Source organism: Amycolatopsis mediterranei (genome assembly GCF_026017845.1).
In the GTDB taxonomy this organism is placed as follows: Bacteria; Actinomycetota; Actinomycetes; order Mycobacteriales; family Pseudonocardiaceae; genus Amycolatopsis; species Amycolatopsis mediterranei.
This window is the reverse complement of sequence record NZ_CP100416.1, coordinates 2581592-2806791: the sequence shown is the minus strand read 5'-3', so window position 1 is coordinate 2806791 and position 225200 is coordinate 2581592. Positions and strand designations below refer to the sequence as shown.

Genomic DNA, 225200 nt, shown 5'->3' with positions numbered 1-225200 from the left:
GTGGAGGGAAGCATCCCCCGGGACCGGGGTTCGTGGGCCGCGGCCGGCTCGGTGACCGAGGGGCGGCCACCGGGCGGAGCGTTCGCGGCGGGGTTTCGCGGCGGTTTTCGCGTGATTCGGGACGGAGGTTGCGTGGTTGGGGGCGGAAGTCGCGTGATGGGGGACGGATCTCGCGTGATTCGGGCGGATCTCGTGGGCTGGGAGGGTGTTTCGCGTGGTTGGGCGGGCATCTCGCGTGATTGGAGAGGCATCTCGCGGGGCTGGGGAGTCGGTTCGCGTACCGGAGGGGTCGGTTCGCGTACCTGGAGGTCGGTTCGCGGGGTCTTGGGGGTCGGGTCGGGCGGGAGGGGAGGGTTCCGGCGCGGTGGACGGGGGGTGAGGTGGAGGGAAGCGTCCACCGGGCCGGAACTCGCGGGCGGGAGTGACTCCCGCTTTCTCCTCCTTCGCTGATCCGGCTGGGCCGGATCGGTGGGGTGAAGAATCCCGGCCCGGCGGACTGGGGGGGGGTGAGGTGGAGGGAAGCGTCCACCGGGCCGGGGCTCGGGCGCGGGACGAAGTCCCGCGATCGGGGTGCGGAACCGAAGCTCCGCGATTTCCTGCGGTGAAACAACCGGCCCGGCGGACTGGGGGGGTGAGGTGGAGGGAAGCATCCGCCGGGCCGGGGTTCGAGTGCGGGAGGGAGTCCCGCGGGTGGAAATCAAGTGCGGGAGGGAGTCCCGCGTTTTCGGGGGTGCGGGAGGGAGTCCCGCGATTTTCGGGGTGGTGCAACCGGCCCGGCGGACTGGGGGGGTGAGGTGGAGGGAAGTGTCCGCCGGGCCGGGGATCGTGGGGCGGGTCAGTACCCGCCTGAGGAGGTCGCCACTGCCTGCTGGACCGCCGGCCTGCGGGCCGGGTCCGCCTTGCAGCCGTTGGGCTCCAGGGCGTACCAGGTGCCGCCCATGCCGTGGCCGGATGCCACTCCCGGCCCGGTGTCCGCGGCGTAGCGGTACACCGGCCAGCCGCCGACCGTCACCTGGCTCGTGCCGTCCGGCCGGCGGATGCGGCCGACCAGTCCGGGGGCGATGCCGTCGGCGACGGTGGTGCGACCCTCGGCAGGCAGCGGTGGCCACTTCTGCGCGCAGGCTGCGTCGCAAGTGGACTTTCCGGAATCCTTGCCGTCCTTGGTGAAGAGGTAGAGCGTGTGGCCGCCGGTGTCGGTGAGGACGGGCCCGAGGCCGTCGATCTGCGTCGTGCCGAGGGTCGGCGGCTCGGTGCCCGCCTTCTCCCCCGTCGGCGCGATCGCCGCCCAGTCCGCGCCGGCCGCCCGGCCGAGCGCGATGCCCGGCCCGGTGTCCTTCGCGTACCGGTAGACCGGCCAGCCGGCCACCGTCACCTGCTTGCGGCCGTCGGGCCGGGTGACCAGGCCGACCAGCCCACTGCCCACCCCGGCGGCGACCACCGGGGCGTCGGAGACCAGCGGCGGCCACGTCATCGCGCACGGACCGGCGCAGGTCGCCTTCGACGGTTCGGCCGTGTCCTTCGCGTAGCGGTAGAGCGTGTGCCCTTCCGCGTCGGCCAGCACCGTGCCCAGTCCGTCCACAGTGGAGGAAATCAGCTGGGCCGTGGAGCCGGCCGGGACCGCGCTCGCCGGCTGCTGCTGCGCCCCGAGCACCACCGGCTGGACGGCACCGGACGTGGCGTACGGGTTGGTCCCGCAGGCCGCGACCAGCGCGAGTCCGGCAACGGCGATCGGTGCGGCAACAGCCGGGCGAGCACGGTTCATCGGAAGTTCTCCTTCCTGCTTTCGCAGTGGCCGATCGTCGTTATTCGGCGCAGGCCTTGCCGGAGTTGACGCAGTTGACCAGGCGACCCATGATCTGCTTGCTCATCACGTTCGCGAAGTCGTCGTGGTCGGACCGCGGGTTGTGCTTCTCCTGGGCGAAGGCGTCCACTTTGTACTCGCCGTTCTGCTGGACGTCCTGCGGGACGTTGTAGACCAGCGTGACCTGCAGCTGCGGCACGTTCTTGAACCCCTGGGGGCACTTGCCCTGCTGGTTGGCGAACACGATGTGGGTGCGGTGGTTCGCGCTGTCGGTGTTCTTGCCGTCCCAGCAGTTCGGGAAGGCGTGGATGCGCTCCACCTTGCTGCCCGCCGGGCAGATCGGGTAGAGGTCGGTGAGCCGGTCCTCGAACCCGGTGCAGGTCCAGCTCGGCCGGGCGTTGGCCGGGCCGTTGGTGCTCTGCTTGGCGTCACCGTAGAGGATCTTCAGGCCGAGCGGCATCGCGACGACGTTGTCCGCGCCGCCGCCGATGAACTTCAGCGTCGCCGACTCCGGCTCGATGATCGTGCCGTCGTTGTCGCCGACCTCCTTGTTCGCACCCTGGATGCCGCCGAGATCGGCGGCCTGCTGGGCCTGGCCGGCCTGGTTCTGATTGGCCTTGTCCTGATTGGCCTTGTCCTGATTGGCCTTGTCCTGGTTGTTCTGGTTCTGGTTCTTGTTCTGGCCTTGCTTGTTCTGGTCCTGCTGGTTCTGCTGCTGGTCCTGGTTGCGCTGACGTTGCTGCTGCTGACCGTTCTGGTTCTGGTCACCCTGCTGCTGCGCGCTCTTGCCGGAGCGGCCGCCACCACCCTGGCCCTGGCTGTTGCGCTGCTCCTGGGCGTCCTGGGCGTCTTGAGCGGTCTTGTCCTGCTGGACGTCGCCCGTCTTGCCCTTCTGCTGCTGCTGGGCCTTCTGGTTCTTCTGCTGTGCTGCTTCCTTGTCCCCGCGGTCGACGCGGATGACGGGCCAGAAGTAGGCGGACTTGTCACCGTTCTTGCAGGTGGTGCCGCCGGCCAGCAGGCTCTTGAGGCTCGAGTCGGCGTTGGTGGTCAGGTTGCCGACGTAGTCGTGCAGGTGCTGGGCGCCGTTCTTGATCCCGGGCTGGGCGATGAAGTTGTCCGGGTTCTGGTGCCCACCGTCGGCGTCGGTTCCGCAGTTGACGGTGAAGGACCCTTGCGCACCCTTCTTCTTCAAGGCCGCGTTGACGTTGTTGCCGGCGGGGACCTTGTTGATGTCGATGAAGAACGACGGGTCCGCGGGGTCAGCGCTGGCTTCGCCCGTGCGGCCCGCGGTGACCGCGACGGCGAGTCCGCCGACGGCGATCGCCAGGCCGATCGCACCCATCGCGATCTTGGTTCGGCGGGCGACACGATGCTTGCCCGTCACGGGGGGCCGAGAATTCCGGGGCATGGACTAGTTCACCTCGTTCGTTTTTCCGGGCGCGCGCTTCAGCAGCGCGGCAGCCCGGGCAAGAACTACCGTCAATTGAGGTCGAGATCGCACGGAACCGGTCGGGGGATGCTTTCGGTTCCGGCAGTCGGGACGCATCGGGGGATGCATTGGGGGATACGGACCTGAGCGCCCCGAGGTTCAAAAGCGACCGGCCTGTTATCTGTTCGTTATCTACGAGAACGCAACCGGGCAGCATTAACCCAGGTCACGGCGTTTCACCGAAAAGAAAGAGATTCAGCGCTGGACGACGACGAGGATCGTGCCGTCCTCGCCGCGCACCTCGAACCGGCTGATCTGGTCCATCGCCAGGGAGACCGAACCCTGCAGCCGCAACGGTTCGGGCGAGCCGGGGATGCCGAACCCCTTGGGCGGCACCGACCAGCTGGAGACGACGCGCTCGGCGCCGGTCGCCGGGACGGCGACCAGCTGGCACTTCACCGGCCCCACGATGCCGCGCAGCTCGAGCTCGACGCGGCTGCCCCACTCCACCGGCGAAACGGTGACCAGGGCACTGACGGCGGACCCGCCGCTGCCGCGGCCGTAGGTCTGGCCGCCGCCGGGCTGGCCTTGAGCGCCCGCGGGCGGCGGGGTGGACGTCGCCGGGACACTCGTCGCCGGCGGCGGCTGCTTGTTGCTCGGAGCGGCGAGCGAAGCGGGCGGGACGGCGTCGGCCGGCCGGACCGCGAGGGTCACCAGCGGGCCGGCGATCACGGCCGCCGCGGCCGCGGCCCCGGCGAGGATGCCGATCCGGCGACGGCGGCGGCGCTTGACGGCGGCCTCTTCCATGAGGCCGCGCAGCACCCGGGGGCCCGGCGAGAGGGTGCGCGGGCTGGGCGCGGGCATCGGGGGCTCAGGCCAGCTGCGCTTGACGAGGTCGAGGACGTCCGGCAGCTGGTAGAGCTCGATCAGGTCGAGCTGGCAGTGCGGGCAGTTCATCAGGTGGGCTTCGAACTGGGTGTTCTCGGCTTCGCTGAGGACGCCGAGCACGTACGCGGCGACGTCGGTGTGTGCGGATCCGGCCACGCTCAGTTCACCCCCGCTCGCGCAAGGCCCGGCGCAGCGCGCGGACGGCGTGGTGGATGCGGGATTTGACGGTGCCGGGCGGCACGCCGAGGGTCGCCGCGACCTCGTTCACGGTCCGATCGCGCAGGTAGGTCTGCTGGATGGCCTCCCGCTGCTCGGGCGAAAGTCCCTGCAGCGCCTCGTAAACGATCATCGCGGCGAGCGTCCGGTCCGATTCGTCGGACACCGCGATCGCGTCGGATTCGATCTCCTCGAGCTCCTGGGGCCGGACGCTGCGGCTGCGCCAGCCGTCGATGACGGTACGCCGGGCCACCGTGAACAACCAGGCACGCAGCATCTCAGGCTGGCGGTCGAGCTTGTCGGCGTTCCGCCACGCCTTGATCAGGGTCTCCTGCACGACGTCTTCGGCCCACTGCCGGTCGTGGCCGGTCAGCCGCAGTGCGAACGCCATCAGGGACCCGCCGAACTCCTGGTAAAGCGCCTTCGCCAGATCGTCGTGGCCGTCGCCGGGCTCGACGACGGCATCCTGATCTCCGATGGATCTCAGCGCTCGGGTGTGCCGTCCCACGCGGGACATCCTGGTGGGCCGGACGGCCTACGTCCAGTACTTCCGGCCCGCAAACCGGGAGCAAAACTTTTTTGAACCGTTTCCGGACCGTGTCCGTATCCCCTACCGAAGACCCCGACCAGGCGTTGTCCCCCGCAACGCTCCGCATCCACTCCGGACCGAATGTCCACTGTGGATCTTTCGCGCCCTTTTCCGTTGCACTACCGGCAACAGCGCGTAGTCATGCCCCACGGAGGAGCAGTGATTCGCATTCCCCGCCCGGTGGTCCCCGCCGCCGTGTGCCTCACCGCACTCGCCCTGCTCACCGCCTGTACCGCCGGCGCCGCCACCACCTCGGGCGGCGGTTACGCCGCCGGCGGCGCCGCCGGGATGCAGATGCCCGGCATGCAGCAGGGACAGGTCGTCCTGCCGATGCCGCAGTCCATCACCGCCGACCCGAACAACCCGGCGAAGAGCCAGCTCAGGGCAGCGAAGACGTTCGACCTCGGGCTTCTGCTCGTCGACGGGACCGGCTACACGATCTACCGGTACGACCGGGACACCCCCAAGCCCTCGCGGTCCAACTGCACCGGTGCGTGCGCGACCAAGTGGATCCCGGTCAAGGCCGGTGGCAACCTCCCGGCGATCGACGTCGACCAGTCGCTGATCGGGCAGGTCACCCGCGACGACGGCAGTGAGCAGCTCACCCTCGCCGGCTGGCCGCTCTACCACTTCACCGGCGACAGCGAACCGGCCGACACCTCCGGCCAGGGCGCCGACCAGGCCTGGTACCCGATCGCGCCCGACGGCAAGAAGATCACGCTGACCCAGGACGAGTGGAGGCAAAATGCGTTCGGCGTCTGAGCTCGCCGGGTTCGGGTTCGAGCCCCCCTCGGTCCTCGAGCGGTCCCGTCCGCTGGTCCGGATCCTGTTCGTGGTGGTCGCGGTCCTGGCGCTGCTCGCGCCGGGATCGACCTCGCTCGCCCAGACCACCTCGGTGTCCGACACCGACGCCGTGCTCCTGACCAAGGTCCGGCAAGCCGGCCTGTGGGAGATGCCGTCGGGCATGATGGCGATGGAGAAGGGCAGCCCGATCGTCCAGAAGATCGGCTTCGCGATCATGATGGACCACGGCCGCCTCGACGTGGCGACCCGCGCGCTCTCCCAGAAGCTGAACTCGCCGGTCCCCGACCAGCCCTCCGACGAACAGCGCGGCTGGCTCGGCGAGGAGATGGCCGCTTCCCCCGGCCCGGCGTTCGACCGCGTCTTCGCCAACCGGCTGCGCGCGGCGCACGGCCAGGTCTTCGCCATTCTGGCGCAGCTGCGGGCCGGCACCCGCAACGACGACGTGCGTGCCTTCGCGACCGTCGGCAACCAGGCCGTGCTGCGGCACATGACGATGCTCGAGAGCTCCGGGATGGTCGACTACACCGCGCTGCCCGCCCCGGCCGTCTCCACGACCGCCGCGCCCACCGGGATCCAGCTCGGCCTCGACACGTCCCAGATCGCCGTGGTGGGAGCACTGTTCCTGCTGGTCGGTGGCGGCCTGTTCTACGTGCTGCGGCAGGTCAAGAGCAACCGTGGCCGCGCCAAGGCGTCCCGGCCGGCCACCGTGAGAACCGGGGGTAGCCATGGTTGAGACGTGGCACGACGCGACGATCTTCCTCACCCAGCAGTTCCAGCCGAAGACCGACCCGGCGGCCCGCGGTCTCGCGGCCTTCGCCGCCCGGACGTCCTACGCGGCGACGATGCTGACGCTCACCTGGGGCGTGCTCACCGCGACCGGCTGGATCCGCTCGGTGACCGGCCGCAAGGGCCTGCGCAGCACCCACATGGTGCTGGCCACCGCGACGATCATCTTCGGCATGGTCCACGCGCTGGGCTTCACCTACCTGACGGTCGCCCCGTACAGCTTCGCCTACATGTTCGTCCCGTTCGGCTCCGGACAGGAGGCACGGCACATCGCGGGCATCGTCGGCTTCGAGGTCATGTTCGCCATCTTCCTGACCGCCGGCCTGCAGCGCTTCACGTCCTACCGGCGCTGGCTGTGGCTGCACCGCTGCGCGTACCCGGCGGTGGCGCTCATCGCGATCCACTCCTGGTTCGGGGCCATCGCGAACGGCCACCTCTCGGTCACCTGGCTGGCCGGCATCACGCTGCTCGTCCCGGCCGTGACGGTGTCGATGCTGCGGTTCATGCCGGCCCGCACCCTGGAACGCATCGGACTCGTGGAAGAGCAGGTGGCCTGACATGCCCTTCCGCTTACCCGGCGGCGGCCCCCGGATCAGCGTCGACAACGACCGGTGCGAGCTCTACGGCATCTGTGCCATGGAGGCACCGGACGTGTTCGACCTGGGCCAGGACGGCCGCTTGCGCTTCCACACGCGACTGCTCGACGAAACCACCATTGAACAGGCGAAGATGGCCGCTCGCTGCTGCCCGATGCAGGCGGTCGTGATGAGAGGGGACCTCGATGGCTGACGGCGACCGGATCGTCATCGTCGGCGCGGGCGTCGCCGGGCTGCGTGCCGCGGAACGCTTGCGGGAACAGAAGTTCGACGGGGAGATCGTCCTGATCGGCGACGAGGCCCGGCGGCCCTACCACCGGCCGATGGTCTCCAAGGCGCTGGTGATGGGGACCGAACGGCCCAGCGACGTGGGCCTTTCGCACTACCTGCCGGACCTCGACGTGCACTGGCGGCTCGGCGCGCGGGTCACGCACCTGGACACCACCGAGCGGGTCGTGCACCTGCCCGGCGGCGAGTCCCTCTGGTACGACGGCCTGATCGCCGCGACCGGCGTCTACCCGCGGCACCTGCCCGGCGCGCCGCGGCACGACCCGCGGGTGCGGATCCTGCGCACGGTCGAGGACTCGATGGCGGTGCGGCGCTGCCTCAACGCCAGCAAGAAGCCGGCCGTCGTGATCGGGGCCGGCCTGATCGGCAACGAGTTCGCCGCGAGCATGCGGCACATCGGCCGGGACGTCACCCTGATCGGGCACGCGAAGGCGCCGCTGCACCGCTTCGGCGACCGCGTCTCCAGCGGCATCGTCGAGGCGCACCACGAGCACCGGGCGAACCTGGCGATGCGGAGCGAAGTCCGGCACTGGATCAGCACGAAGGACACCGTCGGGCTGCACCTGACGAACAACCAGCTGCTGGTCGCCAGCGTCGTCGTGCTCGCCATCGGCAGCGTCCCGTCGGTGGACTGGATGCGCGGCTCCGGCCTCGACATCAGCGACGGCGTGCTCTGCGACTCGAAGCTGTTCGCCGAAGGTGCCTCCGACGTCGTCATCGCCGGCGACATCGCGCGCTGGCCGAACCTGCGCTTCGACGAGACGCCGCGGCGGGTCGAGCACTGGATCAACGCCGTGGAGTCGGCCCGGCACGCGGCGGACAACCTGCTGATGGGCCACTCCAGCGCCATTCCGTTCACCCCGCTCCCCCGCGCCTGGTCGACGCTGTACGACACGCGCCTGCAGATGTGCGGGATGCCGTCGCTGGCCGAGGACACCGTGTCACTGGCCGACGGCATCACCGGCTTCGTCCGCGACGGCAGGCTCGTCGGCATCTCCTGCTGGGACAAGCCGCGGGCGATGCTCGACTGGATGGCCGAGCTGGACCGCCGGCTGCCCGCCCCCGACTACGTGCCGGAGCCGGAGCCCGCGCCCGTCGCCGAGGTCCCGCAGGTCCCGGTGGTCGAGCCGGCGCTCGCCGCGCTGGCGGCCGAGGTGCCGCCGGAGTTCGACAGCGGGTTCGACGCGCAGGCCTTCGAGCGCGAGTTCGAGAGCGAGTTCGCCAACGACATCCCGACGACGGCGTTCCCCGCGCAGTCCCCGCCCACGACGGCGCTGCAGGCGCAGTCGCTGCCCGCGGCGGCGCTGCCGACGATGGCCATCCCGATGGGGAGGTAACGAAGCCGGGGCGGGGCTGCGCGCGGCGGCCCCCGTCCCTTGCCGGCCACCACTCCCCCTCCGCGGCTGGGTGGTGTGGTGGCCGGCCCCAGCGTCCCCCTGCCCGCCTCGCGTCCGGAAGGAACGAGCGCCCGGCGGGCCAGGAGAGGGCCATCCCGAGGGAACCCGACGCCCCCGGGGTGGCCTTCTTCCGGCGCACCGGGTGGGGCCCGGGGCCGAGCGCCGCGGCGGGTCACTCCGCCGGGGCGCACGGGCCGTGGAGATCGGTCCGGCGGACGGGTATGCCGCCGGAAGGAACGCCACGCCTCTTGCAGCACCGGTGCACGGCCGTCCCGGGGGCACGGGAACCCCCGGGACGGTCTTCACCGCTTGCGCCGCGACCACCGCGATTCCGCCACGACCAGACCGCCGAGGACGAGCACCGCCACCCCGGCGACGCGCAGCCCGGCGTCGGTCCCCGCGACGAACGCCGTGACGACGTCGGACGCGCGGGGCGCCCGGGCGAGGGCTTCGGCCACGGTGTGCGCCCCGCGGACGTCCGGCGGCAAGGCGGCGGCGAACCGCGCGGTGGACACCGTGCCGACCACGGCAACGCCGAGCGCGCTGCCGAACTCCCGGGTGGTGGCCTGCAGCCCGGTGCCGACCCCGGCCTGGGCCGGCGGCAGGGCACCGGCGATCACGCCCGACAGCGTCGGCAACGCCAGCGTCACCCCGATCCCGGTCACGACGAGCCAGGCCGCGTAGGCGGCATACGGGGTGCCCGCGTCGCTCGTGGACAGTCCGAGCAGGCCGGCCCCGACGAACCCGAACGCGCACGCGACGGCGGTGTCGAGGCCGATCCGCCCGGCCAGGCGCCCCACGTGCCGTCCGCCGAGGACGATCGGCACCGTCAGCGGCACGATCCCCAGCCCGGTCGCCAGCACGCCGAACCCCTTGGCGTACTGCAGGAACGACGCGTTGACGTAGAACAGCGCGAACATGCCGAAGAAGATCGCGGTCAGCCCGAGGCAGGCGCTGCGCAGGCCGGCGATCCGGAACAGCCGGGGGTCCAGCAGCGGGTGCGCGGACCGCAATTCGGTGCCCACCCACGCCGCGAACAGGACGGCGGAGGCGGCGAACGCGGTGACGACGACCGCGCTGCCCCAGCCCGCCTCCGGACCCTGGACGATCCCGAGCAGCAGCGCGACCGACGCCCCGGTCAGCAGCACGGCGGCCAGGGGGCCGAGCGGGCGGTCGTGGCGCGACGACACCGGCGTGCCCCGGGCGACCAGGGCGGCGAGCCCCAGTGAGACCGCCGCCGCGGCGGCGAACAGCCAGCGCCACGAGCCGGCCGTCAGGACCAGGCCGCCGCCGACGTTGCCGGCCACCCCGCCGATCCCGGTCATCGACGCCCAGGTGGCGATCGTCGCCGGTGTGCGCTCGGCGGGCACGGCGTGCAGCAGGACGGCGAGCGAGTTGGACAGCACCGCGGCCGCGCCGATCCCGGTGAGCGCCCGGCCGGCGAGCAGGACGGCGACGTCCGGTGCCGCCGCCGACAGCAGCGTGCCCGCGGCGAACAGCCCGAGCCCGGTCAGCAGGACGCCTTTGCGGCCGAACCGGTCGCCCGCGGCACCGGCGGGGATCACCAGGCAGGCGAACACGATCACGTAGGTGTCGACGATCCAGACGAGGGCCGGCGCGGACGGGTGCAGCGCGCTCGCGGCGAACAGCGGGACGGCGAGGTTGATCGCCGCGACCATCCCGACGACGAGCACGACCGCGGCGCACATAAGCGTGAGCAGGCCGCGGTGGGACACGGGGGCGCGGAGCGAGGGGTAAGAGGACATGAGCTCGACGGTAGGAACGGGGAACCACTGCGCGCGACGCAACTTCGGCAATAGACGTTTGCGTATGCTGCAACTGTGCCCGAGCAGCTCGACCTGAACCTCCTGCGCGTGTTCGACGCGCTCCTGCGGGACGGGAGCGTGACGGCGGCGGCCGAGCGCCTGCACCTGTCCATCCCGGCGACCAGCCGGGCGCTGGGCCGGCTGCGGCGGGCGATGGGCGACCCGATCCTGGTGCGCGCCGGGCGCGGGCTGGCCCCGACGCCGTTCGCGCTGCGCACGGCACCGCGGGTGCGCTCGCTGCTGGAGGAAGCGGCGTCCCTGGTCAACACCGACTTTTCGCTCGCCGCCCTGGAGCGGACCTTCACGATCCGCATCAACGACGGCGTGGCCGCGACCCTGGCGACCGCGGCGGCCGAGGCCACGGCGGCGGCCGCTCCGGGCGTCACCCTGCGGTTCGTGGCCGAAGGCAGCGAAAGCACCGAGGCCCTGCGCGACGGCTCGATCGACCTGGACATCGGCGTGGGCGGGCAGCCGGCACCCGACATCCGGACCGCCGTGCTGTACCGCGAACGCCTGGTGGCCGCGGTGCGCGCGGACAGCCCGCTGGGCCGGCACCGCCGTCCGACGCTCGCGCAGCTGTGCCGGCACCCGCACGTCTCGGCCTCCCGCCGCGGCCTGGCCCGCGGGCCGCTGGACGACGTGCTCGAAACGGCGGCCCTGCGCCGCCACGTCGCCGCCGTCGTGCCCACCGCCGCCGTCGCCGCGCTCGTGATCGCTTCGAGCCCCTACGTGGGGCTGCTGCCGCAGCGCCTCGCCGAGCAGTACGGCGCCGCCCTCGGCCTCCGCTGGTTCCCGGTCCCGGCGGACCTGCCCGAAATGGAGGTCCGGCTGTCCTGGCACGCCCGCCTCGACGCCGACCCGGCCCAGCAGTGGCTGCGGGAGACGCTCCGCGAAGCACTCCGCTGACCACCGCGTTGCCACCGCGAAGGCCGTCCTTGTGGCAGGATCCGAGCGTGACCAGCTCCGCCACGGCGCAGTACCTGCGTGACCTCGCGCTGCTGCGCCGGGTCCGGGACCGGATCGACCGGGAGTACGCCCAGCCCCTCGACGTCGAGGCGCTGGCCCGTGGCGTGAACATGTCGGCCGGGCACCTCAGCCGGCAGTTCCGGCGAGCGTACGGAGAGTCACCGTATTCGTACCTCATGACGCGGCGGATCGAACGGGCGATGGCCCTGCTGCGCACGGGCGAACTGAGCGTCACCGAGGTCTGCTTCACCGTCGGCTTCTCGTCGCTGGGCACCTTCAGCACCCGGTTCGCCGAGCTGGTCGGCACACCCCCGAGCGTCTACCGCGAGCAGCAGGCCGAGGCCACCGTCGGGATGCCGCCGTGCGTGGCCAAACAGGTCACCAGACCGATCAGGAATCGAGAAGCGCGGCCCTCGACGGCCACCTAGGGTGACCACCATGGACGTCACCATTCACTCGAGCTTCCTCCCGCACACGGACCCGGAAGCGTCGCTCGCCTTCTACCGCGACCTGCTCGGCTTCGAGGTCCGCCAGAACGTCAAGTACGGCGACATGCAGTGGATCACCGTCGGCCCGCCGAACCAGCCGGACACCGCGATCGTGCTGTCGCCGGTGGCCGCGACGCCGGGCCTGACCGACGACGAGCGCCGCATGATCGCCGAGATGATGGCCAAGGGCACCTACGCCTCGGCCAACCTGGCCACCGACGACCTCGACGGCCTCTTCGCCAAGCTCGAGGCGGGCAACGCCGAAGTCGTCCAGGAGCCGGTCGAGCAGCCCTACGGCATCCGTGACTGCTCGTTCCGCGACCCGGCAGGCAACCTCCTGCGCATCCAGGAACTGCGCTGACCACGCTGCTCGCGGAAAGGAAACCCCGACATGTGTCTCGGCTTGAAAACAGTCGCGCAGGAACATTTCCGTGAGCTGGCATTGTTGCGGCGCGTCCGCGACCGCATCGACCGCGAGCGCGCACTGCCGCTGGACATCGATTCGCTCGCGGCCGTGGCGGACCTCCCCATCGCATTGTTCGTCCGCCGGTTCCGGGACGCTTATGGCCTTTCGCCGCACGATTACCGGCGGGCGACCGAAGCCGTCAGGAATCGAGAAGCACTGGCCGCGAATCCCGCCGTAGCTTGATTCCACCTGCCCGACGCTGAACGCTGGAGAACCCCGATGAGCAAGCCCACGAGGACGAACGCACCGCACGTGGCCGACAGCCACGACCTGATCCGCGTCCACGGCGCGCGCGTGAACAACCTCAGGGACGTCAGCGTCGAGCTGCCCAAGCGGCGGCTGACGGTGTTCACCGGCGTCTCCGGGTCCGGCAAGAGCTCGCTGGTCTTCAGCACGATCGCCGCCGAATCGCAGCGGCTGATCAACGAGACCTACAGCACCTTCGTGCAGGGGTTCATGCCGACGCTGGCCCGGCCCGACGTCGACGTCCTCGACGGGATCACCACCGCGATCATCGTCGACCAGGAGCGGATGGGCGCCAACCCGCACTCCACGGTCGGCACCGCCACCGACGCCAACGCGATGCTGCGCATCCTGTTCAGCCGGCTCGGGCAGCCGCACATCGGCTCCCCGCAGGCGTTTTCGTTCAACGTCGCCTCGATCAGCGGCGCCGGCGCGGTCACCATCGAAAAGGGCGGCCGGCAGATCAAGGAGCGCCGCAGCTTCAGCATCACCGGCGGCATGTGCCCGCGCTGCGAAGGCCGCGGCAAGGTCAACGACATCGACCTGACCGCGCTCTTCGACGAGAACAAGTCGCTCAACGAGGGCGCGATCACGATCCCGGGCTACAGCATGGAAGGCTGGTACGGCCGCATCTTCCGCGGCTCCGGCTTCTTCGACCCGGACAAGCCGATCAAGAAGTACACCAAGAAGCAGTTCGCCGACCTGGTGTACAAGGAACCGACGAAGATCAAGGTCGAGGGCATCAACCTGACCTACTCCGGGCTGGTGCCGGCGATCCAGAAGTCCTTCCTGTCCAAGGACGTCGACGCGATGCAGCCGCACATCCGCGCGTTCGTCGAGCGCGCGGTGACGTTCCAGACCTGCCCGGACTGCGCCGGCACGCGGCTGTCGGCGGAAGCGCGGTCGTCGAAGATCGACGGGATCGGCATCGCCGACGCGTGCGCGATGCAGATCAGCGACCTCGCCGCGTGGGTGGCGAAGCTGTCCGAGCCGTCGGTCGCGCCGCTGCTGGACGCGCTGAAGCACACCCTCGACTCGTTCGTCGAAATCGGCCTCGGCTACCTCTCCCTCGACCGTCCATCCGGGAGCCTTTCGGGCGGGGAAGCCCAGCGCACCAAGATGATCCGGCACCTCGGGTCGTCGCTGACCGACGTCACCTACGTCTTCGACGAGCCGACGATCGGCCTGCACCCGCACGACATCCGGCGCATGAACGACCTGCTGCTGCAGCTGCGCGACAAGGGCAACACGGTGCTGGTCGTGGAGCACAAGCCGGAGGCGATCGCGATCGCCGACCACGTCGTCGACCTCGGGCCGCGCGCCGGCACCGAAGGCGGCGAAATCGTCTTCGAGGGCACTGTGGACGGTCTGCGGTCCAGTGGCACGCTGACCGGGCGGCACCTCGACGACCGGGCGTCGCTGAAGTCGTCGGTGCGCTCGCCGTCGGGGGTCCTCCAGGTGCGCGGGGCGGCCACGCACAACCTGCAGGACGTCGACGTCGACATCCCGCTCGGCGTGCTGGTGGTCGTGACCGGGGTGGCGGGCTCGGGCAAGAGCTCGCTGATCCACGGTTCGGTGTCCGGCGGCGAGGGGGTGGTGACGGTCGACCAGGCCGGCATCCGCGGCTCGCGCCGGAGCAACCCGGCGACGTACACGGGTCTGCTGGAGCCGATCCGCAAGGCGTTCGCCAAGGCCAACGGCGTGAAGCCGGCCCTGTTCAGCGCCAACTCCGAAGGCGCGTGCCCGAACTGCAACGGCGCCGGCGTGGTCTACACGGACCTGGGGATCATGGCGGGCACCGCGACGCCGTGCGAGGTGTGCGAGGGCAAGCGGTTCAACGCCGACGTGCTGGAGTACACCTTCGGCGGCCGCGACATCAGCGAGGTGCTCGGGATGCCGGTCACCGAAGCGCTCGAATTCTTCGCTTCCGGTGACGCGGCTCTGCCGGCGGCGCACAAGATCCTCACGCACCTGTCCGACGTCGGCCTCGGCTACCTGACGCTCGGCCAGCCGTTGACGACCCTGTCCGGCGGCGAGCGGCAGCGGATCAAGCTGGCGACGCACATGGCGGAGCAGGGCGGGGTGTACGTCCTCGACGAGCCGACCGCGGGCCTGCACCTGGCGGACGTCGAGCAGCTGCTGGGCCTGCTGGACCGGTTGGTGGACGCGGGCAAGTCGGTGATCGTCATCGAGCACCACCAGGCGGTGATGGCCCACGCGGACTGGCTCATCGACCTCGGCCCGGGCGCCGGCCACGACGGCGGCCGGATCGTGTTCGAGGGCACGCCGGCGCAGCTGGTGAAGGCGCGGAAGAAGACGCTGACGGGCAAGCACCTCGCGGAGTACGTCGCCTCCTGACCCGGGCGCGGTAGGGCTGGCCCCCGCAAAGCGCCTGGGGCGCGCCGGATTCCCGCGCGGGGGCCCACCGCGAAGACTCGGGGGCGTGACCACCACAGAGAACCTCGTCGGCAGTGACTTCGCCCGGCTGAGCCACCGCATCTCCGCCGCCGGCCTGCTGGCCCGGCGGCCCGGCTACTACACCGCGCGGATCGCCGTCGTGACCGGACTGTTCGGCGCCGGCTGGGTGGCCTTTGCACTGCTGGGGAACTCGTGGTGGCAGCTCGCCGTCGCGGGCTTCATGGCCGTCATGTTCGGGCAGATCGCGTTGCTCTCCCACGATCTCGCGCACAAGCAGGTGTTCCGGCGACGGCGGCCCACCGAAACCGCCGGGCTGCTCGCCGGGAACCTCGGGATCGGGATGAGCTACGGCTGGTGGATGGACAAGCACACCCGCCACCACGCCAACCCGAACCACGAAGAGCTCGACCCCGACGTCGATCCGGACATCCTCGTCTGGTCGAAGGACCAGGCCCGGGCCAGCCGCGGCGTGCCCCGGTTCATCGGGCGGCACCAGGCCTTCCTGTTCTTCCCGCTGCTCACCCTCGAAGGCCTGAACCTGCACTGGTCCGGGATCCGCGCGGTCCGCAAGCCGGGCCTGCGCCGCCGCGGCACCGAAGCCGCCCTGCTCGCCGCGCACTTCGTCCTCTACTTCAGCGCGCTGCTCACCGTTCTCAGCCCGGGGATGGCGTTGCTGTTCTTCGCCGTCCACCAGGGACTGTGGGGTGTCTACATGGGATCGATCTTCGCGCCCAACCACAAGGGCATGCCGACGCTGACCGGGCGCACCGAGCTCGACTTCCTCCGCAAGCAGGTGCTGACTTCGCGCAACGTCCGCGGCGGTGCCGTCACCGACGTCGCCCTCGGCGGCCTCAACTACCAGATCGAGCACCACCTGTTCCCGAGCATGCCGTCGCCGCACCTGCGGCGGGCGCAGCCGATCGTCCAGGCCTACTGCGCCGAGCTGGGCATCCCGTACCTGCAGACGAGCCTCGTCGAGTCCTACCGGCAGGCCCTCACCCACCTGCACGAAGCTGGGGCGCCTCTCAGGAAGGGTTCGTAGACTCGGGGCATGAGGAAAACGATCGCGGCCCTGCGCGACCTGCCGGCGGCGTTCGGCGCGAAGGCCACCGGCGCGCGGGCCGAGCGGGTCCGCTCCTCGCCCCAGTTCGACGGCAAGGTGTTCCGCAACGCGGCGCCGCGGCACCCGATGACCGCGGCGTCGATGCGCACCATCTTCCGCGAGATGTTCTTCGGCGAGCACCGTGAGCTGCGCAAACCGGCCGGCGCGGTGCCGCTGGTCGCGGCGGCGCCGGTCGAGTCGGCCGACGGCCTGCACCTGACCTGGTACGGCCACGCGTCCACGCTGGTCGAGCTCGACGGCGCCCGCGTGCTGCTCGACCCGGTGTGGAGCGACCGGGTCTCCCCCGCGGCGTTCGCCGGCCCGCGACGGCTGCACGAGCCGCCGGTGCCGCTGTCGGCCCTCGGCCGGATCGACGCGGTCGTCATCTCGCACGACCACTACGACCACCTCGACCTGGCGACGGTCCGCGCGCTGGTGACGTCGTCCGAGGCGCCGTTCCTGGTGCCGCTCGGCGTCGGGGCGCACCTGGAGCGCTGGCACGTCCCGGCCGAGCGGATCATCGAGCTCGACTGGCACGAAGAGGCGACGGTGGCGGGCGTCCGGTTCGTCGCGACACCGGCCCAGCACTTCTCCGGCCGCGGCATCACGAACGACGACACGCTGTGGACGTCGTGGGCCCTGCTGGGCCCGGAGCACCGGGTGTTCTACAGCGGTGACACCGGGTACTTCGACGGGTTCGCGGCGATCGGCGCGGAGCACGGCCCGTTCGACGCGGCCCTGATCCAGATCGGCGCGTACGCCCCGCTGTGGCCGGACATCCACATGACGCCGGAGGAGGGCGTCGCGGCGGGCCTCGACGTCCGGGCGAAGCTGCTGGTCCCGGTCCACTGGGCGACGTTCCAGCTGGCGATGCACCCGTGGGGCGAGCCGGCCGACCGCGTGTGGAGCGAGGCGAAGGAGGCCGACCTCCCGCTGGCGATCCCCCGCCCGGGCGAGCGCATCGACGCGGCCGAGCCACCCGCGGTGGACGGCTGGTGGCAAGCGCTGTGACCCGGCAGCCGACACGCGTGATCAGCAAGCCGACACGCGTGATCGGGCGCCGACACGGCCCGCCGCCGTGTCGACCCGTGGATCACGCGTGTCGACCCGTCAATCACGCGTGTCGGCTGTTTCCGCACGGCGTCGAGCCCGGGAGGGCGTGTGAAGCTGAAGCTGGACCTGCACGACGTCTACAACCGCGGGGGCGAGATCGACCGGGCCCTGCGCGCGATCATCGACGAGGCCGTCGCCAAGAAGGCGCCGCTCGTCGAGATCATCCCCGGCAAGGGGTCGGGTCAGCTGAAGAAGCACGTCCTGCGGTTCCTCGAGCGCAAGGACGTCAAGGCGCTCTACCACCGGGTCGAGAAGGACAAGGACAACTTCGGCCGGGTGTTCGTGCACTTCCGCTGGAAGTGACCTCAGAACCGGCTGTCATGGCGGGCTGCGGACCAGGCCCGGTCCCAGGCCGCCGCGTGGAAGCGGGCCAGCACGAACCGGGTGGCGCCGTAGAGCCCCGCCAGTGCGCCGGTGATCACGGCCCACAGCAGGATCGCCGCGAACACGCCGTCGGCCGCCGAGGTCGAGGCGGACAGGGGCTCGCCGGTCAGCTCGCCGTGCTGGTCGAGCCACACCGCGACGCGGGTGCCCGCCGGACTGCCCGGGTCGGCGAGGACGTCGCCGGTGTGGCGGGTGCCGCGCGCGTCGAACCAGGCCGCCGGGACCGTCGTCTGGGCGGCCGGGGCGCCGGCGCCATCGGTGCTGTACGACGGGCTGGACGCCGCGGCGAGCGAGACGGCCGTGGCCGGGTGGCGGGTCGTGCGCTCCTCCGCCGCGCGAGCCGTCTGCGCCCCGTACGTCTCGGAGCCGAACGCCGCCGCGAAGGGTATTGCGAGCAACGCACCGGCGACGGCGAGGAGCAGCAGAAACGCCTCGACGCGGTCGCCCGCCCGGGCCAGGGGGTTTCGGCCCGGCAGCAACCGGCGCCGGAACCGGGCGATCCGCCCGCTGGACCCACGCATGCGCACCGCACCTCCCGGGAAGATGTCTTCTCGGTAACAGTGTGCGCGCCGGGGCTCGGCTTTCTCTCGCGAATGGGATGCGGCCCACCTGTGAATCCGTGCACAACCACCCGGTGGAGCTACCCCGGTTACAGCCAGTCGTCGGGGCGGGGCCAGGGCATCAGGGCCGCGAGCGCGTCGCGGGCCGGCTCGGTGACCGCGTACCGGCCGCGGTGGAACAGCAGCGGGCGGGCCTCCGACGGCGCGCCCAGCGCGGTCACCCGGCCGATCACGACGTAGTGGTCGCCGGCTTCGTGGACGGCTTCCAGTGCACAGTCGATCCAGGTCAGCGCGCCGTCGAGCAGGGGGGCGCCCGACGGCGCGGGGGTCCAGCCGACCCGGGCGAACTTGTCCTCGCCGCGGGCGCCGAACACCGCGCTGATCTCCTGCTGGTCCTCGGCCAGCACGTTGACCGCGAACCGGCCCGCCGCGGCCAGCACCGGCCAGGTCCGTGACGTCCGGGCCGGGCAGAACAGCACCAGCGGCGGGTCGAGCGACAGCGCGGCGAACGACTGGCAGGCGAACCCGGCCAGAGTGTCGCCGTCGCGGCCGGTGACGACCGTGACGCCCGTGCAGAAGTGCCCGAGCACACTGCGGAACTCGGTCTGGTCGACCGCCACGGACGTCATGCGCCCGGGGGCCGCGCGCCGACCGAGAAGTCGTGGCCCCACAGCGAAACCGCGGTGCTCTCGCGGGCGATCCAGTTGTCGTCGTCGACCTGGCGGCCTTCGCAGCCGAACTCGACGTCGAAGCCGCCGGGGGTCTTCATGTAGAACGAGAGCATCAGGTCGTTGACGTGCCGGCCGAGCGTGGCCGACATCGGCACCTTCCGCCGGATCGCGCGGTCGAGGCACAGGCCGACGTCGTCGGTGTTCTCGACCTCGACCATCAGGTGCACGATCCCGCTCGGCGTCGGCATCGGCAGGAACGCCAGGCTGTGGTGGCGCGGGTTGCAGCCGAAGAACCGCAGCCACGCGGGCGGCCCGTCGGCCGGCCGCCCGACCATTTGCGGCGGCAGGCGCATCGAGTCGCGCAGCCGGAAGCCGAGCACGTCGCGGTAGAACCGCAGCGACGCCTCGTCGTCCTTTGTGGACAAGACGACGTGGCCGAGGCCCTGCTCGCCGGTGACGAACGTGTGGCCGTACGGGCTGACCACGCGCCGGTGCTGCAGCGCGACGCCGTGGAACACCTCCTGGGTGTTGCCGGACGGGTCCTCGAAGCTGATCAGCTCGTCGACGCGGCGATCGGCCAGCTCGTCGGGCGTGCCCTCCTTGTAGGGCACCGACGCACTGTCCAATCGGGACCGCAGCTCGGCCAGCTCGCCCGCGTGGGCGACCTCCCAGCCGGTGACGGCCAGCCGGTCCGCGTCGCCCGGGGAGACGACCAGCCGCGCGGGGAAGTCGTCCATGCGCAGGTACAGCGCGTCCGGGTTGGTGCCGCTGCCTTCGACCATGCCGAGCACCTTGAGCCCGTACTCGCGCCACGCGGCCATGTCGGTGGCTTCGATGCGGAGGTAGCCCAGTGACCGGATGCCCATCAGGAACTCCCGAGGAAGTCGAGGGCCAGCCGGTTGAACTCGTCGAACTTCTCCAGCTGGGCCCAGTGCCCGCAGCCGCCGAACACGTGCAGCTGCGCGCGTGGAATCGTCTTGAGTGCGAGCAACGCGCCGTCCAGGGGGTTCACGCGGTCTTCGCGGCCCCAGATCAAGAGTACGCGCTGGCGCAGGCGGTGCGCCTCGCGCCAGAGCAGGCCCTCTTCGTAGCTGTCCGGCTGCGCGAACGACATCCCCATCGCCCGCATGGCGGCGAGCGACTCGGGCGTGTTCGCGGCGGCGAAGCGTTCGTCGATCAGCTCGTCGGTGATCAGCGCCTGGTCGTGGACCATGATCCGCAGGAAGGCCTCCATGCGTTCGCGCGACGGCTTGGCCGCGAACCGCCCGAGGTTCTTGACGCCTTCGGTCGGGTCGGGCGCGAACAGGTTGACGCTCAGCCCGCCCGGCCCCATCAGCACCAGCCGCCCGGCCCGCTTGCCGTGGTTCAACGCAAACCGGACCGACGCCCCTCCCCCCAGGGAGTTGCCGACGAAGTGGGCGCGCTCGATGCCGAGCGCGTCCATCAGCACGGCGACGGCGTCAGCGCTGTGCCGGAAGTACTGCGGGTGCTCGGCCGGCTTGTCCGACCGCCCGAAGCCGGGCTGGTCGACGGCGATCGTGCGGTAGTGCTTGGCGAACTCCGGCAGGTTGCGCCCGAAGTTGCTCCAAGCCGACGCGCCCGGTCCGCCGCCGTGCAGCAGGATCACGGTCTCGGCGTGCTCGGCGCCGGCCTCGTGGTAGTGCAGCTTCAGCGAGCCCGCCTGGACGTACTTGCCTTCGGGAGCGGCCATCAGTACATCGCGTTCTCGACGGGGAGCCCGAAGACCCCGGTGCCGAACATGACGTACGCGCGCTCGGCGTCGTTGGCCGCGTGGACGCGGCCCGCGTGCGCGTCGCGCCAGAAGCGCTGGATCGGCGTCCCCCGCTGGATCGCGCGGCCGCCGGAGTTCTCGAAGAGCCGGTCGATCGCCGAGATCGCACGTTCGGTGCCGCGCACCTGGTCGCGCCGGACGCGCAGCCGCAGGTCGCTGGGCAGCCGTTCCTCGCGCTTGGCGAGTTCGTACAGCTCCTCGATGTTGCGGGTCAGCTGCAGCCAGGCCGCGTCGATCTCACTGGCCGCCTCGGCGATCCGCACCTTGGCGAACGGGTCCTCTTTGGACTGCTCACCGGCGTACGCGGCCCGCACGCGCTTGCGCTGGTGCTCGACGTGCGCGTCGTAGGCACCCTGGGCCATGCCGATGATCGGCGCGGTGATCGTGCTCGGGTGCACCGAACCGTACGGGAGCCGGTACAGCGGGCCGGGGTTGACGGCCTGGCCCGGCACCTTGCACTTCGACGTCGCGATGAAGCTCAGCGCCCGGTGCTGCGGCACGAAGACGTCCTCGACGACGATGTCGTTCGAGCCGGTGCCGCGCAGGCCGATCGTGTCCCAGACGTCCACAATGGAGTAGTCGGCGATCGGCAGCAGGTACGTGCAGAAGTCGACCGGCTTGCCATCCTTGAACGCCGGCCCGCCCAGCAGCACCCACGTGCAGTGGTCACAGCCGGAGGAGAAGCTCCACCGGCCTGACAGCCGGTAGCCGCCTTCGACGACTTCGGCCTTGCCCATCGGCGCGTACGACGAGGAGATCCGCACGTCCTGGTCCTCGCCCCAGACCTCCTGCTGCGCCTGCGCGTCGAACAGGGCCACGTGCCACGGGTGGACGCCGAGGATGGAGGCGACCCAGCCGGTGGACCCGCACGCGCTCGCGATCAGCTTGACCGCGGTGTAGAAGCTCACCGGGTCGGCTTCGAAGCCCCCGTGGAGCGTCGGCTGCAGCAGCTTGAAGAACCCGGTCTCCTGCAGGGCCTTGACGGACTCCTCGGGGACGCGGCGCGCGTCCTCGGTGTCCTGGGCCCGTTCCCGCAGGACCGGCAGGAGGTCCCGGACCCCGGCGATCACCTGCTCGCTCATGCGCAGTCCTCTCTCGTTTCCACTTCCTGAGAGACTAGAACACGTTCTCGTTTTTGTCGAGAACGCCCTGCGCCAGGGCACTGTTGATCCCTGCCCTGCGGCCGGAAAAAACGCAGTCGGCCAGCGAGAGACCGCTCACGTACGACCTGGAACAGAGTCCCACGGCGGTGCGGCCGGCGGCGTACAGCCCCGGGACGGGCTGCCCCGCCGTGCTCCGCACCGCGCCGGTGTCCTCGTCGACGACCAGGCCGCCGAGGGTCAGCATCGGCGTCGGGTACCCGAGGTTCGGCCGCACCGAGATGTCGATGAGCGAATACGGCGGGTTGTCCAGGCGCCGCACGAACTCGAGGGGCTTGCCCACCGGATCCCGGTCGCCGTGGTAGGCCTCGACGCTCGCGCGCAGCCCCTGCGGGTCGACGCCGGCCTTGCGCGCCACCTCTTCGACCGTCTCCCCCACGACCCGGCCGCGGCGCAGCAGGTACCGCAGCTGAAGCCATTGGAACCACTGGCTCTGCTTGCGGCCGTCCCGGCGCGCCTCGGCCACGATCGGCGCGTCGACGAGCAGCCAGCCCTTGCTCCCGTGCTCCTCGATGAGCTTCTCGCCGACCGCGGCGCCGTAGCGGGACTCGTCGATGACCCGCCGGCCCGCGGCGTCGACGATGATCCCGCCGAGGAACGCGCTGGGCGGGGTGACGAACCGCCACGCGGAGATCCGGCCCAGCTCGCCGGTCGCCCCGCCGGCCTCGACGCCCATCCGGATGCCCGAGCCGTCGTCGGCGGACGTGCCGAGCGCGAGCCCGCCGCGATACTCCGGCGCGTGCTCGCGGACCATCTCGCGGTTCGCGATGAACCCGCCGGCGGCGAGCACGACCCCGCGCCGGGCGGAAATGCGCAGCTCACGGCCGTGCGACCGCTCGAACCGCTCGACCCGCCGGTGCAGCGACTTGCGCAGCGACGGCACGTAGATCCCGGGCTTCGCCGCGTACTGCGCGAAGCGCTGGTGCCGCGCCCGCACCGACGCGGGGGCGTCGCTCAGGGTGTCGACGACCAAGCCGGTGACGCGGCCGGCGTCGTCGCGGATCAGGGTCTGGGCGGTCGTCTGCGTCAGCACCCGGACGCCGCGGGCGCGCACGGCCGCCTTGAGCCGCGCCATCAGCATCTTCCCCGAGGTCCCGGGCCCCTTGACGCGGTGACCGCGCGCGGCCGGCTTCGCCGCGTCGCGGAACCCGCCGGCCGCCTCGCTGCCGGAGTAGTAGAGGTAGTGCTGGTCGCTGGGGTACGACGTCTTGTACGGGCACAGGCTGCCTTCGAACGGCACGCCGTTGCCCTCCAGCCAGGTGATCATTTCGCGGCTGCCCTCGCAGAACCGCCGCAGCGTCCGCTCGGAGACGACGTCCCCGGTTTCCCGCCGCAGGTAGGCGTACATCGCGTCGACGGAGTCGTCGACGCCCGCGTCGAGCTGCTGCGTGGTCCCGCCGCCGGCGTAGACGACGCCACCGCTGACCGCGCTGGCCCCTCCCCCGGCGAAGCGCTCGACGACGATGACGTCGGCGCCCGCGTCGGCCGCTTCGAGGGCGGCACAGGCGCCGGCCGCCCCGAACCCCACGATGACCACGTCCGCGACTAGTGCGTCCATGGTCGCTACCCTAGAACTGAAACACGTTCTCGTCTATCGTGACCGAAAGCGGCTCTCAACTGGAGACTCGTCCTGTGGAACACGTTACAAGTGTTCCCCGGAACGCCCTACAAGTGAGGTGGCATGACGGAGCAGTTCGACGTCGTCGTGGTCGGCAGTGGCGCCGCCGGGATGACCGCCGCGCTGGCCGCGGCCCACAACGGCTTGAGCGTCATCGTCCTGGAAAAGGCGGCCTGCTTCGGCGGCTCGACCGCCCGCTCCGGCGGCGGCGTCTGGCTACCCGGCAACCACGCCCTGCGTGCCGCCGGGATCGACGAACCACCCGAGCGGGCGCGCGAGTACCTGGCTTCGATCGTCGGCGACGTCGTCCCGGCCGTCCGGCGCGACACGTTCCTCGCGCACGGCCCCGAAGTGCTGCGGTTCGTCTGCGACCACACGCCGCTGAAGTTCCGCTGGGTCCGCGACTACAGCGACTACCACCCCGAGGCCCCCGGCGGACGGCCCGGCGGCCGCTCAGTCGAACCGGCCGCCTTCGACGGCAAGCTGCTCGGCGCCGAGCTGGCCCACCTGGAACCGCCGTACAGCGCTCCCCCGCTCGGCGTGCCGATCACCCAGGCCGACTACCGCTGGCTGAGCCTGCTGGCCCGGCACCCGCGCGGGGCACTCCGGCTGCTGTCGCTGGGCCGGCAGTGGCTGGTCGGAAAACTCCGCGGGCAACAGCTGCTGAGCATGGGGCAAGCGCTTGCGGGGGGCTTGCGGGTGGGCCTGGCGAAGGCCGGGGTCGAAGTCCGGCTGAACACGCCCCTGATCGATCTGCAGGTCGAAGGCGACCGCGTCACCGGCGTGGTCACCTCGCAAGGCGTCGTCGGAGCCCGGCGCGGGGTGATCCTGGCCAGCGGCGGCTTCGAGCGGAACCTCGAGATGCGCGAGAAGTACCAGCGGGCCCCGATCGGCGTCGACTGGACCGTCGGCGCGGCCGCCAACACCGGCGACGGCATCACGGCCGGCCTCAAGCTGGGCGCGGCACTCGACCTGATGGACGACGCCTGGTGGGGGCCGTCGCTGCCGCTCACCGGCGGGCCGTGGTTCGCGCTCGCCGAGCGGTCGCGGCCGCGCAGCATCATGGTCGACGCGCGCGGCGAGCGGTTCGTCAACGAGTCGGCGCCCTACGTCGAGGCCGTGCACGCGATGTACGGTCCCGGAGACGGGCCCGGCGAGCACATCCCGACCTGGCTGCTGTTCGACCAGCGCTACAAGGACCGGTACATGTTCACCGGCATCGGGCCGCGCCAGCCGCTGCCCGGCCGCTGGTTCAAGGCCGGGATCGCGGCGAAGTCGTCGTCGCTGGCCGGGCTGGCGGCGAAGATCGACGTCCCGGCTCAGTCGTTGGAAGCGACGGTCGAGCGCTTCAACGGCTTCGCGCGCCGAGGCGTCGACGAGGATTTCCAGCGCGGGGTCAGCAAGTACGACCACTACTACGGCGACCCGCGCAACAAACCCAACCCCAGCCTCGGTCCCCTGGACAAGGCGCCGTTCTACGCGGTGAAGATCGTCCCGGGCGACCTGGGCACCAAGGGCGGGTTGCGCACCGACGAGCACGCGCAGGTGCTGCGCGAAGACGGCTCGGCCGTGCCGGGGCTGTTCGCCGCGGGCAACGCCAGCGCGGCCGTCATGGGCCGGACCTACGCCGGGCCCGGCGCGACCATCGGGCCCGCCATGGTGTTCGGCTACCTTGCGGCGACGCGGCTGGCGCACGAAGATCGAGGGACCACGGGAGGGCAGCGATGACGCAGGATTCGGTACGCACCATCTACGCCGGTGAGCCGCCGACCCGGTTCGCCCGCGGCTGGCACTGCCTGGGCCTGGCGGAGAACTTCCGCGACGGGAAACCCCACGCGATCACGGCGTTCGGCACGAAGCTCGTGGTGTTCGCCGACTCGCGCGGCGAGCTGCAGGTGCTCGACGGCTACTGCCGGCACATGGGCGGCGACCTCACCCAGGGCAGCATCAAGGGCGACGAGGTGGCCTGCCCGTTCCACGACTGGCGCTGGAACGGCAAGGGCAAGTGCGTCTCGATCCCTTACGCCAAGCGGGTTCCGCTGCGGGCGCGGACGCGGTCGTGGACGTCGGAGGTGCGCAACGGCCAGCTGCTCGTCTGGCACGACCCGGAGGGCAACCCGCCGGCCGACGAGCTGGCGATCCCCCTGATCGAGGCGGCCGACAGCACCGAGTGGAGCAACTGGACCTGGGACGAGATCTTCATCGAGGGTTCCAACTGCCGCGAGATCATCGACAACGTCGTGGACATGGCGCACTTCTTCTACATTCACTACGCCTACCCGACGTACTTCAAGAACGTGTTCGAAGGCCACATCGCCACGCAGTACCTCAACACCAAGGGGCGCCCGGACATGGGCATGGCCTCGAACTACGGCGGCGAGGAAAACCTGCTGCGGTCGGAGGCGTCGTACTTCGGGCCGTCGTACATGATCAACAAGCTGGTGAACTCGTTCCAGGGCTACGAGATCGAGAGCGTGCTCATCAACTGCCACTACCCCGTCACGCCGACGTCGTTCGTGCTGCAGTACGGGATGAAGGTGCGGAAGCCGCCGGGCATCTCGGACGAGCACGCGGACAAGATCGCCGCGAAGCTGGCCCGCGGGATCGGCGCCGGGTTCCTGCAGGACGTCGAGATCTGGAAGCACAAGACGCAGATCGACAACCCGCTGCTGTGCGAAGAGGACGGTCCGGTCTACCAGCTTCGCCGGTGGTACCAGCAGTTCTACGTCGACGCCGCCGACGTCACCGAGGACATGACGCAACGGTTCGAGTTCGAAGTGGACACCACGAAGGCGAACGAGGCGTGGGCGGCGGAGGTGGCCGAGAACCTGGCGCGGCAGAAGACCGAGGCGGAAGTGTGACGACCGCCGAGCAGACCGAGTTCCTGTCGGGCGGGCTGCGGCCGCACCAGTGCCGCAGCTGCGGGACGTGCGTGCTGGTGAAGAAGAACAGCATCCAGCACACGAGCATCCAGTGGACGTCCCGGCCCGCCGACACCTGCCCGGTGTTCGCGGACACCGACGGCCCGTCGGCGTTGCTCGACACGTGCCCGAAGCTGGCCGACAGCATCTCCGACGCGGTGCGCGAGGGCACGCTGGCGGTGGCCGATGGCTGAGCGGGTCTACACGCTGACCGTCGCCGACGTCGTCGTCGAAACGCCGGACGCGCGATCGGTGGTCTTCGAGATCCCACCCGAGCACGCGTCCGCTTTCTCGTATTCCGCGGGGCAGTTCCTGACGTTGAAGATCCCCAGTGACCGCACCGGTTCGGTCGCGCGGTGCTATTCGCTGTCGAGCGCGCCGCACGAGAACCGCGTGCAGGTGACGGTCAAGCGGACCGACGGCGGGTACGGCTCGAGCTGGGTCTGCTCGTCGTTGAAGCCGGGGATGCAGGTCGATGTGCTGGCGCCGGCCGGGGTGTTCTGCCCGGCGTCGGTGGACGAGGACTTCCTGCTGTTCGCCGGCGGCAGCGGCATCACGCCGGTGATGGCGATCCTGAAAACGGCTTTGGAGACCGGGTCCGGGCGGGTCGTGCTGGTCTACGCGAACCGCGACGAGCGCTCGGTGATCTTCGCGGGCGAGCTGGCGTCGCTGGCCAAGCGCTACGGCGACCGGCTGGTCGTCGTGCACTGGCTGGAGAGCGTCCAGGGCCTGCCGGACGTTTCGCAGCTGCGCGGGCTGGCTTCGGCGTACACGTCGTACGAGGCGTTCCTGTGCGGGCCGGCGCCGTTCATGGCGGCGGTGCGGGAGGCGCTCGGGCAGCTCGGCGTGCCGCGGGGCCGGGTGCACGTCGAGAAGTTCACGTCGCTGACCGGGAACCCGTTCGAAGAGGTCGCCGAGGTCGCCGAGGAGCCGGCTTCGGACGAGGCGCCGGCGGCGCTGACGGTGTCACTGGACGGCTCGACGCGGACGCTGGCCTGGCCGCGGCAGCGAAAACTCCTCGACCGGCTGTTGGACGAGGGCGTGGATGCGCCTTATTCGTGCCGCGAGGGACAATGCAGCGCGTGCGCGTGCCGGGTCGTCTCGGGCGAGGTGAAGATGCTGCACAACGAGGTCCTCGACGCCGAGGACATGGCGGACGGCATCGTCCTGGCCTGCCAGTCGCTGCCGGTCACCGACGAGGTCTCGATCAGCTACGAATAGGAGGCCACCCGTGCCCATCGATCCCGCGGTCGCCATCGGCGCCGAGATCGGCGAGGTGAGCTTCGCCTGGACGTCGTCGGACGTGCTGCTGTACCACCTCGCGCTCGGCGCGGGCCCGGACGAGCTGCGCTACACCTACGAGCAAGACCTGGTGGTGCTGCCGACGTTCGCGACGGTCGCGGCCAACCTGCGCGTGTTCGACCCGCCGGCGGTGTCGTTCCCCGGGGTGGAGATCGACCTGGCGAAGGTGCTGCACGGCAAGCAGGAGATCACCCTGCACCAGCCGATCCCGACGTCAGGCAAGGCGGTAGCGCGGTCGCGGATCGCGGACGTGTACGACAAGGGCAAGGCCGCGGTGGTGATCCAGGAGGTTTCAGTGACGTCGTCCTCGGGTGATCCACTGTGGACGGCCCGGTCCAGCATCTTCGCCCGCGGCGAGGGCGGGTTCGGCGGCTCGCGCGGGCCTTCGGACCGGATCGACTGGCCTACGCGTTCGCCGGATCTGGTTCTCGAGACGCCGACGCTGCCGCAGCAGGCGCTGCTGTACCGGCTGTGCGGTGACCGGAACCCGCTGCACGCGGACCCGGCGTTCGCGCGGGCGGCGGGGTTCGACCGGCCGATCCTGCACGGGCTGTGCACGTACGGGATCGTGGCGCGGGTGCTGGTGAACGAGTTCCTGGACGGCGACCCGGCGCGAGTGGCGTCGTTCGCGGCGAAGTTCGCCGGGGTGGTGTTCCCGGGCGAGACGCTGCGGATCCGGGTGTGGCGCGCGGATGACGGCCGGTTGCTGGTGACGACGTCGGCGGCCGAGCGGGACGACGCGCCGGTGCTGGCGGACACGGTGCTCGTGCCCACTTCGTGAGCCGGCGCGGCCGGGGCCGCTACCGTGGTGGGGAGACCTCGGGAGGACGAATGCCGGAATACTTCGTGGTGCGGGGAACGGTCGAATCGGGCGACAAGCGCGGCCGCGAGCTGGGTTTTCCGACGGCGAACATCGCCCTGCGCGACCAGGACGGCTCCTTGGGCGACGGCGTGTGGGCGGGCTGGATCGGCCGCGCGGACGGTGCCCGCCTCCCGGCGGCGATCTCTGTCGGCCGCCGCCCGACGTACTACGGCGCGGACGGGTACCGCCTGCTGGAGGCCCACGTCCTGGACTTCAGCGGCGACCTGTACGGCGAGACGCTGGTGGTCTGGCTCGGGTCCCACTTGCGCCAGCAGGAGAAGTACGCCTCGGCGGAGGACCTGATCACGGCGTTGAAGAACGACATCGCGGCGGCCACCCGGTGGACGGCCGAGCACCCGGCGGCTTCGCTGCCGGAGCCCGGGGAAAGCGCGCTGGGCGAGGTCCGGCGGATCGCGAGCTGAAGTCTGCCGCGGCCCGAAACTGTCGGTGGTCTCCGGTAACGTGAAATCCGGGGGCCCCAGGCCGGGGACCTCTCGGTGCCGTGCTCACAAAGCGTGGGCTCACAAAGCCGAGGCCAGCAGCATGTAGCCCATCCCGGCGCCCATGACGGTGCGGCAGACCGCACGCGACGCCTGACCTGAATCCGCCCGCACGGCCGCCGAGCCGCGGACCACCAGCACCCCGGACCACGCCGCGTCGAGCACGAAATACCCCGCCGCCACCACCGCTATCAGCGGCAACGCCAGCCGGGCCTCCATGGCGGACATCGTCAACCACGGCCCGTGGTCCCGGCCGCCGTGGGGCATCGCTGTCACCATGTAGAGCATCGCCGCCGCCGACAGCGCGTGGTGGGCACACGTGCGGGTCCGCCACCAGGCGACCGCGAACCAGCCCGTCGTGAGCGCCAGGACCGCCTGCCAGCCCGCCGCCGGGATCGGACCGCCGACCGGGGAGACCATCGCCACCATCGCCACCACCAGCAGCAGCTCGGCCAGGTCGCCGTGGCGGACCCGGTGGCCCAAGCGCACGTAGTCGAGGCGGACCAGCCGCAGTACGCACGGCAGCACCAGCGCCGCGAACACCGCCGTGAGCGCCCAGTCGACCGCCATCGCGTCCGGCCTCACTCTCCGTCGCAAGTTGCTTTTGGGGGTTCCGGGTGGCGGAGCCCCCGGCCCGGGGCGAAGCCCCGGAGGTCACAGTGGTGTCTCCACCGTGACACCCACGCCGGCCGGGCACCAGCCGTCATTGAGGTGACACTCAGTCACCCGTCAGGATGAGTCCGCTCGTCGGCACGCCCGTTCCCGCCGTGACCAGCACCCGGGACGTGCCCGCGACCTGGTTGGCCGCCGTCCCGCGGATCTGCCGCACGCCCTCCGCGATGCCGTTCATGCCGTGGATGTAGGCCTCGCCGAGCTGTCCGCCGTGCGGGTTGAGCGGCAGCGCGCCGTCGAGCTCCAACGCCCCGTCGGCGATGAAGTCCTTCGCTTCGCCGCGACCACAGAACCCCAGTTCCTCCAGCTGCATCAGCACATACGGCGTGAAGTGGTCGTACAGTACCGCAACGTCCACATCGGACGGTCCGAGTCCCGACTGCGCCCATAGCTGCCGGCCCACGACCCCCATCTCCGGCAGCGCGGCCAGGTCGTCGCGGTAGTAGCTGGTCATCACGTACTGGTCCGGCCCGCTCCCCTGCGCCGCCGCCGCGATCACCGCCGGCGGCCGCGCCAGCTCACGCGCCCGCGAAAGGCTCGTGACGACCAGCGCGACGCCGCCGTCGCTCTCCTGGCAGCAGTCGAGCAGGTGCAGCGGTTCGGCCACCCAGCGTGACGCCTGGTGCTCTTCCAGGGTGATGGGCCGGCCGTGGAACCACGCGTTCGGGTTGGTCGCCGCGTGCTTGCGGTCGACGACCGCGACGCGCCCGAAGTCCTCGCTCGTCGCGCCGTAGTCGTGCAGATAACGCCGGGCCACCATCGCCACCGTCGCCGCCGGCGTCGCGATGCCCATCGGGTAGTGGAACGCGTTGTCCACCCCCGACGAGTTGACCTGGCCGGCCGCCGCGGACGACACCTGACCGAAACGGTGCCCGGACCGCTCGTTGAACGCCCGGTAGGCGACGACGACGTCCGCGACGCCGGTCGCCACCGCCATCGCGGCCTGCTGCACGGTCGCCGCCGCGGCACCCCCGCCGTAGTGGATGCGGCTGAAGAACTTCAGTTCCGGAATGCCGAGTTCCCGCGCGACGGCGATCTCCGCGTTGCCGTCCATGGTGAACGACACCAGTCCGTCCACATCGGATGGCGACAGCCCCGCGTCGGCGAGGGCGTGCGAGATGCATTCGGCCGCCAGCCGCAGTTCGCTGCGCCCGGAGTCCTTGGAGAACTCCGTCGCACCGATCCCGGCGATGGCCGCCCGGCCCGAGAGCGTCACGGGAGGGTCACCTCCACGGTGCCGGCGACGTGCTCGCCGAGACTGTCCACACCGGACACCGAAACGACAACGTCGTTGCCCGTGCGCGAGACCACCCGGCCGGTGAACGTCAGCGTGTCGTAGGCGTAGCAGGGCACGCCGAGCCGGATCTTGACCGACCGGATCAGCGCTTCGGGCCCGGCCCACTCCGAGACGAACCGCTGCACGAGGCCGGTATCGGTGAGGATGTTGAGGAAGATGTCCTTCGAGCCGCGGGCCACGGCCGAGTCGCGGTCGTGGTGGACGTCCTGGAAGTCGCGGGTCGCCAGCGCCGTGCTGACGACGAACGTCGGTGTCGCCTCGATCGTCAGCGGCGGCAGTTCGGTCCCTTCGGCGACGGTCATCGGGCCACCTTCCACGCGGGCAGGGTCAGGTCGTCGTCGACCCGGACGAACGCCGCGACGACCGGCAGTCCGATGTGGACCTCCTCCGGGGCGGCGTCCAGGAGCTCGGCCATCACGCGGACCCCTTCTTCCAGTTCCACCAGGGCCACCACGAACGGCAGTTCCTTGCCCGGCACCGGCGGGTGGTGGTGCACGACGAAGGAGTACACGGTCCCGCGGCCACTGGCGACGACGTAGTCGGGCTTGGTGTCCAGCGAGCCGTCGGGCGGCATCGGCCCGGGCGGGTGCCGCAGCGTTTCGCCCCAGCGCTGGATCCGCAGCTCACCCTCGCGAAGGCCGTCCCAGAAGAACTCGGTGTCCCGGCTGATCACCGGCCGCAGCACCGGCGCCGGCGGCGGCTTCGGGGCCGGCGGCCGGAACTTCAGGACCCGGAACACCATCTCGGCGACGGCTTCGGAGCCGACGGACCAGGTCGTCCGGGTGGTGACGAACCAGCCCTCCCCCAGCGCCGTCCGCTTCGGGCCGACGACCGTCTCCAAGCGGGTCGCCGCCGCCACGTGCTCACCCGGCCGCAGGTACCGGTGGTAGGTCTGCTCGGAGTTCGTGGCCACCACGGAGGTGAACCCGGCCTCGTCGAGCACGGCCATCATCGCGCCGAGCGGGTCGTCGTCCGCCCGGGTGCCGTGCAGGCCGTTCATCGTCCACACCTGCGCCATCGCGGGCGGCGCGACGAGTCCCTTGTGGACGCTCGCGGCGGCGTACTCCGGGTCGGTGTAGACCGGGTTGCGGTCCCCGATCGCCTCGACCCAGTTGTTGACCATGGCCTGGTTGACGGGGTCCCGGGCGAGCCGCGGCGCGGACTCCCCCTGCGCGGCGATCGCCGCGGCGGCTTCTTCGATGGTCATCGCGGCACCCTCGGCAGGCCCAGGCCGATCGAGGCGATCAGCTCCCGTTGGATTTCGCTGACGCCCCCGCCGAAGGTCAGCACGATGTTGCGCTTGGCGGTGAGGTCCAGCCATTCGGCGAGCTCGGCGGTGTCCGGATCGGCGAGATCGCCGTGGCGCGCGACGACTTCCTCGAGGCTCCGGCCTATCCGCTGGATGGCTTCCGAGCTGAACACCTTGGTCGCCGACGCGTCGGCGACACCCACCGGCGCACTCGCCGAGGACACCGCGACCTGCCAGTTCAGCAGTTCGTTCACCCGCGTGACGGCCAGCGCCTCGGCGAGCACGGCCCGCACGTCGGCGAGGTCCAGCAGGCCGTGCGCGCTCGCCCACGCGCGCACGCGGTCGTACAGGCCGCCGATCCGCCCGGCCGGCCCGAGCATGACGCGCTCGTGGTTGAGCTGCGTCGTGATCAGCCGCCAGCCCGCGTTTTCCTGCCCCACCAAGCGGTTCACCGGCACGCGGACGTCCGAATAGTACGTTGCGTTGACGTGGTGGGCGCCGTCGCAGGTGATGATCGGCGTCCACGAGTAGCCGGGGTCGCGCGTGTCGACGATGAGGATCGAGATGCCCTTGTGCTTGGGCGCGTCCGGCGCGGTCCGCACGGCGAGCCAGACGTAGTCGGCGTCGTGCCCGCCGGTGGTGAAGATCTTCTGGCCGTTGACGACGTATTCGTCACCGTCGCGCACCGCGGTCGTCCGCAGCGCCGCGAGATCGGTGCCCGCTTCCGGTTCGCTGTACCCGATCGCGAAGTGGATCTCCCCCGCCAGGATCTTCGGCAGGAAGAAGGACCTCTGCTCGTCGGTGCCGAATTCCTGCAGTGTCGGCCCGACCGTCTGGAGCGTGACCGAGGGCAGCTGGACGTCGGCGCGCGCGGCCTCGTCGACGAACAGGTGCTGCTCGATCCCGCCGAAGCCCTGGCCGCCGTATTCGACCGGCCAGCCGACACCGAGCCGGCCGTCGCGGCCCATCCGGCGGACGATCTCGCGGAACACCGGCCCGTGCCGCTCGCGCCGCATCGCCCGGCGTTCCTCGGGGCTGATCAGGCCCGCGAAGTATTCGCGCAGTTCGGCGCGCAGCTGTCGTTGCGCCGTAGTCAGTTCGACGTGCATCCGCCTCACCCCGCCACTCGTTCGCCGAGCCGGCCGAGCCGGTGCGCGGCCCCGCCGAGCGTCCGGCCGAGATCCTTGACCGCCGACGAATACCGGTGCAGCGGATAGGTTTCGTCGACGCCGACCCCGCCGTGCAGGTGGTGGCAGGTCGCCAGCGCTTCCGGGGCCCGCGAGGCGAACCAGTAGGCGGCGACGTCCAGTTCGGCGTCGGCGTCGAGTCCCGAAGCCAGCCGCCACACCGCGAACGTCACGGCGAGGTGCACGGTCCGCGCGGCCACGTAGACGTCGGCGATCTGGCCCGCCACGGCCTGGAAGGCGGAGAGGGGCCGGCCGAACTGGGTCCGCTCGCCGACGTGCTTGACGGTCAGCGCCAGCGCGCCGGCCAGGAGGCCGTCACCGAAGGTCAGCGCGCCGGCCAGCGCGAACCGGTGCAGCGCCGCGACGGCGCCGCGGTCGAACAGGAGGTCCGTCTCCTCGACGGCGACGTCGTCGAGCCGGACGGTGTACTCCGGCGTCCCGGCGGAGGTGGGTGTCGGGACGAGCGTCACGCCGTCGGCGTGCGGGTCGGCGAGGTAGACGGCACTGCCGTGCGCGGTGGTCACCGGGGTGAGGATCCGGGTGGCTTCGGCGGCGTACGGGACCGCGGTCTTCACGCCGCTGAGCAGCCACTTCCCGTCTCCGGCCCGGGCGGTCGCGGCGGGCTCGGCGACCAGCGGAGCGGAGGGCTCGTTCAGGGCCGCGGTGAGCAGCGCCTCCCCGGCCGCGACCGGCGGCAGGAACTGGGCGCGCTGGGCGGGCGTCCCGAGCGACTCGATCGGCAGGACACCCAGGGCGAGGGCGGCGTAGGCGGGCACCGGCGCGGCGGCCCGGCCGACCTCGGTCAGGACCTGGGCGACCTCCGCGACACCCAGGCCGTCGCCGTCCAGTTCCGGGGGCAGCGCCAGGGCGAGCAGGCCCGCCGAGGCGAGGGCGCGCCAGGGGCCGCTCTCCACCGCCCGCTGCGGAGGGTCGCCTCCCGGGCCCCGGAAATCACCGAGCACTTTCGCGGCGAGGGCGGCGATCTCGGTCTGCGTATCGTCAAGGGCGAAGTCCACGCCTGTCCTCCGGATCGGGCGCAATATTGAAACCTGTTCTAGTCTTAACCGGAAAGGGTGGGCACGGCAACCCCCGGGGGTGGGCGGAATGGCGGGGACACGGCGGCGGATCACCGTGCCGCCGACCGCGGACGTGCCCGAGCCGGTCCTGGTGGAGCTGCCCGGCCGCGGGCACACCGTGGTCACCGACGTCGGCCCCCGCGACGCGCCGGCCATCCTCCTGCTGCATTCGGTGGCCTGCACGGGCCTGCTGACCTGGTATCCGGCCCTCGCCCGGCTGGCTCGGCAGCACCGGGTGGTCGTGTTCGACCAGCGCTGGCACGGCCGGGGCATCCGCTCGCGGGAGTTCCGGCTCGCCGACTGCGCGGACGACGTCACCGCGGTCGCCGACGCGCTCGGCGTCGGCCGGTTCGCCCTCGCCGGGTACTCGATGGGCGGGCTGGTGGCGCAGCTCGTGGCGCGCGCCGAACCAGAACGTGTTACCGGCCTGGTGCTGTGCTCGACCGCCGGCCACTTCGGCCGCGGGCTGCGGCAGCGCGTCGCCCTCGAGGTCTTCGGCCGGACGCTGCGGCGGCTGCGCGAGCACGTGCCGCCGCCGGCCGTGCCCGCCGCGCTCCCCCGCGCGCGCCTCGCCGACCACCGGTGGGGGCTGCGGGAGTTCCGCTCGACCACACCGTGGGCGATCGCGGTCGCCGTCGACGAGATCGGCCGGTTCGACTCGACACCGTGGCTGCACACGCTGCGGCTGCCGGCCGCGGTCGTCGTGACGGCCCGCGACCGGTTCATCGCCCCCGCCCACCAGCGGTCCCTGGCCCGTCGGATCCCCGGCGCGGCCACTTACGAGGTCGCGGCCGGGCACGCGGCCTGCGTGCTGGCCGCCGACCGCTGGGTGCCCGCGCTGCTCGCCGCGGTCCACTCCGTCCGAGGAAGGAATCCATGATGGGACGCTTCAGCCTGCCCGAGCAGAAGCCCGGCGGCCTCGACTCGCCGGTGACGGCGAAGGTGCTGAAGTACGCGGCGAAGGCGCAGGTGGCCGTCTTCCGGCTGACCGGCGGCCGGATCGGCAGCACGTGGCGGATCGGCGCCGGGTTCCGCAAGCCCGTGCCGACGCTGCTGCTGGAACACCGCGGCCGCAAGTCCGGGCGGCTGTTCACCACCCCGCTGCTGTACCTGCGCTCCGGCGCGGACTTCGTCATCGTCGGTTCGCAGGGCGGGCTGCCCCGGCACCCGCAGTGGTACTTCAACCTGCTGGCGCACCCCGAAACCCGGATCGACCTCAAGGGCCGGCGGGGCGTCCCGGTCACGGCCCGGGTCGCCGAGCCTCCGGAACGCGCCGAACTCTGGCCGCGGCTGGTCGAGCTGTACGCGGACTTCGCGAAGTACCAGGCCTGGACCGAGCGGGAGATCCCGGTCGTGGTGCTCAGCCCGCGGCTTTGAGCAGTTCGGCCAGTGCGTCCGGGAGCGCGTCGGCGAGCGGCCACAGGTCCTTGACCAGCTCCCGCGCGCCGAGCAGGCCGACGTGCACCTTCCCGGCGTTGGACAGGACCGTGACGTTCAGCCCGGCGCCGTGGAAGACCGGGCCGAGCGGGTAGAACCCGGTGATCCGCGCGCCCAGGAAGTACAGCGGCATCGGCGGGCCGGGCACGTTGGAGACCACCAGGTTGTGCACCACCGGGTGCTTTTCGGCCAGCCGCAGCGCCGAATACGCGCGCACGGCGAGCCCGAACGCCGTCGCGGCCGAGAACTGCGCCCAGTCCTGCAGCATGTCGGCGTCGATGTCGTGGTGGTGGTCCTTCGAGCGCCGGTTGGCCTCGGCGAGGAAGAACACGCGCGCGGCCGGGTCGGGCAGGTGCGTCGGCAGGGAGGCGAAGAACGCCGAGACCTTGTTGCTGCCGTGCTCGCGTTCGGTCCGGTCGTGCACCGACACCGGGACGGTTGCCACCAGCGGATCCTCCGGCAGCTCCCCGCGCGCGGCGAGGAACTCCCGCAGCGCGCCGGCGACGAGCGCGAGCACGACGTCGTTGACCGTGACCCCGAAGGCGTTCTTGACGTCCTTGACATCGGCGAAGTCGAGCTGGGCGAAGGCGACGCTGCGGTGCCCGGTGATCGTGCCGTTCAGCGACGTCCTCGGCGCGGTGAACGGAACCGGCATTCCCTTGCCCCGCAACGCCCGGCCGACCCACCGCGGCATCAGCCCGAGCAGGTCGGGCAGCAGCCGCGCGACCTCGGCCGGGCGCTTCACGACGCTCTCGACCCCGGAGCGGAGCAGGTCCAGCGGCGAGGGCATCGCGGCGTTCCGGTGCTCTTCGATCTCCGGCATCGGGCCGTCCGGCTCGAGCCCGGCGAGGTAGGTGATCAGGCTGGCGCCGCTCACGCCGTCGACGCTCGCGTGGTGCATCTTGAGCAGCACGGCGAGCTGCCCGTCGGCCAGGCCTTCGATGACGTACAGCTGCCACAGCGGGTGTGCGCGGTCGAGCTGCTGCCCGGCGATGTGGGCGCAGAGCGCGGCCAGCTCGGCGCGGTCGCCCGGAGCGGGCACGCCGATGCGGTGCACGTGGTGGTCGAGGTCGAAGTCGTCGTCTTCGATCCACACCGGATGACTGAGGTTCCAGAGTGGATTGTGCAGTTTGCGGCGGAACGCCGGGATCATCCGGACACGCTCGTCGAGGTTTTTCTCGAGCTTCGCGAAGGTGTAGCCGCCCGGGACGGTCGAGCCGTCGAGGATGAGCAGCCCGCAGACGTGCAGGACCTGGGACGGCGTCTCGAGGTAGAGGAAGCTCGCGTCGAGGCCGCTCAGTCTCTGCATGCCGATCAGGGTAAGCCACTTCCGGTGAGCGGCACGTCACCAATCCGACCAAAAGCAGGCCGGCCCCCGAGCGACAAGCAACCGTTGCCACGAAGCCGTCCGGCCGTGACTGTGGTCGGGTTGGTGACCGACGACACAGCACCCTACTCACCGGTATCATCGCGCTGGTGCAGCCGAATTTCCTGATCCGTCGCGCGGTCCAGCTCGGTCTCACCGCCAACGCCCTCCGCCCGCTGCGGGCCCGGTCCACGACCATCCCGGTGTTCTTCGCCGGGTGGCTGACCGGCGAGCTGGCGCCCCAGTTCCTGGCCTTGACGGCGGCGGATTCCCTGGTCCACGTGGCCCGCCACGGCACCGGCGACCGGTCGACGAAGGGGGGCCTGGCGATGGCGGCCGCGTCCGCCGCCGGGCTGGCCGCGCTGATCCGCACCGGGCACGGCGCCCGCGAGGAGATCGAGAAGGCGCTGACGTCGGCGCTGGGCGAGGACTACGCCTCGGAGCTGGGCCGCTCGGACCTGGGCCTGCCGTGGGGCGAGCTGGCGCTGCCGTTCCGGATGGGCGCGCCCGACGTCCGCATCGACCGCAACATCGCCTACGCCCCGGGCGGCAAGCGGTTCCTGCTGGACGTGTACCGCCCTGCCACCCCGGTTTCGGGCGCCCCGGTGCTGCTGCAGGTCCACGGGGGCGCGTGGGTGATCGGCAACAAGGAGGAGCAGGGCCGGCCGCTGATGCGCTACCTGGCGCGCCGGGGCTGGGTGTGCGTCGCGATCAACTACCCGCTGTCGCCGGCGCACCGGTGGCCGGCGCACATCGTCGCGGCGAAGCAGGCGCTGGCGTGGATCCGCTCGTCGATCACTTCGTACGGCGGCGACCCGCGTTTCGTGGCGGTGACGGGCGGTTCGGCGGGCGGCCACCTGTCGGCGTTGCTGGCGTTGTCGCAGAACGACCCGGCGTTGCAGCCGGGCTTCGAGGACGCGGACACGAGCATCCAGGCGTGCGTCCCCCACTACGGGGTCTACGACTTCGCGGCGACGTCCGGCGCACCGGCGAGCAAGTACCGGCTGGAGAGCTTGATCGCCCGCCGGGTGTTCGCGCCGGACCGGGACCCGGTGGCGCACTTGGACGACTACATCGCGGCGTCCCCGCTGGACCGGATCACGTCGGACGCGCCGCCGTTCTTCGTGATCCACGGCCGGGACGATTCGCTGGTCCCGGTGCGGGAGGCGCGCGAGTTCGTTTCCCGGCTGCGGGAGAAGTCGCGGCAGCCGGTGGCGTATGCCGAGCTGGCGGGGGCGCAGCACGCGTTCGACGTGTTCACATCGGTGCGTTCGGCGCACGTGGTCCGCGGCGTGGCGCGGTTTTTGGATCACACGTACAACGGTTGGAAGGCCGAGCACCGGTAGTCGAGTAACTCCAGCTGCGAAATTTGCGTATTGCGCCGGCAAGAGATGCGTATTACCCACTGTTGCGGTGTTCCGGCTATTTTCACATATTCGCAAGAGGAGAGGTCATGCGAAGACGAATTCCTACGTGATCCCGATCCCACCGACGTGGGTAGGATAGCGAGGCAACGTTAGTCGGCGATAGGCGAGCGACATGGAACCGTTCGACAAGTACCCGACCTTGCTCGAAGCGCAGAACGCTGCCGGCTTCCCCTTGAAGGTGCCACAGCCACGAGTCGACGGGTTTTTCCAAGCACTCGTCTATCGCCACGTACCCAATGCGTTGCTCTGCTGGCACCCGGATGCCGGAAAGACGTTGTTCATCAACGAAGCACCGGAAATGCGATGGCCGATCCCGAAATCCGAACACAGGATCATGGTGCGCGACGGCCGGGAGATGTTCGTGCTCGGCCCTGGCGATCCTCGCGGTGGCCAAGCGGTTGCGTGCTGGTCGGGCGATATCGCGGTTCGACTCAGTGGCAGCTACTCGCCGCACGAACTGATTCTGTTCGCGTTGAACCTTCAACCTCTGCGAGTCCGACCTTCAGCCGAGCACAGTCATACGAGACGACTTCTTGAGGTTCTGCCCCCGCAGCCGCCAACGTGATACCGCCATTGCCGCCGCAGGGACCGTATCGATACGCTCACCATCAAACCCAGGGCCGCACCGCGGAACGACGGTGCACCGTGGCACTCCGGCAAACACCCGCGCCTTCGGCGGCAACATCCAGTCCTGGCCAGCCCGGATGGGTTCCCGCTCCGGGTGTCTCCGGTGCTGCCTGGCTCCCGTAATGACCTCTCCGCTGTCCGGTGCCTGGGCATCGTCGGGACGTTGGCCCGCCGCCGCGGCCGGTGGCTTGAAGACCTGGCCGGCAACCTCATTGAGGCACTCGGGGGCGTGCGGTCCGGCGGGGAGGTCAGTAGGCGAGGTCCACCGGACTGGCCGAAGGTGGGCCGTCGAGGCGCCACTCGGTTCCTTCGCGGACGAAGCGGTACCAGCGCCTGTCACGGCCGTAGCGTAATTGCAGCTCTCCGTGGGTCACGCGGTTGCGCCAGATCTTCGGCTTGCCCCCGACGCCCGCTTCGGCCAGCACCGACTCCGCCTCGGCCAGGGGGCCCGGGCCGGGCTGCCAGCTCTCCCGCAGAGCGGCCAAGCCGCCGCGGCCTGCTTCGCGCCAAGCCTCGGCCCAGCGGATCAGGTCTCGCGGGGAAACGCCCGCCGCCGTGGCGAGGGCGGTGGTTTCCGCGCCGGAGCGACCAGCCGCGCGGCGGGCGAGGTCTTCGTCGAACGTCAGCTCCGCGGCCGTCGGTCCGCCGGCCAGGAGGTCGCGGGCGAGGGCGGCCGCGTCCGCCGCGAGGGCGGACAGCGCCGCCGCCGTCCAGCCCGTGCCCGGTGGCGGGTCGAGGTCCAGGACCGCCGGCGGCCCGGGCACCCGCGGTGGCGGCGGCAGCGCGGGGATCGCGCCCGGCCGTCGCGCGTAGGCGGCGCGCGGGGTCAGTCCGTCATCGACGGGCTTCGGGAGCTTCGGTTTCTCGCCGCGCGCCGGCGACCGGCGGGCGCGGAGTTCGGCCAGCACGTCGGCCCGCGGGCGTCCGCGCAGGAGGAAGAGCGTGAACGGGTCGCGGTCCACCTCGTCGGCGACCAGGTAGTACACCGCGGCGACGTGCTTGCACGGGTTCGCCGAGTCCGGGCACGAGCACCGCGGCCGCAGGTCGCCCGGGCCCGGCAGCAGGTCGACGCCCGCTTCGCGCGCCTGCTCGGTGAGCGCGCCCGGCAGCTCCCCGTCGAGCAGCGCCGCCGCGTGGCCGAGCTGGGTGCCGACCACGCCGAGCAGCGTGTCCCATTCGCCGTCGGTGAAGGTGCGCATCGTGATCGTCACCCGGTACGGCTCCGGCCGGCTGCCGCTTACCCGGGCGCTCACCGCGCCGGCTCCGGCGTGCAGTTCGCTGACCGTGCCCTTCCGCGCGTACGTCCGCCCGCGGGGCAGCCGGTTCGGGTCGAGCTTCGCGCGCTTCTCCAGCGCCTCGACCCAGGCCCGGCCCCACCACGTCGTGCCGAAGTTCCGCCTCGGTGGCATCACCCGCTCCCGAGCCGGACCAGATCGGCGAGCTCGTCGTCGGACAGTTCGGTGATCCAGTCCTCCCCCGCCCCGACGATCGACTCGGCGAGGCCCCGTTTCTTCTCGAGGACCTGCGCGATCCGCTCCTCGAGGGTGCCTTCGGCGATCAGCCGGTGCACCTGGACCGGCCGGTCCTGCCCGATCCGGTACGCGCGGTCGGTGGCCTGGTCCTCCACCGCCGGGTTCCACCAGCGGTCGTAGTGGATCACGTGGGTGGCCCGGGTCAGGTTGAGCCCGACGCCGCCCGCCTTGAGCGAGAGCAGGAACACCGGGATTTCGCCGGCCTGGAACCGGTCGACCATGTCCTGCCGCTTCGCCGGCGAACGCTCGCCCGAGAGCAGTTCGGTGGGCAACCCGCGGTCCTTGAGCCGCCGCTCGAGCAGGCGGCAGAGCTGGACGTACTGGCTGAACACCAGGACGCTTTCGCCCTCGTCGAGGATCACGTCCAGGAGTTCTTCGAACGCCGCGAGCTTGCCGGAGCGGCCGGTGAGCGCGCCGTGCGGCTCCTTGAGGAACTGCGCCGGGTGGTTGCAGATCTGCTTGAGCTCGTTGAGCAGCTGCAGCACCTGCCCGCGCCGCTTGATGCCCTGCGTTTCCCGGATTTCGGCGAGGTTCTCCCGCACGACGGCCTCGTAGAGCGTGGTCTGCTCGGCGGTCAGCGGGACGAACCGGTCGGTCTCGGTCTTGGGCGGCAGTTCCGGGGCGATGTCCGGGTCGGACTTGCGCCGCCGCAGCAGGAACGGCCGGACGGTGGCGGCCAGCCGTTCGGTGACCGCCTTGTCGCGATCGCGTTCGATCGGCCGCGCGACGGTGCGGCGGAAGCGGTCGAGCGGGCCGAGCAGGCCGGGCGTGGTCCAGTCCACAATGGACCACAGCTCGGTGAGCCGGTTTTCGACCGGGGTGCCGGTGAGGGCGACCTTGGCTTGCGCGGGAACCTTGCGCAGTTCCTTGGCCGTGGCCGAGAGCGGGTTCTTGACGTGCTGGGCCTCGTCGGCCGCGATCAGCCCCCAGTCCACTTCGGACAGCGTTTCGCGATCGCGGCGGAGGACGCCGTAGGTGGCCAGGACGACCTCGTCGGGCGCGAGGTCGTCGAGGTGGCGGCCGCCGCCGTGGAACCGGCGGACGGGGATCTCGGGGGCGAAGCGGGCGAACTCGCGCTCCCAGTTGCCGAGCAGGGAGGTGGGACAGAGGACGAGGGTGGGCCCGCCGCTGGGCTCCACCGCACTATCCGCCGACGACGACTTCGCGCTCGGCGGTAGTGCACCGGACCTCGCCAGGTCCCGCCGGTGCAGGTGGAGGGCGATCAGCTGGATCGTCTTTCCCAGCCCCATGTCGTCGGCCAAGCAGGCGCCCAACCCCAGCCCCGTCATCGTCGCCAGCCACGACAACCCCGCCTGCTGGTACGGGCGCAGCGTCGCGTGCAACCCCGGTGGTGGCGCCGCCAAGACGTCCGCCCGCTCACGGATCCGCGAAGCCAGCCCGCCCAGCGCCGGCGGTGCCGCGAACTCGACGCGTTCGCCGTCGAGCTCCAGCTCACCCGTCAACGCGGCCGCCAGGGCCTCGCCCGCGTCCAGCTTGCGGGTCCGGCCGCGCACCCGGGCCAGGAACTGCGGGTCGACCCGGACCCACTGGCCGCGCAGGCGGACCAACGGCCGCTTGGCTTCCGCGAGCGCCGCGACCTCGGCCTCGGTCAGCTGCTCGCCGCCCAGGCTCAGCTGCCAGCGGAACTCCAGCAGCGAACGCAAGGCGAACTCCGCCTCCGTGACGCTCGCCGGTGCCTGCGTCGCGCTCGCCTTCGCCTTCACCTCCGCCGCGAACAGCCCCTTCGACCAGAGCACCTCGATGCCGGCGCCGCCGAGGTCACGGGCGCCGTCGGTGAGCAGGTCGACGACCTCTTCGTCGGACAGGGCCAGCGAATCGGGCGTCGCCTGGGTCAGCACCCGGCCCAGCGGGGCCCAGGCCCGCGCGCCGCGGCGCAGGCCCAGCAGCAGCTGCGTCTCGACCTGGTCGCCGAGGCGGTTCAGCACCGCGTCCGGGGCGTCCCACAGCGTGGCCGCCTCCACCACCAGGCTCGGCTCCGCCATGCTGCGCACCGCCAGCACGCCGGCGAACGAGTCGTCGTCGAGGCCCTCGACCCGCAGGAGCACCTGGATCCCGCGGGGCTCGCGGGCCTCCAGCTCCGCCAGCCAAGCCGCGCCGTCCGGACCGAGCAGGGCCGGTTCACGGGCCGCGAACGCCGGATCGCCCGCGCCGACGGGGGCCGCCGGGCTGCGCACCAGCAGGTCGGCCGTCGCGTCCCAGAGCGCGCGGACCAGGGAGTCCGGTGAGTGCAGGCGGATGCGTTTCAGCCCGGTCAGCGGCAGCGCGTACGCCTCCGGTGGCAGCGCACCGGCCAGCCCTCGCAGCAGTTCCTCGTCGGCGGCGTCCAGCGGGCCGATCCGCCAGGCCGCCGCCCCGCCCGGCGAGGCGGCCGGCCGCAGCCGCCCCCGGGCGACGAGGTTCACCCCGGCGTTGACCGCCGCCGACCACGCCGCGACCGCCGGGCTGGCCTCCTCCCCCACCGACAGCAGCCGGGGCAGCGCCCGTTCCAGGGGAATCAGCTCGGCGTCGACCTTCGTCCGCGCGAACTTGGCTCCCCGGGGCAGCACGAGCTCGATCGTGGTCCCGCCGGCCACGTCTTCGCCCCACAGGGCCAGCACCCCGTCCCGCGGGGGATCCGCGGGGAGGTAGGTGGCCTGGGTGTCTGCGCTGAACTCCACGACCGCAACGCTAGAACACGACCCCGACAGTTTTGCCCTCGGTGGCGCGAACGGGCCGTTCGCACCGTTGCACAACGCAACCCACCCGTGCGCCGCGGGGCATCACGCGTGCTCCCAGAGGCATCATGCGTGATTGGCGGGGCATCAGCCGCGGGGCAGGCCGAGCAGGCGTTCGGCTGTGAGGGACCGCAGGACCTGCGTCGTGCCGCCCGCGATCGACAGGCAGCGGGTCAGCAGGAACTCGTGCTGCGGTGAGCCGTCGGCGAGCAGCGCGCCCGCGCCGGCCAGCTCCAGCGCGAACTCCGCCACGTCCTGCCGGTGCTGGACGCCGAGCAGCTTCCGGACGCTCGACTCCGCACCCGGGTCCTGTCCCTCCAGCCGGCGAAGGGCCGCACGCAGGTCCAGCACGGAACCCGCGACCCCGTCGGCCACCAACACGCCGAGCCGGTCCAGAGCGACGTCGTCCAGAGCAGACGCGTCCATTGTGGACACCAATGCCTGCACGCTCTCACCGACCGCCGAACCGCTGCCGATGGCCACCCGCTCGTTGGCCAGCGTCGTGCGGGCCAGCCGCCAGCCGCCGCCCGGCGAACCGACGACGTCGGCGTCCGGCACGAACACGTCGTCGAGGAACACCTCGTTGAACACGGCCTCGCCGGTGATCTCGCGCAGCGGCCGGGTCGTGATGCCGTCGGCGCGCATGTCGACCAGGAAGTAGGTGATGCCCTGGTGCTTGGGCGCGGCCGGGTCGGTGCGGGCCAGGCAGATGCCCCAGTCGGCTTCGCGGGCCAGCGACGTCCACACCTTCTGCCCGGAGAGCCGCCAGCCGCCCTCGACGCGCCGGGCCGCCGTCCGCAGCGCCGCCAGGTCGGACCCGGCGCCGGGCTCGCTGAACAGCTGGCACCAGGTGAGCTCGCCGCGCAGGGTGGGCCGGGCGAACCGGGCGCGCTGCTCGTCGCTGCCGTGCTCGAGGATCGTCGGGACCGCCCAGGCGCCGATCACCAGGTCCGGACGGCGGACACCGGCGGACGCCAGCACGAAGTCGATCCGCAGCTGCTCCGCGGCATCGGCACCCCGGCCGTAGGGGGCCGGCCAGTGCGGCGTCAGCAAACCCGCGTCGGCCAGCGCGACGCGTTGCGAAGCCGGGGGCAGCTCGGCGATCCGCGCGACCTCGTCCCGCAGCGCGGGATCGTCACCGACGTCGACGCCCAGCGTCCGCTCGGTCCCGGGCAGCGCCAGCGAAGCCGCCCGCCGCCGCCACGACCCGCCGAGCCACTGCCGCAGGGCCACGGCCCGGCGCAGGTACAGGTGGGCGTCGTGTTCCCAGGTGAACCCGATCCCGCCGAGCACCTGGACGCAGTCCTTGGCGTTGGCGACGGCCGCGTCGAGGGCGACGACGGCCGCGCTCGCCACCGAAAGCGGGTGCTGCCCGGAAGCGGCGTCCCAGGCCAGCGCTTCGGCGGCTTCGGCACGGCACAGCATCTCGGCGCACAGGTGCTTGATCGCCTGGAACGCCCCGATGGGCTTGCCGAACTGCTCGCGGACTCGGGCGTACTCGACGGCGACGGTCAGGCACCGCCGCGCCACGCCCGCCGCCTCGGCCGCCGCCAGGGTGGCCGCCAGCGGGGCGACCGGCGGCAAGGTGAGGAGATCGCCACGGACCCCCGAGAACCGGATCCGCGCGAGCGGGCGCGAGAAGTCGAACGCGGCCAGGGGCTCGACGCTCACCCCGGGCGTGCCGGGGGCGAGCAGGACGTGGCCACCGTCGACCGGCGCGAGCAGCCAGCTCCCGGCGGCCGCGCCGGGCACCGGCCCGGTGACGCCGTCGTCGAGCGACGGCGCGTCCAGCAGGACCGCGACCGTGGCCTCCCCCTCGGCCAGCGCGGGGAGCAGTTCCTTCGCCTGAGGGACATCGGCCAGCAGCAGGCCGGCCAGCGCGGTGCTCAGCACCGGCCCGGGAACGAGTTCTTCCGCCGCCGCGGCGAGCCCGGCGGCGAGATCGGCGACACTGCCGTCGGCGCCGCCGGCCGCCGCGGGCAGCGCGACCCCGAACAGGCCGAGCGCGGCGAAGCCGGCCGGGATGTCCGCGCCGGCGCCGGTTTCCGCGGCGCGCACCGCCTCCCGCGGGTGGTGCGCCGCGGCCCAGGCGTGGATCGCCTGGGCCAGCGCGGCCTGTTCCTCGGTGAGCGCGACCGGCATGGGGCCTCCTCGCGGTTTCAGCGACACTACTCGCGAGTGTAGAACGTGTTACAGTTTTTCGGCCAGTGGGTCAGCTGTCGCGAGTTTCGCCAGGCCAGGTAATCTACGTCGTGAACTGGAACAAGTTCCCAAGGATGGGGGAATGCCGATGCCAGGCAAGACCAAGGCCCGCGGCAACGGCCTGAGCGCGATCGGCGCGGACGAGCTCGGCTCGGCCGCCCAGCGCGACCGCCGCCGCCGGATCATCGACGCCACCCTCGCGCTGGCCTCGAAGGGCGGCTACGACGCCGTCCAGATGCGTGCCGTCGCCGAGAAGGCCGACGTCGCCCTCGGCACGCTGTACCGGTACTTCCCCTCGAAGATCCACCTCCTCGTCTCCGGGCTGGCCCGCGAGTTCGAGCGCGCGCAGGAGAAGCTCGAGCGCCAGGCCATCCCGGGCGACACGCCCGCCGAGCGGCTGATGTTCGTGCTCGGCCGCAACACGCGCCTGATGCAGCGCGACCCGCACCTGACCGAGGCCATGGTCCGCGCGTTCATGTTCGCCGACACCTCCGCCGCCGCCGAGGTCGAGCAGGTCGGGCGGCTGATGGAGAACATGTTCGCCAAGGCGATGGGCATCGCCGAGCCGACCGAGGCCGACCGCGACATCTTCCACGTGGTCGCGGACGTCTGGATGGCGAACCTGGTGGCCTGGGTGACCCGCCGCGCCTCGGCCGCCGACGTCGCCAACCGCCTCGAACTGTCGGTGCACCTGCTCCTGGACAAGTAGCCGCCGCCTCAGCGGTGGGCGGCGGCCACCTTCGCCAGCTCGTCGAGCGCCTTGAGCGTCTCCGCTTCCGGCAGCGTGTCCAGCAGGAACGTGTACCGCTCGACGCCGGCCTCGCGGAAGCCGTCGATCACCTTCGGCGTCGTCGGCCCGCCGAACACCGCGAACTGCACGTCTTCGCGGCCCTGCTCCGCCAGCCATTGACGGACGCGCTGCGCCTCCTGGTACTTCGTGTGGCCCCGGAGCAGCCAGCCGTCGCCGTACTTGGCCAGGCGGTTCAGGGCCGCCTCGCTCTCGCCGCCGATGTAGATCGGGACGTGCGGCTTCTGCACCGGCTTCGGCCAGCTGAAGATCGGGTCGAGGTCGACGTGCTCGCCGTGGAACTCGGCTTCGTCCTTCGTCCAGATCTCCTTGAGCGCGGCCAGCTGCTCGTCGATCAGCGCGCCGCGCGTCTTCGGGTCGGTGCCGTGGTTGCGCATTTCCTCCCGGTTCCAGCCGACGCCGACGCCGAACAGCGCGCGGCCGTCGGAGATCAGGTCCAGCGACGCGACCTCCTTGGCCGTGTGGATCAGGTCGCGCTGGATCAGCAGGGCGATGCCGGTGCCGAGCAGCAGCTCCGACGTCGCGGTGGCCGCGGCGGCGAGCGCCACGAACGGGTCGAGGGTGCGGTAGTACACGCGCGGCAGGTCACCGCCGCCCGGGTACGGCGATTCCCGGCGCACCGGGATGTGCGAGTGCTCGGCGAGGAACAGCGAGTCGAAGCCGCGTTCTTCCAGCGCCGCACCCAGCACGTCCGGCCGGATGCCTTCGTCGGTCACGAACGTCGAAATCCCGAATTTCATGCTCAAGAACTACCACCGGGTTGACAGGTGGTGCACGATGGAGTCATATCATCACACGTTGAATAAGGGGGCAGTCATGGACGTACAGGACGTCGACTTCGAAGAGCTGTACCAGGGCGCCACCCCGATGGGCCGCAAGATGCCGTGGGACCTCGGTGCCCCGCAGCCCGCGGTCGTCGCGCTGGCCGACGCCGGCGAGTTCACCGGCGAGGTGCTCGACATCGGCTGCGGCCTCGGCGACAACTCGGCCTTCCTCGCCTCGCGCGGCCTGCGGGTCACCGGGCTGGACGGGGCACCGTCGGCGCTCGAACAGGCCCGCTCACGCGCTGCGGAGAAGGGGCTGGACATCGAGTTCGCCGTCGCCGACGCGACGAAGCTCGAAGGCTACGAAGGGCGCTTCGACACGGTCCTCGACAGCGCGCTCTACCACTGCCTGGCCGAGGACGAGCGCCACGCGTACCTGGCGGCGCTGACCCGCGCGACCCGCCCGGGCGCGACGTTGCACCTGTTCTGCTTCTCGGAGGAAGTGCCGGACGCCTTCCCGGCGCCCTACCTGATCAGCGAGGCGAACCTGCGGGAGACGGTCGGCAAGGACTGGACGATCGAGCGTCTCGAGCCGGCCGTCTACACGACGTCGATGACGGCGGAAGAGCTGCGGCAGAGCGTCCGGGTGGTGCTCGGCGCGGAGCCGGGCGGCCTGACCGGGATGGACACCGACGCCGACGGCCGGGTCCTCGTCCCGGTCTGGCAGCTGAAGGCGGTCCGGCCCTAGACGTTGCGCCGGTACTGCCCGCCGACCTCGAAGAAGGCCTCGGTGATCTGACCCAGCGAGCACACCCGCGCGGCGTCCATCAGCACCCCGAACAGGTTGCCGCCGCGGGTGGCCGCCTCGCGCAGGGTCTTCAACGCCTGCTGGGCGTCCTCGTGGTGGCGGTGCTGGAAGTCCGCCAGGCGGTCCAGCTGGGACTTCTTCTCGTCCTCCGTGGCCCGCGCGAGCTCGACCTCGACGTCCTCTTCACCGGAATGCGGGTTGCGGAACGTGTTGACGCCGATGATCGGCAGCGAGCCGTCGTGCTTCTTGCGCTCGTACAGGATCGATTCGTCCTGGATCTTGCCGCGCTGGTAGCCCGTCTCCATCGCGCCGAGGACGCCGCCGCGCTCGGAAATGCGGTCGAACTCGGCCAGCACCGCCTCCTCGACCAGGTCGGTCAGCTCGTCGATGACGAACGAGCCCTGCAGCGGGTTCTCGTTCTTCGACAGGCCCCACTCCTTGTTGATGATCATCTGGATGGCCATCGCGCGGCGCACCGACGACTCCGACGGCGTCGTGATCGCCTCGTCGAACGCGTTGGTGTGCAAGGAATTCGCGTTGTCGTACAGCGCGCAGAGCGCCTGCAGCGTGGTGCGGATGTCGTTGAAGCTCATCTCCTGCGCGTGCAGTGACCGGCCCGACGTCTGCACGTGGTACTTCAGCTTCTGCGACCGCTCGTTCGCGCCGTAGCGCTCGCGCATCGCCACCGCCCAGATCCGCCGCGCCACCCGGCCGAGCACCGAGTACTCCGCGTCCATGCCGTTGGAGAAGAAGAACGACAGGTTGGGCGCGAAGTCGTCGATGTCCATGCCGCGGGCCAGGTACGACTCGACGTAGGTGAAGCCGTTGGACAGCGTGAAGGCCAGCTGCGAGATCGGGTTCGCCCCGGCCTCGGCGATGTGGTAGCCGGAGATCGACACCGAGTAGAAGTTCCGCACGCCGTGCTCGATGAACCACTCCTGGATGTCGGCCATCATCCGGAGGCTGAACTCGGTCGAGAAGATGCAGGTGTTCTGGCCCTGGTCCTCCTTGAGGATGTCGGCCTGCACCGTGCCCCGGACGTTGCGCAGCACCCACTCGCGCAGCTCGGCGGCTTCGGCGTCGGACGGCTCGCGGCCGTGCTTGTCGCGGAAGTCCGTCAGCTTCTGGTCGATCGCCGTGTTGAGGAAGAAGGCCAGGATCGTCGGCGCCGGGCCGTTGATGGTCATCGACACCGACGTGTTCGGTGCGGTCAGGTCGAAGCCGTCGTAGAGGACCTTCATGTCGTCGAGCGTCGCGATGGACACGCCCGAGGTGCCGACCTTGCCGTAGATGTCGGGGCGGGTGTCGGGGTCGTGGCCGTAGAGCGTCACCGAGTCGAACGCGGTGGAGAGCCGCTTGGCCTCCGAGTCCGCCGAGAGCAGCTTGAACCGGCGGTTGGTGCGGAACGCGTCGCCTTCGCCGGCGAACATCCGCGCCGGGTCCTCGCCGTCGCGCTTGAACGGGAAAACACCGGCCGTGTAAGGGAAGTAGCCCGGCAGGTGCTCGCGGCGCAGGAACGACAGCAGCTCACCGGATTCGGCGTAGCGGGGCAGGGCGACGCGCGGGATCCGGTTGCCCGACAGCGTGTCGCGCCACAGCTGGGTGCGCAGCTCCTTGTCGCGGATCTTGACTACGAGCTCGTCCTGGCGGTAGTCCTCGGCGAGCGAGCGGAACCGCTCCAGGAGCTTTGTCGACTCGCCGTCCACATCGGACTCGGCCGCGGCGAGCAGCCCGTCCAGCGCGTCGGTGGAAGCGTCCACCTTGGACAGCTCGGCGCGCGCCAGCGCCAGCGCCTCGTACTTGCGGATCGCGGCGACCTGCTGTTCGGTCTTCGCGTGGTAGCCGCGGACGGTCTCGGAGATCTCGGCCAGGTACCGGGACCGGTTGCCCGGGATGATCGTCGAGGCGTCGGTCGACACCTTGCCCTCGACCTGCGGCAGCGTCCCCGCGGACACGCCGAGGCCCCGCTCGGCGAGCATGCCGCGCAGGTGCTGGTACAGCGCGGTGACGCCGTCGTCGTTGAACTTCGCCGCGCTCGTGCCGTACACCGGCATGTCCTCCGGCCCGGACGAGAAGGCCTCGCGGTTGCGCACCAGCTGGCGCGCGACGTCGCGGCGGGCGTCCTCGGCGCCGCGGCGCTCGAACTTGTTGATCGCGACGACGTCGGCGAAGTCGAGCATGTCGATCTTCTCCAGCTGCGACGCGGCGCCGAACTCCGGCGTCATCACGTACAGCGACTCGTCCACGAAGTCGACGATGCCGGCGTCGCCCTGGCCGATGCCGGGCGTCTCGACGATCACCAGGTCGTACCCGGCGGCCTTGCACGCCAGGATCGACTCGCTGAGCCCGGCGGGGATCTCGCCGGACGTCGTGCGCGTGGCCAGCGACCGGAAGTACACCGGGGAGCCGTCGAGGCAGTTCATCCGAATGCGGTCGCCGAGCAGCGCGCCGCCGCCCTTGCGCCGCGACGGGTCGACGGCGAGCACCGCGATCCGCAGCTTGTCCTCCTGGTCGAGGCGGAACCGGCGGATCAGCTCGTCGGTGAGCGACGACTTGCCCGAGCCGCCGGTGCCGGTGATGCCGAGCACCGGCACCTCGCGCCGGCCCGCGGCTTCGGTGATGCCGCCCAGCAGGTCACCGGGCAGCTGCCCGGCCTGCAGCTGGGTGATGACGCGCGAGAGCGAAGCGACGTCGCCGGAGAGCACCTTGTCCAGCGAAGGGGCTTCGGCCGCGAGGTCGACGTCGCAGGCCTCGATCATGAAGTTGATCATGCCCGGCAGGCCCATCTCGTAGCCGTCCTCCGGCGAGAAGATGCGGGCGACGCCGCGCGAGTGCAGCAGCTCGATCTCCTCGCGCACGATCACCCCGCCCCCGCCGCCGAACACCTTGATGTGGCCGGCGCCGCGCTCGCGCAGGAGCTCGACGAGGTAGGAGAAGTACTCGACGTGCCCGCCCTGGTACGCCGAGATGGCGACGCCCTGGACGTCCTCGGCGATGGCCGCGGTGGCGACCTCGTCGACCGACCGGTTGTGGCCGAGGTGGACGACCTCCGCGCCCTGCGACTGCAGGATCCGCCGCATGATGTTGATCGACGCGTCGTGGCCGTCGAAGAGGCTCGACGCCGTGACGAACCGGACGGGGTGCGCGGGGCGGTACAGCTCGCTGCTCATCCCTCCAAAATACTTTGACTTCCTACTATTGGAAACCCGAGGTCCGGTGACACGGCTCTCACGGCAACCGCGGAGAACCTTGACACCCGCCTGCTCGGGCCTGTATTTAACAGGTACGTTAATTAACAAGGTGGTGAAATGACGGACACGTTGAGCCGCACGTTCTCGGCCCTCGCCGACCCGACCCGGCGCGCCATCCTCGCGCGCCTGTCGGCCGGCGAGGCGACGGTCAACGAGCTCGCCGAGCCGTTCCCGATGAGCCTGCCCGCGGTGTCCCGGCACCTGAAGGTGCTGGAGGAGGCCGGGCTGATCACCCGCGGCCGCACCCGCCAGTGGCGGCCCTGCCGGCTGGAGGCCAAGCCCCTGGAAGGCGTCGCCGACTGGGTCGCGACCTACCGCCGGTTCTGGGACGGCGGGTTCGACCGCCTCGAAGAGCACCTGCGGACCCTGACCGGCGGGCCCGGCGATGCCTGACCTGACCATCACACGCGTGTTCGACGCGCCGCGCGAGCTGGTCTTCGCGGCGTGGACGGAGCCCGAACAGCTGGCGAGCTGGCTGGGGCCGCACGGCTACACCGGCTCCGCCGTCACCCTGGCCACCCGGCCCGGCGGCGCCTGGCGAGCGTGCATCCGCTCCCCCGAGGGCGACGAGCACTGGATGCACGGCGTCTACCGCGAGATCGCCGCCCCTGAACGGCTCGTGTTCACCTTCGCCTGGGACACCGAAGGCGACCTGCGCACCGAGACACTGGTGACGGTCGGCTTCGCCGACCTCGACGGCAAGACCGAGATGACCTTCGTCCAGACCGGCTTCCCGACCGCCGCCGACCGCGACGGCCACGACGCGGGCTGGACCGCCAGTTTCGAGGACCTGACCGGCTTCATCCGAGGAAAGGACGCCCGATGACCGCCACCCTGCCCCAGATCGTCTCGCCCGAAGAGTGGCAGGCCGCGCGAGACGCGTTGCTCGTCAAGGAAAAGGAGCACATGAAGGCGGCCGACCACCTGGCCGCCGAACGCCGCCGGCTGCCGATGGTGCCCTTCACCAAGGCCTACGAGTTCGAGTCGGCCGAGGGGAAGAAGAGCCTGCTCGACCTGTTCGACGGCCGCCGCCAACTGATCGTCTACCACTTCATGCTGCACCCGGGCGACGAGGCGGGCTGCCCCGGCTGTTCCCTGGTCGTCGACAACCTGCCGCACCTGGCGCACCTGCACGCCCGGGACGTCACGCTCACCGTCGTCGCGCCCGCCACCCTCGCCGAGATCGACCGGTACCGGACGCGCATGGGCTGGGACGTGCCGTGGGTGTCCGCGCACGGCAGCAGCTTCACCGAGGACTGCGGCGTCGGGACGGGCTTCGGCGTCAGCGTCTTCCTCCGCGACGGCGACGACGTGTACCGGACGTACTTCACCTCCGGCCGGGGCGGCGAGGCGTTCCTGACGTCGCACCGGTACCTCGACATCACGCCGCTGGGGCGCCAGGAGGCGTGGGAAGAGGAAAGCCGCGGCGACGACGCACCCAGCTCGTGGTGGCGCCGTCACGACGAGTACTGAAGGTCTCCGCCCGCCCGCGTCCGGTCACACGCCGCGGCTGCGTCGAGGGCCCGAGCGGCGAATTCGACGGGCCGGTCGGCTGCTGCGCTTCCGCCGCGCGTGAACGGGCCCGGGCGTGCCCCGGGCCCCGACGGCGTCAGCGGGCGTTGGCCGCCCGCAGCGCGATCCACTGCCGCATAGCGTACTCGACCAGGGTGATCAGCGTCTGCTTGGTCGACTCGCGATCCCGCGCGTCGCAGCGGACGATCGGGATGTTCGGGTCGATCGACAGCGCCTCGCGGACGTCGTTGATGTCGTGCTCCAGCACCCCGTCGAACGTGTTGACGCCGACGATGTACGGCAGGCCCCGGTCTTCGAAGAAGTCGATCGGGGCGAACGAATCGGCCAGCCGGCGCGTGTCGGCCAGCACCACCGCGCCGATGGCGCCGCGGACCAGGTCGTCCCACATGAACCAGAACCGCTGCTGCCCGGGCGTGCCGAACAGGTACAGGATCAGGTCCGCGTCCAGCGACACCCGGCCGAAGTCCATCGCCACCGTGGTCGTCGACTTGTTCGGGGTGTGGTCGAGGTTGTCGACGCCGACGCTGGCGTCGGTCATCATCGCCTCGGTGGTCAGCGGCACGATCTCCGACACCGACCCGACGAAGGTCGTCTTCCCCGCACCGAAGCCACCAGCCACCACGATCTTGGCGGATGTCATGGTCGGGGGCGCGGTGTCCCGCGGTGCCTTAAAGCCGACGGAGTCCACTCAAAACCCTTTCCATCAACACCAGATGTGCCTCGGCGCCGTCATTGCCCGTAATCGTCTTGTGCACCGTGACCAGCCCCGCGTCCGCCGCGTCGCTGATCAGCACCCGGGCCACGCCCAAAGGCACCCGCAGCGCCGAAACGATCTCGGCGACCGAACGGGGGGTCCGGCACTCTTCCATGATCGAGATGCACTCGATCTGCTCCGCGGCCACTTCGGGGAAGCCACCGGTGGCAGCGTAGTCCTTCGCGGAGATCAGTGTCTCCAGCTCCAGGGCGTAGTTCGCCCGGGTGCGGCCGCCGGTCAGCGCGTAGGGCCGGACGATCGCCGTCAGCTCCTCGGGCGCGGGCGGCTGCTCGAACACCGCGGGCATGACGAATTCGCCGCTGGGCGGGCCCGGGTCGAACAAACCGCCTGGTCTGGGGCTGTCCCCGTCGGTACTGCCGGGTGGAGAGACTAAAGAGGTCACACGATCTCCTTGGTCGGCCGACGGCGCGGGCGCCGGCGGATCCGCGGCCGCGTGCGCACCGGCGGCCGGGGGTGGCGGGGACTCCTTGCTCTTCTTGCGCTTCCGGCGGGCACGGCCGGAATCCAGCGTGAACCCGTTGAGGACGTCGGCGAACGTGCCGTCGTCCTCTCGCCCGGCGGGGCCGTGCCCCGCGGGTGGCTCGCCGTCGAATCCGGACCCCGTGCTCATCGCGCCATCATCCCACCGGTTCGCCGATCAGCGACCCCCCGGAGCCCTGAAGCTGAGCGCGCAGCTCCGGGGTGAGGATCTGACCGACCCGGTCGACGAGCATCGTCATCTCGTAGGCGACCTGCCCGATGTCGCAGTTGGGGGCGGCGAGCACGGCCAGGCAGGAGCCGTCGCTGATCGACATCAGCACCATGATCCCCAGCTCCATCTCGACGACGGTCTCGTTGACCGCGCCGGCTTCGAAGCAGCGGGCCGCGCCCTGGGTGAGGCTGACCAGCCCGGAAGCGACCGCGGCGAGCTGGTCGGCCCGGTCGAGCGGGAGCCGGTTCGACGCGGTCAGCAGCAAGCCGTCCGCCGAGACGACCACGGCGTGGGCCACGCCGGGCACCCGCTCCGCGAAGTCGTTCACCAGCCAGCCGAACTGGTTCTGCGTCGGCTGAGCGCTACTCGGCGAGGTCATTCACCCTCCAAGGTCTCGTGGTTGGTCTCGGCCGCCTGTGCGGTGCGGTGGCGTCCGCGCTCGATGCCCTGCTGGAAACTCCGCAGGCGGCCGCGCACGTCGTGTGCGTCCCGTTGTGGTCGGGGGGCCGAGGCCCCGGTGGACGGTCCGGCGCTGCCCGGGAGCAGCTGCTCCCCGCGACGGCGCCGGGGCAATCCTGCCGAAGTGAAAGTGGGAGGTGTCGACTGGGACACCGCTTGCACGGCACGCCAGCCGTCGTCCGTGCCGAAATTCCACTCCGCGGTGGCTTCGACCGAGGTCTCTTCACGGCGCGGAGCGGGCGTCTCCGGGGCCTTCCTGCTGGGCAGCGAGGAGGGCGGGACACCGGGACGGCCGTTGGCGACCGGCAGCTGCCCGGAGTCCTGGAAGACGGCCGGTTCGGGCCCCGGACGAGGACGGCTCGGCTGCGGCAGGGGCACGGAACGCTGCGGGAGCTTGGCGGCGCCCCGGCTGGGCTGCGGGAGCGGCGGCCGGGTGCCTTGATCCGGCGCCGGGGCGCCCGGCCGCGGGTCTTCGGCGGGCGGCTGGGTGCCATCCGCGAAAATGTCCCCTTGCAGCCTCGGACGCGACGGGCTGTCGGGTTGCTCGGATGCTTCGGGCTGCGAACCCGCCGAGGCTTGCTGGGCTGCCGCGGCCGGTGCGCCGCTCGGCTGCTGCGCTGCCCCGGACTGCGGCCCCGGCTGCCCGAACGCCTCCGGCGCGGCTTGCGCGGAATCCGCACCCTGCCCGGCAGCAGCCTGCGAACCAGCCCGCTGCCCCGGCTGCCCAAACAGCTCCGAGGCGGCCTGTGAGGAATCCGCACTCTGGCTGGCAGCGCTCTGCGAACCAGCCCGCTGTCCAGGTTGTCCGAACAACTCCGGCGCGGCCTGCGCGGAACTCGCACCCTGCCCGTTCGACTCCGGCGAGCCAGCCCGCTGAGCCGCACCCGCCTGCCCGAATGCCTCCGGCGCGGCCTGTGCCGAATCCGCGCCCTCCCCGGTCGACCCCTGCGAACCAGCCAGCTGAGCCGCGCCCGCCTGCCCGGCTGCCTCCGGCGTGTCTTGCGCCGGGCCGGAACTCTGCCCGGCCGCCTGCTGCGCCGCCGCAGTCTGAGCCGCCGCCGCCTGCTGTGCCGCCGCCGCGTCCTGGGCCGTCCCCAATCCCGGCACCGTCGGCGAAGCCGGGGCCGGCTGCGTCGCGCGCTGCTGCCCCCCGCGCGGCCTCTGCGCCGCGGCCTGGCGGCGGCCACGGGTCACGCCCTGCTGGAAGCTGCTCAGCCGCCCTCGCACGTCCGCCGGGTCGCGGACCGGGAGGTCCGGGCGGGCCGGGGCCGGCTTCGGGGTCGCTGCCGGGCCCGACGGGGTTGCGCTGCCCGGCAGGAGCTGCTCACCCCGGCGGCGGCGCGGGAGGCCCGCGTCGGTGAACGCCGTCGGCTCGGCCTTCGTGCGCTCCTGGACCGTGCGGAAGTTCTCGTCGCTCGCGAAGTCCCAGCTGCGGCGCTCCTCCGGCGCCGCCTCCGCCGAAGCCGAAGCGGCCGGTTCCTCCTCGGGCGCCGGCTTGTCCTCGCGGAACCACGCCGACAGCATCTCGTCGAAGATCGGCGTCGTCTCCGACCGGTCCGGCGCCGGGGCCGGCGGGGGCGGCTCCGACCCCGCCGTCGCCTCCTGCCACCAGTCGCTGAGCGTCGTTTCGTTGGCCGTGAACAGGTCCTTGCCCGCCGGGAGGTCGTCGCCGCGCGGCGGCTGTCCCGCCGGCAGCGGCAGCACCGCGGGCACCTGCGGCAGGGCCGGGCGCTGCGGCGGGACGTCTTCGTCCTTTTCGATCGGGGCGAACAGCGCCGTGCCGGAGATCTCCAGGTCCGATGGCGGGCGCACGCCGGACAGGCCGGCCAGATCGCTCGCCGACGGCCACCGCTCCTCGCCCATCGCCGGCTGCGGCGGCACCACCGGCCGCGGGCGGGCCGCGCCGTTGACCGGGCGGCGCGGCAGCCGGTTGCCCGCCGCCGGGCTCGCCGGGTGCTGCTGCAGGGCGCCGATCGGGCCGGTCGCCGGGCCGTCGGTCAGCGGCATCACCAGCTCCGCGGGGACCACGACGGTGGCGCGGACGCCGACGATGTCCTTGCCGCCGTGCAGCGACACCCCGATCCGGTGCCGGCTGGCCAGCCGGCCGACGACGAACAGGCCCATCCGGCGCGACGTGACCAGGTCGAGCGATCCGGCCTCGGTCAGCCGGGTGTTCGCCTCGGCGACCTCGACCTCGTTCATCCCGATGCCCTTGTCGAGGATGTCGATGTCGAGCGAGCCGTCCTCGCCCATCCGCGACGCCACGGTCACCGTCGTCTCCGGCGCGGAGAACGCCGTGGCGTTGTCCAGCAGCTCGGCGACCAGGCGCATCAGGTCGCTCGCGGCGTAGCCGACGATCCGGGCCGGAGGCGGCGGCTGCACCTGGACCCGCTGGTACTGCTCGATCTCCGACACCGCGGCACGGAGCATGTCGGTGGTGCCGACCGGCTTCCCGGACCGGCGGCCCGGCTCGGCGCCCGAGAGCACCATCAGGTTCTCGTTGTTGCGCCGCATCCGGGTGGCCAGGTGGTCGAGCTGGAACAGCGTCGCCAGCTGGTCGGCGTCCTCTTCGTCCCGCTCGAGCTGCTCGATCAGCTGCAGCTGCCGCTGCACCAGGCTCTGGCTGCGCCGCGAGAGGTTGACGAAGACGCTGCCGTAGCCGGTCCGCATCGCGGCCTGCTCGGTGGCCAGCCGCAGCGCCTGGTGGTGCACCTTGTCGAAGGCCCGCGCCACCTCGCCGACCTCGTCGTCGGTGTGCACCGGGACCGGCCGGACGTCGGTGCCCTGCGCGCGGCCCTCCTGGATGTTGCGGACCGCCTCCGGCAGCGCGGTCTCGGCGACGTCGAGGGCGCTGCGGCGCAGCACCTTCAGCGAGCGCAGCAGCTGGCGGGTGATGAGGAAGACGACCGCGACGGCCAGCACCATCGCGGCGAACAGCAGCACCGCGAGCAGGCCGGCGCCGCTGCTGGACTCGTCGACCAGGTCTGCCGCCGTCTGGGACGCCGACGCGCCGAGCCGGTCGGCGACCGCGCCGATCTGCGCGCGCATCGCCCCGGAGGCGGCGTTCCAGTCCGCGGCCGGCAGCGCGCGGAACGCGTCGTCCACCGCGCTGCTCTGCGCGTTCAGCACCGTCTCGACCATCCGGGCCCGGCTCTGCGCCTGCGTGCCTTCGGCGATCGCCGCGAAGTCGCGCTGCAGCGTGTCGCCCGCCGCGGAGCGGAAGTCGACGAGCCGGTCGGCGAGCCGCAGCTCGGCGGCGCGCAGGGTGGCCAGCTCGCTCGGCGTCAGGCCCGCGCGGCCGATGCCGTAGGAAACGAGGGCCTGGCTGAGCGACACCTGCTCGCCGGCGACCAGCAGTTCGTGCAGCCCGGCGGGCAGGCCGCCGAGGGTGCCGTCGCCGGCGCCCGCGGTGGCCGCGGTGTCGAGGCTGATGAGCGACCCGGTGAGGGCGGAGTACGCGGTGATGGCCTGGCCGGGGTCGAGCTGACCGCCGTCGACCTGGCGGCGCAGGAAGGCGAGGTTGCCGAGCTGCGCGGAGGCCGTGCCCCCGGCGCCGGACACGCCGGGTTCGGCTTGGGCGGCGCGGTCCTGCTCCGCGGTGAACGGGCCGGTCGCGGCGTCGGTGGCCTTGCGCGCCGCGGCCAGCTCGGGGGTGCCGCCGACGGTGCCCGCGGTCAGCATCGCCGAGGTGACCGTGCGCTCCTGCTGGAGGGCGGCGGTGAGCGTGCGCACCCCGCCGCCGAGCGCGACGAGCCGGTCGAGCCGCTGGTACTCGCCGGAGCGGCCGACCTGCGCGGCGATCGTCGCGACGCCCAGCACGAGCGCGAGGACGATGGGCACGACCGTGACGGCCGAAAGCTTGACGGGCAGGCTCCAGTCGCGCCACTGCACGAGCGCGCGCCACACGGCCTTTCCCCTGGACCGCCGGGGCGCTCGGCCGAGCAGTTCCCCGACGGGCACCTGACCTTCTCCTGCAACGGTCACGTGAGTGACTCCCTGTCCGGCGTCATGGATCCGCGTCGGCGGCGCGGCGTCCCGGCTCGCGACGGGCCACCGGACGGCCGTGCCGTCCGTGCCCTGCCGCTTCCCCGGCGCCCTCGCTCGTCCCCGGCCGCCCCACTGTCCGCGCGCTCGGCACTGGGAAGGCACCGCCTCGTCGCCTCGTGCCCGGGGCTCTGCTGCCCGGGACTATGCACGTGCACGTCGCAAGTTGCGTTGTGCACGGTGATCGAGATCAACTTAATCGGTGCCAATCGATCGCTGCGGTCAGCTGGGCCAAAGAATCGTACCCCCGATGCCGTGCCGGTCAATTGTGTTCCCCACTCGGGCGCTGACCTGCGAAAAGCGCTTTCGCAACCGGACACCGGCCAGGACATTTCGCCTCACCGCCCCCGAAGAGGGAATTCCGGTTACCGGACGCGTGGACTCGTCGCCGCCGACCATCACCCGATTAGCCCAGGCAGGGTAGCAGCATCCCTCGGTCGATCTACACTGCGTACCACCAACGGGTGGGTCAAGTCTCAAGATGTGCCCGATGTTGTGGCGTTCCGCGTTCCCCCGCCCCGGCCTGGTGATTTCTTTCGGAACCCGGCGCTGACCAGTGGATCTTCGCCGTCCATCCGGCGGCCGAGCCACCCGCGAGAAGGATCAAGCCCCGAAAACGGCTACTTTCCGTAACCACGTCGGGGAGACGACCGGTGCCGTTACCCCGTTCGCCGCAGTGCACTGTCGCTCCCGCAACGTCCCGTCACAATTCTTTTCGGCATTACGGACGTTCTCCGCACTGCCCACTCACCAGTGTTGTGACCGGTGTTGTCGCCGGTCACCCATTCGACACCCGCGTCGGGGAAACGAATACCGGCTCCCGGACCGACCGGACGGTCCGGCCGCCTTCGGCTGCCGCCGGATGGCGTAGTTACGATGTGCCCTCGCAGTCCGCAAGGGCGGCCCGGCACCCTGCCCGCAGGCGCCCGGGCCCGCCGCCACGGAGGCACCCTGCCGGAGGCACCATGTACGACGTAGCGCGGCCCACGCCGGCCAACGCCCTCGAGGAAACGAGCCGGATCCCGGTCACACCGGCCGGTGCCCCACCCAGCCGGTCCACCACCCCCGCGGGCCCCGACTACCCCGCGATCCAGGCGAGCCCCGAGTTCGTCGCGCTGCGCCGCCGGTTCCGCGGCTTCGTCTTCCCGCTGAGCTTCGCCTTCTTCGCCTGGTACATGACGTACGTGCTGCTGGCCGCGTACGCGCACGACTTCATGAGCCGCAAGGTGTTCGGCGAGGTCAACGTCGCGATCCTGCTCGGACTCAGCCAGTTCGTCAGCACCGCGCTGATCACCTGGCTCTACCTGCGCTACGCGCGCCGCCGGCTCGATCCGCGCGTCGCCCAGCTGCGGGCGCGAGCGGGCCTGACGGAAGAGAAGCGCCGATGACCGCGCTCGCCGCGGGCGGGCAGGCCGCCAGCGACCCCGTCGTCAACACTGTCGTGTTCGCCTTGTTCGTGGCGATCACGCTGTACGTCGTCTACCGGGCCGGCAGCCGGACCTCCTCGACGTCGGACTACTACGCCGCGGGCAGTGCCTTCACCGGCCGCCAGAACGGCATCGCGCTCTCCGGCGACTTCCTCTCGGCGGCGTCGTTCCTCGGCATCGCGGGCGCGATCGCCGTCCACGGCTACGACGGCTTCCTCTACTCGATCGGCTTCCTGGTCGCCTGGCTGGTCGACCTGCTGCTGATCGCCGAGCTGCTGCGCAACACCGGCCGGTTCACGATGGGCGACGTCGTCAGCTTCCGGATGAACCAGCGGCCGGTCCGCGCCGCGGCGGCGACGTCGACCCTGGTGATCTCGCTGTTCTACATGCTGGCGCAGATGGCGGGCGCCGGCGGCCTGGTCGCGCTCCTGCTCAACATCCACACCCGGCTCGGGCAGGCGCTGGTGATCGGCGTGGTCGGCCTGGTCATGGTGCTGTACGTGCTGGTCGGCGGGATGAAGGGCACCACGTGGGTGCAGATCATCAAGGCCGGCGTGCTGATGCTGGCCGTGGTGCTGATCGCGGTCTTCCTGTTCGGCAAGTTCGGCTTCAGCTTCTCGAACCTGCTCTCGGCCGCAACCGAGAAGAGCCCGCTGGGCGAGCACCTCCTGGAACCGGGCGGCTCCTACGGCCAGGACGACACCACCAAGCTCGACTTCGTGTCGCTCGCACTGGCCCTGGTGCTCGGTTTGTCGTCGCTGCCCCACCTGCTGATGCGCTTCTACACGGTGCCGAACTCCTTCGAGGCGCGCCGCTCGGTCGTCTGGGCCACCGTCTGCATGCTCATCTTCTACGTGTGCACGCTGGTGATCGGCTTCGGCGCGGCGGCGCTGGTCGGCGCGGACGAGATCAAGAGCGCACCGGGCGGGGAGAACTCGGCGGCGCCGCTGCTGGCGCTGCACATCGGCGGGACGCTGCTGCTGGGCGTGATCGCCGCGGTGGCGTTCGCGACGATCCTCGCGGTGGTGGCCGGGCTGACGATCACCGCGTCGGCCTCGTTCGCCCACGACGTCTACGCGAACATCTTCAAGCGCGGCAAGGCCGAGCCGGCGGACGAGGTCCGGGTGGCGCGGATGACCGCGATCGTGGTGGGCGTGCTGGCGATCGTCGGCGGCGTGCTGGCGAACGGGCAGAACGTCGCGTTCCTGGTGGCGCTGGCGTTCGCGGTGGCGGCGTCGGCGAACCTGTCGACGCTGCTGTACTCGTTGTTCTGGAAGCGGTTCAACACCACCGGCACGCTGTGGGGCATGTACGGCGGCCTGATCGCGTGCCTGCTGCTGGTGCTGTTCTCGCCGGTGGTCTCGGGCGCTCCCGACTCGATCTTCAAGAGCTTCGACTTCGCCTGGTTCCCGCTGAAGAACCCGGGCCTGGTGTCGATCCCGTTCTCGTTCCTGTGCGGGTTCGTCGGAACGCTGGTGGGCCGGCCGAAGGCGGACGCGGAGAAGCAGGCCGAGATGGAGGTCCGCTCGATGACCGGCATCGGGGGCTGATCCGGGCGGGCGGCCCGCGTCAGGCGCGCAGGCCGTCCAGGATCACGTTCAGCACGCGCTTGCCGTCGTCCGGGCTGCAGTTGCGCACGGCCATCCCGGCGCCGTGCCCCAGCCGGAGGACGTCCGCACCGACGACGTCCGGGCGGACCAGCCCGGCCTCCTGCGCCGCTTCGACGAGCACTCCAGTCGCTTCGCGAAGCCGCTTCTGGCAGTACTGGAACGTCTCCGAGCCGGAATCGATGGACTCCTTGAGGATCGTCGCCAGCTTGTGCCGCTCGACCACCCAGGTGACCTGGGCGAGCAGCCACGCTTTCAGGGCCTCCCACGGCGGCAGCTCGTCGTGCAGCACGAACGCGCGGTCGGCGAGCACCGTGATCTCGTCGCGGTAGACCGCTTCGAACAGCTTCTCCCGGGTCGGGAAGTGCCGGTAGAGGGTGCCCGCGCCGACGCCGGCCTTCTTCGCGACGTCGTCCAGCGGCACGTCGGCGCCGTGGGCGGTGAAGAGGTCCTTCGCCGTCGCGACGATGCGCTCGTAGTTGCGCCGCGCGTCCGCGCGCATCGGACGCTCACCCACCTCGGGCATCCCGGCCTCCTCGCCACTTAACCGGAGAGATTCTCCGAATTCACTTGCGCATCCGGAGACGCTCTCCATATTATCGGATCAGACCCAAGCGGAGAAGATCTCCGCTTCTTCTCTTACTCCTCGGGGGAGTATCCCTTGTCCCAGCAGACGCTCGACCGCGCGCCCGCACCGGCGCGCCCCCACCGCAGCGGGCTGGTCCTCGCGATCATCCTGACCTGCCAGCTCATGCTCGTCCTCGACGCGACGGTGATGAACGTCGCGCTCCCGCGCATCCAGTCCGACCTGGGGTTTTCCCCCACCGGCCTGTCCTGGGTGATGACGGCCTACAGCCTCGTCTTCGGCGGCCTGCTGCTGCTCGGCGGCCGGGCCGGCGACCTGTTCGGCCGTCGGCGCATGTTCGTCGCGGGCATCACCGTGTTCACGCTCGCTTCGCTGGCCGGCGGGCTCGCCGGCTCGGCTGCGCTGCTCATCGCCGCCCGCGTCCTGCAGGGGGTCGGCGCCGCGATGGCGGGTCCGAGCACCCTGGCACTGGTCACGACGACGTTCACCGAGCCCAAGGCCCGCGTCCGCGCGCTGGCGCTGTTCTCCGCGATGTCCAGCGGCGGCTTCGCGATCGGCCTGATCGTCGGCGGCCTGCTCACCGAATGGTTCTCGTGGCGCGCCGCGCTGTTCATCAACGTCCCGTTCGGCCTGGCGATCGCCCTGCTCGCCCCGCGGTTCGTGGCCGAACCCGAACGCCGCCGCGCGCACCTGGACCTGCCCGGCGCGGTCACCGGCACCCTCGGCGTCGGCTCGCTCGTGTTCGCCTTCACCCACGCCGCGTCCGACGGCTGGGGCAACCCGGTGACGCTCGGCTCGCTCGCCGCCGGCTTGGCGCTGCTCGCCGGCTTCGTCGCCATCGAAGCCCGCACCGCGCTGCCGCTGGTGCCGCTGCGGCTGTTCGCCGACCGCAACCGCAGCGCGGCCTACGTCAACTTCTTCCTCGCGCCGATGGCGATGATGTCGATGTTCTTCTTCCTGACCCAGTTCATGCAGGACATCCGGCACTTCGCCGCGCTGGCCACCGGGTTCGCCTTCCTCCCGATGGCGGCGCTGATCTTCACCATGAGCCGGCTGGTGCCGCGGCTGCTCCCCCGCTACGGGCCGAAGCCGCTGGCCCTCACCGGGTCGGTGCTGATGGTGGCCGGCGTCGGCTGGCTCGCGCTGCTCACCACCGACAGCACGTACTTCCCGGCGCTGCTCGGGCCACTGCTGCTGATGGGACTGGGCGGCGGGCTGGCGTTCGCGCCGCTGAACGTGATCATCATGGCCACGGTTCCCGCCGAGGACGCGGGCGCCGCGGGCGGCGTGCTGCAGACCATGCAGCAGGTCGGCAGCACGCTCGGGCTGGGCGTCCTGGTCACGGTGTTCGGCTCGGTGACCCGCTCGTCGGGCTCGACCGGGGCGCAGCTCACGGTCGACGGCATGACGGCGGCGTTCGCGACGGCCGCGGTGTTCGCCGCCTGCACGGTGCTCGTGGCGCTGACCTTCCGCCGTCAGCTTCCGGCTACAGCTTCTGCCCGGCCTTGACCTTGTGCGTCACCCGGCGCTCGACGAGGAACGAGACGAACGGGACGCAGCCGGCCAGCAGCACGAGCACGGTGCCCTTGATCGACCAGCGCGCCTTGATCGCCAGGTCGATGGTGAGCACCAGGTAGATCATGTACAGCACACCGTGGATGGGCGAGTAGATCGCCGACGGCGTCGGGTTGCCGAAGGCGTACCGCAACACCATCACGAAGCACAGGCCCAGCAGGCCGACACCGGTGACGTAGGCGGCGGTGCGGAACCGGACCAGGGGGCCGGCGAGCGGCACGGCGGTCCGGGCGCCTTCGGTGCTGGTGGTCATCGGGTCGTCGTCCTCACTCTGCGGCCTGCTGGTCGCGGGCGTTGAGCTCGCGCAGGTAACGGTTGTAGGCGGCCAGCTCCTCGTCCTCGTCGGTGGTCGTCGCCTCGGCGACGACCGGACGGGGGCGGGGGGCGGGCACCGCGGGCTTGACTTCCTGCTGCCCGGGCTCTTCGGCTTCGGCCTTTTCCCGGAGTTTGCGGATCCGCCAGAACATGAAGGCCGGGAAGAGCCCGAACAGCGGCCACTGCAGGACGTAGCCGAGGTTCTGGAAGGTGCCGTTCGCGGAGGTGAAGCGGTCCCACTGCCACCAGGCGAGCCCGCAGCAGACGAGCAGGCTCACCAGGCAGGTCGCGACGATCGCGATCCGCCGTCCCCACGGGGAGGCGGCCGGTGGCGGGGAAGCTGGCACGGGTCCGACGCTAGCACTGGCCGCCTGAGAGGGAACGTCCGACCGCAGGCCGCGTGGCCGGGCTCTCAGCCCTGCTTGCGCACCGACTGGGCGGCCTTCGCGTACCCGTCCGCCAAGCCGAACACCTTCTGCGCGTACTCCGTCGAGTTGTTGTAGGACAGGATCCCCGCCCACCACCCGCTCGGCCCGGCCATGTCGCGGCCGCCCGCGCACAGGTACCGCGCCGCCGCCAAGGCCGCGTCGTCGATCTGCTGGGGGTCGCCGAGGCCGTCGCCGTTGCCGTCGGAGGCCCACTTGCGCCAGGTGCCGGGGATGAACTGCATCGGGCCCACCGCCCGGTCCACCCCGGCGTCGCCGTCGTAGCGGCCGCCGTCCGTGTCGCCGATCGCCTGGACGCCGGCCGATCCGTCGAGCGGGACGCCGATGATCGGCTTGGACGGGCGGCCGTCGGCGCCGAGGACCGCGCCCGCGTACTGGCCGTGGTTGGACTCGATGCGGCCGATGCCCGCGAGCGTGGCCCACGAAATCTTGCAGCCCGGCTGGTCCGCGCGCATCGCCAGTTCCGCGTTGCCGTAGGCCTGCAAGGCCCGCGCCGGGACACCCGTGGCCGCCGCGACCTGGGTCGCCCACTGGGACAGCGTTGCCGGACCCGTGCTGCGGGCCTGCTGGGGAGACGTCTGCTGCTCGGCCCCGCCCGCCACCGCGCCGCCGGCCGGGGCGACCGAGCCCGGGCGGACGTCGGCCGCCTTGACCTGCAAGGCGGGGATTTCGGTGGTGGTCGGGCTCGCCACCGGCGTCGCCGCGCGGGTGATGAGCCAGATCCCGCCGCCGGCCACCGCCAGCACGGCGAGGACCACGAGCAGCCGGGTGAGCACGGCGACGCCCGGAGAGCGCGGTGCCGGTGCGGCGGAGGCGGCTTCCTCGGCACTCGGGCCGATCGGGTCGTCCTCGGTCTTTCCGGTCCTGGTGCGCACGAAACTCCGGTCCTCCAGCGTGGTATCGACGAACGGTCAACGAGCCCGCGCAGGTTGGCGTTACGCGGGTCGTCCCGATCGTCTCACCACACCGGGTCACCCGGCCGGGTGGAAACCGTCTTTCAGGCGGACTTCTGCTGACGCGCGAGCCGCGCCACGCACCAGGCCGGGGCACTGCCGCGACGCAGGTGCTGCAGGACGGTCATCGGCCCGAGCCGGCGGCTCAGGTCGGACGGCGCGAGCCCGGCCGCCCGGTAGTCGAGGGCCCGCTGGTCGAGCGGGCTGATGCCGGCGTCCCACCACTCCTCGGCTTCGGCGACGCCGCCGACCATCTGCCACCAGCCCGCGGCGGCGGTGAGGAGCTCTTCGGGCACCTCCGGCAGCCGGCTGCGCATCGCGGCGAGGTAGCCGGGATCGGCCGACTCGACGGGGACGAACCGCGACTGTCCGGTCCGGGCACGCTGGCCGGGAATGCCCGGAGCCTGCGCCGGTGCGTCGGCCAGCCACGCGGATGCGATGCGGTCGACCTCCTGCTCCTCGGGAGTCCTCTCGCGCTCGGCGGCCCACTGCCGGATCAACGCGTCCACTCCGGGATCTCCGGTCATCCCTGCCTCCTTGTAGGTCCCCGACGGACAGGCCCTGACGCCTGTCCCACGCGGCGGTGCCGCACGCACCAACCTGCACCTTGCTGAGTGGAAACTGCCTGCGTACCGGGGGTCTCCGGGGGGAGGGCGAACCACCCGATCACGCAATGTGAGCACCGTAGGGCCGGGGTGGTCGTCTTCGCCAGACCCCGGGTGCCACGAATTCGACGACCTGCGCGTTTACGGCCGCAATCCACCCGGATGGTCGAGCGTCGGAGTCCGAAATCCGAGATTGGTGACACTGGGTGATTTACCGTCCGTTAACACGCAGGGTAGTCACCGGCACCGCCCGTGGCGGCGCCGGTACGGAGAAGCACCAGGTCAGGAGAAGAGGGCGCGGAAGAACGTGACGATCGCTTCGGCGCCGTCCTTGAGCCAGCCGAGCACGCGGTGTACGAAGTCGGCGGACTGGGTGGGCTGGGTGATCAGGAGGAAGAGCACGAGGGCGACCACGCCCACGATGAGAATTTTCTTCACGCCGCCCGACATGCGCTTCCTCCCCGGCTCGCCGTCCCCGTCCTGGGAGTGGCCACCCCAATACTGTAGGGAAGGGGTGCGTGGAAGACACCTCGATCACCTCAGGAGCGGCCGTGTCCCGGAACGTGCTGGTGCAGCGGGACGGCGCGGTGACGACGATCACCATCGACCGCCCGGCCGCGCGCAACGCCGTCGACGGGCCCACGGCGGCGGAGCTGGCCGACGCCTTCCGCGTGTTCGACGCCGACCCGGACGCGGCCGTCGCGGTGCTCACCGGAGCCGGCGGCGCGTTCTGCGCGGGAGCCGATCTCAAGGCGATCGGCACCGACCGGGTGAACCGCACTCACCCGGACGGGGACGGCCCGATGGGACCGACCCGGATGACCCTCGGCAAGCCGGTGATCGCGGCGGTCCACGGGCCGGCCGTCGCGGGCGGGCTCGAGCTCGCGCTGTGGTGCGACCTGCGCGTCGCCGACGCCACGGCGGTGTTCGGCGTGTTCTGCCGCCGCTGGGGCGTCCCGCTGATCGACGGCGGAACGGTGCGGCTGCCGCGCCTGATCGGCCAGTCGCGCGCGATGGACCTGATCCTCACCGGCCGGCCGGTCGACGCCGCCGAGGCCGTCGAGATCGGCTTGGCCAACCGGCTGGTGCCGGCCGGCGAGGCGGTGACGGCGGCGCAGGAGCTGGCCCGGCAGCTCGCGGCCTTCCCCCAGGCCTGCCTGCGCGGCGACCGCCGCTCGGCGCTGGCCCAGTGGGGCGAGTCCGAAGAGGACGCACTGGCGGCCGAGTTCGCCGCGGCAATGGGCGAGGGCGTCCTGGCAGCGGAGGCGGTCGAAGGCGCGGCCCGCTTCACCGACGGCGAGGGCCGCCACGGCACCTTCACGTGACGCATCACTCGTGATTGGGAGGTCAACTCGCGTGATTGGAGGGTCGACACGGCCGGGCCTTCGGGTTTCGCCGTGTCGACCTCCGGATCACGCGTGTCGACTTCTGGATCACGCGTGTCGGCGGTTCCATCACAGGTGATATCCGCTCAGTCACGGGGGTTGCCTCGACCGGGCGATCCGCCGCGCGGGCGTGCCGGTTCCGGTCAAGCGGCCGATAAGGTCTCCGGATGGACGACGACGGTGTCAGAGTGGAGCTCCGGCCGGTGGCCGAAAGCGATCTCGGCTTCCTGGAACGGCTGACCAACGACCCCGTCGCCAGCGGTGAGCACCAGTGGTTCGGCTGGCACGATCCCGGCTACCTGCGCCGCCGGTGGCTGGAAACCGGGATGCTCACCGCCGAGACCGGCATGCTCGTACCGACGCTCGGCGGCCGCGTCCTCGGGGTCGTCTCCTGGCACCGCAGCCGGACCGGGCCGACGTCCTACTGCTGGAACATGGGCCTCGTGCTCGTCCCGGAAGCACGCGGCCACGGCTACGGCACCGAAGCCCAGCGCCTGCTCGTCGGCTACCTCTTCGCCCACACCCAGCTCAACCGGGTCGAAGCGACGACCGAGACCGGCAACCGTGCCGAACAACGCTCGCTCGAGAAGGCCGGCTTCACCCGCGAAGGCGTGCTTCGCGGCTACGGCTTCCGGGACGGCGAGTGGCGCGACCACGTCGTCTACTCGGTCGTGCGCTCCGACCTGGCGAAGAACTAGGGGAAGCGCTAGGCGATCACGCCCGCCGCACGCAGCGCGTCGAGGTCCGTGACGCCCAGTTCGGCGAGCACCGCTTCGGTGTCGGATCCCTTGGCACGCGGTGCTTCCGGCGTCGAGGGCGGCGTCCGGTCGAACCGCGGCGCCGGTGCCGGCTGGACCATGCCGCCGATCTCGACGAACGTGCCGCGCGCCGCGTTGTGCGGGTGCGACGCCGCCTCGGCCGGTGACAGCACCGGCGTCAGGCACGCGTCGGTGCCTTCGGCGCGCGCGACGAGGTCGTCACGCGTGAACTTGCCGATCGCCGCCGCGAGGATCTCCCGAAGGCGGGGCCACTGCGTCTTGTCCACGTGCAGCGGCAGCGAATCCGGGTCGAGCTCGAGCACCTGCACCAGCGAACTCCAGAACCGCATCTCGATCGCGCCGACGGCGACGTACTTGCCGTCCGCCGTCTCGTAGGTGTCGTAGAACGGCGCGCCGCCGTCGAGCATGTTCTCGCCGCGCTCCCCCGACCAGAGGCCGGCCGCCTTGATGCCGTGCAGGCTCGTGGTGAGCAGCGCGGCCCCCTCGACCATCGACGCGTCGACGACCTGGCCGCGCCCGGACGTGTTCCGTTCGTACAACGCGGCCAGGACGCCCATCGCCAGCAGCAGCCCGCCGCCGCCGAAGTCACCGACGAGGTTCAGCGGCGGCACCGGCCGCTCCCCCGCGCGCCCGATCGGTTCGAGGGCCCCCGCGATGCCGATGTAGTTGATGTCGTGCCCGGCCGCCTTCGCCAGCGGCCCGTCCTGGCCCCAGCCGGTCATCCGGCCGTAGACCAGCCGCGGGTTGCGGGCGTGCACGACGTCCGGGCCGAGCCCGATCCGCTCGGCGACACCGGGCCGGAACCCCTCGATGAGGACATCGGCGGTGTCGCACAGCTTCAGCACCAGCTCGACGCCCTCGGGCGTCTTGGTGTTGACGCCGACGGACCGGCGGCCGCGGGCGAGCGGGTCGGCCGGGATGCCGAGCACGTCCTCCCCCGGCTGCGCGCGGTCGACGCGGACGACGTCGGCGCCGAGGTCGGCGAGGATCATCGTGGCGAACGGCCCGGGCGCGAGGCCGGCGAGCTCCACCACCTTCAGGCCGCCGAGCGGACCTGCCTTCATAGTCGGTCCTCTCAGAGCGAGCGGGAGATGATTTCCTTCATGATTTCGCTGGTGCCGCCGAAGATCCGGGAAATCCGGACGTCGGCCCAGGCGCGGGCGATCGGGTACTCGGTCATGTAGCCGTAGCCGCCGAAGAGCTGCACGCAGTCGTCGATGACCTTGTTGACGCGCTCGGTGGTCCACAGCTTCGCCATCGCCGCGCCCTGGACGTCGAGCTCGCCCTTGAGGTGCCGTTCGATGCACTGGTCGAGGAACGCCCGCGCCACCGCGGCTTCGGTCGCCGCCTCCGCGAGCTTGAACTTGGTGTTCTGGAAGGAGAAGATCGGCCGGCCGAACGCCGTGCGCTCCTTGGTGTACTCGAGCGTGAGGTCGACCGCCGCCTCCAGCCCGGCCACCGCGGTGACGGCGATGATCAGCCGTTCCTGCGGCAGCTGCAGCATCAGCTGGATGAAGCCCTGCCCCTCGGCGTCGCCGAGGAGGTTGCCGGCCGGCACGCGGACGTCGTCGAAGAACAGCTCGGCGGTGTCCTGGCCCTTGAGCCCGACCTTGTCGAGGACGCGGCCGCGGCGGAAGCCCGGCGTGTCGGTCTCGACCACGATCAGCGACACGCCCTGCGCGCCCGCGTCCGGGTCGGTCTTGCACGCGACGACGACGAGGTCGGCGTGCAGGCCGTTGGTGATGAAGGTCTTCGCGCCGTTGAGGACGTAGTGGTCGCCGTCGCGGACCGCGCGCGTCTTGATGCCCTGCAGGTCCGAGCCGGTGCCGGGCTCGGTCATCGCGATCGCGCCGACCATTTCGCCGCTGGCCAGTTTCGGCAGCCACTCGCGCTTCTTGTCTTCCGACGCGTAGGCGAGCAGGTAGTGCGCGACAATTCCATTGTGGACGGTGACGCCCCACGCGCCGTCGCCGGCGCGCGCCTGCTCTTCGTAGAGGACGGCCTCGTGGGCGAAGGTGCCGCCGCCCCCGCCGTACTCCTCGGGGATGGACAGGCACAGCAGGCCGACGTCGCCCGCCTTCGTCCACAGCTCGCGGTCGACCTTCTTCGCCGCCGCCCAGCGTTCCTGGTGCGGGACGGCTTCCTTCTGCAGGAACGACCGGACGAGTTCGCGGAGGTCGTCGAGCTCGGTCGTGCTCCACGAGCTCTTCGGCAGTTGCAGTGGCACGGGGACCCTCCTGCTGGAAAACATGACGCTCAGCATGTAAGTTCTGATCGGAATGTACATCCGTACCGGCCTGTAGGTAAAGCAGGGAGGCCGCGGTGACCGAGACGACGCACCGGACCCAGGCGCAGCGGCGCGAGCAGACCCGCACGGCGCTGCTCGACGCGACCATCGACTGCCTGGTCGAGGTCGGCTACGCGCGCACGTCGGTGCAGGAGATCTGCGCCCGCGCGGGCGTGTCGAAGGGCGCCGTGCAGCACCACTTCACCGCGAAGGCCGAGCTGATGGCGGCCGCGGTCGAGCACCTGACGACGAAGCTGCGCCGCCGGCTCGCGGAGTCACTGGACGAGCTGCCCGGTGGCGGCAGCGGGGTCGCCGCGGCGATCGACCTGCTGTGGGCCGGCTATTCCGGCACGCTCTCCACCGCCGTCACCGAACTGTGGGTCGCCGCCCGCACCGATCCCGAACTGCGCGCGGCCATCCGCCCGGTCGACCGCGCGCTCGGCCGCGCCACGCTCGAGCACGTCACGCAGGTCGCCGGCGAGCTCCCGCCGGAGCGGGCGGAGATGCTGTTCTGGCTCACCGTGAACCTCACCCGCGGACTGGCGCTGGACGCCGAGCTCGGCGGCGCCCCGCACCGGCGCCGGCAGCTCCTGGAGGAGTGGAAGCGCATCGCCGTCCTGCTCTACGAGGACGCCACCGCTGCGCCGAGCTGACCACCAGGGTGCTTTGCCCCTTATCCGCAGGCGGATTTCGTGGTCCAATCCCCTCCGAACGAGGGGAGTTCCGATGACCGCCGCCCCGTACCCGTACCCGTACGGCCCGCCACCCGCCCAGCCGCCTGCCGACCCGGGCGCCGTCTTCCGGCTGCTGGCCGCGATCCTCGGCGCCCTCGCCGCGGTGCTGGTGATCGCCGGGTCCTTCCTGCCGCAGACGTCGTTCGAGCAGGTGGTGGACGGCAAGACCGAGAGCAGCCAGACGATCAGCGCCTGGTCGCGCTCGTTCACCGTCGAGCCCGACGAGCAGACGAAGCAGTTCTACGACAACGCCCACGTCGCCCGGTACGGGATCCCGCTCACCACGGCCGCGGTGGTGCTGCTCGCGGGGGCCGGGCTGGCGCTCGCCGGCGCACGCCGCTCGGCGGGCCCCGGCGTGCGCTCGGCCGCCCGGACGACGCTGGTGGCCGGAGCCGCCGGAGTGGCCGCGGCGGTGTGGATGCTCGGCATGGACGTCTCGGCGACCTTGAGCTACGAGAGCGACCAGCCGGCGCTCAAGTCGCACTACACGACCGGGATCGGGTTCTGGTTGCTGATCGGCAGCGGGATCGTCGCGTTGCTGACGCTGGTGGCCGCGGTACTGGCCGGGCGCCGGCCCCCCGTCGCGGCGCCGGCCGGCCCACCGTCCGGGCCCTACCAGCAGCAGTCACGGCCGTACCCGGTGCCGCCCCAGCAGTACGGGCAGCCCTACCCGGGTCAGCCGGTGTCGCAGCCGTTCCCCGCCCAGGCCCCGCCACCGCCGCAGACCGGCCCGCAGCCGCCTCCGTACGGCGGCCCGGCGTCGCAGCCGTTCCCGGCGCAGCAGCCCGACGATCCTTACGGCGGCGCCACGCAGGCTCAGCAGCACCCGGTTCAGCAGGAACCGACGGAACCGAACTACCAGCTGCCGCCGCTGCACCCGCCCAAGACGTGAATCTTATTCACATCACGCTGGACATCTGACGTACCGACGGTATGGTGTACTCGTCGGTAACCCCTGCGCGACGTCGCGCGGACTCCGCCGGAACGGAGACGTCATGACCAGCACGACCCCCGCGAACGCGGTCGAAGACCCCTCGCTGCCGCCCACCGTCGGCGGCGTCGCCGGGGCGCCGGGCTCGGCGCGGGCGGCCCGGCTCGTCGCCCGCGTGACGGGCGGCGCGGACTCCGCGCCGATCCGGATGCGGGCGCCCTTCACCGGGTTGCCGATCGCGACGCTGCCGCAGGCCACCGACGCCGACGTCCGGGCGGTGTTCGCGGACGCGCGCACGGCCCAGACGGCGTGGGCCGACCGCTCCCCCGCCGAGCGCGCCCGCGTCCTCACCCGCCTGCACGACCTCGTGCTCGCCCGGCAGGACGAGGTACTGGACCTGGTCCAGGTCGAGGCCGGCAAGGCGCGGCTCGACGCGTTCGACGAGGTCAGCGCGACCGCGCTGGTGGCGGCCTACTACGGCAAGCACGCGGCGAAGCTCCTCGCGCCCCGCCGGGTCGCCGGCGTCATCCCCGGCCTGACCCGCGCGGGCGAGGTCCGTCACCCCAAGGGCGTCGTCGGGATCATCTCGCCGTGGAACTACCCCCTGGCTCTGACCGCGATGGACGTCCTGCCGGCGCTGGCCGCGGGGAACGCCGTCGTGCAGAAGCCGGACAACCAGACCGCGCTTTCGGCGCTGTGGCTGCACGAGCTCGCCGAGGAGGCCGGGCTGCCCGCCGGGACCTGGCAGATCGTGCTCGGCCGCGGCTCGAAGATCGGCACCGCGCTGGTCGAGGAGTCGGACTACCTCTGCTTCACCGGCTCCACACCGACCGGCAAGGAGCTGGCGGGCCAGGTGGCGAAGCGGCTGACGTCGTACTCGCTGGAACTCGGCGGCAAGAACCCGATGGTCGTGCTGCCCGACGCCGACGTCGCGAAGGCCGCGACGGGCGCGGTGACGGCGTGTTTCTCCTCGGCCGGGCAGCTGTGCGTGTCGGTCGAGCGGATCTACGTCCACGAGGACATCCGCGAGGAGTTCACCCGTGCGTTCGTCGCGCGCACGGCGGCTTTGCGGCTCGGCGGCGCGCTGGACTACCACGCCCAGATGGGCTCGCTGACGTCGGAAGACCAGCTCGCGACGGTGTCGGCGCACGTCGAGGACGCCCGCGCGAAGGGCGCTTCGGTGTTGACCGGCGGCCGCGCGCGGCCCGACCTCGGGCCGCTGTTCTACGAGCCGACGGTGCTCTCCGGCGTCACCCCGGACATGCTGCCGTTCGCGGAGGAGACGTTCGGGCCGGTCGTCTCGATCTACGGCTACACCGACGTCACCGACGCCATCGAGCGGGCCAACGACACGCCGTTCGGGCTCAACGCCAGCGTCTGGTCCCGCAACGGCCGCGCGGGCTGGGAGGTCGCGGCGCGGCTGAAGGCCGGGACGGTCAACGTGAACGAGGGCTACGCGGCGACGTTCGGCAGCGTCGGCGTCCCGATGGGCGGGATGAAGGACTCGGGCGTCGGCCGCCGCAACGGCGCCGAAGGCCTGCTGAAGTACACGGAGTCCCAGTCGATCGCGCTCCAGCGCGGCCTGGCCCTCCGCCCGCCGCGCGCGATCCCGGGCTCACTGTGGTCCCGAGGCATGACGTTCGGCCTCAAAGCCCTCCGCCGCCTCCCGCGCTGACGTGATCGAAGAGTCAACTCACGTGATTGAAGGGTCAGCACTCGTGATTTGAGGGTCGACACGGCGAACCCCTCAGGCTCGGCCGTGTCGACCCTTCAATCACGCGTGTCGACCTCTCGATCACATGAGTTGACCTTCTGATCACGCGGTGGGGGCGGTGAGGAGGCCGCGGTCGTAGGCGATGGCGACCGCTTCCGCGCGGCGGCTGGCGCCCAGTTTGGCCATCACGCGCGAAAGGTGGACGCTGACCGTTTTTTCGCTGATGTAGAGCTCTTCGCCGACCTGGCGGTTCGTGCGGCCGAGTGCGACGCGCTCGAGGACGTCGCGCTCGCGGTCGGTGAGCGGGTCGGTGACCGTGCGGGCCGGGGGCGCCGGTTCGAGGCCCGCCAGCTCGACGCGGGCCCGGTGCGCCAGGTCGCGGACGGCGTCGCGCAGCGGGATCGCGCCGAGCCGGACCGCCACCGCGTGGGCCGCTTCGAGGGCCGCGCCCGCTTCGGCGTCCTCGGCCAGCCGGGCTTCGGCTTCGTGCCAGCGGCAGACCGCCTGCTCGTAGACGGCGCCGTAGCCGAACGCCGCCACCGCGGCCGCCCACAGCTGGGTGTCGCCCCGGCCGGACAGGCAACTCGCCGCCGCCTCCAGGCGGGCCAGCCACGCGCGACCCTCCGGACCGAGCGTTCCCGAACGCGGCTGGCCGACCACCGAGCACATCCGGCCGTGCGCCAGCAACCGTTCGCCGGCCGCCACGGCGGCTTCGGCCGCGGCCTGGTCGCCGTGGACGCGGGCCTCGGCGGCCAGCCTGGCCGCGGCGGACACGCCGAGCGCGGCGATCCGGATGCCGGCCAGCAGGCCGGGTTCGATCCGCTCCAGCCAGCCGATCAGGTCTTCGGCCTGGCGCACGGCTTCGGCGTGGGCGCCGCGCCAGTACGCCAGCTCGATCCCGGCGCCGCCGGCCGCCAGCGGGATCTGCATGTCCGCCGTCCAGTGCTGCCGCATCCCGCTGAGCAGCTTCGCGGCTTCGTCCAGCCGGCCGCGGGCGACGACGAACAGCGACCAGATGGCCAGGATCCGCGCCGCGACCGCGCTGGACACCCCGCGCCCGGCGCGCCCGGCGCTCTCGTCCGGCCAGTCGCCCATCAGGTACCGCAGCATCAGCTGCCGCGCCCGCAGCTCCAGCCCGTAGACGCTCCAGCTCAGCCCGGCTTCTTCGGCCCGCGCGACCCCGCGCGTGGCGTGCTCCAGCGCGGCCGCGAAGTCGCCCTGGTCGTCGTGGCTCAACGCCAGGAAGTAGGTCGCGCGGATCTCGGTGTTGTACGCGCCCACGTCCCGCGCCTTGCATTCGGCCTGGCGCAGCCGTTCCCGGGCTTCGGCGGCGTCGCCCCGCGAGTCGGCCAGCGTGCCCAGGGTGACCAGCGCCGACGCCTCCGCACCGGCCGCGCCGACCGCCTGCGCGTCGGCGACCGCGGAGAGCGCGCTGTCGAGCGCAGCCTCGGGCTGGTCGAGGATCCGCAGGAACCCGGCCCGGCTGGCCAGCACCCAGGCGCGCGCCGAGCTGGGCTCGGTGTCCTTGACCAGGTCCCAGGCCCGGTCGATGGCGGCGACCGCCTCGTCCAGGGTGCCCTCCAGCGCGAGCAGCGCGTCCGCCAGCCGCCGCCACACCTTCGCGGCGCGATCGTGCGGGACGTCGGCGGTCAGTGCCTGGGTGGCCGAGCGGGCGAACGCCGCGGCCCGCTCGGGCTCACCGGACGTTCCCGCGAAGTACGACGCTTCGTACAGCAGCTTCAGCTCGTCCACCCCGTCCGGCCGGTCCGCCGAGGCGACGGCGTCCCAAATGGACAGTGCCTGTTCGACGTGCTGCAGCGCCGACCCGGGTGCGCCGAGCTTCTCGGCCTCGTCCATCGCGCGCAGCAACGCCGGCAGCGCGGTGGCCAGATCGCTGCTCTGCATCGAGTGGTAGGCCAGCTTCGCGTCGTGGCCGCGGCCCTGCGGCCGCGCCTTGATCCGCGCCGCGTACGCCGCGTGTGTGCGCGACCGCTCCCCCGGCAGCAGGTCGCCGTACACCGCTTCCTGCAGCAACGCGTGCCGGAACGTGTACGAGCCGTCCGAGAGCACCACCAATACGTGGTGCTGGACGGCTTCCCGCAGCGCTTCGTCGAGCTCCAGCTCCCCCAGCGCGGAGACCTCGGCGAGCGCGGCGTGCATCACCGGCTCGTTGGCCACCGAGATGACCCGCGCGACCCGGCGGGCGTCCGGCGAGAGCCGCTCGAGCCGGGACAGCAGCACCTCGGCCAGCCCGGCGGGCAGGTCGTTGCACTCGGTCTTGGTGGCGAGCAGCTCCTCGGCGAAGAACGGGTTGCCCTCGGAGCGGGTGACGATGTCGGCCACGACGTCCGCCGGCAGCGGCTCGTCGGCCAGCGCCTCGACGAACTTGCGGGCGTCGACCGCGCCGAAGGGCTGCAGGTCGACGCGCTCGACGGTGGCGAGCCGGACCAGCTCGGACAGCAGGCCGCGCAGCGGGTGCCGCCGGTGGACGTCCTCCTCGCGGTAGCTGCCCACGACCAGCAACCGCTGCGCCCGCAGCCGGCTGAGCAGGAAGGACAGCAGATTGCGGGTCGAGGCGTCGGCCCAGTGGAGATCCTCCAGGAGGATCACCACGGGCCGCGCCTCGGCGATCTCGGTCAGCACCCCCAGTACCGCGTCGAACAACTGCAGCTGACCGAGATCCTGCTCCGGCCGGGGACGCACCATGGTTTCCCGGTCGTTCGAGGTCATCGGCGGGTGTTCGGCCGGGCGCGGTTCTTCCAGGCCCTGCCCCTGCGGCAGCAGCCGCCCCAGGGCGGGCCGGGCCCGCACCGCGGCGGCGACCGCCGGGTCCGTCGCGCTGCCCAGCGGGGCGAGCGCCTCGGCGAACGGAAGATAAGGAAGACCGCCCTCGCGGACGTCGATGCAGCGGCCGGTGAGCAGCAGCGCACCGCACGCTTCGACGTGCTCGCCGAGCGCGGTCAGCAGCCGGGTCTTGCCGACCCCGGCGTCCCCCGAGAGCAGCGCCGCGCCGGCTTCGCCACGTTCGGCCCTGGCGAAGGCGGCGCGGAGCCGCCGCATCTCGTGGGTACGGGCGACGAGCGGGATTCCGGAGCCGAGTCGGGGCACGAGGAGCATTCTTGCTCACCCCACCGACAAGTTCCGACCGCTTATCGCCTTCGACACTTTCACCGAGCGGTCTTGGCAGCGCCGGCGGTCTCCCGCTCGACCTCGCGGCGCTCCTGCGCCGGTACCTCGACATCGGCGTGCGCGGCCCGCAGGTGGCGGACGGCGCGGCGGGCGCGGACGGCCCAGGCGCTGCGCCCGGCCTTCAGCAGTTCCTCGTTCCGGTAGGCCGCTTCGGCCCGGACCGCGTCGAGCATGAGATCGCTGTGCATCGTGTTCCCCTGTCCCTGTGTTCTCCGTCTGGTAGCACTCAGGTTCGTCCTGAGGGGACACCTCAGGCATCGGGTGATCACGCAGGCATCGCGCAAAAAGACCCCTTACTCCCGGCCGAGCCCAGCTCGGCGGGGGTAAGGGGTCTTTTCCCAAGCGCCTCAGTCGTGCGCCGGGCCACCGGTCCGCACCGCGGCCAGCAGCCCCCGCCAACCCGACGCGGGCAGGCGGAACGCACCCCCTTCGGGGTCCTTCGAGTCGCGCACCGCGGCACCACCGGCGACGAACGCGACCTCCACGCAGTCGTTGCCGCCGCCGCTGTGGCTGCTCTTGCGCCACCGCGCTCCGGAGAGTTCTGTTTCCATGGTCCCCACTCCCTTACTGTGTCCTCGGTTCCGGATGGTGCACCGGACCCGGTACGGCCGCCTGTTCGGCGAACCGCCCGGCCGCCTCGGCGATCAGGTCCACCGAGTCGTCCGGTTTCAGTGCGGCCGCGCGCAGATGGTCGAACATCAGCCCGTAGCGCCGCACGTCTGTGGGTTCCTCCAGGTAGAGGCCGCTGGACGTGCTGTCGTCGACGTAGACGACGTCCGGATCGGCCTGTTCGGGGAAGCCCATGATGAGGAAGGGGCCTTCCATGCCGGGGTGCGCGCCGGCACCGAACGGCACGACCTGGACGGTCACGTTCGGTTTTTCGGCGACGGCGACCATCCGGTAGAGCTGCTCGGCCATCACCTCGGGCCCGTCGACCACGCGGCGCAGCACGGCTTCGTCCATCACGGCCCAGTACTCGGGTGGCGGGGTTTCGGACAGCAGTTCCTGGCGGGCCATCCGGGCGGCGACGCGGCGGCGGATCTCGGCGTCGTCGGCGTCCGGCCGCAGCGCGCGGATCACCGCGCGGGCGTACCGCTCGGTCTGCAGCAGCCCGGGCACCAGGAGGGCCTGGAACGCGCGCAGTGAGCTGGCGTCGGCTTCGAGCCCGACGAAGGTGCCGGTGAAGACCTCGTTGTACGCGTGCCACCAGCCCCGCTTGCGGGCTTCCCTGGCCAGCTGGACGAGTGCCTCCTGCTCGTCGCCCACGATCCCGTAGAGGGCCAGCATGTCCCGGGCGTCACGCGGGGTGACCCCGACGTGGCCGGTCTCGATGCGGCTGATCTTCGAGGCCGAGCATTCGAGCTTCTCGCCCACCTCGTCGATGGTGAGGTCCGCGGCCTCGCGGAGCCGGCGCAGCTCGCCCGAGAGCCGCCGCCGGCGAACGGTGGGGCTCTGTCCCCTGGCCATCGCGGTACCTCCGGATGTCGACGTACTTGCGGTATCCAACCAGCCGGGCGCGGAGGGGGTGGAGCATTGGCGAGCGTTGATTCCGGCACCGGATCTGCAATTTGCAGAATGCTCTCGTATCCTCGCACCCTGCACTGCAGCGGGCGCCCGACAGTCGGCCAGCCGTGGCTTCGACTGGCCTCTGAGCAGGGTAGACGATGACCGCGCGGAGTGCCGCGCGATCATCACACGGAGGGGTCCGGGGCCGTCCCCCGATCGGTCCCGGCCCCTCACCCGGGCCGAATGCCCTTTTCCGGCGACGGATATTCGGACCATTCGTCGCCCGTGCGGGTGATTTCCCGGCGAACTTCACAAGACGCGCAAGAGTCCTTCTTGGACGACCGTGGCGATCAGCGTGCCGTCCTCGGCGAAGAACCGGCCGGTGGCCAGACCGCGGGCGCCGGACGCCGTCGGCGAGGCGCTGTCGTAGAGGAACCACTCGTCCGCGCGGAACGGCCGGTGGAACCACAGTGCGTGGTCGAGGCTGGCCCCGAGCACCTTGTCGGTGTCCCAGTAGACGCCGTGGCGCGCGAGCACCGAGTCCAGCAGCGTCATGTCCGAGGCGTAGGTCAGCACGCAGACGTGCAGCAGCTGCTGGTCGGGCAGTTTGCCGTCGGCGCGCATCCACACCTGGTTGCGCGCGGGCCGCTCGCCGGTCTCGCGGGTGACCCACGGCGGCTCGTTGACGTACCGCAGGTCGATCGGCCGCGGCCGGGCGTGCGCACCGATCGCGTAGCCCTCGGCGCGTTCCATCAGCGTCGGCAGCGTCTCCGGCGCCGGCACGCCCTCGGGCATGACTTCGGCGTGCTCGATGCCCGGTTCCTCGGTCTGGAACGACGCCGAGAGGGAGAAGATCGCCTTGCCGTGCTGGATCGCCACGACCCGCCGCGTGGTGAACGACCGGCCGTCCCGGATCCGGTCGACTTCGTACACGATCGGCACGCTCGGGTCGCCGCCGCGGATGAAGTACGCGTGCAGCGAGTGCACCCGGCGTTCCTCGGGGACGGTGCGCCCGGCCGCGACCAGCGCCTGACCGGCGACCTGCCCGCCGAACACCCGCACCGGCGAGTGGGCGGGCGAGACGCCGCGGAAGATGTTCTCTTCGATCTTCTCCAGGTCGAGCAGCGCGATCAGGCGGTCGAGCACCGGCTGGCCGCCACCCGGGATCTCCAGTTCGGTGGCGGCCGTCCTGGCCAATTCAGTCATGGCCAGACCCTATGTGCTGAACGGGTGACGCGTCCCTTATGCGTGGTCGTCTTCACCGAGGCGGTGCACGCGGATCAGGTTGGTCGACCCGACGGTGCCCGGCGGGGAACCGGCCACGATGACGACCAGGTCGCCCTTCTGGTACTTGCCCATCTCGAGCATCGCGTGGTCGACCTGCTGGATCATCTGGTCGGTCGACTCCACCCGCGGCACGATGTAGGTGTTGGTGCCCCAGGTCATCGACAGCTGGCTGCGGACGCAGTCCTCGGGCGTGAAGGCCAGCAGCGGCAGCCGGGTGTGCAGCCGCGCGAGGCGGCGGACGGTGTCACCGGACTGCGTGAACGCGACCAGGGCCTTCGCGTTGAGCCGCTCGCCGATGTCGCGGGCGGCGTAGGAGATGACGCCGCGCTTGGTGCGCGGGACGTGCGAGAGGGGCGGCACGATCGGCGAGTCGGTCTCGACCGCCTCGATGATCCGGCCCATCGTCTCCACGACCTCGATCGCGTACCGGCCGACCGAGGTCTCGCCGGACAGCATCAGCGCGTCGGCGCCGTCGAGCACCGCGTTCGCGACGTCGGACGCTTCGGCGCGGGTCGGCCGGGAGTTGTTGATCATCGACTCGAGCATCTGCGTCGCGACGATGACCGGCTTCGCGTTCTCGCGGCAGATCTGGATGGCGCGCTTCTGCACCAGCGGGACCTGCTCCAGCGGCAGCTCGACGCCCAGGTCGCCGCGGGCGACCATCACCGCGTCGAAGGCCAGCACGATGGCCTCGAGGTTGTAGACGGCTTCGGGCTTCTCGATCTTGGCGACGACCGGCAGCCGGCCCTTGCCGACCCGGTCCATCACCTGGTGGACCAGGTCGATGTCGGCCGGCGAGCGGACGAAGGACAGGGCGATGAAGTCGACGCCCAGCTCGAGGGCGAACTCGAGGTCCTCGATGTCCTTCTCGGACAGCGCCGGCACGGAGACGTCCATGCCGGGCAGCGAGACGCCCTTGTTGTTGCTGACCGGGCCACCCTCGGTGACCTCGCAGACCACGTCCTGGCCCTCGACGTCGCGGACCACCAGGCCGACCTTGCCGTCGTCGACGAGCAGGCGGTCGCCGGGCTTGGCGTCCCGCGCCAGGCCCTTGTAGGTGGTCGAGACCCGGTCGTGGGTGCCGGCGACGTCCTCGACGGTGATCCGGACGATGTCGCCGTTGTGCCACTCGACCGGCCCGCCGGCGAACGTGCCCAGGCGGATCTTGGGGCCCTGCAGGTCGGCGAGGATGCCGACCGCGCGGCCGCTGTCGGCGGCGGCGCCCCGGATCAGGTCGTAGACCTGCTTGTGGTCGCTGTGGCTGCCGTGGCTGAAGTTCATTCTGGCCACGTCCATGCCGGCATCCACCAGGGCCCGCATCTTCTCCGGGGTCGCGGTGGCAGGGCCCAGGGTACAAACGATCTTCGCGCGTCGGCTCACGTCCACATAGCGTAGACCCTCTTCGCTCGTACGTCTGTACCGATCCCGAATGTTCAGAAAAGTGTTCAGAACCCTGCCTGGTCAGGCGCGGTCAGCGGCGCGGTTGTTCACTTGGGCCGACCCGGTCGCGGGCCCATTCGTTGAACTCGCGCACCTGCCGCCACGCCTTCTTCACCCGGTCGAGCGCGCCCCGTTCGTGCAGGACGTCGTCCGGCTCCCACACCCGGACCGCGTACACCGAGCGGTAGCGCAGCAGGTCCAGCCGGGGGTGATCGGCGTCGAAGCCGCGCGGCTTCGACTTGAGCCGATCTCCCCGGACCTCCCAGCCCGCCCGCTCGAGCTTGGCGAGGATCTTCCGCAGCGATTCGCCGTGCAGCTCCGTGTCGACGGCCTGGCGGAACCGGGCGATCTGGTCGGACGCCAGGTGGAAGCAGCCGCCTCCGACGCGCAGGCCCTCCGGCCCGACCTCGACGTAGTAGGCGCCGCCGCCGCGGCCCTGTTCGATCACCGCGCCGCAGTGGGTCTTGTACGGCGTCTTGTCCTTGGCGAACCGGACGTCCCGGTAGGGGCGGAACACCTTGGGCTCGCCGAAGCCGTCGGAGAACTCGGGCGCCAGCTCGGCCAGCAGCGCCTCCATCGGCGCGCGGACGTCGGACTTGTAGGTCTCGACGTGGTCGTCCCAGTAGGGCTTGGAGTTGTCCTCCACGAGGCCGTCGAAGAAGTCGACGGCGTACTCGCCGAATCCGCTGAACGTCACGCCCGCGACAGTAAACGGGGGCACCGACAAGTTCTGCCGGTGCCCCCGCGGTGCTACTTGGCGACGGCCGTGATCAGCTCGCCGTTGGTGGTGTCGCCGGAGAGTTCCCAGAACATCGCGCCGCCCAGGCCCTGGGTCTTGGCGTAGGAGATCTTGCCGGCGATGGTCGAGGGCGTGTCGTAGCTCCACCAGTTGCTGCCGCACTTGGCGTACGCGGTGCCCGCGACGGTGCCGGTCGCCGGGCAGGAGGCCTTGAGCACCTTGTAGTCCTCGATGCCCTGCTCGTACTTGCCGGGCGCCGGGCCGGTCGCGGTGCCACCCGGGGCGCTCTGCGTGACGCCGGTCCAGCCGCGGCCGTAGAAGCCGATGCCCAGCAACAGCTTGCTCGCCGGGACGCCCTTGCTCTTGAGCTTCTGGATCGCCGCGTCGGAGTAGAAGCCGGGGGTCGGGATGCCGGAGTACGACGTCAGCGGCGAGTGCGGAGCCGTCGGGCCCTGGGCAGCCCAGGCGCCGAAGTAGTCGTAGGTCATCACGTTGTACCAGTTGACGTACTGCGCGGCGCCGCCGTAGTCGGCCGCGTCGATCTTGCCGCCGCTCGTGCCGTCGGCGGTGATCGCCGCGGTGACCAGCTTCGAACCGAACTTCGCCCGCAGCGCCTGGAGGAGGTTCTTGAACGCCGCCGCGCCACTGGTGTCACACGACAGGCCGCAGGCGTTGGGGTACTCCCAGTCGATGTCGATGCCGTCGAAGACGCCGGCCCAGCGCGGGTCGTTGACCAGGTTGTAGCAGGAGTTCGCGAACGCCGTCGGGTTCTTCGCCGCCTGGCCGAAGCCGCCCGACCAGGTCCAGCCGCCGAAGGACCAGATGACCTTCAGGCCCGGGTGCTTGGCCTTGAGCTTCTTGAGCTGGTTGAAGCTGCCGGCGAGGGGCTGGTCCCAGGTGTCGGCGACGCCGTCGACGCTGCCCGCGGCGTCGTAGGTCTTCTGGTAGTCGGCGTAGGCGTCGCCGAGCGCGCAGCCGCCGTTCGTCACGTTGCCGAAGGCGTAGTTGATGTGGGTCAGCTTGCTCGCCGAGCCCGACGTCTCGATGTTCTTGACGTGGTAGTTGCGGTCGTAGACCCCCCATTCGGTGAAGTAGCCGACCACCTTGCCGACGGACGCGTCGGTCGCGGCGGCGGCCACCGGGGCGGTCGCGCCGCCCGCGACGAGACCCGCGGCGGCCGCCACGGCCAGCAGGGCCGAGAAGCTCTTCCTGCGCAAACGGGACATGCGTTCTCCCTCCGGGGAATTCCTCACGGCCACGGTGCCGGAGTGGTGGGGACCACACTCACCGTAAGTGGACTAGACCACTAGGTCAATGGTTCAGACCATGCAAGGTCCACATTCCTTGACAGGAATATGCCCGGCGGAGCACATTTCAGGGGTGATGCAGACTTTCGACGTCCTCGCCGAACCCCGGCGCCGGACCATCCTCGACCTGCTGCGCGACGGCGAGCGCTCGGTCGGCGAGCTGGTCGAGCAGCTGGAGCTGAGCCAGCCCGCGGTGTCCAAGCACCTGCGGGTGCTGCGCGAAGCCGGGCTGGTGACCGTGCGGGTCGCGGCGCAGCGGCGGTGCTACGCGCTGCGCCCGGAGCCCTTGGCCGAGGTCGACGCCTGGCTGGCGCCCTACCGCCGGTTCTGGTCGGACCGCCTGGACGCGCTGGAACACCGGCTGGACGAGACCGATCCCGTCTGAACGGTGCCCTCCAGGACGTCATGAATGACTCATTCCTGGCGTTGGGCGTCAGGAATGAGTCATTCATGACGTTGGGTCAGGGCCGATCGGACTCCGGCGCCGGATCGAAGGTGATGTCCCGCTCCGCCGCGCGGCGCTCGCCCCACTCGTACAGCGCCGTGAGCGCGGGGCGGAGCTCCTCCCCCACCTCGGTCAGGTGGTACTCGACGTGCGGGACCCGGCCGTCGAACTCCTCGCGGCGGACGATGCCCTCCGCCGCCAGCTCGCGCAGCTGCTGGGTCAGCATCTTCTCGCTCACCCCCGGCATCCGGCGCCGCAGTTCGCCGTAGCGGTGGGCGCCCTCCTTGAGGTGGGCCAGGATCACCGGCTTCCACTTGCCGCCGATCAGCTCGACCGCCAGTTCCGTCGCGCAGTGGTACCGCTTCATCCCGCTCTCCCCTACGCACCGGAAAGTACGTGGTTGCCCGGCCGGGCCGCCCCTGGTTGCCTGATCCGGTGATCGTGCCAGAAACCCCGCCGCCGCCCACCCTCTACGAATGGGCGGGCGGCCACGAAGCCCTCGTGAAACTGCTGACCATCTTCTACGGCCACGTCCTGGAAGACCCGCTGCTCGAGCCGGTCTTCCGCGGCATGGACCCGGAGCACCCGAAGCACGTCGCGGGGTGGCTCGGCGAGGTCTTCGGCGGGCCGCCCGAGTACTCGGCGAGCCGCGGCGGGCACGCCCACATGATCGGGCGCCACCTGGGGCGCGGCATCACCGAGGAGCAGCGGCGCCGGTGGGTGAACCTGCTGCTCGACGCCGCCGACGAGGCCGGCTTGCCCGGCGATCCCGAGTTCCGCGCCGCCTTCGCCGGCTACCTGGAGTGGGGCAGCCGGCTCGCCGTCATCTTCTCCGCGCCCGGCGCCGAGCCGAACCTCCACGAGCCCGTCCCGCAGTGGGACTGGCCGGTACCGCCCTGGCAGCCGCCGTCGCCTTAGCCGCATAGTGAGGGCAACCGAAGGAGGGTTGCCCTTGATCCGGGTGGACGGCCGGACCCTGCGGTGCGCTGACGTGGTGACCGCGGCGCGCACCGAGGGCCCGCTGGGCATCGACGTCTCGATCGCCGCGTTGCGGGTGGCCGAGCACGCGTGGAAGCTGGCCGAAGAACTGAGCACGCGCCGGGTGGTCTACGGCCGGACCACCGGCGTCGGGGCCAACAAGGACGACACCGTCGAAAGCTCGGTCGAGCACGGCCTGCGGCTGCTGCGCAGCCACGCGGGCGGCAGCGGCGACGAGATGCCGCCCGGCCAGGTGCGGGCGATGCTGCTGATCCGGCTCAACCAGCTGCTCTCCGGCCGGTCCGGGATCAGCCCCGAGCTGATCGGCGCGCTGGCCGAAGCGGTGCGCACCGGCGCGCTGCCGCTGGTGCACCGGCTCGGCGCGATCGGCACCGGCGACCTGGCGCCGCTCGCCGAGGCGGCGCTGGCGCTCACCGGCGAACGGCCGTGGGTCACCGGGCACGTGCCGCCGGTACCCGTGCGAGCGGGCGACGCGCTGGCGTTCATGAGCAGCAACGCCGCGACGCTCGCCGAAGCGACCCTCGCGGCGATGCGGCTGCACACGCTGACCCGCGCGAGCCACGCCGTCGCGGCACTGACGTACGTCGCGCTCGACGGCAACCCCGAGGCGTACGCGACGCCGGTGCACGAAGCGCGTCCGCACGCGGGGCAGGTCGCCTGCGCGGCCGAGATGCGGCGGCTGCTCGGCATGCACCAGACGCCGAAGCCGGGGCGGCGGATCCAGGACCCGTTCGGGCTGCGCGCGTTCCCGCAGGTCCAGGGCCCGGCCCTGGACGCGATCCACTACCTGCGGGACGTCCTCGCCGTCGAGATCAACGCGAGCACGGAGAACCCGATGATCTCGACGGTCCACAACGACGCCTACCACCACGCGCACTTCCACACGGCCTACGTGTCGACGGCGCTGGACCAGGCGAGGGCGACCGTGCACCAGGTGGCGGAGCTGTCGGTGGCCCGGCTGGGCGACCTGGTGGAGCCGGAGTTCACCGGCCTGCGGCCGTTCCTGGCGGCGGGGCCGCCGGGCAGCTCGGGCGTGATGATCCTGGAGTACGTGGCGCACGACGCGCTGACGGAGCTGCGTCAGGCGGCCCTGCCGGCGACGCTAGGCACGGCGGTGGTGTCGCGCGGCATCGAGGACCACGCGAGCTTCTCGACCCAGGCGGCCCGCGCGGCGACCGCGGCGTGCTCGGCCTACCAGCAGGTGCTGGCGTGCGAGCTGGTGGCGGCGGTCCGCGCGCTGCGCATGCGGGAGGCCGACCTGGTGGAGCTGCCGGTGCGGGATGCGTTCGAAACGGCGTCGGCGGTGCTGGAGGAGAGCCTCGAGGACCGGCCGCTCACCGACGACATCGCCGCCGCCGTCGGCGTGCTGGACGAGCTCGCGCGCATCTAGCGTGAACCCGGATCGCCCGTTCTGCCAACAACCCGGCAGATGGCCTCACGACAGGCAGGCGGTTCATGAGTTCACCAGGTGAAGCCGGCGACGACGCGGACGTCATCACCGCGTCGCTCCGGCACCCCGAGCGGTTCGCGGTGGTCTTCGACCGCCACGCCCCGCACATCCATCGCTACCTCGCCCGGCGGCTGGGTGCCCAGGTCGCCGACGACGTGCTGGGCGAGACGTTCCTGATCGCGTTCGGCGGGCGCGCCCGCTACGACCCGGCGTTCCCGAGCGCGCGGCCGTGGCTCTACGGCATCGCCACGAACCTCGCCGGCCAGCGCCGTCGCGTCGAAGCACGCGAGTACCGGCTGCGCGCCGCCCTCGGCCCGCCCGCCCACCAGGTGTGTCACGCGGACCGGGTCGCCGAGCGGGTGACGGCGCAGGCGATGACCGGACGGCTGGCCGGCGCCCTGGCCGGGCTGGCCCGGCGGGACCGCGACGTCCTGCTGCTGATCGCCTGGGAGGGGCTGGCCTACGAGGAGGTCGCGGCCGCACTGGGGATCCCGGTCGGCACCGTCCGGTCGCGCTTGAACCGGGCCCGCAGGAAGGTCCGCGCGGAACTGGGGCACGCGCCCGCCGAGGAGGTCTCGAACCATGGATGAGATGCAGCTGCTTCGCGACTTCGCCGGACCGGCCGGGCTCCCGGCGGCCGGCGACCTGGCCCGGAACCGGGCCGAGCTGATCGCGGCGGCGACCGCGCGACGCCCTGCTCGCCGCCGCTGGGTGTGGGGCTCGGTCGCCACCGCCGGGCTCGCCGCGGCCGTCACCGCCGTCGTCGTCCTCACACCGGCCGACACGGCGGTCTCGCCGGGTCCCGCCGAGCCCGAACCGGTGCGCATCCTGCTCGCCGCGGCCGCGAAGGCGCGCGCCCTGCCGGACGTCACCCCGCGGCCGGACCAGTTCGTCTACTCCCGGACCCGGCTCGCGGACGGCCGGGAGAACGAAACGTGGGCGTCGGTGGACGGAACGCACGACGGGCTGGCGTTCCTTTTCGGCCACGAAGCCGAGGTGGCGGGCTGCCGCGACGGGAAACGCGTCCAGCAGGAGAGCCACGGCCGGACGGTGACGAACCGGTGCGTGCCGCACCCCGCCGCCCCCGCGGACCTGCCCACGGACGCCGACGCCATGCTCGCGTACCTGCACAAGAGCACCTACGGCGAAGGCGACACGCTGCAGGACCTCGGCGACGAAGCCGTCACGCTGGCCGGTGGGTACCTGCGCCCGGCGGTGCGGGCCGCGCTCTACGAGGCGGTGGCGAAGGTGCCCGGGCTGGTCGCCCGCACCGACGCGAAGGACGCCACCGGCCGGGCCGTCCTCGGCATCACCTGGCACCGCACGACCGAGCACGGGATCGGCAACCAGGACGAGTTCCTGTTCGACCCGGTGACCTTCGCCTACCTGGGCTCCGGGACGACCGGTGCGGTGGTTAGCCAGGGCATCGTCGACGCGGTGCGCCAACGGCCCTGAACGCGCGATGGGCCGCTCCGGGCATCCCGGAGCGGCCCATCGACGGGGAACTCAGCCGAAGAAGACTTCGGCTTCCTGGTAGCGCTCGACCGGGACCGTCTTCAGCTCGGCCGTCGCCTCGGACAGCTTCACGCGGACGATGTCCGTGCCCTTGAGGGCGACCATCACACCGAAGTCGCCGTCCGCGACCGCGTCGACCGCGTTGAGGCCGAAGCGGGTGGCCAGGACGCGGTCGTAGGCCGTCGGGGTGCCGCCGCGCTGGACGTGGCCCAGCACGACCGCGCGGGACTCCTTGCCGGTGCGGTGGGCGATCTCGTCGGCCAGCCAGGTGCCGATGCCGCCGAGGCGGACGTGCCCGAAGGCGTCCTTCTCGCCGGTCAGCAGCTTCTCCTCGCCACCCTCGGGCAGTGCGCCCTCGGCGACGACGATGATCGGCGCGAACTCCTTCTCGAAGCGGCGCTCGACCCAGGAGACGACCTGGTCGACGTTGAAGTGCCGCTCCGGCACCAGGATGACGCTGGCGCCGCCGGCGAGGCCGGAGTGCAGCGCGATCCAGCCGGCGTGCCGGCCCATGACCTCGACGACGAGCGCGCGGTGGTGCGACTCGGCCGTGGTGTGCAGCCGGTCGATCGCCTCGGTCGCGATGGAGACCGCGGTGTCGAAGCCGAAGGTGTAGTCGGTCGCGCCCAGGTCGTTGTCGATCGTCTTGGGCACGCCCACGACGCCGATGCCGTCGTCGGTCAGCCGCTTCGCGACGCCGAGGGTGTCCTCGCCGCCGATCGCGATCAGCGCGTCGACGCCTTGATCGGCGAGGACCTGCTTGATCTTGTCGACGCCGCCCTCGACCTTGTAGGGGTTGGTGCGCGAGGACCGCAGGATGGTGCCGCCGCGGGTGAGGATGTCCTCGACGTCGTTCAGGCCCAGCGGGCGGCTGTCGCCGGTCAGCGGGCCGTTCCAGCCGTTGCGGAAGCCCACGAAGTCCCAGCCGTGCACCTCGATGCCCTTGCGCACCACCGCGCGGATCACCGCGTTGAGCCCCGGGCAGTCGCCGCCGCCGGTCAGCACACCGACACGCATGAGAAGCCTCCGTCTGTTCTCGGGAGATGACAGTCACATTTCGTCAGACGTCAGCGTAGCGGCTCTCGTCTTGATCGGTGCAGGCCGTACCACCTGCCGGATCGGTCCCGGTGACGGCTGTGCTACGTTGACGCGCATGCAGCGCTATTTCTGGTTTACGAAGCCGGCCCCGGGTGGGCACGGCGGCGTGAACCTGCGCTGACTCCCACCCCCGAGCCGGATTTCGAAACCGGCTCGGCGAGTCCCCGCGGGTCGGTGTCCACCAGGAAGGAACACCCCCGCCATGACGCTCTCCGCCGGACCGGCCACCATCGGTGACCTCGACGCCGCCCGCACCACGTCGATCAGTCCGCTCATTTCGCCCGCACTGCTGCGCGAAGACCATCCGGTCGACGCCGCGGTCGCGAAGGTGGTGCGCCACGGCCGCGCCGAGACGGTCGACATCCTCGAAGGCCGCGACGACCGGCTGCTCGTCGTGGTCGGCCCGTGCTCGGTGCATGACCCCGAAGCCGCCCTCGACTACGCCCGCCGGCTGGCGGCGAAGGCCGAGGAGCTGCGCGGCGAGCTGCACGTCGTGATGCGCGTGTACTTCGAGAAGCCGCGCACCACGCTGGGCTGGAAGGGCCTGATCAACGACCCGGACCTCGACGGCACGTTCTCCGTCAACAAGGGCCTGCGGATGGCGCGCAAGCTGCTGCTCGACGTGTCCGAGCTGGGGTTGCCGGTCGGCTGCGAGTTCCTCGACCCGATCACGCCGCAGTTCATCGCGGACATCGTGACGTGGGGTTCGATCGGTGCCCGCACGGCGGCCAGCCAGGTCCACCGCCAGCTGTGCAGCGCGCTGTCGATGCCGGTGGGCATCAAGAACTCCACCGAGGGCGACGTCCAGGTGGCGATCGACGCCACCCGCGCGGCGGCGGCCAGCCACGTGTTCCCGGGCATCAACACCGACGGCCTGGCGGCGCTGCTGACGACGTCCGGCAACCCGGACTGCCACGTGATCCTGCGCGGCCACAACACCGGCCCGAACTACGACTCGCTCACTGTCGCCGACACCCTGGCCCGGCTGGCGAAGGCGGGCCTGCCGGAGCGGGTGATCATCGACGCTTCGCACGGGAACAGCGGCAAGGACCACGTGCGGCAGGGCGCGGTGGTGTCCGAGCTGGCTGCGCGGATCGCGGCGGGCGAGCGCGGGATTTCCGGGCTGATGATGGAGAGCTTCCTGGCCGGTGGGCGGCAGGAGCTTTCGCTGGGGCACGCCTCGGAGCTGACCTACGGGCAGTCGATCACGGACGCGTGCCTGGCCTGGGACGACACCGCGCCGCTGCTGGACGAGCTCGCCTCGGCGGTGCGGGCGCGCCGCTGAGAGGTCCCCGGCCTGGGGGTCCCCCGGTTTTTACGTTACCGGGGACCCCCGACAATTCCGGCCGGGCGCCGGGCTGAGATGCAGTGAATGACTCATTCCTGTCGTCGGACGACAGGAATGAGTCATTCACTGCATCGCGGAGCGGAGCCGGGCGGGTCAGCGGCGCGGGAAGTAGTTCTCGATGACTTCCCACCGGGCCAAGTTGTGCTTCGCGTCCGCCAGCGCGTCGTGCTGGTCGGTCGGCGCGGCGGGCAGCTTCGGCTTCCCGGCGTCCTCCCACCGCTGGCGCAGATCGCGGGTGAACCTCGGCAGCTGCCGCGGCAACGCCGGCATCGGGCCCCACAGCTGGGCCAGCGCCACGTGGTCGTAGGCGGCGAACCAGGCCCACAGCTCGATCCCGCCCGGCGGCTTGCCGAAGAACTCCAGCAGGTCGTTGCGGATCTTCTCCCTGCTCCGCCACGCCCGGTCGGCCGGTGAGGGCAGCTTGTCCAGGACGTTGTCCCGGACCCACGGCCCCGCCTTCGAAGGGTCGAACTCCGTCGAGACCGCGTAGAACTCGCGGCCCTGCTCGTCCACCACCCCGATCGACACCAAATCGATGGTCACGCCGTCTTCGATGAACTCGGTGTCGTAGAAAAAACGCACTTCGGGAAGGTAGCAGCGGCGCGAAGCGCCTCCGTTGAGGGTGGTGGTGGGGAGTAGTGGTGGCTCAGCCGACCTTGGAATCCGGCACCCGGGCCGCGTCGCGCGCGCCGGGCTGGGACGGCACCGCGGGCTTCACCCCGGCCGCTTCCGCCGCCAGCAGCTCCTTGGCCTTCGCCGCGTAGATGTCGACGTACTCCTGGCCCGAAAGCTCCATCAGCGCGTACATGATCTCGTCGGTGATCGACCGCTCGATGAAGCGGTCACCCGAGAGCCCTTCGTACCGCGAGAAGTCCAGGGGCTTGCCGAACCGGACCTCGAGACGCCGCGGCCACCACATCTTCGAGCCGATCGGGTTGACCTTGTCCGTGCCGACCATCGCCACCGGGACCACGACGCCGCCGGACTCCAGGGCGATCCGCGCCACGCCCGTCTTGCCCTTGTAGAGCCGTCCGTCCGGGGAGCGGGTGCCCTCCGGGTAGATGCCCAGGAGGTGCCCCTCGCGCACCAGGCGGATCGCCGTGTCGAGCGCGGCCTGGGCGGCGTTGCCGCCGGAGCGGTCGATCGGGAACTGGCCGACGCCGGTGAAGAACCACTTCTTGAGCGTGCCCTTGAAGCCGGGCTCGGTGAAGTACTCCGACTTCGCCGGGAAGGTCACCTTGCGCTTGACGCGCAGCGGCATGAAGAACGAGTCGGCGACCGCCAGGTGGTTGCCGGCCAGGATCGCGCCGCCCGTCTCGGGGATGTTTTCCGCGCCGACGACCTTGGTCGGCCACAGCGTCTTGAGCAGCGGTCCGATGAATACCCACTTCATGAGCCAGTACAGCACCGGTGCCTCAGTCCTCCATCGCAGCCGCAGCCGATGAACCTTATTCAGCCGTCGGCCGGCGCGAAAGTCACCGCAGGCAGGCAGCTTGCGGTCCGTGGCGCCGACCTGACCAGAATAAGGTTCACTGTTCACCCGAGACGAACAGCCTACGAACACCGGCGGCCGCCGCACAACGCAGACCACCCGGTTACCGCTTCGGCAGCGATCGATCTCACAGCGAATTCGGGGCCCGGGCGGAACCCCACAAGGTCCGCCGGGCGTGAGAGCATGGAGGGACTGCCCCGCTCACACGGAAGGCGATCGCATGGGCGTGCTCGCCGGCGCGGAACCGTTCGGCCACACCGGTTCGGCCGAAACCGGGTTCCTGCTCTGCCACGGGTTCACCGGTACCCCGGCGAGCATGCGGGCCTGGGGTGACCACCTGGCCGGGGCCGGGTTCACGGTGCGCTGCCCGCTGCTGCCGGGCCACGGCACCCGCTGGCCGGACCTCAACCGCACGACGTGGGAGGACTGGTACGGCGCCGTGCGCGAAGCCCTGCTCGCGCTGCTGGCGACGTGCAAGACCGTGTTCGTCGGCGGCCTCTCGATGGGCGGCACGCTCACGCTGCGCCTGGCCGAGGAGTTCGGCGACCGGATCGCCGGGATCGTCCTGGTCAACCCGTCGGTGACGCGGCTGAAGTGGGACACGCGGCTGCTGCCGGTGCTGGGCCGGATCGTGCCGTCGGTGCCGGCGATCGCGAACGACATCAAGAAGCCGGGCGAGACGGAGCTGGCCTACCCGCGGACGCCGGTGCGCGCGGCGGCGAGCCTCGCGAAGCTGTGGGCGGTCGTGCGCGCCGACCTGGCGAAGGTGACGCAGCCGGTGCTGCTGCTGCACTCGTCGGTCGACCACGTCGTCGAGCCGGTGAACTCGCAGCTGGTGCTCGACGGCGTCTCGAGCACCGACGTCACCGAGGTCGTGCTGGAGAACAGCTACCACGTGGCGACGCAGGACAACGACGCCGAGGTGATTTTCACGCGTAGCGTCGAGTTCGCGAAGGCGCACGCTGCCCAGCCGGAGGAGACCGCATGAGCCGGGGGAAGGACGGGCCGGAGGACGTCGACGCGACGTTCGCCGAGATCGTCGCCGACCTGCGGGCCGGCGGGTTCGGCCTCCCCGAAGAGGACACCGCGGACACTCCGGACACCGTCGGTACCGCCGGCGCGGAGCCGGAGTCGCGCAGGACGCCCGAGCGGCCCGCCGACCCGCCCGCTGTGGAGGCCCCGGACCCCGGCTGGCGGTCCGGGGGCACGTCGTGGGACACGACGATGTTCTCCGACGACCCGGCGGACGACGACGAGCACTACGTCCCGCCGGAGCCGCCGCCGCTGCCCCGGCCGAAGATGGGGGCCTTCCTCATCCTGCTGCTGTTCCTGGCCGGGCTGTTCCTGCTGATCCTGCCCGGCGTGATCGGCGTCGGCCCGACGGTGGCGACGCCCCTGGGCATCCTCGCGCTCGCGACGGCGATCGCGCTGCTGCTGCTCCGCGTCCGGCAGGGTCCGCCGCCCGGCGCCGACCCCAGCACCGGCGCCCAGGTCTGATCCGTACGGCGATGCACATCGAGTTCAGCCCTTCGCGGCGATCGACCGTCGGCGCGGAATGGGAGCTCGGTCTGGTGGACCGCCGCAGCGGCGAGCTGTCGTCGGTGGCCGAGCAGATCCTCGAGGCCGTCCGGCCCGACGGGCAGGCGGAGCACCCGAAGATCAAGCAGGAGCTGCTGCTCAACACGATCGAGATCATCACCGGCGTCTGCGGCACGATCGCCGAGGCCAAGGCCGACCTGAACGACTCGCTCGACGTCGTGCACGGCGTCGCCGACCCGCTCGGCGTCGAGATGTTCTCGGCGGGGACGCACCCGTTCTCGAACTGGTACCAGCAGAAGGTCACCGACAAGGAGCGCTACGCCAAGCTGATCGACCGGACCCAGTGGTGGGGACGGCAGATGCTGATCTACGGCGTCCACATCCACGTCGGGGTCGACCACCGCGAGAAGGTGCTGCCGGTCCTCGACGCGCTGCTCAACTACGCGCCGCACCTGCAGGCGCTTTCGGCGTCTTCGCCGTACTGGGGCGCCGAGGACACCGGGTACGCGTCGAACCGCGCGCTGATGTTCCAGCAGCTGCCGACGGCCGGGCTGCCGTTCCAGTTCCGGAAGTGGGCGGAGCTGGAGAGCTACGTCGAGGACATGTTCACCACCGGCGTGATCGACAGTTTCTCGGAGATCCGCTGGGACATCCGGCCGTCGCCGAAGCTCGGCACGATCGAGATGCGCGTCTGCGACGGCCTGCCGACGCTGGAGGAGGTCGGCGCGATCGCGGCGCTGACGCAGTGCCTGGTGGACGACTTCGTCGAGCGCCTCGAGGACGGCGAAATCCTCCCCACGCTGCCGCCGTGGCACGTCCAGGAGAACAAGTGGCGCGCGGCCCGCTACGGCACCGACGCGATCGTCATCCTGGACGCGGCCGGGCGCGAGCGGCTGGTCACCGACGACGTGGCGGACCTGCTGGACCGGCTGGAGCCGGTGGCGCGGCGGCTGGATTGCGTGGCCGAGCTGCGCGACGTCGAGACGATCCTGCGGTACGGGCCGAGCTACCGGCGGCAGCGGGCGGTGGCACAGCAGCACAAGGGCAGCCTGAAGGCCGTCGTCGCGGCGCTCGTCACGGAGATGCGCGAAGGGATCGCGAAGGACTAAAGCCGGTCCAGCTGCGTGCGGAGCGTGCCGGGGCCGATGATCGACGCGCCGAGCGCCTCGACGCGCCTCTTGAGCTCCCGGTCGGCCGTCGCGACCAGGACCCGCGCTTTCTGCTGCGCGACCACCTCGACGATCTTCGAGTCGCCGTCGGTGTCCGCGGCGACCACCTCCACCCCCGGGGTCCCGGTGACGTGCTTGGCTTTGCCTTCGACGACCAGCACGATCCGCGGCCACCAGGTGACCGCCGGGTCGTCCGGGTCCGGCACGCCGGCTTCGGCGAGCTTGGCGAGCTGGTCGCGGAGGCGCTCGGCTGCGCCGTGGCGATCGCGCCACCAGCCGTCCGGGCGCGAACCGACCACGTTGGCCGCGTCGACGACCAGGACGAGTTCCTGCCCGACGCGCTCGCGCAGGTCCGGCCACGCGGCGGCGAAGTCGCGGTGGAGCGGGTAACCGGGGACGTCGTCGGGATCCACCCAGCGCACCTCCGCACTTTCGGTGTTGGCCACGCGCGCCTCGGCACCGTCGGCGAGGGCGAGCACGGTGGTGTAGCTCCAGTCGCCGTGGTCGACGACGGAGGCGGCGACCGCGCGGAAGGCATCGGCCGGGACGGAGGCCTCTTCGAAAGCTTCCCGAGCGGCCGCTCCGACGGCGGTTTCGCCGGCTTCGATGGCCCCACCGGGCAGCGCCCAGGTGCGGCCGTGGTGCACCCACCAGGCGCGCCGCTGCAGGAGGACACCGCGGGCGGGATCGACGAGCAGCAGGCCCGCGGCGCCGTAGCGCCCCCAGTGCAGGTGCCCGCACGAACAGCGGACGAACACGCTGGCGGACAGGTGACTCACCGGTTCAGCGTGTCACAGGTCGCTCGTGGATCGCCGGTCATCGCCTGGGGGCCGGCTCGCGCGGCTCCCGATGATCGCGGTCAGGAGGATGCCCAGCGTGATGCCGCTGAGCAGGATGACGGCCAGCACGGGGGCGCGCACCAGCGGCTTGAGCAGGAACTGCCCCACGAGGGTCCAGCCCGAGAGCACGAGGACACCGGCGGCCACCGCCACCCACTTCCGGCGCGCCTTCGCCCGGGCGAAGGCCACGGCGGCCAGCAGCACCGCACCGCCGACCCCGATCCACACGTCGGCCGCCATGCCCGCTCCTTCCCTTCGGCCGAGACGGAGTACCCGATCGGGGGGCAGGCGACACGGGGACGGCCGGGATCCTCGCCGACGTCAGCGCGGTCGGCCGTGCTGAGCAGCCCCCGATTTCCACGCTACCGGGGGCCACCGACAGTTCGGCGCGGGCCGGAACGCAGTGAATGACTCATTCCTGTCGTCCGACGCCAGGAATGAGTCATTCACTGCGCCGGGGGCAGTTCAGACCGGGGTCTTCGCCGCTTCCAGGGCCAGGGCCGCTGCACCGACGATCGCCGTGTCGTCGCCGAGGTGGGCCGTCCTGATGCGGGCCAGCGGCCGGTGGCGGGCGCCCGTGATCGTGGCCGCGTAGTGCTCGCGGGCCTCGTCCAGGAACAGCGGGGCCGACTCCGACACCCCGCCGCCGATCACGATGATCTCCGGGTCGAACACGTCCGCCACCAGCGCCAAGCCCTCACCCAGCCACTTGGCCAGTTCCGCCATCGCCAGCTGGGCGATCGGGTCGCCGTCGCGGGCCGCGCCCGCCACCCGGCGGCCCGTCACCGAGCCCGGGTCGCCCGCGACCTGGGGGGCCAGCACCGTCGAGCGGCCCGGGTGCCGCGCCAGCAGCTCCACCGCCGTGGCCGCCAGGGCCGTTCCGCTGCAGTACCGCTCCCAGCAACCGTACTTGCCGCACGGGCAGGGGCGGCCGCCGCGGACCACCGTCAGGTGGCCCAGCTCCGGCGCGACGCCGTACGCGCCTCGATACAGCTTGCCGTCCAGCAACAGTCCCGCGCCGATGCCCGTGCCCAGGGCCACCAGGGCCGCCACCTGGGCGCCGCGGGCCGCGCCGAAGCGGTGCTCGCCGACGATCGCCGAATTGACGTCGTGCTCCAGCAGCACCGGCAGGCCGACGCGCTTTTCGATCCGGTCGGCGACCGGGGCGCCGCGCCACGCCAGGTGCGGGGCGAACATCACCGACCGGCGGTCGCGCGCGACGAAGCCCGCCACCGCCAGCCCGACCCCGGCCACGTCGTGCCGGTTGCGCAGGTCCTCGACCACGCCGGCGATGGCGTCCTCGAGGGCGCCTTCCTCGGTCGGCGTCGCGACGCGGGCCGTGTCGAGCAGGGAGCCGCGTTCGTCCACCACGCCGGCCCGGATGCTCGTCCCGCCGACGTCCACCCCTATCGTCCGCACTCAGCTCTCCCACTCGTCGCGCCTGCGGACGGCGATGTGCTGCACCCTGGCCGGCGCCGTGGCGTCCGCCGCGGGCCGCGCCGCGGGCCGGAACCCGGGCATGTGCACGCCCTCCTCCGGTTCCCACCGGTCCGCGAGCACCGCGCGCAGCAGGGCGACCAGCTGCGCGAGCTGCTCGGCCAGCCGCGCGACCAGCTCGGGCCGTTCCCCCCGCACCACCGCGACGATCGCACAGAGCGGACACCAGCCGCACGCCGAACCGTCCGGTTTCGCCTCGTCAGGGAATCCGTAACCACCGGTGCTTCGCCCCGGGCCGGGGGCTTCGCCACCCGGAGCCCCCGAAAAGAAGCTGTAACCACCGGGGCTTCGCCCCGGGCCAGGGGCTTCGCCACCCGGAGCCCCCGAAAAGAAGCTGCCGTGCCCGGCCGCGAGCACGCCTTCGAGCCACGGCGCCGCCTTCTCCGCGACCAGCTCGGCGAGCAGGCGGATCTCCTCCGTCAGGCGCGGCTCGTGTTCCTCGTCGCTCACCCGCGTCCCCGGTTCCCGGCCAGGTGCACGACCAGGCCGTCGGCGTCGGATTCCGCGCCGGTGATCCGGCACGGCCGCAGCGGCTCCGGCAAGGCGATGAGCCTGCGGAAGCCGTCCACGGTGATCGCCAGGTCGTCGTCGACGCGGGCGAGGTCGACCTCGGCGTCCCGCGCGAGCGGGATCGCGACGCGCAGGGTGTACCCGGCCGCGGCCGGCCGCACCCGCAGCAGCGGGGTGACGGGAGCGCCGTTGCCCGCGAGGGGGTCTTCGCCGCGGTAGAGCTCGGCGGCGATCTCCAGCAGCGCGGGCAGCCCGACCGGCTCGACGGCGCGGTGCTCGACCCGGGCGACCGGCGCGATCCCGGCCGCGGCGAGTTCGGCGAGCACGGCGTCCTGCTGCGTCCGCCGCGTGCGCAGCCAGGAGGCGGCGCCGCCGCGCCAGAGGCCGGGCGCGGGCATCAGCCGGTTCGCGATCACGCCGTCGACGGCGATGCCGCGCAGGGCCAGGGAGCTGAGCGTGCGCCGCGCCTCGGCCACGACCACCCGCTCCGGCGTCAGGACCAGCCGGACCGTCGTCACCGACGGGTCGGTGAGCAGCGCGCGCAGGCCGTCGAGGTGGGTGCCGAGGCGGCGCACCGAATCCGTCACGCGGCCGCGCGGCCCGAACACGCGGGTCAGGTAGCCGGAGACGGCCTCGGGCAGGGCGAGCAGCCGCAGCGTTTCGGCCGTCGGCCCGCAGTCGACGACGACGGTCTCCCACGGCCCGTCCCCGGCCAGCCGGCGGACCTCGGTGAGGGCGAGCAGCTCGTCGACGCCGGGCAGCACGGTGAGCTCTTCGGCGTCGAGGGTGTCCAGGCCCGCACCGGCCAGCACCGTCCGCAGCTCGCCGCGCAGCCGCTCCCAGGTCGCGTCCACCAGGGTGCGCGAGTCGACCTGCACGCCCGAAAGAAGGGTGTCCACTTCGGACGGTTCGGCCCCGAGCGGATGCCCGAAGGCGTCACCGAGCGAGTGCGCCGGGTCCGTGGACACGACGAGGGTCTTCCTGCCGAGGGCGGCGAGGGCGGCGCCGGTGGCCGCGGCCAGCGTGGTCTTCCCGACACCCCCCTTGCCGGTGCACAGCAGGATCCGCACGCTAGCCCTCGGCCCGCTTCTTGAGCTCCTTCAGCGCGGTGTCCATGACCATCTTCTCGGCCTTGCGGCGCAGCAGGCCGATCATCGGCAGCGCCAGCTCGACCGACAGCGTGTAGGTGACCCGCGTGCGGCCGCCGAGGTCGGCCAGCGCGTAGCGGCCGTTCTGCGCCTTCTGCATCTGGCCCTTGACCAGGTGCCAGCTGACGCCCAGGCCGTCTTCGTCCCAGTCGTATTCGAGGGTGTAGACGTCCTTGATCGGACCCGCGTCCAAGGTCAGCTTGACCTGCTTGGCCCGGCCCTCGGCGTCGGTGTCGAGGACCTCGGTCTGCCGGACGGCCTTGGCCCATTCCGGGTACGCGGGGAAGTCGGCGATCACGGCCATCACCCGGCTGGGCTCGGCGTCGACCTCGATGGACTGTGTGGACTGCTCGGCCATGGGTCGAAGCGTAGCCGCCGCGGTTGGTCACCAGCGCAGCACGTAGGGCTGCCCGGTCTCCTTGAAGTGACCCACGTTACGGCACTCGGTCAGGCCGACCCGGGCGCGCGCCGCCAGGGGCTGGTGCACGTGCCCGAACACCGACCAGCGCGGCCGCTGGGCCCGGATCAGCGCCAGCAGCGCCGTCGAGCCGATCTCGCTGCGGCGCGCGACGACGTCGTAGGTCAGCTCCGGCAGCGCGGGCGGGGCGTGCGTGCACAGGACGTCGACCTGCTCGAGGGCGGCCACGCTCCGGTCGTAGTCCGCGCGATCCCGCAGGTAGGGGCGCCAGGCGGCGCCCTTGCGGGGCCGCGGGACGACGCCGTCGGGCAGCAGCGCGCCGCCGACGAAGCCGAACCGCAGGCCGCCGATCTCGGCCACCTCGCCGTCGAGCACCTGAACGCCCTCGCCGGCGAACTCCGGCCAGAGCGCCGGGGTGTCGACATTGCCGGGCGTGGCGTACGTCGGCGCGGTCATCGCCGCGAACAGCGTCGCGTACTGGGCGCGGATCGCCTCGTCGACCGCGGCGGCCGGGTCTTCGAGGGTCGCCCAGAGCGTGCGCGAGAAGGCAACGGTTTCGTCACGGGTGCCTTCGCGGCGCAGGCGGGCGAACTCGCCGACCTTCTCCGCGCCGAACAGGGCGCCCATGATGCCCTTTTCGTAGTCGTGGTAGTCGACGAAGTCGACCAGGTCGCCGAGCACGACCAGGGCATCCGCCCCGTCGCCCGCCCGTTTCAACGCGTCCGCGTTGCCGTGCACGTCCGAGACGACGTGTACCCGCACCCGTGCTCCCCTACTTCTCGCGCGGAGGGACACCGGGCTCGCGCCCGTCCTCCAGGATCTCCTTGAGCCCGAGCGCGATCGCCTTCGCCGCGCGGGCCCGCCGGTCGAACTCCCGGCGCAGGTTGCGTGGCGCCAGCTCACGAGGCGCCCCGGCCGCATCAGCAGGCGTCGCCCGCAGGAAGTAGTGCAGCAGGGTGCCGTCGAGCACCGGCTCGAGCCAGACCTCCATCGTACCGACGAGCGCACCCGTCACGGTCCAGCGCAGGCCCTTGTCGCCCCGGTCGGTGTAGACCTCGAGGACCAGGTCGGGCCAGTAGCGCCGCCAGGAGGCCGGCTCGGCGAAGACCGCGGCCACGGTGGCGGGCGGAACGGCGAGGAACGTCTCGTCGACGATGTCGAGTGAGGGTGGCGCGTTCACGTGCGAAGAATGTCACGCCCTCGCCGCGCGACGCCGATCAGCATGGTCTTAAGGTGCTCACCACGCTAAGTTGACTGGCGGGTAACAGCGGTGTCACCTGCCGCACGCGTTTGAACACGGAGGTCCACGTGCGCGAATACAGCGCTCCCGCCGGCAAGCCGGTGGCCGACGACGAAAACATGTCCGACGTCGTCTGGGCGAACGCCGAGCGGTTCTCCGACGTGGTGAGCTTCCGCCGCCAGGTCGAGGGCAGCTGGCTGGACGTGACCGCCAAGGAGTTCGCGGCCGAGGTGCTGGCCGTGGCCAAGGGCATGGCCAAGGCCGGGATCGGCCGCGGCGACCGCGTCGCGATCATGTCGAAGACCCGCTACGAGTGGACGCTGATCGACTTCGCGATCTGGGCGGCCGGCGCGGTCACCGTCCCGATCTACGACACGTCCTCGCCCGAACAGGTGCACTGGATCCTGTCCGACTCGGCCGCGAAGGGCGTGTTCGTCGAGACGAACGCCCACGCCGCGGCGGTCGAAGAGATCCGCGACCGGCTCACCGACCTGGCCAGCATCTGGCAGATCGAGGGCGGCTCCCCCGCCGTCGAAGAGCTGTCCGCGCTGGGCGCTCCGCTCTCGGACGACGAGCTGCACGACCGGCGCCGCGAGGTGTCCGCGGACGAGCTCGCCACCATCGTCTACACCTCCGGCACCACCGGCCGCCCCAAGGGCGTCGAGCTGACCCACCGCAACCTGCTGGCCGAGATCCGCGCCGACATCGAGGCGTTCCCGCAGCTGATGGAGCAGGGCAACTCGCTGCTGTGCTTCCTGCCGCTGGCGCACGTGCTGGCCCGCGCGATCGCCGTCACCGCGCTGACCGCCCGCGTCACCCTCGGGCACACCCCGGACGTCAAGAACCTGGTCGCCGACCTGGGCACGTTCCGGCCGACGTTCGTCGTCGCCGTGCCGCGCGTGTTCGAAAAGGTCTACAACTCGGCGAAGCAGAAGGCCCACAGCGAAGGCAAGGGCAAGATCTTCGACGCCGCCGAGGCCACCGCGGTCGCCTACAGCGAAGCGCAGGACAAGGGCGGCGCCGGGCTCGGCCTGCAGCTGAAGCACCTGGTGTTCGACAAGCTCGTCTACGGCAAGCTGCGCGCGGCCCTCGGCGGCCGCTGCGTCGCGGCGGTCTCGGGCGGCGCCCCGCTCGGCGCCCGGCTGGCGCACTTCTTCCGCGGCATCGGCGTCCCCGTGTTCGAGGGCTACGGCCTCACCGAGACGTCCGCGGCGGCGAACGTCAACACGCAGACGGCGTTCCGCGTCGGCACGGTCGGCAAGCCGGTCAACGGCACCTCGGTCCGCATCGCCGACGACGGCGAAGTGCTCCTCAAGGGCGACGTCGTGTTCCGGGCGTACTACAACAACCCGCAGGCGACGAAGGAAGCGCTCACGGACGGCTGGTTCCACACCGGCGACCTGGGCGAACTCGACCCGGACGGCTTCCTGAAGATCACCGGCCGCAAGAAGGAGATCATCGTGACGGCGGGCGGCAAGAACGTCGCCCCGTCCGGCCTCGAGGACACGATCAAGGCGTCCCCGCTGGTCAGCCAGGCGATGGTGGTGGGCGACCAGCGCCCGTTCATCGCGGCACTGGTGACGGTGGACGAGGAGTACTTCCCGTCCTGGAAGTCCCAGCACGGCAAGCCTGCCGCCGCCACGGTCGCGGAGCTGGCTTCGGACGCCGACCTGCTCGCGGAGATCCAGGCCGCGGTGGACGAGGCCAACAAGTCGGTGTCCAAGGCCGAGGCGATCAAGAAGTTCACCGTGCTGGCGAACGACTTCACCGAGGCCGGTGGGGAGATCACGCCGAGCTTGAAGCTGAAGCGGAACGTGGTCACGAAGAATTACGCGAACGACATCGAAGGCCTGTACAAGAAGTAAGCGTCCCAAGGTGGCCTTGGGTGCGTCCAGCGCACCGAAGGCCACCTCGGGGCGCTCGGGCTCACTCGCGCTGGGCCGCGATGAAGTCGCGGTACCAGCGGTAACTCGACCTGGGCGTGCGCTCCTGCGTCTCGTAGTCCACGTGGATCAACCCGAACCGGTGCTTGTACCCGTGCGCCCACTCGAAGTTGTCCAGCAGCGACCAGCAGAAGTACCCGCGCAGGTCCACCCCGGCCGCCGCGGCCGTGCGGGCCGCCTCGATGTGCTCGTTCAAGAAGTTGATGCGCTCGTAGTCCGCGAAGTCGCTCCGGTCCGCGTACACGCACCCGTTCTCCGTGACGTACACCGGCGGCAGCCCCGGGTAGCGGTTGTGCAGGCCGACCAGGGCTTCGGTGAGGCCCTCCGGCTCGACCGGCCAGCCCATGCCCGTCCGCGGGACCTCCGGCAACCGGGACGTGTCCACCCCGATGTCGGCCACCGTCCGCAACGCCGGGTCCGGTTCGCGGTGCGGGGCGTCCGCGACGTGCAAGCGGTAGTAGTAGTTCACGCCCAGGTAGTCCAGCGGTGCCCCGATCGTCTCGAGGTCGCCGTCGTGGCGGAACGAGAAGTCCGAGACCCCGTCGAACATCGCCGAAAGGCCCGGTGCGTAGCGGCCGCCGAACAGCGGGTCGGTGAACTGGCGGCGCAGCAGGGTGTCCTGACGCGCGGCCGCCGCCGTGTCGGCGGCCGAGGACGACACCGGGACCGCGGGCGACTGGTTGAGGACGATGCCGAACTGGTGCGGCAGTGCCGCCCGCTCGCGCATCGCCCGCACCGCCAGGCCGTGGCCCAGCAGCAGGTGGTGGGCGGCCGCCAGCGCGCCGTGCCCCTCCCGGGCTCCCGGCGCGTGGCGGCCTTCGCCGTAACCCGCGACCGCGCACGGGTACGGCTCGTTCAGCGTCGTCCAGTGGTCGACGACGTCGCCCAGCTCCTCGTGCACCAGCGCCGCGTACTCGGCGAACCGGAACGCCGTGTCGCGCGACCGCCAGCCGCCCGCATCCTCCAGCGCCTGGGGCAGGTCCCAGTGGTACAGCGTCAGGAACGGCTCGATCCCCCGCTCCCGCAGCCCTTCCACGAGCTGCCGGTAGAAGCCGAGGCCCCGGCGTTCCAGCCGGCGCCCATCCGGCTGGATCCGCGGCCAGGACACCGAAAACCGGTAGGAGTCCACGCCCAGGTCGGCGAGCAGGCCGAGGTCGGCGCGCCAGCGGTGGTAGTGGTCGGCCGCCGGTTCGCCGGTGTGGCCGCCGGCCACCGCGCCGGGGACTACCGCGAAGGTGTCCCAGATGGACGGTCCGCGGCCGTCGGCGTCGGTGGCGCCCTCGATCTGGAACGCCGAGGTGGCCACGCCCCAGCGGAAGCCGGGCGGGAAACTGGAAGTCACGGTGAGCTCCGAGGTGGGTCAGCCCTTGAGCGCGCCCTGCATGATGCCGCCGACGATCTGGCGGCCGAACAGCAGGAACACGACGAGGACGGGGACGGTGCCGATGGTGGCGGCGGTGAGTACGAGCGTGTAGTCGGTGGTGTAGCCGCTGGCCAGTGTGGACAGTGCGGTTTGGACGGTCGGGTTCTCCGGCACCAGCACCACCAGCGGCCAGAAGAAGTCGTTCCAGGCCTGCATGAAGGTGAACAGCCCGAGCACCGCCGCGGCCGGGCGGGCGGCGGGCAGGGCCACGTGCCAGAACAGCCGCAGCGAGCCGCAGCCGTCCATCCGGCCGGCTTCCAGCAGCTCCAGCGGCAGCGCCCGCTCGAAGTACTGGCGCATGAAGAACACGCCGAACGCGGTGACCAGGCCGGGCACGATCACCGCCTGCAGCTGCCCGGCCCACCCGAAGTCGGCCATCATCATGTACAGCGGCACGACACCCAGCTCGGTCGGGATCGCCTGGGTGGCGACCACCACGAGCAGCAGCGCCGTCCGCCCGCGGAACCGCATCTTGGCGAAGGCGAACCCGGCCAGCGTCGAGAACAGCACCACCGAGACGGTGATCGTGCCCGCGACGATCAGCGAGTTGCCCAGCGCCAGCGCGAAGTCCGTCTGCTCGAAGACGCGGGCGATGTTCTCGAACAGGTGCCCGCCCGGCACCAGGACCGGCGGCACGCTCCCGACCGCCTCCGTCGTCTGCGAGGAGACGACGAACGACCAGTACACCGGGAACGCCGAGCCGGCCAGGATCGCGATCAGCGCGGCGTAGGTCCACGGGCTCGTGACCCGCCGGGCGAGCCGCCGGGCCCGCCCAGGGGGTCGCGAGCCCGGCGGCGCGGGGGCGGCCGGGGTCAGCACGGTGGTCATGTCCGCTCCTCAGTCCGTTTGGATGCGCCGGGTCACCAGGTACGACAGGCCCGCGACGAGCATCGTGGCCACGGCCAGGATCAGCGCGATCGCCGAGCTGTAGCCGAAGTCGTACTTGGTGAAGCCCTGTTCGTAGAGGTAGAGCGCGGCGGTCTGGAACTGCCGGTCCGAGCCGCCGGTCGCGGCCGCGGTGCCCGGGTTGAACAGCAGCGGCTCGGCGAGCAGCCGCATGTTCCCGGTCGTCGCGATCACCGTGGAAAAGATGATCTGCGGCCGTAGCAGCGGCACGGTGATCCGCCAGAACTGCTGCCACCCCTTGGCGCCGTCGAGGGTGGCGGCTTCGTACATGCTCGACGGGATCGCCTGCATCGACGCCAGGAAGATCAGCGCGTGGTAGCCGGTCCAGCGCCACACCACCATCGACGCGATGGCGGTGTGCGAGCTGGCCGTGCCGGCCTGCCAGTCGACGTGCCCGCCGCCGAACCAGCTCAGCACCCAGTTGATCAGCCCGAAGTCCCGGCCGAACAGCTGCGCGAAGATGATCGTCACCGCCGCCACCGAGGTGATGTTCGGCAGGATCATCCCCATCCGGAACAGCATTCGCCCACGCAGCCGCCGGTTGAGCAGGTGCGCGATGCCGAGCGCGAAGAGGATCTGCGGGATCGTGGTCAGCAGCCACAGGCTGACCGTGTTCCCCATCGCGTTCCAGAAGTACGGGTCGTGGAACAGCAGCTGCTCGTAGTTGCCGAACCCGATGAACTGCGCGCCGTCGGCGTCGATGAGGTTCCGCTTCTGCAGCGACACGAACGCCGTGTACAGCAGCGGGAACAGCCCGAAGACACCGAAGATCAGGAAGTACGGGCTGATGAAACCGAACGGCGACAGCTTGACGTCCCACTTCTGCCGCCGCTCGGCGAAGGTCAGCGTGGTGGTGCCGGCCATCACTTGATCTTCGCGACGTCACCGACCAGCTGCTGCCACGCCGCCGGACCGTCCTGCTTGCCCTGCTCGACGCGCTGCATCGCGTTGCCGAACTCGGTCTGCACGTCGCCGGCCTTCGGGCCCTGGTACTGCGGGTTCAGCTTCTTCGCCGCGTCGGTGAAGAGCTTGCCCACGGGCGCGCCCGAGAAGAAGGGGTTCGTGTAGCCGGTGATCTTCGGGTCGTCGTAGAGCGACGGCGCCGACGGCAGCAGGCCCTTGCCGGTGAAGACCTTCGCCTGCTGCTCGGGGGCGGTCAGCCAGGCGGCCAGCTCCGCGGCTTCCTTCGTGTGCTTGCCCTGCTTGGGCACGGTCAGGTACGAGCCGCCCCAGTTGCCGCCCCCGCCGGGCACGCTCGCGATGTCCCACTTGCCCGCGGTGTCCGGCGCCTGGTCCTTGATCTTGGTCATCATCCACGCCGGGCAGGTGACGGTCGCGAACTGGCCCTGGGTGAAGCCGGTGTTCCACTGCGGCGTGCTGTAGAGCAGGCCGGCGCTCAGGTTCGCCTTCACCGCGTCGACCACGAGGTCCCAGCCCTGGCGCAGCGCCGGGTTGCTGTCCACGATGAGCTTGTCGGTCTGGTCGTAGTAGCCCTGCGGGGCCTGGCCGACGATCGCGTTGAGCACCGTCGGGCCGCCGTCCATGAACTTGACGCCGTTCGGTGCCTTGGCCTGGAAGCGTTTGCCGGTTTCGAAGAACGCCTGCCAGGTCGGCCAGAGCGCGGACACGGCGGCGCGGTCGGTGGGCAGCTGGGCCTGCTCGAACAGGTCGCGGCGGTAGCAGATGGCCAGGCCGCCGACGTCGGTGCCGTAGCCGATCTGCTGGCCGCCCTTGGCCAGCGACGCGGCCCACTTCCAGCCCAGCCAGCGGTCCTTGAGCTTGTCGCCGCCGACGGTGTTGAGGTCGACGAACTTGTCCGGCGTCGCCTTGAACTGGGCGACGTACCCGGTGTCGATGGCCTCGACGTCCGCGGCACCGGCGCCGGTGGCCAGGTGCGCGGCGAGGTTCTTGTGGTGGTCGGAGTAGGCGGCTGTCCGTTCGGTGATCTCGATGTCCGGGTGCGCCGCCTGGTACTCCTTGATCAGGTCGGTGTAGCCGAAGTTGCCGAACAGGCCGAGGCTCAGCTTGACCTTGCCACCGGCGGCACCGCTGTTCCCGCACCCGCTCAGCGCGGTGAGCGCGACCAGGGCGGCACCCACCCCCGCGAGCAGGCGGATCCGGCGGGTTGTCGTTTTCGGGCGCATGAGATCTCCGTTGTTCTGCGGGCCGGTCGGAAAACGCGGGTCCCATGAGAGCGCTCCCAGCACGGCGGCGTCAAGTAACGAAATGATAAAGCAGCTCGGCGTTTACGCAGTCCGGAGTCGTGTGATACAGATGTAACCGGTTACAAGATGGAGGTCACCATGGTCACCGCCCGCGAAGTCGCGCAGCTCTGCGGGGTTTCCGTCGCCACTGTGTCGCGGGTGTTCAACCGCCCAGCCACGGTCAGCGCGACGACGCGCGAACGCGTCGAACGCGTGGCGCGGGACCTCGATTTCTCGCCGAACGAGTCGGCGCGCGCGCTGTCGCGGCAGCAGTCGGCGATGGTCGGGCTGGTCTGGGACACCGACCACCGGCGGCCCGGGTGGCGCCACCCGTTCCTGCAGGACCTGTTGCTGGGCCTCAAATCCGCGTTGAGCTCGCACGGCTACCACCTGCTGCTGCTCGCGACGAGCGACGACGCCCGCGACCGCCACCCGGGGGTTTCGCTGGCCGACCCGATCGGCTACGTGAGCATGACCCGCCGGCACCACCTGGCCGGGCTGGTGCTCATCGACAGCGGGACGGACGCCGACGCGTTCACCGCGTTCGCCCAGTCCGGGTTGCCGTGCGTCGCACTCGACGTCGCCCTGTCCGGGCCGCGGGCCACCCACGTGACCTCGGACAACGCGGGGGGCGCGGCGGAAGCCGTCCGGCACCTGGCCGCCCTCGGGCACCGCCGGATCGCGACGATCACCGGTCCCCGCGGCAACGCGCCGGCCACGGCTCGCACCGAGGGGTACCGGCGCGGGCTGGCCGACGCCGGGCTGCCGGTGTCGGAGGATCTCGTGATCGGCGGCGACTTCTACCGCGAGAGCGGGTTCGTCGGCATGCGGCGGCTGCTGGCCCGCAAGGAGCCGCCGACGGCGGTGTTCGCGGCCAGCGACGAGATGGCGGTCGGCGCGCTGCTGGCGGCCCGCGCCGCCGGGCTGCGGGTGCCGGCGGATCTGGCCGTGGTGGGGTTCGACGACATCGAGGTGGCGTCCCTGGTGGACCCGGCGCTCACGACGGTGGCCCAGGACAAGCCGGGCTTCGGCACGGCCGCGGCCGGCGCGCTGCTGGCGATGCTCGAGAACGCGACGACCCCGGAACCGGTGCTGCTGCCGACGAAACTCGTGGTCCGCGACTCCTGCGGCGGGAACGTGCGACGCTAGCCCGGGTCAGGCGGTGATCTTCGCGTCCCAGTCGAGGTGGTGCGAGTACAGCCAGCCGCTTTCTTCGCCGACGTCCTGGCCCGCGCTCGCCGCGACCAGCTTCTCCACCCGCTCGCGGCGAAGGCTTTCGTAGGCGGCGAAGGCCGATGCCGGGTCCGGGAGGTCGCGCAGGCACTGCGCCAGGACGACGCTGTCCTCCAGTGCCATCGACGCGCCCTGGCCGGCGGCCGGGGACGCGGCGTGGGCGGCGTCCCCGACGAGGACCATCTCGGGCGTCGACCACACCCGCGTCTCCGGGACGTCGTAGGAGTGGCCGCCGAAGACCTCGTCCCCGGTGGCGGCGACGATGTCCGCGCAGGGCAGCGGGTCGCCGTCGAACGCCGCGTGCGCGAACTCCCGCCAGCCCGCCGGGGTGACCGCGGCGATCTCCTCGCGGGACCGCTCGGCGTCCGGGATGCGGGCGAACCAGAACGTCGCCCCGGCCGGGTCCGTGGTGAACCCGAAGGCCGCCCGGCTGCCGCGGACCATCCGGTAGATCCCCGGCGCGGCGGGCAGCCCGCCCGCGCGCGTGTAGCCGTACACGACGGTCAGCCCGGTGTAGCGGGGCTCGTCCGCGGCCGGGTCGATCAGCTGCCGGACGACCGACCGCAGGCCGTCCGCGCCGACGAGGACGTCACCGGTCGCGGTGGTGCCGTCGGCGAACTCCGCCGTGACGCCGCCGTCCCCCGCCGTCGCACGCACCAGCCGGCGACCACGCTCCAGCGGGACCCCGCGGCGTGCGGCCTCGTCCTGCAGGACGCGGTAGAGCGTCGCGCGGGTGAGGGTGCGCGGCCCGTCGAGACCTTCGATGTCGAACTCGCGCCGCCCGACGGTCTCCCCCGTCGGGGCGACGAGCTCCACGCCGTACGCGGCGAAGGACGCTTCGATCACGGGCCCGTCGGCGCCGACGGCGCGCAGGGCGTCCATGCCGTTGTGCATGATCGTGAGGAACGCGCCGATGTCGTCCCCACCGGCGGGATAGGCCTCGAACACGACGGGTTCGTGCCCGGCGAGTTTCAGCGCCATCGCCGTCACCGTGCCCGAGATCCCGCCACCCACGACCAGTACCCGCACTTCGCCCCCTCGACTCCACGTGCCGCCGTCGTCGACGTTACCGCGACGGCGGCACGCGGTGCCTACTTCTCCTTCGCACCACTGGTGGCGATCTCGCCGTTCAGGCCGCGCGGGTAGAAGCCACCCGAGTTCACCTTGTCCGGGTTGAGGTAGGCGATGTTGAGCACGCGCTCGGCGGAGCGCCCGAACGCGATGCCGTTGGCGTCGGCCGGGACGAGGTTCGCCTTGCCGTACTTGAGGACGCCTTCGTCGTCGTCGGCCTTGCCGTCGAGGCTGTCGCGGGCGTCGGACATCTTGTTGGTGATGTCCCCGAGACCGCGCTCGAACAGCGCCGACCGCACGATCCCGGCGTGGTAGGCCTCGACGGCCAGGATGCCCGCGGCCGCGTCGAGGAACGTCTTGTTGTTCACCAGCGGCGCCGCGCCCTTGTAGGCCGACACGCCGACGTCCTCGAACAGGTAGGCGGCGAGCAGGAAGTTGTTCTCGCTGCCGAACGGGTCGAACGTCTGGCCCTGCTTGATCACCCCCGCGGCCTGCATGGCCGCGGTGAAGCTGTTCTGGAAGTCGATTTCCGGCTGCGCGACGGCGGCCTTGTCGAGCGCCTTGCGCAGGAAGGTCACGTGCGCGACCTCGTCGCCGGCGATCTCCTGGACGATCTGCTTGGTGTGTTCGTTCTTGAACTGCACCGCGTGCCCGCCGGAGACCTTGCCGAGGTTGCCGACCCCGTTGACGTACTTCTCGTTCAGCCCGTAGCCGTAGACGGCGAACGAGTACAGGTTCGCCTCGAGGTACTCGAGGTTCAGCGCGAAGTTCAGCACGGCGGCATCACTCGCCGCCTCCTTCGCCGCGTCACCTCCCTGCGCACCGTATTGCGACGTGGCACCGGCCGAGCCGAGGCCCAGCGACAGCGCCGTGCCGAGCGCGCCGGCACCCGCGACGCCGAGCCCCGTCGCTCCCGCAGCCTTGAGGAAGCGGCGGCGGTCGGTCGCGTTCTCCGCGCTGCGCTCGATCAGCTGCTCTGTGTAGCGTTTTCCGAACACCGGGGGACGTCCTCTCGTGACGAGTTCGTCCACCTCACCCACCGGTCATACGTACCCGGACGGCCCCCGGCTCGGTCAAAACGGGAAAAATTTTGATCGACTTCGGTTTCCGCAGGTCAGCCGCGTTGCGCGACGGCGAGCCGGACGCACACGGCGAGCGCGCGGACGGCCTCTTCGACCTCGGCGAGCTTCGGGAAGGTCGGCGCGATCCGGATGACGGCGTCGGCCGGGTCGGCGCCGTGCGGGTGGGTCGCCCCGGCGGGGGTCAGCGCGACCCCGGCCTCCTTCGCCAGCCGCACGACCTCCTTCGCGGTGCCCTGCGGGACGGTCAGCGTGATGAAGTACCCGCCGGTCGGCTTGGTCCAGGACGCCAGGTCGGCCAGCTCCTCGGTGAGGATGCGGTCGACGGCCGCGAACTTCGGGCCGATGATCTCGGCGTGCTTGCGCATGTGGGCACGCACGCCGTCTTCGTCCTTGAGGAAGTGCGCGTGCCGCAGCTGGTTGACCTTGTCCGGGCCGATGGTGCGCTTGCCGCTGTTGCCGGTCCACCAGGCGAGGTTGGCCTCGGACGCGCCGAAGAAGCCGACGCCGGCCCCGGCGAGGGTGATCTTCGAGGTGGAGCCGAAGACGAAGACGCGGTCGGCGTTGCCGGCCTCGGTGGCCAGGGCCGGCAGGTCGGCCAGCTCCGGCTCGGCGTCGGTGAGGTGGTGCACGGCGTAGGCGTTGTCCCAGAAGATCCGGAAGTCCGGCGCCGCGGTGCGCATGGTGGCGAGCCGCTTCACGACGTCGTCACTGAACGTGACGCCGGTGGGGTTGCTGTACTTCGGCACGCACCAGATGCCCTTGACGGCGGGGTCTTCGGCGACCAGTGTCTCGACGACGTCCATGTCCGGGCCCTCGTCGGTCATCGCGACCGGGACGAGCTCGATGCCGAAGCGCTCGGTGAGCGCGAAGTGGCGGTCGTAGCCCGGGACGGGGGCGAGGAACTTCACCTGCGGCTCGTCGGCCCAGCGGCGCTCGGCGCCGGGCAGCTTGCTCAGCAGCGCCTGGACGACGGCGTCGTGCATCAGCTCGAGGCTCGAGTTGCCCGCGGCGAGCAGCTGCTCGACCGGCACCTGCAGCGCGCCGGCGAAGAGGCGGCGCAGCTCGGGCAGGCCCTTCAGGCCGCCGTAGTTGCGGACGTCGGTGCCGTCCTCGGCCTTGAAGGTGCCCTCGCCCGGGAGGGAGAGCAGCGCGTTCGAGAGATCGAGCTGCTCGGGCGAGGGCTTGCCGCGGGTGATGTCCAGGGAGAGGCCTCGGCCGACCAGGGCCGCGTAGTCGCTGCGGGCCGTGTCGACGTCGACGGAAGCAGTGGTCATGCCGTCAACGCTAAACCCGCCGTCGATACCATTTCGGGGCGGGTCCTGGCTAGGGTGGTGAGTGTGCATCTCGTCGTCCACGCCGACCAGCGGCAGTTCACCATCCGGGATTCGGGGTTGCGGCTGACGGGCAGCGGGTGGACTTCGGAAGCGGTGGAATCCCACCGGATCGGGGCCGAGCCCGCCGGGATCGCGATCGCCACGGCGCGGTCGGACCTGGTGGAGTCCTCGGTGACGCTGGCTCCCTCCGCGCCCGCGTTGTCGCCTGCCGCGGAGCACGTGGTGGAAGCGGACCTTCCGGTTCCGAGCGGCCGGCTGGTGATTTCCGGGCCGGCCGACTACCCGTCGCAGGAGAAGTACTTTTCGGTGTTGCCGGGGCTGTACCGGGCGCGGGTTTCGTACGTGCCCGCCGGGCCGCCGTCGGTGGATTGGAACGACCACGAGTACGGGGAGCACTACCGGTACGTGGTGGAGCTGTGGCCGGTCGAGGAACAGTCCGATGTGGAGGTTCTCCGTCAGGGCGCCACGGTGTGGGACGGCTGAGGCCCCGATATCCGGTCGCGGCGCACCCGCTGGGCGCGGCATCATGCGCCCCATGGACCAGACGTTCGTCAGCGGATCAGAGCGCTGTCAGGGTGGCCAGCTTCCAATGGCCGTCCACCCGCTTCGCCGTCACCGCCAGCTGGGCCACCGAGGACGTCGGCACTCCCCCGCCCTGGGCCACCGTCTGCTGGTCCAGGAACAGGAGCAGGTCCGCGGAGTCGCCCCGCAACGACCGGACCCCGATCGCCCGGACCGTGGTCGTGCGGGTCAGCTTCTCCGCCGTCGCGCGGGTCCGGGCCGAAGCGAACTGGGCCTGGTACTGCCGGACCGCGTCGCCCGTCAGGACCTCCGAAGCCGCCCGCTCGGTGCGAGGCAGGTTGGCGTAGTCGTACGAAAACACCGCCTTCACCGCGTCACTGACCTGGGACGAAACGTCAGAAGTGGCCGAGAGGTCCACCAAGGCCTGATTGTCCCCCGGGGTCAGCGAGGCCGCTTCGATGCCGAACCAGGCCGTGCAGCCCAGCGCCAGGACCACGATGGCCACGAGGATCCTGGTCATGAGCCCGCCGCCTGGACGCCCGCGACCTTCCAGCCGTCCGGGGCGCGGGACACGTCCACGGTCAGCCGGTTCAAGCGCGGCGAAGCAGCGCCACCGCCCGTCGACACCCGGACGTCCAGCACCGCCAGGAGCCGCGCTGTCCCACGGGGAACGTCGATCTCCGTCACCGCCGCTTGGACCAGGGACGCCGACGACACGGTGCGGGCCTTCGTGGCGCGGTCGATCTGGAGCTGCCGGTCGCCCGCGAGGTCCGTTCCGTACTGGCCCGTCGTCGCCGCGATCCAGCGGTCCACGTCCGCCGCCGCCGTGCGGTGGTCGATCGTGTTCAACGTGACCAGCTGGGGGCCCGCCGCGGCCAGCACCGCGTCACGCTCGCGGCCGCGGGCGAAGGAATCGTCGGCCGCCGCGCGCCACCAGGACCAGCCCGAGAAAGCCGCCGCCAACACCGACAAGACCGTCACAACGACCAGGAAACGCAGCTTCACGGCGCGCCCAGCAACCGGCCCAGCCCGCCCGCCGACGGCCCGGTCAGCAGGCTCAGCATCCCGGGCAGCTGCTGCGGAGCCGGTGCAGCCTGCTGCTGCGGTGCCGCCGGAATCGCCGGCGGTTTCCCCGCGTAGGGCGCGTTCTGCGCCCCGCGCACCCCGGTGGGACTGCCCGGCGGCTCGGCGCAGTAGGCGTTCATGTTGACCGGCGCTTCGGTCTCGTCGTTCGCCGGACGCTGTTTCGTTCCCTCATACCCCTTCGTGCACGAAGCCGGGTCGAAGAAGTTGAACACCACGCCCAAGTGCCCCGTGCCGTCCGGGGACGTCGACGGCGAGAACGCCGAGATGATCGGGTACGCGACCAACAGCTCCTCGATCGAGTCCTTCCGGGACGTCGTGATCTGCGCGGTGGTCAGCAAGTTGGCGAACAGCACGCCCAGATCGGTACCGGACGCGGCCAGCACGTCGCTGATCTGCCGGCTCAGCTGCGGGGCTTGCGCGATCACCCGGCGCAGGTCCGGATCGGACTTCTTGAGCTGACCCGCGATCGTGCGAAGCCCCGAAGCGAAGTCGGTGATGTTCGCCGCCTGCCGCTCCTGGGTGCCGAGCACGATCCGCGAGTTCGCCAGCAGCCCCTGCGTCTGCGGCACGTACTGCGCGGCCACCGCCGTCAGCGATCCCGTGCTGTCCAGCAGCTGCTGCAGTTCCGGCCCCGCGCCCGCGAACGCGTTGTACGTCTCGTCGACGACCGTCCGCAGCGAATCCGGGTGCACGCTGGCGACGAGGTCGTCGAGGTGGGTGAGCACGGTGTCCGGCGACGGCGGCAAGGACGTCTTGTCCGGCGTGATCACCGAGCCGTCCTTGAGAAACGGGCCGCCGTTGTGCTGCGGCAGCAGGTCCACGAACTGCTCCCCCACCGCCGACCGGTTCGCCACCTGCGCGTGCGCGTCGGCCGGGATGTCCGGGGCACTCGCGTCGATGTCGAGGGCGACGTCGACGCCGTGCTCGGTGAGCGTCATCGACGTCACCCGGCCGACCGTGACCCCGCGGTAGGCGACCTCGGAGTTGACGAAGATGCCGCCGGAGTCGGTCAGCTGCGCGGTGACGACGTAACCACGGTTGCCGAAGAGCCGGTCCAGCCCGGCGTACCGGCCGCCCGCGTAGACGACCGAAACCACCGCGATGACGACGAACGCGAACAGCTGGATCCGGATCTTGCGGGTCACCGGCCGCCCCCGATCAGGCCGAGCAGCCCGCCCAGCAGGCCGGGACCGGCCGCCGGCGGGACCGAACCCAGGTCGGGCAGCGGCAGGGGTGGCGCGACCGGCGTCGGCTGACCGCCGGTCCCGGACGGCAGCGCGATCGGCGGCTGCGACGAGTTCGTGAAGTTCGAGATCAGCGTGTCGAGGTCGAGGTTCACGTTCGCCTCGACGTTCGCGTAGTCGCCCTTGATCACGTTGCCCGCGTAGTCCGGGAACGGGTAGGTGAGCAGGATCTGCAACGCGTTCGGCAGGTTCTGGCCGGCCTCGCCGAGTTTGGCCAGCGTCGGCTGCAGGGCCTTGAGGTTCGCGACGAGCTGGTCGCGGCTCTTCGTCACGGTGTCCACCGCGACGCCGGACAGCGTGTTCAACGCGTTCAGCATGCCCACCAGCTGGTCGCGCTGGTCCGTGACGACCTTCAGACCGGGCGCGAGGTTGTCGAGCGCGTTCGTCAGGTTCTGCGTCTGGCCCGTCAAGGTGTGGGACAGCTTCGCCAGGCCGTCGATCGCGCGGAGGATCTCGGTCTTGTGCCCGTCGAGCTGGGTCGCCAGTTCGTCCACTCGGGACAGCAGCGCGCGGATCTCCGGCTCGTTGCCCGACAGGGCGTCGTTGAGCTCGTGGCTGATCTTCTGGATCTGCTCGACGCCGCCGCCGTTGAGCAGCAGCGAAAGCGCGCCGAGCACCTCCTCGACCTCGGGATTGCGGTTGGTCCGCCCGAGCGGGATCTGCCCTCCATCGGCCAGTTTCCCGGTGGCCGGCTCGGCCGTGGGCACACTCAGCTCGACGAACTTCTCCCCCAGCAGGCTCGACTGCTTGAGTTCGGCACGGGCGTTGACGGGCAGCGCGATGTCGCCGTTGACGGTCATCGCCACCAGCGCCGAGCGCGTGTCCGGGGTCAGGGTGATCTTGTCGACCCGGCCGACCGCGACGTCGTTGACCTTGACGCTGGACTGCGGCACCAGGTCGAGCACGTCGGTGAACAGTGCGGTGACGTGGTACGGGTGGTCGCCGACGTCGGCGCCGCCCGGCAGCGGCGTGCCGTAGAGGCCGTTGAACCCGCCGTCGCTGCAGCCGGCCAGCACGAGCACCCCGGCCAGCGCGCCGGCGATCCGGCTGCGCCCCTTCACTTCGCACCGCCGGAAAGCTGTTCCATCACGTCGACCAGCGGGAGCGGCAACGGCGGAAGTGTGCCGTTCTGCAGGGAATTGAGCACCTGCGGGATGGTCGGCAGCTTGAGCGCGCCGTCCAGGATCGGCGCGAGCTGCTTGCAGATGTTCCCGAGTGCATCGGGGACTTCCTTCGGGGTGACCGCGCTGATCAGCCGGCACACGGTGAGGATCGGCGGGTTGGTCAGCTCGTTCAGGTTGTCGCGGACGGCGATGGTGCCCGACGCCGCGTCGTAGGAGTTGATGAAGTTCGTCGCGCCGGTCGGGGCGATGTCGAGCACCTCGGCGAGCGCGGCGCGCTGGTCGACCAGGACCTTCGACAGCGAGGCCAGCTTGTCCACATTGGATTCCAGGGCCGTCTTGTTGTCGTTGACGAACTGCTGGACGTCGCCGAGTGCGCCGCCGAGCGACTGCAGCGCGGCGCCCACTTCGGAAGAGTCCGCTGCGAGGAACCGGCTGACGTCGGCGACGCGGCCGTAGAACTCGTTGAGCTGCCGGTCGCTCTGGGCCAGGGCGCCGGTGAAGGAGTTCAGGTTCTGCACGGTCGAGAACAGGTCGTCCTTCGAACCGTCGAGGGTCTTCGCCAGGTCGGCCAGCTGCCCGACCGTCGAATTCAGCGAAGCACCGTTGCCCTTCAGCGTGTTCGCAGCAGTGTCCAGGACGCCGGAGAGCGCGCCGTCCTTGTTGGCACCGTTCGGGCCCAGCGCCGTCGACAGCTTGTCGAGGCTCGAGTACAGGTCGTCCAGCTCGACCGGGGTCGCCGTCCGGTCCTTCGCCAGAACCGTGCCCGAAGCGAGGACCGGTCCGCTGTCGTAGGCCGGGGTCAGCTGGACGTACCGGTCGCTGACCAGGCTCGGCGCGACGACGACGGCGCCGACGCCGGCCGGCAGCGGCACGTCGTCGACCCGCATGTCCACGCGGACCGCGTCCCCCTGCGGCGTGACGTCGGTGACCTCGCCGACCGGCACGCCGAGCACCCGCACCGACGAACCGGCGTACAGCCCGACGGTCTTGCCGAAGTACGCCGAAAGCTTCGTGCCGTTCGACGACCGGAACACCAGGTACAGCCCGGCGGTGACGATCAGCGCGAGGACGCAGGCGAACGCCAGCCAGGTCACCAGGCTGCGGCCGCGGGACGTGTGGATGGTCATCGGCGGCCCACCCCCTGGTTCGGCGCCGCGATCGGCGGGGTGCAGCCTTCGGGGTTGATGTGCAGCCCGCCCACGGTGATCGTCGGCGGCAGCAGCCCGCACAGGTAGCCCTCGAACCACCGGCCGTTGCCGGTGGCGTTCGCGCCGACGCGGGCGAACGGCGCCATCAGCTGCAGGCTCTTGTCGAGGTTGCCCTGGTTGCGCTGCAGGATGTCGGTCACCTTCCCGAGCTTCTCCAGCGTCGGCTTGAGCTGCTCGCGGTTGTCCTGGACGAGCCCGGTCAGCTGCTGCGAAAGCTGCTGCGTGCCGGTGAGCAGGGCGTTGATGGCCTGCTTGCGGTTCTGCAGCTCGGTGAGCAGCAGGTTGCCGTCGCTGATCACGCGCTGCAGCTGGGCGTTGCGGTCGGACAGCGTCTTCGAGACCTGGCTGGTGTTCGCCAGGAGCGTGTGCAGGTCGGCGTCGCGGGAGGAGACCGTGCGGGCCAGCGACGACAGCCCGGTGAGCGTGTCCTTCAGGTACTGCGGGCTGTCCTTCAGGCTGTCGGAAAGCGCGTTGAAGCTGTCCGCGAGCTGTTTCGTGTCGATGTCGCCGACCGTCGTCGACAGCTGCTCGAAGGCGTCCTGCAGCTGGAACGGCGTGCGCGTGCGGGCCTGCGGGATCGTCTGGTTCGGCTCCTGCGCGCCGCCGCCCTTCGGGTCGAGCGCGAGGTACTTCTCCCCCAGCAACGTCTTGATCTCGATCGACGCCGTCGTGGCGTCACCGACCCTGATGTCCTTGACGCGGAACTTGACCAGGACCTGCTTGCCCGCCAGCTTGACCGACGACACCGTGCCGACCTTGACGCCGGCGACCTCGACCTCGTTGTCCGCGGCCAGCCCGGCGGACTCACCGAAGTAGGCCGAGTACGTCGTGCCGTTGCCGAAGAACGGCAGCTGGTCGGAGAAGTACGTGGTGGCCGTGACGAGCACGATCAGCACGAGCGCGACCGCGCCGACCGCGGCCTGGTTGCGTTCCTTCAGCGGCTTCACGGACCGCACCTCTCCGCGCGCTGGGTACCCGGGATCGGGATGATCGGCAGGGTGATGTCGAGCGAGGAAATGCCGATGGTGCCGGTGATCCCGCACAGGTAGTAGTTGAACCAGCTGCCGTAGCTCAGGGTCCGGGTGAACTTCTGCAGGTTGCCCGGCAGCACCTCGAGCAGGTGGTTGAGCAGCTCGCCGGAGTCGCCGAGGTTCTGCGAGAGCACGCCGAGCTGGGCGACGTCGTCCTTGAGGGCCGGGCGTGCGTCGGCCAGCAGTCCGGTGGTCGACACGGCGAGGTCGCCGAGCGCGCTGACCGCGTCGCCGATCGGCTTGCGCTGCTCGGCCAGCCCGCTGACCAGCTTCTGGGTCTGCTCGATGAGGTCGCCCAGCTGCGGGCCGCGGGCGTTGACCGTGCCGAGCACGGTGTTGAGGTTGGCGATGACCTGGCCGATCACCTGGTCCTTGCTCGCGATCGCGCTCGTCAGCGACGCCGTGTGCCGCAGCAGGCTGGTGATCGTGCCACCTTCGCCCTGGAAGACGCTGATGATCTCGGCCGACAGCTGGTTGACGTCCTTCGGGCTCAGCGCCTTGAACAGCGGCTTGAAGCCGTTGAAGAGCACGGTGAGGTTCAACGCGGGTTTCGTCCGCTCCGGCGGGATCGTGCCGCCTTCGGGCAGTGCCTTGTCCCCGGGGACGTCGGTGCCGAGCGCGAGGTAGCGCTGCCCGACCAGGTTGCGGTACTTGATCGTCGCGGTCACCGTTTCCGGCAGCCGGTAGGCGTGTTCGACGTCGAACCGGACCTCGGCGAGGTTCCGCTCCCCCTCGACCACCTCGATCGTGTCGACCTGCCCGACCTTGACCCCGGCGATGCGGACGTCGTCGCCTTCCTTGAGGCCGGACGCGTCGGTGAACTTCGCCAGGTAGCCCGAAGTCTCGCCGAAGTCGGTGTTCGCGATGGTGGCTGCCAGGATGCCGGTGAACAGCACCGTGACGACGGCGAAGACCGCGAGCTTGATCAGCGACGGGACGAAACTCCTCACTTCAGCTCCACCTCCGTCCCGCGGTAGAGCGGCCCGACGAGCAGGCCGGCCCAGCCCGGCACGGCACCCGGAGAGGTGCCGAGCGCGGGCGAGGCGAGCAGGTCGATCAGGTCGTTCTCGTAGGCCGACCCGACGATCGTGCCGTCCCCGCCGACCGCGCCGCCGCCCGCGGTGATCGGGGCGGGCAGCTTCTCGGGCGGGTTCTTCGGCGGCGCCGGTTTGCTGGAGCCGTCCTTGATCGCGCCGTCGGGCGGGTACTGCGGCCAGACCCCGGGCTTCGGCACGGTCGGGTAGCAGCGCGGGCCGCGCTTGTCCTCGTACTTCGGTTCGTCGACACCGGGAAGGTACTTGCCGCGGCTGGCGGCGAACTCGATGGTGACCCGGCTGACCTCGGGGTGCGCGGTGCCCTTGCCGAACGCCAGCTCGGCCCGGGGCACCGACTCGGCGAGCTGCCGCATCAGGCACGGGTACTCGGGCGCGTACTTGGCGAGGACGTCCAGGGTCGGCTGGATCGCCGAAGTGAGCCGGATCAGGTTGTCCTTGTTGACCTGCAGGAAGCTCGTGAGGTCCACCGAAGCCGCCGTGACCGTGGCGTAGAGGTCGCTCAGCTGCGCGCGCTGGTCGACGATCGTCCGGCTCGTGGTGGTCAGATCGGACAGCGCCTGCAGCAGGTCCGGCGCCGCCTTGTCGTAGGTGTTCGCGACGTTCGCGAGGCCGGTGATGTCGGCTTTGACGTCGGGCAGCGACGGGTTGAGCTTGCCGAGGTAGTCCGACAGCCCGGCCAGGGTCTCGCCGAGCTGCTTGCCGCGGCCGTCGAGCGCGGTCGCCACCGCGGTGAGCGTGCTCGACAGCTTCTCCGGCTGGACCGCCTGCAGCAGCGGCATCACGTCGTCGAGGACCTTCTGCAGCTCGATCGCGGCGCTGCTGCGGTCCTGCGGGATGACGTCTCCGGCCTGGATCGGGGCTTCCGGCTTCCCGGGCAGCTGCAGGGCGACGTACCGCTCGCCGAAGAGCGTCTTCGGCAGCAGCCGCGCGGAGACGTTCTTCGGGATGACGGGTGTCTTGTCCGGGTCGAGAGCCAGCTCCAGCTCGGCGTGGTCGCCCTTCGCCAGCACCGACCGGACTTCGCCGACGAGCATGCCGCGGACCTTGACGTCGCCGCCGGTGCGCAGCTGGCTGCCGACCCGGTCGGTCTCCAGCTTCACGAGCGTCACCGGCGTGAACGCCTTGTGGTACACGGCGAGCGTGAGCGTGATGAACAACGCGGCGACGAGCAGGAAGACGAGCCCCAGCACCTGGTACCGGAGCCGCTGCCAGAGCTCGCGCCTCATCCCGAGATCCTCACCGTGGTGTTCGCGCCCCAGATCGCCAGGCTGAGGAAGAAGTCCAGCACCGAGATCAGCACGATCGACGTCCGCACCGCGCGGCCGACCGCGACCCCGACACCGGCCGGGCCGCCACTGGCGTTGAAGCCGTAATAACAATGGGACAGGATCACCAGCACGCTGAACACGATCACCTTCCCGAACGACCAGAGGACGTCGCCGGGTGGCAAGAAGAGCGTGAAGTAGTGGTCGTAGGTGCCCGCGGACTGGCCGTAGAGCCAGATGGTGATCTGCCGGGACGCGAGGTAGCTCGAGAGCAGGCCGACCGCGTACAGCGGGATCACCGCGGCGACCCCGGCGAGCACCCGGGTCGTCACCAGGTACGGCATGCTCGGCACGCCCATGACTTCCAGCGCGTCGATCTCCTCGGAAATCCGCATCGCGCCGAGCTGGGCGGTGAAGCCGCAGCCGACGGTCGCGCTGAGGGCGAGTCCCGCCGAGAGCGGCGCGACTTCGCGCGTGTTGAAGTAGGCGGAGATGAACCCGGTGAGCGCGGCCGTGCCGAGCTGGTTGAGGGCCGAGTAGCCCTGCAGGCCGACGATGAGCCCGGTGAACAGCGTCATCCCGATCATCACGCCGAGCGTGCCGCCGATGACGGCGAGGCCGCCGGTGCCGAAGCAGACCTCGGTGAGCAGCCGCAGCGTCTCCCGGCTGTACCGGCGGATCGTGCGCGGCGACCAGGCGAGCGCTTTCGCGGCGAACGCGAGCTGCTTGCCCAGGCCTTCCAGGCTCTGGCCGGGGCGCGCGATGTATTCGAGCGTCCGGTCGGCATCGAGGGGTTCCGCCGTCATCACATCGCCTTCGGCGGGACGATCCGCAGGTAGATCGCGGTGAGCACGACGTTGATGAGGAACAGCAGCAGGAACGTGATGACGACGGCCTGGTTGACGGCATCGCCGACGCCCTTCGGCCCGCCCGCCGGGTTCAGCCCGCGGAAGGCGGCGACGACCCCGGCGACGAAGCCGTACAGCAGCGCCTTGATCTCGCTGACCCAGAGGTCCGGCACCTGCGCGAGGGCGTTGAAGCTCGCCAGGTACGCGCCGGGCGTGCCGCCCTGCAGGACGACGTTGAAGAAGTAGCCGCCGAGCACGCCGACCACGCTGACCAAGCCGTTCAGCAGCACCGAAACGACCATCGCGGCGAGCACCCGCGGCACGATGAGCCGCTGGATCGGGTTGACGCCGAGGACCTCCATGGCGTCGATCTCTTCGCGGATCTTGCGCGCGCCGATGTCCGCGCAGACCGCGCTGCCGCCGGCGCCCGCGACGAGCAGCGCGGTGATCAGCGGGCTGGCCTGCTGCACGATGGCCAGGGCGCTGGCCGCGCCGGTGAACGACTGGGCGCCGATCTGCGCGGTGAGCGAGCCGAGCTGCAGCGCGATCACCGCGCCGAACGGGATGGCCACCAGGGCCGTCGGGAGGATGGTGACGCTGGCGAAGAACCAGCACTGCTGGATCCACTCGCGGGCCTGGAAGGGGCGTTTGAAGATCGCGCGCAGGACTTCCCAGGAGAGCGTCGCCAGGCGGCCGACCTGGGTCAGCGCCGCGGTTCCCGGGAGCGTGCCAGTGCCTCCGCTCACCACAACCTCCCAGTAAGTCGCCGTTGACCTCCGAGTCTTCTCCACACCCGGTTCCCGCTTTTGGTTAGCGGTGTTTACTTTCCCCTTCGGCAGTTCTCCTTCAGAAGTTGAGGGCGTGCGTCGCCGTCGCCCCGCCGTCGGCCACGAATTCCGCACCCGTGCAGTACGCGCTCTCGTCGCTGGCCAGGAACAACACCAGCTTGGCGATGTCTTCGGGCTGCCCGACCCGCTTCAGGGCGACCTTCTTCCCGACGAACGACATATCGACTTTCTGGCCGCCCGCCGCGGTCTCGACCATCTTGGTGTCGATCGCGCCGGGGTGCACCGAGTTGACGCGGATGTGCTTCTTGCCGAGCTCCATCGCCGCGACCTTGGTCATCCCGCGGATCGCGAACTTGCTCGCGGTGTAGGCGACGAGGTAGGGCATCCCGGCCAGACCCTCCACAGAGGACACGTTGACGATGGAGCCACCGCCGGCGGCGGTCATCGGTTCAACGACCGAGCGCATCCCGAGAAACGCCCCGATCTGGTTCACCCGGATCACGCGTTCGTAATCGGCCAGCGTCGTCTGCGCCAGCTCCGAAAAGTGCAGGATGCCGGCGTTGTTGACCAGCACGTTCGGCGCGCCGAACTCCGTGGTCGCGCGCTCGACCGCGGCGGTCCAGCCGTCCTCGTCGCCGACGTCGAGGTGCTGGTAGACGGCCCGGTCGCCGAGGTCGGCGGCCAGCTGCTTGCCCTCTTCGTCGAGGATGTCGGCGATCACCACCCGCGCGCCTTCGGCGACGAACGCGCGGGCGGCGGCCTCGCCCTGCCCGCGCGCGGCGCCGGTGATCAGGGCGATCTTCCCGTCCAGCCTCATGACTCTCCCAGGATTTCGGTGGCGGCGAACATCCGGCCGGGGTCGCGGTCGGCGAAATAGGCACTGAGCGACGCCTCGAGCTCGTCGAGCTTCCAGCGCTGCTCGATCCTCGGCGCTTCGACCAGCGCGACCGTGCCGCCGTGCACGACGAACACCTGGCCGTTGACGTGCTCGGCCGCCGGGGAGGCGAGGTAGGCGACGAACGGGGCGACGTGCTCGACCGAAAGCGGGTCGGCACCCGCTGTGGTGTTCTCGGGAGGAGCACCGAACACGCCCTCGGTCATCGCCGTCCGCGCGCGAGGGCAGATCGCGTTGGCGCGGACGCCGTACTTGGCCAGGCTCCGGGCGGCCGACATGGTGAGCGCCGTGATGCCCGCCTTCGCCGCGGCGTAGTTGGGCTGGCCGGGCGAGCCGATGAGGAACGCCTCGGACGCGGTGTTGACCAGCCGCCCGTACACCGGCGCGCCGTCCGCTTTGGACTTGTCGCGCCAGTGCTTGGCGGCGTTGCGCGACAACAGGAAGTGGCCGCGCAGGTGCACGCGCAGCACGGTGTCCCAGTCGTCGTCGGACATCGAGAACAGCATCTTGTCGCGTAGCACGCCCGCGTTGTTGACCACGATGTCGAGGCCGCCGAGGTCGAGCGCGGCCTCGGTGAGCGCGTCGGCCGTGGCCCGGTCGCCGACGTCGCCGGCGACCGCGACGGCCTTGCCGCCGGCCGCTTCGATCTCGGCGACGACGTCCTTCGGCTCGCCGATGTCGTTGACGACCACCGTGGCGCCCCGCCCGGCCAAGGCGAGCGCCTCGGCCCGGCCCAGCCCCGCGGCGGCGCCCGTGACGATCGCCGTCCTGCCGGTCAAGCTCACCGCGGACCTCCTCGTCGAGTCCTGGATGTCGCGCCTACAGTAGAATCTGTTCTCGTTCGAGGCAAGCCCTTGAGTAAACGGCGCTAACTGGCGATGAACAGCGCGTTCTTGGGGCACGTCTTGACTGCCACCGAAACGCGTTCTACCTGGTCGGGCAGCACCGGGCCCGGCTGGATCACCAGTTCTTCCTCGTCGTCGAGGTCGAAGACGTCCGGGGCGAGCCCCACGCACACCGCGTTCGCCTCGCACAGTTGCCGGTCGACGCCGATCTCCATGCTTCCTCCGCCGCTCGAGCCCTGGTACAACTAGAACAGGTTCTACTGTAACGCCGGGAGCCGGTACGGCACCACAACGAGCCGGACCGGGTGGAGGTGACGGGTGCGGATCGACTACACGCCGGAACAACGCGGGCTGGCCGCGGAGCTCCGGGAGTACTTCGCCGAGCTGATGACGCCCGAACGGCGTGCGGGCCTCCGCTCGGGCGGCGGCGAGTACGGCGATGGCCTGGCGTACAAGGAGATCGTGCGGCAGCTGGGCAAGGACGGCTGGCTCGCGCTGGGCTGGCCGAAGGAGTACGGCGGGCAGGCCCGGTCGATGCTCGACCAGCTCGTCTTCACCGACGAAGCGGCCGTCGCCGGGGTGCCGGTCCCGTTCCTCACAGTGAACACCGTCGGCCCGACCATCATGCGCTACGGCACCGAAGAACAGAAGGCGTTCTACCTGCCGAAGATCGCCGCGGGCGAGCTGCACTTCTCGATCGGCTACTCCGAGCCGGAGGCCGGCACCGACCTGGCGTCGCTGCGGACGCGCGCCGAGCGCGACGGCGACGAGTACATCGTCACCGGCCAGAAGATGTGGACCAGCCTGATCGAGTACGCCGACTACGTCTGGCTGGCGGTCCGGACCGACCCGGACGCGAAGAAGCACCGCGGCCTGTCGATCCTCATCGTGCCGACGTCCGCGGACGGCTTCTCCTGGACCAAGGTGCACACGGTCGCGGGTGCCGGGACGAGCGCGACCTACTACGACGGCGTGCGCGTGCCGGTGTCTTCGCGCGTCGCCGAGGAGAACGCGGGCTGGCCGCTGATCACCAACCAGCTCAACCACGAGCGCGTCGCGCTGACGTCGTCGGCGCCGATCCGCAAGGCCCTGGCCGACGTCACGGCGTGGGCGAAGGAGACCGGCGCCATCGACCACGAATGGGTGCGGCTGCACCTCGCGCGGGTGCACGCGGGCGCGGAGTACCTGAAGCTGCGGAACTGGCGGATCGCCTGGGCGGCCGCGGCCAGTGAGCTCGGCCCGGCCGAGGCGTCGGCGACGAAGGTGTTCGGCACGGAGTTCGCGATCGAGGCCTACCGGCTGCTGATGGAGGTGCTCGGCGCGGCCGCCGTCGTCCGCGAAGGCTCGCCGGGGGCGCTGCTGGCCGGGCGGATCGAGCGGCTGCACCGATCGGCGCTGATCCTCACCTTCGGCGGCGGCACCAACGAGATCCAGCGGGACATGATCGCCGCCACCGCCCTCGGCCTGCCCGTCACGCGCTAGGAGCACTCATGGACTTCACCCTTTCCGAGGCGTCGGGCGACCTCGCGGCGCTGACCCGGCGGTTGCTGGCCGACAAGGCCACCCACGACCCGCACGGCACCGGCGGCTTCGACACGGCGGCGTGGACGGCGCTCGGCCAGGCGGGAGTGCTGGACGCGGCCCTGCCGTCGTCGCTCGGCGGCGGCGGGTTCGGGCTGCTCGAGCAGTGCGCGGTGCTGACCGAGATCGGCCGCGCGGTGGCGGCGGTCCCCTACCTGCCGTCGATCACGATGGCGGCCGCCGCGCTGGCGGAGTTCGGCTCGCCCGAGCTGGTGGACCGCTGGGTGCTGCCGGTGCTGCGCGGCGAGCGCGTCCTGGCCGTGGCGCTGTCCGGGTTCACGGCGTCGGACGGCCGGGTGTCGGGTGCGCAGACGGCGGTGCCGTTCGCGGCGTTCGCGCACGGGTTCCTGGTCGCCGCTTCGGACGAGGTCTTCCTGGTCGACGCGGCCGCGGCCGGGGTCTCGGTGCAGCCGCAGCAGACAGTCGACCACGCCGACGCGGGCCTGCTTTCTCTGTCCGAAGTGCCGGGAGTGTCGCTGGGCGACATCGGCGAGTGGCTGCGCCTGCGCGGGACGGCCGGGGTATGCGCCCAGCAACTCGGCGTCGTCGAGCGGGCGCTGGAGCTGACCGCGGCGTACGCGGCCGAGCGGAAGCAGTTCGACCACGTGATCGGCGGGTTCCAGGCGGTCCGCCAGCGCCTGGCGGACGCCTACCTGGACGTCGAAGCGGTCCGCCTGACGACACTGCAGGCGGCGTGGCAGCTGACCTCGGACGTCCCGGCAGCGGAAGCCGTGGCGACGGCGAAGTTCTGGGCTGCGGAAGCGGGCCACCGGGTGGCCCACACGGCGGTGCACGTCCACGGCGGCGTCGGCATCGACGTGGACCACGTGGTGCACCGCTACTTCACGGCGGCGAAGCGCCTGGAGTTCCAGCTCGGCCCGGCCACCCACCAGCTCTTGGCCCTGGGCGACCTCCTCGCCGGCCGCAGCTAGCTCGCCGCGTAGGTCCAGAACTCCTTCATCAGCGGGGTGGGCTCGGGGCTGGTCAGCTCGACCTGGGTCAGCAGCACCGAGACCGTGCCCGTCGCCGGGACCAGGTGCAGAGCCGTGCCCGCGCCGCCGACCCAGCCGTAGCGGCCGGGGACCTCCCAGGGCTGCTTCGCGTCGACGTCCACCGATCCGCCGAAGCCCCAGCCCTGGCCGTGCAGGAACGGCCGGCCCGCGGCCCGCTGGGCGGGTGTCAGGTGGTCGGTGGTCATCCGGTGGACCGACTCCGGCCGCAGCAGGCGGTGACCGCCCGCGGTGCCCTCGTCGCGCAGGAATCGCGCGAACGCCAGCAGGTCGTCGGCCGTCGAGACGAGCCCGGCGGCCCCGGACGGGAACGGCGGCGGCGCGCTCCACCGGCCCTCCGGCGAGTCGATCAGCCGCAGCCCCTCTTCGCCGCGGCGGTAGGCGCTGGTGAACCGCCCGAGCGCGGCGATCGGCACGGTGAACCCCGTGTCGGCCATGCCGAGCGGCTCGAACAGCCGCTCCGCCAGGAACTCCGGCAGCGGGCGGCCGGCGACCCGCGCGATCAGCACGCCCTGGATGTCCGAGCCGGTGTCGTAGAGCCACGCCTCCCCGGGCTGGTGCAGCAGCGGCACCTGCGCCAGCGCCGCCAGCCACTCGTCCGGCGAGAACGCCCGCGGGGACGCCGCCGGGTGGCCCAGCACCTGCAGCAGCAGGTCGACCGCGGGCAGCGTCATGTCGGCGGGCAAGCCGTAGCCGCAGCGGAAGGTGAGCAGGTCGGCCACCGTGATCGGGCGGGCGGCCGGCACGACGTCGTCGACCGGGCCGGCCGGCGTCCGGACGACCACCGGCGACGCCAGCTCCGGCAGCCACCGGGAGATCGGGTCGTCCAGGCTCAGCTCGCCGTCGTCGACGAGGAGCAGGGTCGCCGCGGCCACGATCGGCTTGGTGAGCGACGCGATCCGGAACAGCGAGTCGCGCGCCATCGGCACGGTGCCCTCGGCATCGGCCGAGCCGACGGCCGCGGCCTCGACCTGCTCGCCGCGGGCCACGAGCGCCACCGCGCCCGGCAGGTCGCCGAGGTGGGCGGTCAGCAGTTCGGTCAGCGCGGCCATGCGCAGCACCTTATTCCGCCGTCGGCCGGCGCGCGGTTCGCCTTACGCGGGCGGGTCGCGTTCCGTGGCGTCATCCTGGTGCTCAGTCCTGCGGGTTGATCGCGCGCAACCGGCGCGGGCCGGTGTCGGGCCGCGACGGCGGCGCCCCCAGCACCAGGCGGGCGTTGGCGGCGAAGGCGCCGTCCGGCGAGGCCAGGATCGGGTCCAGCACCAGCGACCGCACCTCCGGGTTGTCCTCGGCCAGCGCGGCCACGCGCAGCACCATGTCCTGCAACGCGGCGAGGTCGGCCGGCTCGTCCCCGCGGTAACCGGTGAGCAGCGGGGCCGTCCGCGGCTCGCGCAGCAGCGTCGCGGCGTCGACGTCGGTGAGCGGCACGGCCCGGTAGGCGCGGTCGCCCAGCAGCGTGCTGACCAGCCCGGACAGCCCGAACGACACGAGCGTGCCGAACGACGGGTCGTCCTGGAGCCCGATCACGCACGACAGGCCCTTGGGCGCCATCCGCTGGACGTACACCTCGTCGTCGCGGGAGACCTCGCGCAACGTCTCGTAGGCCGTGCGCACCGAGTCTTCGGACGCCAGGTCGAGCCGGACGCCGGCCAGGTCGGGCCGCCCGCGCAGCCGTTCGTCGACCGCCTTGAGCGTCACCGGGTAGCCCAGCTCGCCCGCCGCCGCGACCGCTTCGTCCACAGTGGACACGATGCGGAAGGGCACGATGCCGATGCCGTAGCAGTCCAGCAGGCGCACGACTTCGGCGTCCGAGAGCAGCGTCGTCTTGCCGCTGTCGGCCTCCAGGAGCTCGCGCACGATGCCCTGCGCCTGTTCGGCATGGATCCCCGCGGGGCGCACCAGCGTGCCCTGCGGGCGTTGCCGCCACGCCGCGTACCGGATGACCCGGGCGAGGGCGGTCACCGCGCGTTCGGGGCTCGGGTACGACGGGATCGAGCCGCGCGTCGGCACGCCGTCGCCGGACAGGACCGCGAGTTCGTCCGGAACGCCTTCGGCGGCGAGGAACGTCGAGACGATCGGCTTGTGCTGCCCCAGTTCGACGACGGTTTCCCGCAGGGCCCGCGCATAGGCCGTGCCGGGGATCGCCACCGGCGGCGCGAACACGACGACGAGCGCGTCGGTCTCCGGCGAGGTGAGGGCCTCGCGGACGGCCTTGGCGAACTCCTCCGGCCCGGCCTGCGGGCCGACGTCCACCGGGTCCGACGCCAGCCGCAGGCCCTGCATCCGCGCGGTGTCGGCGGCCAGCAGCCCGATCGCGCTGGAGTTGCCGACGATGCCGACCCGCGGCCCGGCGGGCAGCGGCTGGTGGGCGAACACGAGCGCGGTGTCGAACAGCTGCGCCAGCGACTCCACGCGCACGACCCCGGCCTGCTCGAACAGCGTCTGGACGCTGGCCTCGTCGATCTCCGTCGACGTCGCCGCCAGCTGCGGGCGGACCGCGTGCCGCCCCGACTTGACCGCGACGATCGGCTTCGTCCTGGCGAGCCGCCGGGCCAGCCGCGCGAACTTGCGCGGGTTGCCGAAGGACTCCAGGTACAGCAGCACCAGGTCGGTGTCCGGGTCGGTTTCCCAGTACTGGAGCAGGTCGTTGCCCGAGACGTCGGCCCGGTTGCCGGCCGAGACGAACGTCGACAGGCCGAGGCCGCGCGCTTCGGCGTCGGCGAGGATCGCGGTGCCGAGCGCACCGGACTGGCAGAAGAAGCCGGTGCGCCCACGGCCGGGCAGCCGCGGGGCGAGCGTGGCGTTCAGCCGGATCCCGGGCGCGGTGTTCAGCACGCCGAGCGCGTTCGGGCCGACCACGCGCATGCCGTGCGCCCGCGCCTCGCCGACCAGCCGCAGCTCGGCGTGCAGGCCGCGCGGGCCGGCTTCGGCGAACCCGCTGGACAGGATCAGCAGCGTCTTCACGCCCTTGGCCAGGCAAGCGTCCAAAACGGACTCGACGGCCTCGGCGGGCACCGCGACGACGGCCAGGTCGACCGGGTCGGGGATGTCCAGCACCGACGGGTACGCCCGGACGCCGCGCACCGAGCGGTGCTCCTGATTGACCGGGTAGACGGTGCCGGTGAACGCGGCGGCCAGCAGGTTCACGAAGGCGACGTGGCCGACCTTGCCCGGCTCGGCCGACGCGCCGATCACCGCGACCGAGGACGGGTGCAGCAGGTTGTGCACGCTGCGCGCCTCGGCCGCCTGCTCGCGTGAGCGAGCGACGGCGAGGGACTCCTCGGTGGGGTCGATGTCGAACTCCAGGTGCAGCACGCCTTCCTCGATCTCGCGGCTGACCTGGTAGCCGGCGTCGCGGAAGACCCGCACCATGGCGGCGTTCTCGGCGAGCACCTCCGCGACGAACCGGCGCAGCCCGCATTCCGACGCGGCCGCGGCCAGGTGCTCCAGGAGGATCGAGCCGAGGCCGCGGCCCTGGTGGGCGTCGCTGACGACGAAGGCGACCTCCGCCGACGGCCCGTGGTCGAGCCGTTCGTACCGGCCGACGGCCACGATGTCGTCGCCCAGGAAGGCGGCGAACGCCACCCGGTCGTGGTGGTCGACCGTCGAGAAGCGCTTCAGGTCCTTCTCCGGGATCCGCGGGTAGGCGCCGAAGTAGCGGAAGTAGCGGGTGCGCTCGGAGAGCTTGGCGTGGAAGGCGACGAGACCGTCGGCGTCGGTGGGCACGATCGGGCGCAGGTGGACGGTGCCGCCGTCGGACAGCACGACGTCGGCCTCCCAGTCGCGGGGGTAGTCGAAGGGGTCTCGTCCGGCCATGGTCAGTCCCTGGGGTCGTCCGGATCGAGGCCGTGCAGCGGGAAGACGGCGCGGCGCGTGTCCCGCACGGCGACGTCGACCGGGTCGTCCTCGCCGTCGCCCCACGGCTTGAACCCGGTGTCGCGGTCGTCGGTCATCGTGCGCGGCAGCTCGGCCTGCGGAGCGGCCTTGCCGACTGTGGCGACCCACTCGGGCGGCAGCGGCGTCGCCGGGTCGACGTCCCGGTCGAGGACGGTGGCGATCAGGTGCGTCCACGACCGCGGCACGACCCGGATCAGCTGGTAGCCGCCCCCGCCGACGGCGATCCACTTGCCGCCGGCGTAGGTCTCCGCGAGGTCGCGGAGGGTGGCGTAGATGGTGCGGTGCCCGTCGACGCTGAGCGAGAGGTCGGCGAGGGGGTCTTCTTCGTGGGAGTCGACCCCGCACTGGGTGAACAGCAGCTGCGGTTCGAAGTCGGCGAGCAGCGAGGGGACGACGGCGTTGAAGGCCCGCAGCCACCCGGGGTCCCGGGTACGCGGCGGCAGCGGGACGTTGACGGAGGTGCCGTCGGCCTTCCCCCGGCCGGTCTCGGCGGAGTAGCCGGTGCCGGGCCAGAGCGTGAAGGGGTGCTGGTGCATCGAGATCGTGAGGACGCGCGGGTCGTCGTAGAAGGCGGCCTGGACGCCGTCGCCGTGGTGGACGTCGGTGTCGATGTAGGCGATGCGGTCGAAGCCGTGGTCGAGCAGCCAGGAGATGGCGACGGCACAGTCGTTGTAGACGCAGAAGCCGGCGGCCTGGTCCCGCATGGCGTGGTGCAGCCCCCCGGCGATGTTGACGGCCCGGCGCGCTTCGCCTTCGGCGACCTTCCGGGCGGCGAGCAGCGTGGAGCCGACGACGAGGGCGGAGGCGTCGTGCATGTCGGAGAAGACGGGGTTGTCGGAGGTCCCGAGCCCGTGCCCGACGTCCCACCCGACGAGCGGAGCCTCCCGCACGGCGGCGAGGTATTCGGGGGCGTGGACGCGCAGGAGTTCTTCGTCCCCGGCGCCGGTGGGGACGAGCAGTTCGACGTCCCGGAGCACGCCGAGTTCGGTGGCCAGCCGGATGGTGAGCTCCAGCCGGACGGGATTGAAGGGGTGATCCCCACCCAGGTCGTAACCCAGCAGGGCACGGTCCCAAACAACGGCCGGCGACATACCGCCCGACTCTAGTGCCGATCGCGGAGATAGGTGGACTGGAAGGTCTGGTGGAGGGATGGGCCGGCCCGGGTGTGGGCTGGTGGGGGCGGTTCGGCCCGGCCGGCCGAGCGCGCCGGCTCGGCTCGGCAAGCGTTGCCGAACTCGGCTGGGCGCGGGTGGCTCAGCCGGGTCGGCGACCGCGGCTCGGCCTGAGCCGTCACCCGCTCCGGCCGGGCCCGCTGTGGCTCAGCCAGGCAGGGGGCCCGTTGCCGCCGGGCGGTTCGGGTCTCGGGACCAGTGGGACCACGAGCCCGCGTACAAGCCCGCGCCCAGGTGACCGGCCAGCTCCAGTGCCAGGACCACCGAACTCGCCGTCACCCCTGAGCCGCAGTACGCGCCGACCGGCTCGCCCGGGCGCAGGCCCAGGCCCGCGAACCGCTCCGCCAGCTCGGCCGGTGGGCGCCAGCGGCCGTCCGCGCCGATGTGGGCGGCGAACGGGGCGTTCACCGCTCCCGGGATGTGGCCCGCCCGCGGGTCGACCGGCTCCGTCTCCCCTGCGTAACGCGGGGTTGCGCGCGCGTCGAGGAGCAAGCCGTCGCGAGCCAGGGCTGCCGCTTCGTCCGCGTCCAGGACCGGCATTCCTCCCGGGCGGACCGTGATGTCGCCCGGCTCCGGGCGCACCTCGTCCGTGCTCACCGGGTGCCCCTCGGCCGTCCACGCTGCGTAACCGCCATCGAGGATCGCGACCTCGGTGTGGCCCGCCCAGCGCAGGAGCCACCACGCGCGGGCCGCCACCGAGCCGTCCGCGTCGTCGTAGGCCACCACCGGGGTGCCCGTCCGGACTCCGGCCGCGCGCAGGTCGCGCTGCAGGTCGGCCGGGTCGGGCAGGGGGTGCCGGCCGCCCTCGCCCGGCTCGCCGGCGAGCACGCTGTCGAGGTCGGTGAACACCGCACCGGGCACGTGACCCTCGCGGTAGGACTCGGCGCCGGGCGGACCGGCGAGCCGCCAGCGGACGTCGAGGACCACGGGGCGGTCCCCGGCCGGGCCGGCCAGCGCGGCGGCGAGGTCGGTGGTGCTGATCAGCGGACGCATGCCTCCCATCTTCCAGCGGCCGCCCACCCGGCCGCGCCGGGGTGCGGACATATCCCCCACCGGCGAGTTGTTACCCCCGAGGCCCGCCGCCGCTGCCGGGGTCAACGACTACGATGAGCAACGCGGACGAAGGGGACAGCGTGAACGATCTCATCGACACCACCGAGATGTACTTGCGTACCATCTACGAGCTCGAAGAAGAAGGTGTCGTTCCGTTGCGCGCCCGCATCGCCGAGCGCCTGCAGCAGAGCGGCCCGACCGTGAGCCAGACCGTCGCCCGGATGGAGCGCGACGGGCTGGTCGTGGTCGCCGACGACCGGCACCTCCAGCTGACCGACCACGGCCGGGAACTGGCCATCGCCGTGATGCGCAAGCACCGTCTCGCCGAACGCCTCCTCGTCGACGTGATCGGGCTCGAGTGGGAGCACGTGCACAACGAGGCCTGCCGGTGGGAACACGTGATGAGCGAGGCCGTCGAGCGCAAGCTGGTCAAGCTGCTCGACCACCCGACCACCTCCCCGTACGGCAACCCCATCCCCGGCCTCGACAAGCTGGGCGACGGCGACCCCGCGCCGCCCGCGGAGGCCGACCTGGTCCGGCTCGACGAGTTCGCCCGCACCGGCGGCGGCCGCGTCGAGATCCGGCGCATCGCCGAGCACGTCCAGCTGGACGAGTCGCTGATGACCGAGCTCAAGTCCGTCGGCATCGTGCCCGGCGGCACGGTCACCGTCGGCAAGGCCACCGGCGGCACCATCGAGGTCACCGGCGGGGACACCACCGCCCAGGTCGCCAGCTCCGCGCTGCACGCCGTCCTGGCGCAGGCCCGATGAGCCCCGCCACGGACGCCGTCGCGGCGTTCCGCACGGTCCACGGCACCGCGCCGGCCGGCGTCTGGTCGGCGCCCGGCCGCGTCAACCTGATCGGCGAGCACACCGACTACAACGACGGCTTCGTGCTGCCGTTCGCCCTGCCCCACCGGCTGGCCGCGGCGGCGTCGCCCCGCGAAGACGGCGTGCTGTCCGTGGCCACCCTGGGCGACGACGGCCAGCTCCAGCGCTCCGGCGAGCTCAAGATCGCCGACCTGGCGCCGGGCGCCGTCGACGGGTGGGCCGCGTACCCGGCGGGCGTCGCCTGGGTGCTGCGCGACCAGGGCTTCGCGAACGGGGCCGACCTGGTCATCGCCGGGGACGTGCCGTCGGGGGCCGGGCTGTCCTCCTCCCACGCGCTCGAGTGCGCGGTGTCGCTGGCGCTGCTGGGGCTGGCCGGCCTGGAGCTGGACGGCAGCCGCACCGACGTCCCGACGCGGCCCCAGGTCGCGCGGTGGGTGCAGCGGTCCGAGAACGACTTCGTCGGCGCCCCCACCGGCCTGCTCGACCAGACGGCCTCCCTCTGCTGCACCGAGTCCCACGTGCTGTTCCTCGACGTGCGGTCGGGCGAGCAGGAGCAGGTGCCGTTCGGCCTCGCCGAAGCCGGGCTGCAGGTGCTGATCATGGACACCCGCACTAAGCACTCGCATGCCGAAGGCGGGTACGGCGAGCGCCGCCGCGGCACCGAACGGGCGGCCGAACTGCTCGGGGTGAAGGCGCTGCGCGACGTCACCAACGAAGGTCTCTCGGACGCGCTCGACCGGCTGCCGGACGACCTGGTGCCGCTGGTGCGGCACGTCGTCACCGAGAACCAGCGGGTGCTCGACACGGTCGAGCTGCTGCGCGCCGGCCGGCTGGCCGACATCGGGCCCTACCTGGACGCCTCGCACGTCAGCATGCGCGACGACTACCGGATCTCCACGGCCGAGCTGGACCTCGCGGTCGACTCGGCGCGGGCGGCCGGGGCGCTCGGCTCGCGGATGACCGGCGGCGGCTTCGGCGGCTCGGCGATCGCGCTGGTCCGCGACGCGGACCTGGAGCAGGTCAAGGAGGCCGTCGAGGCGGCGTACGAGAAGGCCGGCTACCGGCGGCCGCGGATGTTCACGGCGGTGCCCTCCCGCGGCGCCGGCCGCGACGAGCTCTGACGCCGCGCGGGTCCGCCCGGGGCAACCCCCGCGCGGACCCGCGCGTCGGCCAGAGGGAAGACTGTGGAGCACAGTCACCCTCGGCAGGAAGGCCTGAATGTGTCGGAGCAGAGCAACGCCCTGAAGCTGGTCGTGACGGGCGGAGCCGGGTACGTCGGAAGTGTCTGCGCCGCCCGGCTGGTCGAAGCCGGGCACCAGGTCACCGTCGTCGACGACCTGTCCACCGGGCACGCCGACGCCGTCCACCCGGACGCGCGGTTCATCGAAGGCGACGCCGCCGAAGTGGCGGGCAGCCTGCTGCGCGAAGGCTTCGACGGCGTGCTGCACTTCGCGGCCAAGTCGCTGGTCGGCGAGTCGATGACGGAGCCGGCGAAGTATTGGGAAGGCAACGTCGTCACCTCGCTGCGGCTGCTCGAGGCCATGCAGGAGCACGGCACGCCCCGCCTGGTGTTCTCTTCGACGGCGGCGACCTACGGCGAACCGGAGCAGTCGCCGATCCCGGAGACGGCGCCGACCCGGCCGACCAACACCTACGGCGCGACGAAGCTCGCCATCGACGCGGCGATCACCAGCTTCGCCGTCGCGCACGGCCTGGCGGCGGTGAGCCTGCGCTACTTCAACGTCGCGGGCGCGTACGGCGCCTTCGGCGAGCGCCACACCACGGAAACCCATCTCATCCCTCTCGTCCTGCAGGTCGCCACGGGCGACCGCGAGCGCATCCAGATCTTCGGCGACGACTACCCGACGCCGGACCACACGGCGGTGCGCGACTACATCCACGTCGTGGACCTCGCGGACGCGCACCTGCTGGCGCTCAAGCACGCCACCGCGGGGGAGCACCGCATCTACAACTTGGGCAACGGCACCGGCTTCTCCGTTCTCGAGGTGATCGAGGCTTGCCGCGAGGTCACCGGCCACCCGGTGCCGGCGGCGGTGGCCCCGCGCCGCGCGGGCGACCCGTCGGTGCTGGTGGCGGCCAGCGACCGGGCCCGCGAGGAGCTGGGCTGGAAGCCGGAGCGGACCGAGCTGGCCGGGATCGTGCGGGACGCCTGGGAGTTCACCCAGTCGCGGCGAGGCTGACCCTGTGCTGACCTGATGGCGGCGCGGCGGGCTGGGGCTTTGGGCCTGGGCCCGCCGGGCTGTCGGATGGCCAGCTTCCGGTGGGTTGGGCAGGTGAGCACGGCGCGGGTACCGGTCTCGAGTGCGGCGGTCTGATGCGAGCGGGTCACGATCCCGCGCTTCGAGGTGCTCGACACCTGATTGGTGCCGGAGTGGAGCGACCCAGGACGCCTGGGAATCCACCCGGTCACGGCGAAGCTCGACCCTGCTCCAACCGACGGCGCACGGCGGACCGGGCCCTGCGCGACCTCGAATTGGTGCGTCGGCCGCCGGGGCTCATGCCGCTTTGCCTACGTCGTTGTCCGCGGGGTCCAGGCCGAAGCCGACCAGGGGGCCTGCTGCCGCCGCTGCCAAGCCGCGGATTACCTCCGGGGGTGTTCCGGTGTCCAGGACCCTCTTCAGCAACGACGCCAGCACGTGGTCCGGTGCCGCCTCCAGGGCGTTGTCCAGGGCCATTCCCGCGAACGCTCCGTCGCCGCGCAGGTATGCCGTGAAGCCCAGCAGGGTCGCCGGTTCCGCTCTCTCCGGGGGCGGGATCTCCCGGACCAACGTCAGCCATAGGTGCTCCGCTTCGCGTGCTCCCGCGGTGGCCGGGGGCACCGCCATTGCCAGGCACAAGTCGCGAATCTCCGGCAGCTTCAACGCGTTCGCCAGCAACACGGCCTCCTCGTCCGTCGGTGGCCCGTCGCCGCGGCGCCGGCGTTCGAAGGCCGCGCGGACCACCGATGCCGCGCCGTTGACGCGGGTTGCCTCGGGCCAGGGCGGGGAGGTCAAGCGGGACAACTGATCCGCGCGGCGGGCCAGCGCCTCCGGCGATCGCGGGGCCAGCAGCGCCTCGAGTTCCTCGCGGCTGTCGAACGCCACCGTCCCGCACTCGGTCGCGGCCGCCGCCACGACCGTCGAACGGGGGTCCGGCAACACACCGGCGCATTCCTCGATGCGGTAACACGCCCAAGGTGCACCCGCCCTGATGGCGGGCGTCCACAAGGCGTGCAGCACCGGAAGGCCGGCATCCTCCAGCGCCCGCACCAAGTCCTCGACGAAACCCGCGTGCGGTGGCGGCTTTCCGGGTCTCCGCCGTCCGCCGACGATCACCAGGGTCACGCCGACGTGGCTACCCGCGGCGAACCGCTGCGCCAGCGCCTGCGCCTGGCGGATGCGGTGTACGCGGCGGGGCAGGTCGCCGCGCAGGATCAGGCCTGGGCAGTCGCCCGGGTCGCGGTGGCCGAGCAGGACGACGGACTTCGCGGGCCGGAATCCGATCAGGTACGGCAGTGCGGTCAGCAGCTGTGCGGGGTCTCGGAGGTCGGGCGGGGTGGCTGTGGTCATGCCTCCACTGTGGGGCAGGCCGGGGCCGGATGGGGCGGTGGCGGGAAATCTGTGGATGGGCGGGGCCGATGTGGACGGAAAGCGCCCGGCGGTGGCCGGGCGGGGCGTTCCTGTCGGTGGGGCGGGCTATGCTGCCCGGCCCCACCGGCCGCCCCCCCATCAGCTTGCGGGGGTCCGGGCGTCACCGCTCAGTCGCAGTGCTCGAACCCGCTCTCGTAGGTGTTGCCGCCCACCGAGCCGCCCCACTTCACGCACGTCGAGTCGGCGGTCTTCTTGACCGGCCCGGCGTAGTAGGTGAAGCTGCCGGAATCGGTCGTCCGGGCTCCGCCCTGGACCTCGAGGAACGCCGCCACCGCGCTGGCCGTGCCGAGCGACGTGGCCTTCAGCGTGGTCACGCAGTTCGCCCTGGTGGAAGCGTTGTACAGCAGGTAAGCCGTGCCCGAGGAGCCGGCCAGCGCCTGCTGGTCGACGACGGAGAAGCCGTCGCCGCACACCTCTTCGGCGGAGTACGGGTTGCCGCCGCAGCCGTTCTTGCTCGTGAAGTCGGTGTGCGCGTAGTACGGCACGGCAGCGCCGTTCAGCTTCGCCTTCTGCACGACGCCGTTGAGCCGCTCTTCGAAGTGCAGGTGCGGGCCGGTGACGTTGCCGGTCGCGCCCGCGGTGCCGAGCTGCTTGCCGCCGGTGACCGACTGCCCCACCGAAACCGACTGGGTCGACAGGTGCGCGTACCGGCTGCGCCAACCGCCGCCGTGGTCCAGTTCGATCCACCGGCCGTAGCTCGCGCTGCCCTCGTTCTCCACCCGCGTCACGGTGCCGGAAGCCGAAGCCAGCACGGGCATCCCGGTGATGCCGGACTTCTGGAAGTCGACCGAGTACTCCGGGCTGTGGCCGCTGTAGGTGGCCGCGTCCACGGTGACCCCGCACTTGAACGGCACCTGGAAGTTCGGCGCGGCCGAGGCGGTCGCCTGGCCGGCGAGGGTGAGGCCGAGCGCGGGCAGCGCCACGGCGGCGGCGAGCACGGCGAGCCGTCGCAACCTGGACATGGGGGGAACCTCCTGGCAAACGGGACAACTTGACACCACGAAGGGAAGTCCCCGTCGGTACATTTTCCGTACAAGCACCCGCGGAGGACTGCCGACATGACGACCCGACCAGCCGTGTTCCCCCGGGCTCAAGGCTGGTTGCGCTGGGCGCTCGTCGCGGTGCCGATGGTCGCCGCCATGCCCCACGCGGACCTGCGAGCCTGGCTCCTGATCGGGGTGACCCTCGCGCTGTCGATCCCGCTCCTGTGGATCCACGACGCTCGCGTCCGGCCGCTGACGACGGCGCTGCCGCTGGCCGTGATCGCGACTACGGGCGCGCTCTGGGTGCTCCTGCCGAGCAGCTGGGCGTCGGTGGCGATGTCCAGCACCACGTTCTTCGTCGTGCTGAGGCAATCGACGGTGCCGATCGTGCTGGCGGTCGGGCTCGACTTCGCGGCGATCACGGCCGGGGCGGCCCGCTACGACGTGTGGAAAGGCGCTCTGTCGACGTACGCGGTCCTCGCCGTGATCGTGCTGATGGGTCTCAACCGGCGGGCCCGCCTCGCGCGCATCGAGCAGACCGAACTGGCGCTGGCCCGCGCGCAGACGGCCAACGAGGAGCACGCCCGCGCGGCCGCGCTCGCCGAACGCGCCCGCATCGCCCGCGAACTGCACGACGTCCTGGCGCATTCGCTGGCCGGGCTGGCGCTGAACCTGCAGGGCGCGCGGCTGATGCTGGTGCGCGACGGAGCGAGCCCGGACGCCGTCGCCCAGATCGAACGGGCGCAGACGCTGGCGTCGGAAGGCCTCGCCGAAGCCCGGAAGGCCGTGGCCGCGCTGCGCGAGGACGCCGTCGGCGTCGAACGCGCGATCGCGGACCTCCTCGCCGCGTACCGGCTGGACAGCGGGGCGCGCGCGGATCTGCAGGTCGAGGGCGAACCGCGCGAACTGGGCCCGGCGGTCGGCACCGCGCTGGTCCGCGCGGTGCAGGAGGCGCTGGCCAACACCCGCAAGCACGCGGGGCAGGCCGATGTGGCAGTCACGCTGAACTACGCCGCCGGGTCGGTGGAGCTGACCGTGGCCGACCGGCAGGGCAGGCGCCCGCCGGACGCGCCCGCCGCAGGCTACGGTTTGCGCGGGATGGGCGAACGGGTCGCGCTGCTCGACGGGCGGCTGGAGAGCGGGCCGGGGGAGGACGGATGGCGGATTCACCTGACGGTGCCGGCGTGACGCTGCGCGTCGTGCTGGCCGACGACCAGGCCGTGGTCCGGGAAGGCCTGGTCACGCTGCTCGGGCTGCTGCCCGGGGTCGAGGTGGTCGGCGCCGCCGCCGACGGCCTGGCCGCGCTCGCGCTCGTCGCCGAGCACCACCCCGACGTCGTGCTGGTGGACCTGCGGATGCCGCGCTGCGACGGCGTGGAGGCCACCAAGCGGATCCGCGCCGGACACCCCGGTACCGAGGTCGTCGTGCTGACCACCTACGCCGACGACGAGTCGCTGCTGGCCGCGCTGCGCGCCGGCGCCCGCGGGTTCCTCACCAAGGACGCCGACGCCGAGTCCATCGCGCGGGCACTGCGCTCGGCCGCCGCCGGCCAGTCCACAGTGGACGGGGAGCTGCAGCGGCGGCTCGTCGAAGCCGCCGCCCGCAGCGCCCCGCCGCGCGTCAAGGAGGTCGAAGGCCTGACCGCCCGCGAGCTCGAAGTGCTGCGGCTGATCGCGGCGGGCCTGTCCAACACCGAAATCGCCCGCACCCTGGTGGTCAGCGAGGCGACCGTGAAGACCCACGTGAACCACCTGTTCGCCAAGGCCGGGCTGCGCGACCGGGCCCAGGCGGTCGCGTTCGCCTACCGGGCGGGCATCGCCGGCTGATCCCTCACCGCGCGGGCGGGATGTTCGCGTTGTGGTGGAACACGTTCCGCGGGTCGTAGGCCGCCTTGATCCGGGCCAGCCGCTCGTACTTTTCCGGCCCGTACGACGTCCGGACGCGGTCGGCTTCGTACTCGGCCATGAAGTTGACGTAACCCGCCGAGTTGGACGAGACCGGCACCAGCGCTGCCCAGAACTCGCGTACCCACGCGCGGTCCGCGGCGTAGGGCTCCGGTTCGGCCGCGAGCGAGTCGATGTTGATCAGGATGCTCTCGCGCCGCGGTCCGCCGAACGCCGTCGCGTCGTCGGCCACCTCCGTGAAGGCGCCCCGCATCGAGAAGATCGGCATGATCGACATCGGGGACGTCTTGCGCGGCAGGAAATCCGCGATCACCTCGATGACCTCGTCGGTGAAGCCGTCGGCGTAGGCGGCCTTCTCGTAGGCGAGGATGCCCCACGGCGCGGCGTCGTCGAGCATCCGCTGCAGCTCGACGTACGGGATCGGCGAGACGAATTCGAACAGCGGCGCCGGCCCGGACCGGGCCGCCCGGGCCGCCTCGGCGTGCTGCTCCTCACCGTCGAAACCGGCGATCAGCACGGCGTAGCCCGGCCGGAACCGGAAGGGCTCCGGGACGAAGGGCGCGGGCGGCGCGTTCAGCCCGGCGACGAGCACTCCGAGTTCGCCCGGCAGCGTCCGGAGCAGCTCGCGGGCGTGGCGCAACGCGGCCACGCCGTCGTCGAGACCGTAGAAGAACAGTCCCAGGTGGACGATCGGGCCGACCGGGTGCAGCCGGAACTCGAACTCGGTGACGACGCCGAAGTTGCCGCCGCCCCCGCGCAGCGCCCAGAACAGGTCGGAGTGCTGCCCGGCGGACACGCGCAGGATCTCGCCGTCGGCGGTGACGAGCTCGACCGAGACCAGGTTGTCGCACGACAGCCCGTACTTGCCGGTGAGCCAGCCGAAGCCGCCGCCGAGGGTGAGCCCGCCGACGCCGGTGTGGCTGATCGTGCCGCCGGGTACCGCGAGCGCGTGTTCCTGCGTGGCCGCGTCGAGCTGCGCCCAGGTCGTCCCGCCGCCGCAGCGGACGGTCCGGCCGTCCGGGTCGACGTCGATCGCGCCGAGGGAGCTCAGGTCGAGGCAGAGACCGCCGTCGACGACCGCGGCGCCGCCGTAGTTGTGCCCACCGCCGCGCACCGAGACGTCGAGACCGGCTTCGCGCGCGTACGCGAGTGCTGCCGCCACGTCCGCGGGCCCGGCGGGCCGCACCACCACCGCGGGGCGGCGGTCGATCTCCCCGTTCCAGACCGACCGCGCGACGTCGTAGCCGGGGTCGCCGTCGGTCAGCACGGCTCCGGACAGCTGGGTGCGCAGGCTCTCCAAGGTGGGTTCGGCGGTCGAGGTCATGGCGGGTCCTCTCGCAGCGGACGGAACGCCGGTAAGTCGCCTGACCTGCGACGATCGTTACATTGAGTGATCGCCATCGCGGACAGTGACCAGCCGCTGCGTGAATCCGGCTTGGACCAGCCTGCCGAACGCCCGCTCGACGCCGGGCGGGATGCGCTGCGGGATCGCGAAGCCCCGCTCGGCGTACTCGGTGATCCGCTGGGTCTCGCCGACGAGCATGCCGATCACGCGCTCGGCCTCCTCGCTGCCGGCCAGGTGGTCCTCCAGCGAGCCGCCCTTCGCCGCGCAGACCAGGTCGCCTTCGGGCCATAGCCGCTTGGCTGTCGCGTACGCCCGGCGCTGCTGGTAGGGCCGCGAAACGAGCGTCACGGTCCGGACCGCGATCCCCCGCTCGGCGAGCAGCCGCCGGGTGAACGCGATGTTCTCCCCCGTGTGCCGGGCCTCGGGTTCGACCAGGATCGCCTCGTCCGGCACCCCGAGGTCCAGGGCGATCTCGCGGTAGTGGACCGCTTCGCCGCGCGGGAAGCGCTCCAGCGTCGTCGGGGCGTTCGCGCCGGTGAAGACGATCAGCGGGAAACACCCGGCGTGGAACAGCTCCGCGGTGTGGACGGCCACACCGGGATCGCGGCTGCCGAGCCCGATCCCGACGTCCGACCGCCGCGGCCCGTGGCGCAGGTCGTGGTAGTCCCACAGCGTGCGGACGTCGGCCCGGAGGCGCTCCGGCAGCATCAGCCGAACGCGGCCCGCAGCGCCGGCTTGCCGCCCGTGACCGGGAGCGTGACCGACGACTTCGTGAGGTCGAGCGCCAGTCCGGCGCCCGGCTTCGGCCGCAGCGTGTAGTCGTGGTCGCTGGAGGCGAGCAGGAACTCGAGCCGGTGGCCCGCCGCGAGGACGTAGTCCTTCGGCATCAGGTCGACGCCGATCCGGTAGGTCTGCCCGGGCGTGATCGGCTCGGTGCCAGCGGGCGACGTGCGGTTCTGCGGGTCGGTCCAGCCGCGGCTGATGATGTGGGACGTGCCGTCGGGGGCGCGGTCGAGCAGGATCGCCGAGACGTTCGCCGCGGGCCGGTCGAACGCCAGCGCCAGGTCGGCGCGAGCGGTGCCGGAGAGGCGTACGGCCTGCTTCGCCGCCGAAGTCGCGTACAGCAGGCGGTTGCCGGACGACGCCAGCCCGGCCAGCTGCTCGATCGTCTTCGACGAGTCGTCGGCGAGGGTTTCGGAGGCCGCCGTGCCCGGCACCGGGTTGCGCGTGTCGATCGCGCCCTTCGCGCGGCCGCCCGGCCACGGGTACACGCGGACGTCGGCGGTGCCCGGCGCCGGCCAGTCGGCCTCGTCGGTCCACGACAGGTCCTCGCGCTGGATCGTCGCCTTCGGCTCGTTCTGGATGCCGTTGTCGATGCCGTAGAGGTAGTGCGACATCCACTTGTTCAGCGTCGCGAGCCAGACGTCGCGGCGCAGCGAGTACGGGTCGGCGTGCCCGGACTGGTGCAGCCAGATCTTGTGCTCGACGCCGCGGGCCTTCAGCGCCTCGTACCAGGTCGCGACCTGCTCGGACTTGACGTTCCAGTCGTTGAGGCCGTGCACCGCGAGCACCGACGCGTGCACCTTGCCGACGTCGTTGCGGTAGTTGCGGACGTCCCAGAACGGCGTGTAGTCGCCGGTGACCCGGTCCTGGTCGCGGGTCAGCCCGTCGATCACCGGGCGGCAGATCTGCCGGTCGGCGCGGGTGTAGACGTACTCGGCGAGCACGTCGGCGTCCTCGCCCTGGAACCCGCCGGCCGCGACGACCGCGCCGTCGTGGCGGTAGTACTCGTACCAGCTGGAGATGGCCGCGATCGGCACGATCGTTTCCAGGCCGGCGACACCGGTGCCGGCGACGGCGTTGGGCAGGGTTCCGTTGTAGGACACGCCCATCATGCCCGTCTTGCCGGTGCTCCAGTCCGCCTTCGCCGCGGCGCCGGTCGCGTCGCGTGCCGGCGTCCGGCCGTTGAGCCAGTCGACGACCGAGCGGGCGCCGATCGTCTCGTTGACGTCACCGGTGGTCGGGCAGCCGGTCGAGAGGCCGGTGCCGAGCGACTCGCCGTAGACGACGGCGAACCCGCGCGCGGTGAAGTAGTCCTGGTAGCGCCAGGTGATCGGGGCGGCAGGCCCGACGCCGTGCGCGGCGACGCGCGGGCCTTCCGGACCGCGGGCGTACCCGGGCGCGTAGAGCTCGACGTCGACGTCGTGGTTGGCGACGTCGTTGCCGCCGGCGTAGTACGGGCTGGCCTGGTAGACGACGGGCACCTTCAGGCCCTGCTGGGTCGCGCGCGGGCGCACGACCTGGGCGTGCACGAGGTCGTCGGTGCCGTCGTGGTCGCTGTCGACGGGCGCGGTGACCCAGACGTCCTCGCGGACGACGTCGGCCGGGTCGAACACCGGCTGCGCCTGGCCGCCGGTGAACACCGGCGACGGCGGGGCGGCGGCTTCCGCGGCGACCGAGGTCAGCGGAAGGGCAAGCACGGCGGCGAGCAGGACGGCGGCTTTCACTCAAGACCCCCAAGCCGGGCGAAGCGGACGACTGAAGACACTTCCGGTCCGCCCGCGGGGGTGTCAAGAGACTAACGTCGGAGGCATGCCGACCCTGGAAGCGCCGATCACCGCCGTGACCGTCTACCCCGAGCGGGCGCGGATCACCCGCCGGGGCAAGGCTCCGCTCGACGGCGGGCCGCGCCTCGAATTCGCCGGGCTGCCCGTGGCTCTCGACCCGGGCTCGGTCCGCGTCACCGGTGCCGGGCCCGCGCTGATCACCGGCGTCGACGTCCGCACCGAGTGGCACGCCGACCCGGCCGACCCGGCGCTGCAGGCGCTCGTCGAGCAGCGGCGGGCCGATCAGGCCACGCTCGACGGCGTCCTGGACGACGAAGCGGCCGAAACGATGAAGGTGGATCTGCTGACGTCGCTGGCGAAGCGCAGCGGCAGCAGCTTCGCGAAGGCACTGGCCAACGGCACGGCCGAACCTTCACGCGTCGCGGAGGTGACGGACGCGCTGAGTTCGCGGCTGGCCTCGGCGTTGAAGGCGCGCCGGGCGCTGAGCGAGCGGATCGCGCGGCTGCGCGAGGACCTCGCCGCGCTCGACCGGCGGATCGAAGCGCACGACAACCGGCCCGGCCGGGACAGCACCTCGGTGATCGTCGAGCTGGAGATCTCGGACCCGGGCGCGGAAGCCGAGCTGGAACTGTCCTATGTGGTCGCCAACGCGACCTGGGAGCCGGGCTACGACATCCGGGTGCGCGGCACCGACGTCACCGTCATGTCGTACGGGCTGGTCAGCCAGCAGACGGGCGAGGACTGGCCGGAGTGCGAGCTGGCGCTGTCGACGGCCCGGCCCGCGGGGGCGGTGGTGGTGCCGGAACTTTCGCCGTGGTACCTGGACCGGGTCCTCCCGCAGCCGGGTGGGTTCGTGGCCGCGGCGGCGTACGGCGGCTCGGGCGGCGGGGCCCCGGAAGCCGCGCGGAAGCGGTTCGCGCCGTCGATGGCGCCGCAACTGGCGTCGGTCGAACAGGGAGCGACGGCGGTCACCTACCGGGTTTCGCGGCCGGTGGCCGTGCCGTCCGGCGCGCAGGGACACCGGACGACGTTGGCGCAGCTTTCGCTTACGGCCGAGCTGGGCTACGTGACGGCACCGGTGCTCGCGGAGGAGGCGTATTTGCGCGCCACGGTGGAGAACACCTCGGAGCACGCCCTGCGGCCGGGACGCGCTTCGGTGTTCCACGACGCGGAGTTCGTCGGGACGACGGTGCTGGAGCCCTGGGCGCCCGGCGAGGAACTGGAGCTGGCGCTGGGCGTCGACGACCGGATCCGGGTGGAGCGGGAACTGGTCCGGCGCACGGCTTCGAAGGCGGCGCTGTCCGGGCAGAAACGGCGGGAGGCGGAGTACCGCATTTCGGTCGTGAACCACGGGCCGCGAGAAGCCGTGGTGACGGTGCTCGATCAGGCGCCGGTCTCGCGGGACGACACGATCACGGTGAAGGACGTGAAGACGTCGCCGGCCCCGGTGGAGACATCGGAGCTGGGCGAGTTCACGTGGAAGCTGACGCTGGCGCCGGGTGCGACGGGCGAAGTGAAGCTCTCGTACCGTGTGGACGTGGCGAAGGGCGTGGAGCTGTCGGGCTGGCGGGAGTGACGACGCCGGCTCGCCCGCTTCCGGGCGAGCCGGCCGCTCCTAACCCTGCGCGATGTAGGCCTGCAGCTGTTCCTGGCTCTGCTCCAGCTGTTCCATCCGGTTCTTCACGACGTCCCCGATGGACACGATCCCGGCCAGCCGGCCGTCGGCCAGTACCGGCACGTGCCGGATGCGGCGTTCGGTCATCAGGACCGACAGCTGGTCCACCGAGTCGTCCGGGGAGCAGCTCGCCACCAGTTTCGTCATGATCTCCGACACCGGGCCGTCGAGCAGCGCCGGGCCGTGTTCGTTCAGCCGCCGGACGACGTCGCGTTCCGAGACGATTCCCGCGATCGACCCGTCCGGGGCGACGACCACCATCGCGCCGACGTTGTGGTCGGCCAGTCCGGCCAGCAGCGCGGTCACCGTGGTCTCCGGAGTGACCGTTGCGACCGCCGACCCCTTCTTGCGCAGCAGATCCGCAATCCGCATGGCGATCCTTCCCGTCGGTGAGCTGGATCACCACAGGTTAGGGCCCTGCGGCGCCCCGCGAAAGTCCGGCAAACGGGGCGTCTTCGTGGTATTCGAACCGATTCAGCCGAGGCGTTCGGCCAGGCCGTCGAGGGCCAGCCGGATCCCGGTCGCGTAGTCGTCGTCGCCGAGGGCGTCCAGGCGCGCGCGGGCCAGCGCCAGCTGTTCGCGCGCCGCGGGCAGGTCGCCGAGCTTGCGGTAGTCCTCGCCCAGGTTGAGGTGCAGTGACGGGTAGAACCCACGCACCGCCAGGGAGGAGTGGTATTCGCGGGCCCGCGAATCGGTCAGCGAATCCGCCGCCGCCAGGGCCCGCAGGTCCCACTCGAGTTCCTCGGCCGGGTCGTCGCAGACGTCGGCCAGGTGGTGGGCCAGCGCGACGCGGTGCAGCGGGTCGCCGTCGTCGCCGATCGATTCCCACAGCTTCACGAAGGTCGCGTACGCGCCGGCGCGGTCGCCGCCGATGTGCTGCCGCAGACCGGCGTCGATCGCCACCATCACGTCGTCGGTCATGCCACTCCTTCGTCCGCCAGCGCCCGCAGCCGGGCGAGCCCTGGCTCGATCCGCTCGGCCGCGACCGCACCGTAACCGAACACCAGGCCGTGCCGCCGCTCCCCCACGCCGAAGTCCCCCAGCGAGTACAGCCGCACGCCACGACGGCGAGCGGCGCGGACCAGCCGGCCGCAGTCCGCCGGCGCGACCGCGCTGAGGTGCAGGCCCGCCGTCGACGGCAACGGCGTCAAGAAGTCCGCGAAGTCCCGGGCGAGCACCGCGGAGAGGAGCTCGTGCCGGCCGCGGTAGACCTTCCGCATCCGCCGGACGTGCCGGGCGAACCCGCCTTCGGCCATGAACGCCGCCAGCGCCGCCTGCTCGACGTTCGGCGCGTGCCAGTCGGTGAGGTAGCGGGCCTTGACCAAGGCGGGCACCAGCGACGGCGGCGCGATGAGGAAGCCCAGCCGCAGCGCCGGCGAGAGCACCTTCGAGAACGAGCCGACGTACACGACTCGGCCACGGGAATCCAGGCTGTGCAACGGTTCCAGCGGCCGTCCGGTGTAGCGGAACTCGGTGTCGTAGTCGTCCTCGACGAGCACCGCGTCGTTCCGCTCGGCCCAGTCGAGCAGCTCCAAGCGGCGGTCCAGCGACATCGACAGGCCGAGCGGGTACTGGTGCGACGGCGTCACGTACACCAGCCGCGTCCCCGCCGGGATGGCGTCGACGACGATCCCGGACGCGTCCACCGGCACCGGCGCGACCCGCACCCCGCGCGCGCCGAGCACCAGCCGCGGCGGCGGGTACCCCGGGTCCTCGACGGCGGCGAGGTCACCGGTCCGCAGCAGCACCCGCGCGACGAGGTCGGTCGTCTGCTGGGCGCCCGCGGTGACGACGACCTGCGCCGCACCGGCACGGACGTCCCGGGAAACGCCGGCGTGCCGGGCGATTTCGGCGCGCAGCGCGGCGTGGCCCTGCGGGTCGCCGTAGGTCATCAGATCGGCCTGGCCGGCCCGCAGCCGCTGCGTGATCAGCCGCCGCCAGGTGTCGAACGGGAACAGCGAGAGGTCGGGGACGCCGGGTCGGAAGTCGAATTCCGGCGCCGGGGCGAAGGGGGCGGGCGGCGGCGGGACGGCGTCCCACTCCGGCAGCGGCCGCACGCCCGGAACGTCCGGCACGGGCTCGGCGGAAACCGGCGAAGCCGTGACGAACGTGCCCGAGCCGACGCGGGCGGCGAGGAACCCCTCGGCGGTGAGCCGGTCGTAGGCCGCGCTGACCGTCGTCCGGGAGACCGCCAGCCGCTGCGCGAGCTCGCGGGTCGGCGGGAGCGCCTCGCCGGGCCGGATCCGGCCGGCCAGGATCGCCGCGCGCAGCTGCCGGTAGATCGCGTCGCGGTGGCCGCGCGTCCCGGTCAGGTCGATGTGGATCTCCACCCGCGTCAGTCTAGATTGGCCCACGAAGGTTGCGAGGGATTTGGCACTGTTCGTGGTCCGCTTCCGCGCCTAGCGTGACCGGCATGGATCTCCGCGAACTCGACCGCCGCACCCTGCTCATCCTCGACAAGCTCGTCGCCGGCGTGACATCCGCCGACCTCGCCCGCCCCACCCCGTGCGCCGGCTGGACCCTCGCCGACCTGCTCCGCCACCAGGTCAGCGAGAACCACGCCTTCGCGACGGCCGCTCGCGAAGGCTCGGCGCCGGACTGGGACGCCGGTGTCCTCGGCGACGACGCCTACGCCGCGTACCGGGCGTCCGTCGACGACTTCCTCGACGCGTTCACCGATGACGCCGTGCTGGAGCGGCAGCTCACCATCAACCACTTCGGCACGTTCCCCGGCTCGATCGCCGCGCACATGCACCTGGTCGACACGCTCGCGCACGGCTGGGACCTGGCCCGCACGCTGGACCTGCCCTACGAGCCGGACGCCGAAGCCGTGTACATCGCCTCGAAGCTGGCCGAGCGGATCCCGGACGAAGGCCGCGAGAAGAACGGCTCCTTCGCCCACAGCGTCGAGGTTCCCGCGGGTGCGAGCGAGCTCGACCGGTTCCTCGCCCTCCTCGGCCGCGATCCCGCCTGGCGCGTCAGCTGACCTCGCCGACCGGGGCGCTCCACGTGTCGCACGCCTTGGTGGCTTTGCCGTCGTAGCCCGCCTTCGCCCAGGACAGCTGGTGCTCGCGCGAGCCGTGGGTGTCGCTGTTGTTGGCCCGGCCGTAGTCGGCGACCGCGGCGTTCGCCAGCGATCGGCTGATCGAGCCCGGGCCGGCGACGGCCGTCAGGAACAGCGCGCCGAAGCAGTTCGCCTGCAGCTCGATCCGGCGCACGACCTCCTTGTCGGCCGCGCTGTTCTCGTCCGGCGAGGTCATCTTGTCCGCCGCCGCGGAGAGGATGCCGCTCTCGCGCTGCACGTGGTGGCCGTATTCGTGGGCCAGCGTCGCGATGTGCCGGGCCTTGTTGAGCCCCGCGTCCGACAGCATCCAGTCGGTCGGGGCGTAGATCGTCGTGTCGCCGCCGCAGTAGTAGGCGACGGCTTCGTTCTCCGTCGGCGCCTCGCCGCACGAGCTGTGCTCCGGCAGCGTCACCGACACGGTGGCGGTCAACGTCGGCTCGTTCACCTTCTCCAGCGCCGGGCGCCACGACTGCTCCAGGCAGCTCACGAGCGCGCCGTAGTAGGCCTTGAGCTGGTCGGCCGCCCGGCCGAGTTCGGGCAGGCTGCAGGTGGCGGGCCCGGGGCTGATGCCGTCGCCGAGCAGCGGGTTGCGGGCCAGCTCCGGCACGGCCTTCGGGGGCTTTCCGGTGCCGCCGTAGGCCCGGCCGGAATCGGCGCCCTGCGCGGCGAGCGCGCGGCCGTCCACCCGGTGCGGGATGGTGGCGGCGATCAGGGACATGGCCACGACGACGATCAGGACGCCGGTGACCGCACCCCACAGGCGGTTGCGCGGCGGCGCGATCGGGACGGGCGGGGCCGCGGCCCAGCCGGGCGTCCACGGGCTCGGCTCCGGCGTCCACGCGGGTTCCGGTGGCCGGGCCGTCCCCGGCCACGGCGGTTCGGCGTCGTTCACGGTCTCCCCCTGCTGTGTGGCACCAGCATACGGACACCCCCGGAGGCCGGGATCACGAAACGAAAACGCCACCGGGTGGCCGCCGGGCCCCCGACCAGGCGAGACTGTCTGGCATGAGTGTCGAGGATCCTTATCTGTGGCTGGAAGACGTGACCGGTGACGACGCGCTCGGCTGGGTGCGCGCGCGCAACGACGAGACGCTGGCCGAGCTGACCGCCGGCGCGCGGTTCGCCGAACTGCGCGACGAACTGCGCGAGGTGCTCGACGCCGACGACCGGATCCCGTACGTGCGCCGCCGCGGCGAGTTCCTCTACAACTTCTGGCAGGACGCGAGCCACCCGCGCGGCCTGTGGCGGCGGACGACGCTGGAGTCCTACCGGCAGGCCGAGCCCGAGTGGGAGCTGCTGCTCGACGTCGACGCGCTGGCCGAGGCCGAAGGCGAGAACTGGGTCTGGCAGGGCGCCACCGTGCTGCGGCCGGGCTACCGGCGCGGCCTGGTCGAGCTCTCCCGCGGCGGCGCGGACGCCACGGTCGTGCGCGAGTTCGACCTCGACGCGCACGAGTTCGTCGCGGACGGCTTCACGGTCCCGGAGGCGAAGACTCGGATCGGCTGGATCGACCTCGACCGCGTCTACATCGGAACGGATTTCGGCCCGGGTTCGCTGACCAGCTCCGGCTACCCGCGGCTGGCCAAGGAGTGGCGCCGCGGCACGCCGCTCGAAGCGGCCACCACGGTCTTCGAAGGCAAGCCCGACGACGTCTCGATCGGCGCGTCCCACGACCCGACCGAAGGCTTCGAACGCGACTTCGTCAGCCGCGCGATCGACTTCTACCGCTCGGAACTGCACCTCAGAACGCCGGGCGGGCTGGTCAAGATCGACGTCCCGGACGACGCGAGCGCGTCCCTGCACCGCGAGTGGCTGCTGGTGCGGCCGCGGACGGCGTGGACCGTCGGCGGCACGGAACACCCGGCCGGCGCGCTGATCGCCATCATCTTCGACGCCTTCATGGCCGGCGACCGGGACTTCACGACGCTGTTCACGCCCGACGAGCACACCTCGCTGAGCTACTGGGCCTGGACGCGCCACCACCTGCTGCTCGGCACGCTGCGCGACGTCCGCACCGAGCTGCGCACGCTGACCCCGGGCCCGGACGGCTGGCAGGAGGCACCGCTGGCCGGCGGCCCGGAGTTCGGCAGCGCGGACATCTTCGACACCGATCCCGACGTCAGCGACGAGTACCTGATCGACTCCAGCGGCTTCCTCCAGCCGTCGACGTTGAGCTATGGGCACGTCGGAGAAGAGGTCGAAGTCCTGAAGCAGGCTCCGGCGTTCTTCGACGCTTCGGACATGAGCGTCGCGCAGTACTTCGCGACGTCGGAAGACGGCACGAAGATCCCGTACTTCGTCGTCCGGCCGTCCGGCGCCGAAGGCGGCCCGACGCTGCTGACCGGGTACGGCGGCTTCGAGGTCTCGCTGACGCCGTCCTACAGCGGGATGATCGGCCGCGGCTGGCTCGCCCGCGGCGGGACGTACGTCGTGGCGAACATCCGCGGCGGCGGCGAATACGGGCCCGGCTGGCACACCCAGGCCATCAAGGCCGAGCGCCACCGCGTGTACGAGGACTTCGCCGCGGTGGCCGCGGACCTGGTGGAGCGCGGCATCACCACGCCGGCGAAACTCGGCATCCAGGGTGGCAGCAACGGCGGCCTGCTGATGGGCGTCATGCTGACGCGCTACCCGGAGCGGTTCGGCGCGATCGTCAGCCAGGTCCCGCTGCTGGACATGCGCCGCTACCACCTGCTGCTGGCCGGCGCGTCGTGGATGGCCGAGTACGGCGACCCCGACGACGCCGCGGAATGGGACTACATCGCGAAGTACTCGCCGTACCAGAATGTCCACAGTGGACGCGCGTATCCGCCGTCGCTGTTCGTGACCTCGACGCGCGACGACCGCGTGCACCCCGCCCACGCCCGCAAGATGGTGGCGCGGATGCGTGAGCAGGGGCACGACGTCCGGTATCACGAGAACATCGAAGGCGGCCACGGCGCCGCGGCGGACAACGAGCAGCTGGCGTTCAAGTGGGCGCTGGTCTTCGAGTTCCTGTGGGAGCAGCTCACGAAGTGACCCGCGCGAGCACGACGCCGCCGACGATCAGGGCCAGCGCGGCCACCCGGCCGACGCTCAGCGGGTCCTTGGTCACGACGACGCCGAGCACGAAGCACAGGAGCGTCGGCCACGGCTTCGTGAAGTTCTCCGTCGGCTTGACGCTCTGCGACCAGGCGATCTCGACGAACCCGGCGAGGACGAGCGTCACCCAGCCCATCAGATCGCCGCCAGCGCGGCTTCGCGTGAGGCGACGCGCTCGCCTTCGCGCGCGGCCAGGTGCGGGTCGACCAGGGCGTTGGTCAGCTCGGCGTGCACGAACCGGACGTCGTCGACGTCGTAGTGCCCGGCGACGAAGTCCCGCAGGTAGCGCTCGTGGTGGTCGAACGGCGCCCGCGGCGTCCCTTCCGCGTACGTCCCGCCCCGGGCGCCGGCGATGACGAACTTTTTGGGCCGCAGGGACATTCTCGGGAACGTCACCTGGTCGATCCACGCCTTCAGGGCGGCCGGGATCGAGAAGTTGTACATCGGCGCGCCGATCAGCACGACGTCGGCTTCGAGCAGCTCGGCGAGCAGCGGCTCGACGATCGCCCACGCCTGCTTTTGCGAGGGCGTTCCGACGACGCCGGCGTAGTGCGCGGGGTCGGTGATCCCCGCGGCGAGCAGGGCGTCGCAGATTTCGGTCCACGCTTCGCCGATCACCGGGACCGGGTCGGCGGCGAGGTCGCGGTAGGTCCGGGTGCCCGTCCAGGTGGCGGAGTACCGGGCGGAGAGCTCGCGCGAGAACGACGAACGGCGGGCGCTGGAGTCGAGGTGCCGGCGGAGCGGATCACCGCGGCCCTGCGGCAGCTGGCCGGTCTCCTTTAGAAGAGCCCGCGCGGCCGGGCGCGCTTCGGGATGTACCGCGGTCCCGGCTTCGGCTGCTCGCCGCGGATCCGCGCGAGCGCGGCTTCGAACGCGGTGAGCACGTCGGCGACGAAGACGAGCCGGCCGACACCGAGCCGTCGCAAGGCCGCGCCGTGGTCCGCGGCAACCGTGGCCGCGACGCCGAGCAGCAGCACCCGCCACGCGCCGAACACCGCCGCCCGGGCGGGCTTGGCCAGCTCGCGGAAGGCGACCTCGAGCCGGTGGCAGTGGAACGGCACGTGCCGCTCCTCATCGGCGAGGATCCGCGCGGCGACCTGCGTGACCAGCGGATCGCCACCGCCGTCGCGCAGGGCGCGGTAGTACCGCAGGGCGACGACCTCGGCGATGAGCAGCACCATGAGCTCCAGCCGCAGCCCGAGCGCCCGCCGCAGCTTGACGAACACGGTGTCCGACCAGTGTTTCGCGATGGTCGGCACGCCGGCGGCGGCCAGCAGTCCGGCGAGCATCCGGGCGTGGTTCTGCTCCTCGGCGACGAACAGCTTCACGGCGGCGAGGTAGGTGTCGTCCCCGGCGGCTTTCGCGATCAGGTTGGCGCCGTCGCCGGCTTCGCCGACCTGGAACCGCTGGATGCTTTTGGCGACGTCGGGGTGGAGTTTCGCGCCCCGTTCCCAGGGCGGGTCTTCGCGTTGACTACGGCGTTCGGCTTCGGTTTCGAAATCCTGGAGCCAGTGTGCGTACGTCATCGGTCCGATGATGCCGTGCGGCTGTGGATGCGGTGGGCAGCTCCCGTGGAGATCCGGTGAAGATCGGGACGCAAGTCGTCACCTTGTGCCGCCGGCCCCCGGGCGCGCACGCTTGACGGGTGCCGAGGACCCCGCCTCAAGCCAGACACCGGACCATCGTCGTGATCGATGTCGAAGGCTACGGTGCCCACCGGCGCACGAACCGGCATCGGATCGCCATCCGGCAGGGCGTGCACGAGCTCACCGAGGCGGCTTTCGCGGCCGCCGGGATACCGTGGGAGCGCTGCGACTGCCGCGATCTGGGCGACGGCTTGCTCATCCTCGCGCCACCGGAGATCCCGAAGTCGGACATCGTCGACGCGATGCCGGATCAGCTGGCCGCGGCCGTCTCCGCCCACAACGCGTCAGCCGCTCCGGAAGAACAGGTCCGCCTTCGCGCCGCCATCCACGCGGGCGAAGTCACCTACGACGACCACGGCGTGGTCGGAGCGGCGGTCAACTTCACGTTCCGCCTGTGTGATTCACCCGCGCTGAAGTCCGAACTCGCTACCGCACCCGGGGTCCTCGCCGTCATCGTCTCCTCGTGGATCTACGACGAAGTCGTCCGCCACGGGCCGCCCGAGCGGGTCACCCGGTACCGGGAGCGCGCCGTCGCGGTCAAGGAGACGAACACCGTCGGCTGGATCCAGCTGCCGGGCCAGGGCGGCTCTTCGCCCGCCTCGCCCCCGACGAGGGTGGATCAGTTCGAAAGCTGGCAGTACAAGGCCTACGTCAACCACGACCAGCTGTTCGGAACCGACAAGCTGATCGACATCATCGTCAGGTCCACCGGCAACGTGCTCGCCGACCAGGTGACCAGCATCGTGGGGGCCGGCGGGATCGGCAAGACGGCCATCGCCTACGAAGCCGTCCGCGAGTTGCGCCGCCGAGGCCACTTCACGAAGGTCGCCTGGACCTCGGCGGCGAATCCGCAGGCGACCGGCTGTTCGGTGACCACCGAGGGATTCACCACGGTGTACTGGCTCGAACTGCTGCGGGACCTGGCCGCTCAGCTCGATTTCGACCTCGGTCCGAGCCGCACGCTGTGGGAGAGCGAATTCGCCCGTCAGGTGGCGGGCCTCCCCTCCGGCGATCAGCTGCTGGTCGTCGTCGACAACCTGGAGACGCTCCCCGACGCCACGGACGCCGTCGGGCGGCTCCGGCGGATGGGTGTCTTCAAACCGCACGCCCTGCTGGTGACCACTCGGTGGGAACTGCAGTCACATCTGCCCGACATCGCGGAGTTCCGCGTCCGGCCGCTGAGTCCGGAAGACTCCGTCCTGTTCATCAAACACCTGAGCATGGCCGACCCGGACCTGCAGGAAGCCGGCGACCGGGCCCTCGCCCCCATCCTGGACGCGACCGAGGGGAATCCCTTCCTCATCAAGCTCGCGGTCCAGCAGTACCTGTCGAGCCATCGGCCACTCGACCACGTCCTGCGTGACCTCAGGGATCTGCGGGCGGCGTCCGGCGGCGGAGAGGGTCTCGCCGAAACCGCCCGGTCGTACCTGTACACCGCGTCGCTCCAAGAACTCGAACGACGGCGCGGGACCGCCGACGCCGACGCGCTCCTCGCGTCCTTCTGCGTCAAGGGCAGAGGCGACTCGTTCCACTACGACGAACTCGAGCAGATATCGGGCATCCAACCGGCGGCCGGCTTCCTCGCCACCCTCAGCACGGCGTGCCAGTTGTCGATCGTCACTTCGTTCGGCGATGGGTCGATCGACCAGCTCCGACGCCGGTACACCATCCACAGCCTGCTCTACGACTTCACCTGCGGCATGTCGTGAACTCGCTGAAGGAGCGCATCGGAAGCCACGCGGAAGCCTGCACCAAACGAGCGCTGAAGCACTACGGCAACGTCTTGCGGACGGCCTTGGCCGACGGGCAGTTCCCCATGCGAGTCGACTCGCTGGTCGCGGTCCTGCGGACAGCCACCAAAGGCGACTCCGCACGCTACGACGACGAACTCGTGCCGTACGTGGGTGCGCTCGTCGAAATCCTCGCCAATGTCGGCCGGGGAAACCAGCCACACCGCGAAGAAGGCCTGATCGAGCTGTTCGAGACCACCTTGACCCAGCTGCACGCACGCGGAAACCGGACGACCGACATCCGGCTGCTGCTGGCGCGCTACAGCGCGGCGCTGTCGAACGGCGGGCGCCGGCGGCTCGAGATCATCCGCTCCGCCATCAGCGAAAGCCGGGACGCCGACGAAAAACTGCGCGCCGTGCTCGTCCTGGCCAAGTACCACATCGACATCAGTGACTACGACGCGGCATTCCGGTACCTCGACGAGTGCGAGGCGCTGGCCGAAGAGGCCGGCACCGGCCGCTTCGAGATCTACGACGTCCACACCACCCGGGGAATCGCGTTGTTCTACAACAACATCCGGCTGGCCCGCCACAGCCTGGCCCGCGGTGTCTCCTGCGAACTCGCCTCGAGCTCCCCGGCCGTCTGCCGGGCGACCGCGTCCGCGCTGCACTACCTCGGCCGGATCCAGGCGACCCGTGGCGATCACCGCGGCGCGCTGACCCACGTGGTGGCCGCTCAGCACATCAAGGACACGCTGAACCCCGAATCGGGCCAGCTGGGGTTCTTCCACCTGAGGACGGGGGAAATCCTGCTCGCCGCCGGAAACACGAGCGCCGGGAAGGACCACCTGCGCGAGGCCGGCCGCCTCTTCCACGACGTTCATTCGCGGAGCACCGCGGAGGCGCAGCTCAACAGCACTCTCGCGGGTGTCGCCGCGGCCGAAGGAAACACCGCCGCCGCCGAGAAGCTGTTGCACGAAGCTCTCGCTTCGGCCCGGCGCGACAACTACCCCCGCGGAGAGCTGCTCTTCAGCCTGCAGATCTTCCTGCTGCAGCTGCGCCGCGGCACGTTGATCGCCGCCGTCAAGACAGCCACCGGCGTCATCGGGGTCGTCCGGCGCACCGAGCCCGGCGAGTGGCGGTGGATCTTCCGCCGGGTGCGGGTCTCGAGCTTCGCCTTTCTGCTCGCCTTCCTGCGACCGGGGAAAAGGGCAGAGCCACCGTCCCCGCCGCAGTGTCCTTGCCCGATCCACCGGAATGTGCCCCTGGCGGAACTGCTCGACGAGGTCAAGGCAGCTCTACCGCCGACGACGTGACCCGGCGGGCTCCGTCTCCCCCGCCGGCGCGACCTCCGCTCTGGCGAGGGACACGGTGGAGCTCAGGATCAGCTGCAGCCGGACGTGGCGCCGCAGCCTTCGCACGCGTAGCAGGAGCCGGCCGGGCGCATCTTCGTTCCGCACGTCATGCAGAGCGGGGCGTCCGCCGCCTTGCCGAGGCGGAGCTCCATCAGCTCCGTCGTCGTCCGGGCTTCGCGGTGGGGGTGCTCCGGTTCGTCCGCGTGCGGCTCCGGTGAGGCGTCCACTGTGGACTGCAGGGCCTCCAGGTCGACGCCGGGGTTGCCGTACGTCGCCTCGACTTCGGCCGACCGCTCGTCCGCCGAGAGGATGCCCAGCTGGGAGCGCTTCTCGTACGGCAGGTAGTCCAGGGCCAGGCGGCGGAACAGGTAGTCCATCACGCTGGTCGCGATGCGGATGTCCGGGTCGTCCGTCATGCCCGCCGGCTCGAAGCGGAGGTTGCAGAACTTGGAGACGTAGAACTCGAGCGGGATGCCGTGCTGGAGGCCGACCGAGATCGACATCGAGAACGCGTCCATCACGCCGGCCAGCGTCGAGCCCTGCTTGCCGAGCTTGACGAAGATCTCGCCGAGGCCGTCGTCCGGGTACGAGCCCGCCGTCAGGTAGCCCTCCGCGCCGCCGACGGTGAACGACACCGTCTGGCTCGGGCGCTTCTTCGGCAGGCGCTTGCGCACCGGGCGGTACTCGACGACCTTCTCCGGTTCGGCCGCCGCCGATTCCTTCTTCGCCGTCGACAGCGGCTGGCCGACCTTGCAGTTGTCGCGGTAGATGGCGAGGGCCTTCAGGCCGAGCTTCCAGCCCTGGAAGTAGATCTCCTCGACCTCTTCGACCGTCGCCGACTCCGGCATGTTGACCGTCTTGGAGATGGCGCCGGACAGGAACGGCTGCACCGCGGCCATCATCCGGACGTGCCCCATCGGCGCGATCGAGCGCTCGCCGACCGCGCAGTCGAACACCTCGTAGTGCTCGGGCCGCAGCCCCGGCGCGTCGACGACGTGGCCGTTCTGCGCCACGTACTCGACGATCGCCTCGACCTGCTCGGTCAGGTAGCCCAGCGCCTCCAGCGCGCGCGGCACCGTCTGGTTGACGATCTGCATCGAGCCGCCGCCGACGAGCTTCTTGAACTTCACCAGCGAGAAGTCCGGCTCGATCCCGGTGGTGTCGCAGTCCATCATGAAGCCGATGGTGCCGGTGGGGGCGAGCACCGACGCCTGCGCGTTGCGCCAGCCGTGCTTCGCGCCGATTTCGATGCCCTTCTGCCACTCCTCCGTCGCCAGCGCGCGGACCGCGGCGTCGTTGGAGTGGTAGGTGCGGACGAGCTCGTTCGCCGCCGCGTGCTTGCGCATCACGCGCTGGTGCGCTTCGGCGTTGCGCGCGTAGCCCTCGTACGCGCCGACGACCCGGGCCATCTCCGCCGAACGCCGGTAGGACACGCCCGTCATCAGCGACGTGATCGCCGCCGCGAGCGCGCGGCCGCCTTCGGAGTCGTACGCGTGACCCAGCGCCATCAGCAGCGCGCCGAGGTTGGCGTAGCCGATGCCGAGCTGGCGGAACTTCCGCGTGGTGTCGGCGATCGGCTCGGTCGGGAAGTCCGCGAAGCAGATCGAGACGTCCATCGCCGTGATGACGAACTCGACGGCGCGGGCGAACAGCGGCGCGTCGAAGGTGCCCTCGGGGGTGACGAACTTCAGCAGGTTCAGCGACGCCAGGTTGCAGCTGGAGTTGTCGAGGTGCATGTACTCGCTGCACGGGTTCGACGCGGTGATCCGGCCCGACTCCGGGCAGGTGTGCCAGTCGTTGATCGTGCCGTCGTACTGGATGCCGGGGTCGGCGCACTCCCAGGCGGCCTGGGCCATCGTGCGGAACAGCTTCTTCGCGTCGGTGCGGTCGATGACCTCGCCGGTGAGCCGGGCGCGCAGGCCGAATTCGGTGCCGTTCTCGACCGCCTGCATGAACTCGTCGGTCACGCGGACCGAGTTGTTCGCGTTCTGGTACTGGACGGAGGAGATGTCCGCGCCGGAGAGGTCCATGTCGAACCCGGCGTCGCGGAGGACCTTGATCTTCTTCTCTTCGCGCGCCTTGGTCTGGATGAACTCCTCGATGTCCGGGTGGTCGACGTCGAGCACGACCATCTTCGCCGCGCGCCGGGTGGCGCCGCCGGACTTGATGGTGCCCGCGGACGCGTCGGCGCCGCGCATGAACGAGACCGGCCCGGACGCGGTGCCGCCGGAGGTGAGCAGCTCCTTCGAGGAGCGGATGCGGGAGAGGTTCAGCCCGGCGCCGGAGCCGCCCTTGAAGATCAGGCCCTCTTCGCGGTACCAGTTGAGGATCGACTCCATCGTGTCGTCGACCGCGAGGATGAAGCAGGCGCTGACCTGCTGCTTCGACGGCGTGCCGACGTTGAACCAGACCGGGGAGTTGAAGCTGAAGACCTGGTGCAGCAGCATCCAGGTGAGCTCGTGCTCGAAGATCTCGAGGTCCTGCGGCGCGGCGAAGTAGCCGTGGTCGCGCGCGGCCTTGACGTAGGTGTGCACGACCCGGTCGATGAGCTGCTTGAGGCTGCGTTCGCGCTGCGGGCTGCCGACGGCGCCGCGGAAGTACTTGCTGGTGACGATGTTGGTGGCGTTGACCGACCAGAAATCGGGGAACTCCACGCCGCGCTGTTCGAAGTTGACCGAGCCGTCGCGCCAGTTCGTCATGACGACGTCCCGCTGCTCCCAGGTCACCTGGTCGTAGGGGTGCTGGCCCTCGGTGGTGAAGACGCGCTGAACGCTCAGCCCGCCGGCGGTCTTGCCCTTCTTGCCGGCGGCCGCGCGGGCCCCCGTTCCCACGGTTTCCGTCATCGGTTGAACCCTCTCCCGCAGCGGGACGGCTCAGTCGCCGTCTTCACGCTGATCGCTCTCCTCGTGGGCAACAGAACCCGCCATGGCCTCACGGAGGTCGGCGATCTCCTTCTCGAAGTCTTCGACCGAGGAGAAGGACCGGTAGACACTGGCGAACCGGAGGTAGGCGACCCCGTCGAGCTCACGCAGCGGGCCCAGGATGGCCAGGCCGACCTCGTGACTCGGGATCTCCGCCAGCCCGGCGGAGCGGATCGACTCCTCCACGCGCTGCGCGAGCTGCTGCAGCGCGTCGTCGTCGACCGGCCTGCCCTGGCAGGCGCGGCGGACGCCGCTCACCACCTTGTCCCGGCTGAACTGTTCGGTGACGCCGGACCGCTTGACGACGGCGAGCACCATCGTCTCCGACGTCGTGAACCGCCGTCCGCACGACGCGCACGAGCGCCGCCTGCGGATCGCCTGGCCTTCATCCACCTCTCGGGAGTCGACGACCCGAGAGTCCGCATGCCGGCAGAACGGGCACCTCATCCGCCGATCACCTTCCCCTCCTCGCCGGCCGCCCGCGGTCGACGTCCCCGCGGCCACCGCGCACCCCTGCACTTGGTGATCGTTTTGTGGACATCCGGTGGGTAAACGCCGACCAGCTGTGGACAACTGCTGCCCAGTCTACCCCAACCTGTGGACCAACTACAGCGGTGTAACTACTACATATAGCGGGCGAGCGTAGAACTCGGCGGGGGCGTGCGCAAGCGACGCGGCCGGGTTCCACCTCGGCCGGGTGAGACCGGCGCGGCGCGTCCGGCGGGGCCGGAACGGCGGTGGCGAGGGGGTCGCGGGGTGCTCGCCCTGGTCGGGGCGGGGTTGGTCTGTTCGGGTGGCACGGCGGGACGCTTCAGGCGGCCTTCGGATCGGGCGGGCGGGTGGTTTCGGCGGGCGGAGGTTTCACCGGGCCGGGTGATTTCGCGGCGGCCGTCCGCGGCGCTCGGCACCAAGGCCGGAACGACATGCGCAAGGCACGCTTGCCCGGGGTGCGGCCCGGACTCCGGGACAACACCGGCCATCACCGCAGCAGTGCAGCGCAAGGCCTGCTTACTTGGGCGCTGCCCGCGCTTCGAGCCGACACCGGCCATCACCGCAGCGGTGCAGCCGACCGGCACCGGAGCCGTCACCGCCACCCCGCGGTGCACCACTCATCCCCGCGGGGACTTACGGCGCCGGGACGTCGGCAACCGGGACCGTGAGCGGCAGACCGGGCACCAGCACGGCCTGATCCAGGCGGTTCAGCTCCTTGATCCGGGCGACCACCGCGCCCGGCTCGCTCTCCGGGGCGAATCGCGCGGCCAGCGACGCGAGCGTGTCGCCCTGCTCGACCGACACCGTCGCGGTCCGCTCGGGCACCGGGGCACCCGGCGCGCCGCCGCCGAAGAGCCCCAGCCCGGTGACCACCAGGCAGCTCGCGACGGCGAGCGCGGCGAGCCACGGCCAGCGCACCGGCACCCGCCGCGGCGCCGCGCAGGGGGCGCCGGCCGGGCGGCGGCCCGCCACGACCCGCGCGCGCGTCGGCGGGCGGTGCACCTCGCCGCGGCGACCGCGCAGGACGCGCACGGGACGGAGGGGCGCCGGGACCGGGGTCGCCGGGCGAACGTGTCCGCGTTCGGCCAGAATGGACATCCGAACCTCCTCGAAACCCTGTGTCCGCCCGTTTCCCGGACCGGAGGCCCGTGGATCAAGGTCGAACAGGCGTTCTATCGAACGCCCGTGCGAAGGTCTACCACCTGCCACCGACAAAATCGAGCGGACACGGCGTGTCGATCGAACAGATGTTTGAAATCGTCGTGCCCGGGGGCTAACGTCGGTGACCAGGGCATCTGCCGGGCAGATGCCGCCCGGCGAGGCTGCCCGCACCCCCGCGGGCGGTGGCCGGCGCGAAGATACGTGCAGCGAACGTCTGGGAGGCGACGCAGTGGCGAAGGAGAACAAGGCGGGCAGGACCAGTGGGTCCCCCGGCGGCTCGGGCAAGGTGCACGCCATGCCCGAGGTGTACGACGTGGACGAGACCCTCACCGTCCGCCAGCAGCAGGTGCTCGACGTGATCCGCTCGTGGGTGAGCCGGTTCGGCTACCCGCCGAGCGTCCGCGAAATCGGCGAGGCGGTCGGGCTGACCTCGACGTCGTCGGTCTCGCACCAGCTGCGCGCCCTGCAGCGCAAGGGTTACCTCCGCCGGGACGCGAACCGCCCGCGCGCGGTCGGCGTCCTCTCGGCGACCGACGACAACCCCATGGGCATCGAGATGGACCAGCAGCCGGTCATGCCGAAGGCGGCGTACGTGCCGCTGGTCGGCCGGATCGCCGCCGGTGGCCCGGTGCTGGCCGAGCAGGCCATCGAGGACGTCTTCCCGCTGCCGCGGGAGATCGTCGGCGAGGGCGAGCTGTTCCTGCTGAAGGTCACCGGCGACTCGATGATCGACGCGGCCATCACCGACGGCGACTGGGTCGTGGTCCGCCAGCAGCCGGACGCGGACAACGGCGAGATCGTCGCGGCGATGATCGACGGCGAAGCCACGGTCAAGACGTTCAAGCGCAAGGGCGGCCACATCTGGCTGATGCCGCACAACGAGGCGTACGAGCCGATCCCCGGTGACGACGCCACGGTGCTCGGCAAGGTCGTCGCGGTCCTGCGACGCCTCTAGGGAGCGCCCGGGCTTTCGCACGGCCCGGGAGATTCACCGGATCGGATGATCTTCGGCCGTGGGGAGCCGAAGGTCAGCGGCGGGTTCGGCGGCGCAGCCTGCTGAAGCCGAACCAGCCCAAGCCGACCACCGCGACCGTGATCCCGGCGGCAGGCAGGATGGGAAGCCCGGACCCGTCCTCCGCCGAGCCGGCTGACGCGCCGGTGGCGGTCGAGGTCGTCCCCTTCGCCGGTGCGCCGGACTGCGCGGCCGATGCCGCCGCGCCCCGCACCGCGCGGAGGGGCTGGCCCACGCCTTCGCTGCCGGAGAGCAACGTCCCGTCGGGGTCGAACGCGATCGCCTCGCCCTGCTTCTCCCCCGGCAACGGGATCCGCACCGGAGTGCGCTGCAGCGCCGCCGGGACGTCGCCGTCCGGCGCCGCGTACAGGTACGCGTCCGTGTAGGTCCGCAACGCGATGACGCTGCCGTCGGCCGTCGAAGCGCCGCCCGTCACCAGGACCGAGCCGATCGAGCCCACCGGGCCGCCCTGGGTGTCCGTCGTGGCGATCTTCACCGTGCCGACCTTCTCCAGGTTGGTCGGGCCCGGGCTCGCCAGCGGCCCCGAAGGCCGGTACACGCCGGCTTCGCCGAGGATGTCCTTGGTGATCAGGTACGGCGTGCCCGCCTTGTCCATGATCAGCGCTTCGGTGTCGTGCTGGCCGTCCGGGTAGGTGAGCCGGTGCAGCGTGACCTTGCCCTCGGGACTCATCTCCAGCAGCGCGACCGTCAGCCGGCCCATCTTGTTGTCGCCCGTGTCCGACAGCCACAGCCGGCCGTCCGGCGTGCGGGCCAGGTCTTCGACGTCGAAGGGGTCGGTCTTGTCCGTGAGGACCTTCTGGACCTTGCAGTCCCGGCCCAGCACGAACACCTGGACCTTGCTGCCGCCGTCGTTGATCGCGTACAGCTTCGCACCGTCGGAGACCAGGCCGGACAGCTCGTCGATCCGGGGGTCCTTCACCGTGCACAACGGTTCCGGAGCCGCCGGGGCCGCCGAAGCGGGCACCGACCCGCTGAACACGGCCAAGAAGACCAACGCGACGACCCAGCGCACCCAGCCACCTCCGTAGTGTGCGGCTCTTCGTGCCGCACACTACGGAGACGTGTCAGGCCCTGGTCGAGTTGGTCTCGTACTCGCGCAAAGCCGCCGCGAGGTCCGGGCGGACCCGCACCAGCAGGCGCGTGCCGTCCTCGGCGTGCTCCTCTTCGAGGACCTCGCCGTCCGCGTGCGCCCGCGCGACCAGCTCGCCGCGCGAGTAGGGCACCAGGACGTCGACCGTGACCTCCGGCCGCGGCAGGCGGTCGGCGATCACCTCGACGAGCTCCGCGATGCCCGCCCCGGTCCGGGCCGAGACCTGCACCGATCCCGCCAGTGCGTGCCGCAGCCGGGCCAGGCTGACCTCGTCGGACGCGTCGGTCTTGTTGATCACCAGCAGCTCCGGCGGGAGCGGCTCCTTGCGCTTGCGCGTGATCTCGCCGAGCACCTCGCGCACCGCGCTGACCTGCTCTTCGGGTGCCGGGTCGGACCCGTCGACCACGTGCACGAGCAGGTCCGCGTCGGCGGCTTCCTCCAGCGTCGAGCGGAACGCGTCCACCAGCTGGTGCGGCAGGTGCCGCACGAACCCGACGGTGTCGGTCAGCGTGTAGCCGCGGCCGTCCGGGGTCTGCGCGCGCCGCGTGGTCGGGTCGAGGGTGGCGAACAGCGCGTCCTCCACCAGCACCCCGGCCCCGGTCAGCGCGTTGAGCAGGCTCGACTTGCCGGCGTTGGTGTAGCCGACGATCGCCACGCTGGGCACCTCGTTGGCCAGCCGCCGCCCGCGCTTGGTTTCGCGGATGGTGTCCATGGCCGCGATCTCCCGGCGCAGCTTCGCCACGCGCTTGTTGATCCGCCGCCGGTCGGTCTCGAGCTTGGTCTCACCCGGACCGCGCAGGCCCACGCCGCCGTTCGCGCCACCGGCGCGGCCACCGGCCTGCCGGGACAGCGACGCACCCCACCCGCGCAGCCGCGGGATCAGGTACTGCAGCTGGGCCAGCTCGACCTGCGCCTTGCCTTCCTTCGACCGGGCGTGCTGGGCGAAGATGTCGAGGATCAGGGCGGTCCGGTCGATCACCTTGACCTTGACCTTCTCCTCGAGCTGGCGCAGCTGGCCCGGCGAAAGCTCGCCGTCGCAGATCACGGTGTCGGCGCCGGTGGAACCGACGATGTCCCGCAGCTCCCGCACCTTGCCCGAGCCGATGTAGGTGGCCGGGTCCGGCTTGGTCCGCCGCTGGATGAGGCCTTCGAGGACCTCCGAGCCCGCCGTCTCGGCCAGGCGCGCCAGCTCGGCCAGCGACGCCTCGGACTGCAGGGCCGTGCCCTCGGTCCACACGCCGACCAGCACGACGCGCTCGAGCCGCAGTTGCCGGTACTCGACCTCGGTGACGTCGTCCAGCTCCGTGGACAGTCCCCTGACCCGGCGCAGCGACGCCCGGTCCTCGAGCTCCATTTCGCCTGTCGACGGGTCGCCGTCGTACAGGTCGTCGTCGTGGTCTTCGGTGTGTGTCAGTTCTGTCATCGTGCCTCCATGTTCCCACGATTCGCCGCGGGAACCGAACTTTTACGTGCTGGGATAGGTGGCGAGGTAGATCGCGGTGCGCTCGGCACCGGGACGGCGTGGGCGCGACTGGAACTCCTCGAGCAGGGCGTTGAGCCGCGTTTCCAGCTCCGCCCGCTCCTCGGGGGCCACCTGGACGACCAGGCGCGACTGGTGCACGCCCTCGAATCCGGTCTCGGCGATCTCGGCCAGATAGGCCTCGAGAACCGCCTGTTCCACGTCCTTGTCACCGCATGAGTCGAGTGTCCACGAAAGCCCCGTCGAAAGATACGGAATTTCCTTGGCGCCCCGGGCCCCGCGGCGCGGCGGCTGCGCGGCGAGGAAGCCGGTCTCGACGAGTCTGCGCACGTGGTGCAGCGTCGTCGCGGGATCCCGGCCCAGCCTTTCGGCGAGCTCCTTGTTCGTCAGCGCCTCCGAGAAGGTCAACCGGATGATGCGCAGCCGTATTCCGGAGGCCAGCGCGGCGGCCTCGGCTTCGGTCGCGGCACGTCGTTTCGCAGGGAGCACGGCGCACAGCTTAGAGCGAACAGTGATTGACACTTTCCAATCACTCCCGGCACACTCGGGACCATGCACAGGGGGTCACTCTTCCGGCACGCCGACTTCAGACGGCTCTGGGCCGGCGACACGGCCAGCCAGTTCGGCGTCTTCGTCGGCACCACCGCCGTTCCGCTGCTCGCGGCCGTCACGCTGGCCGCGACACCGTTCGAAATGGGCCTGCTGACCGCGGCCGAGACGATCGCCTTCCTGCTGATCGGGCTGCCCGCCGGGGTGTGGGTGGACCGGCTGCGCCGCCGCCGCGTGATGCTCACCGCCGACTTCACCCGCTTCGCCCTGCTGCTGAGCGTGCCGGTCAGCTGGTGGGCGGGGGTGCTGACGCTCGCCCAGCTGCTGGTCGTCGCGCTGTTCGTGGGCATCGCCACCGTCTTCTTCGACATCGCGTACCAGTCCTACCTGCCTTCCCTCGTCGGGCGGGAGCACCTCCTGGAAGGCAACGCGAAGCTGCAGGCCGTCCAGTCGACCGCGCAGATCGCCGGGCCGAGCGCGGCCGGCGTGCTGGTCCAGCTGGTGACCGCGGCGAACACCGTGCTGGTCACCAGCGCCGGCTTCCTCACGTCGGCCCTGTGCCTGCTGCGCATCCGGACGGTCGAACCCGAACCGGAGCGCGGCGGCCACGCCCGCCTGGCGCCGCAGATCGCCGAAGGACTGCGGTTCGTCTTCTCCGACAAGCCGTTGCGCGCCATCGTGGGGACGACGGCGACGGCGAACTGCTTCGGCGGCGCGTTCACCGCCGTGCAGGTGCTGTTCCTGACGCGGACGGTCGGGCTGCCGCCGGCCGCGGTCGGCGTGCTGCTGGCGGTCGGCGGTGCGGGCGGCATCCTCGGCGCGCTCTGCTCGGGCGCGCTCACCCGGCGGATCGGTCAGGCCCGGGCCATCTGGCTGGTCCCGCTCTGCACGATGCCCGGGCACCTGCTGATCCCGCTCGCCGCGCCGGACTGGCGGCTCGGGCTCGCCGCGTTCGGCGCGGTCGCCGGCGGGTTCGGGATCATCGTCTACAACGTCGCCCAGGTCACCTACCGGCAGGCGATCTGCCCGGAGCGGCTGCTCGGCCGGATGAACGCCAGCGTGCGGTTCGTCGTCTGGGGCACGATCCCGCTCGGCGGGCTGCTGGGCGGCGCGCTCGGCGAAGGGCTGGGGCTGCGCGGCGCGATGTGGGTGGCGGTGGCCGGCGAGGTCGCCGCGGTGCTGTGGGTGGTTTGCTCGCCCCTGCGGCACCTGCGCGACCTGCCGACCGAGGCGAAAAGCGGTTCCGGCGCCGCCTAGAGTTGGGTGATGAGTACCCCATACGAGCGCCCGAGAGTCCCGGACAAGGTCGGTGTCGACGGTCTGGAGGCCAAGTGGGTACCCGTATGGGAATCCTCCGGTGCCTACCGCTTCGACCGCACGAAGACCCGGGACGAGGTCTATTCGATCGACACTCCCCCGCCGACGGTCAGCGGGTCGCTGCACATCGGGCACGTGTTCTCCTTCACCCACACCGACGTGCTCGCGCGGTTCAAGCGGATGCGCGGGCTCGAGGTGTTCTACCCGATGGGCTGGGACGACAACGGCCTGCCGACCGAACGCCGGGTGCAGAACCACTTCGGCGTCCGCTGTGAGCCTTCGCTGCCCTACGACCCGGACTTCCGGCCGCCGGAGAAGCCGGGCAAGGACGTCGTGGCGATCTCGCGGCGCAACTTCGTCGAGCTGTGCGAATCCCTGACCGAGACCGACGAGCAGGCCTTCGAGCGGCTGTGGCGGCAGCTCGGGCTCTCGGTCGACTGGACGATGACCTACCAGACGATCGGGCACGACTCGCGGCTGATCTCGCAGCGCGCGTTCCTGCGCAACCTCGAGCGCGGCGAGGCTTACCAGGCCGAAGCGCCGACGCTCTGGGACGTGTCGTTCCGCACCGCCGTCGCCCAGGCCGAGCTGGAGGACCGCGAACGCCCAGGCGCCTTCCACGACCTCGCGTTCACCGGGCCGGACGGTGCCGACGTCGTGATCGCGACGACCCGGCCGGAGCTGCTGCCCGCGTGCGTCGCCCTGGTGGCGCACCCTGATGACGAGCGGTTCAAGCCGCTCTTCGGAAAAACCGTGCGGACGCCGGTGTTCGGCGTCGAGGTGCCCGTGGTGGCGCACCACCTCGCGGATCCGGAGAAGGGCCGCGGGATCGCGATGGTGTGCACCTTCGGCGACACCACCGACGTCACGTGGTGGCGGGAGCTGCGCCTGGCGACGCGGGTGGTGCTGGGCCGGGACGGCCGGTTCTTGCCCGACGCGCCGTCCGGGGTGCCCGCGGAGGCGTACGCGCCGCTCGTGGGCAAGACCGTCCACACGGGACGCGAGATCATGGTGCGGCTGCTGCGCGACGCGGGCGCCCTGCGCGGCGAGCCGCGGCCGATCACGCACTCGGTGAAGTTCTACGAGAAGGGCGACAAGCCCCTGGAGATCGTCGCCAGCCGGCAGTGGTACCTGCGCAACGGCGGCAACGACGAGGCGTTCCGGAAGAAGATGCTCGCCCGCGGCGAAGAGCTGAATTGGGTGCCGAAACACATGCGCGTCCGGTACTCGTCGTGGGTGGAGAACCTCGCCGGCGACTGGCTGATCAGCCGGCAGCGGTTCTTCGGCGTGCCGATCCCGCTGTGGTACCGGCTCGATTCCGCCGGCGAGCCGGACTACGACGCCCGGCTGCTGCCGGACACCCTGCCGGTCGACCCGAGCAGCGACGTCCCGCCGGGGTTCACCGAGGAGCAGCGCGGCGTGCCGGGCGGGTTCGCCGCCGATCCCGACGTGATGGACACCTGGGCGACGTCGTCGCTGACGCCGCAGATCGTCGGCCGGTGGAGCATCGACGACGACCTGTTCTCGCGCGTGTTCCCGATGGATCTGCGGCCGCAGGCGCACGAGATCATCCGCACCTGGCTGTTCTCGACGGCGGTGCGCGCGGAGCTGGAGCACGGCGTGCTGCCGTGGCGGGAGGCGTCGATCGCGGGCTGGGTGCTCGACCCGGACCGCAAGAAGATGTCGAAGTCCAAGGGCAACGTGACGACCCCGGTGGACCTGCTGGAGCGGTTCGGCTCGGACGCGGTCCGCTACTGGGCGGCGAGCGCGCGCCCGGGCGTCGACACGGCGGTGGACGAAGGCCAGATGAAGGTCGGGCGACGGCTGGCGACGAAGCTGCTCAACGCGAGCCGGTTCGTGCTCGGCCTGGGCGTGCCGATGCCCGGCGCGGCCGCCACCGAGCCGCTGGACCGGGCGCTGCTGGCGTCGCTGGCCGTCGTCACCGGGCAGGCGACGGCGGCGTTGGAGGCGTCGGACTACGCGCGGGCGCTGCAGGTGACCGAGACGTTCTTCTGGACGTTCTGCGACGACTACGTCGAGCTGGTGAAGGGCCGCGCGTACGGGGACCGCGGTCCCGACGCGGCCCAGTCCGCGCGGGCGGCGCTCGTGACGGCGCTCTCGGCCCTGCTGCGGCTGTTCGCGCCGTTCCTGCCGTTCGCGACCGAGGAGGTCTGGTCGTGGTGGCGTTCCGGGTCCGTGCATCTGGCCGCGTGGCCTTCGGTGGCGGAGTCCGACGGTGACCCGGAGCTGCTTTCGCTGGCCGGCCACGTGATCGCGGCGGTGCGCCGGGCGAAGACCGACGCGAAGGTGTCGATGCGATCCGCCGTCGAGACGCTCACCGTGACCGGACCGGCCGAGGTGCTGGAGCGGTTCACGGCCATCGAGCCGGACATCCGCACCGCGGGCGCGATCTCGTCAGTGGAGACCCGGGAAGGCGACTTCGCGGTCGAGGCCGAGGTCTGACGCCGGTGGGTCGCCGTCACGAACCGGCGGCGACCCACCAGGCTTCGTCGAGCTCGCCGCGCGCCACGATCTCGGCGGGCCCGGACAGCGTCGACGCGCCGCGGGACACCGTCACCTCGACGCGGCCACCCGGGATGTCCACTGTGGACGCGCCGGTGTCGGTGCCCGCCAGGTGGAACGCGGCCGCCACCGCGGCGACCGTGCCCGTGCCGCACGCCCGCGTCTCGCCCACCCCGCGCTCGTGCACGCGCATCCGCAGCGCGCCTTCGCCGAGGCAGTTGATGAACTCGAGGTTCACGCCGTGGGGGAACAGGTCGTGGTCGAAGTCGGGTTGTTCACGCAGGTCGAGCCCGGCCACGTCGTCGTCGAGCAGCGACACCAGGTGCGGGTTGCCGACGTCGACCGCCACGCCGGAGAACGGGCGGCCGGCCACCACCGTGACCGACGTGCCGGTGATCGTCGCCGGTCCCATGTGGACGGTCACCGAGCGGTCCGGGTGCACCACGACCGGGCGATCGCCCGCGCGGGTGCCGACGACGAACTCGCCCTCGGCGGCCAGGCCCGTTTCGACCAGGTAGCGGGCGAACACGCGCACACCGTTGCCGCACATCTCCGCGATCGACCCGTCGGCGTTGCGGTAGTCCATGAACCACTCGCCCGCGGACGGCTCGCCGAGCTCGGCGGCGCGCACGACGCGCAGCACGCCGTCGGCCCCGAGGCCGCGCCGTCGGTCGCACAACGCGGCGACCCTGGCCTCGGTCAGCTCGAGGCGGCCCGCCGGGTCGGGGAGCAGCACGAAGTCGTTCTGTGTGCCGTGCCCCTTGAGGAACTCGATACCGCCCATAGGGGCAAGATTACCGGGCCAGGGTATCCAGGACGCGCGCGGCCAGCCCGGGATCGGCGCCGTCGAACCAGTGGATCCGCTGGTCGCGCCGGAACCAGGACCGTTGCTTGCGGACGAAGCGCCGGGTGGCCTGCGCCGTCGCCGCGGCGGCCGCGGCGAAGTCGCCGTCGCCGTCCAGTTCGGCGAGCACCTGCTGGTACCCGAGCGCCCGCGATGCCGTCTTCCCCTCGCGCAGGCCCCGCTTCTCGAGCTCGCGCACTTCGTCGACCAGCCCGGCCTCGAACATCCGCCCGACGCGCTCGTTCACGCGCTCGTCGAGCTCCTCGGGCGCCCGGTCGACGCCGATGACGACCGTGCCGTAGCGGGCGGGTCCCGGTTCCGGCAGGTTCGCCGAGAACGGTTCGCCGGTGATCTCGATGACCTCGAGGGCGCGCACGATCCGGCGCGTGTTGGTCGGCAGGATCTTGGCGGCGGCGACCGGATCACGTTCACCCAGCCGGGTGTACAACGCGGGGGTGCCGAGCTGCTCGGCTTCCGCGTCGAGCCGGGCCCGGACGGCCGGGTCGGTGCCCGGGAAGCGCAGGTCGTCCAGCACGGCCTGGACGTAGAGGCCGGACCCGCCGGCCAGCACCGGGACCCGGCCGTCGGCCAGCAGCCGCTCGATCTCGGCCCGCGCGTGCCGCTGGTAGGCCGCGACGGACGCCGTTTCGGTCACGTCCAGGACGTCGAGCAGGTGGTGCGGGACGCCGCGGCGCTCGGCCTCGGTGGCCTTGGCGGTGCCGATGTCCATGCCCCGGTAGAGCTGCATCGCGTCGGCGTTGACGACCTCGCCGCCGAGCGCGCAGGCCAGGTCCACGGCCAGCGCGGTCTTGCCGGTGGCCGTCGGCCCGACCACCGCGACCGGGACGGCGGGGCTGTTCACGGCGGCTGACGATACCTGCGGGCCGACACGGAGCGTCCACCGGAAGTAGGATCACGAGCTTCGAGTGGCCCATCCAGTACCACGGTGCGCGCTGAGCTGCTTGAATGCCGCTTGGGGCCGTAGCATCCGAGCACGGCCCGTGACGACCGCATTACCCGGCCCCGCCCGAACGGCGGGGCGCCCGCGCGAGCGGGCGTACAGGCGATAAGGAGCCTGCGATGGCCCAGGAGAACACTTCCACCGGTACCCCGGCCCCGCACCCGGTGCCGCACGCGCTGCACGCCGGGCACGCCGCCCCGCCCGTGCCGCCCGCCGAACCCACCCCGGCCATCTGGGGCCGGATCGACGACGAGGGCACCGTCTACGTCCTCACCGCCGAGGGCGAGCGCGCCGTCGGCGTCTGGCAGGCGGGCACTCCCGACGAGGGCCTGGTGCACTACGCACGCCGCTTCGACGACCTGCGCACCGAGGTCGAGCTGCTGGAGACCCGGCTGATCTCCGGGGCCGGCGACCCGAAGCACGCGCTGTCGAGCGCCACCCAGATCCGCGACGGGCTGGCCGAGGCCGCCGTGGTCGGTGACCTGGCCGCGCTCGCCGCCCGGCTGGAGTACGTCATCGGGCACGCCGAGAAGGCGCTGGCCAGCGCGAAGGCGGAGCGCGAGGAGGCCCGCGCCGCGGCGGTCGCCCGCAAGCAGGAGCTGGCCGAGGAGGCCGAGAAGATCGCGGCCGAGTCCACCCAGTGGAAGGCGGCGGGCGACCGGCTGCGCGCGATCCTGGACGAGTGGAAGACGGTCAAGGGCGTCGACCGCAAGACCGACGACGAGCTGTGGAAGCGGTTCTCCAAGGCCCGCGAGGCGTTCAACCGCCGCCGCGGATCGCACTTCGCCGAGCTGGACAAGCAGCGCGCGTCGGCCAAGCAGCGCAAGGAAGAGCTGATCGCCGAAGCCGAGGCCATCAGCGAGTCCGAGGACTGGGGCGACACGGCGGGTCGGTACAAGGACCTGATGACCGAGTGGAAGGCGGCCGGCCGGGCGCCGAAGGACAGCGACGAGGCGCTGTGGCAGCGCTTCCGCGCGGCGCAGGACAAGTTCTTCGCCCGCCGGTCGGCGGTGTTCTCCGAGCGCGACGCGGAGTTCACCCAGAACGCGGCGCGCAAGGAAGAGCTCCTGATCGAGGCCGAGAAGATCGACGCGGCGGCCAACCTGGAGGCGGCGAAGAGCGCATTGCGGCGCATCCAGGAGCAGTGGGACGAGATCGGCAAGGTCCCCCGCGAGCGCATCCGCGAGCTGGACGGCCGGCTGAAGGCGGTCCAGGACGCGGTCAAGTCGGCCGAGGACAACCGCTGGCGCAAGACGGACCCGGAGGCCCAGGCCCGGGCGGCGCAGTTCCGCGAGCGGGTGGAGCAGTACGAGACCCAGGCGGCCAAGGCCCGAGCGGCGGGCGATGAGCGGCGGGCGAAGAAGGCGGACGAGCAGGCGGCCCAGTGGCGCGAGTGGCTGCAGGCCGCCGAGGCGGCTGTTGCGGACCGGTGAGGTTTGTTGGCCGGGTTTGCGGCCGCTGAAGGTCGCCAGCCGCGGAGGCGGCGGTCGCGAACCGGTGAGGTTCGCCGTCCGCTGAGTCCGGTTCTCGCGGAGGCCCTTCTTGTCGGCTGTTGTGGCTGGTGAGAAGGGCTTTTGTGGTTTGTCCACAGGGCGGTCGTGATGTGGGCAAGGCGGCCGCTCAGGCGCGTTTTCGAGCGGTTCTGACGGTGGCCGCCGATACGCTGGAAGCGGGGGCAGCCCCCAGGGAGGGCGGGCCGTGCCGCCGGGCCGTGCCGCCGGGCCGTGCCGAACTAAGCCGCCCCTCGCCAAAGCAAGCCGCGCCAAGCCAGATCGGGCCGAGCCACGCCAAGCTCGGCCGCGCCAAGCCGGACCTCGCCAGGCCGAGCCAAGCCGGACCTAGCCAAGCCAGGCCGGGCCGCCGACGCCTGTGGGTGGCGACGTTGCGCAAGCGGGCCCACCCGAAGGGGTTCGGTCATCGCCCCGACCGGGGGTTACCGCGCGCTTTCCGCTCCGCGCGGTGCTGCACTTCGATCATGACCAGGACATCCCACAGCACCGGCCGGATCATCTCCGCGCTGGTGATCAGCGTCGCCATCGGGGGGCTTGCCCCCGCGCTCGTCTCCCCCGCCGGGGCCGCTTCGCTCTCCTCCTCCGTCGAAGCCGGCAAGGGGAAGGTGAAGGTCGAGGGGAAGCTCGGCAAGGACCACGTCAAGGTCAACGAGAAGGTCGACCTCAAGGGCAACCTGCAGGTGCTCGACGCGGCCCGCTCCGAGCAGACCGTCGAAACCGTCATCGTGCAGCAGCTGCAGGCCGGCGCTTGGGTGAACATCGCCGACACCACCTGCCGGCCCAATGGCGGCTTTTCCTTCAGCCTCAGCTTCAACCTGAGCGCCACCGTCTCGCTGCGGCTCTACCACCCCGAGACGGCCCTCTACGCCGCCGCGTACTCGGCGAGCACCCTCACCCTGCGAGTCGGCTGATCCCGGTCCCCGCCGGTCCTCAAGATCGTGAGAACGCCGTGCGCATCCACTGGACCGCGAGGCAGATCATCGCGATCCAGGCGATCACCATGCCGAAACCCGGGCCGCCGCCCGCGGCGCCCGAGGCGTGGGATGACTGCTGGGACCAGATCGCCAGCAGCCCGTCCACCGAGGCGAACCAGCCGCCCGCCGCGCAGACCCAGGCCAGCCACCAGCGCCGCGTCACCAGGGCCAGTGCCGAGGCCAGGATTCCGACACCGGTCGACGTCGCCGCGAACAGCTGGGGGATGCCGCCGCCCTCGCCGGCCAGGACCTGCCAGCCCGCGTGGTCGCCCACCCACGGAAGAATCAGGCAGATCAGCAGCACGAACGCGAACACCGCGATGGTGAACCCGCGGCGGCCCAGCTCCACCGTGCGGGACGCGCGCTTGCCCGCTTCGTCGATCTCGGCCGCCAGCTCGGCCAGCTCGCCGTTGCCACGCGACTCGGTCACAGCGCACACCCACTCACCGGTTCGGGCTGGGCGGCCGGGGCACCGAAGCCCGGCAGGCCCAGCGTGACGCCGCTCGTCTTCGGCCGGAGCCCGGCCTCCGCGTTGTCGCCGGCGCGCGTCCGCCGGTGGGACAGCAGGTCGCCGTCGGCCACCAGGTGGTGCGGTGCGCCGTAGGTGACGACCGTCTCGACGACGTCGCCGGGGCGGACCGCGCGGTCGACGTGGGCGCCGGCCGGCGTGAAGTGCACCAGGCGCCCGTCGCGGGCGCGGCCGCTCATCCGATGCGTCTCGGCGTCCTTGCGGCCCTCGCCCGCGGCGACGAGCAGCTCGACGCGACGGCCGACGATCTTCTTGTTCTCTTCCCAGGAAATCGCGTTCTGCAGCTCGACCAGGCGCTCGTAGCGCTCCTGCACGACCTCCTTGGGCAGCTGGCCGTCCATCGTCGCGGCCGGCGTGCCCGGGCGCTTCGAGTACTGGAAGGTGAACGCGCTGGAGAAGCGGGCCTGGGCGACGACGTCCAGGGTCGCCTGGAAGTCCTCCTCGGTCTCGCCCGGGAAGCCGACGATGATGTCGGTGGTGATCGCCGCGTCCGGCATGGCCGCGCGGACCTCGTCGAGGATGTTCAGGAAGCGCGCCGAGCGGTAGGACCGCTTCATTTCGCGCAGCACCCGGTCGGACCCGGACTGCAGCGGCATGTGCAGCTGGTGGCAGACGTTCGGCGTCGCGGCCATGGCGTCGATGACGTCGGAGGTGAAGGCGGCGGGGTGCGGCGAGGTGAACCGGACGCGCTCGAGGCCGTCGACGGTGCCGCACGCGCGCAGCAGCTTGCCGAACGCCAGCCGGTCGCCGAATTCGACGCCGTAGGAGTTGACGTTCTGGCCGAGCAGGGTGACCTCGAGCACGCCCTCGGCGACCAGCGCTTCGACCTCGGCGAGGATTTCGCCGGGCCGCCGGTCGCGTTCCTTGCCGCGCAGGGCGGGCACGATGCAGAAGGTGCAGGTGTTGTTGCAGCCGACCGAAACGGACACCCAGCTCGCGTAGGACGACTCGCGGCGCGCGGGCAGCGTCGAGGGGAAGGTCTCGAGCGATTCGAGGATCTCGACCTCGGCCTCGGCGTTGTGCCGGGCGCGCTCGAGCAGCGTGGGCAGCGCCCCGATGTTGTGGGTGCCGAACACGACGTCGACCCACGGCGCCCGCTTGACGATCTCCCCGCGGTCCTTCTGCGCGAGACACCCGCCGACGGCGATCTGCAGGTCGGGGTTCGCGACCTTGTCGGGGCGCAGGTGCCCGAGGGTGCCGTACAGCTTGTTGTCCGCGTTCTCCCGGACGGCGCAGGTGTTGAACACGATGAGGTCGGGCTTGGCCCCGGCGGTGGCCGGAACGTAGCCGGCGTCCTCGAGCTGCCCGGCGAGCCGCTCGGAGTCGTGCACGTTCATCTGGCAGCCGAAGGTGCGGATCTGGTACGCCCTGGGTGCCTGGTTCTCGGTCATCGGCTTCCAGGGTAGACCGGCTGCCGCCTGCGGTTCCGCGGTGCCCTCACGCCGAGGATCGAGAGCGTAGCTGCCCACCCGGTGCGCGGCCCGCCGGCCGCCGCAATCTCCGCCGATCTTGTCCGTGTCCCACCCGGCCCGGTATCCGATCGTCGTCCGGTGCCGCCGCTGGAGCAGGCCAGGCAGTGCGCGGGTCTCCGGCAAGCTCGGGCGCGGGGCGGGTAAGCCTCGGTCGGCACGTGAAACAACATGAGATGACAACGGACAAGCCAATCCGGCAACCCGTTCCCCGGCCGCCTGCCCGGTCTGGCAGGTTGATAGATGTAGGTCTGGAGCAGCCCTGTGAGGCTGCTGGCATCTGGGCCCTTACCGCGCTGCTCGGCGTTGTGCCCCGCAGCCGGGGGCGCCACGACGCCAGAAGCAACCTCCCCGCCTGAAATAACCGCTTCCCTCAACTCGGCTGGAAGAACTCGAGCAACCGGCGGCTCGCGTCCGGGGACATCAGCAGCTGCTGCATGTCCGCCGACATGCGGGCCCTCGCTTCCGTTCGCTCGAACATCTCCTTCTCGTACTCCGCCACCGCTGTGCCGAAGTCGTCCGGGTGCGCCACCAATGCCAGGCCGAGGAGGGCGCCGTCCAGGAGGGCCATGTTCGCTCCCTCCCCCACCGGGGGCATCAGGTGGGCCGCGTCGCCGATCAGGGTGGTTGTCGGCGATGAGGGCCAGGTCAGGCCGACCGGGAGTGTGGCGAGTGATCGGGGCACGAGCGTGTCGTCGGACGCTGCGATCAGGGCCGTGATCCGGGGGTCCCAGCCGTCCAGGAGCTCGATCAGGCGTGCGCGGGCCGCGGGCGGGTTGTCGAACGGGATGCCGCTCGTGGCGAACCAGTCTTCGCCCGTGTTGTAGAAGCTGATGCCGATGCGGACGCAGCCGTCGCCGTTGCGCTGGGCGGCCAGGGACTTGCCGTCGCCGAACACCCAGTAGTTGCCGCGGCCGACCATGGCCGCCAGGTCGGGGTGGGTGCGGTCGATGTCGGGGATCGCGAGCTCGACCGCGTTCTGGCCGAGGTGCTCCGGGCGGGCGTCGGTGAGCAGGGGCCGGACCCGGGAGTTCGCGCCGTCGGCTCCGACCAGCAGGTCGTAGCGCGCACTGGTGCCGTCGGCGAAATACAGGACGCCCTCTTCGGCGTGGTCGAACGCGTGACCCCAGCGGACCGTTCCCTCGGGGAGTGAGTCGAGCAGCAGGTTGCGCAGGTCGGTGCGGTCGATCTCGGGACGCGCCATCGGGGCGTCGTCCGGCGTGTTTTCCTCGAGCAGCAGAGTGCCGTCCGGCTCCAGGAGACGCATGTCCTGCCCCTCCCGGCGCGCGATCGCCAGGAAGCGGTCGAGCAGCCCGGCCTCGCGCAGCGCCCGCTGCCCGGAATGGATGTCGAGCATGCCGCCCTGGCGGCGGGCCTCCCGCGAGGCGTCGCGTTCGTACACCACGGCCTCGACGCCCTGGACGTGCAGGACCCGGGCGAGCGCCAGGCCGCCCATCCCGGCTCCCACGATGGCGATGGTCATGATTCCCCTCCGATACGCTGTCCGTCTCGATACACTGTATCGCAACAGCCGATGTATTGTCACGCTCATGTTGGTGTGGGAACGACCGGAGCCGGCGAACCGGCCGGCGCCGGCCCCGCTGAGCCGGGACCTGATCGTCCGCACAGCGGTGGAGCTGGCCGACGAAGCCGGCCTGGACGCGGTGTCGCTGCGCAAGCTCGCCGCCGTCCTGGACGTCGGGCCGATGCGGCTGTACGGCTACATCGACACGAAGGACGAGCTGCTCGACCTGATGGTCGACGCCGTCCACGCCGAGATCCGGCCGTCCGGGGCCGGGTGGCGCGAAGTGCTGACTTCGGTGGCCGAGGCCACCCGGCAGGCCGCGTCCCGGCACGAGTGGTTCGCCGACCTGATCGGCGGCCGGCCCCAGCTCGGCCCGAACGCGCTGGCCAGGGGCGAGGCGGTGCTGGCCGCGCTGGACGGCGTCGACGTCGACGTGGTCATGCCGGTGGCCGCCGCCGTCGACGCGTACGTGATCGGGGCGGTCCGCCGGGAAATCGCCGAACGGCGGGCCGAGCGCGCCAGCGGGCAGGACCAGCGGCAGTGGCAGCGCACCCACGGGCCCTACCTGGAGCGGATGTTCGCCACCGGCCGCTTCCCCGCACTGGAGACGGTCGTGCGCGACGCCACCCACCTCGACGCCGACGAGACCTTCCGCCTCGGCCTCGGCTTCCTCCTCGACGGCATCGGGGCCGGCATCTCCGCCGGGTAGCTACTCCCCGGCGTCGGTCAACATGGCGACCATGCTGTGGGGCGCGTCGGCGCCGAACATGATCGCGTAGATGTCCACGTCCTCCGCTTCCGCCGCGGCACGCGCGAACATGGCCCGCTCGAACCCGGCCAGCGCCGTCTCCACGTCACCGGGGTGGGCCGCCAGGGCCTGACCGAGTTCGGCACCGTCCAGCATGGCCAGGTTGGCCCCTTCGCCGTTCGGGGGCATCAGGTGGGCCGCGTCGCCGAGCAGGGTCACCCCCGGCACGCGGTCCCAGCGGTGCCCGGCCGGCAGCGTGCCGAGGCGGCGCAGGACCGGCGGGGTGTCGCTTTCGGTGAGCAAGGCGGTCAGCTCGGGGGCCCAGCCGTCGAACTCCCCGGCGACCCGGGCCGTCACGGTCGCCGCGTCGGCGCCGTCAAGCCAGTCCTGGGGCTTGAACAGCTGCGCGTAGGTGTGCAGCGTCCCGCCGCTCTCGCGGTGGGCCACGATTCCCTTGCCCGACGCGAGTGCGTAAAGCGCACCCTCGCCGACCGCCTTCGCTACGGCGGGATGGCGGGCGTCGCCGTCGAAGAGGAACGTCTCGACGACCGTCACGCCGACGTATTCCGGCGTGGCCGCGGAGAGCAGCGGACGGACTTTCGACCAGGCGCCGTCCGCACCCACCAGCAGGTTCGTGCCGATCGTGGTGCCGTCGGCCAGGGTTACCTCGTGGCCGCCGTCGCCGAGCGCCCGCACCCCGGTGACCTTGTGTCCCCAGTGGACGGTGCCGGGCGGCAGCGAATCGAGCAGCAGCTGCCGCAGCTCGCCGCGCTGCACTTCGGGACGTTCGCCGGTGCCGTCGTCGGGCTGGTCGAGCAGCACGGTGCCGTGGCGGTCGACGACGCGGGTGGACTCACGGCCCGGCAGGACGAGCTCGCGGAACCCTTCGGTCAGGCCGGCCGCCTCGAGCGCCGGCTGGCCGTTCCACGGGTGGATGTCGAGCATGCCGCCCTGGCGGCGGGCGGCCGGGGAGGCTTCGGCCTCGTACACCTCGACCGGGATGCCGTGCAGGTGCAGGACGCGGGCCAGGACGAGGCCGCCGAGGCCGGCTCCGATGATCGTGACAGTCATGATTACCTCCGATTGGATCGTCGTTCCAATCGGCACGCTAGCACGAGTTTGGATCGACGTTCCAACCGTGCGATGATCGGCACATGGCGAAACGGGCCCCACGGCGCACGGACGGGCTGTCCAAGGAAGTGATCGTGCAGGCGGCGGCCGCGATCCTGGACGACGGCGGCGAGGCCGCGCTGACGTTCCGCGCGCTCACCGCCCGCCTGTCGACCGGCTACGGCGCGATCTACCACCACGTCGCGAACAAGAGCGACCTCCTCGCGGCGGCGACCGACGCCGTCATCGCCCGCGTCATGGGCGACGCGGTCGTCGAGGCGGAGCCGCGGGAAGCGCTGCGCACGGTGTCGCTGGGCCTGTTCGACGCGATCGACGCCCACCCCTGGGTCGGCGCCCAGCTGTCCCGGGAGCCGTGGCGGCCCGCGCTCCTGGAGGTCTACGAGCGCATCGGCGGGCTGCTCGAGGCGCTCGAAGTGCCCGAGCGGGCGTTGTTCGACGCCGCGGGCGCGCTCGTCAACTACGTGCTCGGCGTCGCCGGGCAGAACGCCGCCAACGCCCGGCTCCTCACCGACGGCGAGGGGGACCGGGCGGCCTTTCTGGCCACCGTTTCCGCACAGTGGGAGTCACTCGCCCCGGAGAAGTACCCGTTCGTGCACAAGGCCGCCGCGCACCTGCGCGAGCACGACGACCGCGAACAGTTCCTCGCGGGCGTCGACCTCTTCCTGGCCGGTGTCGCCACCCTTCGCTAAACCACGCGGATCGTGGATCCGGGTTCAGCGCGTGACCGCGCAGCCGGTGGCCCGGAGCCAGCCGGCAGGCTGCGGCGCGTAGGCAGCGCAGGTCAGCGTGGCCGGACCGGTGGCAACCAGCAGCACGTCCAGGCCCACGAGCCGCCATACCCAGAGGGTGCCGACGTGGAACACGTAGGGCGCCCCGAGATCGGGGAAGCCGGCGCAGTCCTTCGACACGTCGTACGTCGAAGAGGCCGGCCGCTCCTGGGTCGCGCTGACACAGCTCGTCGTGGTCGCGGCCAGTGCACCCGGCGCCGGCACGATCAGTCCACACCACGTGGCGAGCACGAGCGAAGCGACCGCGGCCAACCGTCGAACCGATCGGAATCCCACCGTTCCCCGCCTTTCGACCATGGTCGGAACGGGGCGCAACGGACCCCCTGCCCCGGCGACCTCACGCTACGCCGGGCGAACCGGTGGCGGATATGGGACATCCGGGCGATCGACGGAGAAGGCCCGCTCCCCCAACGGAATCCGCGGCGATACCGCCCCTCACCTCACGGCAGTGGGCGCCCAGGCCGCGAGTTCCGCGCGAACCGCGGCCAGCTGGGCCGCGCTCGGCGCCGCCGCCGGTTCCGCGATCAGCGCGTAGTGCAGACCCGGCGTCGCGGGCAGGCGCAGGCGGTCGCCCACCCGGGTGACCGAGGCCAGGTCCGTCACCACCGTCGGTGTCATTCCCGACGGCACGTGGAGTTCCGTCGGTGCCCCCGCGTCGGTTCCCTGCCACACCAGGACGCCGTACCGGCCGGTGCCGGTCAACGCCGCGGTCGCCGGCATCGTCGACGGGATCTGGTTCCACGTCAGCGTTTGGCTGCCGTCACGCGAGCGGTCCTCGTAGGTGAACGCCAGCGTGTGCCCCGCGACGGCCGCCGGGTAGAGGCGGTCGAGCAGGCGCGCGTCCTGGCGGAGCTGGACGGTGCCGTCGTCCGCCGTGCGGGCTGACGAGAAGTCCTCGCCGTTCCAGGCGTCGCCGTCCGTCTTGACCTTGTCCGGGTTGTCGTTCATCAGCTCGTGGTGGCGGCCGCTGTAGATGTCCCACTGCCACTGCGTCGCCGACAGCACCGGACCCGAGTCCGCCGGCTTGCGCCACCAGTTCGCGCCGGCCACGCGCGAGTCCAAGGCCTGGTACATCGCCTTGTCCACCGTCGGGGTCTTGTCCGAGGTGTAGCCGGTCATCGGGTGGCCGAACTCGGTGACGATCGCCGTCGTGCCCAGCGCGGCCGCGCGGTCCCGGACCGTGCCGAAGCTCGCGCTGTACTGGCCGTCGCCCGCCTTGCCCGGCAGGAACACGCCGGACTGCGCGAGCTGGTCGTAGAAGTGCGTGTTGAACACGTACCGCGGACCCAGCACGCCGGTGTCCTGGAAGCCACCGGGGTGCAGCTGGAAGGAGATGTTGGCGTTCCAGAACATGTTCGGCTCGACGAACGCGGGTTTGTCCTGCCAGCCGGCGGAATCCATCGCTTCGCGGAACCGCTCGAAGAACGGCCACAACACGTTCTGTTCCCACGCCTTGCTGTCCTGGCCCTGGTCGTACCGCCCGGCGAAGGGCTCGTTGTACGGGTCCATACCCGCGACACCGGCGAACTGCGCGGCACTCAGGTTCGTCCGCAGGTAGGACATCGTCTGGACGGCCTGGCCCACGAACTCGTCCTGGACGCCGCGGGCGTTGTGCCAGAAGTCCTTCGTGGCGTCCTGGACCGCGCCGTTCTGGGTGATGTTCTGGCCCCAGTGGGCGCAGATGCCGCAGCTCTCCGCGGGGTAGCCACCGAGGTCGACGACCCACTTCGGCGCGCCGTCGCCGGTGTACCAGCTGCCGCGGTTGAACAGGTAGCGGGAGAACAGGTCCTGGTGGAAGTCGGGCAGGACGGTGAACCCCTCGTCCAGGAACGCCTTCAGCTGGTCGGTCAGCGCGGCCAGGTACCGGGTGTCCACCGGCCCGCGCACCGGCTGCGTCCCGGCCCACGCGATCGGGAAGCGCACGGCGTTCGCGCCGGTGAGCGCCCGCATCGACTGGGCCGAGCGGCGCGCGTCGGCCGCGGTGGCGAACGGCAAGAAACCGTTTTCCGCCAGCTTCGTCTCCCCCGAAACGTTGAAGCCGCGCAAGACCACTTCGCGGCCGTACTCGTCGACGAACGCCGAGCCGCGTACGGTCAGCCGGTGCTGCGGGACATCCTCGGCGACGGCGGAGGCGACGACGCCGGACGTCATCGCCACGGCGGTGAGCAAAGCCACGAGCAGGCGCATGATGGGCAGCCCCAAACGTGAAGGAGTTTCACAAAAAGCTAGCGACCCGATCCGGGGCCGTCAAGGGCCGAACGGAGCCGTCAGGCCGCCCGCCGGAGCCACTGCTGGTTCGTCACGCCGGTACACGGGTACTGCTTGAGGGCGGCGCCGTCGGCCGTCGACGCGGAGACGACGTCCAGGCACTTTCCACTGTGGCGGGCCACGATGCGGACGTACCCGCCGTCGGCGGCCTGGAGCTGCCACTGCTGGTTCGTGCCGCCGTTGCACGCCCACTGGATCGCCGCGGCACCGTCCGCGGTGGAGGCGTCCGAGACGTCGAGGCACTTCCCGCTGTGCCGCGCGATCAGGCTGGCGTACCCGTTGCCGAGGTCGAGCACGCTCCAGTGCTGGTTCCAGCCGCCGTTGCACGAATACTGCTTCACCGCCGTGCCGTCGTCCTTCGCCGAACCCGGGACGTCCGCGCACTTGCCACTGTGCCGGGCGACCAGCGATTCGTACGCGCTGCCGGTGCCGACACCGGCGACCACGCCCGTCGCCGCGTCGATGCTCACCTTCGGGGACCAGCTCAGCGACATCGTGGTGGCACCGGGAAAACCCAGCGGCAGCCAGACGTACCTCGACTCGTTGACCGGACGGCTCCAGGCACCCGCCCAGCGGTCACCCAGGTAGAGGTAGGAGGTCGCCTGCGAACCCGCCACGGGCAGCACGTACGCGGTCTGACTGCCGAATCCGGTGGAGTCCCCGACGTTCGTCAACCCGCTCCAGGTCCCCGTGACGCTGGTGGCCGTCGCGTACTTCTGCTGGTTCGGCTGCCAGCCGGTCGCCGCCGAGGTGAGCAGGAAGTAGACGCCGTTGCGCTTGAACATCGCCGGCGCCTCGCGGTACGAGCCGGGCCACAGCGTCTGCACCAGCGCGGCGACGCCGGTGTAGTCGGCGGTGAGCCGGTAGACGTTGAGGTCGGCGTTCTCTCGGGCCGCGGAGGCCATGTACGCGGTTCCGTCGTCGTCCTTGAACAGCGTGATGTCCCGGGACATGTGGACGCCGAGCGGGCGGAAGCTGCCGCGGTAGGTGTAGCCGCCGTCGACCGTCGAGGAGGTGGCCACGGCCGCGCGTGCTTCGGCGTAGTCGTCGCCGTTCTCCTTGTGCATCCACATCACGTACTGCCCGGTCGAGCTGTTGTAGACCACCTTCGGCCGTTCGATCTTCACCCGGCCCAGCTCGGCCGCCGACGACTGCGTCAGCACGTCGTTGCGGAATTCCCACGTCTTCAGGTCGGTCGAGCGGTAGACCGAGACGGCGCGGAAGGTGTCGTCGGCGTTGCGGTTCTCGCCGAACCAGTAGTAGTACGCGCCCACTTTGAGCATCCCGCCGCCGTGGGCGTGCACCAGGGCGCCTGCCGGGTCGGTGAACTGGCTCCCGTTGGTCACCGTCACCGGCGCGGCCTGCGCACCGGGCGCGGCGAGCAGCAGGGTGACGAGCACGAGCAAGGACAAGACCGCGCTACGTCGTCGTAGCATGCCGGCTCCTTCGCAAGCGTGTCAGCAGCCGACGCGGAAGGCCGCGCCCTGCTTGTCCACAGTGGAGGATGTACTGGACCCGAAAGGACTGTTAGCGCTAACAGCAGTGTCCTAGTGTAAGTGACGCGCGCCACACGGTGTCAAGGTCCGATCGTCGGGAGATCGGCCAGGCACGCCCCGCCGGACTCGCGCGGGGGAAATAAGTCGATCAAGCGAACCGGATCCGCGTGGCGGCCGTATCCCCCAGCAGGACGGTGGACGACGGAGGGACGGCGACGTGGCGCGCGAAGGCACACTGATCGGCGACCGGTACCGCCTGCTCGGCCCGGCTGGGCAGGGCGCGGTGGTCTGGCACGCCCAGGACGAACGGCTCGACCGGATCGTCGCCGTCAAGCCGTTGTTCGACGAACCAGCGCCGGCGATCCCCGTGCAGCGGGGCGCCATCTGTGACGTCGTCGACGAGGACAGCACCACCTACCTGGTGCTCGAATACCCAGGCGCGCGGACGCTGACCGAGCTGCTCGACGAGCACGGCACGCTGGCACCCGGTCTCGTCGCGCGGTTCGGCGCCCAGCTGGCCGCGGTCCTGGCGGCCGCGCACGACGAGGGTGTCCTGCACGCCGCCGTCGATCCGGACCACGTCGTCGTCTCGGCCGAGGGCCACGCCGCGATCGTGGCCGGGGCGGGCGGCTGCGGGGCGCGCGCCTACCTCGCCCCCGAGGTGCTCGACGGGGGCTTCCCCGACTTCCCGTCGGAGGTGTTCTCGCTCGGTGCCACCCTCTACGCCGCCCTCGCGGGCCGGACCCACGAGCTCGAACAGGCGCCCCACCCGGTCACCGAGGCCGTGCTCCAGCTGCTGCACCCCTCCCCGACGGCCCGGCCCACGATGGCGGTGGCCGAAGAGCTGCTGAGCGCGTTCTTGCCCCGCCGTCCGGGCTCGCGGCCGGACGGCGGGGCAAGGCGTGCTGCCGCGGGCGACTACCGCTGCGTGTAGACGAAGCCCACCTTGTCGACCTCGTCGCCGGCGCGGCCGTGGAAGCCGGCGATCTGCCAGCCGTCCGGGGCCGTGCGGGTGACGCAGTCGCCGGTCGTCGAACCGCCGGCGAGCACGTGGCCGAGGTTGGTGGTGAACCGGGCCGAGAAGATCCGCGTCGTGCCGCTGTACTTGCCCTGGCACAGGGTCGCCGTCGTGAGGTACTCGCCGGTGCCGAGCGTGAGCGACGCCGCCGTCCCGCCCGTGCCGCCGTGGGTCAGGGTGGTGCCGTTCTCCAGGGTCACCCCGACCTGGTCGACGCGGGAGCCGCTGCGCAGCGAGAGCGTCCGCACCCGGGCGCCCGCGGGCACCGTGGCGACGTCGGTGAAGTAGTCGCCGTGTGGGCCGCCGTACTGCTCCGACAGCCGCAGCGCCGGGTTGCGCGTCCAGGTGAACCGCACGGTGATCGGGTCGTGGTCGGACAGCATCTTGCCGGAGTCGTCGAGGAACTTCGCGTGTTCGTTGTTGTAGAAGGTCGCGTCGAGCGACACGAGGTTGCTGCTGCGGTAGAGGACCTTGTCGACGATCTCGCAGTCGTTGGTGACCACCGGTTCGCACAGCAGCGCCGGGCTGCCGGGCGCCGGGGCGACCCCGCCGCGCACGAGCTTCACCCACGCGTCGGTGAGGCCGTTGTCCGAGGCGAACCCGGCGATCGTGTCGGCCGCGCGGGTGTAGCGCGTGTTGGTGTCGCCCATGACGACCACCGCGTTGCCCGCCGAGTGCGACTTGATGAACGCGGTCAGCTGCGCCAGGTTTGACGCGCGCGAAGCCTCGTCGCCGTCGTTCGTCCCGGCGTTGGTGTGCGCGTTGTAGAAGTCGACGTACATGCCCTCGGCCAGCCGCACCCGCATGAAGGTGAAGCCCTTCGGGGTCAGGCAGTCCCCGGAGTCGACCTGGCAGGACGTCCAGTGGACGCGCTCGAAGTCGTCGGTGTCGTAGGGCAGCGACGACAGCGTGTTGAGCCCGCTGCCGATCCCCGCGCCGCCGCTGGTCGGCGTGCGGTACGGGTGGTTGTCGGCGGCGTAGAGCTTGGCGTGGTAGTTGAAGTCCTCTTCGACGTGCACGATGTCGTAGGGAGCGATCCGCTGCCCGATCGCCGTCGTCGCGGGGTCACGCGGCGTCGGCGCGCTCGAGATGCTCTCGGGCAGGCCGGCGACGTTGTAGCTCAGTACCGAAAAGCTGCCGCTGCCGTCGGCGGCGTGCGCGGCCGCCGGACTGACCACTGTGGACAACGCGGCGGCGAGCACCAGCGCGGCCAGGCGTTTCTTCACGAGAACTCCCGCAGGATTCGGACGGACAAACCGGTGGACGTGTACCGCGGAACCACCCGGTAGCCCGGGCGGTCGGTTCGGATGGCGGAGAACCGGCCGCGCAGCCGCCGCGCGCACAGCACGTCGACCTCGTGCCACGGGCAGGCGCCGTCGATCCGGAGCTCCAGGACGCCGCGCTCCAGCGTGGCCTCGCCGCGCAGGAGCAGCGCCGGTCCGGCGGTGACGGACAGCGTGCCGCCGGTCTGGTGGTAGCCGCCGGCCCGGAGACCGGACACGCGCAGCACACCGCCGGCGAGTTCGACGTCGCCGGTGCCCAGCGCGCCCGGCGTCGCCGCGACCAGCGTGCCCGCTTCGACGCGGGTGCCGCCGCGGTAGCTGTTGGCCCCGGCGAGCGTCAGCGTCCCGGTGCCCGCCTTGACGAGCCCGCCGTCGCCGCCGATGTCGTTGCGCCAGCTGTCATCCGCGGCGAACCCGCCGCGGGCGGCGTCCATCGTGACGCGGACGCCGGCGTCGAACGCGCCGTAGCCGTCGGCCGCGGCGAAGAGGTTCAGCCGTCCCCAGAGCTCGGGGCCGTCGAGCAGCGGGTGTCCACTCGGGAACGCCGTCGTGCGCAGGACTTCCCGCCGCTGCGCCGCGTCGAGGTACGGCAGCCGCGTCTCCAGGAGCACCTCGGCACCCTTCGGCACCCGCATCGCGGCGCGGGTGGGCCGGTCCGGCAGCCCGTAGGTCGCCCGGTGCGCGACCATCGCGGCGTTGGCGCGGCGGTCGCCGTATTCGTCGGCGCCGGTGTGCGCCCGGGCGAAGAGCGTGTCGGCCGTCGTGCCGGTCTTCGCGGTGAAGTACTTCAGCGCCTGCTCGCGCGCCGCTGCCTTGAGCGCCGCGTTCTCCGGGTCGGCGAGCGTTGCCGCGGTGAGCGCGGTGGCCAGGGTCCGGCCGCCGATCACGTCCACCGGCGAGTGCATCCCGGCGACGATCCGGGTGTCGGCCAGGTCGTAGGCCCGTGCCACCAATTCCTGGAACCGCTCCGGGACCGCGTAGGCCAGTGCGAGGCAGGCCAGGTGGAAGGCGTTGGTGTGGCCGCTGGGGTATCCGCCGTCTTCGGCCGGGGTCGTGCTGCGCTGGCGCAGCAGCTGCGGCGCGACGACGACGTCGGAGCGGTAGACCGGGAACCCGAGCGCGTCGGTCCGGCCGGTGTCCTCGACCCGGCTGTCGGCGGTCAGCCGCCACGGCCGCGGGTACTGGTAGGCGGCCTTGCTGGGGTTGCCCGAGGCGTAGGTGCCGCGGACGGTGTCGACGAGGGTGGCCACCAGGCCGAGTTCCGAGTCGTGCGATCCGGCGCCGAGCGCCGAGCCCGCCGGGGCGTTGGCCGGGACGGCGTCGTCGATCTTGGCCGGCGGTGTGCCGTCGGGCGCGGAGGTGATGCTCGTGACGGCCTTGGCGCCACTGCGGTAGAGGTCGGCGAGCGGGCCGAGGCCGCCGATCGCGGCGTAGGACTGGTGCTGGCGGTCGTAGACGAAGGCGCGCTTGGCGTCGGCATCGGTGCGGTGACGGGTGACGGCGACGCAGTGCCGGACGTTCGCGCGCAGCACCGCCGCGTCGAGCACGACCCCACTGTCCCAAGTGGACCCGGTGCGCCAGAGCCGCTGCATCCCGCTCAGGATGCGGACCGCGGCGTTGGTCTCCGGGGTGTGGTTCGCCGGGACGTTCGTGCGGTAGGTGTCGACGAAGGCCGTCGTCTCCTCCGCCCACGCGGGCACGCCCAGCACGGTGGGCACGGCGGCGACGGCGGGGACGAGCGCGGACCAGCGCAGGAAGGTCCGCCGGTCCAGGGGCGCAAGGGTCAACTCGTTCTCCTGAGGAGCTCCGCCGGGGGCGGGTGGGAAGTGGGGCGCGTGGCGACTGCCGGAAAGAACGCGCGGGGAACCGCTGCGGGAATGATCAGCGCCCCACCGGCACGGGTCAAGCAGCGTCCGGAGTAATTCGCCCGCGGGTAACCTGATCTTCCTTGCGCCGACGGTGAATTCGTCGAATTCACCGGCTCCGGACTTCCACGCCGGGGCTGTCCGCGTGCCGGCGTAGTGCCGGTGCGATCTCCTCGCCCAGCCGGTGCAGCGATTCCGCCACCGCCTCGGCCGGCAACCCGCCCCAGTCGACCAACGCCACACCGGCAAGGGCTCCTGCGCGGCCCTCGGCACGATCGCCGCTTCATCGAGCGGAGCGCGGCACCGGCCCTGCCAGGTGACGGCCGGTCGGGCCCGGATCTTCAGCAGTAATTCAAGTTTCCCCTCGAACGCCTCGGCGTAGTGGCCCGGACCGCTTCCTCTTCGTCGACCGGGATCCAGCCCTCGCCGAGGTCGATTTCGCCCACGTGGTGGTACGCGTCGGGGCCCCGGCGGGTGAACGTGTCGCGCAGGGGCACGGTGGCGCCGTTCATGGTGATGGTGCCCAGGAACCACAACTCCTCGCCCACCCAGCCCGCGGAGCGCTGGACCGCGCGTCCGCCGTTGCTGTCGTACCAGTCGGCGGCTAATTCGCCGGCGGCCGGGTCGCAGCCCCACACGTAGCGGACACTCAGCGGGGCCGGGTTCTCCGGGGTCGGCAGTTCGGCCGTGGCCAGCGTGATCCAGAAGCCGCGGTGCTCACGAACGCCGTCGATGCGCATCCGGATCGGCTTGCGCGGGCGTGAACGCATCCCCCGGATCACCGACGCGATGCTGTCCCAGCGGCTCAAGGAGCTCGAGCTGGCCGGCGTCGTGGAGCGGGTGGTCACGGTCGCCCGGCCGGTCGAGGTCCGGTACACGCTCACGGCCATCGGCTCGCGGCTGGGGCCGGTGCTGGACGCGGTCAAGGCGTGGAGCGCCGACTGGGCGGCTCATCAGGCGGGAAAACCCGGTTGAGCTGACCGGAAGAGCGGAGTCTGGCACGATCAGGCCGTGACCAGCAGCAGGCGGACGCGTGGGCTAGCGATCGCCGCCGTCCTCCTGCTGGTGCTCACCGCCTGCACGGCCGGCTTCGGGCACCTCAAGCTGCGGATCGCCGCGGGCAACTCGGGCGGCGTCTACTACAAGCTCGCCCAGCCCCTGGCGACGGCCTGGCAGGCCGATCTGGACATCGACCGGCCGGAGGTGCTGCAGACCCAGGGCTCGCCCGACAACGTCACCAAGGTGCTCACCGGCCAGGCCGACATCGCCTTCGTCGCGGCCGACGTCGCCGCGGACAGCTACCACGCCCATCCCGGTTTCGCTGCACTCGCCCGGATCCACGACGACTACCTGCACGTCGTCGTCCGGGCCGACTCCGACATCCGGTCGGTGTCCCAGCTGAGCGGCCACCGGATCGCGATCGGCTCACCGCAATCCGGCGTCGAGTACATCGCCAAGTGGCTGCTGCAGGTGCTCGGGCTGCCGGACTCGGTCAGCACGATCAGCCGCGGCCTCGACGATTCCGTCCGCGCACTGCTGAACCACGAAGTGGACGCGTTCTTCTGGTCCGGCGGCCTGCCCACGCCGAAACTGGCGGAACCGGAAATCCGGGGCCGGCTGCACCTGCTCGACCTCGCCGACGTGATGCCGAAGGTGCAGGCACGCAGCCAGGTCTACAGCACCGCGACGATCCCGGCGAGCACGTACGGCCAGCTCGTCCCGGTGACGACGCTGCTGGTGCCGAACTACCTCGTGGTCTCGAAGTCCATGCCCGACGACATAGCGGAGGCTCTGGTCCGCGGCCTGTTCGACGCCCGCGGCCCGCTCGTGGCCGCCAACCCGGCGGCCCTGTCGATCGACGTCCACCCGGGCATCGAGACCCAGCCGATCCCGTTGCACCCGGGCGCGCTGCGGTACTACCGGGCGCAGAAAACCTAGGCGACCGGGAACACCATCGAGATCCGCAGCCCGCCGCCCTCGGGCAGGTCCAGCTCCAGCTGCCCGTCCGAATGCGCGACGATCTCGCTCACGATCGCCAGTCCCAACCCGGACCCGGGCACGTTCTGGTGCGCCGGGCTCCGCCAGAACCGGTCCAGCGCGCGATCGAGCTCGTCCGGCTGCAGCCCCGGCCCGTGGTCGCGCACCGACAACCGCACCCGGTCCTCCTCCCGGGACACCGCGATCCGGATCTCCGTCCCCGCCGCGGTGAACTTCAGCGCGTTGTCCAGCAGCGCGTCCAAGATCGTTTCGGCGCCGCGGGGCGGCATGCGCACTCGCGCGCCGTCACCGGAGGTCTCCACCACCAGCCGGACGTCCCGGGCCTCGCCCACCACCGACCAGTCCGCGACCCGCTCCGCCACGGCCTCGTCCAGCACCACCGGGTCCAGCTCGCCGCCGGACGCCTCGGCGCGGGCCATCGTCAGCAGCCCGTCCAGGATCTGGTGCAACCGGCTCGCGTCGACCCGCGCGGCCTCCAGGTCCGCGGCCGCGGGCTCGTCGACGACGTGGCCTTCGAGGTTGCCGAGGCGGATCTTCAACGCCGTCAGCGGGTTGCGCAGCTGGTGGGACGCGTCGGCGACGAACGCGCGCTGCGCCGCCAGCGCGCCGGACACGCTCTCGGCCATCCGGTCGAAGGACCGGCCGAGCTGCCGCAGCTCCGGCGGCCCGCTGCTCTCCCCCACCGGCTCCGCCTCCCGGCCGCTCACCACCGACGCCACCAGCGCACCGGTCGCGTCGTCGAGCCGGTGCACCGGCCGCAGGATCCACCGGACCACCGGGATCGCCACGGCCAGCGCGAGCGTGAAGGCGAGGATCCCGCCGGCGGCCAGCAGCAGCCACCACCACAGCACGTCCCCCCGCTCGGTGCCGGTGTCGGACACGGTGAGCACCGCGCCGTGCACCTCGCCGTCGGCCAGCACCGGCTCGGCGAGCACCAGCGGCGTCGAATCCCACGGCATCAGCACGCCGGTGGGCTGGGACCGGCGGCCGGCGAGCGCCTCGCGGATCGGCCCGCCGATCCGGTCGGCCTTGAGGTCGATGCGCGCCGCGTCCGGTCCCAGGGACGAGGCGAACAGCTTGCCGTCCTGGTCGACGACCGCCACCTGGACTCCGTACACCTCGTTGTAGCGGATCAGGTCGGGGTTGATCAGCGACGGCTTGTTGTCCAGCAGCGGCCGCTGCGCCAGCGACGCGAACCGGGCCGTGTCGGTCAGCCGATCGAGGAACAGGTCCTGCTGCGCGCCCGCCGCGATGCTGATGGCCAGTGGGATGCCCAGGCCGAACACGAGCAACGCCACCAGCGTCAGCACGATGCCCTGCAGCCGGACGCGCACGCCCCTAGCTCCGGGCGGCCTGGCCGCCGAGCCGGTACCCGACCCCGCGGACCGTCTCGATGAGCGCCGGGCGCCCCAGCTTCGTCCGCAGTGTCGCGACGTGGACGTCCAGTGAACGGCTCTCCGCGGGACCGCGGTGGCCCCACACCTCGGTGAGCACGTGCTCACGCGAGCAGACCGCGCCGCGCGCGCCCGCCACCAGCGCGAGCACCTGGAACTCCTTGCGGGACAGCGCGACCGTCCTGCCGTCGACCAGCACCTCGTGCCGGGAGACGTCGACGGTGACGTCCCCGACCCGGATGACCACCGGTTCGGCGGCGTGCTCCCCGCGCCGGCGGCGCACGGCCTCGACCCGGGCGAGCAGCTCCTCGACGTCGTAGGGCTTGACCAGGTAGTCGTCGGCGCCCGCGCGCAGGCCCTGGATCCGGTCGTCGACCTCGCCGCGCGCCGAGACGACGATGATCGCGACGTCGCTGACCGCGCGGATCTGGCGGCACAGCGTCACGCCGTCGATGTCCGGCAGGCCGAGGTCGAGCAGGATGACGTCGACCTCGTGCACCCGGTCGAGCACGCCGGCGCCGGTGGCCAGCCGGGCGATCGCCAGGCCGCGGCGGGTCAACGCCGGAATCAGCGCACCCGCGACCCGGTCGTCGTCCTCCACCAGCAGCACCCGCACCCGTCCGCCTCCCATGGTGACCTGCTCCACCGGCCGGTAAGGCGAACTCTAGGACGTCCGGGCGGGACCCGCACCGGCCACCCGGACGGTCACTCCCCGTGACCTCGGGTGGACACCCGTCAAAATGGACATCGATACTCAGTTGAAACCCTAAGTATTGCTCAAGCGGCCTTGCGAGCCGGTGAAGCAACGGTAGGTTCTCGCCATCGCGTGGTGACCCATGCCCGATTTGCACGAACGACCCGGGAGGCCAGATGACCGCGGAGGTGGCGGCGCCGATGATCAAGGCGTCCGCCGTGAACAAGTACTTCGGCGACCTGCACGTGCTCAGGGAGATCACGCTCGAGGTGCCTCGCGGCCAGGTCGTCGTGGTGCTCGGCCCGTCGGGCTCGGGCAAGTCGACCTTGTGCCGGGCAATCAACCGGCTCGAGCCGATCAACTCGGGCGAGATCGCCGTCGACGGTGTCCCGCTGCCCGCCGAGGGCAAGGCGCTGGCCGCGCTGCGGGCCGACGTCGGCATGGTGTTCCAGTCGTTCAACCTGTTCGCGCACAAGACCATCGTCGAGAACGTCATGCTCGCGCCGATGAAGGTCCGCAAGACCTCGCAGGCCGAAGCGCGCAAGACGGCGATGGAGCTGCTGGAGCGGGTCGGCATCGCCAACCAGGCCGACAAGTACCCGGCCCAGCTTTCGGGTGGCCAGCAGCAGCGCGTCGCCATCGCGCGGGCGCTGGCGATGCGGCCCAAGGTCATGCTGTTCGACGAGCCGACCTCGGCGCTGGACCCGGAGATGGTCCAGGAGGTCCTCGACGTGATGACGGGCCTGGCCAAGGACGGCATGACGATGCTCGTCGTCACCCACGAGATGGGCTTCGCCCGGCGGGCAGCCGATCGGGTGATCTTCATGGCGGACGGCGAGATCGTCGAGGACACGACGCCGGAATCGTTCTTCACCGCGCCCAAGAGCGAGCGCGCGAAGGACTTCCTCGGCAAGATCCTGACCCACTGAGAACAACCGCTGAGAAACGTTCCGCGGCGCCGTCGGCGTCCGGGTGACGACACACAGGAGAGATTCACATGAGGATCCGCACCCTCGCGGTGGGACTGCTCGCCGGTGGGCTGGCGCTGACCACGCTGACCGCCTGCGGCAAGGAAGGCACGCCGAGCTCGCCGGGTTCGGGCGCCCAGAGCGGCACGAACGCCCCCGCGGCGCTGAGCTACCCGGTCGCGCAAGGCGTCGACCTGGCCGGCTCCCCGGTGTTCGCCAAGATGAAGTCGGCGGGCGCGCTGACCGTCGGCGCCAAGGACGACCAGCCGGGCCTCGGCATGAAGGACCCGACGACCGGCAAGTTCGGCGGATTCGACATCGAGATCGCGAAGCTCGTCTCGGCCGGCCTCGGCTTCGACCCGGAGAAGATCACCTTCCGCACGGTCGACTCGGGCGCGCGTGAGCAGACGATCGCGAACGGCGACGTGAACTACTACGTCGGCACCTACTCGATCACCGACAAGCGCAAGGCGCTCGTCTCCTTCGCCGGCCCGTACTTCCTCGCCGGCCAGGACCTGCTGGTACGCAAGGACGACAGCTCGATCACCGGCAAGGACACCCTCAAGGGCAAGAAGGTCTGCTCGGTCACCGGCTCGACCCCGATCCAGAAGATCCGCTCGGAGAACCTGACCGAGCCGGGCAACATCGTCGAGTTCCAGAAGTACTCGCAGTGCGTCGAGAAGCTGCAGTCGAAGGACGTCGACGCGGTCACCACCGACGACGCGATCCTCAAGGGCTACGCCGCCCAGGAGCCGGACAGCCTGAAGGTCGTCGGCCAGACGTTCTCCACGGAGAAGTACGGCATCGGCCTCAACAAGGACGACAAGGTCCTGCGCGACAAGGTCAACGACATCCTGCAGAAGGCGCTGGACGACGGCACCTGGCAGAAGATCTACGACGCGACCCTGGGCAAGTCGGGCTCGGCCGCCAAGAAGCCGACCCTCGAGAAGTACTGACGCTCGCGTGACGGCCGGTGGATCGGGCTTCCCGGTCCACCGGCCTTCTCCATCCACCACCTGACCACGGACGCGGGGAAGGCTCCATGGACGTCCTGCTCAACAACCTGGACCTGTTCGGTCCGTTCTTCCTCACCACGATCGAACTGTTCGTGCTCTCGGCCGTCGGCGCGCTGGTCTGGGGCACGATCCTGGCCATGCTGCGGGTGAGCCCGGTCCCGGTCTTCCGCGCCGTCGGCACGGCGTACGTGACGATCGCCCGGAACACGCCGCTGACCCTGGTGTTCGCCTTCTTCGTGTTCGCGTACCCGCTGCTCGACATCGTCAAGCTCGACTACTTCCCGGCCGCCGTGGTCGCCCTGACCGTGTACACCTCGGCGTTCATCTGCGAGGTCGTGCGCTCGGGCATCAACACCGTGCCGGTCGGCCAGGCCGAGGCGGGCCGCGCGCTGGGGCTGACCTTCGGCCAGATCCTCGGCCAGGTCGTGCTCCCGCAGGCGCTGCGTTCGGTCGTCCCCCCGCTGATCAGCACCCTGATCGCGTTGCTGAAGAACACCACCATCGCCGCCGGTTTCTCGGTCGCCGAGGCCGGCGCGATCCGCGCGTACCTGTCCGAACGCGGTGAGAGCCAGCTGGTCGGCCTCCTGTGGGTGGCCCTCGGCTTCATCATCCTGGTCGCCGTGCTGTCGTTCGTCCAACGCAGCCTGGAGAAGCGCTGGAGCGTGGCCCGATGAGCGAGCTTGCGAACGAATCATTCAACACTGCGCCTGCGGCTCAGGCCGCACCGAGCGTCAGCGAGGTGTGCGCATGAGCAATGTGCTGTTCGACGTCCCGGGCCCGAAGGCCCGGCTGCGCTACCGCACCTACGCGGTGGTCGGCACGCTCGTGGTGCTCGCGTTCCTCGGCTACATCGGGTGGCGTTTCTACGACAGCGGCCAGTTCACCGCCCGCAAGTGGGAGTGGCTGCAGTACGCGCAGGTGCAGCGCGACCTGGGCAACGCGGTGCTGTCGACGCTCCAGGCGTTCGCCGCCGCGGCCGTGCTGGCGCTGATCTTCGGGGCGATCTTCGCGGCCGGCCGGCTGTCCGACCACGCCTGGGTCCGCGGGATCGCCGGGTTCGTCGTGGAGTTCTTCCGCGCCATCCCCGCGCTGATCCTGATGTTCGTGTTCTACTTCGGCCTGCCGACCGTCGGCGTGCCGACGAGCCCGTTCCTCGGCGTGGTCTTCGGCCTGACGCTGTACAACGGCTCGGTGCTCGCCGAGGTCTTCCGCGCGGGCATCCAGTCGCTGCCGAAGGGCCAGAGCGAAGCCGCGTACGCGCTGGGCATGCGCAAGACCCAGGTGATGTTCCTGGTCCTGCTGCCGCAGGCGGTCCGGGCGATGCTGCCGACGATCATCAGCCAGCTCGTCGTGCTGCTGAAGGACACCGCGCTCGGCTTCATCATCACCTACCAGGAGCTGCTGTACTACGCCCGGTACATCGGTTCGCAGGGCACGTTCGGGCGGCCGATCGTGCCGTCGACGATCGTGGCGACCGCCATCTACGTCGTGATGTGCCTGCTGCTGACGGCGCTGGCGACGTACCTGGAGCGGCGCAACCGCCGCAGCAAGAAGGTCATCGCCGCACCGCCCACCGCGACCGAAGACCTCGTGGCCGCGTCGGCCTGAGTCACCCGTTCGAGGCCCCCGGGACACGTCCCGGGGGCCTTGTCGTGGTCCCGGACGTCCCCTAGCGTCGGGCGCATGGGTGTCGCACTGGTGACCGGCAGTTCCCGCGGCCTCGGCCGGGTGATCGCCCGGAGACTGGCCCGCGACGGGTTCGCCGTCGCGGTCAACGGCCTCCACGACGACGCCGACCTCAAGACGGCGGCGGAGGCCATCCTGGCCGAGGGCGGCCGCGCGGCGGCCTTCGCCGCGGACGTGACGGACCGGCGCCAGACCGGCGACCTGGTCGACGCGGTCACGGCGTTGCTGGGCCCGATCGGCGTGCTGGTGCTCAACGCGACCGGCCCGCAGCCGGAAGCGCCGCTGTCGAAGGTGGACTGGCCGGAGCACCTGGCCCAGCTGGACTTCTTCGTGCGGTCGCCGGTCCTGCTGGGCCACGCGGTGCTGCCGGGGATGCGCGCCCGCGGCCACGGCCGCATCGTGCACATCGACTCGGAGGTGGCGGACCGCCCGCCCCCGGGCCGTTCGGCGTACGCGACGGCCAAGAGCGCCCAGATCGGCCTGGTCCGGGCCTGGGCCCGCGAACTGGCCCCGGACGGCATCACGGTCAACACGGTGGCGCCGGGGTTCATCCCGGTGGAGCGGCACGCGGAGGTCCCGGAGGCCGAGCAGGAGCAGTACCGCGCATCGGTCCCGGCGGGCCGTCTGGGCACCCCGGACGACGTGGCGGCGGCGGTGAGTTTCTTCGCGTCCGAGGAGGCGGGCTTCATCACGGGCCAGCGCCTTTCGGTCGACGGCGGCCGCGCACTCGGCTAGTCCGCTGCCAGGGCGAGGATCCCTTCCGCGTCGTAGGCGAGGAAGTCGTCGAACGGGACCAGGTTTCCGGGCTCGAATTTTCGGCGGGCGATCTCGGGCCGCAACACCATCAACTCCGGCGTCACCGTGACCGGAGTCGGGCCGCCGGTCACGATGTCGTCGAGGTCGGTGTCCAGTGATGGCCCCCAGCGGTCGACGACCAGCCCGGCCGCGGACGGCCCGGTCGCGGTACAGCCGCACGAATCCGTAAGTCATTCCCCTGTCCCCTTCACGTCCTTTGTGGACGCCGAATCCCCATCGGCGCCTCTCCGCCGCGTCCGCTGCAGCACGGCGAGCACGCCGAGAACCAGCGCGAGCGCCACCGCCAGCGCGGCCCACATCGCGACGTGCAGCTGCAGCACCCCGCCGGCAAAGGCCCCGACGAGCATCGCCCCCACGGCGGCGACCTTCCGCAGCGGGTGCGAACCCGGGCCGCCGGCGGCCTTCGAGTCGGCCGCGAAACCGGTCAGCGTCATCGTCAGCACCGTCGTCGTCAGATCGGGCGCGCCGATGCGGCGGACCGCCGCGTTCTGCAGGCCCATCGCCAGCCCGAGCACGACGATCAGCAGCTCGCCGCCCAGCCGTGTGGCACCGCCGAGGGTCGCCGACAGCACGACGGCCGCCGCGATCAGCGCCGCCTGCGCCGCGGTCGCCTGCCGCAGGGCGTCGTAGTCGTCTTCGCGACGGGCCAGCCGCCCACCGGCGAGCGCGCCGGCCAGGAACGCGAGCACGGCGGTCGACGACGCGAGCACCGACAACGTCGTCTCCCCCGCCGCCGCGAAGCCGAGGAACACGACGTTCCCGGTCATGTTGGCGACGAAGACCCGCCCCAGCCCGAGAAAGCTGACGGCGTCGACCACGCCGGTGACGACGGTCAGCGTCAGCAGCAGGACGGCCAGGTCCCGTGGTTTCGGTTCAGCCATGACTCCATTCAACACCGGCCGCCCGCCGATTCCAAATCCAATTTTATATATCGCTTAAGAAAGCGCGAAGCAGCTTCGGCCGCGAAGCAGCTTCGCAGCGCTTCGCGGGCCGCTTCCATTGTCACACAGGCGGAACACCGACCTCCTTGCGGTGAATCCACGCGCGGCGAGCGGCGTTTTGTCGGAGGTTCCCTCTACCGTCCGTGACATGACCGAAAAGAGCACGGTGCGCACGCGGGAAATGGCCTGCGAACTCAAGAGCCAGCGCGAGCTGAAACGGATGACCCTGCGCGAGCTGGCCCGCCGCGCGGACTGGTCGGCCTCCAAGGTGTCGGCCTGGGAGAACGGCCGTCGCATCTCGCCGATCGACGCCGCCATCTACCTCGCCCACTGCGGGACCAAGGCCGCCGAACGCGCGCGGCTCCTCGAGCTCGCCAAACCGCCCGGCGACCTCTACTGGGTGCGGCCCTACTTCGACAAGCTCGTCGACCCGATGAAGTCCCTCATCATCCAGGAAAACCTGGCCGACACGATCATTTCGCACAGCCCGACCGCCATCCCGGGCATTCTGCAGACCGAAGACTACGTGAAGGAGCTCCACGAACTGACCGGGCGCTACACCGCGGACCGCCTGAAGATCCTCGTGCAGGCCCGGCTCGACCGGCAACAGCTCCTGCAGCGGCGGAATCCGCCGCGCTGCCTCTACTTCGTCTACGAGCGCAGCCTCCGGACCATCGTCCGCGATCCGGCGCTGATGCACGAGCAGCTGCAATACCTGGTGCTGTCGACCAACCTGCCGCACTGCACCATCCGGGTCCTGCCGGAAACCGCACTCCCCTACCACCTCGTGGGCAGCCGGTTCACCATCATGGAGTTCCCCGAGCATCCGCCGGTCGTCTACGAGGAAACCTACGCGGCGGGCCTGTTCATCGACGACCGGGTCGCGGTCGAGGCGTTCTACGTCCTGGCCACGAGGCTGGAACAAGCCGCCCTTTCCGAGGGACAATCGAGGGAGATGCTCGTCCGGCTGGCGGACGAGTTCGAGCGCATGAAGGAGTGACCGATGGCGGGCCGCGAACTGAAGTGGTTCAAGAGCAGTCACAGCGATGCCGACACCGAACACAGCACCTGCGTCGAAGTCGCTCTCGATACCCGCAGCACCGCGATCCGCGACTCGAAGGCGCCCGCCACCGGGCACCTGACCGTCCCCCACCCCGCCTGGAACGCCCTGCTCAGCTCGCTGCGCTGACAACCAGCTCGGCACGCAGCCCCGGAGGTGGCCGCCTTCGGGCGGCCGCCTCGCCGAGCACCGTCACCCGAGGTCCTTGCGATAGATGAGGAAGTCGCACGGCGTGGCCAGCGACGGCGCGAGGTGCGGATAGTCCTCGGCGAGGTCGGCGCGGTGGGTCACGCGGTAGCCGAGCCGGCCGTACCACTCGGCCAGGAACTGCTTCGACGGATGCGTCCACGCCCGCGGCACGAGCAGTTCGAGCTGCATCTCCCGGCACCCGGCCGCCCGGCTCGCCCGCTCGGCGAACCGCACGAGCTCCCGCCCGATGCCGAGCCCCCGCCGCGCCGGATCGGCGGCGAGCATGCCGAACTCCCCGGTCGCGTCGTCGAGCCGCTGGATCCGCACCGACCCGGCGAGGTCCCCGCCCACGAAGGCGACGGCGATCTCCCCGGCCGCCACGAACCCGGTCATCTCGTCGACGGACGTCCGGTCGGTGCTCCCCTGCCAGAGCCCCTTTTCGGACTCGGCGTAGACCTGGTTGACCAACCCGGTCACCCGCTCGATCACCGCGGCCTCGGCGGACGGCGGCAGCAGTTCGATCTCCATGCCCCCACCTTGGCACGCACAGACGGGAAGACGCTCGCGAACCGGCCTGAGGCGCGGTTCGCGAGCGTCGAGGAGAAAGCCCTACTTGTCCCGGCGGAAGAGCTTGTTGCCCAGCCACACGATCGGGTCGTACTTGCGGTCCGCGACGCGCTCCTTCATCGGGATCAGCGCGTTGTCCGTGATGTGGATCCCCTCCGGGCACACCTCCGAACAGCACTTCGTGATGTTGCAGTACCCGAGGCCGTGCTCGTCCTGGGCCGCGTCACGGCGGTCCGCGACGTCCAGCGGGTGCATCTCCAGCTCGGCGATGCGCATCAGGTACCGCGGCCCGGCGAAGGCTTCCTTGTTCTCCTCGTGGTCACGCACCACGTGGCAGGTGTTCTGGCACAGGAAGCACTCGATGCACTTGCGGAACTCCTGCGACCGCTCGACGTCCACCTGCTGCATCCGGTACTCGCCCGGCTTCAGGTCCGCGGGCGGGGTGAACGACGGGATCTCGCGCGCCTTCGTGTAGTTGAACGACACGTCGGTGACGAGGTCGCGGATCACCGGGAACGTCCGCATCGGCGTCACCGTGATCACCTCTTCCTCGGTGAACGTCGACATCCGCGTCATGCACAGCAGGCGCGGCTTGCCGTTGATCTCCGCCGAGCACGAGCCGCACTTGCCCGCCTTGCAGTTCCAGCGCACCGCGAGGTCCGACGCCTGGGTGGCCTGCAGCCGGTGGATGATGTCGAGGACCACCTCGCCCTCGTTCACCTCCACGGTGAAGTCCTGCAGCTCGCCGCCGGTGTCGTCGCCACGCCACACGCGGAAACTCGCCTTGTAGCTCATGCGCCCACCTCGCTGGCGCTCGGTGCCGCCTGAGCCGGAAGCGCTGTGTTGAATGATTCGCTCGCAAGCTCGCTCATGCTTTGCTCCCGGGGTGCGCCTCGAGTTCGTCGTCGGTGTAGTACTTCCCGAGTTCGCCGAACTCGAACAGCTCCAGCAGGTCCTGCCGCAGCGGCACCTGCTCCTTCACCACGACGTCGATGTCCGGGACGACCGGGTTGTCGCCCTCGGCCGCCGAGCACACCAGCAGCTTGTGGCGCCACTCGGCGTCCATGCCGGGGTAGTCGTCGCGCGTGTGCCCGCCACGGCTCTCGGTCCGCGTCAGCGCCGCCTTCGCGACGCACTCGCTGACCATCAGCATGTTGCGCAGGTCGATCGCGAGGTGCCAGCCGGGGTTGAACTGCCGGTGGCCTTCCACCGTGACGCGCAGGATCCGCTGCCGCAGCTCGGCGAGCTTCACCAGCGCCTGCTCGATCTCGCCCGCCTTGCGGATGATGCCGACCAGGTCGTTCATCGACTGCTGCAGCTCGGTGTGCAGGGTGTACGGGTTCTCCGCCGAGGCACCGGACGGCGGGTCGAACGGCGCGAGCGCCATCTTCGCCGCAGCGTCCACATCGGACTCCGAGACGGCGGGCCTGCCGTCGAGGCCGAGCACGTACTCGGCGGCACCGAGTCCTGCGCGGCGGCCGAACACCAGCAGGTCCGACAGCGAATTGCCGCCGAGCCGGTTCGAGCCGTGCATGCCGCCCGAGCACTCGCCGGCCGCGAACAGGCCGGGCACGCTCGCCGCGGCCGTGTCCGGGTCGACCTCGATGCCGCCCATGACGTAGTGGCAGGTCGGGCCCACCTCCATCGGCTCCGCGGTGATGTCGACGTCCGCCAGCTCCTTGAACTGGTGGTACATCGACGGCAGCCGCTTCTTGATCTCCTCGGCCGGCAGCCGGCTGGCGATGTCGAGGAAGACGCCGCCGTGCGGGGAGCCGCGGCCCTCCTTGACCTCGGAGTTGATCGCGCGGGCCACCTCGTCGCGGGGCAGCAGGTCGGGTGTGCGCCGGTTGTTGTCCGCGTCGGCGTACCAGCGGTCGGCTTCTTCTTCGCTTTCGGCGTACTGGCCCTTGAACACGTCGGGCACGTACTCGAACATGAACCGCTTGCCGTCGGAGTTCTTGAGCACGCCGCCGTCACCGCGCACGCCCTCGGTGACGAGGATGCCCTTGACGCTCGGCGGCCAGACCATCCCGGTCGGGTGGAACTGGACGAACTCCATGTTGATCAGCTTCGCGCCCGCCCGCAGGGCCAGCGCGTGGCCGTCACCGGTGTACTCCCACGAGTTCGACGTCACCTTGAACGACTTGCCGATGCCGCCGGTGGCCAGCACGACCGCGGGCGCCTCGAAGAGGATGAACCGCCCGCTCTCGCGCCAGTAGCCGAACGCGCCGGCGATCTTCCCGTCGGTGGTGAGCAGCTCGGTGACCGTGCACTCGGCGAAGACCTTGATCTTCGCTTCGTAGTCCCCGGTCTCGGCGAAGTCCTCCTGCTGCAGCGAGACGATCTTCTGCTGCATCGTGCGGATGAGCTCGAGCCCGGTGCGGTCACCGACGTGCGCCAGCCGCGGGTAGGTGTGCCCGCCGAAGTTGCGCTGGCTGATCCGGCCGTCGGCGGTGCGGTCGAAGAGCGCGCCGTACGTCTCGAGTTCCCAGACGCGATCCGGCGCCTCCTTGGCGTGCAGCTCGGCCATCCGCCAGTTGTTGAGGAACTTCCCGCCGCGCATGGTGTCGCGGAAGTGGACCTGCCAGTTGTCGTTCGAGTTCGCGTTGCCCATCGAGGCCGCGCAGCCGCCCTCGGCCATCACCGTGTGCGCCTTGCCGAACAGGGACTTGCACACGACCGCGACGCGGAAGCCGCGTTCGCGGGCTTCGATCACGGCGCGCAGACCGGCGCCACCGGCACCGATCACCACCACGTCGTAGCTGTGCCGTTCGACCTCGGTCATAAAAGGATTCCACCTCGGAGCTGGGGACGTCAGTTGTCGGGAGCACTGTCGGGAGCGGGAAGAGTCAGTTCACGAACCTCAGGTCCGCGATCGCGCCACTGGCCACGAGCATGACGTAGAAGTCGGTCAGCACCAACGTGCCGAGCGTCGTCCAGGCCAGCGTCATGTGGCGGGTGTTGAGCTTCGTGACCTGCGTCCAGATCCAGTAGCGCACCGGGTGCTTGGAGAAGTGCTTCAGCCGGCCGCCGGTCACGTGCCGGCACGAGTGGCAGGACAGCGTGTAGGCCCAGAGCAGGATCACGTTGGCGAGCAGGATGACGTTGCCAAGCCCGAAGCCGAACCCGCCGGTCTTCCCGTGGAACGCCGTGATCGCGTCGTAGGTGTTGACCAGCGAGACGATCAGCGCCACGTAGAAGAAGTAGCGGTGGACGTTCTGGATGATCAGCGGCAGCCGCGTCTCGCCGGTGTACTTGGCGTGCGGTTCCGCGACGGCGCAGGCGGGCGGGGAGAACCAGACCGACCGGTAGTACGCCTTGCGGTAGTAGTAGCAGGTCAGGCGGAACCCGAGCAGGAACGGCAGCACCACGAAGCCGAGCGGGATGAACCCGGGCAGGTCGCCGAACCAGTGGCCGAAGTGGCTCGAGCCTTCGACGCAGGAGGTGGACAGGCAGGGCGAGTAGAACGGCGTCAGGTAGTGGTAGTCGGGCACCCAGTACGCGGTGCGCACGAACGACCGGACCGTCGCGTAGATGATGAACGCCGACAGTCCGAGCACGGTCAGCAGCGGCTGGAGCCACCACCGGTCCGTGCGGAGGGTGCGCTCGGCGATCCTGGCCCGCTTCGGGGCCCGGACGCCGGTGCCGACGCCGTTGTCAGCGGGAGCGCTCACCGCTGGTCGCGCTTGTAGCCGCCGACGCCTTCGTCATCGGCGCCGTGCCAGAGCGCCGGATCGTAGGGGGTGTCGGGGACGGGAACGCGCTCCGCGGCCTTCGCCTGGGCGGGCACCGCAAGGGGCACGCCGTCGAGGTCCGCGGTGTCGATGTCGAGGCGCTCGACGTCGTTGGCGAGCCGGCGCACGGCCGAAGCGTCGCCGTAGCGAGAGCGCAGTGCGCCGACGCACTGCCGGAGCTGGCCGATGGTTCGCCGCAGCTCGGCGATTTCGGAGGTGGACATCATGCCTCCCGGGTCGGTGGGGCCGGCGGGGCCGGATGGCGATCAACTCGCCAGTACCGACTCTGCCGCGCGTGGTGCAGTGTGACAAGTAGCACATTACGCAGGGAGAAGTGTGGCGGGGCTCACGGGGGACGATCTTCTGAATCGATTTTGATTCGCAGTTCGCGGCAGGTAGTGTGGCCAGGGTCACGACCCAGAGGCGCCAGTGCTGCCGTCCCGCGGACCACCTCGAACCAGTGATCCGGAGCCGGACATGAGCCCTGTCCCCACCCCCTCGTTGCACCCGGTCGTCGCCGAAGTCACCGCCCGCATCGCCGCGCGCAGTGCCGCGACCCGCTCGGCCTACCTCGACCGCACCGCCGCCGCGTACGCCGAAGGCCCGGTCCGCCGCGGCCTCGCGTGCAGCAACCTCGCCCACGGCTTCGCCGCGATGGACGGCGTCGACAAAGAAGCGCTGCGGGCCGCGCGTGCCCCCGGCGTCGCGATCGTGTCCTCCTACAACGACATGCTTTCGGCGCACCAGCCGTTGCAGGAGTACCCGGCGTGGCTGAAGAAGTCGGTGCGCTCCGCCGGGGGTGTCGCCCAGTTCGCCGGCGGCGTCCCGGCCATGTGCGACGGCATCACGCAGGGCCGCGCGGGCATGGAGCTGTCGCTGTTCAGCCGCGAGGTCATCGCGATGTCGACGGCGATCGCGCTCTCGCACGACATGTTCGACGCCTCGCTGCTGCTGGGGGTGTGCGACAAGATCGTGCCCGGGCTGCTGATCGGCGCCCTTTCGTTCGGCCACCTCCCGGCCATCCTGATTCCCGCCGGCCCGATGAACTCCGGACTGCCCAACAAGGAGAAGGCGCGCATCCGGCAGCTCTACGCCGAAGGCCTCGCGACCCGCGAAGACCTCCTCGACGCCGAAGCCGCGTCGTACCACTCGGCCGGCACCTGCACGTTCTACGGCACGGCCAACTCCAACCAGATGGTCGTCGAGGTGATGGGCCTGCACCTGCCGGGTGCCAGCTTCGTCCAGCCGGGTTCTGCCCTGCGTCGCGCGCTGACCGAAGAGGCCGGGCGGCGGGTCGTCGCCATTTCGCGCGGCGAGGAGTACACACCGGTCGCGCGGATCCTCGACGAGAAGGCGTTCGTCAACGGCGTCATCGCGCTGCTTGCCACGGGCGGGTCGACCAACCACACGATGCACCTGGTCGCGATCGCCGCGGCCGCGGGCATCCAGCTGACCTGGGACGACTTCTCCGACCTCTCGGCGGTCGTGCCGCTGCTGGCGCGGGTCTACCCGAACGGCAGCGCCGACATCAACCACTTCCACGCCGCCGGCGGCATCCAGTTCCTGGTCGGCACGCTGCTCGACGCCGGGCTGCTGCACGAGGACGTGCACACGGTGGCCGGGTTCGGGCTGCACCGCTACCGCGCCGAGCCGATCCTCTCCGACGGCGAGCTGGTCTGGCGGGACGTGCCCACGCGCAGCCTCGACGAGGAGGTGCTGCGCCCGGCGTGGCGCCCGTTCGCCGCGGACGGCGGGCTGCGGATGGTCGAAGGCAACCTCGGCCGCGCGGTGACCAAGGTGTCCGCGGTGGCGCCCGAGCACCGCGTCGTCCAGGCGCCGGCGCGGGTGTTCACCACGCAGGAGGGCTTCACGGCCGCGTTCGAGGCCGGCGAGCTGAATCGCGACGTCGTCGTGGTGATCCGGCAGCAGGGCCCGCGGGCGAATGGCATGCCGGAACTGCACGGCCTGACCCCGGCGCTGGGCGTGCTGATGGACCGCGGGCACGCGGTGGCGCTGCTCACCGACGGCCGGATGTCGGGCGCGTCGGGCAAGATCCCGGCCGCCATCCAGGTGACGCCGGAAGCCGCGGCGGGCGGCCCGATCGCGCGCATCGCGGACGGCGACGTCATCCGGCTCGACGCGTCCTCGGGCTCGCTCGACGTGCTGGTCGGTGACGAAGAACTCGCCCGGCGTGCGCTTGTGGACTCCCCGCCGTCCGAAGCATCCTGGACCGGCACCGGCCGGGAGCTGTTCGCCGCGTTGCGCCGTGCCGTCGGCCCCGCCGACCAGGGCGCATCCGTGTTCGGCGGCCTCGTGCCGGAGCACTTCGGAATGCCCGCTCTCACAACCCAGGAGGTCGGTCAGTGACCACCGGTCAGGACCTGCTCGAGCTGTCCCCCGTGATGCCCGTCGTGGTGATCGACGACGCCGACGACGCGGTCCCCACGGCCCGGGCCCTGCTCGCCGGCGGGATCGGGGTCATCGAGCTGACCCTGCGCACCCCGGCGGCGTTGTCGGCGATCGAGCGCGTCGCCGCCGAGGTACCGGACATCGTCATCGGCGCGGGCACCGTCGTCTCGCCCGACCAGGCGAAGCAGGCGGCCGACGCGGGCGCGAAGTTCCTCGTGACGCCGGGCTGCACGGACGCCGTCGTCGACGCGTGCTTCGAGTCCGGGCTGCCGTTCCTGCCCGGCGCGAGCACGGTGTCCGAGGCGATGCGGCTGGCCGAACGCGGGCTGTCGGCGCTGAAGTTCTTCCCGGCGGAGGCCTCCGGCGGCGTCGCGTACCTGAAGTCGATGGCGGGTCCGCTGCCGTCGCTCAAGTTCTGCCCGACCGGCGGGATCACCGTGGCCTCGGCGCCGTCGTATCTGGCACTGCCGAACGTCGGCTGCATCGGCGGCTCGTGGCTGACGGCCTCGCTCGATCCCGCCACCATCGAGAAACTGGCCGCGGAAGCTGCCGCGCTGTAACGGAAATCACTTCGCGGTATTGCCGCACTCGAACGGCGGAATGCGCATCCGCATTCCGGGAGCACCGTTCCAGCCGGCTGGAACGGTGTTCCGAGCGGGTATGGCACCGATCAGGGAAACCGGCGCCGTCCCGCTGAATGGCGCATCCATCCCCCGGGTGGGTTATTTACCCGCCTGTTATCGTTTCCCTTCGCTATTCCAGCGAGGAGAAACCGTGTCCCTGACCAGCTTGGTCGACCGCGAGCAGGCGAAGATCCATTTTCTGAACCACGCGCGGCATCCCTTTCACGCGATCTATCTCGGCGAAGAGATCCTCGGCGTCGGAGAAGAACGCGTGCGCGCCGAGATCGAACGCTGCGCGCACGCCCGGCTGCAGCGGCTCGTCGTCGCCGGCCGCCTGCTGCAGAGCCACTTCTCGTCCGACTGCACCTTCGGACTCACCGGTGAACGTCGAGTGGCTCGCCGACGGTGAGCACCTCCCCCTCGTGCAGCTGCGCCCCTGTTCGGCCTGACCTTTCCCGGGAGCCACGATCATGCTGGGCCTTCGCCTGCCCGCGAAACCCGCCGTTCAGCGCGCCGTCCGGCTGACCTACGGGTTTCAGTTCTTCTTCGGCCTGCTGCTGTGGGTGCCGATCTTCTACTCGTACCAGAAGCTCGCCGGGCTCTCCGACGGCGAGATCTTCGGCATCCAGAGCAGCTATTACCTCGTGTTCTGCCTGCTCGAGATCCCGACGGGGCTGATCGCCGACCGCTTCGACTACCGCACCTCGCTGGCGGCGGGCGCCGGCGTGCTGGTGGCCGCGAACCTGGTCCCGGTGTTCGTGGGCTCGTACGCGGGTTTCCTCGTGCACTTCGTCCTGATCGCCCTGGCCCGCTCGCTGGTGTCCGGCGCGCAGAGCGCGTACTTGTATGAGTACCTGCACGCTTCCGGCGCCGGGGAGCACTACCTCCGTGTGGAGGGTGTCGGCCGCGCGTACAGCCTGGTCGGCAAGATCGTGTTCTGGCCGGTGATCGGGCTGCTGATGGCCTGGAGCTTCCCCTCTCCGTACTGGCTGACCGCGATCAACGCGGGCATCGCGCTGGTCTTCGCGTGCCGGCTCCCGTCGATCCCCGGCGGCCGCCGCGTGACCGGCAAGACGGCGTCGCTGCTCGCGGGAGCCGGCGGCGCGCTGTCGACGCTGCGCTCGTCCCGGTGGCTGGTGTTGCTCATGGTGCAGGGTGTCGCGATGTTGACGCTGGTGCGGATCTGCCAGGTGAACCTGTTCCAGCCGATCCTGGAGTCGAAGGCGCTCTCGGTGAACTGGTTCGGCGCGGTCCTGGCCGCGATGACGGTCTTCGAGGCCCTGGGCGCGGCCCGCCCCCACCGGCTCCGCCGGGCGATCGGCCCGGTGGGTTCGGTGTTCACGCTGACGATCGTGCTGGCGTTGTGCCTCAGAGTGATCGTGTTCGTCGGCTCCTTCCCGGCGGTGGTGTTGTTGTGCGTCTTCGCGGTGGCGGCGGGGATCGCGTTCCCGATCCAGAAGCAGCTGCTCAACGACTCCATCCCGGATTCCCGGTACCGCGCGACCCTGCTGTCCATGGAGTCCATTGTGGACCGGGCGGGGTGCGCCCTGGTCGCGGTGGTGCTGGGCGCCTACCTGGCGGCCGGGCAGCTGAACGAGTTCCTGGTGCTGACGGCCGTCGTGACGTGCGTCGCGACGGCGCTGCTCGCCGTGCTGCTGCTGGCGGTCCGCAAGCAGCGCTCGGACCGGCGCCGCCCGGTCCGGCAGGAGACGGTGCCGGTCGCCGCCCCGTGACCTCCGGCCCCGGCCACGGCACCGCCGTCACCGGCGGCGTGGCTCCCGGTGGAAGTACACCGTCATGTGCAGGTCGTCTTCGCCCCCGGTGACTTCGCTGCCGAAGACGACGTCCTGCACCTGGACGTCGCCGAGTTCGTCGAGGGTGTCGGCGACCCGGCGCAGCAGAGCTGCCACGTCGCCCTGGCCCGGGCCAGCCGGGTTGCTCCGCGAGAAGTGCTCGACGGTCCAGCTGTCCGCCATCAGTCGATGACGGCGTCGTCGAGCAGGGTGGACTCCGCGCCGTACTCGCGGAGTTCCTCCTTGATCACGGTGTAGGCCAGGCCTTGCGGGTAGCCCTTGCGCGCGAGGAAGCCGAGCAGCCGCCGCAGGGCGGTCTGTTCGTCGACGTTGCCGAGCGAGCCGAGGCGCTTGCGGACCAGTTCCCTGGCCATCTGTTCCTCGGACTCGCGATCGACCTCGCCGGCCGCCTGCGCGGCGACCTCGTCGTCGACGCCCTTACGCCGCAGCTCGGCCATCAGCGCGGTGCGGGACAGGCCCTGGGTGGTGTGGCGGGACTTCACCCACAGCTCGGCGAACTCCGCGTCGTTGACCAGCCCCGCCCGGTCGAGCTTGCCGAGCAGGGTTTCGCTGGTCTCCTCGTCGAACCCCTTGCGGCGCAACGCCTGCCGGAGCTCCTCCTGAGTGCGCGCACGCACGGCTAGCAGATCGAAGCAGATCTCCTTGGCCTTCTTGTACCGCTCCTCCGGAGGCAGCTCGGCCGGAGGCACCTTCGGCGCCCTAGCCACCTGAATCACTCCTCGTTCTTACCGCTCACCATCACCAAGGCCGAATGTCACCAAGGCCGCGCGCTACCACCCAACGCAACCACGGCGGGGGTCCAGGGGGCTTGCCCCCTGGCGGGGGTCCGGGGGTTCGACCCCCGGGAGACACGGCGGAGGGATAGGGGCGAGCGCACTCCGCGAGCACACTTCACCCAATCCCGCAGCACACTTCACCCAATCCCGCAGCAGGCCTCGCCCAATCCCGCGGCCTAGAAGTCGACCGGTGCCGGAACGGCCTCGACGGCTTCCGCGTCGAGCTGCGCACCGATACCGAGCTTCTCCTTGATCCGCTTCTCGATCTCGTTGGCGATGTCCGGGTTGTCGCGCAGGAACTTCCGGGCGTTCTCCTTGCCCTGGCCGAGCTGGTCGCCCTCGTAGGTGTACCAGGCGCCGGACTTGCGCAGGATGGCCTGGTCGACCCCCATGTCGATGAGCGAACCCTCGCGGGAGATGCCGTGGCCGTACAGGATGTCGAATTCGGCCTGCTTGAAGGGCGGGGCCATCTTGTTCTTCACGACCTTGACGCGGGTGCGGTTGCCGACCGCCTCGCCGCCGTCCTTGAGCGTCTCGATGCGGCGGACGTCGAGCCGGACCGACGCGTAGAACTTCAGCGCCTTGCCACCGGTGGTGGTTTCCGGGGAGCCGAACATGACGCCGATCTTCTCGCGCAGCTGGTTGATGAAGATCGCGGTGGTGCCGGAGTTGTTCATCGCACCGGTCATCTTGCGCAGCGCCTGGCTCATCAGCCGGGCCTGGAGACCGACGTGCGAGTCGCCCATCTCGCCTTCGATCTCGGCGCGGGGCACGAGCGCGGCCACGGAGTCGATGACCAGGATGTCGAGCGCGCCGGAGCGGACCAGCATGTCCGCGATCTCCAGGGCCTGCTCACCGGTGTCGGGCTGGGAGACGAGCAGGGCGTCGGTGTCCACGCCGAGCTTCTTGGCGTAGTCCGGGTCCAGCGCGTGCTCCGCGTCGATGAAGGCCGCGATGCCACCGTTGCGCTGGGCGTTCGCCACCGCGTGCAGGGCGACCGTGGTCTTACCGGAGGACTCCGGGCCGTAGACCTCGATGACCCGGCCGCGGGGCAGGCCGCCGATGCCGAGCGCGACGTCGAGGGCGATCGCGCCGGTGGGGATCACGGCGATGGGGGCGCGGCCCTCTTCGCCGAGGCGCATGACCGAGCCCTTGCCGTACTGCTTGTCGATCTGCGCGAGCGCGAGCTCGAGCGCCTTGTCCTTGTCGGGTGCTGCAGGCATGGAAAGTCCACCTCGCTGGTCTGAGCCCCGTCGAGGGCTCTGGTGTGTCGGTTCTTCAGCTGTCCGGTCCGACGCTAGCGGCGGGGACCGACAATTCCAGGCGCGGCGCCCAATCTGTGGATCGCTGGACCCGATGTGGACAACACCTTAGACGAACACCTGTTCGAGGTCGGCAGCGACACACCCTTGCGGTAGGATTTTCGCCCGCCCGGGTCAGGATCGGAGCGTATCCGCCCAGGTCAACGCCTTTCGGCGGGGACGTCGAAGGCGTTGCAGACCTCGCGCCAGACCTCCTTGGCCGGGATTCCCGCGGTCAGCGCCTGGTCGATGGTGCGGCCGCCGAGCCCGCTCAGGACGTGGTCGCTGGCCAGCACCTGGGCCCGCCCGGGGCCGAACTCCTCGGCCATCAGCCGCCGGAAAACCGTGATCCGCATCGGACCCACTTTAACCGGCGGGCGCGAACGGCCCGTTCGCGCCGTCTACCGGCCCGGCTGGACGCTCGCCTCGAAGTAGTCGGCCAGCGTGCCGGGCGTGGTCGCCGTCGCCTGGTCACTCGTGTTCAGCTGGTAGATGAACCCGGCCAGCGGCCGGTCCGACACCGTGAACACGAGCACCGCCGACGTCTTCCCCGCGGCCGACGAGTAGTGCCCCTTGAGGCCGTTGCCGCCCCAGTCGGCCTCGGTGCGGTCGCCGCCCGCCGACGCGAGCAGGCCGTCGGTGTACTGCTTGAGCGCGTCGGCGTTGTCGCCGTGGACGTAGGTCACCTGCGTACCCGCCCGGCCCGGTGCGGAGCAGGTCGAGGCGGCCCCCAGGCTCTGCGCCGGCGCCGCCGGGCCGTTGCCCATGCCCGGCTTGCAGTCCCCGGTGTCCGCGATCTTCCCGGCGAGCTGGCGCAGGCACCCGGTGAAGCCCTTGTCGTCCGCCTGCCCCGGCGTCTTGCACTGGTCCGCGGTGTAGGTCGTCACCGAGGACGACGACGTCAGGAGCACCGTCAACCCCACGGCGAGCGCCACGACGACCGCGGCGGCGATCCCGAGCAGCAGCTTCTTCTTCCCGCCGGACTTCGGCTCGGCCTTGCCGGGCGCGGGCGAGTACGCCGGGAAGTTCGACGGAACCGGTTGCGGGCCGCTGGGCGGGAAGTTCGACGGCGCGTAACCCGGGTACTGCGGCGGAGGCGGCGGCGCGTACTGCGGGCGGCGCGGCGGAGCACCCGCGGCCACCGCCCCTTCGACGTTCTGGGTGCGCACGGACAGCCCGTCGCGGGCTACGTGCTGCGCGCCGAGCGCGACGGCGGTCTCCGGCTGGTCGAGGCTGCCGGGCACGACACCCAGCTTTTCCGCGATCATCGCGCCGACCAGCGGCAGCCGGCTCGACCCGCCGACGAGGTAGATGCCGGCCAGCCGCTCCGGGGTCAGCCCGGACGACCGCAGCGTCCGCGACAGCAGTTCGACGCTGCGCAGCATCGCCGGGCGGACCAGGCCTTCCAGCTCGCCGCGGGTGACGAGGACGTCCTTGAACGGCTCGGGCATCGGCACCTCGGTCTGCGGGTGCCGCGACAACGCCTCCTTGGCCGCCTTGACGTCTTCCTGCAGCGCGCGCCGGGTGCGCCGGTCGGCGGTGGACTCCGGGCGCAGCAGCCGCTGCCAGCGCTGCGGGTCGGAGTGCGAGACCTCGCGTCCGACGTGCACCATCAGCGCCTGGTCGACGTCGAGGCCGCCGAGGTCGGGCAGGCCGTCCTCGGCGAGCACGGTGAACCCGTTCTGCGTGGCGCCGACGACCGCGACGTCGAAGGTGCCCGCGCCGAGGTCGTAGACGGCGAGGGCCTGGCCGGGCGCGAGCGACTTGCCGGGGAACGACGCGAAGTGCGCCGCGGCGGCGACCGGCTCGGGCACCAGCAGGATGTTCGGCCCCATCCCGGCGAGCCGGGCGGCGGCCATCAGCACGTTCCGGCGCGGCTGCCCCCACTGCGCGGGGTGGGTCAGCCGGACCTCGTCGGGCTGCTCGCCGCCGAGCTGGCGGGAGGTCTCCTCGAGGACGCGGCGCAGGATGGCGGCCAGCGCGTCGGTGACCGGGACGACGTCGGTGCCGAGCAGCAGGGTCTGTTCGTCGATGCGGCGCTTGGGGTTCGGCTCGAAGCGGGTCGGGTCCAGCCGGGCGCGGCGCTCGGCGTCGCGGCCGACCATGATCGTGCCCTCTTCGGTGGCGAACACCGCCGAGGGCATGTTGGCCGAGCCGTCCACCTCGACGACCCGGGGCGGCCTCCCGTGCGCCGAAAGCACGGCGACGGTGTTGGACGTCCCGAGGTCCACGGACAGGATCCGCACAGCACTCCCCTTCGCGAAACACGCCCCGACGGCGCCCGCGTGATGCTGCCATGCGTGCGGTCACCGTGCGTGCGGACCCGGGAAAGTCACGGCTCCTTGACGCGGACGCCGATCAAGGTGCACGATAGTTGCACGGTTTGCGCAACTGAGTTGACCGATATAAGCAAGAAGGGGGGTCCGGTGATCGACACTGGTAGAGAACCTGGGTACCCGGCACGCCTCGCCACCACACGCCGCGCAGGTCGTACGGGAGACCATTCCGGCCCGTCGAAGCTCACGGTGGTCAATGCCGACCCGCCGCGGCCCGTTCCGGCTGCGGCGGGCGAACTCCCGGCGGCCGGGCACCGTGTGGTGGGCATGCGAGCACGCCTGGGAGAAGCCTCGCTTGTCACAGCCGCCTGCCCGGAACACCTGAACCACCTCCTGGCCACCGGAAGGAATCACCCGTGAGCGACCTCCCCATCCTCGCCGTCACCCTGGGCGACCCCGTGGGCATCGGCCCGGAGATCACCCTGAAGACCCTCGCCGAGCCCGAGGCCCTGCAGATGGCGCACGGGGTGGCGGTAGGCGACGCGATCGTGCTCGAACGCCTGGTCCGGCACCTGGGCCTGCACCTGGAGATCAACCCGATCGCCACGGTCGCCGACGCGCGCTTCACCACCGGCGTGATCGACGTGCTCAACCTCGGCGTGGTCCGGGAGGACCTGCCGTGGGGCGAGGTGAACGCGACCGCGGGCGCCGCGGCGGTGGGGGCGATCGAGGTCGCCACCCGGCTCGCGCTGGCCGGCGAGGTCGACGCGGTGGTGACCGCGCCGATCAACAAGGAAGCCATCTGGGCGGCGGGCTCGCAGCACCTCGGGCACACCGAAATGCTCGGCGAGCTGACCGGGTCGACCCGGTTCAACACGATGTTCTGGGTCTCCGGGCTGAAGATCTTCTTCGCCACCCGGCACCTCTCCCTGCGCGAAGCGATCGACCAGATCACCCGGGAGAACATCGAACACGCGATCCGGGAGGCGTACACCGCGCTGGAGGTCTTCGGCACGGAGAAGCCGAGACTGGCCGTGGCGGCGTTGAACCCGCACGGCGGGGAGAACGGCAAGTTCGGCAACGAGGAGATCATCGCGATCGCCCCGGCGGTCGCCGCCGCACGGGTGGCCGGGCTCGACGTGGTCGGCCCGATCCCCGCGGATTCCGTGTTCCACCAAGGGATCCAGGGCCGGTTCGACGGGGTGCTCTCGCTCTACCACGACCAGGGGCACATCGCGTCGAAGACCTACGACTTCGACGGCACGGTGTCGGTGACGGTCGGCCTGCCTATCCTGCGCACATCGGTCGACCACGGCACGGCGTTCGACATCGCCGGCACCGGCCGGGCCTCGCACGGCACCATGCGGGCGGCGTTCAAGGCCGCGGCCACCCTGGCGCCGTACGCGCGGAAGCTGCCGGCCATCTACCCACCGAGCCTCCGGTGATCCCCCGCCGGCGCTGGGCGTACGTCATCCCGGTCGCGGTGGTCATGTACATGCTGGCCTACCTCGACCGCACGAACGTCGCGGTGATCCTGCCCTACATCGGCGACGACTTCCCGTTGTCGGCCGGCGCGAAGGGGCTGGCGAGCGGCATCTTCTTCGTCGGCTACCTGGTGCTGCAGATCCCCGCGGCGGTGCTGGCGGCGAAGTGGAGCGCCCGCAAGACCGTGCTGATCCTGATGGTCGCCTGGGCGTTCGCGGCGGTGCTGTGCGGCTTGGTGCAGAACGAGACGCAGCTGTACCTGGCCCGGCTGCTGCTCGGGCTGTTCGAGGGCGGGGTGTGGCCCGCGGTGCTGATCCTGCTGGCGTCCTGGTTCCCGCAGGCGGAACGGGCGCGGGCGAACGCGCTGTGGATGACGTGCCTGCCGATTTCGGCGATCCTCATGTCGCCGCTGTCCGGCTTCATGCTCGACCACATGTCCTGGCGCTGGGTGTTCGTCCTGCAGGGATTGCCACCGCTGGTGTGGGCGGCCGTCTGGTGGTTCGCGGTGGCCGACCGGCCGGCACGGGCCCGGTGGATCTCCGCCGCGGAACGCGAGTACCTCGAAACCACCTTGAAGGCCGAAGAAGACGCTAAGCCGGCGTTCGCCAAGCAGGGCTGTGACAACCGAGGCTTCGCCCCGGGCCGGGGGCTTCGCCACCCGGACCCCCGAAAAGCCGGTTACCGGCAGGCGCTGGCGAACCGCCAGGTGCTGCTGCTGGTCGGCATCTACTTCTTCTGGATCACCGGCTTCTACGGCTTCTCCCTGTGGCTGCCGTCGGTGGTGAAGACGATGACCGGCGGCTCGGCGACCGCCGTCGGCTTCCTGTCGGCCGTGCCGTACGTGCTGGCGCTGGCCGGAATGATCGCGTGCGGACACTGGTCCGACCGCACCGGCAACCGGCGGCTCGCGGTCACGGTGCCCCTGCTCGTCGCGATCGGCGGGCTGCTGCTGGGCAACCTCGGGCACTGGCCGGCGGCCGTGCAGCTGGGGCTGCTCTGCGTCGTGGCGCCCGGCGTCTACATGCCGTACGGGCCGTTCTGGGCCATCCCCAGCCGGGTGCTCGGCATCGAAGTGGTCGCCGTGGCGATGGGCCTGATCAACGCGCTGGGCAACCTCGGCGGGTTCGCCGGTCCCTACCTGGTCGGCTGGCTGACCGACGTCACCGGCACCGCGGCCACCGGGTTCGTCGTCTTGGCCGCGTTCCTCGCCGTGGCCGCCGGGCTGGCGTTCTTCGGGCTGAAACCCGTGACTGTGGAAGGCTCGGCGCATGCCCCAGCCGCGACCAGGCACCCGTGACCGGCGCGCGATGCTCCTGGAGGCCGTCCGCGACGGCTCCGGCGGCATCGCGGAACTGGCCGAAGAGTTCGGCGTCTCCGAGTCGACGATCCGCCGCGATCTCGCGTCGCTCGCCGGCGCCGGGCACGTCGTCCGCACCTACGGCGGCGCGCTCGACACCGAGCGCAGTCCCCTCGAGAAGGACCGGGAGCACGCGGCGGCCAAGGACGCCATCGCCCGGGAAGCCGCCGCGCTCGTCCGGGACGGTGAGGTGGTGCTGCTCGACGCCGGCACGACCACCGGCAGGCTCGCCCGTCACCTCGCCCACCGCGAGGGGCTGACCGTGGTGACCAACGGCGTCACGGCGATCCGCGAGCTCGCGGGCTTCTCCGGGATCGACCTGATCGTCCTCGGCGGCCGGCTGCGGCACCCCGACGAGGCGATCCTCGGCGAGAGCGTGCTGGCGCAGCTGCGGCACATTTCACCCGACCGGGTGTTTCTGGGCGCCGACGGCGTCGTGGCCGGGCGCGGGCTGTGCTGTCCGTCACTGGAACAGTCGGTGGTCAAGCACGCGATGCTCCACGCGGGCGCGGAGGCCTACGTGCTGGCCGACCACTCCAAGCTGGACCAGGCCCCTTTTTCCTACTGGACGCCGCTGGACCGCGAGTACCGGCTGATCACCGACGAGCCGCGGGTGGACGTCGTGTTCCCGCAGTTCGCCCAGAGCGTGATCCTGGCCGGCGGACCCGAAACTGTCGGTGGTGCCGCGCATCATGAATGACGTGGCAGCTGACGTTCTCGACCTCTTCTCCCCCGCGACCCGCGACTGGTTCGCGGGAGCCTTCGCCGCGCCCACCGCGGCGCAGGAAGGGGCCTGGCGGGCCGCGCACGCGGGTGAGCACGCCCTCGTCGTCGCGCCCACCGGGTCCGGCAAGACGCTGTCCGCGTTCCTCTGGGCGCTGGACCGGCTCTCGGTGGAGCCGCCACCGGCGGAAGCGACGAAACGCTGCCGGATCCTCTACGTCTCGCCGCTGAAGGCCCTGGCGGTCGACGTCCAGCGGAACCTGCGGGCCCCGCTCGCCGGCATCTCGCAGGCCAGCCGCCGGCTCGGGCTGCCGGTGCCCGGGATCGAAGTGGGCATGCGCACCGGCGACACCACCGCGGCCGAGCGCCGCGCGTTCGGCAAGACCCCGCCGGACGTGCTGGTGACCACGCCGGAGTCGCTGTTCCTCATCCTCACGTCGTCGGCGCGGGAGTCGCTGCGCGGCGTGGAGACCGTGATCGTCGACGAAGTGCACGCGGTCGCCGGCGGCAAGCGCGGCGCGCACCTCGCGCTCTCGCTGGAGCGGCTGGACGCGCTGCTGCCGAAGCCGGCGCAGCGGATCGGCCTGTCGGCGACGGTCCGCCCGGTCGACGAGGTGAGCGCGTTCCTGGCCGGCGGCCGTCCGGTGCGCGTGGTCCAGCCGAAGCTGGCGAAGACCATCGAGGTCCGTGTCGAGGTCCCGGTGGAGGACATGAGCAACCTCGACGCGCCGCGCAGCGGGCCGGCGCCGAGCCCGCTCGACGCGTTGGAATCACTGGAGTCGCTGACCGAGGCGTTTCCGCCAGGAGAGATCGCGCCGGGTGGTCTGGGCACGCTGGAGGAGATGGCCGGCAACCCCGTGCAGCGGCCGTCGATCTGGCCGGCGGTCGAGGAGCGGGTGCTGAGCCTGATCCGCGCGCACCGCTCGACCATCGTCTTCGCCAACTCGCGCCGGCTCACCGAGCGGCTCACCGCCCGGCTCAACGAGCTGGCCGCCGAGCAGACCGAGCTCACCCCGGCCGACGCGTTCCCGGCGGAAGCCGTCGGGCAGTCCGGCGTGAGCACCGGCGCGGCGCCGGTGATCGCCCGGGCCCACCACGGATCGATGTCGCGGGAGCAGCGCACGCACGTGGAAGAGGCGCTCAAGTCCGGGCAGCTGCCGTGCGTGGTGGCGACGTCGTCACTGGAGCTGGGCATCGACATGGGCGCGGTCGACCTCGTGGTGCAGATCGAGGCACCGCCGACGGTGGCGTCCGGGCTGCAGCGGGTCGGCCGGGCGGGGCACCAGGTCGGCGCGGTGTCGTCCGGGGTGATGTTCCCGAAGTTCCGCGGTGACCTCGTCTCCTGCGCGGTGGTTGCGGAACGGATGGCGAGCGGGGCGATCGAAGCCGTCCGCTACCCGCGCAACCCCCTGGACGTGCTGGCGCAGCACGTCGTCGCCATGGTGGCGCTGGAACCGTGGACGGTGGCGGACCTGGCGTCGCTGGTCCGGCGAGCGGCCCCCTTCGCGGCGCTGCCGGACGACGCCCTGCACGCGGTGCTCGACATGCTCGCGGGCCGCTACCCGAGCGAGGAGTTCGGCGAGCTGCGGGCACGGATCACCTGGGACCGCATCGGCGGCGAGCTGCGCGGGCGGCCCGGCTCGCAGCGCCTGGCCGTTACGTCGGGCGGCACCATCCCCGACCGTGGCCTGTTCACCGTCATGACCCCGGGCGCGGACGACAAACCCGGTTCGCGCGTCGGCGAGTTCGACGAGGAGATGGTGTACGAGTCGCGCGTCGGCGACACCATCCTGCTCGGCACGTCGTCGTGGCGGATCACCGACATCACACACGACCGGGTCATCGTGGTGCCGGCGCCGGGCGAGCCGGCGCGGATGCCGTTCTGGAAGGGCGACGCGCCGGGCCGCCCGCTGGAACTCGGCCGGGCGCTGGGAAAGTTCGTCCGTGAACTGTCCACTTCGGACGACGTGAAGGCGCGCGAGCGGGCCGAGGCGGCCGGGCTGGACGAGCGGGCGTGCGACAACCTCCTCGCCTACCTGGCCGAGCAGAAGGCCGCGACCCGGCACGTCCCGAACGACCGGACGATCCTGCTGGAGCGCTACCGCGACGAGCTCGGCGACTGGCGGATCGTCGTGCACTCGCCGTTCGGCGCGCAGGTGAACGCGCCGTGGGCGCTCGCGATCGCCGCGCGGCTGCGGGAAAACCGCGGGGTGGACGCGCAGGTGGCGCACTCCGACGACGGCATCGTCCTACGGTTGCCGGACGCGCTGGACGCCGACGGCGGCGAGGTGACCATCGGCGCGGACGACGTGCTGCTCGACCCCGAGGAGGTCGAGCAGCTGATCGTCGCCGAGGTCGGCGGCTCGGCCGTGTTCGCGGCGCGGTTCCGGGAGTGCGCGGCGCGGTCGTTGCTGCTGCCCCGCCGGGACCCGCGACGCCGGACTCCGCTGTGGCAGCAACGGCAACGCGCGTCGCAGCTGCTGTCGGTCGCGGCGAAGTACGAGCGGTTCCCGGTCGTACTGGAGGCGATGCGGGAAGTCCTGCAGGACGTCTACGACGTCAGCGGCCTGCGCGAGCTGATGGCCGACGTCCGGTCCCGCAAGGTCCGGCTGGTGGAGGTCGAAACGCCGGCCGCGTCGCCGTTCGCGCGCAGCCTGCTCTTCGGCTACATCGGGATGTTCCTGTACGAGACCGACGCACCGCTGGCCGAGCGGCGGGCGGCGGCGCTGTCGCTGGATTCGGCGCTGCTGGCCGAGCTCCTGGGCACCGAGGCGATCCGGGAGCTGCTGGATCCCGAAGCCGTCGCCGAAGTGGAACGATCGCTGCAGCGGCTCGACCCCGACCGTCACGCGCGCTCGGCCGAGGACGCCGCCGACCTCCTGCGGTTCATCGGCGACCTGACCGTCGAGGAGGCCGCGGAGCGGGGGATCCAGGCCGAGTGGCTCACCGAACTCGAAGCGGCGCGGCGGGCGATCCGCGTGCGGATCGGCGGTTCGGAACGGTTCCTGGCGATCGAGGACGCCGGCCGGGTACGTGACGCGCTGGGCACCGCGCTGCCGGTGGGCGTGCCCGAGGCGTTCACCGAACCGGTGGCGGACCCGCTCGCGGACCTGCTTTCGCGCTACGCCCGGGGCCGGGGCCCGTTCGCCGCGGTGGACGCGGCCGCGCGGTTCGGGCTCGGCACCGCGGTCGTCACCGGGGTGCTCGACCGGATGACCGGGGAAGGCCGCCTGGTGCGCGGCGAGCTGAGCCCGGTCGGGCACCCGGAAACCCACGGCGTCGGGGTCGAGTACTGCGATTCGGCCGTGCTGCGGCGGCTGCGGCGGGCGTCGCTGGCGAAGCTGCGAGCCGAAGTCGAGCCGGTCGAACCGGCGGCGCTGGGCCGGTTCCTGCCCGCGTGGCACGGGTTCGGCGGCCGTGTCCGGGCCGCCCCGACGGCGGACGACGTGCTGTCGGTGGTGGAGCAGCTCGCCGGGGCACCGTTGCCGGCGAGCGCGGTGGAGTCGCTGGTCCTGCCCGGACGGCTGCCGGGCTACTCCCCCGCGCTGCTCGACGAGCTGACGACCGCGGGCGAGGTCACGTGGGCGGGCTGCGGCGCGCTCTCCGGCGGCGACGGCTGGATCGCCCTGGCCCCGACCGATGTGGCCGACCTGCTGCTGCCCGAAGTCGTCGAGGACATCCCGACCGGCCCGCTGCACGACGCCATCGTGTCCACTTTGGAGGGTGGCGCGCTGTTCTTCCGCCAGTTGGTGGACCGCGCGACGGTGCTGGTGGACAAGGCGCCGAACGACGCCGAAGTCGTGGCGGCGCTGTGGGACCTGGTCTGGGCGGGCCTGGTCACGGGCGACACGCTGGGGCCGTTGCGGGCCCAGGTCGCCGGGCACGGCGCCCACAAGCCCCGTCGCCAGGCCCCCCGCGGCCGGTACGCACGGCTGCGGGCGGGGCGGCCACAGATGCCCTCGCGATCCGGACCGCCGACGGTCGCGGGCCGGTGGGCGCTGACCCCGCCCCGCGAAACCGACGCGACCCGCCGGGCGCACGCGCGGACCGAGGCGTTCCTGGAGCGCCACGGCGTCCTGACCCGCGGCGCGCTCGACACCGAGCGCGTCACGGGCGGGTTCTCCGGCATCTACAAGGTTCTCCGGGGCATGGAGGACACGGGCCAGGTGATCCGCGGGTACGTGGTGGAGGGCCTCGGAGCGGCCCAGTTCGCGGCGAAGGGCGCGGTCGACCGCTTGCGCGCCCTCTCAGGCCCGGGCCGCCCGGCACCGGGCCGGCCGGTGGTCTTGGCCGCGGCGGACCCGGCCCAGCCGTACGGGGCAGCGCTCCCCTGGCCGGCGGCAACGGGCGACACGAAGCACCGCCCCGCCCGCAAGGCCGGCGCACTGGCAGTCCTGGTCGACGGGGTCCCGGCCCTGTACGTGGAGAGAGGAGGCCGATCCCTGCTGAGTTTCACGGAGGAGCGCCCGGCGCTGGCAGAGGCAGCCCAGGCACTGTCGGCAGCGGTCCGCGAGGGCTGGCTGGGCCAGTTGTCGGTCCAACGCGCGGACGGCGAGCAAGCACTGACCTCGGAGCTGGCGGAGATCCTGCAGGAGGCCGGCTTCCGAGCCACCCCCTCCGGCCTGCGGCTACGGGCCTGAGGCCGCGGCACGGGAATGCCTTCCCGGCGGGGCGCGGTCCGGCCAAGGGCCGGACGTGTTCATCGGCCGGCTCGGTCGCGGCCTCACGGTCCACGACCACCCGGGCCGCCGGGGCCGCTGGGCCCGCCGGCCGAGGCAAGGGTTGCCGGCCGAGGCAGGGTCGCCAGTTGCGGAGTCGGGTCGCCAGCCGCAGGGGCCGCCAGCCGCGGGGCTCGGCGCAGCCGTGAGCTGGGACCGCCCGCAGCGGGCTCGGTACGCCAGTCGCAAGTCTGGCCTGCCGGCTGCAAGCCCGGTCCGCCGGCTGTGGGGCAGGTCGCCAGCCGGAGGCGCGCGGGTCGCCGGCGCGGGGCAGTTCGCCCGCACCTGCCGTCCTGCCGCCGGAAACGATCCCGCTGCGCGGCAATCCAGCCATGCCGTCCGGCGTCGGCCATCCGCCTACCAGGGCCGATTCGCCGTCGCGCCGCTTCGTCCGTCGCCGGGTGGGCCGGGTCGGTGATTCCGGCGCGATCGTCTTCCTCGCTGGCCTAAGCTGCCAGTCCGACACGCACGAAGGATGTTCTGCTCATGGCGATGCGCGAACTGCGCTATTTCGGGGACCCGATCCTCAAGTCCGTCTGCGACCCGGTCACCGTGTTCGACGAGAAGCTCGAGGCGCTCGTGCGGGACCTGGTCGACTCCGTCAAGCCCGCCGGGCGGGCGGGGCTGGCCGCGCCGCAGATCGGGGTGGGACTTCGCGTCTTCAGCTATGACGTCGCCGGGCTGACCGGGTATGTCGTCAATCCCGAGATCGTCGAGCTTTCCGAGGAAACGCACGAGATCAACGAAGGTTGCCTGTCGGTGCCGGAGCTGTGGTTCCCCACTCGGCGGGCGATGCACGCGAAGGTCCGCGGCGTCGACGTCCACAACGAACCCATCGAGGTCGAAGGCGAAGACGTGCTGGCCCAATGCCTGCAGCACGAAACCGATCACCTCGACGGCGTTCTCTACCTCGACCGGCTCACCGCCGAGCGCAAGAAGTCCGCCCTGCGCGAAGCGCGGGACAAAGACTGGTTCTGGAAGCGCTGAGCTCAGGCCGGCAGGAACATCCTCAGCCGCGCGCCGTCCTCGATGCTGTGTTCCGTGCGCAGGCCGGCTCGGGCCGCCGTGCGGGGAAGGACATCGTCGCCCGCCAGGCAGTCCGCGGACAGCTCCGTGATGCCCTGGGCCTCCGCCAGCACCGCGAGCCGCTTCAGGAGGGCCGTGCCGATTCCCTGGCGCTGCCAGTCGTCCTCCACCAGGAGGGAGATCTCGGCGCCGCCCGAATTCATCGGGATGAGCTGGGCCAGGCCGATCACCTCGCGGCCGAAGACGGCGAGCACGCTCGTGCCGCGCGGCGGCACCAGCAGCCGGTGCAGGCGGCGGCGCGGGACCGTCCGCACTCCCGTGTGGTAGCGCCGGAACAGCGTGGCCATCGAGCAGCGGCGGTGCAGCTCGGCCACCGCGTCGGCGTCGCCGGGGACGCCCTTGCGCAGGACGATCGCCGCGCCGTCCGGGCGGTCGAGGACCACCGGGCCGGCCGCGTTCCGGGCCGCCGCCGCGAGCAGGGTCACCAGCGCTTCGGCGCGGGTCAGCTCCAGTTGCACGAACGGCGCCCACTGACGGCGCGCCACCAGCGCACTGCCGTCGGGCAGCGCGAACACGGCCCGGTGCCCGCTCTCCGTGCGCGCCGGGTTCGCTTCGACGGCGGGGACGAGCGTGACGACGTCCGCGGCCAGGACGTCCTTCAGCACGTCGGCGAGACGGGCCGGGTCGTCGACCGCGCGACGGGCCGCGAGCAGCGTCGACGCCGACGGGTCGACCAGCTCGTGGACGTCGGCGTCGATGATCGCCGTGCACTCGCAGCCCTCGGCGCGGATGGCGTCGACCAGGTGCCGCCGGGGCAGGCCGGTCGCGGGGCGCAGCACGATCTCGTCGAGCACGCCGCCCGGCACCGGCAGCACGGACAGGCCGAGGATGTTGCACTCGAGGTCGGCGAGCCGGATGGCGATGCGGGCCAGGGTGCCCGGGTGGTCGTGCATCCGGATCCGCACCCGCCACGCCGACGGCACCGCCGTCTCCTCGGCGGCGACCGTCCGGACCGGCTGGGGCAACGCTCTGGAAGTCTCCATGCCTCCACGGTCCCCCCAGGTTGTTGCCGCTCCAGGACGCCGGTGTTTCGCGCAGATCAGCGTTCGACGCGGCCCGGCAACGCGGCCGAAACACCCGGCCGGACCGCAGCTCGTCACCGGCGCGACCGGCGGCCGGCCGGCCGAAGTGCGCTCCCCGGCGATCCGGCGCCCCTGCCGGCCGAGAGCCCGAGCTCAGCGCGGGGTCAGCACGCAGAACTCGTTGCCCTCCGGGTCGCTCAGCACCCGCCACGGCAGCGCGGGACCGCCCAGGTCCGCCGGCGCCGCACCGGCCGCGATGACCTCCGTGACCACCGCGGCATGGGCCGCGTCCGCCGGGGGCGCGATGTCCAGGTGCACGCGGTTCTTGACCTGCTTGACGTCGTCGTTGCGCAGGAATTCCAGCCACGGTCCTCGACCGGACGGCCCGCGCAGCCCCACCAGGGTGCCGCCTTCGCGGGCCTGGATCGGCCAGCCGGTGAGCCGGGCCCAGAACCCCGCCAGCAGCTCCGGGTCGTGGGCGTCGACCAGGATCGACGCCACCGCGCCGGTGTCCGCGTAGCGCTCGCGGGGTTCGAGGACGCAGAACTCGTTGCCTTCCGGGTCCGCGAGCACCACCCACGGCACGTCGCCCTGCCCGAGGTCGACCCGGCGGCCGCCCAGCTCCAGGGCGCGTGACACCAGCTCGGCTTGGTGCGCCCGGGTGGTGCTCGCCAGGTCCAGGTGGATGCGGTTCTTGACCTCCTTGGGTTCGAGAACCGGCACGAAAACGAGATCCAGGTCCCAGCCGTCGCTCTCCGGGGCGCGGACGTCGACCTCGCCGTCTTCCTCGACGGCGACGTGCCAGCCGAGCAGCGCGGCCCAGAAGCCCGCCAGGGCCTCCGGGCGCGCCGCGTCGATCACCAGGTTCACCAGGCGCGTGGTCATGCGCGGCAGGCTAACCGCCACCTCCGACAAATTCCGGTTCGGCTTCCCCACCGGCCGGGTCATCGGGTCGCGAGCCGCAGCAGCGCCCAGAGCTGGGCCGCCTGGTCGTGCACGCCGCGCACGGTCACCGAGGTCAGGGACGCGCGGCCCCAGAGCCACAGGTAGATCTGCGCGGGTCCGGCCGTGACGACGTCGTCCGCGGCCTCGGCCTCCTCTGCCGAACAGCGCCAGGCCTCCGTGGTGAGGGGTCCGGCCCGCGCGATCCAGCTGTGCGCGCCGGTCCGCACCCCGACCGAGCCCGCCTTCGTGCCGGTCAGGCCGAGCATCGGCAGCTTCTGCCCGAACCACAGGGTGAGCACCTCGTCGACGCCGTCGATCGCGACGTCGTCGGGCACGCCGTGCGGCTCCGCACCGGCCGCCTGCTCGACGTCCACCCGGTGGACGACCGTCTCGTGCAGCATCCGCCGGCGCCAGAACCCGTAGGTCCGGTCCGCCGGCCACCAGGTGTCGGCGGGTTCCTCCGGGTCGTGGGCGGCGAGCTCGTCGAGCAGTTCGGTCAGGCCCGTTTCCAGGAAGTCCTGCAGGCTCTGCCCCGGTTCGGGGTCGCGTGGCCAGTCGTCGGGGCTGCGGCCGTCGGTCAGCCGGCGCCGGACCAGCCGGTAGAGGCTCCCGACGTGCCGGGCGACCTCGCCGAGCGACCAGCCGGGGCAGGCGGGCACCGGCGCTTCGGTCGGCGCCGCGTGGACCGCTTCGGCCAGCAGCCTGCCTTCGAGTCCCAACGCCGTGAGCAACCGCCCCTGGTCGACCGGGCCGTGCTCACGCGACATGGGCTTCCCCGGTGATCGGCAGGCCGTGCACGAGACGGCGGACGAGCTCCAGGAACGGCGTGGCGGCCCCCACCAGCCCGGTGGCCGACTCGGCGGTGACCTTCCCGGTGATCCCGGCCTGCGCGGCGGCGCGCGTGGCCGAGTTGCTGGCGAAGAAGGCAGACCACTCCCGCAGCTCGGGGGCGACGGAGTCGAGCAGCACCCAGGTGCTGGCGGGCCGGGCCCGCCCCCGGTGCGGCCGCCCCCGGGCGGCGAGCACGGCGGCGGCACCCCGGAGGGCGGCGAGGTAGGCACCGATGAAGCGTTCGGCGGGCCGCGTTTCCTGCGCGGCCTCGGCGAGCCCGCGCCGCGCCTGCGCGAGCAGCCCGGCGGCGGCCGGAGAAGCGGGAGGGCGCAGGGACATGGGCAGCTGGGACTGGTCAGGGTCGGCCCCGGGCGGCCGCAGGGACAGCTCGGGCGGTCCATCGGCGCCGGCCGGGGTCGGGGTGGGGGCCTCGGGAACCGGCAGCTCGGAGTGACCGGAATCCACCGCCGACGCGACGGGCGGCCCGGACTCCGCCGGGGTGACCGGCTCAGGCCGGCCGGGGTCGACGACCGTATCCGCCGGCGGGGCGGCGGAAGACGCCGCTCCCGACCGCCGGGACGGCCCCGAGGCCGGCAGCTCGAGCTGCCCGGACTCCGCGACCATGGGCGGCTCTGGCCGGCGAGAGCCCGCCGGCCGGGCCTGCTCCGGGATCGCCAGCACCGGAAGCGGCAGCTCGGACTGCCCGGAATCCACCGCGGCACCCACCGGCCGAGACTCCCCCGAAGCCGCAGCAACCGAGGACGAAGAGCGCAGCAGCCCGGAATCCGCCCCGGCACCCACCGACCAGGACTCCCCCGAAGCCGCAGCGACCGACGAAGGCCGCAGCGAACCCGGCAGCCCGGAATCCACCTCGGCGCCCGCCGACCGAGACTCCTCTGAAGCCGCAGCGACCGACGAAGGCCGCAGGTCGGCGTCCGCTTCCCCCGAAGCCGAAGGGCACAGGGCGATCGGCAGCTGAGGCTGCCGGGAGTCCACCGCCGAAGCCGCCGATGTGCGCTGCCGGGGCTCGGCCGGCGCCGACAGGCACTGGCGGGATCGGCCGCGCTGGGGTGCGGCCGGGGCCGGCTGCGGGCGCAGCGACATGGGCAGCTCCGGCTGCCCGGGATCCGTGGGGGACACGACCTTGACGGACATGGCGACCCTCCTCCTGCGCGGGTGAACCCGGCGGGTGTCCGAGGCCGGGACGGCTCCGGGCACCTGGTCGGTGCGCACTCACCTCATGTCGAACGCCTGTTCGAACGATTTCCAGAGTAACCCCGCCCGTGGCGTCCGCTCAACCCCAGGGTGGAATCCCGTGGGACACCAGGTCGGCGGCGTGATCTCATAGGTTCATGAGTTCGCTGGAGCACCCCGCCGTCGCCAAGGTGGCGGGCGGGGGGGGGGGGGGGGGGGGGGGGGGGGGGGGGGGCGCGGGCGGGGGGCCGGCGCGGGGCGCCCGCGCGCCCGCCCCCCGCGCCGGCGGCCCCCCCCCCGCCCCCC

Annotated in this window: 214 protein-coding genes; 86 read left to right on the top strand and 128 right to left on the bottom strand. The window is 71.5% G+C overall.

Annotated features, from left to right (window positions below; genetic code table 11):
• Window positions 1-835: 835 nt before the first annotated feature.
• The 4 genes from ISP_RS13455 to ISP_RS13440 all read right to left on the bottom strand — a co-directional run bounded on the left by ISP_RS13455 (window position 836) and on the right by ISP_RS13440 (window position 4842).
• Window positions 836-1762, bottom strand: coding sequence for an SCO0930 family lipoprotein (locus tag ISP_RS13455; RefSeq protein WP_013224415.1), 927 nt, complete (start codon window positions 1760-1762; stop codon window positions 836-838).
• 40 nt (window positions 1763-1802) lie between these two features.
• Window positions 1803-3209 (bottom strand): DUF1996 domain-containing protein, encoded by a 1407-nt coding sequence (locus ISP_RS13450; RefSeq protein WP_013224414.1) that lies wholly within the window; start codon window positions 3207-3209, stop codon window positions 1803-1805.
• Between the two features lie 276 nt (window positions 3210-3485).
• Window positions 3486-4274 carry a zf-HC2 domain-containing protein gene (locus ISP_RS13445; RefSeq protein WP_013224413.1) on the bottom strand — a complete coding sequence of 263 codons (789 nt, stop codon included), beginning with the start codon at window positions 4272-4274 and terminating at the stop codon, window positions 3486-3488.
• Between the two features lie 7 nt (window positions 4275-4281).
• Window positions 4282-4842: a sigma-70 family RNA polymerase sigma factor gene (locus ISP_RS13440; RefSeq protein WP_013224412.1), complete on the bottom strand. Its 561-nt coding sequence runs from the start codon at window positions 4840-4842 to the stop codon at window positions 4282-4284.
• 240 nt (window positions 4843-5082) lie between these two features.
• Between ISP_RS13440 and ISP_RS13435 the strand changes: the two genes are divergently transcribed.
• Genes ISP_RS13435 through ISP_RS13415 form a run of 5 tightly spaced genes read left to right on the top strand, consistent with a single transcriptional unit; the run spans window position 5083 to window position 8734 of the window.
• A complete protein-coding gene (locus tag ISP_RS13435) occupies window positions 5083-5685 on the top strand; it encodes a hypothetical protein (RefSeq protein WP_013224411.1) in 603 nt (200 codons plus the stop codon).
• The gene (locus ISP_RS13430) at window positions 5669-6460 is read left to right on the top strand and encodes a DUF4142 domain-containing protein (protein ID WP_013224410.1); all 792 of its coding nucleotides are present in this window, start codon (window positions 5669-5671) and stop codon (window positions 6458-6460) included. Before ISP_RS13435 ends, ISP_RS13430 begins: the two co-directional genes overlap by 17 nt.
• Window positions 6453-7070: a ferric reductase-like transmembrane domain-containing protein gene (locus tag ISP_RS13425; protein ID WP_013224409.1), complete on the top strand. Its 618-nt coding sequence runs from the start codon at window positions 6453-6455 to the stop codon at window positions 7068-7070. The genes ISP_RS13430 and ISP_RS13425 overlap by 8 nt, the downstream gene beginning before the upstream one ends.
• A gap of 1 nt (window position 7071) precedes the next feature.
• Entirely contained in the window at window positions 7072-7302 is a 231-nt protein-coding gene (locus ISP_RS13420) for a ferredoxin (RefSeq protein ID WP_013224408.1), read from the top strand.
• Window positions 7295-8734, top strand: coding sequence for an NAD(P)/FAD-dependent oxidoreductase (locus ISP_RS13415; RefSeq protein ID WP_013224407.1), 1440 nt, complete (start codon window positions 7295-7297; stop codon window positions 8732-8734). The genes ISP_RS13420 and ISP_RS13415 overlap by 8 nt, the downstream gene beginning before the upstream one ends.
• Before the next feature lie 362 nt (window positions 8735-9096).
• Here ISP_RS13415 and ISP_RS13410 read toward each other — a convergent pair whose 3' ends face one another.
• Window positions 9097-10503, bottom strand: coding sequence for an MFS transporter (locus ISP_RS13410; protein WP_013224406.1), 1407 nt, complete (start codon window positions 10501-10503; stop codon window positions 9097-9099).
• A 132-nt stretch (window positions 10504-10635) separates the two neighbouring features.
• Here ISP_RS13410 and ISP_RS13405 point away from each other — a divergent pair, with 132 nt between their 5' ends.
• The 8 genes from ISP_RS13405 to ISP_RS13370 all read left to right on the top strand — a co-directional run bounded on the left by ISP_RS13405 (window position 10636) and on the right by ISP_RS13370 (window position 17719).
• Window positions 10636-11526, top strand: a complete 891-nt coding sequence (locus tag ISP_RS13405) for a LysR family transcriptional regulator (protein WP_013224405.1) — start codon at window positions 10636-10638, stop codon at window positions 11524-11526.
• Between the two features lie 47 nt (window positions 11527-11573).
• Window positions 11574-12014, top strand: a complete 441-nt coding sequence (locus tag ISP_RS13400; RefSeq protein WP_013224404.1) for a helix-turn-helix transcriptional regulator — start codon at window positions 11574-11576, stop codon at window positions 12012-12014.
• 10 nt (window positions 12015-12024) lie between these two features.
• Window positions 12025-12435: a VOC family protein gene (locus tag ISP_RS13395; RefSeq protein ID WP_013224403.1), complete on the top strand. Its 411-nt coding sequence runs from the start codon at window positions 12025-12027 to the stop codon at window positions 12433-12435.
• Between the two features lie 30 nt (window positions 12436-12465).
• Window positions 12466-12723 (top strand): AraC family transcriptional regulator, encoded by a 258-nt coding sequence (locus ISP_RS13390; protein WP_013224402.1) that lies wholly within the window; start codon window positions 12466-12468, stop codon window positions 12721-12723.
• 36 nt (window positions 12724-12759) lie between these two features.
• On the top strand, window positions 12760-15141 hold the full coding sequence (locus ISP_RS13385; RefSeq protein WP_013224401.1) for an ATP-binding cassette domain-containing protein: 2382 nt from the start codon (window positions 12760-12762) through the stop codon (window positions 15139-15141).
• 85 nt (window positions 15142-15226) lie between these two features.
• Entirely contained in the window at window positions 15227-16243 is a 1017-nt protein-coding gene (locus ISP_RS13380) for a fatty acid desaturase family protein (protein WP_013224400.1), read from the top strand.
• Between the two features lie 9 nt (window positions 16244-16252).
• Window positions 16253-17314, top strand: coding sequence for an MBL fold metallo-hydrolase (locus ISP_RS13375; RefSeq protein ID WP_013224399.1), 1062 nt, complete (start codon window positions 16253-16255; stop codon window positions 17312-17314).
• Between the two features lie 150 nt (window positions 17315-17464).
• A complete protein-coding gene (locus tag ISP_RS13370; protein WP_013224398.1) occupies window positions 17465-17719 on the top strand; it encodes a Smr/MutS family protein in 255 nt (84 codons plus the stop codon).
• Window positions 17720-17721: 2 nt separating this feature from the next.
• On the opposite strand, the gene ISP_RS13365 is transcribed toward ISP_RS13370, so the two are convergent.
• The 6 genes from ISP_RS13365 to ISP_RS13340 form a co-directional block, all read right to left on the bottom strand.
• Window positions 17722-18321, bottom strand: a complete 600-nt coding sequence (locus ISP_RS13365) for an Rv1733c family protein (RefSeq protein ID WP_013224397.1) — start codon at window positions 18319-18321, stop codon at window positions 17722-17724.
• A gap of 128 nt (window positions 18322-18449) precedes the next feature.
• Entirely contained in the window at window positions 18450-18989 is a 540-nt protein-coding gene (gene hsaB / locus ISP_RS13360) for a 3-hydroxy-9,10-secoandrosta-1,3,5(10)-triene-9,17-dione monooxygenase reductase subunit (RefSeq protein WP_013224396.1), read from the bottom strand.
• Complete coding sequence (gene hsaC / locus ISP_RS13355; RefSeq protein WP_013224395.1) at window positions 18986-19897, bottom strand: iron-dependent extradiol dioxygenase HsaC; 912 nt, start codon at window positions 19895-19897, stop codon at window positions 18986-18988. The genes hsaB and hsaC overlap by 4 nt, the downstream gene beginning before the upstream one ends.
• Window positions 19897-20742 carry a 4,5:9,10-diseco-3-hydroxy-5,9,17-trioxoandrosta-1(10),2-diene-4-oate hydrolase gene (gene hsaD / locus ISP_RS13350; protein ID WP_013224394.1) on the bottom strand — a complete coding sequence of 282 codons (846 nt, stop codon included), beginning with the start codon at window positions 20740-20742 and terminating at the stop codon, window positions 19897-19899. Before hsaD ends, hsaC begins: the two co-directional genes overlap by 1 nt.
• Complete coding sequence (gene hsaA, locus ISP_RS13345; protein WP_013224393.1) at window positions 20742-21905, bottom strand: 3-hydroxy-9,10-secoandrosta-1,3,5(10)-triene-9,17-dione monooxygenase oxygenase subunit; 1164 nt, start codon at window positions 21903-21905, stop codon at window positions 20742-20744. Before hsaA ends, hsaD begins: the two co-directional genes overlap by 1 nt.
• A gap of 34 nt (window positions 21906-21939) precedes the next feature.
• Window positions 21940-23541, bottom strand: a complete 1602-nt coding sequence (locus ISP_RS13340; protein ID WP_013224392.1) for an FAD-binding protein — start codon at window positions 23539-23541, stop codon at window positions 21940-21942.
• A 123-nt stretch (window positions 23542-23664) separates the two neighbouring features.
• Between ISP_RS13340 and kstD the strand changes: the two genes are divergently transcribed.
• The 6 genes from kstD to ISP_RS13310 are packed head-to-tail and all read left to right on the top strand — an operon-like array spanning window position 23665 to window position 29108.
• Window positions 23665-25329, top strand: coding sequence for a 3-oxosteroid 1-dehydrogenase (kstD, locus tag ISP_RS13335; RefSeq protein ID WP_013224391.1), 1665 nt, complete (start codon window positions 23665-23667; stop codon window positions 25327-25329).
• Window positions 25326-26462 (top strand): Rieske 2Fe-2S domain-containing protein, encoded by a 1137-nt coding sequence (locus tag ISP_RS13330; protein WP_013224390.1) that lies wholly within the window; start codon window positions 25326-25328, stop codon window positions 26460-26462. The genes kstD and ISP_RS13330 overlap by 4 nt, the downstream gene beginning before the upstream one ends.
• On the top strand, window positions 26459-26716 hold the full coding sequence (locus ISP_RS13325; RefSeq protein WP_013224389.1) for a hypothetical protein: 258 nt from the start codon (window positions 26459-26461) through the stop codon (window positions 26714-26716). The genes ISP_RS13330 and ISP_RS13325 overlap by 4 nt, the downstream gene beginning before the upstream one ends.
• Entirely contained in the window at window positions 26709-27743 is a 1035-nt protein-coding gene (locus ISP_RS13320) for a ferredoxin--NADP reductase (RefSeq protein WP_013224388.1), read from the top strand. Before ISP_RS13325 ends, ISP_RS13320 begins: the two co-directional genes overlap by 8 nt.
• A 10-nt stretch (window positions 27744-27753) precedes the next feature.
• Window positions 27754-28605 (top strand): MaoC/PaaZ C-terminal domain-containing protein, encoded by an 852-nt coding sequence (locus tag ISP_RS13315; RefSeq protein WP_013224387.1) that lies wholly within the window; start codon window positions 27754-27756, stop codon window positions 28603-28605.
• 50 nt (window positions 28606-28655) lie between these two features.
• Window positions 28656-29108, top strand: a complete 453-nt coding sequence (locus tag ISP_RS13310) for a riboflavin kinase (protein ID WP_013224386.1) — start codon at window positions 28656-28658, stop codon at window positions 29106-29108.
• 99 nt (window positions 29109-29207) lie between these two features.
• On the opposite strand, the gene ISP_RS13305 is transcribed toward ISP_RS13310, so the two are convergent.
• From ISP_RS13305 to ISP_RS13280, 6 genes are all read right to left on the bottom strand, one after another.
• Window positions 29208-29756: a DUF5134 domain-containing protein gene (locus ISP_RS13305; protein ID WP_013224385.1), complete on the bottom strand. Its 549-nt coding sequence runs from the start codon at window positions 29754-29756 to the stop codon at window positions 29208-29210.
• Between the two features lie 148 nt (window positions 29757-29904).
• The gene (locus ISP_RS13300; protein ID WP_013224384.1) at window positions 29905-31074 is read right to left on the bottom strand and encodes a lipid-transfer protein; all 1170 of its coding nucleotides are present in this window, start codon (window positions 31072-31074) and stop codon (window positions 29905-29907) included.
• Entirely contained in the window at window positions 31071-31457 is a 387-nt protein-coding gene (locus ISP_RS13295) for a MaoC family dehydratase (RefSeq protein ID WP_013224383.1), read from the bottom strand. Before ISP_RS13295 ends, ISP_RS13300 begins: the two co-directional genes overlap by 4 nt.
• Complete coding sequence (locus ISP_RS13290) at window positions 31454-32362, bottom strand: bifunctional MaoC family dehydratase N-terminal/OB-fold nucleic acid binding domain-containing protein (protein WP_013224382.1); 909 nt, start codon at window positions 32360-32362, stop codon at window positions 31454-31456. The genes ISP_RS13295 and ISP_RS13290 overlap by 4 nt, the downstream gene beginning before the upstream one ends.
• Window positions 32359-33513 (bottom strand): acyl-CoA dehydrogenase family protein, encoded by a 1155-nt coding sequence (locus tag ISP_RS13285; protein ID WP_014466834.1) that lies wholly within the window; start codon window positions 33511-33513, stop codon window positions 32359-32361. Before ISP_RS13285 ends, ISP_RS13290 begins: the two co-directional genes overlap by 4 nt.
• A gap of 5 nt (window positions 33514-33518) precedes the next feature.
• Entirely contained in the window at window positions 33519-34607 is a 1089-nt protein-coding gene (locus ISP_RS13280; protein WP_013224380.1) for an acyl-CoA dehydrogenase family protein, read from the bottom strand.
• Window positions 34608-34695: 88 nt separating this feature from the next.
• On the opposite strand from ISP_RS13280, the gene ISP_RS13275 reads away from it, so the two are divergent.
• Together ISP_RS13275 and ISP_RS13270 are read left to right on the top strand one after the other, a co-directional pair.
• Window positions 34696-35547 (top strand): alpha/beta fold hydrolase, encoded by an 852-nt coding sequence (locus ISP_RS13275; protein ID WP_037374380.1) that lies wholly within the window; start codon window positions 34696-34698, stop codon window positions 35545-35547.
• A complete protein-coding gene (locus ISP_RS13270) occupies window positions 35547-36044 on the top strand; it encodes a nitroreductase family deazaflavin-dependent oxidoreductase (RefSeq protein ID WP_014466832.1) in 498 nt (165 codons plus the stop codon). The genes ISP_RS13275 and ISP_RS13270 overlap by 1 nt, the downstream gene beginning before the upstream one ends.
• Here the strand turns inward: ISP_RS13270 and ISP_RS13265 are convergent.
• On the bottom strand, window positions 36028-37413 hold the full coding sequence (locus tag ISP_RS13265; RefSeq protein WP_013224377.1) for a WS/DGAT/MGAT family O-acyltransferase: 1386 nt from the start codon (window positions 37411-37413) through the stop codon (window positions 36028-36030). The two genes, ISP_RS13270 and ISP_RS13265, sit on opposite strands and share 17 nt — an antisense overlap.
• Before the next feature lie 167 nt (window positions 37414-37580).
• On the opposite strand from ISP_RS13265, the gene ISP_RS13260 reads away from it, so the two are divergent.
• Entirely contained in the window at window positions 37581-38816 is a 1236-nt protein-coding gene (locus tag ISP_RS13260; RefSeq protein ID WP_013224376.1) for an alpha/beta hydrolase, read from the top strand.
• Between the two features lie 193 nt (window positions 38817-39009).
• Window positions 39010-39462, top strand: coding sequence for a hypothetical protein (locus ISP_RS13255; protein ID WP_141748489.1), 453 nt, complete (start codon window positions 39010-39012; stop codon window positions 39460-39462).
• Between the two features lie 310 nt (window positions 39463-39772).
• On the opposite strand, the gene ISP_RS13250 is transcribed toward ISP_RS13255, so the two are convergent.
• The 3 genes from ISP_RS13250 to ISP_RS13240 all read right to left on the bottom strand — a co-directional run bounded on the left by ISP_RS13250 (window position 39773) and on the right by ISP_RS13240 (window position 45933).
• The gene (locus ISP_RS13250; RefSeq protein ID WP_013224375.1) at window positions 39773-40933 is read right to left on the bottom strand and encodes an SWIM zinc finger family protein; all 1161 of its coding nucleotides are present in this window, start codon (window positions 40931-40933) and stop codon (window positions 39773-39775) included.
• On the bottom strand, window positions 40933-43734 hold the full coding sequence (locus ISP_RS13245) for a DEAD/DEAH box helicase (protein ID WP_013224374.1): 2802 nt from the start codon (window positions 43732-43734) through the stop codon (window positions 40933-40935). Before ISP_RS13245 ends, ISP_RS13250 begins: the two co-directional genes overlap by 1 nt.
• A gap of 144 nt (window positions 43735-43878) precedes the next feature.
• Window positions 43879-45933 carry an acyl-CoA dehydrogenase gene (locus tag ISP_RS13240; protein WP_013224373.1) on the bottom strand — a complete coding sequence of 685 codons (2055 nt, stop codon included), beginning with the start codon at window positions 45931-45933 and terminating at the stop codon, window positions 43879-43881.
• 142 nt (window positions 45934-46075) lie between these two features.
• Between ISP_RS13240 and kstR the strand changes: the two genes are divergently transcribed.
• Window positions 46076-46702, top strand: coding sequence for a cholesterol catabolism transcriptional regulator KstR (kstR, locus tag ISP_RS13235; RefSeq protein WP_013224372.1), 627 nt, complete (start codon window positions 46076-46078; stop codon window positions 46700-46702).
• A gap of 8 nt (window positions 46703-46710) precedes the next feature.
• Here kstR and ISP_RS13230 read toward each other — a convergent pair whose 3' ends face one another.
• Window positions 46711-47541: an LLM class F420-dependent oxidoreductase gene (locus ISP_RS13230; RefSeq protein ID WP_013224371.1), complete on the bottom strand. Its 831-nt coding sequence runs from the start codon at window positions 47539-47541 to the stop codon at window positions 46711-46713.
• Between the two features lie 76 nt (window positions 47542-47617).
• Here ISP_RS13230 and ISP_RS13225 point away from each other — a divergent pair, with 76 nt between their 5' ends.
• Entirely contained in the window at window positions 47618-48313 is a 696-nt protein-coding gene (locus ISP_RS13225; RefSeq protein ID WP_013224370.1) for a class I SAM-dependent methyltransferase, read from the top strand.
• Here the strand turns inward: ISP_RS13225 and icmF are convergent.
• Window positions 48310-51543: a fused isobutyryl-CoA mutase/GTPase IcmF gene (icmF, locus tag ISP_RS13220; protein WP_013224369.1), complete on the bottom strand. Its 3234-nt coding sequence runs from the start codon at window positions 51541-51543 to the stop codon at window positions 48310-48312. The two genes, ISP_RS13225 and icmF, sit on opposite strands and share 4 nt — an antisense overlap.
• A gap of 138 nt (window positions 51544-51681) precedes the next feature.
• Here icmF and ISP_RS13215 point away from each other — a divergent pair, with 138 nt between their 5' ends.
• From ISP_RS13215 to ISP_RS13205, 3 genes are read left to right on the top strand one after another with little or no spacing between them, the layout of a single operon-like run.
• Window positions 51682-52017, top strand: a complete 336-nt coding sequence (locus ISP_RS13215; RefSeq protein WP_013224368.1) for an ArsR/SmtB family transcription factor — start codon at window positions 51682-51684, stop codon at window positions 52015-52017.
• Window positions 52010-52450 carry an SRPBCC family protein gene (locus ISP_RS13210; RefSeq protein WP_013224367.1) on the top strand — a complete coding sequence of 147 codons (441 nt, stop codon included), beginning with the start codon at window positions 52010-52012 and terminating at the stop codon, window positions 52448-52450. The genes ISP_RS13215 and ISP_RS13210 overlap by 8 nt, the downstream gene beginning before the upstream one ends.
• Entirely contained in the window at window positions 52447-53097 is a 651-nt protein-coding gene (locus ISP_RS13205; RefSeq protein ID WP_013224366.1) for a DUF899 domain-containing protein, read from the top strand. Before ISP_RS13210 ends, ISP_RS13205 begins: the two co-directional genes overlap by 4 nt.
• A 136-nt stretch (window positions 53098-53233) precedes the next feature.
• Here the strand turns inward: ISP_RS13205 and ISP_RS13200 are convergent, their stop codons facing one another.
• From ISP_RS13200 to ISP_RS13185, 4 genes are read right to left on the bottom strand one after another with little or no spacing between them, the layout of a single operon-like run.
• The gene (locus ISP_RS13200; protein WP_013224365.1) at window positions 53234-53797 is read right to left on the bottom strand and encodes a GTP-binding protein; all 564 of its coding nucleotides are present in this window, start codon (window positions 53795-53797) and stop codon (window positions 53234-53236) included.
• 28 nt (window positions 53798-53825) lie between these two features.
• Complete coding sequence (locus tag ISP_RS13195; RefSeq protein WP_230468773.1) at window positions 53826-54542, bottom strand: DUF742 domain-containing protein; 717 nt, start codon at window positions 54540-54542, stop codon at window positions 53826-53828.
• A 7-nt stretch (window positions 54543-54549) separates the two neighbouring features.
• On the bottom strand, window positions 54550-55002 hold the full coding sequence (locus tag ISP_RS13190; RefSeq protein WP_004561253.1) for a roadblock/LC7 domain-containing protein: 453 nt from the start codon (window positions 55000-55002) through the stop codon (window positions 54550-54552).
• Complete coding sequence (locus tag ISP_RS13185; RefSeq protein WP_037374383.1) at window positions 54999-59042, bottom strand: sensor histidine kinase; 4044 nt, start codon at window positions 59040-59042, stop codon at window positions 54999-55001. Before ISP_RS13185 ends, ISP_RS13190 begins: the two co-directional genes overlap by 4 nt.
• 1049 nt (window positions 59043-60091) lie before the next feature.
• Here ISP_RS13185 and ISP_RS13180 point away from each other — a divergent pair.
• Window positions 60092-60514 carry a DUF485 domain-containing protein gene (locus ISP_RS13180; protein ID WP_013224362.1) on the top strand — a complete coding sequence of 141 codons (423 nt, stop codon included), beginning with the start codon at window positions 60092-60094 and terminating at the stop codon, window positions 60512-60514.
• Window positions 60511-62103 carry a solute symporter family protein gene (locus ISP_RS13175; protein ID WP_013224361.1) on the top strand — a complete coding sequence of 531 codons (1593 nt, stop codon included), beginning with the start codon at window positions 60511-60513 and terminating at the stop codon, window positions 62101-62103. Before ISP_RS13180 ends, ISP_RS13175 begins: the two co-directional genes overlap by 4 nt.
• Before the next feature lie 19 nt (window positions 62104-62122).
• Here the strand turns inward: ISP_RS13175 and ISP_RS13170 are convergent, their stop codons facing one another.
• On the bottom strand, window positions 62123-62686 hold the full coding sequence (locus tag ISP_RS13170) for a TetR/AcrR family transcriptional regulator (RefSeq protein ID WP_013224360.1): 564 nt from the start codon (window positions 62684-62686) through the stop codon (window positions 62123-62125).
• Window positions 62687-62821: 135 nt separating this feature from the next.
• Between ISP_RS13170 and ISP_RS13165 the strand changes: the two genes are divergently transcribed.
• Entirely contained in the window at window positions 62822-64255 is a 1434-nt protein-coding gene (locus ISP_RS13165) for an MFS transporter (protein ID WP_013224359.1), read from the top strand.
• Here ISP_RS13165 and ISP_RS13160 read toward each other — a convergent pair.
• From ISP_RS13160 to ISP_RS13140, 5 genes are all read right to left on the bottom strand, one after another.
• Window positions 64233-64574, bottom strand: coding sequence for a DUF3817 domain-containing protein (locus ISP_RS13160; RefSeq protein ID WP_013224358.1), 342 nt, complete (start codon window positions 64572-64574; stop codon window positions 64233-64235). The two genes, ISP_RS13165 and ISP_RS13160, sit on opposite strands and share 23 nt — an antisense overlap.
• Before the next feature lie 13 nt (window positions 64575-64587).
• A complete protein-coding gene (locus ISP_RS13155; RefSeq protein WP_378251314.1) occupies window positions 64588-64983 on the bottom strand; it encodes a hypothetical protein in 396 nt (131 codons plus the stop codon).
• Between the two features lie 65 nt (window positions 64984-65048).
• Entirely contained in the window at window positions 65049-65957 is a 909-nt protein-coding gene (locus tag ISP_RS13150; RefSeq protein WP_013224356.1) for a lytic transglycosylase domain-containing protein, read from the bottom strand.
• Between the two features lie 122 nt (window positions 65958-66079).
• Complete coding sequence (locus ISP_RS13145) at window positions 66080-66562, bottom strand: hypothetical protein (protein WP_013224355.1); 483 nt, start codon at window positions 66560-66562, stop codon at window positions 66080-66082.
• Between the two features lie 360 nt (window positions 66563-66922).
• Window positions 66923-67090 carry a hypothetical protein gene (locus tag ISP_RS13140; protein WP_014466828.1) on the bottom strand — a complete coding sequence of 56 codons (168 nt, stop codon included), beginning with the start codon at window positions 67088-67090 and terminating at the stop codon, window positions 66923-66925.
• Window positions 67091-67191: 101 nt separating this feature from the next.
• Here ISP_RS13140 and ISP_RS13135 point away from each other — a divergent pair, with 101 nt between their 5' ends.
• Both ISP_RS13135 and ISP_RS13130 read left to right on the top strand, forming a co-directional pair.
• On the top strand, window positions 67192-67965 hold the full coding sequence (locus ISP_RS13135) for a crotonase/enoyl-CoA hydratase family protein (RefSeq protein ID WP_176742161.1): 774 nt from the start codon (window positions 67192-67194) through the stop codon (window positions 67963-67965).
• 227 nt (window positions 67966-68192) lie between these two features.
• Window positions 68193-68723 (top strand): GNAT family N-acetyltransferase, encoded by a 531-nt coding sequence (locus ISP_RS13130; RefSeq protein ID WP_013224353.1) that lies wholly within the window; start codon window positions 68193-68195, stop codon window positions 68721-68723.
• Between the two features lie 8 nt (window positions 68724-68731).
• Here the strand turns inward: ISP_RS13130 and ISP_RS13125 are convergent, their stop codons facing one another.
• Window positions 68732-69868, bottom strand: a complete 1137-nt coding sequence (locus ISP_RS13125) for a CaiB/BaiF CoA transferase family protein (protein WP_013224352.1) — start codon at window positions 69866-69868, stop codon at window positions 68732-68734.
• 11 nt (window positions 69869-69879) lie between these two features.
• Window positions 69880-71031, bottom strand: a complete 1152-nt coding sequence (locus tag ISP_RS13120; protein WP_013224351.1) for an acyl-CoA dehydrogenase family protein — start codon at window positions 71029-71031, stop codon at window positions 69880-69882.
• Between the two features lie 95 nt (window positions 71032-71126).
• Here ISP_RS13120 and ISP_RS13115 point away from each other — a divergent pair, with 95 nt between their 5' ends.
• From ISP_RS13115 to ISP_RS13105, 3 genes are all read left to right on the top strand, one after another.
• A complete protein-coding gene (locus tag ISP_RS13115) occupies window positions 71127-71744 on the top strand; it encodes a TetR/AcrR family transcriptional regulator (protein ID WP_013224350.1) in 618 nt (205 codons plus the stop codon).
• 73 nt (window positions 71745-71817) lie between these two features.
• Window positions 71818-72717, top strand: coding sequence for a hypothetical protein (locus ISP_RS13110; protein ID WP_013224349.1), 900 nt, complete (start codon window positions 71818-71820; stop codon window positions 72715-72717).
• 103 nt (window positions 72718-72820) lie between these two features.
• Window positions 72821-74431 (top strand): succinic semialdehyde dehydrogenase, encoded by a 1611-nt coding sequence (locus ISP_RS13105; RefSeq protein WP_013224348.1) that lies wholly within the window; start codon window positions 72821-72823, stop codon window positions 74429-74431.
• A 141-nt stretch (window positions 74432-74572) separates the two neighbouring features.
• Here ISP_RS13105 and ISP_RS13100 read toward each other — a convergent pair whose 3' ends face one another.
• From ISP_RS13100 to ISP_RS13065, 8 genes are all read right to left on the bottom strand, one after another.
• The gene (locus ISP_RS13100) at window positions 74573-77587 is read right to left on the bottom strand and encodes a helix-turn-helix transcriptional regulator (RefSeq protein ID WP_014466827.1); all 3015 of its coding nucleotides are present in this window, start codon (window positions 77585-77587) and stop codon (window positions 74573-74575) included.
• A 50-nt stretch (window positions 77588-77637) separates the two neighbouring features.
• On the bottom strand, window positions 77638-77847 hold the full coding sequence (locus ISP_RS13095; RefSeq protein WP_013224346.1) for a hypothetical protein: 210 nt from the start codon (window positions 77845-77847) through the stop codon (window positions 77638-77640).
• Between the two features lie 159 nt (window positions 77848-78006).
• Complete coding sequence (locus ISP_RS13090; RefSeq protein ID WP_013224345.1) at window positions 78007-78210, bottom strand: DUF397 domain-containing protein; 204 nt, start codon at window positions 78208-78210, stop codon at window positions 78007-78009.
• Between the two features lie 13 nt (window positions 78211-78223).
• Window positions 78224-79126 (bottom strand): helix-turn-helix domain-containing protein, encoded by a 903-nt coding sequence (locus ISP_RS13085; protein ID WP_013224344.1) that lies wholly within the window; start codon window positions 79124-79126, stop codon window positions 78224-78226.
• A 348-nt stretch (window positions 79127-79474) separates the two neighbouring features.
• Entirely contained in the window at window positions 79475-80371 is an 897-nt protein-coding gene (locus tag ISP_RS13080; protein WP_013224343.1) for an acyl-CoA thioesterase, read from the bottom strand.
• A gap of 36 nt (window positions 80372-80407) precedes the next feature.
• Entirely contained in the window at window positions 80408-81832 is a 1425-nt protein-coding gene (gene pyk / locus ISP_RS13075; protein WP_014466825.1) for a pyruvate kinase, read from the bottom strand.
• Between the two features lie 91 nt (window positions 81833-81923).
• On the bottom strand, window positions 81924-82589 hold the full coding sequence (locus ISP_RS13070) for a DUF2461 domain-containing protein (RefSeq protein ID WP_013224341.1): 666 nt from the start codon (window positions 82587-82589) through the stop codon (window positions 81924-81926).
• Window positions 82590-82642: 53 nt separating this feature from the next.
• Entirely contained in the window at window positions 82643-83857 is a 1215-nt protein-coding gene (locus ISP_RS13065) for a glycoside hydrolase family 18 protein (protein ID WP_013224340.1), read from the bottom strand.
• Window positions 83858-84014: 157 nt separating this feature from the next.
• Between ISP_RS13065 and ISP_RS13060 the strand changes: the two genes are divergently transcribed.
• Window positions 84015-84323, top strand: a complete 309-nt coding sequence (locus tag ISP_RS13060) for an ArsR/SmtB family transcription factor (RefSeq protein WP_014466824.1) — start codon at window positions 84015-84017, stop codon at window positions 84321-84323.
• A 76-nt stretch (window positions 84324-84399) separates the two neighbouring features.
• Here ISP_RS13060 and ISP_RS13055 read toward each other — a convergent pair whose 3' ends face one another.
• On the bottom strand, window positions 84400-84750 hold the full coding sequence (locus tag ISP_RS13055) for a winged helix-turn-helix transcriptional regulator (protein ID WP_013224338.1): 351 nt from the start codon (window positions 84748-84750) through the stop codon (window positions 84400-84402).
• A gap of 68 nt (window positions 84751-84818) precedes the next feature.
• On the opposite strand from ISP_RS13055, the gene ISP_RS13050 reads away from it, so the two are divergent.
• The 4 genes from ISP_RS13050 to ISP_RS13035 all read left to right on the top strand — a co-directional run bounded on the left by ISP_RS13050 (window position 84819) and on the right by ISP_RS13035 (window position 88287).
• Window positions 84819-85301 carry a group II truncated hemoglobin gene (locus ISP_RS13050; RefSeq protein WP_014466823.1) on the top strand — a complete coding sequence of 161 codons (483 nt, stop codon included), beginning with the start codon at window positions 84819-84821 and terminating at the stop codon, window positions 85299-85301.
• A gap of 34 nt (window positions 85302-85335) precedes the next feature.
• Window positions 85336-86772: an aromatic amino acid ammonia-lyase gene (locus tag ISP_RS13045; protein ID WP_013224336.1), complete on the top strand. Its 1437-nt coding sequence runs from the start codon at window positions 85336-85338 to the stop codon at window positions 86770-86772.
• A gap of 65 nt (window positions 86773-86837) precedes the next feature.
• On the top strand, window positions 86838-87422 hold the full coding sequence (locus ISP_RS13040) for an RNA polymerase sigma factor (RefSeq protein WP_013224335.1): 585 nt from the start codon (window positions 86838-86840) through the stop codon (window positions 87420-87422).
• Window positions 87415-88287: a CU044_5270 family protein gene (locus tag ISP_RS13035; RefSeq protein WP_013224334.1), complete on the top strand. Its 873-nt coding sequence runs from the start codon at window positions 87415-87417 to the stop codon at window positions 88285-88287. The genes ISP_RS13040 and ISP_RS13035 overlap by 8 nt, the downstream gene beginning before the upstream one ends.
• Window positions 88288-88338: 51 nt before the next feature.
• On the opposite strand, the gene ISP_RS13030 is transcribed toward ISP_RS13035, so the two are convergent.
• Window positions 88339-89364 (bottom strand): 6-phosphofructokinase, encoded by a 1026-nt coding sequence (locus ISP_RS13030; RefSeq protein ID WP_013224333.1) that lies wholly within the window; start codon window positions 89362-89364, stop codon window positions 88339-88341.
• Window positions 89365-89647: 283 nt separating this feature from the next.
• On the opposite strand from ISP_RS13030, the gene ISP_RS13025 reads away from it, so the two are divergent.
• On the top strand, window positions 89648-90730 hold the full coding sequence (locus tag ISP_RS13025) for a 3-deoxy-7-phosphoheptulonate synthase (RefSeq protein ID WP_013224332.1): 1083 nt from the start codon (window positions 89648-89650) through the stop codon (window positions 90728-90730).
• A 156-nt stretch (window positions 90731-90886) separates the two neighbouring features.
• On the opposite strand, the gene ISP_RS13020 is transcribed toward ISP_RS13025, so the two are convergent.
• Both ISP_RS13020 and ISP_RS13015 read right to left on the bottom strand, forming a co-directional pair.
• Window positions 90887-91375, bottom strand: a complete 489-nt coding sequence (locus tag ISP_RS13020) for a polyadenylate-specific 3'-exoribonuclease AS (RefSeq protein WP_013224331.1) — start codon at window positions 91373-91375, stop codon at window positions 90887-90889.
• A 64-nt stretch (window positions 91376-91439) separates the two neighbouring features.
• Window positions 91440-92201, bottom strand: coding sequence for a lysophospholipid acyltransferase family protein (locus ISP_RS13015; protein ID WP_013224330.1), 762 nt, complete (start codon window positions 92199-92201; stop codon window positions 91440-91442).
• 304 nt (window positions 92202-92505) lie between these two features.
• Between ISP_RS13015 and ISP_RS13010 the strand changes: the two genes are divergently transcribed.
• The 3 genes from ISP_RS13010 to ISP_RS13000 are packed head-to-tail and all read left to right on the top strand — an operon-like array spanning window position 92506 to window position 94933.
• Window positions 92506-93273, top strand: a complete 768-nt coding sequence (locus ISP_RS13010) for an alpha/beta hydrolase (protein WP_013224329.1) — start codon at window positions 92506-92508, stop codon at window positions 93271-93273.
• Window positions 93270-93782, top strand: a complete 513-nt coding sequence (locus tag ISP_RS13005) for a hypothetical protein (RefSeq protein ID WP_013224328.1) — start codon at window positions 93270-93272, stop codon at window positions 93780-93782. The genes ISP_RS13010 and ISP_RS13005 overlap by 4 nt, the downstream gene beginning before the upstream one ends.
• Before the next feature lie 11 nt (window positions 93783-93793).
• The gene (locus ISP_RS13000; protein WP_013224327.1) at window positions 93794-94933 is read left to right on the top strand and encodes a glutamate--cysteine ligase; all 1140 of its coding nucleotides are present in this window, start codon (window positions 93794-93796) and stop codon (window positions 94931-94933) included.
• On the opposite strand, the gene ISP_RS12995 is transcribed toward ISP_RS13000, so the two are convergent.
• The 8 genes from ISP_RS12995 to ISP_RS12960 all read right to left on the bottom strand — a co-directional run bounded on the left by ISP_RS12995 (window position 94930) and on the right by ISP_RS12960 (window position 100585).
• On the bottom strand, window positions 94930-95772 hold the full coding sequence (locus ISP_RS12995; RefSeq protein ID WP_013224326.1) for an NUDIX domain-containing protein: 843 nt from the start codon (window positions 95770-95772) through the stop codon (window positions 94930-94932). The genes ISP_RS13000 and ISP_RS12995 overlap by 4 nt on opposite strands.
• Window positions 95773-95784: 12 nt before the next feature.
• Window positions 95785-96072, bottom strand: a complete 288-nt coding sequence (locus ISP_RS12990) for a hypothetical protein (protein WP_013224325.1) — start codon at window positions 96070-96072, stop codon at window positions 95785-95787.
• A 225-nt stretch (window positions 96073-96297) separates the two neighbouring features.
• Window positions 96298-97236, bottom strand: a complete 939-nt coding sequence (locus ISP_RS12985; RefSeq protein ID WP_013224324.1) for an ROK family protein — start codon at window positions 97234-97236, stop codon at window positions 96298-96300.
• A gap of 15 nt (window positions 97237-97251) precedes the next feature.
• A complete protein-coding gene (locus tag ISP_RS12980) occupies window positions 97252-97779 on the bottom strand; it encodes a hypothetical protein (protein ID WP_265049903.1) in 528 nt (175 codons plus the stop codon).
• Window positions 97776-98909, bottom strand: a complete 1134-nt coding sequence (locus ISP_RS12975) for an ArsA family ATPase (RefSeq protein WP_013224322.1) — start codon at window positions 98907-98909, stop codon at window positions 97776-97778. Before ISP_RS12975 ends, ISP_RS12980 begins: the two co-directional genes overlap by 4 nt.
• Window position 98910: 1 nt before the next feature.
• A complete protein-coding gene (locus ISP_RS12970; RefSeq protein WP_013224321.1) occupies window positions 98911-99345 on the bottom strand; it encodes an SRPBCC family protein in 435 nt (144 codons plus the stop codon).
• Between the two features lie 27 nt (window positions 99346-99372).
• On the bottom strand, window positions 99373-100167 hold the full coding sequence (locus ISP_RS12965) for a metallophosphoesterase family protein (protein ID WP_013224320.1): 795 nt from the start codon (window positions 100165-100167) through the stop codon (window positions 99373-99375).
• A 10-nt stretch (window positions 100168-100177) separates the two neighbouring features.
• Window positions 100178-100585, bottom strand: coding sequence for a hypothetical protein (locus ISP_RS12960; RefSeq protein WP_013224319.1), 408 nt, complete (start codon window positions 100583-100585; stop codon window positions 100178-100180).
• 128 nt (window positions 100586-100713) lie between these two features.
• On the opposite strand from ISP_RS12960, the gene ISP_RS12955 reads away from it, so the two are divergent.
• The gene (locus tag ISP_RS12955; RefSeq protein ID WP_013224318.1) at window positions 100714-102510 is read left to right on the top strand and encodes an AMP-dependent synthetase/ligase; all 1797 of its coding nucleotides are present in this window, start codon (window positions 100714-100716) and stop codon (window positions 102508-102510) included.
• A gap of 61 nt (window positions 102511-102571) precedes the next feature.
• Here the strand turns inward: ISP_RS12955 and ISP_RS12950 are convergent, their stop codons facing one another.
• Genes ISP_RS12950 through ISP_RS12935 form a run of 4 tightly spaced genes read right to left on the bottom strand, consistent with a single transcriptional unit; the run spans window position 102572 to window position 107061 of the window.
• Entirely contained in the window at window positions 102572-103930 is a 1359-nt protein-coding gene (locus ISP_RS12950) for a GH1 family beta-glucosidase (protein WP_013224317.1), read from the bottom strand.
• Between the two features lie 18 nt (window positions 103931-103948).
• A complete protein-coding gene (locus tag ISP_RS12945; protein ID WP_013224316.1) occupies window positions 103949-104839 on the bottom strand; it encodes a carbohydrate ABC transporter permease in 891 nt (296 codons plus the stop codon).
• A gap of 9 nt (window positions 104840-104848) precedes the next feature.
• Window positions 104849-105781: a carbohydrate ABC transporter permease gene (locus ISP_RS12940; protein WP_013224315.1), complete on the bottom strand. Its 933-nt coding sequence runs from the start codon at window positions 105779-105781 to the stop codon at window positions 104849-104851.
• A complete protein-coding gene (locus ISP_RS12935) occupies window positions 105781-107061 on the bottom strand; it encodes an ABC transporter substrate-binding protein (protein ID WP_013224314.1) in 1281 nt (426 codons plus the stop codon). Before ISP_RS12935 ends, ISP_RS12940 begins: the two co-directional genes overlap by 1 nt.
• Before the next feature lie 159 nt (window positions 107062-107220).
• Between ISP_RS12935 and ISP_RS12930 the strand changes: the two genes are divergently transcribed.
• Complete coding sequence (locus ISP_RS12930) at window positions 107221-108270, top strand: LacI family DNA-binding transcriptional regulator (protein WP_230468772.1); 1050 nt, start codon at window positions 107221-107223, stop codon at window positions 108268-108270.
• A gap of 6 nt (window positions 108271-108276) precedes the next feature.
• Here the strand turns inward: ISP_RS12930 and ISP_RS12925 are convergent, their stop codons facing one another.
• The 3 genes from ISP_RS12925 to ISP_RS12915 all read right to left on the bottom strand — a co-directional run bounded on the left by ISP_RS12925 (window position 108277) and on the right by ISP_RS12915 (window position 111781).
• On the bottom strand, window positions 108277-109383 hold the full coding sequence (locus tag ISP_RS12925) for an FAD-dependent oxidoreductase (protein ID WP_013224312.1): 1107 nt from the start codon (window positions 109381-109383) through the stop codon (window positions 108277-108279).
• A 62-nt stretch (window positions 109384-109445) separates the two neighbouring features.
• Window positions 109446-110423 (bottom strand): ferritin-like domain-containing protein, encoded by a 978-nt coding sequence (locus ISP_RS12920; RefSeq protein ID WP_013224311.1) that lies wholly within the window; start codon window positions 110421-110423, stop codon window positions 109446-109448.
• Window positions 110424-110539: 116 nt separating this feature from the next.
• Complete coding sequence (locus ISP_RS12915; protein ID WP_013224310.1) at window positions 110540-111781, bottom strand: aminotransferase class I/II-fold pyridoxal phosphate-dependent enzyme; 1242 nt, start codon at window positions 111779-111781, stop codon at window positions 110540-110542.
• 57 nt (window positions 111782-111838) lie between these two features.
• On the opposite strand from ISP_RS12915, the gene ISP_RS12910 reads away from it, so the two are divergent.
• A complete protein-coding gene (locus ISP_RS12910; protein ID WP_230468771.1) occupies window positions 111839-112324 on the top strand; it encodes a hypothetical protein in 486 nt (161 codons plus the stop codon).
• A 76-nt stretch (window positions 112325-112400) separates the two neighbouring features.
• Here the strand turns inward: ISP_RS12910 and ISP_RS12905 are convergent, their stop codons facing one another.
• From ISP_RS12905 to ISP_RS12845, 13 genes are all read right to left on the bottom strand, one after another.
• Window positions 112401-112883 (bottom strand): hypothetical protein, encoded by a 483-nt coding sequence (locus ISP_RS12905; RefSeq protein WP_013224308.1) that lies wholly within the window; start codon window positions 112881-112883, stop codon window positions 112401-112403.
• The gene (locus ISP_RS12900; RefSeq protein ID WP_013224307.1) at window positions 112880-113368 is read right to left on the bottom strand and encodes a hypothetical protein; all 489 of its coding nucleotides are present in this window, start codon (window positions 113366-113368) and stop codon (window positions 112880-112882) included. Before ISP_RS12900 ends, ISP_RS12905 begins: the two co-directional genes overlap by 4 nt.
• Window positions 113365-114594 carry an MCE family protein gene (locus ISP_RS12895; RefSeq protein WP_013224306.1) on the bottom strand — a complete coding sequence of 410 codons (1230 nt, stop codon included), beginning with the start codon at window positions 114592-114594 and terminating at the stop codon, window positions 113365-113367. Before ISP_RS12895 ends, ISP_RS12900 begins: the two co-directional genes overlap by 4 nt.
• Entirely contained in the window at window positions 114591-115754 is a 1164-nt protein-coding gene (locus tag ISP_RS12890; RefSeq protein WP_013224305.1) for an MCE family protein, read from the bottom strand. The genes ISP_RS12895 and ISP_RS12890 overlap by 4 nt, the downstream gene beginning before the upstream one ends.
• Complete coding sequence (locus tag ISP_RS12885) at window positions 115751-116944, bottom strand: MCE family protein (protein ID WP_013224304.1); 1194 nt, start codon at window positions 116942-116944, stop codon at window positions 115751-115753. Before ISP_RS12885 ends, ISP_RS12890 begins: the two co-directional genes overlap by 4 nt.
• Window positions 116941-117972, bottom strand: a complete 1032-nt coding sequence (locus ISP_RS12880) for an MCE family protein (RefSeq protein WP_034284352.1) — start codon at window positions 117970-117972, stop codon at window positions 116941-116943. Before ISP_RS12880 ends, ISP_RS12885 begins: the two co-directional genes overlap by 4 nt.
• Entirely contained in the window at window positions 117969-119006 is a 1038-nt protein-coding gene (locus tag ISP_RS12875) for an MCE family protein (RefSeq protein WP_013224302.1), read from the bottom strand. The genes ISP_RS12880 and ISP_RS12875 overlap by 4 nt, the downstream gene beginning before the upstream one ends.
• Window positions 119003-120337, bottom strand: coding sequence for an MCE family protein (locus ISP_RS12870; RefSeq protein ID WP_013224301.1), 1335 nt, complete (start codon window positions 120335-120337; stop codon window positions 119003-119005). The genes ISP_RS12875 and ISP_RS12870 overlap by 4 nt, the downstream gene beginning before the upstream one ends.
• Window positions 120334-121182, bottom strand: a complete 849-nt coding sequence (locus ISP_RS12865) for an MlaE family ABC transporter permease (RefSeq protein ID WP_014466821.1) — start codon at window positions 121180-121182, stop codon at window positions 120334-120336. Before ISP_RS12865 ends, ISP_RS12870 begins: the two co-directional genes overlap by 4 nt.
• Entirely contained in the window at window positions 121182-121970 is a 789-nt protein-coding gene (locus ISP_RS12860) for an MlaE family ABC transporter permease (protein WP_013224299.1), read from the bottom strand. The genes ISP_RS12865 and ISP_RS12860 overlap by 1 nt, the downstream gene beginning before the upstream one ends.
• A 100-nt stretch (window positions 121971-122070) precedes the next feature.
• Window positions 122071-122829: a glucose 1-dehydrogenase gene (locus ISP_RS12855; RefSeq protein ID WP_013224298.1), complete on the bottom strand. Its 759-nt coding sequence runs from the start codon at window positions 122827-122829 to the stop codon at window positions 122071-122073.
• Complete coding sequence (locus ISP_RS12850) at window positions 122826-123692, bottom strand: 3-oxoacyl-ACP reductase (protein ID WP_013224297.1); 867 nt, start codon at window positions 123690-123692, stop codon at window positions 122826-122828. The genes ISP_RS12855 and ISP_RS12850 overlap by 4 nt, the downstream gene beginning before the upstream one ends.
• A gap of 83 nt (window positions 123693-123775) precedes the next feature.
• Window positions 123776-123967 (bottom strand): ferredoxin, encoded by a 192-nt coding sequence (locus tag ISP_RS12845; protein ID WP_013224296.1) that lies wholly within the window; start codon window positions 123965-123967, stop codon window positions 123776-123778.
• A gap of 103 nt (window positions 123968-124070) precedes the next feature.
• Here ISP_RS12845 and ISP_RS12840 point away from each other — a divergent pair, with 103 nt between their 5' ends.
• Complete coding sequence (locus tag ISP_RS12840; protein WP_013224295.1) at window positions 124071-125234, top strand: acyl-CoA dehydrogenase family protein; 1164 nt, start codon at window positions 124071-124073, stop codon at window positions 125232-125234.
• 8 nt (window positions 125235-125242) lie between these two features.
• The gene (locus tag ISP_RS12835) at window positions 125243-126265 is read left to right on the top strand and encodes an acyl-CoA dehydrogenase family protein (RefSeq protein WP_013224294.1); all 1023 of its coding nucleotides are present in this window, start codon (window positions 125243-125245) and stop codon (window positions 126263-126265) included.
• On the opposite strand, the gene ISP_RS12830 is transcribed toward ISP_RS12835, so the two are convergent.
• The 4 genes from ISP_RS12830 to ISP_RS12815 all read right to left on the bottom strand — a co-directional run bounded on the left by ISP_RS12830 (window position 126262) and on the right by ISP_RS12815 (window position 132405).
• On the bottom strand, window positions 126262-127395 hold the full coding sequence (locus ISP_RS12830; RefSeq protein ID WP_013224293.1) for a serine hydrolase domain-containing protein: 1134 nt from the start codon (window positions 127393-127395) through the stop codon (window positions 126262-126264). The genes ISP_RS12835 and ISP_RS12830 overlap by 4 nt on opposite strands.
• Window positions 127396-127477: 82 nt before the next feature.
• On the bottom strand, window positions 127478-130159 hold the full coding sequence (locus tag ISP_RS12825; protein WP_013224292.1) for a bifunctional acetate--CoA ligase family protein/GNAT family N-acetyltransferase: 2682 nt from the start codon (window positions 130157-130159) through the stop codon (window positions 127478-127480).
• A gap of 2 nt (window positions 130160-130161) precedes the next feature.
• Window positions 130162-131331: an acetoin utilization protein AcuC gene (locus ISP_RS12820; protein ID WP_013224291.1), complete on the bottom strand. Its 1170-nt coding sequence runs from the start codon at window positions 131329-131331 to the stop codon at window positions 130162-130164.
• A 228-nt stretch (window positions 131332-131559) separates the two neighbouring features.
• A complete protein-coding gene (locus ISP_RS12815; RefSeq protein ID WP_013224290.1) occupies window positions 131560-132405 on the bottom strand; it encodes a sulfurtransferase in 846 nt (281 codons plus the stop codon).
• Window positions 132406-132518: 113 nt separating this feature from the next.
• On the opposite strand from ISP_RS12815, the gene ISP_RS12810 reads away from it, so the two are divergent.
• The 3 genes from ISP_RS12810 to galE all read left to right on the top strand — a co-directional run bounded on the left by ISP_RS12810 (window position 132519) and on the right by galE (window position 135496).
• Window positions 132519-133235: a metal-dependent transcriptional regulator gene (locus ISP_RS12810; protein WP_013224289.1), complete on the top strand. Its 717-nt coding sequence runs from the start codon at window positions 132519-132521 to the stop codon at window positions 133233-133235.
• The gene (galK, locus tag ISP_RS12805; RefSeq protein WP_013224288.1) at window positions 133232-134416 is read left to right on the top strand and encodes a galactokinase; all 1185 of its coding nucleotides are present in this window, start codon (window positions 133232-133234) and stop codon (window positions 134414-134416) included. The genes ISP_RS12810 and galK overlap by 4 nt, the downstream gene beginning before the upstream one ends.
• 99 nt (window positions 134417-134515) lie before the next feature.
• Window positions 134516-135496, top strand: coding sequence for a UDP-glucose 4-epimerase GalE (galE, locus tag ISP_RS12800; RefSeq protein WP_013224287.1), 981 nt, complete (start codon window positions 134516-134518; stop codon window positions 135494-135496).
• A 315-nt stretch (window positions 135497-135811) separates the two neighbouring features.
• Here the strand turns inward: galE and ISP_RS12795 are convergent, their stop codons facing one another.
• Window positions 135812-136864: a DUF4192 domain-containing protein gene (locus ISP_RS12795; RefSeq protein ID WP_013224286.1), complete on the bottom strand. Its 1053-nt coding sequence runs from the start codon at window positions 136862-136864 to the stop codon at window positions 135812-135814.
• A gap of 188 nt (window positions 136865-137052) precedes the next feature.
• Window positions 137053-137907, bottom strand: a complete 855-nt coding sequence (locus tag ISP_RS12790) for a M23 family metallopeptidase (protein ID WP_013224285.1) — start codon at window positions 137905-137907, stop codon at window positions 137053-137055.
• Window positions 137908-138003: 96 nt separating this feature from the next.
• Between ISP_RS12790 and ISP_RS12785 the strand changes: the two genes are divergently transcribed.
• Together ISP_RS12785 and ISP_RS12780 are read left to right on the top strand one after the other, a co-directional pair.
• Window positions 138004-139116, top strand: a complete 1113-nt coding sequence (locus ISP_RS12785; RefSeq protein WP_230468770.1) for a sensor histidine kinase — start codon at window positions 138004-138006, stop codon at window positions 139114-139116.
• Window positions 139113-139754, top strand: coding sequence for a response regulator (locus ISP_RS12780; RefSeq protein ID WP_013224283.1), 642 nt, complete (start codon window positions 139113-139115; stop codon window positions 139752-139754). The genes ISP_RS12785 and ISP_RS12780 overlap by 4 nt, the downstream gene beginning before the upstream one ends.
• A gap of 4 nt (window positions 139755-139758) precedes the next feature.
• On the opposite strand, the gene ISP_RS12775 is transcribed toward ISP_RS12780, so the two are convergent.
• The 3 genes from ISP_RS12775 to ISP_RS12765 are packed head-to-tail and all read right to left on the bottom strand — an operon-like array spanning window position 139759 to window position 143684.
• Window positions 139759-141156 (bottom strand): FAD-binding oxidoreductase, encoded by a 1398-nt coding sequence (locus ISP_RS12775; RefSeq protein WP_013224282.1) that lies wholly within the window; start codon window positions 141154-141156, stop codon window positions 139759-139761.
• Window positions 141157-141213: 57 nt separating this feature from the next.
• Window positions 141214-141885, bottom strand: coding sequence for a YdcF family protein (locus tag ISP_RS12770; RefSeq protein ID WP_013224281.1), 672 nt, complete (start codon window positions 141883-141885; stop codon window positions 141214-141216).
• A complete protein-coding gene (locus tag ISP_RS12765) occupies window positions 141885-143684 on the bottom strand; it encodes a Xaa-Pro dipeptidyl-peptidase (RefSeq protein ID WP_013224280.1) in 1800 nt (599 codons plus the stop codon). The genes ISP_RS12770 and ISP_RS12765 overlap by 1 nt, the downstream gene beginning before the upstream one ends.
• A gap of 85 nt (window positions 143685-143769) precedes the next feature.
• Here ISP_RS12765 and ISP_RS12760 point away from each other — a divergent pair, with 85 nt between their 5' ends.
• Window positions 143770-145320 (top strand): DUF4139 domain-containing protein, encoded by a 1551-nt coding sequence (locus tag ISP_RS12760; RefSeq protein ID WP_013224279.1) that lies wholly within the window; start codon window positions 143770-143772, stop codon window positions 145318-145320.
• Window positions 145321-145359: 39 nt separating this feature from the next.
• Here ISP_RS12760 and ISP_RS12755 read toward each other — a convergent pair whose 3' ends face one another.
• The 3 genes from ISP_RS12755 to pdxR form a co-directional block, all read right to left on the bottom strand.
• Window positions 145360-145791: a CBS domain-containing protein gene (locus tag ISP_RS12755; RefSeq protein ID WP_013224278.1), complete on the bottom strand. Its 432-nt coding sequence runs from the start codon at window positions 145789-145791 to the stop codon at window positions 145360-145362.
• A 102-nt stretch (window positions 145792-145893) separates the two neighbouring features.
• A complete protein-coding gene (locus ISP_RS12750) occupies window positions 145894-146340 on the bottom strand; it encodes a hypothetical protein (RefSeq protein WP_013224277.1) in 447 nt (148 codons plus the stop codon).
• Entirely contained in the window at window positions 146337-147749 is a 1413-nt protein-coding gene (gene pdxR / locus ISP_RS12745) for a MocR-like pyridoxine biosynthesis transcription factor PdxR (protein ID WP_013224276.1), read from the bottom strand. The genes ISP_RS12750 and pdxR overlap by 4 nt, the downstream gene beginning before the upstream one ends.
• 83 nt (window positions 147750-147832) lie before the next feature.
• On the opposite strand from pdxR, the gene ISP_RS12740 reads away from it, so the two are divergent.
• Window positions 147833-148405 carry a TIGR03086 family metal-binding protein gene (locus ISP_RS12740; RefSeq protein ID WP_034284350.1) on the top strand — a complete coding sequence of 191 codons (573 nt, stop codon included), beginning with the start codon at window positions 147833-147835 and terminating at the stop codon, window positions 148403-148405.
• On the opposite strand, the gene ISP_RS12735 is transcribed toward ISP_RS12740, so the two are convergent.
• On the bottom strand, window positions 148398-149375 hold the full coding sequence (locus ISP_RS12735; RefSeq protein WP_013224274.1) for a neutral zinc metallopeptidase: 978 nt from the start codon (window positions 149373-149375) through the stop codon (window positions 148398-148400). The two genes, ISP_RS12740 and ISP_RS12735, sit on opposite strands and share 8 nt — an antisense overlap.
• A 113-nt stretch (window positions 149376-149488) precedes the next feature.
• On the opposite strand from ISP_RS12735, the gene ISP_RS12730 reads away from it, so the two are divergent.
• Window positions 149489-151501 (top strand): prolyl oligopeptidase family serine peptidase, encoded by a 2013-nt coding sequence (locus ISP_RS12730; RefSeq protein WP_014466817.1) that lies wholly within the window; start codon window positions 149489-149491, stop codon window positions 151499-151501.
• Here the strand turns inward: ISP_RS12730 and ISP_RS12725 are convergent.
• From ISP_RS12725 to ISP_RS12715, 3 genes are read right to left on the bottom strand one after another with little or no spacing between them, the layout of a single operon-like run.
• Window positions 151491-151700 carry an SMR family transporter gene (locus ISP_RS12725; protein WP_013224272.1) on the bottom strand — a complete coding sequence of 70 codons (210 nt, stop codon included), beginning with the start codon at window positions 151698-151700 and terminating at the stop codon, window positions 151491-151493. The two genes, ISP_RS12730 and ISP_RS12725, sit on opposite strands and share 11 nt — an antisense overlap.
• Window positions 151700-152329 (bottom strand): FMN-dependent NADH-azoreductase, encoded by a 630-nt coding sequence (locus tag ISP_RS12720; protein ID WP_071831492.1) that lies wholly within the window; start codon window positions 152327-152329, stop codon window positions 151700-151702. The genes ISP_RS12725 and ISP_RS12720 overlap by 1 nt, the downstream gene beginning before the upstream one ends.
• A gap of 14 nt (window positions 152330-152343) precedes the next feature.
• Complete coding sequence (locus ISP_RS12715; protein ID WP_013224270.1) at window positions 152344-153090, bottom strand: ferritin-like domain-containing protein; 747 nt, start codon at window positions 153088-153090, stop codon at window positions 152344-152346.
• A gap of 161 nt (window positions 153091-153251) precedes the next feature.
• On the opposite strand from ISP_RS12715, the gene ISP_RS12710 reads away from it, so the two are divergent.
• The gene (locus tag ISP_RS12710; protein WP_013224269.1) at window positions 153252-154919 is read left to right on the top strand and encodes an NB-ARC domain-containing protein; all 1668 of its coding nucleotides are present in this window, start codon (window positions 153252-153254) and stop codon (window positions 154917-154919) included.
• Window positions 154916-156256, top strand: a complete 1341-nt coding sequence (locus ISP_RS12705) for a hypothetical protein (RefSeq protein WP_013224268.1) — start codon at window positions 154916-154918, stop codon at window positions 156254-156256. The genes ISP_RS12710 and ISP_RS12705 overlap by 4 nt, the downstream gene beginning before the upstream one ends.
• Before the next feature lie 68 nt (window positions 156257-156324).
• On the opposite strand, the gene ISP_RS12700 is transcribed toward ISP_RS12705, so the two are convergent.
• The 3 genes from ISP_RS12700 to ISP_RS12690 form a co-directional block, all read right to left on the bottom strand.
• Complete coding sequence (locus tag ISP_RS12700) at window positions 156325-159138, bottom strand: vitamin B12-dependent ribonucleotide reductase (RefSeq protein WP_013224267.1); 2814 nt, start codon at window positions 159136-159138, stop codon at window positions 156325-156327.
• A 30-nt stretch (window positions 159139-159168) separates the two neighbouring features.
• Window positions 159169-159663, bottom strand: a complete 495-nt coding sequence (gene nrdR / locus ISP_RS12695; RefSeq protein ID WP_013224266.1) for a transcriptional regulator NrdR — start codon at window positions 159661-159663, stop codon at window positions 159169-159171.
• Between the two features lie 678 nt (window positions 159664-160341).
• A complete protein-coding gene (locus ISP_RS12690) occupies window positions 160342-160806 on the bottom strand; it encodes a LysM peptidoglycan-binding domain-containing protein (protein ID WP_013224265.1) in 465 nt (154 codons plus the stop codon).
• A gap of 358 nt (window positions 160807-161164) precedes the next feature.
• On the opposite strand from ISP_RS12690, the gene lexA reads away from it, so the two are divergent.
• Window positions 161165-161824, top strand: a complete 660-nt coding sequence (gene lexA, locus ISP_RS12685; protein ID WP_049878229.1) for a transcriptional repressor LexA — start codon at window positions 161165-161167, stop codon at window positions 161822-161824.
• A 73-nt stretch (window positions 161825-161897) separates the two neighbouring features.
• Here the strand turns inward: lexA and ISP_RS12680 are convergent, their stop codons facing one another.
• The 3 genes from ISP_RS12680 to ISP_RS12670 are packed head-to-tail and all read right to left on the bottom strand — an operon-like array spanning window position 161898 to window position 164961.
• Window positions 161898-162914, bottom strand: a complete 1017-nt coding sequence (locus ISP_RS12680; RefSeq protein WP_013224263.1) for an SdiA-regulated/phytase-like domain-containing protein — start codon at window positions 162912-162914, stop codon at window positions 161898-161900.
• A 52-nt stretch (window positions 162915-162966) separates the two neighbouring features.
• The gene (gene hflX / locus ISP_RS12675; protein WP_013224262.1) at window positions 162967-164415 is read right to left on the bottom strand and encodes a GTPase HflX; all 1449 of its coding nucleotides are present in this window, start codon (window positions 164413-164415) and stop codon (window positions 162967-162969) included.
• Between the two features lie 42 nt (window positions 164416-164457).
• Complete coding sequence (locus ISP_RS12670; protein WP_013224261.1) at window positions 164458-164961, bottom strand: ArsR/SmtB family transcription factor; 504 nt, start codon at window positions 164959-164961, stop codon at window positions 164458-164460.
• Window positions 164962-165024: 63 nt separating this feature from the next.
• Here ISP_RS12670 and ISP_RS12665 point away from each other — a divergent pair, with 63 nt between their 5' ends.
• Window positions 165025-166278 carry an MFS transporter gene (locus ISP_RS12665; protein WP_013224260.1) on the top strand — a complete coding sequence of 418 codons (1254 nt, stop codon included), beginning with the start codon at window positions 165025-165027 and terminating at the stop codon, window positions 166276-166278.
• Window positions 166279-166287: 9 nt separating this feature from the next.
• Window positions 166288-168801, top strand: coding sequence for a valine--tRNA ligase (valS, locus tag ISP_RS12660; RefSeq protein ID WP_013224259.1), 2514 nt, complete (start codon window positions 166288-166290; stop codon window positions 168799-168801).
• 16 nt (window positions 168802-168817) lie between these two features.
• On the opposite strand, the gene dapF is transcribed toward valS, so the two are convergent.
• Window positions 168818-169645, bottom strand: coding sequence for a diaminopimelate epimerase (gene dapF, locus ISP_RS12655; protein ID WP_013224258.1), 828 nt, complete (start codon window positions 169643-169645; stop codon window positions 168818-168820).
• Between the two features lie 10 nt (window positions 169646-169655).
• Window positions 169656-170567 carry a tRNA (adenosine(37)-N6)-dimethylallyltransferase MiaA gene (miaA, locus tag ISP_RS12650; protein ID WP_013224257.1) on the bottom strand — a complete coding sequence of 304 codons (912 nt, stop codon included), beginning with the start codon at window positions 170565-170567 and terminating at the stop codon, window positions 169656-169658.
• A gap of 218 nt (window positions 170568-170785) precedes the next feature.
• On the opposite strand from miaA, the gene ISP_RS12645 reads away from it, so the two are divergent.
• A complete protein-coding gene (locus ISP_RS12645) occupies window positions 170786-172099 on the top strand; it encodes a DUF349 domain-containing protein (RefSeq protein WP_013224256.1) in 1314 nt (437 codons plus the stop codon).
• A 542-nt stretch (window positions 172100-172641) separates the two neighbouring features.
• The gene (locus ISP_RS12640) at window positions 172642-173088 is read left to right on the top strand and encodes a hypothetical protein (protein WP_013224255.1); all 447 of its coding nucleotides are present in this window, start codon (window positions 172642-172644) and stop codon (window positions 173086-173088) included.
• A gap of 19 nt (window positions 173089-173107) precedes the next feature.
• Here the strand turns inward: ISP_RS12640 and ISP_RS12635 are convergent, their stop codons facing one another.
• The 3 genes from ISP_RS12635 to ISP_RS12625 form a co-directional block, all read right to left on the bottom strand.
• A complete protein-coding gene (locus ISP_RS12635; RefSeq protein ID WP_013224254.1) occupies window positions 173108-173581 on the bottom strand; it encodes an Rv2732c family membrane protein in 474 nt (157 codons plus the stop codon).
• Window positions 173578-175071: a tRNA (N6-isopentenyl adenosine(37)-C2)-methylthiotransferase MiaB gene (miaB, locus tag ISP_RS12630; protein ID WP_013224253.1), complete on the bottom strand. Its 1494-nt coding sequence runs from the start codon at window positions 175069-175071 to the stop codon at window positions 173578-173580. The genes ISP_RS12635 and miaB overlap by 4 nt, the downstream gene beginning before the upstream one ends.
• Window positions 175072-175522: 451 nt before the next feature.
• Window positions 175523-176632: an FAD-dependent oxidoreductase gene (locus tag ISP_RS12625; RefSeq protein ID WP_013224252.1), complete on the bottom strand. Its 1110-nt coding sequence runs from the start codon at window positions 176630-176632 to the stop codon at window positions 175523-175525.
• Window positions 176633-176699: 67 nt separating this feature from the next.
• On the opposite strand from ISP_RS12625, the gene ISP_RS12620 reads away from it, so the two are divergent.
• A complete protein-coding gene (locus tag ISP_RS12620; protein ID WP_013224251.1) occupies window positions 176700-177383 on the top strand; it encodes a TetR/AcrR family transcriptional regulator in 684 nt (227 codons plus the stop codon).
• On the opposite strand, the gene ISP_RS12615 is transcribed toward ISP_RS12620, so the two are convergent.
• Window positions 177384-178493 (bottom strand): FAD-dependent oxidoreductase, encoded by a 1110-nt coding sequence (locus ISP_RS12615; RefSeq protein ID WP_013224250.1) that lies wholly within the window; start codon window positions 178491-178493, stop codon window positions 177384-177386. It lies immediately after the preceding gene.
• Window positions 178494-178576: 83 nt separating this feature from the next.
• Here ISP_RS12615 and ISP_RS12610 point away from each other — a divergent pair, with 83 nt between their 5' ends.
• On the top strand, window positions 178577-179242 hold the full coding sequence (locus ISP_RS12610) for a TetR/AcrR family transcriptional regulator (RefSeq protein WP_013224249.1): 666 nt from the start codon (window positions 178577-178579) through the stop codon (window positions 179240-179242).
• A gap of 24 nt (window positions 179243-179266) precedes the next feature.
• Here ISP_RS12610 and ISP_RS12605 read toward each other — a convergent pair whose 3' ends face one another.
• The 3 genes from ISP_RS12605 to ISP_RS12595 all read right to left on the bottom strand — a co-directional run bounded on the left by ISP_RS12605 (window position 179267) and on the right by ISP_RS12595 (window position 183045).
• The gene (locus tag ISP_RS12605) at window positions 179267-179593 is read right to left on the bottom strand and encodes a hypothetical protein (protein WP_013224248.1); all 327 of its coding nucleotides are present in this window, start codon (window positions 179591-179593) and stop codon (window positions 179267-179269) included.
• A 183-nt stretch (window positions 179594-179776) separates the two neighbouring features.
• Window positions 179777-181528, bottom strand: coding sequence for a cellulase family glycosylhydrolase (locus ISP_RS12600; RefSeq protein ID WP_013224247.1), 1752 nt, complete (start codon window positions 181526-181528; stop codon window positions 179777-179779).
• Between the two features lie 80 nt (window positions 181529-181608).
• Window positions 181609-183045, bottom strand: a complete 1437-nt coding sequence (locus tag ISP_RS12595) for an RICIN domain-containing protein (protein ID WP_034284325.1) — start codon at window positions 183043-183045, stop codon at window positions 181609-181611.
• A gap of 277 nt (window positions 183046-183322) precedes the next feature.
• Here ISP_RS12595 and ISP_RS12590 point away from each other — a divergent pair, with 277 nt between their 5' ends.
• Window positions 183323-184039 (top strand): protein kinase domain-containing protein, encoded by a 717-nt coding sequence (locus ISP_RS12590; protein ID WP_013224245.1) that lies wholly within the window; start codon window positions 183323-183325, stop codon window positions 184037-184039.
• Here the strand turns inward: ISP_RS12590 and ISP_RS12585 are convergent.
• From ISP_RS12585 to ISP_RS12565, 4 genes are all read right to left on the bottom strand, one after another.
• Window positions 184024-185349, bottom strand: a complete 1326-nt coding sequence (locus tag ISP_RS12585) for a jacalin-like lectin (RefSeq protein ID WP_013224244.1) — start codon at window positions 185347-185349, stop codon at window positions 184024-184026. The genes ISP_RS12590 and ISP_RS12585 overlap by 16 nt on opposite strands.
• On the bottom strand, window positions 185346-187193 hold the full coding sequence (locus ISP_RS48100) for a phosphatase PAP2 family protein (protein WP_013224243.1): 1848 nt from the start codon (window positions 187191-187193) through the stop codon (window positions 185346-185348). The genes ISP_RS12585 and ISP_RS48100 overlap by 4 nt, the downstream gene beginning before the upstream one ends.
• A 187-nt stretch (window positions 187194-187380) precedes the next feature.
• The gene (locus ISP_RS12570; RefSeq protein WP_013224242.1) at window positions 187381-187512 is read right to left on the bottom strand and encodes a hypothetical protein; all 132 of its coding nucleotides are present in this window, start codon (window positions 187510-187512) and stop codon (window positions 187381-187383) included.
• A gap of 100 nt (window positions 187513-187612) precedes the next feature.
• The gene (locus tag ISP_RS12565) at window positions 187613-188011 is read right to left on the bottom strand and encodes a hypothetical protein (protein ID WP_013224241.1); all 399 of its coding nucleotides are present in this window, start codon (window positions 188009-188011) and stop codon (window positions 187613-187615) included.
• Here ISP_RS12565 and ISP_RS12560 point away from each other — a divergent pair.
• Window positions 188004-188246, top strand: a complete 243-nt coding sequence (locus tag ISP_RS12560; protein ID WP_013224240.1) for a winged helix-turn-helix transcriptional regulator — start codon at window positions 188004-188006, stop codon at window positions 188244-188246. The genes ISP_RS12565 and ISP_RS12560 overlap by 8 nt on opposite strands.
• Before the next feature lie 36 nt (window positions 188247-188282).
• Window positions 188283-189209, top strand: coding sequence for a TAXI family TRAP transporter solute-binding subunit (locus ISP_RS12555; RefSeq protein ID WP_013224239.1), 927 nt, complete (start codon window positions 188283-188285; stop codon window positions 189207-189209).
• Here ISP_RS12555 and ISP_RS12550 read toward each other — a convergent pair.
• Both ISP_RS12550 and ISP_RS12545 read right to left on the bottom strand, forming a co-directional pair.
• Window positions 189206-190603 carry a sensor histidine kinase gene (locus ISP_RS12550; protein WP_013224238.1) on the bottom strand — a complete coding sequence of 466 codons (1398 nt, stop codon included), beginning with the start codon at window positions 190601-190603 and terminating at the stop codon, window positions 189206-189208. The two genes, ISP_RS12555 and ISP_RS12550, sit on opposite strands and share 4 nt — an antisense overlap.
• Before the next feature lie 4 nt (window positions 190604-190607).
• Window positions 190608-191279 carry a response regulator transcription factor gene (locus tag ISP_RS12545; RefSeq protein WP_014466811.1) on the bottom strand — a complete coding sequence of 224 codons (672 nt, stop codon included), beginning with the start codon at window positions 191277-191279 and terminating at the stop codon, window positions 190608-190610.
• Window positions 191280-191557: 278 nt separating this feature from the next.
• Between ISP_RS12545 and ISP_RS12540 the strand changes: the two genes are divergently transcribed.
• The 5 genes from ISP_RS12540 (at window position 191558) to ISP_RS12520 (ending at window position 195762) form a co-directional block, all read left to right on the top strand.
• Window positions 191558-192286, top strand: coding sequence for an amino acid ABC transporter ATP-binding protein (locus ISP_RS12540; protein WP_014466810.1), 729 nt, complete (start codon window positions 191558-191560; stop codon window positions 192284-192286).
• Between the two features lie 68 nt (window positions 192287-192354).
• Window positions 192355-193281, top strand: coding sequence for a glutamate ABC transporter substrate-binding protein (locus tag ISP_RS12535; RefSeq protein ID WP_013224235.1), 927 nt, complete (start codon window positions 192355-192357; stop codon window positions 193279-193281).
• 86 nt (window positions 193282-193367) lie between these two features.
• Window positions 193368-194015, top strand: coding sequence for an amino acid ABC transporter permease (locus tag ISP_RS12530; RefSeq protein WP_013224234.1), 648 nt, complete (start codon window positions 193368-193370; stop codon window positions 194013-194015).
• 73 nt (window positions 194016-194088) lie between these two features.
• Window positions 194089-194949, top strand: a complete 861-nt coding sequence (locus ISP_RS12525; RefSeq protein ID WP_013224233.1) for an amino acid ABC transporter permease — start codon at window positions 194089-194091, stop codon at window positions 194947-194949.
• A gap of 75 nt (window positions 194950-195024) precedes the next feature.
• Entirely contained in the window at window positions 195025-195762 is a 738-nt protein-coding gene (locus ISP_RS12520) for an SDR family NAD(P)-dependent oxidoreductase (protein ID WP_013224232.1), read from the top strand.
• Here ISP_RS12520 and ISP_RS12515 read toward each other — a convergent pair.
• Together ISP_RS12515 and ISP_RS12510 are read right to left on the bottom strand one after the other, a co-directional pair.
• A complete protein-coding gene (locus ISP_RS12515; RefSeq protein WP_014466808.1) occupies window positions 195759-195914 on the bottom strand; it encodes a hypothetical protein in 156 nt (51 codons plus the stop codon). The genes ISP_RS12520 and ISP_RS12515 overlap by 4 nt on opposite strands.
• Window positions 195915-196013: 99 nt before the next feature.
• Complete coding sequence (locus ISP_RS12510) at window positions 196014-196724, bottom strand: YoaK family protein (RefSeq protein ID WP_013224231.1); 711 nt, start codon at window positions 196722-196724, stop codon at window positions 196014-196016.
• A 208-nt stretch (window positions 196725-196932) separates the two neighbouring features.
• Here ISP_RS12510 and ISP_RS12505 point away from each other — a divergent pair, with 208 nt between their 5' ends.
• Both ISP_RS12505 and ISP_RS12500 read left to right on the top strand, forming a co-directional pair.
• Window positions 196933-197784: a helix-turn-helix domain-containing protein gene (locus ISP_RS12505; RefSeq protein WP_013224230.1), complete on the top strand. Its 852-nt coding sequence runs from the start codon at window positions 196933-196935 to the stop codon at window positions 197782-197784.
• 3 nt (window positions 197785-197787) lie between these two features.
• Window positions 197788-197973: a DUF397 domain-containing protein gene (locus ISP_RS12500; RefSeq protein ID WP_013224229.1), complete on the top strand. Its 186-nt coding sequence runs from the start codon at window positions 197788-197790 to the stop codon at window positions 197971-197973.
• 63 nt (window positions 197974-198036) lie between these two features.
• Here ISP_RS12500 and ISP_RS12495 read toward each other — a convergent pair whose 3' ends face one another.
• From ISP_RS12495 to ISP_RS12475, 5 genes are all read right to left on the bottom strand, one after another.
• Window positions 198037-198561, bottom strand: a complete 525-nt coding sequence (locus ISP_RS12495) for a GNAT family N-acetyltransferase (protein ID WP_013224228.1) — start codon at window positions 198559-198561, stop codon at window positions 198037-198039.
• An 81-nt stretch (window positions 198562-198642) separates the two neighbouring features.
• Window positions 198643-199395 carry a succinate dehydrogenase/fumarate reductase iron-sulfur subunit gene (locus ISP_RS12490; protein WP_013224227.1) on the bottom strand — a complete coding sequence of 251 codons (753 nt, stop codon included), beginning with the start codon at window positions 199393-199395 and terminating at the stop codon, window positions 198643-198645.
• 73 nt (window positions 199396-199468) lie between these two features.
• Window positions 199469-201385 (bottom strand): fumarate reductase/succinate dehydrogenase flavoprotein subunit, encoded by a 1917-nt coding sequence (locus tag ISP_RS12485; RefSeq protein WP_013224226.1) that lies wholly within the window; start codon window positions 201383-201385, stop codon window positions 199469-199471.
• A 64-nt stretch (window positions 201386-201449) separates the two neighbouring features.
• Window positions 201450-202274, bottom strand: a complete 825-nt coding sequence (locus ISP_RS12480; RefSeq protein WP_013224225.1) for a hypothetical protein — start codon at window positions 202272-202274, stop codon at window positions 201450-201452.
• A complete protein-coding gene (locus tag ISP_RS12475) occupies window positions 202271-202558 on the bottom strand; it encodes a hypothetical protein (protein WP_003054488.1) in 288 nt (95 codons plus the stop codon). The genes ISP_RS12480 and ISP_RS12475 overlap by 4 nt, the downstream gene beginning before the upstream one ends.
• A gap of 253 nt (window positions 202559-202811) precedes the next feature.
• On the opposite strand from ISP_RS12475, the gene edd reads away from it, so the two are divergent.
• The 4 genes from edd to ISP_RS12455 all read left to right on the top strand — a co-directional run bounded on the left by edd (window position 202812) and on the right by ISP_RS12455 (window position 207099).
• Window positions 202812-204701 carry a phosphogluconate dehydratase gene (edd, locus tag ISP_RS12470; protein ID WP_034284323.1) on the top strand — a complete coding sequence of 630 codons (1890 nt, stop codon included), beginning with the start codon at window positions 202812-202814 and terminating at the stop codon, window positions 204699-204701.
• Window positions 204698-205303, top strand: coding sequence for a bifunctional 4-hydroxy-2-oxoglutarate aldolase/2-dehydro-3-deoxy-phosphogluconate aldolase (eda, locus tag ISP_RS12465; RefSeq protein ID WP_013224222.1), 606 nt, complete (start codon window positions 204698-204700; stop codon window positions 205301-205303). The genes edd and eda overlap by 4 nt, the downstream gene beginning before the upstream one ends.
• A gap of 214 nt (window positions 205304-205517) precedes the next feature.
• The gene (locus ISP_RS12460; protein ID WP_013224221.1) at window positions 205518-205775 is read left to right on the top strand and encodes a hypothetical protein; all 258 of its coding nucleotides are present in this window, start codon (window positions 205518-205520) and stop codon (window positions 205773-205775) included.
• A gap of 61 nt (window positions 205776-205836) precedes the next feature.
• Complete coding sequence (locus ISP_RS12455; RefSeq protein ID WP_013224220.1) at window positions 205837-207099, top strand: MFS transporter; 1263 nt, start codon at window positions 205837-205839, stop codon at window positions 207097-207099.
• A 27-nt stretch (window positions 207100-207126) separates the two neighbouring features.
• Here the strand turns inward: ISP_RS12455 and ISP_RS12450 are convergent, their stop codons facing one another.
• The 5 genes from ISP_RS12450 to ISP_RS12430 all read right to left on the bottom strand — a co-directional run bounded on the left by ISP_RS12450 (window position 207127) and on the right by ISP_RS12430 (window position 211503).
• Complete coding sequence (locus ISP_RS12450; protein WP_013224219.1) at window positions 207127-207342, bottom strand: hypothetical protein; 216 nt, start codon at window positions 207340-207342, stop codon at window positions 207127-207129.
• Entirely contained in the window at window positions 207342-207869 is a 528-nt protein-coding gene (locus ISP_RS12445) for a regulatory protein RecX (RefSeq protein ID WP_013224218.1), read from the bottom strand. Before ISP_RS12445 ends, ISP_RS12450 begins: the two co-directional genes overlap by 1 nt.
• Before the next feature lie 263 nt (window positions 207870-208132).
• Entirely contained in the window at window positions 208133-209179 is a 1047-nt protein-coding gene (recA, locus tag ISP_RS12440; protein ID WP_013224217.1) for a recombinase RecA, read from the bottom strand.
• Window positions 209180-209418: 239 nt separating this feature from the next.
• On the bottom strand, window positions 209419-209613 hold the full coding sequence (locus ISP_RS12435) for a DUF3046 domain-containing protein (protein WP_013224216.1): 195 nt from the start codon (window positions 209611-209613) through the stop codon (window positions 209419-209421).
• Window positions 209614-209658: 45 nt separating this feature from the next.
• The gene (locus ISP_RS12430) at window positions 209659-211503 is read right to left on the bottom strand and encodes an Hsp70 family protein (protein ID WP_013224215.1); all 1845 of its coding nucleotides are present in this window, start codon (window positions 211501-211503) and stop codon (window positions 209659-209661) included.
• Window positions 211504-211949: 446 nt separating this feature from the next.
• On the opposite strand from ISP_RS12430, the gene pdxA reads away from it, so the two are divergent.
• The 5 genes from pdxA (at window position 211950) to def (ending at window position 220803) form a co-directional block, all read left to right on the top strand.
• A complete protein-coding gene (gene pdxA / locus ISP_RS12425; protein ID WP_013224213.1) occupies window positions 211950-212978 on the top strand; it encodes a 4-hydroxythreonine-4-phosphate dehydrogenase PdxA in 1029 nt (342 codons plus the stop codon).
• Entirely contained in the window at window positions 212975-214315 is a 1341-nt protein-coding gene (locus ISP_RS12420; RefSeq protein ID WP_013224212.1) for an MFS transporter, read from the top strand. The genes pdxA and ISP_RS12420 overlap by 4 nt, the downstream gene beginning before the upstream one ends.
• Window positions 214287-215075 (top strand): DeoR/GlpR family DNA-binding transcription regulator, encoded by a 789-nt coding sequence (locus ISP_RS12415; protein WP_013224211.1) that lies wholly within the window; start codon window positions 214287-214289, stop codon window positions 215073-215075. The genes ISP_RS12420 and ISP_RS12415 overlap by 29 nt, the downstream gene beginning before the upstream one ends.
• A complete protein-coding gene (locus ISP_RS12410; protein WP_176742098.1) occupies window positions 215068-219738 on the top strand; it encodes a DEAD/DEAH box helicase in 4671 nt (1556 codons plus the stop codon). Before ISP_RS12415 ends, ISP_RS12410 begins: the two co-directional genes overlap by 8 nt.
• Window positions 219739-220302: 564 nt before the next feature.
• Window positions 220303-220803 (top strand): peptide deformylase, encoded by a 501-nt coding sequence (def, locus tag ISP_RS12405; protein WP_013224209.1) that lies wholly within the window; start codon window positions 220303-220305, stop codon window positions 220801-220803.
• A 2-nt stretch (window positions 220804-220805) separates the two neighbouring features.
• On the opposite strand, the gene ISP_RS12400 is transcribed toward def, so the two are convergent.
• From ISP_RS12400 to ISP_RS48265, 4 genes are all read right to left on the bottom strand, one after another.
• Window positions 220806-221885: a GNAT family N-acetyltransferase gene (locus ISP_RS12400; RefSeq protein WP_378251213.1), complete on the bottom strand. Its 1080-nt coding sequence runs from the start codon at window positions 221883-221885 to the stop codon at window positions 220806-220808.
• Window positions 221886-222077: 192 nt separating this feature from the next.
• Entirely contained in the window at window positions 222078-222809 is a 732-nt protein-coding gene (locus ISP_RS12395) for a VOC family protein (RefSeq protein WP_013224207.1), read from the bottom strand.
• A gap of 59 nt (window positions 222810-222868) precedes the next feature.
• The gene (locus ISP_RS12390; protein ID WP_013224206.1) at window positions 222869-223636 is read right to left on the bottom strand and encodes a maleylpyruvate isomerase family mycothiol-dependent enzyme; all 768 of its coding nucleotides are present in this window, start codon (window positions 223634-223636) and stop codon (window positions 222869-222871) included.
• Window positions 223626-224855, bottom strand: coding sequence for an SAV_6107 family HEPN domain-containing protein (locus tag ISP_RS48265; RefSeq protein ID WP_013224205.1), 1230 nt, complete (start codon window positions 224853-224855; stop codon window positions 223626-223628). The genes ISP_RS12390 and ISP_RS48265 overlap by 11 nt, the downstream gene beginning before the upstream one ends.
• Window positions 224856-225200 lie beyond the last annotated feature (345 nt).

Bases quoted from the DNA above. Each gene is read 5' to 3' on its own strand.
- ISP_RS13455 (WP_013224415.1), bottom strand. From the start codon at position 1,762: ATGAACCGTGCTCGCCCGGCTGTTGCCGCACCGATCGCCGTTGCCGGA.
- ISP_RS13450 (WP_013224414.1), bottom strand. From the start codon at position 3,209: ATGCCCCGGAATTCTCGGCCCCCCGTGACGGGCAAGCATCGTGTCGCC.
- ISP_RS13430 (WP_013224410.1), top strand. From the start codon at position 5,669: ATGCGTTCGGCGTCTGAGCTCGCCGGGTTCGGGTTCGAGCCCCCCTCG.
- ISP_RS13425 (WP_013224409.1), top strand. From the start codon at position 6,453: ATGGTTGAGACGTGGCACGACGCGACGATCTTCCTCACCCAGCAGTTC.
- ISP_RS13420 (WP_013224408.1), top strand. From the start codon at position 7,072: ATGCCCTTCCGCTTACCCGGCGGCGGCCCCCGGATCAGCGTCGACAAC.
- ISP_RS13415 (WP_013224407.1), top strand. From the start codon at position 7,295: ATGGCTGACGGCGACCGGATCGTCATCGTCGGCGCGGGCGTCGCCGGG.
- ISP_RS13410 (WP_013224406.1), bottom strand. From the start codon at position 10,503: ATGTGCGCCGCGGTCGTGCTCGTCGTCGGGATGGTCGCGGCGATCAAC.
- ISP_RS13395 (WP_013224403.1), top strand. From the start codon at position 12,025: ATGGACGTCACCATTCACTCGAGCTTCCTCCCGCACACGGACCCGGAA.
- ISP_RS13390 (WP_013224402.1), top strand. From the start codon at position 12,466: ATGTGTCTCGGCTTGAAAACAGTCGCGCAGGAACATTTCCGTGAGCTG.
- ISP_RS13385 (WP_013224401.1), top strand. From the start codon at position 12,760: ATGAGCAAGCCCACGAGGACGAACGCACCGCACGTGGCCGACAGCCAC.
- ISP_RS13375 (WP_013224399.1), top strand. From the start codon at position 16,253: ATGAGGAAAACGATCGCGGCCCTGCGCGACCTGCCGGCGGCGTTCGGC.
- ISP_RS13365 (WP_013224397.1), bottom strand. From the start codon at position 18,321: ATGCGTGGGTCCAGCGGGCGGATCGCCCGGTTCCGGCGCCGGTTGCTG.
- hsaB (WP_013224396.1), bottom strand. From the start codon at position 18,989: ATGACGTCCGTGGCGGTCGACCAGACCGAGTTCCGCAGTGTGCTCGGG.
- hsaC (WP_013224395.1), bottom strand. From the start codon at position 19,897: ATGGGCATCCGGTCACTGGGCTACCTCCGCATCGAAGCCACCGACATG.
- hsaD (WP_013224394.1), bottom strand. From the start codon at position 20,742: ATGGCCGCTCCCGAAGGCAAGTACGTCCAGGCGGGCTCGCTGAAGCTG.
- hsaA (WP_013224393.1), bottom strand. From the start codon at position 21,905: ATGAGCGAGCAGGTGATCGCCGGGGTCCGGGACCTCCTGCCGGTCCTG.
- ISP_RS13340 (WP_013224392.1), bottom strand. From the start codon at position 23,541: ATGGACGCACTAGTCGCGGACGTGGTCATCGTGGGGTTCGGGGCGGCC.
- kstD (WP_013224391.1), top strand. From the start codon at position 23,665: ATGACGGAGCAGTTCGACGTCGTCGTGGTCGGCAGTGGCGCCGCCGGG.
- ISP_RS13330 (WP_013224390.1), top strand. From the start codon at position 25,326: ATGACGCAGGATTCGGTACGCACCATCTACGCCGGTGAGCCGCCGACC.
- ISP_RS13320 (WP_013224388.1), top strand. From the start codon at position 26,709: ATGGCTGAGCGGGTCTACACGCTGACCGTCGCCGACGTCGTCGTCGAA.
- ISP_RS13310 (WP_013224386.1), top strand. From the start codon at position 28,656: ATGCCGGAATACTTCGTGGTGCGGGGAACGGTCGAATCGGGCGACAAG.
- ISP_RS13305 (WP_013224385.1), bottom strand. From the start codon at position 29,756: ATGGCGGTCGACTGGGCGCTCACGGCGGTGTTCGCGGCGCTGGTGCTG.
- ISP_RS13295 (WP_013224383.1), bottom strand. From the start codon at position 31,457: ATGACCGTCGCCGAAGGGACCGAACTGCCGCCGCTGACGATCGAGGCG.
- ISP_RS13290 (WP_013224382.1), bottom strand. From the start codon at position 32,362: ATGACCATCGAAGAAGCCGCCGCGGCGATCGCCGCGCAGGGGGAGTCC.
- ISP_RS13285 (WP_014466834.1), bottom strand. From the start codon at position 33,513: ATGCACGTCGAACTGACTACGGCGCAACGACAGCTGCGCGCCGAACTG.
- ISP_RS13275 (WP_037374380.1), top strand. From the start codon at position 34,696: ATGGCGGGGACACGGCGGCGGATCACCGTGCCGCCGACCGCGGACGTG.
- ISP_RS13270 (WP_014466832.1), top strand. From the start codon at position 35,547: ATGGGACGCTTCAGCCTGCCCGAGCAGAAGCCCGGCGGCCTCGACTCG.
- ISP_RS13265 (WP_013224377.1), bottom strand. From the start codon at position 37,413: ATGCAGAGACTGAGCGGCCTCGACGCGAGCTTCCTCTACCTCGAGACG.
- ISP_RS13255 (WP_141748489.1), top strand. From the start codon at position 39,010: ATGGAACCGTTCGACAAGTACCCGACCTTGCTCGAAGCGCAGAACGCT.
- ISP_RS13250 (WP_013224375.1), bottom strand. From the start codon at position 40,933: ATGCCACCGAGGCGGAACTTCGGCACGACGTGGTGGGGCCGGGCCTGG.
- ISP_RS13240 (WP_013224373.1), bottom strand. From the start codon at position 45,933: ATGCCGGTCGCGCTCACCGAGGAACAGGCCGCGCTGGCCCAGGCGATC.
- kstR (WP_013224372.1), top strand. From the start codon at position 46,076: ATGCCGATGCCAGGCAAGACCAAGGCCCGCGGCAACGGCCTGAGCGCG.
- ISP_RS13230 (WP_013224371.1), bottom strand. From the start codon at position 47,541: ATGAAATTCGGGATTTCGACGTTCGTGACCGACGAAGGCATCCGGCCG.
- ISP_RS13225 (WP_013224370.1), top strand. From the start codon at position 47,618: ATGGACGTACAGGACGTCGACTTCGAAGAGCTGTACCAGGGCGCCACC.
- icmF (WP_013224369.1), bottom strand. From the start codon at position 51,543: ATGAGCAGCGAGCTGTACCGCCCCGCGCACCCCGTCCGGTTCGTCACG.
- ISP_RS13215 (WP_013224368.1), top strand. From the start codon at position 51,682: ATGACGGACACGTTGAGCCGCACGTTCTCGGCCCTCGCCGACCCGACC.
- ISP_RS13210 (WP_013224367.1), top strand. From the start codon at position 52,010: ATGCCTGACCTGACCATCACACGCGTGTTCGACGCGCCGCGCGAGCTG.
- ISP_RS13205 (WP_013224366.1), top strand. From the start codon at position 52,447: ATGACCGCCACCCTGCCCCAGATCGTCTCGCCCGAAGAGTGGCAGGCC.
- ISP_RS13200 (WP_013224365.1), bottom strand. From the start codon at position 53,797: ATGACATCCGCCAAGATCGTGGTGGCTGGTGGCTTCGGTGCGGGGAAG.
- ISP_RS13195 (WP_230468773.1), bottom strand. From the start codon at position 54,542: ATGAGCACGGGGTCCGGATTCGACGGCGAGCCACCCGCGGGGCACGGC.
- ISP_RS13190 (WP_004561253.1), bottom strand. From the start codon at position 55,002: ATGACCTCGCCGAGTAGCGCTCAGCCGACGCAGAACCAGTTCGGCTGG.
- ISP_RS13180 (WP_013224362.1), top strand. From the start codon at position 60,092: ATGTACGACGTAGCGCGGCCCACGCCGGCCAACGCCCTCGAGGAAACG.
- ISP_RS13175 (WP_013224361.1), top strand. From the start codon at position 60,511: ATGACCGCGCTCGCCGCGGGCGGGCAGGCCGCCAGCGACCCCGTCGTC.
- ISP_RS13170 (WP_013224360.1), bottom strand. From the start codon at position 62,686: ATGCCCGAGGTGGGTGAGCGTCCGATGCGCGCGGACGCGCGGCGCAAC.
- ISP_RS13160 (WP_013224358.1), bottom strand. From the start codon at position 64,574: ATGACCACCAGCACCGAAGGCGCCCGGACCGCCGTGCCGCTCGCCGGC.
- ISP_RS13145 (WP_013224355.1), bottom strand. From the start codon at position 66,562: ATGACCGGAGATCCCGGAGTGGACGCGTTGATCCGGCAGTGGGCCGCC.
- ISP_RS13140 (WP_014466828.1), bottom strand. From the start codon at position 67,090: ATGTCGGGCGGCGTGAAGAAAATTCTCATCGTGGGCGTGGTCGCCCTC.
- ISP_RS13130 (WP_013224353.1), top strand. From the start codon at position 68,193: ATGGACGACGACGGTGTCAGAGTGGAGCTCCGGCCGGTGGCCGAAAGC.
- ISP_RS13125 (WP_013224352.1), bottom strand. From the start codon at position 69,868: ATGAAGGCAGGTCCGCTCGGCGGCCTGAAGGTGGTGGAGCTCGCCGGC.
- ISP_RS13110 (WP_013224349.1), top strand. From the start codon at position 71,818: ATGACCGCCGCCCCGTACCCGTACCCGTACGGCCCGCCACCCGCCCAG.
- ISP_RS13105 (WP_013224348.1), top strand. From the start codon at position 72,821: ATGACCAGCACGACCCCCGCGAACGCGGTCGAAGACCCCTCGCTGCCG.
- ISP_RS13100 (WP_014466827.1), bottom strand. From the start codon at position 77,587: ATGCTCCTCGTGCCCCGACTCGGCTCCGGAATCCCGCTCGTCGCCCGT.
- ISP_RS13095 (WP_013224346.1), bottom strand. From the start codon at position 77,847: ATGCACAGCGATCTCATGCTCGACGCGGTCCGGGCCGAAGCGGCCTAC.
- ISP_RS13090 (WP_013224345.1), bottom strand. From the start codon at position 78,210: ATGGAAACAGAACTCTCCGGAGCGCGGTGGCGCAAGAGCAGCCACAGC.
- ISP_RS13085 (WP_013224344.1), bottom strand. From the start codon at position 79,126: ATGGCCAGGGGACAGAGCCCCACCGTTCGCCGGCGGCGGCTCTCGGGC.
- ISP_RS13080 (WP_013224343.1), bottom strand. From the start codon at position 80,371: ATGACTGAATTGGCCAGGACGGCCGCCACCGAACTGGAGATCCCGGGT.
- ISP_RS13065 (WP_013224340.1), bottom strand. From the start codon at position 83,857: ATGTCCCGTTTGCGCAGGAAGAGCTTCTCGGCCCTGCTGGCCGTGGCG.
- ISP_RS13060 (WP_014466824.1), top strand. From the start codon at position 84,015: ATGCAGACTTTCGACGTCCTCGCCGAACCCCGGCGCCGGACCATCCTC.
- ISP_RS13055 (WP_013224338.1), bottom strand. From the start codon at position 84,750: ATGAAGCGGTACCACTGCGCGACGGAACTGGCGGTCGAGCTGATCGGC.
- ISP_RS13040 (WP_013224335.1), top strand. From the start codon at position 86,838: ATGAGTTCACCAGGTGAAGCCGGCGACGACGCGGACGTCATCACCGCG.
- ISP_RS13035 (WP_013224334.1), top strand. From the start codon at position 87,415: ATGGATGAGATGCAGCTGCTTCGCGACTTCGCCGGACCGGCCGGGCTC.
- ISP_RS13030 (WP_013224333.1), bottom strand. From the start codon at position 89,364: ATGCGTGTCGGTGTGCTGACCGGCGGCGGCGACTGCCCGGGGCTCAAC.
- ISP_RS13025 (WP_013224332.1), top strand. From the start codon at position 89,648: ATGACGCTCTCCGCCGGACCGGCCACCATCGGTGACCTCGACGCCGCC.
- ISP_RS13010 (WP_013224329.1), top strand. From the start codon at position 92,506: ATGGGCGTGCTCGCCGGCGCGGAACCGTTCGGCCACACCGGTTCGGCC.
- ISP_RS13005 (WP_013224328.1), top strand. From the start codon at position 93,270: ATGAGCCGGGGGAAGGACGGGCCGGAGGACGTCGACGCGACGTTCGCC.
- ISP_RS13000 (WP_013224327.1), top strand. From the start codon at position 93,794: ATGCACATCGAGTTCAGCCCTTCGCGGCGATCGACCGTCGGCGCGGAA.
- ISP_RS12990 (WP_013224325.1), bottom strand. From the start codon at position 96,072: ATGGCGGCCGACGTGTGGATCGGGGTCGGCGGTGCGGTGCTGCTGGCC.
- ISP_RS12970 (WP_013224321.1), bottom strand. From the start codon at position 99,345: ATGGCCGAGCAGTCCACACAGTCCATCGAGGTCGACGCCGAGCCCAGC.
- ISP_RS12945 (WP_013224316.1), bottom strand. From the start codon at position 104,839: ATGACCACCGTGCTGACCCCGGCCGCCCCCGCGCCGCCGGGCTCGCGA.
- ISP_RS12940 (WP_013224315.1), bottom strand. From the start codon at position 105,781: ATGGCCGGCACCACCACGCTGACCTTCGCCGAGCGGCGGCAGAAGTGG.
- ISP_RS12935 (WP_013224314.1), bottom strand. From the start codon at position 107,061: ATGCGCCCGAAAACGACAACCCGCCGGATCCGCCTGCTCGCGGGGGTG.
- ISP_RS12930 (WP_230468772.1), top strand. From the start codon at position 107,221: ATGGTCACCGCCCGCGAAGTCGCGCAGCTCTGCGGGGTTTCCGTCGCC.
- ISP_RS12915 (WP_013224310.1), bottom strand. From the start codon at position 111,781: ATGACCACTGCTTCCGTCGACGTCGACACGGCCCGCAGCGACTACGCG.
- ISP_RS12905 (WP_013224308.1), bottom strand. From the start codon at position 112,883: ATGACCAGGATCCTCGTGGCCATCGTGGTCCTGGCGCTGGGCTGCACG.
- ISP_RS12885 (WP_013224304.1), bottom strand. From the start codon at position 116,944: ATGACCATCCACACGTCCCGCGGCCGCAGCCTGGTGACCTGGCTGGCG.
- ISP_RS12870 (WP_013224301.1), bottom strand. From the start codon at position 120,337: ATGAGGCGCGAGCTCTGGCAGCGGCTCCGGTACCAGGTGCTGGGGCTC.
- ISP_RS12865 (WP_014466821.1), bottom strand. From the start codon at position 121,182: ATGACGGCGGAACCCCTCGATGCCGACCGGACGCTCGAATACATCGCG.
- ISP_RS12855 (WP_013224298.1), bottom strand. From the start codon at position 122,829: ATGAGGCTGGACGGGAAGATCGCCCTGATCACCGGCGCCGCGCGCGGG.
- ISP_RS12845 (WP_013224296.1), bottom strand. From the start codon at position 123,967: ATGGAGATCGGCGTCGACCGGCAACTGTGCGAGGCGAACGCGGTGTGC.
- ISP_RS12835 (WP_013224294.1), top strand. From the start codon at position 125,243: ATGGACTTCACCCTTTCCGAGGCGTCGGGCGACCTCGCGGCGCTGACC.
- ISP_RS12830 (WP_013224293.1), bottom strand. From the start codon at position 127,395: ATGGCCGCGCTGACCGAACTGCTGACCGCCCACCTCGGCGACCTGCCG.
- ISP_RS12825 (WP_013224292.1), bottom strand. From the start codon at position 130,159: ATGGCCGGACGAGACCCCTTCGACTACCCCCGCGACTGGGAGGCCGAC.
- ISP_RS12820 (WP_013224291.1), bottom strand. From the start codon at position 131,331: ATGTCGCCGGCCGTTGTTTGGGACCGTGCCCTGCTGGGTTACGACCTG.
- ISP_RS12815 (WP_013224290.1), bottom strand. From the start codon at position 132,405: ATGCGTCCGCTGATCAGCACCACCGACCTCGCCGCCGCGCTGGCCGGC.
- ISP_RS12810 (WP_013224289.1), top strand. From the start codon at position 132,519: ATGAGCAACGCGGACGAAGGGGACAGCGTGAACGATCTCATCGACACC.
- galK (WP_013224288.1), top strand. From the start codon at position 133,232: ATGAGCCCCGCCACGGACGCCGTCGCGGCGTTCCGCACGGTCCACGGC.
- ISP_RS12795 (WP_013224286.1), bottom strand. From the start codon at position 136,864: ATGACCACAGCCACCCCGCCCGACCTCCGAGACCCCGCACAGCTGCTG.
- ISP_RS12790 (WP_013224285.1), bottom strand. From the start codon at position 137,907: ATGTCCAGGTTGCGACGGCTCGCCGTGCTCGCCGCCGCCGTGGCGCTG.
- ISP_RS12785 (WP_230468770.1), top strand. From the start codon at position 138,004: ATGACGACCCGACCAGCCGTGTTCCCCCGGGCTCAAGGCTGGTTGCGC.
- ISP_RS12775 (WP_013224282.1), bottom strand. From the start codon at position 141,156: ATGACCTCGACCGCCGAACCCACCTTGGAGAGCCTGCGCACCCAGCTG.
- ISP_RS12770 (WP_013224281.1), bottom strand. From the start codon at position 141,885: ATGCTGCCGGAGCGCCTCCGGGCCGACGTCCGCACGCTGTGGGACTAC.
- ISP_RS12760 (WP_013224279.1), top strand. From the start codon at position 143,770: ATGCCGACCCTGGAAGCGCCGATCACCGCCGTGACCGTCTACCCCGAG.
- ISP_RS12755 (WP_013224278.1), bottom strand. From the start codon at position 145,791: ATGCGGATTGCGGATCTGCTGCGCAAGAAGGGGTCGGCGGTCGCAACG.
- ISP_RS12750 (WP_013224277.1), bottom strand. From the start codon at position 146,340: ATGACCGACGACGTGATGGTGGCGATCGACGCCGGTCTGCGGCAGCAC.
- ISP_RS12740 (WP_034284350.1), top strand. From the start codon at position 147,833: ATGGATCTCCGCGAACTCGACCGCCGCACCCTGCTCATCCTCGACAAG.
- ISP_RS12730 (WP_014466817.1), top strand. From the start codon at position 149,489: ATGAGTGTCGAGGATCCTTATCTGTGGCTGGAAGACGTGACCGGTGAC.
- ISP_RS12725 (WP_013224272.1), bottom strand. From the start codon at position 151,700: ATGGGCTGGGTGACGCTCGTCCTCGCCGGGTTCGTCGAGATCGCCTGG.
- ISP_RS12715 (WP_013224270.1), bottom strand. From the start codon at position 153,090: ATGACGTACGCACACTGGCTCCAGGATTTCGAAACCGAAGCCGAACGC.
- ISP_RS12700 (WP_013224267.1), bottom strand. From the start codon at position 159,138: ATGACGGAAACCGTGGGAACGGGGGCCCGCGCGGCCGCCGGCAAGAAG.
- nrdR (WP_013224266.1), bottom strand. From the start codon at position 159,663: ATGAGGTGCCCGTTCTGCCGGCATGCGGACTCTCGGGTCGTCGACTCC.
- ISP_RS12690 (WP_013224265.1), bottom strand. From the start codon at position 160,806: ATGTCCATTCTGGCCGAACGCGGACACGTTCGCCCGGCGACCCCGGTC.
- lexA (WP_049878229.1), top strand. From the start codon at position 161,165: ATGCCCGAGGTGTACGACGTGGACGAGACCCTCACCGTCCGCCAGCAG.
- hflX (WP_013224262.1), bottom strand. From the start codon at position 164,415: ATGACAGAACTGACACACACCGAAGACCACGACGACGACCTGTACGAC.
- ISP_RS12665 (WP_013224260.1), top strand. From the start codon at position 165,025: ATGCACAGGGGGTCACTCTTCCGGCACGCCGACTTCAGACGGCTCTGG.
- valS (WP_013224259.1), top strand. From the start codon at position 166,288: ATGAGTACCCCATACGAGCGCCCGAGAGTCCCGGACAAGGTCGGTGTC.
- dapF (WP_013224258.1), bottom strand. From the start codon at position 169,645: ATGGGCGGTATCGAGTTCCTCAAGGGGCACGGCACACAGAACGACTTC.
- ISP_RS12645 (WP_013224256.1), top strand. From the start codon at position 170,786: ATGGCCCAGGAGAACACTTCCACCGGTACCCCGGCCCCGCACCCGGTG.
- ISP_RS12640 (WP_013224255.1), top strand. From the start codon at position 172,642: ATGACCAGGACATCCCACAGCACCGGCCGGATCATCTCCGCGCTGGTG.
- miaB (WP_013224253.1), bottom strand. From the start codon at position 175,071: ATGACCGAGAACCAGGCACCCAGGGCGTACCAGATCCGCACCTTCGGC.
- ISP_RS12625 (WP_013224252.1), bottom strand. From the start codon at position 176,632: ATGACCATCGCCATCGTGGGAGCCGGGATGGGCGGCCTGGCGCTCGCC.
- ISP_RS12620 (WP_013224251.1), top strand. From the start codon at position 176,700: ATGTTGGTGTGGGAACGACCGGAGCCGGCGAACCGGCCGGCGCCGGCC.
- ISP_RS12615 (WP_013224250.1), bottom strand. From the start codon at position 178,493: ATGACTGTCACGATCATCGGAGCCGGCCTCGGCGGCCTCGTCCTGGCC.
- ISP_RS12610 (WP_013224249.1), top strand. From the start codon at position 178,577: ATGGCGAAACGGGCCCCACGGCGCACGGACGGGCTGTCCAAGGAAGTG.
- ISP_RS12600 (WP_013224247.1), bottom strand. From the start codon at position 181,528: ATGCGCCTGCTCGTGGCTTTGCTCACCGCCGTGGCGATGACGTCCGGC.
- ISP_RS12595 (WP_034284325.1), bottom strand. From the start codon at position 183,045: ATGCTACGACGACGTAGCGCGGTCTTGTCCTTGCTCGTGCTCGTCACC.
- ISP_RS12560 (WP_013224240.1), top strand. From the start codon at position 188,004: ATGCGCATCCGGATCGGCTTGCGCGGGCGTGAACGCATCCCCCGGATC.
- ISP_RS12565 (WP_013224241.1), bottom strand. From the start codon at position 188,011: ATGCGCATCGACGGCGTTCGTGAGCACCGCGGCTTCTGGATCACGCTG.
- ISP_RS12540 (WP_014466810.1), top strand. From the start codon at position 191,558: ATGATCAAGGCGTCCGCCGTGAACAAGTACTTCGGCGACCTGCACGTG.
- ISP_RS12535 (WP_013224235.1), top strand. From the start codon at position 192,355: ATGAGGATCCGCACCCTCGCGGTGGGACTGCTCGCCGGTGGGCTGGCG.
- ISP_RS12530 (WP_013224234.1), top strand. From the start codon at position 193,368: ATGGACGTCCTGCTCAACAACCTGGACCTGTTCGGTCCGTTCTTCCTC.
- ISP_RS12525 (WP_013224233.1), top strand. From the start codon at position 194,089: ATGAGCAATGTGCTGTTCGACGTCCCGGGCCCGAAGGCCCGGCTGCGC.
- ISP_RS12520 (WP_013224232.1), top strand. From the start codon at position 195,025: ATGGGTGTCGCACTGGTGACCGGCAGTTCCCGCGGCCTCGGCCGGGTG.
- ISP_RS12510 (WP_013224231.1), bottom strand. From the start codon at position 196,724: ATGGCTGAACCGAAACCACGGGACCTGGCCGTCCTGCTGCTGACGCTG.
- ISP_RS12505 (WP_013224230.1), top strand. From the start codon at position 196,933: ATGACCGAAAAGAGCACGGTGCGCACGCGGGAAATGGCCTGCGAACTC.
- ISP_RS12500 (WP_013224229.1), top strand. From the start codon at position 197,788: ATGGCGGGCCGCGAACTGAAGTGGTTCAAGAGCAGTCACAGCGATGCC.
- ISP_RS12495 (WP_013224228.1), bottom strand. From the start codon at position 198,561: ATGGAGATCGAACTGCTGCCGCCGTCCGCCGAGGCCGCGGTGATCGAG.
- ISP_RS12490 (WP_013224227.1), bottom strand. From the start codon at position 199,395: ATGAGCTACAAGGCGAGTTTCCGCGTGTGGCGTGGCGACGACACCGGC.
- ISP_RS12485 (WP_013224226.1), bottom strand. From the start codon at position 201,385: ATGACCGAGGTCGAACGGCACAGCTACGACGTGGTGGTGATCGGTGCC.
- ISP_RS12475 (WP_003054488.1), bottom strand. From the start codon at position 202,558: ATGTCCACCTCCGAAATCGCCGAGCTGCGGCGAACCATCGGCCAGCTC.
- edd (WP_034284323.1), top strand. From the start codon at position 202,812: ATGAGCCCTGTCCCCACCCCCTCGTTGCACCCGGTCGTCGCCGAAGTC.
- ISP_RS12455 (WP_013224220.1), top strand. From the start codon at position 205,837: ATGCTGGGCCTTCGCCTGCCCGCGAAACCCGCCGTTCAGCGCGCCGTC.
- ISP_RS12450 (WP_013224219.1), bottom strand. From the start codon at position 207,342: ATGGCGGACAGCTGGACCGTCGAGCACTTCTCGCGGAGCAACCCGGCT.
- recA (WP_013224217.1), bottom strand. From the start codon at position 209,179: ATGCCTGCAGCACCCGACAAGGACAAGGCGCTCGAGCTCGCGCTCGCG.
- ISP_RS12435 (WP_013224216.1), bottom strand. From the start codon at position 209,613: ATGCGGATCACGGTTTTCCGGCGGCTGATGGCCGAGGAGTTCGGCCCC.
- ISP_RS12415 (WP_013224211.1), top strand. From the start codon at position 214,287: ATGCCCCAGCCGCGACCAGGCACCCGTGACCGGCGCGCGATGCTCCTG.
- ISP_RS12410 (WP_176742098.1), top strand. From the start codon at position 215,068: ATGAATGACGTGGCAGCTGACGTTCTCGACCTCTTCTCCCCCGCGACC.
- def (WP_013224209.1), top strand. From the start codon at position 220,303: ATGGCGATGCGCGAACTGCGCTATTTCGGGGACCCGATCCTCAAGTCC.
- ISP_RS12400 (WP_378251213.1), bottom strand. From the start codon at position 221,885: ATGGAGACTTCCAGAGCGTTGCCCCAGCCGGTCCGGACGGTCGCCGCC.
- ISP_RS12395 (WP_013224207.1), bottom strand. From the start codon at position 222,809: ATGACCACGCGCCTGGTGAACCTGGTGATCGACGCGGCGCGCCCGGAG.
- ISP_RS12390 (WP_013224206.1), bottom strand. From the start codon at position 223,636: ATGTCGCGTGAGCACGGCCCGGTCGACCAGGGGCGGTTGCTCACGGCG.
- ISP_RS48265 (WP_013224205.1), bottom strand. From the start codon at position 224,855: ATGTCCGTCAAGGTCGTGTCCCCCACGGATCCCGGGCAGCCGGAGCTG.